This is a genomic window from Arthrobacter sp. 08Y14, from assembly GCF_002929455.1.
GTDB lineage: Bacteria > Actinomycetota > Actinomycetes > Actinomycetales > Micrococcaceae > Arthrobacter_B > Arthrobacter_B sunyaminii.
Genome location: NZ_PJIX01000002.1, coordinates 631,953 through 862,638, shown reverse-complemented (window position 1 = coordinate 862,638; position 230,686 = coordinate 631,953). Strand labels below are relative to the sequence as shown.

Below are 230,686 nucleotides of genomic sequence, written 5' to 3'. Positions count from 1 at the left end.
CGCGCCACAACTTCACCTCGCTGCCCCGCATCCGTTCGGAACGTCCCGCACTGGACCTGCACCACCCTGAACTGCAGCAGACCGTGACCGATGATTCGGCCGCCGGCAAGGTTCTGGGCGCTGCTGATCGTAAGGAGAAGGCCAAGTGAAGGTAGAGACCAAGCTCTTCGCCTATATGGCACCGTTCTTCCTCGTGGTGGGCGTTGTCTACGGCTACCTGGTCGAGTGGATGGAACCCGTGGGCTACCTCGCCCTGTTCCTGACCGCGGGCATGTCCGCCATGATTGCCTTCTACATCGGCTTCACCGGCAAGCGCGTCGGCCCCCGTCCTGAAGACCGGCTCGACGCCGAGATCCATGAGGGTTCCGGCGAACAGGGCTTCTTCAGCCCCTGGAGCTGGTGGCCGCTGCTGCTCGGCCTTTCCGCCGCAGGCGGTTTCCTGGGCCTGGCAGTTGGCTGGTGGGTCCTGTTCATCAGTGCAGGCCTGGCGCTCATCGCGCTGGTCGGCTGGGTGTACGAGTACAGCCGCGGTGCCCACGCCCACTAGGGCTTTGCACCACAACATAACTGCATAGAACTAGGTACAAAGGGTCCGCAGGAAACTGTGGGCCCTTTGTCGTGCGCCCGGGCGGCGGTGCTCCGGGTGCTGGGCGGAGTCCGGCCCGGGACACGGCGGCCCGGGGATCCGGCTATTCTTGGATGAGCACCAGCACGAAGGGAAGGGACCGCAATGCGCGTCAGAACGGACTCGGGGACCGGGCAAAGATGACGGAGCGGGCCCTGCGCGGAATGCAGGAGATGATCGACACCGGAACAGGCGTGGCCAAGCATCTGCAGTTGCAGGGCATCCTGCGCCGTTTTGTGGAAGAGCACGCGACGGCGGGTGCAGCGATTCCGTCGGAACGTTTGCTTGCAGACCACTTTGGTGTGGCCCGGATGACGGTGCGGCAGGCCATTGATGCTCTGGTGGCGGATGAGGTTCTGGAGCGGGTGGTTGGGCTTGGCACCTTTGTTGCCCGCCCCAAGCTGGACCTGCAGGTTAAGCTCACGTCCTACAGCGAGGAGATGGCCCGCCGCGGCATGGTTCCCGACGCGCGTGTCCTCAGCTTCGAGCAGGTGGGCGCATCCCGTCTGGTGGCGCGTGAGCTCCAGATCGATCCCGGCCAGCCGGTTGTCCGCTTCCGCCGGCAGCTGCTCGCCGACGGCGAGCCCATGAGTGTTGATGAGAACTTCATCCCGGCTGTCCACGTTCCGGGAATGCTTGACGAGGAGCCGCCCACCTCCCTCTACCGGGTGCTCAGTGAACGCTACGGAATGGTGATGGAGTGGGGAGAGGACACCATCGAAGCGACTGCTGCGTCGGCTTCCACCGCGCGGCTGCTCAATGTTGAGCTCGGCGCGCCCCTGCTGAAGATTCAGCGCCATGCCTACGTGTCCCGGACCATGGTGGACTATTCCGTCTCCTACTACCGCGCAGACCGCTACAAGCTCTGGGTGCCCCTGCAGCGGCCTGGAATGCGTACGCCCCGCTCCTACCATCCGCACCGGCACCAAGGCTCCTGAGGGCCCCGTTCCCGGTTTCCTGCTCCTGTTCCCGCCCTCCGCAACCAGTCGCAGAGGGCGGCGGGCCGGAGCCCCAATGATCAACACCAGCCAGAAAGGCTACCTACATGAGCATCACCGTGATGTACCGGCGCGACAACAAGGGGGTTCTGCACTTCCGCGAAGCGATGTATGACGAGGATTCCCAGGAGTTCATGCTCAACCAGGGCAAGGTTGGATTCATGGGATCAGGCAGCGCCACTGCCGGAGTCGACGAAGCCGCTGCCGACGCGAAGTTCGCCGCCTTTGCAGCTAAGTCAGCCGAACTGGGCTATGCGGAAATTCCCGCTGAGGAACAGTTCTGGGTTGTTGCACAATACGCGCTCAAGTCCGCCGAGGGCACGGAACGCGACCGGTACCTCGAGTACAAGGCGCGGACCGCACTGGCGTCCTACTTTTCCTGGCGTGGACTGGGCACGGTGGAGGAGAGCGAGTTCACTCCCGGAAAACTGAACATATTCTGTCTCGTCCCTGACGTGCCCAAGGCGGTCAAGGGCATGCTGGTGGTGCTTCGGGACGCCAATCTGGACTTCACCAAGCTGGGGATCGGTTCCGCCCCGGTTGCCGAGCCGTCTGCATTCAAGCGCAGGCACCCGCTTCCGGCAAAGAGCCCGTTCACTCTGGACTAGCAACTTACGGTGGATTAAAGACAGACAAGCTTGAGGGGAGGTTCCCGGCAGTTGCCGGGAACCTCCCCTCAAGCTTTTGCAGCGGGTAACCGGACAAGAGCCGGGGCCACAAGAAAAAAGGAGCCGGCCAGCAGATGCTGGCCGGCTCCTTTAGCCGTACTGGGTATCAGCGCTCAGGACTACCGATTCGTGATGGAATTCTGGTCTTCCTCAGCCGCTTCAACTTCAGCGGGTGATTCGTGATGGTGCGCATCTTCGAGCTCGCGCGGTGTGACGGGAGCAACCCGGTCTTCGAAGAAGAACCGCGAGAGGCGTCCGCGCAGCTTCTCCTTGCCGGAGACCTTGCCCCGGGCATCCGGCTGGGCCGGAATCGCTTCGGGGGAGTCGAAGTCAACGAGCTTGTAGCGCTTGAACTCGTCCACCGGTTCGTGAACCTCGATGTACTCACCGTGCGGGAGGCGGACAATGCGGCCGCTTTCCACGCCGTGGAGCACAATCTCGCGGTCCTTGCGCTGCAGCGCCAAAGCGATGCGGCGGGCGACGGCAAAGCCGATCAGCGGTCCGAAGATCACCAGGAAGCGCAGCCAGTACGTCACATCGTTCAGCGACACGTGGAAGTGCGTGGCGATGAGGTCGGAGCTGGCAGCTGCCCACATGACGCAGTAGAAGATGATGCCGGCAACGCCGACGCCGGTGCGGAACGGAGCGTTCCGCGGGCGGTCCAGCAGGTTGTGGACGCGCTTGTCCTTGGTGAGCCAAGCTTCGATCCACGGCCAGGTGAACAGCAGCGTGAAGACAATGCCGGCCGGTACCAGCGCCGGGAACAGAACGTTGAAGGAGAGCGTGTTGGTGCCCCACGGGAACGGAATGTTCCACTCCATCGGAATGTTGCCAATCCAGCCCGGCATCAGGCGCAGGGCGCCGTCAACCCAGCCGATGTACCAGTCAGGCTGGGTACCGGCGGAAACGGGGGAGGGATCGTAGGGGCCGTAGTTCCAGATCGGGTTGATCGTGAACAGGCCGGCGATGATGGCGATGATGCCGAAGACGATGAAGAAGAATCCACCGGCCTTCGCAGCGTAAACCGGACCAACCGGGTAGCCCACCACATTCATGTTCGTACGGCCGGGGCCGCGGAACTGGGTGTGCTTGTGAATGACAACCATGAAGAGGTGAATGGCGATCATCAGCAGGATCAGGGCGGGAACCAGCAGGATGTGCAGCATGTACAGGCGGCCGATGATGTCGGTGCCCGGGAACTCGCCTCCGAAGAGGAAGAAGCTGATGTACGTGCCAACCACCGGCACCGACTTGATGACGCCGTCGATGATGCGCAGGCCGTTGCCGGACAGCAGGTCATCGGGGAGGGAGTAACCGGTGAAGCCTGCAGCCAGGGAGAGGATCAGCAGGACGCCGCCCACCACCCAGTTCAGCTCGCGGGGCTTGCGGAAAGCGCCGGTGAAGAACACGCGGAGCATGTGCACGGAGACGGCGGCTACGAAGAGCAGTGCCGACCAGTGGTGCACCTGGCGCATGAACAGGCCGCCGCGGATATCAAAGGAGATATTCAGCGAGGACTCGTAGGCCACGGACATCTCAACGCCCTGCAGCGGAACATAACTTCCGTGGTAGTGCGTTTCGGCCATGGACGGGTCAAAGAAGAACGTCAGGAAGGTGCCCGAGAGCAGCAGGATGACGAAGCAGTACAGCGCAACTTCACCGAACATGAAGGACCAGTGATCCGGGAAGACCTTGCGGCCGAGCTCCTTGACCATGGCCGAACCGCTGACGCGGGAGTCGACGAAGTTGGTGACGCGGCCAAGACGGGTCTTGGGCTCATAGGGGGTAGCGGAGGGAACACTCATGGTTTAGCCACGCTCCCAGTAGCTCGGTCCAACGGGTTCATGGAAATCGCTGGTGGCGATCAGGTAACCGTCTTCATCGACTGCGATGGGCAGCTGCGGAAGCGGGTGAACAGCCGGTCCGAAAATGACCTTGCATTCCTGCGTGAGGTCAAAGGTGGACTGGTGGCAGGGGCACAGCAGGTGGTGGGTGTGCTGTTCGTACAGCGCCACCGGGCAGCCAACGTGGGTGCAAATCTTGGAGTAGGCGACAATGCCGTCCACGTTCCAGTCTTCGCGTCCGGGGGAGGGGTTGAGCGATTCCGGGTCCAGGCGCATCAGGAGGACAACAGCCTTGGCCTTTTCCTCCAGCTTGTGCTCGGATTCGTTCAGGCCCTCGGGAATGACGTGGAAGGCCGAACCCAGGGTCACGTCCGAAGCCTTGATCCGGGTTCCGCTGGGATCGCGCGTCAGGTGCACGCCGTCGGCCCACATCGTGTGCCGCAGGGTGTCGCCGGGCAGCGGGCCGAGGTCGCGGAAGACCGCGATGGCCGGAAGCGGTGCCAGGACCATTGCGCCAAGAAGCGTGTTGCGGATCAGCGGACGGCGCTTGATGCCCGTCTCCTCGATGATGTCGCCCACCATCTTCTCGGCAATAACACGGTCTTCCTCGGGACGGATTTCATGCCGTTCCTCGGTGATTTCGTGGTCCGGCATGAGCGTCTTGGCCCAGTGCACAATACCGACGCCGATACCCAGCATGGCGAAGGCGGTACCCAGCCCCAGGAGCAGGTTCTGCACCCGGATGTCGGCAATGGTGTGGCCGCCTTCGAGCTTGATGCCGAAGTACCCGATGAAAAACACGAGCGTACCGATGATGGAGATGACGAACAGAGCCGCCACCTGCCTCTCGGCGCGCTTCTCAGCCTGGGGATTCGTATCGGCCAGGCGAGGACGGTGCGGAGGAAGACCGGGATTCCGGAACTTCTCTTCGCCGTCCTGGCCAGCCGTAGCGACGGTGCCCGAGGTGTTCGGACTGCCGTGACTATGGTCGCCCATGATCCCCCTCATCCTTCTCTTGAAACTGCATTTATAGACCTATGTGTAACTGTGATGTCACCCCGGGGGGTGAGCGCGGGTGATGTCTAGGAAGACCGGGAGGTCAACCAAATGGTGAAAGCAATGACGAGGCCGAGACCGGCCGTCCAGATGAACAGGCCTTCGGAAACCGGACCGAGCGAGCCGAGTTCGGCACCGCCCGGGGAGCCGTTGGCTTCGATGTTCTTCAGGAAGGCGATGATGCTCTGCTTGTCCTCGGGAGAAACGTTGGCGTCGTTGAAGACGGGCATGTTCTGCGGGCCTGTGACCATGGCCTCGTAGATGTGCTTCTCCGAGACGCCCTCCAGCGAGGGAGCAAACTTGCCCTGCGTCAGGGCACCGCCGGCGCCTGCTGCGTTGTGGCACATGGCGCAGTTGACGCGGAACAGCTCGCCGCCCTCGGCAGCGTTGCCGCCTGCGGCGTCGACGATTTCAGCGTCCGGCACGGCAGGACCGGCACCGAGGCTTGCCACGTAAGCGGCAAGCTGGCTGGTCTGTTCTTCGGTGAACTGAACGGGCTTCTGCTGTGCCTGCGGTCCCTGCATGGCCATGGGCATACGGCCGGTGCCGACCTGGAAGTCGACGGATGCGGCTCCGACGCCGATGAGCGAGGGACCGTTGGCGGATCCCGATGCGTCCATGCCGTGGCAGGTGGCGCAGTTGGCGATGAAGAGCTTCTCGCCCTGGTCTTCGTCATCGGCCGTGTAGGCGGTGCTGGCAGCCTGGGCCTCATTGGCCCCGCTGACAGCTGCGTAGAGCCCACCCGTAACGAGGAGTCCCAGCAGCAGCAGCGCAACTGCTGCTAGGGGATGACGTCGCCTTTGCGATAGTGCCTTCACTTGGTGGTTCCTAACTTGTGTGGTCTTTGGTGTGCTGGTGCCACTGTGGATTTCTTTGGTAATTGCCGACTCAAGCAGGTGTTACTTGAGGAAGTAGATGATGACGAACAGGGCAATCCAGACTACGTCCACGAAGTGCCAGTAGTACGAGGTCACGATCGCGGAAGTGGCTTCAAAGTGTCCAAAACGCTTCGCTGCGTAGGCACGTCCGATGATGAACAGGAACGCGATGAGTCCACCGGCGACGTGGAGGCCGTGGAAGCCTGTGGTCAGGTAGAACGAGGAACCGTAGGAGTTCGAGGAGATCGACACCCCTTCGGTAACGAGCATCGCGTATTCGTAAGCCTGGACGGACACGAAGACTGCACCCATGAGGAAGGTGAGGAGGAACCACTCGACCATGCCCCAGCGGGAAACTTGGAAGAGTCCTCCCGTGCGGCGCGGCTGAAGACGTTCTGCGGCAAAGACGCCGAACTGGCAGGTAACGGAACTAAGAACAAGGATCACCGTGTTCGCCAACGCAAACGGAACGTTGAGCTTCTCGGTCTCCATGGCCCACAGATCGCTCGAAGTGGAGCGAAGGGTGAAATACATGGCGAAGAGAGCGGCGAAAAACATCAGTTCGCTGGCCAGCCACACTACGGTTCCGACGGAAACCATATTGGGGCGGTTCAGCGTGGGGTGAGCCGGGGTACTGGGGGCATGGGTCGCTGTTGTCACATAGACATTATGGACGTAAAACTCTCCAGTTCTCCAACAGATAAAGACGGTCGGCGCGTCAAAATAGTGCCGAAACCCCGCGGATCCCAGTAACGGCGCGGAAGTGGCTCGTCAGAAACAAATCCGCTTTTTCTACGATTCGTAGATAACCTAGGGGATGTGACTACGAATCCGAGCTCCGAACACACCTGGCCGACGCTCATCAACGCCCTGATTTTGCGTCAGGATCTGCGCACTGAACAGACGCGATGGGCGATGAATTCCATCATGGCCGGCGAAGCCTCGGACGCCCAGATGGCAGGCTTCCTGGTGGCCCTGCGGTCCAAGGGGGAGACGGTCCAGGAACTGACAGGCCTGGTGGAGGCCATGCTGGAGAACTCCCGGCCCATTGATATTCCGGGGGAGACTCTGGACATCGTGGGCACGGGAGGTGACCGGCACAACACAGTGAATATCTCCTCCATGGCCGCCCTCGTCTGCGCCGGGGCCGGAGCGAAAGTGGTCAAGCACGGCAACCGGGCAGCGTCGTCGTCGTCGGGATCCGCTGACGTCATAGAGGCACTCGGGGTACGCCTGGACCTCCCCATCGACCGGGTGGCGGAGGCGGCGGCCACGGCCGGCATCACCTTCTGTTTCGCTCAGGTCTTCCATCCGTCCATGCGGCACGCAGCTGTGCCGAGGCGGGAAATGGGTGTGTCCACTGCCTTTAACTTCATGGGACCGCTCACCAACCCGTCCCGCCCCGCTGCTTCCGCGATCGGGGTGGCCGATGCTCGGCTGGCACCGCTGATGGCCGGAGTCCTGGCGGCCCGCGGAGTTCGCGCCCTCGTCTTCCGCGGGGATGACGGCCTGGATGAAATGACGACGACGGGCGCCTCCACCGTCTGGGAAGTCCGTAACGGGGCCGTAGAGGTGTCAACGGTGGATCCCCTGGACCTCGGGATCCCCCGGGCGACCCTGGACGATCTGCGGGGCGGGGATGCTTCCGCGAACGCCGCAGTGGTGCGCAGCGTGCTGGCTGGTGACAAGGGGCCGGTCCGTGACGCCGTGGTCCTCAACGCCGGTGCCGCGCTGGTTGCACTGGACCCGCACGCGGACGCGGACCTGCCGGAACGTTTGGCGGACGGGATCCGCCGTGCAGAAAAGGCGATCGACTCCGGTGCGGCCCAGGCAGCTCTCGACCGTTGGATAGAGGTCACCCGGTAGTACCGGGGAAGAAAAACGGTTTTATTCAGCCGTTTTGGTCCCGCTGGCGGCGTCAGCTTTCGCGTCCGGAATCTGTCGCTATAACGACAAATATAGTGCCGGACATCATCCGAGAAAGGCCCTTACCTCCCCCGGCCGGGGGAGGTAAGGGCCTTATGAATTGTTATGAAATCGTGTTCCGCCTGCCGTTATTTTGTGATATGCAACGCGGAATCAGGCGATGTCAGCTATCGAATCCCAGGGAAAAAGCAGCGTCCAAATCGTGCTTGGAGTACGCGCGGAAAGCGATCTGGGTGGTTGTGCCGATGACGCCGTTGACCTTGGAGAGCCGGTTGGCGATCGCGTCGGCGAGATCCTCGTGACGGCGTACCCGGGCGATGGCGATGAGGTCCCATTCGCCGGTGACTGAGTAGACCTCACTGATGCCTTCGATCTCCGAGATCTCCTCGGCACACTCGGGGATGCGGGCGGAGTCAGTCTGGATGAGGACAAAAGCGGTGATCATGGTGAGCCTTTCGAAAATGCTGGCGGGGGTGGAGGCTGATGCTTCGGTGCTGGAGGCCGCACTACTGCGAGCCTATCGGAAGCACCGGCGCTTGCCGCAGGGTGAAACAGTGACGGGTCAGTGCTTCCTGCGGGCCCACAGATGCGCGGCCGCGCGCGGAATCAGCAGGAAGGCGCCGAGGACGCACAGTGTCACGATGGCGAAGCTCAGGGCGACGCCGCCGCCGAAAAGCGCCCTCACGCCGAGCCCGGCAACCACGGTGATGAGCCACAGGGCTACACCCGCCGGCCACAGCGACGCCGGGGATTTCCAGCGGGCCAGGAGTACCCAGCCGGCCAGGCAGGCTGCCAGGAACGGTGAGGCGGTTACGAGGATGCCGGCCGGATCCAGCCCGTGCTCGTGGGTGTCCCGTCCCAGCGCGGCGAACAGGATGATCAGTACGACGTCGAGGGCCAGAATAATTGTCCTGCTGCTGCGGCCGGTGCGGGGCGGGGACGCTTGGGTAGAGGTGCCGGGGGAGGCGGTGTTGGTCCCGGTGCTGGGGTCAATCATGGCTGCTGCTCTCTGGCAGCTTCACTTCGGTGCTGCCGGACGTAGGGTTCCAGGAGCTCGGTGACGCGTGCATTGACGGCCTGCTGCGGTGTGCCTGACTCCAGCTGCTTGGTGGCTGTGTGAACAATTCCGTTGATCAGTTCCGCCGTGGCAGCCGGGTCCTCGGCCCCCAGCTCGCGGAGCGTGCCGACCAGCGGATCCAGAAGTTGTGAATGCATGATGGCGCTTTGGGTGTTTAGTTCCTCACTGGGCGCCACGGCGGCCAGTGCGTTGCCCACGGCATGCTCGCCTTCGGCAACCAGGGCAATATTGGTCAGGACGTAGGCGAGAATGCGGTCGGCCGGTTCGGGCTGGGCACGCATGGCTTCTTCCACCCGCTGTGCCCAGCGGGGAAAGACATCCAGGACAAGTGCATGCAGGAGGTCCTGCCTGGACTTGTAGTACTGGTAGGCACTGGGGCGGGCGAGGCCCGCCAGCGCGGCCACATCGGCCATGCTGGGAGCCTCACCCGTTTGGGCCAGCAGAGTGCGTGCCGCATCAAGAAGCGCCCGCTGCTGGGCCGCACGGTGTTCTGCGACCGTGGGGGCGGTTATGCGGGGCACATGCCCTCCTGTTACTTGCTGTGTTTGATATCTAGCTGATGAGCCGTCCGTCAACCATCTCCACCACGCGGTGGCAGTGGTGGAGAACGTCATGATCGTGCGTCACCATAACTGTAGCAACGCCGCGCTCAGCGGTTTCGCGGGCCAGCAGCGCCACGACCTCCTGGCTGCGGCGCCGGTCCAGGGCAGCCGTGGGTTCGTCCACCAGCAGCAGCGGCGGACGGGTCACGAGCGCCCGGGCAATTCCCACGCGCTGGCGTTCACCGCCGGAGAGCTGGTCGGGCCGGCTCTTGAGCTTGTGGTCCATTCCAACGGCTGCGAGCAGCTCCCGGGGGTCGAAGCGCTTCTTGCCGAACGCCATTCGGTGCACCAGTTCCAGCTGCTCACCGGCCGTCAGCGCCGGAATCAGGTTCCCGGACTGAAAGACAAAGCCGATGTTACGCAGCCGGAAGCGGGCGCGGGCAGCACTGTTCAATGTTGCGAGGTCTGTTCCGTTGATGGAAATGGTTCCGGCGTCGGGGCTGGTAAGAGCGCCGGCCGCGGCGAGAAGGCTCGACTTGCCGGCTCCGGAGGGGCCGACGACGGCGACAAGCTCGCCCGGGCGAACCGTGAGGGAGACGTTATCCAGGGCCTGTACGGTGGCGTCACCGTCGCCAAGGGCCAGGCTGGCTCCCTCGATCACCAGTCCCAGGGCAGTGTCCGTGATTGGTTCGGTCGTTGTATTCATCGCTGTCCTCCCAGGGCGGCCAGGGGATCAACCCTGGAAATTCGAATGATGGCGGCTGCGGCGCCGGTCAATCCCAGCAGGACAGTCAGAGCCGTGGCGAGGCCAATGGGACCGGCTTCCAGGGCGAACGGCATGGCAGTGCCGGTCAACCCGGCACCCATGCCGAGGCCAACCAGCACGCCGGCGGCGGTGAAGCCGACCAGGACGATGGCAGCTTGGGTCAGACCGTCGCGCAGCAGGTAGCCGGTTGAGGCGCCGATGGCACGCAGGACGGCCAGTTCGTGCTTCCGCTGGACGGTCCACACGGTAAAGAAGGCTCCGACAACGAGTGCGCAGATGGCGTACAGGAAAACCTGGATCATCTGCAGGGTCAGGGTTTCTGCACTGTAGCCAGGGGACGCGTTGAAGGATTCCTTCAGCGTGGACGTGACGGTTCCGGCAACTTCGTCGCCTGCAGCGAAGTCAATATCGGCGCCGTCCTCGGCGAGCAGCGCCACGGTGCTGGCCGTGTCGAACGACGTTCCGGCGGTGTCGGCCTCCGAGGGTGCCCCGGGACCCGCATCGCCGCCGGCAATGTACTGCCAGGTGCTCAGGGGAAGATAGGCAACTGTCACGTGCCCGAAGGTGGCCTGATCGGCTGTGTAGCCAACCACGGTCAGCTCCGTGCCGATCCGCTCCAGGGTGACAACGGAGCCCAGTTCCAGCCCTTCATCTGCTCCCGTAGGGGAGACAACAATCTCGTTCGGCGCGGACGCAGCGCGCCCCTCACCGATTTTCGGCGCGAGGAAGGCATTGGAATCGACGCCGAAGAGGGAAAGGTCAACCTGGGTGCCGTCACCGGTGGTGCCGTTCATCATGGAAGCACCCATCAGCGTGACATCCGCAACGCCGGGCTGGCTGCGCCATGCTTCGGCCTGGGACTCATCGACGACGCTTCGCGAGAACGCGTTGTCGGTCTTGGTGCCTTCATTGAAAGCGAAAGCTGTGGCGGGCATGGACTTGAGCCCGGAGACGCCGTCATTGACGAGACCGGAGGACAGGCCGGACAGCAGGACCATCAGGATGGCGATGAAGGCGATGACGCCGCCCATCAGGCCAAACCGGGCCCTGGCGAAGCGCAGTTCACGCAGCGCTAAAAACATGGGAATCTCCGTGGGTTGTGGATATATGCCAACACCATGTCAGCATCATGCCAACATCGTGTCAGAAAATTGCTGCGGAGGGCAAGTTTGGGCCCGGCGCTCTCGTGATGGAACTTCACAGGGGACCCGTCCGCCTCCGCTCTGGCTTGGACGCCGCCATTCTGCTGTTCTTGAAGGATGCTCCAGCACCTGCACCAGGCCTGGCGCCGGGTGGCGCATTCACGGTTGTTGAGATGGGCGGCTGCTGTACTGGCTGTGGTGCTGGTTATCGAATACATCGTCCTGCCGCAGCTGGCTGGATCAGGGAACATTGTTTCCGCCGTCCTGGGATTGCCGGCCATCCTTATTCTTCTCGCCGTATGCCTGGAGACGGGATCACTGGCCAGCTACAGCTGGCTCACGCGCGAGGTACTGCCGGGAGAGGAGCGTCCGGGATTCTTCACCTTGTTCCGGATTGATCTCGCAGACCTGGCCGTCAACCACACCGTTCCCGGCGGCGGGACGACGTCGGCGGCCGCCCGCTTCCGCCTGCTTACCCGGTGCGGAGTGCAGTCAGAAAACGCGCTGAGCGCCGCGACCGTCCAGGTGGTTGGAGCCAATCTGGTGCTGGCCGGTCTGTTCAGTGCGGGACTGCTGACGGTTCACAGCACCTCTGTGGCAGGACGCTATCTCAGTACTGCCGGGGCCGTGGTCCTGGTGCTGCTGGTGTTGTCCGTGGCCGTGCTAACGGTGCTGGACCGGCATTTGGACGGAGCTGTCCGCATCGCAAGCAGTGCGGCCCGAACCATTAGGGTGATTTCTCCCGCCTCAGCCGAGCAGTTTGTTCGGACGATCGCTGCCGAGGTTCAGATGTTCCGCAGGGACCCCCGCAGGTTCGCTGCAGCGGTGGTCCTCGCCGCGCTGCGTTATGTGCTCGACGCTGCGTGCCTCTGGGTTTTCCTCGCCGCCTACGGGCACGTCCTTCATCCCGCAGAACTGCTGCTGGCCTATTCACTCGCCAACCTGGTGGCTCTGGCGCCGCTCACCCCGGGCGGACTCGGGTTGGTGGAGGGAGTGCTGGTGCCCATGCTCGTGGCCTTCGGCGCGCCGGACCATGCTGCAGTCCTCGGAGTGCTGTCCTGGCGGCTGGTGCAGTTCTGGCTGCCGATTCCTGCGGGGGGCCTTGCGTACCTGTCCCTGCGGCTGGGCATCCTGCGCCGCAAACAAAAGCAGCCCCGGAACAAGAGTTCCGGGGCTGCTTCGACAGTTGTCCGACAGAAGTAACAGCCGGTCAGGGGGTGCCTGCTATGCGCCCCAGATGTCGTCTCCGCGCAGCGTGGCGTCTGCGCCGCCGTCGGTGTAGATGGTCTGACCCGTGGTGTGCGTGTTTTCCTCGCTCGTCAGCCAGGCCAGCAGCCGGGCAATGACAACGGGCTCGGAGTGGCCGTTCAGCGGCATGGGGACTGAGGAGTCCACCATTTCGCGTCCCTCAGGGGTGGACAGCAGTTCCTTGGTCATTGCCGAGAGGACGGTGCCCGGGGCAACGGCGTTCAAGGGGATGCCGGCGCCGGCCCAGGTGTCAGTGACACTTGCGCGGCGAACCCAGCGGCTGAGGGCCCGCTTGGAGGAGGGGTAGTTGAGGTATCCAACGCGGGGACCCTGCTCGGCGAGGGCTGCACCGATTTCCAGCGCGCGGGCCTCGTCGCCTGCCAGCATTGCGTCAACGAGCTCGGGGGAGTTGGGTTGGAGTGACGCCATGGAACTGACGACGGCCGCGCGCGGCGCGTCGCTCTTGGCCAGCGTGGGGGCCAGCATTTCGAGGAATTCGGTAACTCCGAAGAAGTTGACGGCAACCGTGATGGGCGCGGGTGCAGAGATGCCTGCACAGGCAATGACTGCATCCACCTTGCCGCCGGCGAGCTCCACGGCCTTCTCAACGGCTGTGCGGCGGCCCTCGGCAGTGCTCAGGTCCGCTTCGACCTCAGCACCTCGAAGATCCACTCCCACAACGGTGTTGCCGCGTTCGCGCAGCAGTTCGGCTGTAGCGGCGCCGATTCCCGATCCTGATCCAGTAACTATGTATGTGCGTGCCATGACTCCAGATTACGCCTGTGGCACGTGCGGTTTTGACTGATGTGATTTGCGCACCAATCGCCCGAACCCCCGGTCAGCGGGCGGCGCTGACTAGTGCAGTTCACTCTGCCAGCCGGGTGGAACTTTTTCAGCGGGCCCGGGCACGCTCTGGCTCAGCGGATGGCTTAGCGGTGGTGCGAGCTCCGGGCCCGCAAAGACGGAACTGGTCCGGTAATCCCAGAACCAGTCTTCACCGGGTTCATAGCTGCGGATCACCGGATGGCCGGTTGACTGCTCGTGGCCGGTGGCATGCTGTCCCGGAGAGTTGTCGCAGCAGCCGATATGGCCGCATTCGGCACACCGGCGAAGGTGGAACCACCAGCCTCCGTCCGCACTGCATTCCACGCAGCCCGGCCCCGACGGCGGCACTGAAACGTTGATGCCGGATAAGTCGTACATAGGTGCTCACTCCTCGGCGGCCACCCCCCTTTCACCAACGGTAGCCAAGCCCGTGCGCGGGTAACAGAGGCCAGCCCCCGACACGACCCGTCAGCCGTCGGCCAGTCCCACCATCCGGGCACTTTCTGCCCACAGCCGGGCGGACAGGGCTGCGTCGTAAGCGTCCTTATTGGCGGTGGAGATTTTGCACTTGTAGTAATACTTGCCGGGCTGCCAGTCCTTTCCCGGGTCCGCAGTGGCCAGCCACACCAGCGTTTCGGCGCCCTGCTCGGGGGAGAGCAGGAATCGGTTGAGGACCGTCCGGTACATCAGGCGCATCATGGTGGTGGAGTCAGCGGCGAAAGACGTTGCCACCCCGCCGGGATGGAAGGCCGCGGTTGAGATGCCCCGGGCACGGTACCGGTCATCCAACTCCCGGGTGAACAGGATGTTGGCAAGCTTCGCGTTTCCATACGCACGGTTGGGAGTGTACTTTCGGCGGGCCTCCAGGTCGTCGATATCGAAACGGGCGAAGATGCTGTTGGCCACGCTGGATGTGTTGACGACGGTTGCCTGTGATTCCGTGAGGCGGTCCAGCAGCAGGTTGGTCAGCAGGAACGGGGCCAGATGGTTCACCTGCAGTGTCTTTTCGTGGCCGTCCGGGGTTTCTTCGCGCGGGCCCATGATGCCGCCGGCATTATTGGCGAGGACGTCGATGCGCGGATAGCGCTCCAGCAGTGTGGCAGCCAAGGTGCGAACGTCGTCGAGCCGGGAGAAATCCGCCAAGTAATAGTCGGCACCGCCCAGATCACGGGCTATGGCGGCCGTCTTCTCCGGCGACCGGCCGACGAGGACGACCCGGTTGCCTAAGCTGTGCAGGCTGCGGGCTGCTGCGGCACCGATGCCGTCGCTTGCCCCGGTAATGACGATGGTTCGCTCTGGCACAGGGTGGCCTTTCGGCAGAGGAGGAATCGTGCGAAGACTTTCCCAGTATGGCAATGCCCGGGGGATGAGCCAATGAACCAAGTCGCCGTATTGCGGTAGCTGGTGTCACCCGTTCGCGGTCAGTGCCTCTGCTGGGTCTGCGGTGTTGGCTCCAGGAGGCGGCGGGCCGCGGCAACGGCAGCTTTTCGGCGCCGGTCCCGTGATTTGCCGGACCCTTCAGGCTTTCCCGTGAAGAGGGTTTCAGGTGACTGTGCCCAGGCCGTGGCCAGGGAGAAGAGCAGAACCATTAAATCGTCCGGGTCCCAGGCCGGATCGATGAGGCCTTGTTCCTGGGCGCTGACGATGTCTTCGTTGCGGGGGCCCGGCCGGCCGCAAGGTGTTGGCGGGAGCAGGTTGGGCTCTTCTTCAAGCCGTGCCCAGTCCAGCATGCGCAGGTGCTCGGGTTCTTCTACGGCGTGGTCAAACATCGCGCCAACGAATCCCGGCAAGTCTGTGGCGTCCCTCGAAACCTGATCCGTAGTTTCCTGCAGGTTGTCCCTCAGCACCGCGGCAAAGAGCGAGCGTTTGTCGCCGAAATAGGCGTAGAGGCGCTCCTTGCTGGCTTTGGCCTCCGCGGCTATCCGGTCCACACGTGCGCCGGCCAGTCCATGCCGGGCAAACTCAGTGCGTGCTGCAGCCATGATTCTGGCCCGTGTTGCTTCGCCGTCGCTTCTCATACCTGTAGTCTATCTAAGCCAACCAACCAGTTCGTTTTGAATGAGGATTTCCCGTACATGGACCGCACCACCCCCGCCGGATCGCCTCCGGCCGTTGACCACTCGGCGCATCCGCACCGCTGGCTCCTCTTGTCTGTTCTCGCCCTGGCCCAGCTGATGGTGGTCCTTGACGGGACAATCGTTAACATCGCCCTGCCGGACGCCCAATTGGATCTCGGCATGTCCGACGGCGACCGGACCTGGGTGGTCACCATTTACGCCCTGGCCTTCGGGTCCCTGCTGCTTCTTGGCGGACGCATCGCGGACTACTGGGGCCGCAAGCGCACCTTCATGGCAGGCATGTTTGGGTTTGCCCTTGCCTCAGCGCTGGGCGGCTTTGCATCCAGTACTGAAATGCTGCTTGCCGCCCGTGGCCTGCAGGGTGCGTTTGCTGCACTCCTGGCACCGGCGTCGCTGGCAATTCTGACCATCACGTTCCCGTCGGGCAAGGACCGTATCAAAGCCTTCGCCGTGTACGGCGCGATTGGCGGCGGCGGTGCAGCCATCGGCCTGCTGCTTGGCGGCGTCCTTACGCAGTACGCGTCCTGGACCTGGTGCCTGCTCGTGAACGTACCCATCGCCGTCGTCGCCATGGCTGCCGGTCTGCCTTTGATCCGTGAGAGCAAGGCCCACGGAAACACGCGTTACGACCTTCCCGGTGCCATCCTCGTCGTTGCCGGACTCGCGTCGCTGGTCTACGGTTTCGCCCAGGCTGAAAACGGTTGGGCGCGGGTGGAAACCATCGGGTTCCTGGCAGCCGGCGTCGTCGTCCTCGCTGCCTTCGTCTTTGTGGAATCCAAGGTATCCAACCCGCTCCTTCCCCTGCGCGTGCTGGCCAACCGGGTCCGCGGCGGTGCTTTCCTGATTTCGGCCCTGACCGGTGCAGCCCTGTTGGGCGGAATTCTCTTCCTCGTCTTCTACTTCCAGATTGTCCTGGGTTACTCGCCGCTGAAGTCCGGCCTGGCGTCGCTTCCGATGACGCTCGCCATCACTGCCGGTGCAGGCGTGCTGTCCAAGTTCCTGCCCCGCACGGGTGTCCGCCTGCCGATGACGGTGGGGCCTGTGGTTGGTGCTGTCGGCCTCTTCTGGCTGTCCTTCATCACTGTGGAGGGGAACTATGCGCTGGAGGTCCTGCCCGGGCTGGTTCTTCTGGGCTTCGGCCTGGCGATGATTTTTGTTCCCCTGCAGAACGTGGCGCTCGCCGGGATTGACGAGCACGACGCCGGCGTTGCCAGTGCCGCTGTTTCCGCCACGCAGCAGATTGGCGGTTCCATTGGCACGGCCCTGTTCACGGCTATCTATACGGCTGCCATGACGGCGTATCTCAGCAGCAACGAGGTGCTCCCCGGTGTCCAGGCCGGTGCCTTGGTCAGCGGATATTCGGCAGCGTTCATGTGGGCCGGTGCGGCGATTCTTCTGGCCGCACCGATTGGCTTCTTTATGATCCGTCCGGCCAAGGAGGACCTGCTGAAGGTTCCTGCCGTGGCTCACGCGGGCTGACGGGTTTCGAAGCTTCCGGACTCTCAGGCATGAAGCGTGGACCGGCTCTTGGTTATTCAGGAGGTGGTCCACGCTTTTGTGTTTGTTCGGTTGGCTGTGCCTGGTCGGTTGGGCTGTGGTGTTCCGATTGGTTCGGTTGGCTGTGGTGGGATCGAGGCCTTCGCTGACCCAGACGTGCGTCCTTTGGCGACTGCTCCGCAGGTAAGCGCTTCCCTTCCCAAGTAGTTCTTCCGAAAAGACGGGTATCTCGGGACCTCGAAAGTCTCTATTTTGGCGCTTTTGGGGCTGTTTTCGGGACGGAAATGTCGGTGGCGGGTGAAAGCCTGAAGCCATGGATCAGGACGGATCTTTTCGACGCGGCGGCACCGGTGATTGTGGCGGTGCCGGGCAGGCTGCTGGCCCGAGCCTGTCGGTTTTTGCGACTGAGCCGGACAACGCCCCGAGGGATCCCGAAACCGTTCATATGGATCCAGCCTACCGCGACGGTTTGACGGGTTCGTTGGTCCTGCAGGGTGCGGAGGCCCTGACCCAGGACGAGTCCTCAGTGGTGTTGTCCCGGTTGGATGCTTTGGTGCGGTGGGCGCAGGCCCAGCAGGCCAAAGTGCTGCACCGGATGGAAATCCTCTTCCGGGACGACCTGCTCGAAGACATCGGCCGGGAGGATCCGGCCCTGACCTTTAGCCTGGCCGCGGAGGAAGCCGCAGCCATCCTGCACCTTCCCACGAATACCGCGAAGATGCTGATGAGTGAGGCGGGACGGTTGTGCACCACACACACCGCAACCCTTGCCCGGCTGGAGGACGGGAGCCTGGGTTACGGGCATGCGCAGACGGTCCTGGACCAATCCCAAAACGTCCCCGAGCCTGAGCTGGCCGGTTTCGAAACGGTGTTGCTGGAGGCCGCTGGTGCGGGGCAGACGTCGTCCCAGTTCCGGGTGAAGGCCAGAAGGTTGCGGGAGGGCCGGTATCCGGAGACCATTCCGGTCCGGCATAAGAGTGCTTTTGAACGGCGGCGGGTGTGTTTGGTGCCGGATGAGGACGGGATGTCGTGGTTGTCGGCGTTATTGCCGGCAGCGCGGGCGCAGTTGGTGTATACGCAGTTGACGACGGCGGCGCGGGGTGAGCGGGGTGCGGGGGATTCGCGGGGAGTGGATCAGTTGCGGGCGGACATTCTGGCTGACCTGCTCGAGGGTGACCCTGACGAAAGGGATGCAACGGACAGCCATGACCTCGAACAAAGTGGGCCGGCCAGCGAGGCGATGGACGGCGACGGCCTGGGTGGCCGTGCCCCAGATTCTGGACGCAACGGCAACTGGGACCGCAGGGACAGGGACAGCGGCAGCGGCACGAAGGATAACCGGGCCCGAGCACGAGCCCGGGCCCGAACGGAGATTCTGGTCCTGATCACTGCCGAGACCCTGTTCGGTGCTGAGGAACAGCCTGCCGAACTGCACGGATACGGGCCGATCAGCCCGGAAACTGCCCGTCGTTTGGCCCGGCAGGCAGTGCACTGGACTCCGGTGGAACGGCACCCGGACACTGAGGAGATTCTGCGGGTCGGGCGGCGGCGGAAAGTACCTGCCGGGCTGCAGCGCTGGCTGCGGGCCCGGGACGGAACCTGCCGGTTCCCGGGGTGCCGGACCAACGCCGTGATCGCCGAGATCGACCACACCAAACCCTGGTCCCACGGCGGGAGCACCGATCACGAAAACCTGGAGCACTTGTGCCGGCGGCATCACATGTTCAAGTCCCGGGGTTTTTGGAAAGCACGACAACGCAGTCCCGGGATTATTGAGTGGACGTCGCCGGGCGGTCGGACCTACCGGACCGATCCGCACCTCACCCTGGCCGCAGCACCAAACGCAGCACCAAACACAGGACTAAGCGCGGGACCCAGAGTGGAAGCCACGGGACCCGCTGCAATCGGACGGTCGTCTCAGGGATCGGCCGCGGACCCGGACCCAGACGACTACGGCGACGACCCGCCACCCTTCTAGACGTGGTTACACCCTTCTAGACCTGGTTAGCTGCCGACTAACCCCCGGTAGTTACCGGCGAACCGATTAGCGGAACCCGCCGTCACTGGTGAGCACCTGTCCCACCATCCACCGCCCCTCGTCGCTGACCAGCCAAGCGATGAGGCGGGCGGGGTCATCCGGTTCACCGAAGCGGCCGCCGGGAAACCGCGAAAGGACCTCGGCAACGACTTCCGGGGAACGGTCGGCCGTCTCAAGGTCCAGATAGCCTGTGTTCACCGGGCCGGGGTTCACGGTATTAAGGACAATTCCCCGGCGGATCAGGTCCGCTGCCACCGATGGGGTGATCCCTGCCAGAGCGGCCTTCGAAGTTGCGTAGGCAATCTCGTCCTCCATGATCCCGCCGTTGATCTGCCCCGACGTCATCCAGATAACCCGTCCTCCGGGACGCCCGTCGTGCTGCCGGGCAAACCCGAGGGTGGCCAGGAGGGTTGAGCGGGTATTGACCTGCCAATGGGCATCGAGCTTCTCGGCTGTCATCTCCGCCAGCGCTCCGTCACCGCCGCTGCGCGCATGGTTGCAGATCAGTATGTCCAGATGTCCCAGGGCAGCGGCAGCGTCTCGAATGAGCTGTTCCGCACCGCCGGCATCCGCGAGGTCAATGCTGGCGTGCTCCAGTTGCGCCCCGTTGGTGAGGAAGCCCTGCAGCGCGCCGACGACGTCGTCAATCGAGTCTGCGCCCCATGGCTGGTCCGCATCGTGCGGGGAGTAATGCGCCAGATAAAGGCTCGCGCCCATCCGTGCCAGTCGGGTCGCTACGGCAAAGCCGATCCCTCGTCGCCGGCTGACCCCGGTGATAACTGCCGTGCGGCCAGCCAGCGGAAGCGGAGCCTTCAAGTGTTCATCAGGCATCTAGGATGGACGGCTCTCCGGGGTATGGGTCTTTGCGGGATCACGCTCGGCAAGTGAGCCCACGGCGTCGTCTATGCGGGCCAGGACATCGGGTTTAAGTTCCACTCCCGCCGCCTGGACATTCGAGGTGACCTGCTCCGGCCGGGAGGCACCGATGATAGCGGCCGCCACGTTCGGATTCTGCAGCACCCAGGCGACAGCCAGCTGGCCCATCGTCAGGCCGGCTTCATCGGCAATCGGCTGCAGTTTCTGCACACCGGCCAGCACGTCGTCGTTCATCCACCGGCTAATCATCTTCGCGCCGCCCTTGGAGTCCGTGGCACGGCTGCCTTCGGGCAAGTCGGCTCCCGGCTTGTACTTGCCACTGAGGACACCCTGGGCCATGGGGGAGAAGACAATCTGTGAAATACCCAGCTTTTCCGACGCTGGAACCACCTCCGCCTCGATGACCCGCCACAGCATGTTGTACTGCGGCTGATTCGAGATCAGCGAGAATCCCAGGTCCTTGGCGAGTGCCTGTCCGGCACGGAGCTGCTCGGCATTCCACTCGCTGACACCGATGTACAGGGCTTTGCCCTGCCGTACGACGTCGGCGAAGGCCTGCATGGTTTCCTCCAGGGGCGTCTCCGAGTCATAGCGGTGCGCCTGGTACAGGTCGACATAGTCCGTCTGCAGCCGCCGCAGGGAACCATTGATGGATTCCATGATGTGTTTGCGGGACAGACCGGAATCATTGTGTCCGGCAGGACCAGTGGGCCAGTACACCTTCGTCAGGATCTCCAGTGATTCCCGGCGCTCATTCTTCAGGGCGGCACCCAGGACTGTCTCCGCAGCTGTGTTGGCATACGTATCAGCGGTGTCGAAGGTGCTGATCCCGGCTTCCACTGCGGCACGGACACACTCGGTGGCGATGTCGTTCTCCACCTGGGAGCCGTGGGTCAACCAGTTTCCGTAGATGATTTCGGAGATCTTGAGCCCGCTGTTGCCGAGGTACCTGTGTTCCATGGGGGTGCGCTTCCTTTAACCGGTTATCGAGTGTGATCCGCCTCACGCCCCAACAGTACCCAGTCCCGTGTGCTGATCGCGCAACTGCCGCTTGACGATTTTGCCGCTGGGGTTTTTGGGCAGCGACTCGGCTATAACCACGTATTTGGGTGTTTTGTAACCGGCCAGCAAGCTGCGGGTGTGCGCCATGACCTCTTCCGGCATCATCTCAACGCCCGGCCGCGGAACCACCACTGCGGCGACGGCCTCCACCCAGTGCGGATGGGGGACTCCAAACACTGCAGCTTCGGCAACACCGTCGAGCAGGTAGATGGCCTCCTCCACCTCACGGCTGGCCACATTCTCTCCGCCGGACTTGATCATGTCCTTCTTGCGGTCCACCACGCTCAGGTAGCCTTCGTCGTCGAAATACCCCAGATCGCCCGAATGGAACCAGCCGTTGGCGAAAGCCTCGGCGGTACGCTCGGGATCGCGGTAATAGCCCAGGGTGGCGTGCGGGCTGCGGTGTACGATCTCGCCGACCGTGCCGGCCGGCACAGGCCGGTCCTCATCATCAACCACGGCAGTCTCTACGTTCAGCGACGGCCGGCCCGCTGACCCGGCATGGGCCAGCTGGTCCTCCGGACCGAGGATGGTGGCCACCGGCGCCATTTCCGTCTGGCCGTAGAAGTTCCAGAACCGCACGTCCGGCAGGCGCTCCTGCAGCTCCTTCAACACCTGTACGGGCATAGCGGATGCGCCGTAGTAGCCCTTGCGCAGAGAGGACAGGTCAGCTGCGTCGAACCGGGGTGAGCGCAGCAGGGAAATCCAGACTGTCGGGGGAGCGAAGAACTTAGTGACCTTTTCCTGTTCAATGGTTGCCAGGATGGCCGCCGGGTCGGGTGCCGGAAGGATGATGCTGGTGGCACCCAGATAGATATCCGGGCCCAGGAAACAGTCCAGCTGGGCGCAGTGATACAGCGGCAGCGTGTGCAGATCAACGTCCTCGGAACTCATGTTGCCGTCAACCACTGCAGAGACGTACTCCCACATCAGCGACCGGCTGGACATGAGAGCCCCCTTGGGCCGTGACTCCGTGCCCGAGGTGTACATCAGCCGCACCGGATCATCATCCGCCACCAGGGGAGGCTCCGGTGTCCCGCCGTCGAATTCGAACCAATCCTGCACATCCTCCCAGCCCGCCGGCACCGGGCCGGCGCAGATGCTGGAACGGACAACGACGACGTCGGTTTCCGCCGCTTTCATGGCGGCTTCGGCAACCGGAACCAGCGCGTCCTGGACCACAAATGCGGTGGCACCACTGTGATCCAGCACGTAGGCCACCTCGTCGGGCCCGAGCATGAAGTTGATCGGCACCAGGACCACACCCGCGCGGGCCGTGGCAAAGGCCAGCGCCGCAAACTGCCACGTATTGCGGGAGAGCAGGGCCAGGCGGTCTCCCGGCGCTATGCCGCGGGTCTGCAGGGCGGATGCTGCCGCGGCTACCGCCCGCTCGAAGTCCGCAAAGGTGAGACGGGTGGTGCCGTCAACGACGGCGGTCCGGGTGGGGAAGCGCTGGGCGCTTCGTCGGGGAAGATCGCCCAGCGTCTGGCTGCGGGACAGTGAAAGAAGCGGACTGACGGACACGCGGTACCCCCATAATCGACTGCTTGCCGCGTCAGCACCAATGCGCATCAGCGGACCTGTTGGCCCACATTCTGTCCCAGCGGGCGGCGGAGGGGAAGATGTTGACCGGCACGGTTAGACTGGCACGCAGCCGGATGACCGCCCACGCACGAGGAGACCTGCCGCATGACCTACCGCCATCTCACGCTCGAGTACGACGGCGCGCTGGCGCGGCTGACGCTGAACCGCCCGGACCAGGCGAATGCCCTTGGCCTGGTCCTGGCTGAGGAACTTTGCGCAGCGCTCGCTGAGGCCGAAACCCGCACGGACTGCCATGTCCTGCTGCTGCAGGGCAACGGCCGGTTTTTCTGTGCCGGAGGTGATGTGGCAGCGATGGCTGCAGCCGCGGATCAGGGCGGTTTCCTGAAGGAGCTGGCCGGCAAGCTGCATGAAGCAGTCCTGGCGCTGGCCAAGTCCCGCCTGATCAGCATCGCGGTGGTGAACGGACCTGCAGCCGGTGCGGGCCTGGGCCTGGCGCTGAACTCGGATTTCGTTCTTGCCTCGCCGCGGGCCCGGTTCCTGAGCGCCTATGCCGGGGTCGGGCTGACGCCTGACTGCGGGGTGTCCTATTTGCTGCCCGAACTGGCCGGCCCGCGACGCGCGGCCGAAATGTGTCTCACGGGTAGGGTGGCCGATCACGCCGACGCCCTGGAGTGGGGTCTGATCAACGAAGTGGCGGCCGCGGAGGACCTTGCCCGCAGGGCACAGGAGCTGGGACAGCAACTGGCGGCGGGAGCCGTTGCCGTGCTCGGCCCCACCAAGCGGCTGCTGCGTGCGCGGAGCCTGGCAGGCTATGAGGCCCACCTGCAGGAGGAAGCTGAAACCATCGCGTCGATGGCCGGTTCAGCGGACACCCGGGAGCGGCTCGCTGCTTTTGCCGCACGATCCAACAGCTAGAACTGACTGCCAGCTAGAACTGACTGCCAACTAGAACTGACTGCGGCACCCCGGATTTTTTGGGGTGCCGCAAGTCAGAGTTCAGCAGGCTCAGGCCTTCTGGACCGTAATGGACCATTCCGCCGGACCGATCTTGGAGAAATCGGTGACCGGGTAGTTGTTTTCAGCGGCCCAGCGCGGAATGGCGTCGGTGGCCTGGGTGCAGTCAAAGTTGATCACCAGTTCGTCACCCGCTGCCAGGGTGGTCATGGCGTCCTTGGCTTCGACGAGGGGGAAGGGGCAGACCTGTCCGTTGGTTTCGAGGGTTACCTGTGCCATGGGGATGATTCCTTTCGGGAGCCGCCGGTTTATGGGCGGGACGGTTGTTGTCGGGGGTGTTAGTTACCTGACTAGCTGCGTGCTGCGGCGCGGGCGGGAACCTTGGCCGGACCGGATCCGGAGGAGGGGCGGCGGTTCATAATGGTGAGCCGGGCCCCCAGCCCGGTGCCCAAAACCATGAACACCAGTGCCGTCCAGCCCTGGAAGCTGAACTGTGCGGTCTCAACCATGGCGTTGCCGATGGTGCACCCGCCTGCCAGTGCAGCTCCGATCCCCATGAGGGCACCGCCGCTCAGGCTCTTCACCACTGTTGCGGCATCGGGAACCCGGATGCGGAACTCTCCGCTGCCCTTGGCGGCGATGTAGGAGCCTAGAAGAATGCCGGCAACCAGGAGTACGCCCCAGTCCACCAGTTCGGGATCTCCCGTAACCAGGTAGTTGACCGCGTTGGAGGACGGTGTGGTGATCCCCAGCCCGGCCTCCCGGCCGGTGGCCCAGCTCAGCGGCCACGCGGCAATGGCGATCAGGCCAATAACCACTGCGGTGGCAAAGGCGTTCCAGGGCTTTTCAAACAACAGATGTGCCAGTCCGGTTTTTGATGCCGGCGGTGCGGCCATTTTGAACCGCGGCTTATTCAGGTGGTGACGGACCGCCAGGGCGACGCCGGCCACCAGGAGGGCCACAAAGACCCATGGCGAGACGTTGAGCACCGAATAGAAGTTGCTTTGTTCAACGGTCACGGAGCGCATGGAGGAATTGAAGCCGGAAAGCGGTCCCGTCTTCATGACCGCGGCAAAGAGCGCATACGTGATGAGCGCGAGCCAGCTCCCCACCAGTCCTTCACCGGCACGGTAATACGTTCCGGTGGCACAGCCGCCGGCAAGAATAATGGCGAATCCGAAAATGAAACCGCCAACAATGGTGGCCAGCCACGGGAATGGGCCGGAAGCGAGGGTAATGACGCCGGCGGCGTCCAGGGCGAAAACGCCTACACTCTGGACCGCCACCACCACAAGAAAGGCGGTCAGCCAGCGCGTGTTGCGCGTGACCCAGATGTCGCGGAAGGCACCGGTGACGCAAAAGCGCCCGCGCTGCATGACAAAGCCCAGGGCCATGCCGACAATAAGGCCGGAGATAAGCATGGGGGTACTCCTTTGGCGGGGGAGGTGAATCCAGCGGGATGAATTCCAGCTGGGTTCATTGGGGTGCGGGAGAACTGCCCGCAGCTTCGCAACGCTAGGCCCCGCGGCAGGGGCATGCCAAAGATCGTGGCGCCCGGTGAACGCGCATGAAGCCCCGTGACGGGGCGGGAATAAAGAGCTGATAGCGGACGTTTGCGGGCCGCACTCAGCGGCGGCGGCGCAGCGGGATTCTGGGAGTAACAGCCGGTTCGGGAATTCTTGCAGACACTGCCGGCGGTGGTCTAACTATGACGCTGTCCGCAATGGAAAGTCAGCTGACAACCGCCGCAGCAGAGGCGTCCGGAAGAAAGAGTCCTTGGAACCCCTAGTAATTACTAGGGAGTCCAAGTATGTTGGGCGTCACGGCACCAATGAAGGGCGGACCATGTTCGAACTGACGCAGGACCAGCAGGCCATTAGGGATATGGTTCGGGAATTCGCTTCCGACGCCCTCGCGCCAAACGCGGCGAAATGGGATGAAACAAAGCATTTCCCGGTGGACGTGCTGGCCCAGGCCGGAGAACTTGGCATGGGTGCCATCTATGCAGCAGAGGAATACGGCGGCTCCGGTCTTTCCCGGTCGGATGCCGTGCTGATTTTCGAAGAACTCTCCAAAGCGGATCCCTCCATTGCCGCCTATATTTCCATCCACAACATGGTGGTGTGGATGATCGATACCTTCGGCAATGCGGACCAGCGTGCCCGGTGGGTTCCGGAGCTGGCGTCCATGCAGTCGCTGGGAAGCTACTGCCTGACGGAACCCGGGGCGGGTTCGGATGCGGCTGCACTCGCCACCAAGGCTGAACGCGACGGCGATGAGTATGTCCTCAACGGCGTCAAACAGTTCATTTCCGGAGCCGGATCCTCCAGCTATTACATCGTCATGGCCCGCACCAGCGGGGCAGGTCCGCGCGGCATCAGCGCCATCGTAGTGCCGGCTGACACCCCGGGGCTTTCCTTTGGGCCGCCCGAACGCAAGATGGGCTGGAATGCACAGCCCACCGCACAGGTGATCTTCACCGATCTGCGGGTGCCGGTAGCCAACCGCCTCGGTGAAGAGGGCTCGGGTTTCGGCATTGCCATGAAGGGACTGAACGGCGGACGCCTCAACATGGGAGCGTGTTCTCTGGGCGGAGCGCAGGCCGCGCTGGACAAAACCGTGGCTTATCTGAAGGAGCGGACGGCCTTCGGCAAACCGCTCATCGAACAGTCGTCCCTCATGTTCCGTCTGGCGGATATGGAAATGGATCTGCAGACAGCACGCACCATGCTGTGGCGGGGTGCCGATGCACTGGACCGGGGTACTGACGACGTCGTTAAGCTCTGTGCCATTGCCAAACGGGTGGCCACTGACAATGCGTTCAAAGTCGCCAATGAAGCGCTGCAGCTGCACGGCGGTTACGGCTACCTCTCCGAGTACGGCCTGGAGAAAATTGTCCGGGACCTGCGGGTCCACCAAATACTGGAAGGCTCCAACGAGATCATGCAGCTCATTGTCGGGCGAACACTGGCGGAGGCCTGAAATGACCACAGCACCCAATACACCTGAAACGCCCCGGTCGCCCGAGCCTGAGGTCCGCCTCGAACGCCGCGGGCATCTCGGACACATCATCCTGAACCGCCCCAAGGCAATCAACGCGCTCACGGCCAATATGGTCTCCCTGATCGGGGAAGCCCTGGATGCCTGGGAGCAGGACGACGGCGTGGCCACCGTCCTGCTGTCCGGTGCCGGAGAGCGCGGGCTCTGCGCCGGCGGTGACATTGTGGCCCTGTACCGCGATGCCGGCAACGGCGGCAGGGAGTCAGCAGACTTCTGGGCCGAGGAGTACGAACTCAACGCCCGGATCAGCAGCTACCCCAAGCCGTATGTCGCTCTGATGGACGGCATTGTGCTGGGCGGCGGCGTCGGCGTTTCCGCGCATGCGCGGCACCGGGTTGTCACTGAACGCACCAAAGTGGGTATGCCGGAAACGGGAATCGGCTTTGTTCCCGACGTCGGAGGCACCTACCTGCTGTCCCGAGCACCCGGCGAGCTAGGCACTCACGCAGCCCTCACCGCCGGAACCATGACCGGAGCCGACGCCCTGTTACTGGGTCTGGCGGATGTTTATGTGGACAGCTCCCGGCTTGGGGAACTGTCTGCTGAGCTGGAGCACCGGCAGGCAGATGAAGTCCTGCAGGACTTTGCGCAGGAGCCACCGGAGCCGCCCCTGACTGCAGCCCGGGAATGGATTGACGAGTGCTTCGCCCACGACGATGTGGAGACCATCATTGATGCACTGCTCCGCTCGGAGTCCGGGGACGCGAACGCGGCGGCCGCCGTCGTGCTGACAAAGTCCCCGTCGGCGCTCAAGGTAACGCTGCAGTCGCTGCGCCGAGCGCGGGACCTTCCGGATCTGCGCAGCGTGCTGGAGCAGGAATACCGCGTTTCGCTCCATGCCCTAACCGCGCCGGACTTCGCTGAGGGCGTCCGGGCCCAGGTCATCGATAAGGACCGCAGTCCGCAGTGGATGCCGGCCACACTGGCGGAGGTGAGGCAGGGGGACGTCGACTCCTATTTTGCTCCGCTCGACGGCCGTCCCGACCTTTGGGAGAACCGGAAGGCCCATGGAACCAACGACACAGTGACCTCCAACGACACAGTGACCAGCAGCGACGAATTGATCAGCCAGGAGCAGCGATGACGGACGAGCAGGCTACGCAGACGCACGGGCAGGGAATGCAGATAGGTTTTATCGGGCTGGGCAACATGGGCGGTCCCATGGCCGCCAACCTGGTTGCCGCCGGTTATTCCGTCACCGGATATGACCCGGTTCCGGCCGCAGCGCATAAAGCCGCCGCTGCCGGGGTTCGAATGGCTGCCTCCGCTGACGAAGCGGTGACCGGCGCCGGCGTCGTCATCACCATGCTGCCCACGGGAACGCATGTGCTCAATGCCCTGTCAGGAGACGGCGACATGCTGGGTCTGCTCGCGGCAGCAACTCCCGATGCCCTGTTCCTGGAATGCTCGACCATTTCGGTGGACGATGCCACCACGGCCCACGCCCTGATGCTGGAGACCGGCCACCGCGGACTGGACGCCCCGGTGTCCGGCGGAGTGGTAGGTGCCGAGGCCGGAACCCTGACGTTCATGGTGGGCGGCGCGGAGGAGGACTTTGCCGCCGCGCTGCCCCTGCTCGAGGTGATGGGCGGGCGCGTGGTCCACTGCGGCGGGCCGGGAGCCGGCCAGGCAGCCAAGATCTGCAACAACATGATCCTGGGCGTGTCCATGATTGCCGTCAGCGAAGCGTTTGTCCTGGGCGAAGAGCTCGGCCTGACGCATCAGGCGCTGTTTGATGTTGCCTCGGCGGCATCCGGCCAGTGCTGGGCGCTGACCACCAACTGCCCGGTTCCCGGTCCGGTTCCGGCCAGCCCGGCCAACCGGGATTACCGGCCCGGTTTCGCCGCGGCCCTGATGGCCAAGGACCTGGGTCTCGCCGCAGATGCGCTGGACTCCACAGGTGTCCGCGCCGAACTGGGCCGGAGAGCCGGGGAGATTTTCCGGGAGCTTACGGAATCCGGCAGCGGGGGAGAAGACTTTTCCGCCGTCATCAAAACCATTCGTGCAGGATCCGGTGACACGAACAGCACCGGTGACACTAACAGAGATACCGCCGGCCAGCAGCCGGCAGAACAGAGCGGAGCAGTATGAGCGAGTACGAAAACATCCTCCTGGAGCGCAGCGGACGGGTGGGCATCATTACCCTGAACCGGCCCAAGGCGCTGAACGCCCTGAACTTCGGGATGATGCAGGACGTGGTGTCGGCCGCGACGGAGCTGGACAATGATCCTGATGTCGGCGCCATTGTCATCACCGGATCCGAACGGGCTTTTGCCGCCGGCGCCGACATTAAGGAAATGTCCGAGAAGACCTACATGGACATGTACCTGGGGAACTGGTTCCGTGGCTGGGACACCCTGGCTGCCGTACGCACCCCGGTGATTGCCGCCGTCGCCGGCCATGCTCTGGGTGGCGGCTGTGAACTGGCGCTGTTGTGCGACTTCATCATTGCCGCGGATACGGCCAAGTTTGGCCAGCCCGAAATCAAGCTCGGCGTCATTCCCGGCATCGGCGGATCGCAGCGGTTGACCCGCGCGGTGGGCAAGGCCAAGGCCATGGAAATGATCCTCACGGGTCGGACCATCGGCGCCGAAGAGGCCGAACGCGCAGGCCTGGTCTCCCGTGTTGTGCCGGCCGCTGACCTGCTCGACGACGCCCGCTCCACCGCCGAGACGATCGCTTCCATGTCCGCTCCCGTGGCCATGCTCGGCAAGGAACTGGTGAATGCCGCCTTTGAAACCAGCCTGGACTCCGGCATCCGTCTGGAGCGCCGGGTGTTCCATTCCGTCTTTGCCCTGGAAGACCAGAAAGAAGGCATGGCGGCGTTCATTGAGAAGCGCAAGCCGGACTTCAAGCACCGCTAACAAGCACCACTAAACAAGCACCACCAGTTCCCCGCCCATCCCACTCGAGAACGAGGCATCATGACCCAGCTCAACATTCCGTCGGATTCGGCGGCTGAAGCTCACGAGACTTCGGACTACAGCTCGTTTCTGTCCGGCGTCGACCAGCCCATGTGGATTGGCGGGGAACCGGTGGAAGCCGTCTCCGGCTCCTGGCGCGACGTGATGAACCCCGCCAAGCGGGAAACCGTGATTGCACGGGTTCCGGCGGCTGGTCCTGAGGATGTTGACCGTGCGGTGAGCGCCGCGCGGGAAGCATTTCCGGGCTGGCGCAACGTCCACTTCACCGCCCGGGCGCGGGCGCTGTCACTGATCGCGGATGACATCGAGGCGCGGGCGGAAGACTTCGCCCGCCTCACGGCCCTGGACACCGGCAACGCCCTGCGCACCCAGGCCCGTCCGGAGGTCACCACTCTGGTGGCGCTGTTCCGCTACTTTGCAGGCATCGCCGGTGAGGTTAAGGGTGTGACGCTGCCGGCCGGGGACGGCCAGTTGCAGTACACGCGGCTGGAACCGCTGGGCGTCGTAGCCTGTATCCTGCCGTGGAACTCCCCGCTCATGATTGCCGGATTCAAGCTGCCCGCTGCTTTGGCGGCCGGAAACACGGTCATCCTTAAAGCTGCCGACGACGCGCCGCTCACCATCCTGCTGCTGGCCGAAATCTGTTCCCGGCACCTTCCGGCCGGAACCGTCAACGCCATCACCGGCCGCGGAAGCGTCATTGGCGCGGCCCTGGCCGAGCATCCCGGCGTGGACAAGGTCTCCTTCACGGGTTCCACCGAGGTGGGCCGCGGCGTCGCCCGCACCGCCGGTGAACGGCTGGCCCACGTGTCCCTGGAGCTGGGTGGAAAGAACCCGTCGATCGTCTTTCCGGATGCCGTGGACGAGGACCTCATTGACGGACTGCTCCTGGCCTCGCGCTTCACCCGACAGGGCCAAAGCTGCACGGCCGGGTCCCGGCTGTTCCTTCACGAGGACATCTACGACGAGGTCCTGGAACGGCTCACCGTGAAGCTGGGCGCCCTGGTCGTGGGCAACCCGCTGGATGAGGCCACGGACATGGGCGCCATCATCAACAACAGCCAGTTCTCCTCCATCAGCGGCTACCTCGACGACGGCCGCAGCTCCATGAAGACCCTGCTGGGCGGCGACGTTCCCACGGAGGGGCCGCTCACGGAGGGCTACTTCCACCTGCCCACCGTCTTTGGCGGGGGGCGCAACGATTTCCGTCTCGCACAGGAAGAGATTTTCGGACCGGTGCTGGTCGCCATTCCGTGGCGGGATACGGAAGACGTGATCCGGATGGCGAATGATTCCCACTACGGGCTCGCTGCCTATGTCTGGTCGCACAACCTGGACAATGCCCTGAACACCGCCCACCGGGTCGACGCCGGCTGGGTACAGGTCAACCAGGGCGGCGGCCAGGTGGTGGGCCAGTCCTATGGCGGCTACAAGCAAAGCGGCATCGGCCGCGAAGTGTCGCTGGAGGGCATGCTGGCAGGGTTTACCCAGACAAAGCAGATCAACGTCAAGCTGCGCGGCTGAGGCGTTGGGGAACAGGCTGGGAACTCCATGAGCAAAGGCACCCTGCAGGTCACGATGGACGGTCCGGTGGCCACGGTCAGCATGTCCAATCCGGGCCGCCGCAACGCCCTGACCTCGCGCATGTGGCGGCAGTTCGCCGGCGTGCTCGCCCCGCTGGCGGAGGATCCCGCCGTCAAGACGGTGATTATTCGCGGCGGAGGAGAAGATTTCTCTGCCGGTGCGGATATTTCCGATCTGAAGGCCATCCTTCACAATCCGGACAATGGACTGCACGACGGCGGTGATGTCACGGCGGGGGAGGAGGCCATTGCCGCGTTCCCCAAGCCGGTCATTGCCGCCGTGGACGGCTATTGCCTGGGCGGAGCCTGGCAGGTGGCCGGAGCATGCGATTTCCGGCTGGCCTCGGACCGGGCCGTTTTTGGCATCACGCCGGCCAAGATCGGCATTGTCTATCCGCTCTCCGGGATCCAGCGCCTGGTCCGGCTGGCCGGTCCCGGCGCCGCCAAATACCTGCTGTTCAGCGGCGACTTTGTTCCGGCCGAACAGGCGCTGCGGCTGGGCCTGGTTGAGCGGGTCATTCCGCAGGCCGATTTTTGGACCGACGTTGCCTCCTTTGCGCACCGTCTGGCCGGCCGATCCCAGCTCTCCCTGCAGGCGATGAAGGAACTGGTGGACATTATCGCGGTCCCCGGCAGCCGGAACGCACTGGAGGAGGCCAGCAACCGCTGGCAGGAGCACATGGCAGCGGCACCGGATCCGGTCATTGGTGTCCGTGCCTTCCTGGCCAAGGAAGAACCGGCGTTCACGTGGACCGGTCCGGGCCACACCTCATCAACTATCACAGCCGGCACCCCCAAAAACGAGGAAGAAGCACGATGAACCAGAACAGCGCCACCACTACGTTCCGTACCGCGCGCGACGAGCTGCTGGCCTTGTCCGGCAGCTATGAAAAGGCCGTGGAATCCTTTTCCTGGCCGCGGCTGGAGGGGCCGTTCAACTGGGCTGTGGACTGGTTCGACGCCATGGCCCGCGGCAACGCCGCCTGTGCCCTGTGGATTGTGGAAGAGGACGGATCGGAGCAGAAGTACACCTTCGATGACATGGTTCGCCGCTCCGACCAGGTAGCCGCCTGGCTCTCGGCCCAGGGTGTCGAGCAGGGCGACCCCGTGATGCTGATGCTCGGCAACCAGGTGGAGCTGTGGGAGACCATGCTCGCGGCCATGAAGCTGGGTGCCATCATCATGCCAACGGCCTCCGCTGCCGGAAGCACGGACCTTGCGGACCGGATCAGCCGCGGAGGAGCGCGCTGGGTGATCGCCAATGCGGGCGATGCAGCGAAGTTCGACGACGTGCCCGGCTCCTATAAGAGAATCCTGGTGGGCGGAGGGGACGCCGCGCCGCTGCACAGCGGATGGCTGGACTACGCGCAGGCCTACGCCGCCGAGCCGGTCCCGCTGGAAACTGTCACCGATGCCGCGGATCCGCTGCTGTTTTATTTCACCTCCGGAACCACCAGCCGGCCGAAGTTGGTGGAGCACACCCAGGTGTCCTATCCGGTGGGGCATCTGTCCACCATGTATTTTCTGGGATTGCAGCCGGGGGACGTGCACCTGAACATCAGCTCCCCGGGCTGGGCCAAGCACGCCTGGAGCAGTTTCTTTGCCCCGTGGAACGCTGAGGCCACAATCTTCATCTACAACTACGCACGGTTCCGTCCGGCGGCGCTGCTGGAACAGATGCACCGGGCCGGGGTGACGAGCCTGTGCGCGCCGCCTACGGTTTGGCGGATGATGATCCAATCCAGCCTCGGGGAACGTCCGGAACACCTGCGTGAACTCATCGGTGCCGGCGAGCCGCTGAACCCGGAGGTGATTTCCAAAGTGCAGTCGGCCTGGGGACTTTCCATCCGGGACGGGTTCGGCCAAACCGAAACCACCGCCCTGGTGGGAAACACTCCGGGCGCCGAGCTGCACCCGGGCTCCATGGGCCGTCCGCTGCCCGGCGTTCCGGTGGTCCTCATCGATCCCGCAACGGGCCGGGCGGCAGACGAGGGTGAAATCTGCCTGGACCTTGCCGGTACGCCGTTGAACCTCATGACCGGTTACCGGGGCGACCCTGAACGCACCCAAGCAGCCATGGAGGGCGGCTATTTCCATACCGGAGACATGGCGGTCCGGAACCCGGAGGGCTACATCACCTATGTGGGGCGCACCGACGACGTGTTCAAAGCCTCGGATTACAAGATCAGCCCGTTTGAACTCGAAAGCGTCCTGATTGAGCATCCTGCGGTGGCCGAGGCCGCCGTCGTTCCCGCGCCCGACGAACTGCGCCTGGCGGTGCCGAAGGCTTACGTTGCGCTCGCCGACGGATGGGAACCGAACCGGGACACAGCTTTGGCGATCCTTGGGTATGCCCGCGAACATTTGGCTCCGTACCTGCGGGTCCGGCGGCTGGAATTCCATGAGCTGCCCAAAACCATGTCCGGAAAGATCCGCCGGGTTCAGCTGCGCGCCCTGGAGAACGACGGCGGCGCCGCGCGGACCGGGATCGAGTACCGGGATGACGAGTTCCCGGAGCTGCGCGGGTGACACCGAAACCACTGGTCCAGGACCCCATAGCCGAGGCCCGGCGACACTGGGAGGAACACGGGTGGAGTGACGCCGCCACCGGCATGGCGGCAGTGACTGCTGTCATGCGCACTTCCCAGATCCTGCTGACCCGGGTTGAAAGTGTCCTCAAGCCGTTTGGCCTGTCCTTCTCCCGCTTCGAATTGCTGGCGCTCCTGAGTTTCACTGCCACCGGGGCGCTGCCGATGGCGAAGGCGGGGGCAAGACTGCAGGTGCATCCGACGTCGGTCACCAATGCCGTGGACCGTTTGGAGCAGGCGGGGCTGGCTGCACGGCGCCCGCACCCGTCCGACGGGCGGACCGTGCTCGTGGAAATCACTCCTGCAGGCAGGGAACTTGTACCCAGGGCCGCTTCGGCATTGAACCAGGAGGTGTTTTCCCGTCCGGGGTTCGGCCAGGAGGACCTGACAGCACTGACGGAGATCCTGACCCGGTTCCGGCGCCAGGCAGGAGATTTCGATGAGTCCGCAGGCGAGGGCCAAACGGCAGTTCCGTAATGGCCGGGGCCATTCGGCCCGGGCCACGGGTAGTGTCGTGTTATCCAAGGAAAGGACCTGCCCGTGGTCTCTATCGCCTGGCTCCGCGATGATCTGCGCACAGCGGACAACCCGGCGCTGCTGGCCGCAGCCCACGGCGGTGAAGCGGCAGCCCTCTATGTTCTGGATGAGGAGTCACCGGGCATCCGTCCGCTGGGTGCCGCCGCGAAGTGGTGGCTGCACCACGCACTAAAGACCCTGCGGGAAGACCTTGAGGCCCTGGGCATTCCGCTGGTGCTGCTGCGGGGCCCGGCGGGCAAAGTTGTTCCCGCGTTCGTGCAGGAGGCTGGTGTGGAGCGGATCTTCTGGAACCGGCGCTACGGCGGGCCGGAGCGGGAGGTGGACACCGCGGTCAAGGAGTGGGCGGCGGGTGCGGATGTGCAGGCGGAGAGCTTCCAGGCGTCGCTGCTGCACGAACCCTGGACCGTGCGGACGGGCGGCGGCGGACCCTACCGGGTCTTCACCCCGTTCTGGCGGACCGTCTCCGCAATGGATTTCCGGGCACCCCTCTCGGCGCCGGAGGGAGCCGCTGCTCCGCCCACCGGCATCCCCGCCGGGGAAGACCTGGAGGGCTGGAACCTGCTGCCGCAGCATCCGGACTGGGCGACAGGATTGGCGGAAGCCTGGACCCCCGGTGAGGAAGCCGGCCTGTCCGCCCTCAGCGACTTCCTGGCCGGCCCGGTGCAGGAATACGACGACGGCCGCGACCGCCCGGCGAAGCCCGGAACCAGCAGGCTTTCTCCGTACCTGCGGTGGGGGCATGTGAGTCCGTTCCAGGTCTGGCACGAACTGGCCCGCGTCCGCGGGAACGGACCCGGCCCCGATGTGTTCGGCACCGAGATCGGCTGGCGCGAGTTCTGCTGGCACCAGCTCTTCCACAACCCGGATCTGGCCACCAAAAACCTGCGGCCCGCTTTCGATGGCTTTCCCTGGGAACATCCGGAGGGCTGCGGACCGCGGACCCCGGCGATCCTGCGCGGGAAGGGCGTGCAGATGCCGTCCGGGCCCCGGCCGGATGACCTGGGCGCCCCGGATGCCCTCGATGCCCTCGACGCGTGGAAGGCCGGAAGAACAGGGATTCCACTGGTCGACGCCGGCCAGCGGCAGCTGTGGAACATGGGCTGGATGCACAACCGGGTGCGGATGGTGGCTGCCAGCTTCCTGATCAAGAACCTGGGCATCCATTGGCGGGTGGGCGAGGAATGGTTCTGGGAAACTCTGGTGGACGCAGACCCTGCGAGCAATCCCGCCAACTGGCAGTGGGTCGCCGGATCCGGCGCGGATGCAGCTCCGTTCTTCCGGATCTTCAATCCGCAAACGCAGGCGAAGCGCTTTGATCCCGACGGCGCCTACATCGCCCGCTGGGTGCCTGACGCACTGACACCCGCCTATCCCGAGCCGCTCGTGGACCTTAAAGAGTCCCGCCGGCACGCACTCGAGGCGTACGAGAGCATTCGCTGAGCGGCTGCACAGCGGGCGGGATCTCAGATGTCAGCGCGTTCTCAGCTGTCAGCGCGCGGGCCTTCGGCGGCGTAGCAGGCCCACTCGGCGAGGGAGGCTTGTATCACCATGTACCTGTCGTCGAAAGTATCAGCGCGGTAGTCGTCGGAGAGATTGTGATCCAGGGCTACTCGGAAAGCTGCGGCGTAGTCGGCGGTGGGGCCGATCACGAAGCTGCGGTCGGGGCCGCTGCGGACGACTGCCCAGCGGGTGTCCGGTGCGGCCGCAGCCGCTGCGGCAGTGTCGTAGTAGTCCACAGCCAAGCCGAAGTGCCCGTCCCACTCAACCTCCTGCAGCGACACTTCGCCCGGCGGCTGCTCATCCTCAATGGCGGGCCGCCAGTCCACGACGCTCCGGTCGTCGTCGAGCACCAGCGTGAGGCGGGGCCGGGCGGGAAGATCGGAACTGACAGGCACTGCGAGGGCCAGGGACCGGGGCCGGATGTTGTCCGGCCGGGTGCGAAACGTTCCGTCGGCGGTGTGCAGGAGATAGGTCGTTGCGCCGTGCTCCGAAGGCTCGCCGTAGTCAATGCGGCGCAGTGTGGTGGTGAGGTCCAAGGGCTCCTAACTTTCAGACGAATCCGGGCTTCTTCTACCAATTTTACCGGGCCGGGCGTGGACTGAAAGAAGGTGTTGATCACACAGCGGATGCCAAAGAGGCCCCGAAATACCCCAAAAGCAGGGGCTTTCGGGGCCTCTGAATACTCGGCTGTAAGCCTAAACCTGGCCCTGGCCGGGAGTGCCGGCCGGATGGGGCTGAAGGATCTGGACATCCATGTCTTGCGCCATCTTGCCATCAAGGGCAGCGGTCAGGGCCTGGAAGGCAGGGCTTGTCGAGTGGGCCTGCAGATCTTCGGGGCTGGCCCACTTTTCGATCATCACCAGGCGGTCGGGTCCCTCGTTGAGGCTGTAGACCTCGCAGCCGGCATCCTCGGCGTGGACGCGTGCGATCACGTCTTCCAGCGTCGCAATCACGTCATCTCGAAACTCAGGCTTCGGCACCATCGTGGCAACTACAACAAGACTCATGAGTTCTGCTCCTTCAAAGCGTCAAGGGCGGCGTCGACCGGAACCGAACCGTTGTTGAATTCGATAGTCTGCCCGATGGTGGCGGGACGGTCCAGCACGGCAGCGGCGACCAGCGCCACATCCTCGCGGGAGACCTGGGTGCCCTCGACGCCGGGGCCGGTTTCGATCTTTCCCGTGCCCGGATCCAGGGTCAGGGCGCTCGGTCCGAGAATGGTCCAATCCAGTCCGCTGCCGCGAAGGTATTCATCGGCCGCAGCCTTGGCATCGGCATAGGCATAGAACCCGTCATCTTCGGGAACACCGTGATCGGGTCCGGCGCCGAAGTAGGACACCATGACGTAGCGCGAAACACCGGCAGCCTTGGCTGCGTCCATGGAGCGGATGGCGGCGTCGCGGTCCACAGCGTAGGTGCGTTCAGCCGTTCCGCCGCCTGCGCCTGCAGACCACACCACGGCGTCCTGGCCGGCGAGCTTCTGCGCAATTTCGTCAGTGGAGAGATTCTCGACATCGGCGGCGACGGCGGCGGCTCCGGTGGCTTCGACGTCGGCCGTGTGATCGGGATTGCGGAACAGCGAGGTGACCTGGTGGCCGTTGGCACTCAGGTCCCTGGCGAGATGCAGGGCAACCTTGCCGTGGCCTCCGATGATGGCAATGCGTGACATGGTGAGTCCTTTCATGGGGATCAGTGTCGATGCCCACCATAAGCACGCTGATGGTTCCCATGCATACTTGTTCCGCTATGCGCGGAGCCTTCCGGGAACAGCGGTGAGGCGGGAATAAAACGGCGGGGGAGCGAAGCGCAGCGCCTGCCGCAGTCCCCGGTGCCGGCCGCAGTTGATGTCCCGTCAGACCGGAAGATCCCGCAGCAGGCCGCCGAGCCGCACCAGTTCCAACGGAATGTGCTCGGTCAGGCTGAGCCCGACAATATCCGCCACTGCGGCGGCGTCGGCAACCAGGCTCACGAGCTCGGACATCCGCATCCCGTCAGTGTCCTGGCCCACCGAACCGGTGAAGTCACGGCGGTCAATGACGTCCAGGTCAATGTGGACGGCCAACTGCTGTGCGCCGGTTCCGGCAATCCACTCGAGTACCTGGCGGTTGTCGCGGGGAGTGTTCGTAATGCCGACGGTTTGGATGCCCAGGCGTTCCTTAACCGCAATGCCCTCGCTGTCCCAGTGTCGAAGGCCGACCTGCAGAATGTTTGCCGGCGGTATCAGCGCCGGAAGTTCAGCGATAATTCCGGCATCTCCCTCACCCGCCAGGGTCGCCAGCGCCATGGAACGGAAACCAGTGTAGGAATCGCCCGGGACTCCGGTATCGGAATGGGCATCGATCCACAGCACCGCAAGACTGTCACCGTAAACAGAGGCCAAGTGGCTGAAGGGAGCCACGCTTACCGAACACTCGCCGCCGAAGGTCACCACCGACGTCGGTTCGGCATCGCGCAGGATCTTCAGTGCGTCCATCAGCTGGCGCACCACCGCATCGCGCGCGTAGATGCCGTCGACTGTTGCCAGCGCCTCATCGGTGGTGTCCGTACTGACGGGCACATACGCAGTGGGCCCGTCGTGGTCCGGAGCCATCAGTTCCAGGAGGGCCGGACCAAGGTTGAAGGACAACTGGGTGTCGTGCGCGTCCACCCCCGGATGCAACTGGTGGGTGGCGGGCCCGGAGGCGCCCTGCCACTGCGGAAAGATCAGGCGCAATGCGCCGGGACCGGTGGGAGAGGTCGAGTTCATGGGCCCAACTTACGCCGGACCGGTGCCCCGGATAAGGGTACGGCGACGGGTGGGCAGGCAACACGGCAAATTTCACCGCCGAAAAACCGGCGGCCGCAAACAAAATAGGATGGAGGTATGACTGCAACACTCGTAGCCCGGGATTTGTCCGGCGGCTACGCACACCGCACCCTTTTCTCGCATCTGAATCTGACTGTCGCGCCGGGCGACGTCGTGGGCGTGGTGGGTTCCAACGGCGCCGGAAAGTCCACCCTCCTTCGCCTGCTTGCCGGTGCCGCGGAACCCCTGGCCGGCAGCGTGTCCACCGCTCCCGCCGACGCCTTTATCGGCTGGCTGCCCCAGGAGCACGAGCGCGTGGAGGGCGAGACCGTGGCCGGCTACATTGCGCGCCGCACCGGTGCCGCGGCAGCCACGGAAGCGATGGAAGCCACGGCTGAGGGCCTCGGGTCCGGAGCCAAAGGGGCCGACGACGCCTACGCCGTCGCGCTGGACCACTGGCTTGCCAGCGGCGCCGCGGACCTTGAGGACCGGATTCCCGCTGTTCTGGCCGAGCTGGGACTGGACGTGGGCGCAGAGGCGCTGATGACATCGCTGTCCGGCGGTCAGGCTGCCCGGGTGGCGCTCGCTGCCCTGTTGCTGAGCCGGTTCGACATTGTGCTGCTGGATGAGCCCACCAATGATCTGGACCTGGCCGGGCTGGCACGGCTGGAGGAGTTTGTTCAGGGTTTGCGCGGCGGTGTCGTCCTCGTCTCGCATGACCGGGAATTCCTTGCACGCTGCGTAACCACGGTGGTGGAACTCGACCTGGCGCAGAACAAGGTGGCGGTGTACGACGGCGGGTACGACGCCTTCCTGGAAGAGCGGAGCGTTGCGCGCCGGCACGCCCGCGAGGCGTATGAGGAATTCGCTGACAAGAAGGCGGACTTGGTGTCGCGTGCCCGCACGACCCGGGAATGGAGTTCCCAGGGTGTCCGCAATGCCATGAAGAAATCTCCGGACAATGACAAGATCCGGCGCCGGGCGTCGATGGAATCCTCCGAAAAGCAGGCGCAGAAAGTGCGGCAGATGGAATCCCGGATTGCGCGACTGGATGAGGTGGAGGAGCCGCGGAAGGAATGGCAGCTGCAGTTCACCATCGGATCAGCCCCGAGGTCCAGCTCCGTCGTCGCAACCTTGAACAACGCGGTGGCGCAGCGCGGATCATTCACGCTGGGACCGGTTTCGGTCCAGATCAACGCCGGGGAACGGATCGGCATCACCGGTCCCAACGGCGCCGGAAAATCCACGCTGCTGGCGCTGCTGCTGGGACGCCTGGAACCTACCGAAGGCAGTTCATCGCTGGGGTCGTCAGTGGCCGTGGGGGAGATCGACCAGGCCCGTGGGCAGCTGGACCATGCAATGGCGCTGGGAGACGCCTTTGAGGCGGCTGTTCCGGAAATGAACAGCGCGGAGGTCCGCACCCTGCTGGCCAAGTTTGGGCTCAAGGCCGATCAGGTGACTAGCCGGGTGGACTCCCTGTCCCCGGGCGAGCGGACCCGGGCGTCGCTGGCGCTGCTGCAGGCGCGCGGGGTGAACCTGCTGGTGCTCGACGAGCCGACCAACCACTTGGATCTGCCGGCCATCGAGCAGCTGGAAGAGGCCTTGGAGAGTTACGAGGGAGCCCTGCTGCTGGTGTCGCATGACCGGCGGATGCTGGAAAATGTCCGGCTCGATGCCCGCTGGAATGTGGGTGGAGGTTCCGTCATTATTCAGTGAGGATGCCCTGAGTACCGGCGTACTGCCGGAATGTGGTAGTAATTACCGACAGTTTGTTTCTTGCCTGCCCCTCATTGAATGCGCTGCATTGGATGCGGCTTAATTGCGTGGTCTCGGTTTTTAGTCTCGGTCTTTTGGGGGGAGTAGTTATCATGGGTTCGCTGCAGCAACTGCTTGGAAGGACTGACCGGTGAAGGGCCTGCGCGTCATGGACGTGCCCGTCCTGCTGAGCGTCTGGATCCTGTGCGTCACAACCGACTGGTCAACCGGCACCAAAGCCGCCCTCAACGTAGCTGCGGTGGCGCTTTTATGCCTGAAGGAGATTCTGGTGCATCGCCGCTTGCAGCGCGTTGCCGCCGCCACGGTGCAGCCGGCTGCGGTGCGTTCGCGCGAACTGGCCTTCGCCGCCGCCTAGCTGTGCACCGCTGGCTAATGCGGTGCAGGGAGTAGTCTCAGTAGCCCCGGCATCTGGCCGGGTGAAACTTGGGAGTACGCATGAGCAGCACATTCACGGACAGCTCGCTGAGGACCTTGGGGGTCATTGCGACCTCACGCAAGACCGATGAACGGCGCCTTCCGCTGCATCCGCGCCATCTGGAACGGATCGACGCCGATCTGCGGGCCCGGATCATCCTTGAACAGGGGTACGGTGAGCGGTTTGGCATCGGTGATGATCAGCTGGCTCCCCTTGTGGGCGGGATGGCTCCGCGCGGTGAGGTCATAGCCGCGTCGGATGTGGTCCTGCTGCCCAAGCCGCAGGCGCAGGACCTGCGCGAACTTTCCGACGGTCAGGTGCTGTGGGGCTGGCCCCACTGTGTCCAGGACAGCGTCATCACCCAGCTGGCCGTGGACAAGTCGCTGACCCTGATCGCGTTCGAGGCCATGAACCACTGGACGGCAGACGGCGCCTTCGGACTGCATGTTTTCCATAAAAACAATGAGCTGGCCGGTTACAGTTCGGTCCTGCACGCGCTGGAGCTTGCCGGGTCAACGGGCGACTACGGCCGCCGGCTTTGCGCCGCGGTCATCGGTTTCGGCGCCACTGCCCGCGGCGCCGTCACCGCCCTGAATGCATTGGGAATCCACGATGTGCAGGTGCTCACGAACCGGGACATCGCCGCCGTCGGCTCGCCCATCCACTCCGCGCGGATCTCACGCTTTGAGCGCGACGCCGACCTGCCCCACCTCAGCCACGTCATTACTGACGACGGCCGCGAACCGCTGGCGCCGTACCTCGCCGGGTTCGACCTGGTGGTCAACTGCACTCTGCAGGACCCCAACGCCCCTCTGACCTATCTGCAGGAAGACGACCTGGCTGCTTTTGCCCCGGGCAGCATGATCATTGATGTTTCCTGCGACGAAGGCATGGGCTTCTCCTGGGCTAAGCCCACCAGCTTTGCCGACCCCGTCTTCGAGGTGGGCAATGCCGTCCGGTACTACGCCGTCGATCACAGTCCGTCCCACCTTTGGGACTCGGCGACGTGGGAAATCAGCGAGGCAGTGCTTCCTTTCCTCCGCACTGTGATGTCGGGGCCGGAAGCGTGGGACAAAGAATCCCCGGTGGCGCGGGCCATTGAAATCCGGGAGGGACGGATCCTGAACCCGGCCATCCTCGCTTTCCAGGGCCGTTCTGCCGATTATCCGTACGGGGTGCTGCCCACGGTATGACCCGGGACCCGGTGCCAACACCGGGTCCGGCCGGCGGTTTCATCACGGGCCGCAGACGAGTTGACGGTGATCGAAGCTCCGATGAGGCTCGTGTCTAGGACACGCGCGCCATCGGGGTCTATGGTTCTAGGGCCGCACCGTGACCGCCGACCGGAATCGAGCAGCTCATGACCACTGACGTTAAATCCCTCCTGATCCCTACGGACAACGGCCTGGTCCGAGGAATTGTGGCCAACGGAGTGCGGACCTGGCGCGGCATCCCCTATGCTGCGCCGCCGGTGGGAGTGCTGCGGCTGAGGTCACCGCAGCGGGCCGCCGGGTGGAACGGGGTCTTGAACGGCAGCGCCTTCGGGGCAGCGCCGCCGCAGTCCCGGAACCCGTCCCTGACCGGCTCCAGGAGGCGGGCACCGATGGACGAGGACTGCCTGACACTCAACATCTCGGCACCCCTGGAACCGGCCGCGGAACAACTTCCCGTGCTGGTGTACTTTTACGGCGGCGCCTTCAGCTCCGGGTCCTCCACCGTGAAAACCTACCGCGGTTCCCATCTGGTCCGGACTGGTGAAGCGCTCTACGTATCTCTGAACTACCGGATCGGCGCGCTGGGCTTCACGGATTTCAGCTCCTTCTCGACCAGCAAACGGACGTTCGACTCAAACCTCGGTCTGCGGGACCAGGTGGCTGCGCTGGAATGGGTTCGGGACAACATTGCCAACTTTGGCGGCGATCCGGGAAATGTGACCATCTTCGGCGAATCCGCCGGCGGCATCTCGGTGACGTCGCTCATGTGCATTCCGGCCGCCCGAGGCCTGTTCCACAAGGCCTACGCCCAGAGCCCGGCGCCCTCCAGCGCGTACTCCCCGGAGCTCCACGCGTCCTGGGCACGGGATCTGCTGGCGATCCTCAAAGTGCCGCTGTCCGACGCCGCCGACGCGCTGTCCACACTTCCGGCGTCCGTCCTGGTGCGCGCCACCAATGAGCTCACGTCCAAGATTGGACCAGCCGCGAAGCCGGGATCGCTGAGCGTCTCGCCGGTGATTGACGGCGACTTCCTGCCCGAGCACCCCTTCGACACATTCATGAAGGGGAACTCGGCTCCGGTGCCGCTTGTCCTGGGCACCATGGCCCGGGAGGGAGCGCTGTTCGCCCGGATCGTGGACATCCTCCCTTCGACCCCGGACCGGATTGAAAAAATGTTTGCCGGGACCGACCCCCAGGCCCAGTCCCGCGTGCTTGCCGCCTATCCCGGGTATCCCTCCCGGGAACAGTCGGTGGAAATCAGCGGCGACCTGGTGTTCTGGTATCCCTCCACCGTGGTGGCCGAATCCCACTCGCTGGTGGCCCCCACCTGGTCCTATCGGTATGACTTCGCCACGCCCATGATGAACCTGCTTGGCTTCGGAGCGACCCACGCCATGGATGTCCCCGTGATGTTCGGTGAGACCCGCGAGCCCATTACGCGGGCCCTGTCCCTGCTCGGCGGGGCAGCGGCCCTGAAGGAACTATCGGCACGGTTCCAGGGAACCCTGCTGAGCCTGGCGAAGACGGGCGATCCGGGGCCGGACTGGCCGCCCTACGAGCCTGTGGAGCGGCAGACCAGGATCTTCGACCGTGAAGACCGGATTGAATCCGATCCCTTTCCGGAGCGTCGCCGTGCCTGGGCAGGCTACCGCGGGTATTTGTGATGGAGTCCGCAGACTCCCTGTGGGACTCTTAACCCAGCTTTAGTCCCATCCTCAATCCACCGCAGTGTGCATAAGGAGAGTTGGCAGCATGAGTGAACATTACGACGTCGTTATCCTGGGAGCCGGTCCGGGCGGTTACGTGGCTGCGATCCGTGCCGCCCAACTGGGCCTGCGCGTGGCAGTGGTGGAGGAGAAGTACTGGGGCGGAGTATGCCTGAACGTGGGATGCATTCCCTCCAAGGCTCTGCTTCGCAATGCCGAACTGGCCCAGATCTTCACGAACCAGGCGAAAACGTTCGGCATGAGCGGCGACGTCAGCTTCGATTTCGGTGCTGCCTTCGACCGCAGCCGGCAGGTGGCGGACGGGCGGGTCAAGGGTGTCCACTTCCTGATGAAGAAGAACAAGATCACCGAGTATGACGGGCACGGGGTGTTCACCGATGACCACACCGTGGAGGTCTCCCTGTCCAAGGGCGGCTCCGAGACCATCACCTTCGACAATGCCATCATTGCCACCGGGACCTATGTGCGCCTGCTGCCCGGCGTCGAGCTCTCGGACAACGTGGTGACGTACGAGGCGCAGATCATGGACCGGGACCTGCCGAAAAAGATGGTGATTGTCGGCGCGGGCGCCATCGGCATGGAGTTTGGCTATGTGCTGCGCAGCTACGGGGTGGACGTCACGATCATCGAGTTCCTGGACCGGGCGCTGCCCAACGAGGATGCAGACGTGTCCAAGGAAATCACCAAGCAGTACAAGAAACTGGGGATACCGATCCTGACCTCCACCAAGGTGGAAACGGTGACCGACAACGGTTCCTCGGTGACCGTGACCTACAAGGACAAGAACGGCAAGGACGGATCCATCGAAGCGGACCGGGTGATGCTCTCCATCGGTTTTGCGCCGCGGACGGAGGGTTACGGCCTGGAAAAGACCGGTGTGCAGCTTACCGACCGCGGGGCCATCGCCATTGACGAATTCATGCGGACCAACGTTGCGCACATTTACGCCATCGGCGATGTGACAGCCAAGCTGCAGCTGGCCCACGTGGCCGAGGCCATGGGGGTGGTGGCGGCGGAAACCATCGGCAAAGCGGAAACCATGCCGCTGGGGGATTACCGCATGATGCCCCGGGCCACGTTCTGCCAGCCGCAGGTGGCCAGCTTCGGACTCACCGAGCAGCAGGCACGCGATGAGGGCCATGACGTGGTGGTGAGCACCTTCCCGTTCACGGCCAACGGCAAGGCCCACGGTCTGGGCGAGCCGGTCGGCTTCGTGAAGCTGGTGGCGGACAAAGAGCATCTCGAGCTGCTTGGCGGACACCTGATTGGACCGGATGTCTCCGAGCTTCTGCCTGAACTGACACTGGCGCAGAAATGGGACCTGACCGCTTATGAGCTGGCACGGAATGTGCACACACACCCCACGCTGAGCGAGGCACTGCAGGAGGCGTTCCACGGCCTGACCGGGCACATGATCAACTTTTGACGCAGTGCAACTTTTGACGCAGTGCAAAGAGCCGGTGGATCCCGGACGGGATGAGGGTGGCGGGTTCACGGTGTTGACTCTGCGGCGCGGCCGGACAACCCTTTGGATAGGGGTGGACCGGGCGGGAAAGCGTCATGAGGACCGGCAGGATTGTCATGTTCGTCATCGGCTGTTTGCTGATGCTTATTGGGCTCGGACTGGCGGTGGGAGCCGCCGCTGTCGGGGTATTCAACGCAGGCCAGGGTGATGACCGCTACCTCTCCGTTCCCGAGGAGGTCTACGAGGTTGACTCGTACGCCCTGATCGTGCCGGACCTTGAAGTCAACGGGGTGCGCTCGGAAGATCAGGTGGCAACCCTGCAGGTGCAGGGAGAGCCAACTCAATCCGGCCAGGAACTCTTTATCGGTATTGGCCCGAGTGATGAGGTGGACCGTTACCTCCTTGACGTGCAGTACAGCGAGCTGCAGGAAGTGAACTTCCGTCCGTTCCGCGCCGAGTACGAGGAGGTGAACGGAACCCGGGCTCCTGCGCCTCCGGGTGAGCAGGATTTTTGGGCGGAGGCATCCAGCGGCACCGGCGAGCAGTCACTGGAATGGAGCCTGGAGGAAGGTGACTGGTCCGCAGTGGTGATGAATGCTGACGGGAGCCGGCCGGTCTCAGCGGAGCTTCAAGTGGGTGCACGCTCCGAATTGCTCCAGCCGGTCACCTGGATCCTGCTGATCTCCAGCATCGTCTTCCTCGTCGCTGGAATTGCCCTCGTGGTGATCGGATCATCGGGGCTGCGCCGCCATCCGGTGGGGCCGGCTGCTGTAGGGGAGCAACAAGGAGGGCCGGGGCAACCTGTTGGGCCGGGGCAACCTGTTCAGACGTCGGGTACCCCGCAGACCTACGGCCAGATGCAGGACCGCTACGGGCAGGGGCAGCAACCAGGCTCCGGTTACCGCCCTGTCAGGCCCGGCGGGGCCACCGCGGCGGGAGCAGCCGGAACTGCATCTGCAGGAGCAGTGTCCGCAGGCGCATCAGGGGGCGCAGGGGTGCGGGTTGGTGTGCGCGATCCGGGACTGACCGGTCCGCGCTATCCGGTGCGGCTCTACGGAGAAATCGATCCGAACCTCTCGCGCTGGATGTGGCTGGTCAAATGGTTCCTGGCAATCCCGCACTACATTGTGCTGTTCTTCCTGTGGATAGCTTTCTTCGTGTCCACCGTGGTTGCCGGTTTTGCTATCCTGTTCACCGGCCGGTACCCGCACGGGCTGTTTGACTTCAACGTGGGCGTGGTGCGCTGGAGCTGGCGGGTAACGTTCTATGCCACCCGTGTCCTGGGCACCGACCGGTATCCGCCGTTCACGCTGGACCGTACGGACTATCCGGCGGACTTCAGTGTTGACTACCCCCGGCAGCTCTCCCGCTGGCTGGTGCTGGTGAAGTGGTGGCTCCTCGTTATACCGCAGGCACTGGTGGTCGGTGCGTTCTCGGAAGCAGCAATTGTCGTCAACAGGTTCTATGTTTCCGGAGGGCAGGAAACAGAAAACTGGACCGGGATGGTTCCGGGCGGCAGGTGGACCGATGCCTGGGAGAACGGATGGGAGAGCACCCCCGATGTGGTGAGCAGCCAGGGGCTATCCCTGCTGGCGCTGCTGGTCCTCATTGCGGCGGTCATCCTGCTGTTCCGCGGCAGCTATCCGCGGCACCTCTTTGACCTCATTATGGGACTGAACCGCTGGTCCTACCGGGTGCTGGCCTATGCTGCGCTGATGCGGGACGAGTATCCGCCCTTCCGCCTGGACCAGGGCCCTGCCGACCGCAGGGACGAGGCCGCAGAGCTGGGCAGGCCGGACCTGGAACCGGGACCGACGACGGGAGCGGGCCGCCGCTAGCCGCGAATAGTCCCCTGCGCGGGCCGGGACTATTCGCCGGAGGTTCCGAGGATGCAGAACTCATTGCCCTCGGGGTCGGCCAGCACCGTCCAGGTGACGTCCGGACCCTGGCCGACGTCCGCCCGGACGGCGCCCAGATCCAGCAGCCGCCGGACTTCTTCGGAGCCCGTGGAGCCAGTGGCCCGCAGGTCCAGGTGCAGACGGTTCTTCACTGACTTGCGCTCCGGCACGGTCAGGATATCGATCGGCGGACCGTCACCATCCCTGGGGACCAGACTAATGACGCCCTCTTCTTCCTCGTCAACCCGGTAGTTCAGTGCCTGGATCCAGAACTCGGCCAGACGGCGGGGATCCACGGAGTCAAGGGCAATCTGGGCAAAGGAAAGGGTCATGGAGGGCTCCCGGCCGGAGGATCTTCGCTGTGATAAGCCAAGTTGGTTTTGGAGCCTGAAACTAACACCGGGTCCGTATCCGGTCAACCTGGAAGGTATCCCGTCAACATGAAAGATATCCGGTCAGCATGGAAGATTGCAGACGTGCACCGGAAAAACCATCCCGACGGCGGGGTGTTTTCAGTCACCGGGTTCCCGGGGGAACGGCGCAGCGCCGGGGCGGGAGCGAAACACCGGCGTGACGGATGTGATGGCCGTCCGTCTGCGCGGTCACAGCCGTCCGCCTAAGCCCGCCGGGCCTCGCTAACCTTGAAATATGGATCTCCAGAATATCAACTTCAATACCCGGAAATGGGTCCGTCCGGAAGACCTGAACGCCAACGGCACACTGTTCGGCGGCAGCCTTCTGCGATGGATCGATGAAGAAGCAACAATTTACGCCATCCTGCAGATGGGCAACGGTCGAGTCGTCACCAAATTCATGTCGGAGATCAACTTCGTCAGCTCCGCCCAGCAGGGCGACTTGATCGAAATGGGTTTGCGGGCCACCAAATTTGGCCGCACGTCACTGACCATGCGGGCCGAGGTGCGCAACATGGTGACCCGTCGCAGCATCCTGACGATCGACCGGATTGTTTTCGTGAACCTTGGCGCGGACGGTAATCCCACCCCGCACGGGTATACGGAGATCACCTACGACCGGGACCGGCTGCCCGCCGAGCACCTCCCCGTCGCCGTCGACGCCTAGGGGCCGCCGGCCACGGCAGCGACCGTTTTGCTGCACCGGGCTCCCTTTGCGCCGTCCGCAGGAGCCGCAGGAGCATCCCCGTGGGATACTCGACCCAGCAGCACTTGCCCTTGGATTCAAGGTGCGGCTGCGGCCGCGGACCGGGCCAGTACCCTTCCGGGCCGCGACTGACGCCGTGCGGAACGGAGCCTTGATGCCGGATCCCGTACAACATCTCAGCGCTGATTCCCTGATTGGCGAGTGGCTTGACCACCCCACCGGGCGCACCGTCTTGATCGACCTGCTGGCCCGCCGCAGTCCGGATGCACGGGCACTGTATGCGATCCGCATGCTGCCGCTTTCCACCTTGGCGCCGCTCAGCAACGGCGTCATCACTACGGAATATCTGGACCTCATGGTGGAAGCGGCCAACCGGCTCATCGATCAGCCGTCGGTTCATCCGGCAACGGCCCACCTCTTTCCGTCGGCTCCGCCCCCGGCGCCCAACGATTGGCACGAACCCCTGGTCGAAGGCCGTTTTGACGGCAAGACGGTGGTGGTGACCGGTGCCGGGTCGGGGATTGGACGCGCAACCACGTTGCGGGTAGCCCGCGAAGGCGGACGCGTGCTGGCCGTCGATCTCAGCACCCTGCGGATGGAAGCACTGCTGGAACGCAACCAGGACCTGGACGTCAGCGGCGTCGTAGCTGACATCTCCACCCAATCCGGTGTCGACAAGATTGCGGTGGAGGTCGGAAACCGGCTGGATGGACTCGCCATCGTAGCGGGAATCGCCGACAACATGGTTGCCCTGCATGAGGTGGAGGACGAGCTGTGGGAGAGCGTTTTCCGCATCAACGTGGATGGACCGTTCCGTTTGTCGCGTGCACTGATTCCGGTGATGCTTTCCCGGGGGAGCGGGTCCATCGTCAACGTGTCCTCCCAGGCCGGGCTCCGCGGTTCGATCGCGGGAGCTGCCTACACCGCCTCCAAACACGCCGTCATTGGGCTGACCCGCAGCGCGGCCTTCATTTACAGCCCGCGCGGCATCAGGGTCAACGCGGTCATCCCCCGGCCAACCAAGGCTGCGCTTGAGTCCAATTACGGCTCACTGGGCGGCGCCGGACCGGTTCCGTCTCTGTCGCTGACGTCCCCCGATGTCGAGTCTGCGCAAATCGCCTCGCCCATGACTTATCTGCTGAGCGACGACGCCGCCAACGTTACGGGCGCCATCCTCCCGGCGGACGAAGGCTGGGGCATCGCCTAAATGCTGGTGGAGCCGGGCACATCACTGTGCGCCGCGGGTGCCCTGCAGCCAACCTTCCAGCTGCTTCAGCAGATCGGGCGTTACGGGGCTGCCCGGGAACCGTGCCATCCGGTTCAGCGGCATATTGCCCACCAGCGCCAGGGAAGCTGCCAGACCCCCGGTGCTATCCATGCCGCCCGTGTTGTCCTGGCCGGCAGCGTCCATGCCGCCCGCGTTGTCCTGGCCGGCAGCGTCCATCCCAGCCATGGCCGCGGCGGTTAGGGCGGACACCAGTTCTGCGGCCGCGGCAGGGTTCGCCAGCCACTCCTGAATGGAGGAGGCCGTGCTCAGAGTAAGCTCGGGAACGGTTCCATCAAGGGCGGCTACCCCGGCCAGCCGGAGGTCACGGGAGGACGCCCCCGCCTCGATGCGGTACTCGCCGGCGTCGGCCACCCACGACATGCTCTCCGGATCGAAACGCGACAGCGCGCGGGTATCGAGGGAAAACCTCAGCCGGCGGGATTCACCCGAACCCAGGTGCACTTTTTCGAACCCTCGCAGTTCCCGGAGCGGACGCAGCGGACGCTGCTGGGCGCCGTCGTCATCCGGAGCGCCCACGTACAGCTGCACCACATCGCTGCCGGCGCGGCCGCCCGTATTGGTGACCGTCAGTTCCACATGCACTTCCTGGTCTGCGCCGGCACCGGTGCTGCGGATATCCAGGTCCGTGTACCCGAAACTGGTGTAGGAGAGTCCGTGCCCAAAGGGGAAAGCCACCTCCCGGCGCCGGGTGTCGTACCAGCGATAGCCCACCAGCACCCCTTCGCCGTACCGTACGGTGCCGTTTTCGCCGGGGTAGTTGCCGTACGCGGCAGTGTCCTCCAACCGGACGGGAATCGTTTCAGCCAGCCGTCCGCCGGGGTCCGCCCGGCCAAGCAGGACGTCGGCCAGTGCCGACCCGCCCGCTTCGCCCGGAAGCCAGGCTTCCAGGAGGGCGGGAACATGATCTGCCCAGGCCGTGGTCACCACCCCGCCGTTGGAGAGCACCACGACGGTCCGCGGATTAGCCTGAAGAACGGCGGAGAGCAGCTCGAGCTGCTCGCCAGGCAGGTCCAGAGTGGTGCGGTCATAACCTTCGGACTCCGCCTCGTCGGGCAGCCCCAGGAAGACGACGGCGGTAACGGCTGCCGCGGCGGCCGCCGCGGCCGTTTCGATCAAGTCGACCGGCCCGGCCCCGGGCTGGCTCAGGAGGGTTGCTTCGGACTCCGGAGCCGGACTGGCGGGGAGTGCGTATCCGGGTTCAAACAAGAGCTCGGGCAGATCCTGCTGCAGGGCGTCGAGCGGACTGACAAGGCGGACCGGGTTCACCTTGGAGGAACCGCTTCCCTGATACCGGGGGGTGCGGGCCAGCTCGCCGATAACGGCCACGGCACCTTCGGTCTGCAACGGAAGGATGCCGCCCTCATTCTTGAGCAGGACCATCGACGCCGCTGCCGCCCGCCGCGCCAGATCGTGACTGGCCGCATATACCGCTGCGCTGCTGCCGGCTGTCCCTGCCGTGTCGGCTGTACCTGCTGTGTCGGCTGTGCCGCTGTCCGATCGGGGCGGTACGCGGTCCACGAGGCGCAGGATCCGGGCAGCCGCAGTGTCAATCTGTTCCTCCGTGAACATTCCCGCGTCCAACCCGGCGGTGATTTCCCGGGCACCCAGGCCGCCGCTGGAGGGCATCTCCAGGTCCAGTCCGGCAGCGAGCGCGGCCGCACGGTTGGTAACGGCGCCCCAGTCCGACATTACGGCTCCCTCATAACCCCAAGTTCCGCGCAGCACCTCCCCGAGCAGCCACGGGCTCTCGGCGGCGTGCAGTCCGTTGATCTTGTTGTAGGCGGCCATGATGGTCCACGGTTCCGCCGTACGCACCACAATCTCGAACGCACGCAGGTAAATCTCATGCAGGGTGCGCTGATCAACCACTGCGTCCACCCGCATCCGATCCGCCTCCTGGTTGTTGGCGGCGAAATGCTTGGGACTCGTCCCCACCCCGGCGGCTTGGACCGCCTTCGTCCACGCCGCCCCCAGCTCCCCGGCCAGCAGCGGATCCTCCGAAAAGTACTCAAAATTGCGGCCGCACAGGGGAGTGCGCTTGATGTTGAGCCCCGGGCCCAGCAGGACATCCACGCCTTGGAGCCGGGCCTCGCGTGCGACGGCGGTGCCAAGTTCAGTGAGCAGGCTCCGGTCCCAGGAGCAGGCGGTGGCACATTCTGCGGGAAAGCAGGTGGCCGGAAAGGACTCACCGAGCCCCAGGACGGCTTCGCCGGACGGCCTCCGGACGCCGTGCGGACCGTCAGAGAGCACCAGGGGGCGGATTCCATGGTTGGGCAGGGCAGCGGTATCCCAGAACCCCGCTCCGGACAGAAGTGCGATCTTGTCCTCCAGGCTCAGGTCCCGGAGTGCGGCTGGTATATCCACGAACGTCTCCCTCATCGGCGGGTTCCGAGTCTAAAGCGCGTGCCCCCGGCTGTGAAAGGGCAGGTGCACCCTGTTAGGACCTCCCTGCCCGGCCGTAGGGTTTCAGATACGGTTGCAGTGTTCCACGGCCTGCCTCCGGGACGGGAGCCCACGCATGAAGACCCACCTCGACCGCTACCGCCAGATTGCCGAAATCCTGTACCGCAACGGGTTTGGCTACCTTGTCGCTGCCTCGGGCCTGGAAAACCGGCTGCCCTTCCGGCGCAGGCCGCAACCTTCAGACCGGCCGCCGGGCGCCGCAAACGCCCCCGAATACCTGCGCCGGGCGCTGGAGGAGCTGGGTCCCACCTTCGTGAAGATGGGGCAGCTGCTGTCCACCCGGCAGGACCTGCTGCCGCCCAGATACCAGCAGGAACTGGCCAAGCTGCAGGACAAGGCCGAGCCTGTGCCCTGGGAACAGATCCAGCCGGTGCTGCAGGCGGAACTGGGCTCGGACGCGATGGAAAGGTTCTCCGCCTTCGGCACCGCGCCGCTGGCCAGTGCCTCCATTGGACAGGTCTACGCTGCCCGGCTGCGCAGCGGCGCCGACGTGGTGGTGAAGATCCGCCGTCCGGGTGTGGAAGAGGAAGTGAATGAGGACCTGGATATCCTCCTGGGTTTGGCCGGCTATGCGGGAAGGCACTGGGAAGCGGCTCGCGACTACGACGTCAAGGGTTTGATGGAGGAGTTCGCCGAGACCCTCCGTGAGGAGCTGGACTACCAGCAGGAAGCCCGCAACACCAACCGTTTTGCCCTGAACTTCCAGGACAGTGCGACTGTCCACATTCCCAAGGTGTATGCCGATTTCAGCACATCCAAAGTCCTGACCCAGCAGCGCCTGTACGGACTCAAGGTTACGGACACCGCCGCCATCGATGCCGCCGGGATTGACCGCAGGGCGCTCGCCGCCGACGCCGCCGCCGCGGAAATGAAGATGGTCTTCGAGGACGGTTTCTTCCATGCAGATCCCCATCCGGGGAACATCTTCGTGGAAAAAGGCGGACGGATCGGACTGATTGACTTCGGAATGGTGGGGGAGGTGGATGACAGGCTGCGCTCCCAGCTCTCGGCGCTCTTTGTCGCGGTGTTTCGCAAGGATGCGGAGCGGATGGCCTCGGCACTGATCCGGATGTGCCCAACGTCCCGCCGCGTGGACCGGATCCAGCTCCGCCTGGACCTGCAGCAGCTGATACGCCTCTATGACGGGAGGACACTCGGAAACGCGCCCGTGGGCCGGATTATCAACGTGGGAATGGGCATCATTCGCACCCACCACCTGCAGCTGCCCCGGGAAATGGCGCTCCTGCTGCGCATGCTGATCATGACCGAGGGCATGGGGGAGGTGCTGGATCCGGACTTCAGCATGGGTGAGACCCTGGCTCCGTACGCCCGGCGGATGACCATGCGCCAGATGAATCCGGTGACCTTTGTCCGGCGTCTGGGACAGGCCGGTGCCGAGACGCTGGAGCTCAGCGCGGAGCTCCCGGATCAGGTGCGGAGGCTGCTGACGACGCTGGACTTTGAAGGCCTGGAGATCCATTTACGGGCCGAAGAGCTCGCTCCGCTGGTGGTGCGGCTGGAGAAGGTGGGCAACCGGATGGTTGCTGCTATTTTTGCGGCGGCCTTCATCCGCGGGGTGGGCGAATTGGCGTTGGGGGACGCTGAGCGCTGGAAGTCCTGGCAGGCCCCGTTGATGACTGCCGGCCTTGCCTCCACCGGTGCCCTGGGCGGTTATCTTGCCTGGACCGCACGGAAGCAGCGGATGGGGAGGTACTAGCGGCTGGCGGGAGCCATCCTCAAGGATGGCTCCCGACCCGGTGTTCAGATCCAGCCGCGGCAAGTGCTCATTACGCCTTCGGAGTGCTCCTGGCCATACCCAATTCCGCCGTCGGCGTCCGATACGTCTCCTTTGCCGTCAGGGCCGATACCGAAGCGATGATGCTGATTGCCGCGGTGAACAGGCTGATGACCACCCAGCCGCCCGGTTCCAGTCCGCCCAGTGCTGCCACGATGGACGGTGCGAAGCCGGCCATCAGGAAGCCCAGCTGGGTGCCGATTGCCAGCCCGGAGAAACGGACCTTGGCACTGAACATTTCGGCGTAGAAGGACGGCCACACCGCGTTGGCGGCAGCGTAGCCGCAGGAAAACACTGCCACGGACAGTGCGAACTGCAGCAGCGTGTTTCCCGATTCCATCGACAACAGATAGAACGGCATCACCGCAGCGGACGAGAGGGCACCGTAGATGAACACGGGCTTGCGCCCGATCCGGTCAGCCAGCATGCCGAAGAGCGGCTGCGTCCCCAGCGCGACAACGTTTCCGGCTACCACAAGCCAGAGGGTGATGCTCGCGTCGACGTCGCCCACCTCGGTGCCGTACTTGATGGCCAGCGTGCCGTACACGGTGGACACCGCTGCAATGAAGGCACAGCAGATGACGCGCAGTACATCGCGCCAGTGGTGGGCCAGCAGGTCACCGACGGGGAGCCGGGAGATTTCATTGTTGGCCTTCGCTGCGGCGAAGGTGGGGGTTTCATGCAGCGACCGGCGGATGAAGTAGGTCACCACGACCACCACGGCGCTGAGCCAGAACGGAATGCGCCATCCGATGCCGTACTTGATGTCATCCGGCAGGGCCAGCACCGGGATGAAGACCAGCGCGGCAAGAATCTGCCCGCCCTGGGTTCCGGTGAGCGTCCAGGAGGTGAAGAAGGAACGGCGGTTATCCGGTGCATGTTCAAGTGTCAGTGAGCTGGCTCCGGCCTGCTCTCCGGCGGCGGACAGGCCTTGCATCAGCCGGCACACCACCAGCAGGGCCGGAGCCCACCAGCCGATGACGTCGAAGCTGGGAAGGCAGCCGATCAGGAAGGTCGACGCTCCCATCAGGACCAGGGTGAACATGAGGACTTTCTGGCGGCCCACCCGGTCACCGAAGTGGCCGAGCACCACTGCGCCCACCGGGCGGGCAACGTAGGCGAAGCCGAAGGTTGCCAGCGACATGACTGATGCTTGCGTGCCGGAGTCCGGAAAGAACACATAGGGGAAGATCAGGGCCGCGGCTGATCCGAAGATGAAAAAGTCGTAGTACTCAACGGCGCTGCCCATGAAGCTGGCTGCCGCCGCCTTTTTGGGCGTCTTGGTGTGGACTTTGTCCGCTGGGACAGTCTCAGTCATGGGTTCTCCTGTGGAGGTGTGCTGCAGGAATGAGTAACGGGAACGATGTGCAGTGTGCGCTATCCGCACATGTGTGCATATTTCGAACAGTTCAAGTAATGTAGCTCACAGCTGCAGGCATCGGCAACGTTTTTACGCCGCAGTGTTACGCCCAGCCGGCGCGGGAAGCCCCGCCCGCACCGCGAAAGGACGCGCTTCGTGAGTAATCCATCGGAGTCTTTTTTGGTTGGCCTCATTGGCGAGGGCGTTACGCCGTCCCTCTCGCCGCCCATGCACGAGCATGCCGCCGACAGGCTGGGGCTGCGGTATCTTTACCGGCCTGTGGATTTGTCGGTACTCGGACCGGGCGAGGGTATCGAAGCCGCGCTGAAGGCCCTGCTGCACGGCGGACGCGATCTGGGCTTCAACGCCTTCAACATCACCCACCCGTGCAAGCAGCTCGTCCTGCGCTGCCTGGACGAGGTGTCCGACGACGCGGCCCGGCTGGGCGCCGTGAACACCGTCCTGATCCGGGACGGAAAATTCATCGGACACAATACTGACTTCTCCGGATTCGCGTCCGCGCTGGCAACGGGTCTTCCGGATGCGGTCCTGGACCGCGTGGTGCAGCTGGGCGTGGGCGGCGCCGGCTCCGCCGTCGCGTATGCCCTGCTCAAGGCGGGCACCAAACACCTGACCCTGATCGACGTCGAGTACTCCCGTGCTGCCGAACGCGCCGAGGCACTGGGCCGGCTCTTTCCCGGCCAGACCGTGGCCGCGGCGGACAGTGCGGATCTGCCCGCCGTCCTGGCTGAAGCGGACGGCTTTATGCATGCCACCCCGGTGGGAATGCACTCCCACCCCGGGCTGCCCCTGGACCCGGAACTGCTGTCACCCCGGCAGTGGGTTGCCGACGTCGTCTACCGTCCGCTGGAGACGGAACTGGTCCAGGCCGCCCGTGCGCGGGGCTGCGCCGTGCTGGACGGCGGCCAGATGGCAGTCGGGCAGGCGGTGGACGCGTTTGAACTGATCACCGGTATCCGGCCGGATCCGGACCTGATGCGCGCAGATTTTCTGGATCTGATCGAGCGCGGACTGTAAGGGAGGGGCACTGTGCGTACGTCCATTGCAACGGTGTGCCTGAGCGGCACGCTGGAAGAAAAAATGAGGGCTTGTGCGGCCGCCGGGTTCGACGGTATCGAGATTTTTGAGCAGGACCTTCTCGTGTCGCCGCGCAGTCCGGAAGATATCCGGGACCTGGCGGCCAGCCTCGGCCTAACCCTGGACCTGTACCAGCCGTTTCGGGACTTTGAAGGCGTCAGCGAAGATCTCCTGGAGGCGAACCTCTACCGTGCGGAGGCCAAATTCTCGCTGATGAACCGTCTGGGTGCGGACACGATGCTGGTGTGCAGCAACGTTGCCACCGCCAGCATTGACGACGACGGCGTTGCTGCCGCCCAGCTGCGCAGGCTGGGGGAGGTCGCCGCAGGGTACGGAATCCGGCTCGCGTATGAGGCGCTGGCCTGGGGACGGTACGTGAATGACTACGAGCACGCCCAGCGGATTGTCGATCTGGCGGATCACCCCAATGTGGGAACCTGCCTGGACAGCTTCCACATCCTTTCCCGCGGGGCGGACCCGTCCGGAATTGAAAAAATCCCGGCTGAGAAAATCTTCTTCGTCCAGCTGGCAGACGCCCCGGAGCTGTCCCTCGACGTGCTGTCCTGGAGCCGGCATTACCGGGTATTTCCCGGCGAGGGCGCCTTTGACCTGACGGCCTTTATGGTGCATCTGGTCCGCAGCGGCTACGACGGACCGGTGTCATTGGAGGTTTTCAACGATGTCTTTCGGCAGACTTCCGAGGACCGCACTGCTGTGGACGCCATGCGCTCGCTGATCTGGCTGGAAGAGCGGACTTCCGTGCGTCTCTCGGAGCGGGACCAGCTTTCCGGGAACGACGCCGGCCCGCGCAGGTATCCCATGGACCTCGCCACACTCCCTGTCGTGGCCGAGCCAACCGGTTTCAATTTCGCCGAGGTGCTGGCGGAGGACCCCGGTGAGGTGGAAAGGATGCTGTTCCAACTGGGTTTCCACTGTGAGGGCACCCACCGTACAAAGCCGGTCCGGCTGTGGAGTGCCGGCGGGGCGCGGGTGATTATCAACCAGCAGCAGGCGCGCGGCCTGGCCCCCGCGATTTCCGCCCTGGGACTTGATGTTCAAGATCCACCGGCTGCGGCTTCGCGGGCCGTGCAGCTGAAAGCACAGCCCGTCAGCAGGCGCAGCCAAGCTGACGAAGCCGTCCTGCAAGCCGTGTCGGCTCCCGATTCCACTGAAATTTTCCTGTGTGAGGCCACCGGGGACGGAACAGTTGCATGGGCGGAGGAGTTTGGATCCGACGGCGTCGTCGAAGGTGAGCCGCTGATCACGCACATCGACCACATCAACCTCTCCCAGCCCTGGCAGCACTTCGACGAGGCTGTGCTGTTCTACGAGTCCACCCTTTCCCTGGTGCCGCGCGCGTCACAGGAAGTTCCGAGCCCCATGGGACTGGTCCGCAGCCAGGTGATGTGCAGCAGCGACGGGGCTGTCCGGCTGGCCCTGAACATCGCACCGATGGCACTGGAACAGTCGGGTTCCCACGGCGGTCCGGAGTATCCGCAGCATGTGGCCTTTGGCTGCAGCGACGTGGTCGCGTTGGCACGGCAGGCACGGCAGCGGGGGCTGGATTTCCTGCCGGTCCCGGCCAACTATTACGAGGATCTCCAGGCACGGTTCCGGTTGGACGCGGCACTGCTGAAAAACCTCCAGTCCTTGAATCTGTTGTATGACAGGGACGAGGACGGTGAATTCCTGCATTTCTACACAGCAACGGTGGGAAACGTGTTCTTCGAGGTGGTGGAGCGCCGGTCACGGTATGACGGCTATGGGGCGCCCAATGCCCCGGTGCGGCTGGCCTCGCAGTATCAGCGGGCGCGCGGCGGCAGCCGGGACCGCGCCAGCTAGGATGGGCAAAATGGGGGCTGAAGACGGATACTACGTAAAGTCGACGGAGAAGACCCTCGCGGTGCTGAGTTCTTTTACGCCCGAGCACCCGAGGTTGAGCGTTAGTGCAGTGGCGGCGGCAACGGACTTGAGCCGGGCCGCGGCCCGGCGCTTCCTGCTGACCCTCCGCGACCTGGGGTACCTGCGCAGCGACGGCACCGTGTTCGAACTGGCACCGCGTTCCCTGGACATTGGCTCAGCCTTCCTGGCAACACTGACCCTGCCATCGGTCGCGGAGCCCCATTTGAAGGCTCTCGCCGCGGATCTGGGCGAAACCACGTCCCTCTGTGTGCTCGACGGCATGCACGTGGTCTACGTGGCACGCTTTACGGCGCCCCGGCTGGTTCACGTCTCCGTCAACGTGGGCACAAGGTTTCCCGCATGGGCGACGTCCATGGGGCGCGTCCTGATCGCTGCACTTGAACCGGACGAGCGTGAAGCCCATCTGGCCGCCGTCGAAATCCAGCCATTTACTCCGCACTCCGTCTCCGGTCCGGCGCAGCTGCGCGCGGAGGTGGAACTCGCCGGCCGCCGGGGATGGTCCCGGGTCACCGACGAACTGGAGGGCGGCCTGCGCGGGGTGGCCGTGCCGGTGTCCCGCGCGGGCAAAGTAGTGGCGGCCGCCAATGTATCCCTGCAGACTCATCGGGATCCCGACGAGTCCTTGGAGGAGACGGTTATTCCACAGTTGAGGTCGGCCGCGGAACGGATCACGGCCGACCTCAACTTTCGGTAACTGCTCCCTGCCTATTACTGGGTCTTATTGCTCCGCGTAGTCCGTCGAGTTGTAAATGTTCAGGTTCAGGGCCGCAGCCACCTGCGCCACGGCTTTCTGCCCCCGGACACTGTTGCCCACCGGATCCAGCGGGGGAGAGAAGGCAGCTATGGCCAGGGTTCCCGGCATGACGGCAAGGATTCCCCCGCCCACACCGCTTTTGCCCGGAAGGCCCACCTTGTAGGCCCAGTCCCCGGAGGACGTGTACATTCCCTCCATGGTCATTTCCGCCAGGATCGGCGGAACCAGGGATGCATCGAACACCTGCTTTCCCGTGACCGGATTCCGGCCCCTGGCGGCCACTGTGGCTCCCATCGTTGCCAGATCACGGGCGGTCACCAATGTGGAGCACTGCCGGGTGTAAACCTCGCAGGCTTCCATCGGATCCGAATACATGGTTCCGCCCGAGTACAGCAGCCACGCGATGGCGCGGTTGTGGAAGTTGGTGGACTGCTCGGAGTCATTGACGGCATCGCTGAGGTGGATCTCCCGTCCGGCAAATGCGCTTTGCATGTCCAGGATTTTCTGCCACCGCTCATCCGGGGACTCTGCCGGGATCAGTGACACGGTGGACATGGCCCCCGCATTCACCAGCGGCGAAACCGGCTTGTTATCGTGCATCGCCACAGCCATCACCGAGTTGAACGGCTCGCCGGTGGGATCGGCACCCACTTTGTCATGGAATTCCCGCAGCCCCACGTCCTGCATCGCCAGGGTCATGGAAAACACCTTGGAAATGGATTCCAGCGCAAATTCGAATCCGGTGTCACCGGCTTCAAACAGTTCGCCGTCGGCCGTCACCACGCACACACCGAACAGGGACGGGTCCACGGAAGCCAGATACGGAATGTAACTGGCGTTGGCCCCGCCGGTGTCCTTGGCATGGTCCGAGTACGCCGTTTGAACGGCCTGGGTAATTGCTCCTTTATCCGGCATCATAAGGCTGCGCTCCCGCCTACGGCGGGCCCGGGACGGGGCCTGAGCGGTGGTTTGCCGGTGCCGCCGGTCCCGCCCGGCTGAGCCGCGGAGTCACCCGCAGCTGTTCCGGTTGCCGGTCCGGCTGCGGCGTCCGAACCGGATGACGCCGATGTGCCCGCGAGCGCCTGTTCGACAAGCACCGAAGTCGGAACGGAGGACTTGGACACCGTGCCGGGATGGGTGTGTTCGATTTGCCACGTGAACGGCTCGAAGTTGCTTTCAGGATCCCGCCAGTGCGGCTTGCGCAGAGCGTAAATCACCAGCGGCAGGATCACGAAGATCGCCGCGCCCCCGATCAGGATGCCCACGTACACTGCGGGGGAACCGACGGAAATCTGGTCCGGGGGAATGAAGCTGAAGACAAAAGCCACCAGGGACCCCAGGAATCCGAGACCGCCAATAAGCCACATGCCAACGTTCCCGCCCGGAACCCGGTAGGGGCGCGGCCGGTTCGGCTGGCTGAACCGCAGGTAAATGGCGCCGGCAAACATCAGCAGGTACATGATCAGATAGAGAATCACCGTGAGCTGGCTCAGGATCTGATACGCGGCCTGCACTGACGGAAGAACGACGTAGATGAAGCCCAGTCCGGTAACAGCGAAGGCCTGGAAGAACAGGATGTGGGTACCCATGCCGTGCTTGTTGGTGTGCTGCCAGAAGCGGGGCAGGTAACCGGCCCTTGCGACGGTGAGCAGCCCCGTTGAGGGGCCAGCCACCCACGTGACCACGCCGGCCAGTACTCCGATCAGAAGCATGACTGCGACAATCGGGCCCGCCCATCCAATTCCGGCCCACTCGAACATGTCGTTGTAGGACGTGAGCAGGCTTTGGGTCAGGTTGATATCGGCCTGGGGAACCACAAACGCAATGGCGAGCGTGCCCAGGACAAAGATGATGACCGTTCCGGCCGCCGCAATCAGTACTGCGATTGGATAATCGCGGGTTGGATTCTTGACTTCCTTTACGTGGATGGCGTTCATCTCCATGCCCGCATAGAACAGGAAGATGCTCGCCGCCAGCACTACGTTGGAGAAGTTGGAGAAATCAGGGATGAGCTCTCCCCAGCCCATCTGGATCTGCGGGGTGTTGCCCGCGAAGTAATAGGAGAACCCAAGAACGATGAGGATGATCGCCGGAATGATGGTGCCGACGATCCCGCCCCACTGGCTGACCTTGGAGAAGGCCGCTGCTCCCCGGAAGGCAATGAACGTGGCCAGCCAGTACACCACCAGCACCACGGCCAGGACAAAGACTTTGTTGCCTGCCAGCTGCGCGTCTATGTTCTGGTTCTCCCCGGTATAGGCCAGTGACACCGCACCAAAGGTCAACACGGTGGGGAACCAGATGGTGACTTCAATGAACAGCATGAACATGGCCAGGAAGGCCCAGCGCGGCCCGAAGGCCTCACCGACCCAGCGGAAGACACCGCCGGTCTCCGGCCAACCTGTTGCCAGCTCTGCGGCCACCAGGGATACCGGTATCAGGAACACCACGGCAGCGAGCACATAGTAGAAGATTGAGCTCAGTCCGTATTCCGCTTCCGAGGGCAGGCCCCGGAGGCTGACCACTGCCACGATGTTCATGACCGCCAGGGCGCCAATGGTAATGGTCGCGGCCTGTTTGGATTTTTTTGATGTCTGAGTCGGCGTAGGTGTCGTGGGGCCGGATGCGCCCGAACCCGCCGCTGATGAACCGCTCGATGCAGTGGGATCACTCATTGAACTCACCTCCCGAGGTTAGTGATGGAAGCCAGGCTGTGCTGACTCCTGCGGCATCGGCGATTCAAGCCGATCGAGGTACTCGGTTTCCTTCCGGATGTCATCCAGGAGACTGTCCGCCAGATCCATGCTGAGGCCGTTGCGGACGACGATCCGCTCTACTGTCAGCTTCTCCAGGTTGCTGGGCATTGGATAAGCCGGCACCAGCCACCCTCTGGTTCGCAGCCGTTCGGCCAGGTCATACAGGGTCCATTTGTCCGTGTGGCCCTCTTTGAGCCGCCAGGCAAATACCGGGATGTCCGTGCCGTCGTTCCACAACTCGAACGGTCCCATTTCACTGATGCTGGAGGACAGATAGACCGCAACGTCCTGGCAGGCCTGCTGGATCTTGGCGTACCCCTCGCGCCCCAGCCGCAGGAACAAATAGAACTGGAGGACGACCTGGGCTCCGGGCCGCGAAAAGTTCAGGGCGAACGTGGGCATGTCTCCGCCCAGATAGCTCACATAGAAGATCAGGTCCTCGGGCAGCCACTGGCGTTCGCGCCACACCACCCAGCCGAGTCCCGGGTACACAAGCCCGTATTTGTGGCCCGAGGTGCTGATGGAGTGGACCCGGTCGATCTTGAAGTCCCACTCAAGATCCTGATGGATGAACGGGGCGATCATTCCGCCTGATGCTGCGTCCACATGAATGTTGATGTCCAGTCCGGTCGAGGCTTGGATATCGTCGAGCTTCGCGGCGATCTGCTTTACCGGTTCATACATGCCGGTGTAGGTGACGCCCATGATGGCAACCACGCCAATGGTGTTTTCATCGACGTACTTTTCCAGTTCGAAGCCGTCCAGGCACTTGTGCTCCTCGCTGATGGGCACCAGCCGGGCCTCGACGTCGAAATAGTTGCAGAACTTCTCCCAGCACACCTGGACTGCCGAACTCATGACCAGGTTGGGTTTGTCCGTTGGTTTCCCGTCCGCCCTGCGGGCGCTCTGCCACAGCCGCTTGAGCGCGAGTCCGCCCAGCATGCAGGCCTCCGAGGAACCCACCGTGGAGGTGCCGATGGTTCCTTCGGGGTCCGGCGAGTGCCACAGGTCGGCAAGGATCTTCCAGCAGTTCTGCTCAATCTGGGCCGTCTGCGGATACTCGTCCTTGTCAATCATGTTTTTGTCGTATGTCTCGGCGTACAGCCTGTTGGCGTGATCGTCCATCCAGGTGCTCACGAACGTAGCCAGATTCAGCCGGGCGTTTCCGTCCAGCATGGTTTCGTCATGAACAATTTGGTATGCCGTTTCCGGCATCATCTGTCCGTCGGCCAGCTTGGTTTTCAGTGCAATTGTGTCTTCACCCGGACGGGCGAAGAGCGGATTAACCGACAGGGTGTTTTTGTCCCGTTTTTGTGCCATGGTTGTGACCTTTCATCGGCGATGCCGAGACCGGCACCGGGCCGCAGTGAACGGCAGCCAGGAATCTCTCAAGGGCGCGCATCAAAAACACTACGTCCGGCAAAACGGCCATACCAGCCCCCACGGGGTCCCTGCCGCCGGGACGGAGCAATCAGATGTTGTTCCGGTGCTTCAGGCGCCCGGACGGCTTCGGATGGTTGAGCGGGCGAGCGTGCCGCGCGTAGCGTGTGAACCGCACAGCGTGTTCCACAGACCGAGCTTTATCTCGCATCATCAGAGCTGCAAGGAGATTTCCCATGGCTGGACTAGCGCGGCGTGACCGGTTTGAACTGCCCGAACCGGTGCGCAAATTCTTCGAGGGTGACTGGGAGGTGCCGGCGTTTCCCGTGGAGGAATACCGGGACGGTTCCAGCATGGTGGTGAAGGCCGAACTGCCCAACATCGACCCGGACAAGGACCTGGACGTTTCCGTAAGTGACGGTGTGCTGCACATCAAGGGCGAGCGCCGCGAAGAGTCCGAACACAAGGACAAGAACGGTTACCGCAGCGAATTCCGTTACGGCTCCTTCACCCGCGACATTCCCCTGCCTGCCGGATCCAGCCAGGACAACGTCACCGCGTCCTACAACGACGGCGTCCTGGAGGTTCGGGTGCCGGTGCCGGAGGTTGGGTCTTCATCCACCAAGGTGTCCATCTCCCGGGGCTAGCAGCACTCCGATGAGCAACGCGCCATCGGAGCGGACCGGCACCGGCAACGGGGGCAGCCGGCGGAAATTTCCGGACTGGGTGGTCATCGCCACCCTGGGATGCGGCGGAATCGCCGTGTCCCTGGAGAAGACGGCGGTGGTGCCGCTGCTTCCGGAGTACCCGCGAATCTTCGGTGTGACCAGCGACGACGTGTCTTGGCTCGTCACTGTCACCCTTCTCACGGCCGCAGTGGCGACACCCATCGTTTCCAAACTGGCCGACATGTTCGGCAAAAAAAGGATGCTGCTGATCGCCATGGCCATGATGGTCGTTGGCGCCTTCACCGCATCCGTCGGCGGAACGTTTTTCTGGGCACTGGTGGGACGTGGTCTCCAGGGCTTTGCCGGAGCGGTGATCCCGGTGGGAATCAGCATCCTGCGCGACGCGCTGCCACAGCAAAAAATTGCCGGGGCCGTGTCCCTCATGAGTGCCAGTTTCGGCATCGGCAGCGCCCTGGGACTGCCCTTGTCGGGATTCATCTACGAGAATTTGGGGTGGCAGGCGACCTTTTGGGTCGTGGGCCTCATCGCGGTGGTGATCTTTGCCGCCGTCGTGGTTTTTGTACCGGAGTCCCGGGTCCGCACGCCCGGCCGCTTTGACTACGAGGGTGCACTGCTGCTCTCTGCGGCCATGACGGCACTGCTGCTGGCGATCAGCAAGGGCGGTGTGTGGGGCTGGACCAGTGACGCAATCCTCGGATTGTTTGCTGCCGCCGCAGTGCTCCTGGCGTTCTGGTTTCCCCTGGAGCTGCGTAAGGGGCAGCCGCTGGTGGATTTGCGGACATCCGCGCGGCGTCCGGTGCTGCTGACCAACGCGGCGACCGTCCTGGTGGGATTCTCCATGTATGCCAACATGCTGGTCACAACCCAGCAGCTGCAGCTGTCCAGGGAGAGCGGATTCGGTTTCGGGCTGAGCGTGCTGGTGGCCGGGCTCACCATGATCCCCGCCGGACTGGCCATGGTGGCGGCTGCGCCGCTGTCCGCCTTTGTCACCAATACCTTCGGTGCGAAATCCACCATGGTCCTGGGCTGTGCCGTCATGGCGGCGGGCTACATGTCACGGGTGGTACTTGTCCACACCGTCACGGGCATCATTATCGGCGCCGTGATCATTTCCGTCGGAACCGCCGTAGCCATGGCAGCCATGCCAACTCTCATCATGAGCAACGTTCCGCTCACTGACACCGCAGCAGCCAACGGCGTGAATACTCTGCTGAGGTCGGTGGGTACCTCAACCTGCAGTGCTGCCGTTGCCACCATTCTTGTTTCCATCACGATCAGGGTGGACGGCACCGTCTTTCCGGGGGTGGACGCTTTCCGGGCAATCTTTGCGATGGCCGGGTGTGCCGCGCTGCTGGCCACGGGCATCTCCTGCTTTATTCCCCGCTCCGTGCGCCGGGAGGCAACACATCCGGCGCTGCATGCGGAGCCCGGCCAGGTCCAGCCGCCCCCGGTGGACGCCAAGCAGGAGATTATGGTTACCGGAACTCTGCTGGCCGACGACGGCCGGACCCCGGTTCCCGGCGGCGTGGTCCTGGCCACGGACCGCCGGGGCCAGCAGGTGGACTGGGACCGGGCGGACGACCGCGGGCGCTACGCCGTCGTGCTCCCGGGAGACGGCCAGTACCTCCTCATCGCGACCCAGCACCAGTGGCGGCCCGTTTCAGAGACCCTCACCTTTCCCGGAGTTCCGCACAGCCATGACATCCGGTTCAAGGCACGGCTAACCCTTACCGGAAAGATCACCCATGACAACCGTCCGGTGGACGGGGCCCTGGTGGTCCTTGTACGGCCGTCGGAGGGGGAAACAGTTGCCGTGCGTTCAGACAATGCCGGCAACTACGAGCTGCCGCTTCCCCGTTCCGGAACGTACATCCTGACCGTAGTGGAGCCGGACGGCGCCACCTCCCACACGCGCCGGGTCACCCTCCCGGCGCCCAACACCGTGATTGACGTGGAACTCGGCACAACGCCGCCCACCACAGGGCTGCGTATCTAGGGGCCGTGTCCAGGTGCCTGCCGGCCTGGGCACACCTGTTCGAGACCAAACACACACCCCGGCTTTTGTGTCCCTGGTTGGTTCAGAGCATAGGATCTATCTGGCATATTCTGGGTGCGGTCCCCTCGGGGACAGTGCGCCCGCACGTCAGGAGCGTTTCGGCGCACACCGGAGATATGCTGCCGCCGCGGTCTGCAGTATCGAAGGCCCGGATGCGGCCGCGAATGTTTTGACGGACTTCTATTTCCTTCTTATTTTTCAGTTAGGGTACCTGGTGGACCTCACCCTCATGGTGGCGCTGGTGATTGCGCTCGCATTATTTTTCGACTTCACCAACGGCTTTCACGACACAGCCAACGCAATGGCAACCCCCATTGCCACCGGCGCAATCAAGCCAAAGAACGCCGTAGCCCTGGCGGCCGTGCTGAACCTCGTGGGGGCTTTCCTGTCCACAGAGGTAGCCAAGACCATTTCCGGCGGCATCATCCGCGAAGGAGACGGCGGCATCCAAATCACCCCGGTCATGATCTTCGCCGGTCTGCTCGGCGCCGTGATCTGGAACCTCATCACCTGGCTGCTGGGTCTTCCTTCCAGCTCCTCCCACGCTCTCTTCGGCGGTCTGATCGGCGCGGCGGTTGTGGGTGCGGGTTTCGGCGCCGTGGACTATTCCGTGCTGATGTCCAAGGTCATCCTGCCGGCGTTCATCGCACCGGCAATTGCCCTGTCCGTAGCGTATTTGGCCACCAAGCTGGCCTACTCCATCACGCGCCGGCATGATCCGGATTCCGGCGACAAGCTGCCCCGCAAGCGCGGCGGTTTCCGCTACGCACAGATCTTCTCCTCCTCTCTCGTGGCCCTGGCGCACGGCACCAACGATGCGCAGAAGACCATGGGCGTGATCACCCTGGTACTGATCTCCGGCGGTTTCCAGGCAGTTGGAACCGGCCCGGTGCTGTGGGTTGTTGCAGCCTGTGCCTTCGCTATCGCCGCAGGCACCTATGCCGGCGGCTGGCGGATCATCCGCACCATGGGCACCGGCCTGACGGACGTCAAACCGGCTCAGGGATTCGCGGCCGAGACCAGCACAGCGGCAGCGATCCTGGCGTCGACTCATCTGGGGATGGCCCTGTCCACCACGCAGGTCGCCTCGGGTTCGGTGATTGGATCCGGCCTTGGACGCAAGGGTGCCGAGGTCCGCTGGGGTACGGCGCGCAGGATTGCCGGCGGCTGGCTGCTCACCCTCCCGGCTGCTGCCGTCATGGGAGCTGGGGCTGCAGCGGTGGCCGGTACGGGAATGATCGGCGTAACCATTGACGGCATCCTGGGCCTGGCCATCATCCTGTTCATCTTCCTCTGGTCCCGCCGCAACCGGGTGGGCCATGACAATGCCGTGAGCAACATCGACAATGCCGGCGGTGCTGTGCGCATCAAGAAGGACAAGTCCCGCTCCAGGAGCTCGGTTTCCACCGGGGCACCGGAAGCATCCGCCCGGCCCAAGAATAAGGAACACTCCAAATGAGCATCGACTGGCTTGCCTACCTTGTGGTGGCCCTGGTCACCCTTGTGGCGACACTCCTCGTCGTCGGACTGTATTCAACCGGTGTACGCCTTTATGCAATCTCGTCCGATGCCCAGCCCCGCCCCGCAGCCCAGGGCAGGCTCGTGCTGGTCAAGGCCGGCGCGTACGCGTGCTTTGCACTGTGCGGGGCGGCTGTGCTGTTCGGCGTTTACCTGATTGTCCCGGCCCTGCACTTCTAGCGGAGGGCTGCCGCCTAGCGCTAACCGGAAAACACTAAAGCCCGGCGACGGCGGCCACTGAGGTGGCCGTCTTCGCCGGGCTTTAGTGTGCTTGTTTCAGGTGCCCCTACAGCTGCCCGGACCTTAGACGGCGTCGGCGTAGGCGGGGTAGTCCGTGTAGCCGGCAGCGCCGTCAGTGTAGAAGGTGCGCGGATCAGGGGTGTTCAGGGGCAGGTCTTCCTGCCAGCGGCGCACCAGGTCCGGGTTCGCGATGGCGGGCCGGCCCACCACCACGCCGTCGCACAGGTCGTCCTCCATCATGCCAATGGCTTCTTCCCGGGTCGTGATGACGCCGAAGCCCGAGTTCAGGAGGACCGGGCCGCCGAAGCTGCGGCGCAGTGCCTGAACCATAATGTCCGACGGGTCCTGGTGCAGGATGCTCAGGAACGCCGGCTTCAGGGGCGCAATGCCCTCCACCAGGGCGGTGTACGTTGCCAGGACCTCTGCCGGGTTGGTTTCCAGTGCACCCTGGACATTGTGCTCCGGAGAAATCCGAATGCCGGTGCGGTCAGCGCCAATGGCCTCAGCCACCGCCCGATAGACCTCAATGACAAAGCGTGCGCGGTTCTCCGGAGTTCCGCCGTAGCTGTCGGTGCGCTGGTTGGACTCCGCAGACAGGAATTCATGGAGCAGGTAACCATTGGCGCCGTGCAATTCCACGCCGTCGAACCCTGCCTTCATGGCTGCACGCGAACCGGCAACGAATTCGTCGATGACGCCCGGCAGTTCGGCCTCGGTGAGGGCATGGGGCACGGGGTAGGGCTGTTTGCCGTCGTAGGTGCGGGTGAGGCCGTCTATCGCGATTGCGCTGGGGGCCACCACCTCGCGGCCGCCGTTGGTTCCCGGATGGGTCACCCGGCCGGCATGCATGACCTGGGCAACAATGCGCCCTCCGGCAGCGTGGACAGCATCCGTCACGTTCTTCCAGCCGGCAATCTGCTCGTCTGTCACCAAGCCGGGCTGACCCGTGAAACCCTGTCCTGCGAACGAGGGATACGTTCCCTCGCTGACGATCAGGCCCAGGGAGGCGCGCTGGCTGTAATGCTCAGCCATCAGCGCCGTAGGTACTCCGTCGCGGCCGCTGCGGGTGCGTGTCAGCGGAGCCATGATCAGGCGGTTGGGCAGTTCTATGCCGCCGAGGGTCAACGGTGAAAAAAGGTTCACAAAAAAGACTTTCTGTAGATCGCGCCGCGGATGCCCAGTGGCAGGTCCCGGCGCTGGTGGTTCGCGCAACTCTCCAGTAACTCCCAACCGTCGGGCAGGGTGAGGTATTCCTGAGCTCGATTCCGGGGGGGCCTTGCGGATTCAGCGGGCAAGAGGCAGAGGGCCGCGCCGGGGCCTGTGCCTGCGGGGCTGCGCGGCTAGCATGGGCGGCATGGGCGGAACTATCTACTATGTTGCAGCGTCGCAGGATGGATTCATCGCGCGGGGGCGGGGCCCGGGAGAATGGCTCCGGGCGTTTGCGGGTGCCGGGGAGTTTGCGGATGGGTCGGGGGAGGCGGCGCACGTCGCAGAATTCCTCGCCGCTGCCGGTGCGGTAGCGATGGGAGCTGAAACCTACCGCTCTTTCGTGACGGATCCCGGGTCCTGGCCGTTCGGGAGCATTCCTGTGTGGGTCTTTACCCATCACGAGTTTCCGGGGATTTCCGGGGCGGATATTACCTTTGTGCGCGGCGATGTTGCTGAATTCCATCCGGACATCCTCCACGACGCCGGCCAGAGGGACGTGGTGTTGACCGGGGGTGGAAACCTGGCGGGGCAGTTTCTGGATTCCGGGCTGGTGGATGAAATGGTGGTCACCGTTTTGCCTGTTTCCCAAGGGAGCGGTCTCCGGCTGACGCACGTGGTGGAAGGTATTGATCCTGCCGGTGCGAGGGAGCCTTCCATGGGGAGTGCAGTGCTGCAGCGGCGATATGATCTGCGCCGGTAGGTGAGTCTTGGTGAGTCTTGGTGAGTCTGGTGAGGCGGCGTGGCTGCACTAAGCGCGCAAGACCGGGGCTTTCCCCTAATTCGAGTAGATCACCAGTAACTCTATAAGCGATTGTCCCTGTTTATCGTCGTGGTGGACCAATAAAATAGTACGTATGTTCGATAAATTACGGGTTGTAGCTCAGGATGCGTCTATCCGTATCTGGATGGAAGAGCTGGCCAAAGTTGCAGCATGGCCGGCATGCTCTGCGGGGCCGGAGTTGATTGACCAGATCCGCGCGTTGGAAGAACTCAAAGCTGCAGCGTCGGCCGCCCAGGCGCGGGCCGCTGCCCTCGTCGACTCTGCGGTACGCCGCAGCCAAGCGGACGCCGGAGTTCAAAAGGAGCAGTTGGGTAAAGGCATCGGGGCTCAAATTGGCTTCGCCCGACGGGAATCACCGCACCGGGGAACCCAGCTGCTTGGTTTGGCCCGCATCCTGACCAAGGAAATGCCGAAAACCCTGCAGGCCCTGTCCGGGGGATTCATCAGCGAATGGCGGGCAACGATCCTTGCCAGGGAAAACGCATGCCTCACACTTGCGGACCGGCAACGGATCGATGACATGCTGGCGGGGAATCCGGCAGAACTCGAAGCGCTGGGGGACAGACAGTTGATCGCGCGGATTAAGGGCCTTGCCTACGGGATGGATCCGGCGTCAGTGGTGAACCGGGCTGCCAAGGCCGAGTCGGAGCGTTTTGTGTCCTGCCGTCCGGCTCCGGACACCATGACCTATCTGACCGGACTGCTGCCTGTCGCCCAGGGGGTGGAGGTCTTCGCCACGCTTGCACGGGAGGCGGACCGGCTGCGGGTGGCGGGGGATTCGCGGGGCCGCGGCCAAATCATGGCTGACACGCTGGTGGAGCGCATCACCGGGCGGTCCAAGGCAGGTGATGTGCGCGTGGAGGTACAGCTGGTCATGACGGATCAGACGCTCCTGGCCGGTGCGGCCGAGCCTGCTGTCCTTCCCTGGTATGGGGTAATCCCGGCACAGTTTGCCCGTGATCTGGTCCGGCGGAAGCTCGAAACATCGGGCAGCAACGACGGTTCCCGCAACTCCGGCAGTTCCGGCAACACGACAACGGAGGTGTGGCTGCGGCGGCTGTTTACGGCTCCGTCCACCGGCCAGCTGGTCGACATGGATTCGAAGGCGCGGCTGGTTCCGGCAGGACTGGCCCGCTTCATAGCCGCACGGGACCAAAACTGCCGGATGCCGTGGTGCGGGGCGCCCATCCGGCACTTCGACCACATCAGACCCTGGCATGTTGGCGGCACAACCGCCGCCAACAATGTGCAGGGATTGTGCGAGGCCTGCAATCACGCCAAAGAGGCGCCGGGTTGGGCCTGCTCGGTATCGAACGGTGAGCCCGGTGCCGGCCCATACCGTTGAAACCGTCACGCCCACGGGTCACCGCTACAGATCAGCAGCGCCTGCTCCTCCCGGAATTCGGGTGGCGTGACCGGAGTTCGGGTGGCGTGACCGAGCGGCGGGGGTCTCAGCGGGCGTCGCGGATCATGTTCGTGATGCGCGCAGTGCTCAGGCGGCGGCCCTCTTCGTCGGTCATGACCACTTCATGCGTCACCAGGGTGCCACCCAGATGAATGGCGGTTGCCGTCCCCGTGACGGTGCCCGAAGCGATGGCGCGGTGATGGGTGGCTCCGATTTCGATACCGAGGGCCTGCCGCCCGGGGCCCGCGTGCAGTGCTGCACCGAAAGAACCCAGAGTCTCGGCCAGCACCAGATGGGCGCCGCCGTGCAGAATCCCGGCCACCTGCTCGTTGCCGGCCACGGGCATGGTGGCCACCAGCCGCTTAGCACTCATTTCCGAAAAACGGATACCCATCTTCACGACCAGGGGGCCGACTCCGTTGGCACTCAGCCAGCTGTGCATTTCAGGCGGGACTCCCGCTTCGTTCAACTGATCGGTGTACTCGTTGGCTGGCTCGGCCGGTGCGCTGATGCCCGGCGTGAAAATGTCGCTCATGCCAACTAGGCTTACACCTGTGAGTGAATCTACCAAACTGGCCGATATCCAAGCCGAAACCCCTGCTGAAACCGTACTTGAACAGACCCCCGCATCTAGTGACGCGGCCGTCCAGGAAACGCTCGGAACCGTTTCTGCCGGGGGACACAGCAGGCTGTTGGTGATCGACGGCCACTCGATGGCATTCCGTGCCTTCTACGCCCTGCCGGCGGAGAACTTCTCCACTGACACCGGTCAGCACACCAACGCGGTGTACGGGTTCACCTCCATGCTCATCAACCTCATCAAGGAGGAGAAGCCCACCCATGTGGCGGTGGCCTTTGACCTTGACACCCCCACCTTCCGTTCCGAGGAGTACACGGAATACAAGGGTGGACGCAACAAGACTCCCGAGGAGTTCCATGGCCAGATAGACCTGATCATCAAGGTCATGGAAGCCATGCGCATCCCCACCCTTTCCATGGACGGCTACGAGGCAGATGACATCCTCGCCACGCTGGCGGAAAAGGCCTCGGCCCGGAACTGGGACGTCATGGTGGTGTCCGGAGACCGCGACGCCTTCCAGCTCGTGGATGACCGCGTCACCGTGTTCTACCCCAAGAAGGGTGTCTCCGACCTGCCGCGCATGGATGCCGCCGCGGTCGAGGCAAAGTACCTGGTACCGCCGGACAAATATTCGGACCTCGCTGCTTTGGTGGGGGAATCCGCCGACAACCTTCCCGGTGTGCCGGGCGTGGGCCCCAAGACTGCTGCCAAGTGGATCAAGCAGTACGGCGGCCTTGAGGGCATCCTCGAAAACCTGGACAGCATCAAGGGCAAGGTGGGGGACTCCCTGCGCGCGAACATCGAGGATGTCAAGCGCAACCGCCGCCTGAACCGCCTGCTGCGGGACCTGGACCTGCCGGTGGACCTGGACGCCATGGCGGCGCAGCGCCCCGACCGCGAAGCGATCGAAGACCTTTTTGATGCCCTGCAGTTCAACGCGCTCCGCAAGCGCCTCTTCGATGTCTACGGCGAAGAGGAAACCACTTCCGCCGGGAACGAACTGCTGCCTCCGGAGCACGTGGTGATCACGGATGCTCCCGCATTGAAGGCGTGGATCGACTCCACCAACCAAGCCAAAACCGCCGTGCAGCTGGTCACCGAGGGTGCGGCGGCAGGGCGCGACGTCGTCGGACTGGCTTTGGTTACGGCCAACGCGGCCGCGTACGTCCCGCTCACGGAGATCGACGCCGACACTGAACAGGTGCTCGCCGGCTGGCTGGCGGATCTGGATGCCCCCAAGGTGGTCCACGATTTCAAGGAGAGCTACAAGGCACTGGCCGCACGCGGACTGCATCTGGCCGGAGAGGTGGACGACACCGCCATTTCCGGTTACCTGATCCAGCCGGACCGCCGCAGCTATGACCTGGCGGACCTGAGCCAGCACCACCTGCGGATGTCCCTGACTCCGTCTGCTCCCGGAACCAACCAGCTCCAGCTGCAGCTTGAGGAAGAGGACGTTGCGTCGCCAGCCGTTATGCAGGCCTTCGCTGCGCTGCAGCTGAGCGAGCACTTTGCCGGACAGCTGGTGGACCGCGGCGCCAACCAGCTCCTGGGCGGACTGGAACTGCCGCTGTCCGAGGTGCTGGCCGAAATGGAGCTGGCGGGCATCGCAGTGTCCACCGAAAAGCTGGACCGGCTGCTGGACGATTTCAGCGCCACCATCGCGCAGGCTAGCAGCGAAGCGTTCAGCATCATCGGCAAGGAGATCAACCTAGGTTCGCCCAAGCAGCTGCAGGTGGTGCTCTTTGATGAACTCGGCCTGCCCAAGACCAAAAAGATCAAGACCGGCTACTCCACCGATGCTGATGCCCTCTCCGATCTGATCATCAAGACCGGGGGACATCCGTTCCTGGCCAACCTGATGGCCTACCGCGACGCCACTAAGCTGCGCCAGACCGTGGAGGGGCTGCGCAAGGCCGTGTCCGACGACGGACGCGTGCACACCACGTATGTCCAAACTGCGGCCGCCACCGGACGGCTGTCCTCCACCAACCCGAACCTGCAGAACATTCCCATCCGGTCCGAAGAAGGCCGCCGGATTCGGGAAGTCTTCACCGTGGGCGAGGGGTATGAAACCCTCCTCACCGCCGACTATTCCCAGGTGGAAATGCGCATCATGGCGCACCTGTCCGGCGATGAAGGGCTGATCGCAGCGTTCCAGGCGGGGGAGGACCTGCACCGTTTTGTCGGCTCGCACATCTTCGGGGTCCCCCCGGAGGAAGTTACCAGCGCCATGCGGTCCAAGGTCAAGGCCATGTCCTATGGCCTGGTCTACGGCCTGAGCTCCTTCGGCCTGTCCAAGCAGCTCGCTATTCCGGTGGATGAAGCCCGCACCCTGATGCGCGACTACTTCAGCCGGTTCGGTGCCGTGCGCGACTACCTGCGCGGCGTCGTCGAGCAGGCCCGCAAGGACGGCTTCACCTCTACCATCGAAGGGCGCCGGCGTTACCTGCCGGACCTCTCCAGTGACAACCGGCAGCTGCGCGAGATGGCAGAACGCGCAGCCTTGAACGCACCCATCCAGGGCTCTGCCGCGGACATCATCAAGAAGGCCATGCTCGGAGTCGACACGGAGCTGAAGACCCAGGGCCTGAAGTCCCGCATGCTGCTGCAGGTCCATGATGAACTGGTGCTCGAAGTGGCCCCCGGTGAACGGGACGCTGTGGAAAAGCTGGTCCGGGAGCAGATGGGCTCGGCTGCGGAGCTGTCGGTTCCGCTGGACGTGTCAGTGGGTGTCGGTGTCAGCTGGCACGAGGCGGGCCACTAAAGCGCACCAAGCAAAGCGCACCAGGCGCAAACTCAACTGGCGAATTCAACTGGGGGAACATAATGCAGGATGCGGCAGTGAGCAGCGGGTTGGGCAGCGGGTTGCGGACAGCCTCCTTCGCGCCGGAGAACGACGACGCCCGGACCGCCAACTGGTTCCAGGCTGTCAACCTGGGGTTCCATGAACAGCGGAACGACGCAAAGCATCTCCCGGCCGTGGTGGACGCCTATCAGAGTGACGGCCGCATCCTGACCGCCGTCTATGACGATACGGTTCCGGATTCCGCCTGGGATCCGGATGTTCCGGTGGCTACCTACGCCACCATGGTCAATTCCTTGAACGTTGGCGGCGGTCGGCTGCTTCCGGCGCATCTGGTCACGGCGGTGACGGTGCGGCCGACACACCGCCGCCGCGGAATCCTCCGCACCATGATGACCAGCGACCTGCGGCGCGCCAAGGAATCGGGGCTGGCGCTGGCCGGGCTGACGGCCTCCGAAGCGACCATCTACGGCCGCTTCGGGTTCGGCGCTGCCACCTCAACCGCAGAGATCAGGCTGGATACCCGAGGCGGCCTGGATTTCACTTCCCCCGCCACAGGAAGCGTCGCCGTGGCGGACAGCGCAAAGCTGAAGTTCGTGGCCCCGGACATCTACCGGGCCCATCTGCAGCGGACCGACGGTGCCCTGGGCCGCCAGCACGGTTACTGGATGCGTGCCTCCGGCGACTGGAGCGAGGAGAGCTTCGAGCCGGACAAGGGTCTGCGCGGGGTGCTCCATTACAACGCCAACGGCGTCCCCGACGGCTACGCCGCCTATAAGTCCCTGGGTTGGCGGACCGAGCCGCACACCATGAAGGTCACTGACCTGGTGGCGGCAAGCGACGACGCCTACCGGGAACTGTGGCGCTATCTGGGCTCCATCGACCTGGTGGACCGGCTGACCTTTGATGCGGCACCCGTCGCTGATCCGCTGCCCTGGATGCTGGCGGACCGCCGCCGGTACTCCGTCACCAGCGTGGATGACGTTCTGTGGCTTCGCGTCCTGGACACGAAGGCGGCCCTTGAAGCCCGGCATTACACGGGGTCGGGCACTGTTGTCCTCACCGTCCGGGATCCACTGGGAATGGCCGACGGCGTGTGGCAGCTGGACGTCGACGGCGGAAATGCGGTCGCTAGTCCGGTGGAGGCCGGATCCGCTCCCGCGGGCGCCGCCGCCGAAATTGACGTTGCTGCCCTGGGATCCCTGTATCTGGGCGGTGTCAGCGCCCCCACGCTGGCGGCAGCGGGCGGAATACGGGGGAGCCAGGCGGCGTTGGAAGTCCTTGATGCTCTTTTCACTGCCGGTCCCGCACCGTACTGCAGCACCCATTTCTAGCCCGGAACGCGACTACTTCCTATAAAGTGGTCCTGGTGCTTTGACCTGAGTTGCAGGCTGCGGCTAGACTGATCTGGCGCGTAATTGCGCAGTAAGTTACCAATTCTGTCCATCTCCGGACAAACAAGCACTGTCTTGAGGCAGGCCTGAACGGCTGCTCTGAGTTCGGTGGGAGCGCATCCGGAATACAAAACAACTTCCACATCGGAGTCCCAACTACATGACCATCACCACCACCGAGAAGTCCGGTACCCCGCAGGTCGCTATCAACGACATCGGTACTGCCGAGGACTTCCTCGCCGCCATTGACGCAACGATCAAGTACTTCAACGACGGCGATCTCGTCGAAGGTACCGTCGTCAAGGTTGACCGCGACGAGGTCCTGCTCGACATCGGTTACAAGACCGAGGGTGTCATCCCTTCCCGTGAGCTCTCCATCAAGCACGACGTTGATCCCGGAGACGTTGTCTCTGTTGGCGATCAGGTCGAAGCTTTGGTTCTCACCAAGGAAGACAAAGAAGGCCGCCTGATTCTCTCCAAGAAGCGCGCACAGTACGAGCGCGCCTGGGGCGACATCGAGAAGGTCAAGGAAGAAGACGGCGTCGTTACCGGTACCGTCATCGAGGTTGTCAAGGGTGGCCTCATCCTGGACATCGGCCTGCGCGGCTTCCTGCCGGCCTCCCTCGTCGAGATGCGTCGTGTCCGCGACCTGGCTCCGTACATCGGCCAGCAGATCGAAGCCAAGATCATCGAACTGGACAAGAACCGCAACAACGTTGTTCTGTCCCGCCGTGCCTGGCTCGAGCAGACGCAGTCCGAGGTTCGCTCCACGTTCCTCAACAAGCTGGAAAAGGGCCAGGTTCGTCCGGGCGTTGTTTCCTCCATCGTCAACTTCGGTGCATTCGTGGACCTTGGCGGCGTAGACGGTCTCGTCCACGTTTCCGAGCTGTCCTGGAAGCACATCGACCACCCCTCCGAGGTCGTTGAAGTTGGCCAGGAAGTCACCGTTGAGGTTCTGGAAGTTGACCTCGACCGCGAGCGTGTCTCCCTGTCGCTGAAGGCTACGCAGGAAGATCCGTGGCAGACCTTCGCCCGCACCCACGCCCTGGGCCAGGTTGTGCCGGGTAAGGTCACCAAGCTGGTTCCGTTCGGTGCGTTCGTTCGCGTCGAAGACGGCATCGAAGGCCTGGTCCACATCTCCGAGCTGGCAGTTCGCCACGTAGAGCTGGCCGAGCAGGTTGTTTCCGTTGGAGACGAGCTGTTCGTCAAGGTCATCGACATCGACCTCGAGCGTCGCCGCATCAGCCTGTCGCTGAAGCAGGCCAACGAGGGCGTAGACCCCGAAGGCACCGAGTTCGACCCGGCTCTGTACGGCATGGCCGCAGAGTACGACGAAGCCGGCAACTACAAGTACCCGGAGGGCTTCGACCCCGAGTCCAACGAATGGCTCGAAGGCTACGAGACTCAGCGTGCCGCTTGGGAGCAGCAGTACGCTGACGCCCAGGCTCGCTGGGAAGCCCACAAGAAGCAGGTTGCACAGCACGCTTCCGAGGACATCGCAGCTGCTTCGGAGACTTCCGAATCCGGCACCACGAGCTACTCCTCCGAGCCGGCTGTTGCTGAGACGGGTGCCGGCACGCTGGCTTCCGACGAAGCACTTGCCGCTCTGCGCGAGAAGCTCACGGGCAACTAATTTCCCTCGGTTGAACTAACCGGTTGAAATAGCTCAAAAAAGCAGGCCCCCACTTCGGTGGGGGCCTGCTTTTGCGTTCAGAAACTACTGCGGTGCGTCGTTGGCGTAGCGCAGGCCCAGCTGGGCCCGCACGCCGTCGAGCAGTTCCATGGTCCGCAGGGTGTCCGCAAGGGGCATGGTGGGGCTCTCGGTCAGGCCCTGCTGGATGCAGCGGGTGACCTCACGCAGCTGGTACGTATAGCCGGTGCCCGCGCGTTCAAATGACTCCACCCGCACACCGGCGGGTCCGCTTACGTGCAGCTCGCTCGGGTTATAGAGGTCTCCGCCGCCCGTCCTCAGCCAGCCGCCGCTGCAGGCGATGGTGGCACTGCCCGGGCCCGAGGCCGCCAGCGAGGACGTGAGCTGGGCGTGGCGGCCGTCGTCGTAACGCAGCGTCAGGGCGTTCTGGATGTCCACGCCGTGCTCGTTGAGGATTCCGGACGCCTCAACGCCATCAGGCCAGCCCAACGCTCCCAGAGCCCAGGTGAGGGTGTAGACGGACAGATCCAGCAGTGCTCCGCCGCCGGCTGCGGGGTCCCATATCCTGGCGGCCGGATCCGCCGGCGCAGGGAAGCCCAGGTCGGCCTGCACCCAGGACGGTGCTCCGAGCTCGCCGGAGGCCAGGATGTCCCAGGCTCGGTTTGCACTGGGCAGGAACCGCGTCCAGAGTGCTTCCATGAGGAACAGATTCCGGTCCCGGGCGATCGTGATCAGCTCGGCTGCTTCAGCGGCGTTGACAGTGAGCGGCTTCTCGCACAGTACGTGCTTGCCGTGTTCGAGGGCGCTCCTGGCAACCTCATAATGCTGGGCGTGCGGAGTGGCAATGTAAACGACGTCGACCGACGGGTCGGCGAACATCTGTTCAAAACCGGAGGGTCCGCCGTCGGCGTCGGAGTACGAGGTGTGAAAGCCGAACCGGTCCGCGAACTCTGCTGCGCGGGCTCCGCTGCGCGAACTCACCGCATGCAGGATTGAATCCTCAAGCAGGGATAGGTCGGCGGTAACCGTACCGGCAATGCTGCCCGTTGCTACCACCGCCCACTTCAGCGGCGCGCCGGTGGAGGCCAGGGGAGACGCAGCCCCGTCCTGCGCGCAGGGGGGACGGACAATGCGCCGGCTCGCAGTGACAGGAGTGGCGGTGGGAAAGGACAAAGGATCAGCTCCTACGCGGATTCTCGGACAACCAGGGAGGTGGGCAGGCGGTGGATGCGTTCAGCAGCCCGCCCTTCGATCAGTTCCACCAGGAGCTCGGCCATTTTCTCCCCGAGTGCCGCGATTGGATGATGGATGGTGGTCAGGGCCGGGCTGAGGCTCGTGGCGTAATAGTCGTCATCGAAGCCGACGACGGCGATGTCTTCCGGAATGCGGAGCCCGCGTTCCTTGATGACGGAGTATGCACCGGCTGCCATCTGGTCATTGGCTGCGAAGAGCGCGTCCAGCGGCTTTTCGCGGCTCAGCAGCCGCCGCATTGCGGCGGCCCCGGAAGTGACGGTGAAATCACCGGTCTCCACCAGCGCGTCATCCAGTCCTGCTTGTTGCACAGTGGTCCGCCATCCCGCCAGCCGGTCCACACCGGGAGGCATGTCCTGCGGCCCCGCGATGGTGGCAATGTGGCGCCGTCCGCTTTCCACCAGCCGTGCAGTGGCGGCAGCAGCCCCTTCCTCGTTGTCCACCTCCACGAAGTAGCTGTCCTTGGCGTTGATCAGCGGCCGCCCTGCAAACACCAGCGGCAGTGACCCGTTCAGGTGTGCCCAGGAATGGTCGCCGGTGTGGTGGGACACCACCAGGACGCCGTCCACGTTCCCGCCCATCAGATAACGCCGGGTCTTTTCCGGATTGGCTTCCGAGGACGTGACCATGTTTAGCATGTAGTCGGTGGTATTCAGATACCGGGCGACGCCCTCCACGACCGTTGCGAAAAACGGATCGGCGAAAACCTTGGACGTAGACTCCGGGACGAGCAGGGTTACCGTGTAGGTGCGGCGGCTGGCAAGGGTCCTTGCCGCACGGTTGGGCACGTAATTGAGCGTGCGTACTGCCTTTTCAACGGAGCTGGCCAGTTGCGGGTCAACCGACGGGGCGCCGTTGACCACACGGGACACCGTCGCCCTGGAGACACCGGCCAGGGCCGCCACCATTTCCAGGGTGGGAGCAGGTGTGGCCTGGCCGGATTCAGCACTCAATGGTCTTCTCCAGATGTGTTCTCCCTCTGCAGGGGTTTGTCCGCGGCGGTTTGTCCATCTTAGGTCGGCTTAGACCACAGGCGCCACGGACCGCGTGGCGCGGGTCCCGGAGCGCGCGGCTGCAATGTGCCGGCTGTAGGCGTGGCCGCTGTCCTTGACGGTGCGGGCCTGGGTGTCATAGTCCACCCGCACAATCCCAAAACGCTTGCTGTAGCCCCAGGACCATTCGAAGTTGTCCAGCAGGGACCAGACAAAGTAGCCCCGGACATCCGCCCCTGCCTCAACGGCCCGGCCGACAGCGGCAATGTGGTCCAGGATGTACTGAGTGCGTTCTTCATCGGGGACACTTCCGTCCGCAAGAACGGCGTCGTCGTAAGCCGCGCCGTTTTCGGTGACGTACAGCGGCGGAAGAGACGGAAACTCCTCACCCAGGCGGACCAGCAGCTTGCGGAGCCCGTCGGGGTTGACCTCCCAGTCCATCGCGGTGCGGGGCAGCCCGCGGCTCGGGAAGGTGATGTGTTCGGCACCAATCCACGGTGATGCCGGCTGGCGGCCGGAGCCGCCTGAATGGCCGTCGCCTCCCGTGGTGTCCGGATGGCCGCTGATCAGGTCATCGTGGTAGTGGTTGACGCCCAGGAAATCGATGGGAGCGCCGATGACCTCCATGTCACCCGGAAGAATCACGTCATGCAGCCCAAACGGTTCAAGGTCCCGCAGGGAGTCCTCCGGGTAGGCGCCGCGCAGGATCGGATCCAGGAAAATGCGGTTTTGCAGGGAGTCGAACAGCCGGGCGGCTTCGAGGTCGACGGGGTCCGAGGCATCCCTGGGGATGGCATTGCTCAGGTTGAGGGTGATGCCCAGCTGCTGCGCACCCCGGTCACGCAGATGCGTGACGGCGAGTCCGTGGGCAAGATGCTGGTGATGCACCGCAGCGACGGCTGCCCGGGGCTCCTGCCTCCCGGGTGCATGCACGCCGGAGCCGTAACCCAGCAGCGAAGAGCAGAACGGCTCATTGAAGGTGGTCCAGTGCTGCACCCGGTCGCCCAGGGCCGAATAGACATCATCCGCGTACTCCAGGAAGCGGTGGGCCGTGTCGCGGTTGGCCCAGCCGCCTGCCTCCTCCAGTTCCTGCGGCAGGTCCCAGTGGTAAAGGGTGAGCCAGGGGAGGATGCCGGCCTCCAGGAGCTCATCCACCAGGCGGGAATAGAAGTCCAGACCCCGGGCATTGGTGCTTCGGCCGCCGGGGCGTACCCGTGCCCAGCTGGTGGAGAACCGGTAGGAGTCCAGTCCAAGATCCTTCATGAGGGCAACGTCTGCCGGCATGCGGTGGTAGTGGTCAACGGCCGTCTCGGGGGTGTCTCCGTTCAAGGTGTTTCCCGGCGTGCGGGCAAAGGCGTCCCAAACGGAGTCTTCCTTGCCGTCCGTCCAGGCAGCGCCTTCAATCTGGGCTGCAGCTGTGGCTGATCCCCAGATGAAGCCGTCCGGCCAGTTGTTCCCCGAGGGTGGTGTGTTGGTCATTAGCCCTTCACTGCTCCTTGCATGATTCCGGAAATAAGTTGTTTGCCCGCGGCCACAAAAAGGACCAGCAGGGGTATGGTCGCCAGGACCGCGCCGGTCAGCACCACTGAGTAGTCCACGTAGCGGGCTGACGACAGCTGGCTTAGTGCGGTCTGGAGCGTCGGATTGCCGGCGTTGAGAACCAGCAGTGGCCAGAGGAAGTCGGTCCAGGCCATCATGAACGTGAACAGGCTCAGGATGGCCATGGCCGGCTTGGCTGCCGGCAGTGCGACATGCCAGAAGGTCCTGATCATGTTGGCGCCGTCCATGCGTGCCGATTCGATCAGCTCGTCAGGGATCACGTCCACCAGGTACTGGCGCATGAAGAACACGCCGAAGGCCGTGACGAGGCTGGGAATAATCACCGCACCGATTTCACCGGTCCAGCCGAGGGTGCGCATCACCATGAACAGCGGAATGATGCCCAGCTGGGTGGGGATGGCCATGGTGGCCACCACCGCCACCATGAGGACGGTGTTTCCCCGGAACCGCAGCTTGGCGAAGGCATAGCCGGCCAGCGTGGAGAACGTCACCACCGAGACGGTGATGATCGTGGAGATCAGGATGCTGTTCCAGAGCGCCGTCCAAAACGGGATGGTGTCAAAGACCTCTGAGACGTTGTTCCAGAAGTTACCGCCCGGCAGCAGCGGGGGCCAGTCCAGTCCGAGGGCTTCATTGGTTCGGCTGCCGACGACGACAGACCACCACAGCGGATAGGCGGAACCCAGGAAGAACGCCAGAAGCAGGCCGTAGGTCAGATAGCCGGGCTTCAGTCCGTTGCCGAAAATGCGCTGGCGGAGCGGACGCCGGGCACGCCGGCTGGAAACCGGGGCGCCTGTCCGGGCTGTGTCCTTTTCGAGGAGGCTCATTTGCGTTTCCCTTCGGCGCGGCGCTGTGCCCGGTTGCGGGGCTTCTTGGTATCAGCGGACGCAATCTTCTTTGAGATGGAGAAGTTGATGAGTCCGATGATCACGATGATCAGAAAGAGCAGCCAGGCAATCGCGGAGGCTTTGCCGAAGTTGTTCCGCTGGAAGCCCATCTCCCAGAGATAGAGCACGGTGGTTTGGAAGGTGCGCTGCGGACCGCCCGGATCGGTCGGATCGAAGAGCCGCGGTTCCGCGAAGATCTGCAGGCCGCCAATGGTGGACGTGATGATGACAAAGATCATGGTCGGCCGGATGCTCGGCAGCGTAATGCTGAAGAAGCGCCTGAAGGCACCGGCTCCGTCGATCGCGGCCGACTCATAGATATCGCGGGGAACAGCCTGCATGGCTGCCAGGAGAATCAGTGCGTTGTAGCCGGTCCACCGCCAGTTGACCATGGTGGCGATCGCGATGTGGCTCGGCAGGGTATCGGTTCGCCACATAATCGGGTCAATGCCGAAGTTGCCCAGCAGGTTGTTGATCAGGCCCGGGTCCTCACCGAACATGTTGGTGAAAATCACCGCGACGGCCACGGGGGTAACAACGTAGGGGAGGAGGACGCTCATGCGCCAGAACGTCTTGGCCCGCAGGTTCTGGTCAAGCACCGCCGCAATGAACAGGGCACCAATGAGCTGCGGAATAGCGGAAAGCAGGAAGATGCTCATCGTGTTCCCCAGCGAATTCCAGAAGAACCTGTCCTGGAGTACGTTGGTGAAGTTTGCCAGCCCAATGAACTCGCCCTGGCCCTTGAGCAGGTGCCAGTCGTGCAGCGACACCCAGAACGTGTAAACCAGCGGGAAGAGGCCCACCAGCGCAAAGAGCAGGAAGAAGGGGGAGATGTACAGGTAGGGGGAGAATTTCAGGTCCCAGGCGCTGAGGCGGTGCCTGAACGGGGACACTGCCCTGGTCGGCGGCGCCGCGGGCGCGGGGCGTTTGAGAGTTACGGTCATGACGATTCTCGCAGTCCGTCTGGGGGGCCTCCGGCAGTGCCGGAGGCCCCGCTCGACTAGTTCCTAGTTGTTGACTACGAGCTCATTCAGGAGCTTCATGGCCTCGTTCCAGGAGCCTTCCCCGTCAGTGGTGCCTGCATCAAGCTGGCCCAGTGCGGCGCTGAAGACTTTGTCCTGGATAACTGAGTCCTCCGGACCCTTGAACTGAGCTGTGACACCCTCCGCGCGCGATGCGAGGATTGCGCCGGTGGGGGCGTTGTTGAACAGCTCATTGGGCGCTGCCTCTTCGGCAAGCTGCTTTTGGGCCTCCACGGTGCTGGGGAAGTTGTTTGCTGCCGCAGACTGCTTCACCTGCTGCTCCGGGGCCGTCAGCCAGGCAGCCAGCTTCGCTGCTTCCTCCTTGTGCTCGGAAGTCTCCGGAACGGAGAGGAAGGCGCCACCCCAGTTTGAGGCTCCGCCGGGGAAGACATCAGCGAAGTCCCATCCGGCCTCCGCGCCTGCTCCTGCGGATTCCATCTGGGTTTGAATGGTGCCCAGCATCCAGCCGGGGCAGACGAAGGTTGCGAAGGATCCGTCAGCGAAAGCCTTGCCCTTGCCCCAGTCCCACTTCTTCTCGTTGGCGGACAGTCCGGCCTCCGTGCCCGCAGCGAGCTGCATGAACTGTTCCTTCATGGCGGCGTTGTCTTCGATGTTCAGCTCACCGTCGGCGGTGTAATAGCCCTCCTCCATCTGGTTCACCATGGAGTTCCACACGAAGCCCGACTGGTCGTACCAGGCCAGGCCGGTCTTGTCGTGATACTGCTGGCCAATTTCGAAGTACTTGTCCCAGGTGGCGTCGTCTCCGCCGAACAGTTCTGCTACCGCCTCACGGTCGCTGGGGAGCCCGGCGGCCTCGAAGAGCTTGCCGTTGTAGCAGAGGCCCTGGGGGCCAATGTCGGTGCCGTAGCCAATGACGCGGCCCTCGGAATCGGTGCCCTGCTTGAACTTCCAGTCGACCCAGTTGTCCTTGATGTCTTCGGCCCCGTATTCATTGAGGTCCACGAACTGGTCGGACACTTCCATGATGGAACCGAGCCAGCCTTCTTCAATGGCAACCACGTCGCTTAGGCCGGACCCGGCGGACAACTTTGTGAAGGCATCGGTCCGCGCGTTCTCGCCGCGGTCGATGTTGTTGGGGTTGATTTTGATGCCGGGGTTGGCGTCTTCGTATTCGGCGTACAGGTCGTCGTAGCCGAAGGTGCCGAACGTCGTCACGCTCAGCTCGATGGGATTCTCGGCGCTTGCCGCTTCCTGGTCGCCGCCGCCGCCGCAGCCTGAGGCGAGCAGCGCCACAGCAGCGGCACCTGCAATTGCCGCTGCGGGAAATCGGAAATTCTTCACGGTCACTCCTTTGTGTTCGGATAGAGCAGTGCAATCCCGGAGCAGCGGACCGTGCCTCTTATCTGGGCAGGCTTGATCAACGGAAGCGGGATGGAGAAGGCATAAAAGGCTGGAACAGAGTTCTGCGCTCCGGGCCATCACATTTGGCTGAGAGAGCGCTCTCTTGACGTTCGCTTTACTCTAGGAGTGATATGGATCACTGTCAAGAGAGCGCTCTCTGAGTTTTTTTCAGGGGGCTGCGGGCGAGTGGGCAGATCAACGCTGCGGATGATTCCAGGGGCGCCGTAACCGTTCCCGGTTCGCTGCCTGGCGGCGTCTGGGTTTCCTTAACCTAGAGTCCAGTCAGTGGTGGCGAAGGACGCGGCACCTTGCCAGTCTGACTTCACCGGTACTCGCGGGCACCGGGGGTCTGAATGGTTTCGTATCCATTGCGGATGAAAGAGGCCGAGGTTGCCGTCGAAGGATTGCCAGGGGCCAAAGCCGTGGCGCTGTATTGGTCCCTGCTGAAGTAATCACGTGGACTCCATCGGGGAAGATATAGATTACGAAGTGTTCACGGAAATGCTGAAGCTTTGAATCGGGTGGCCTCATATGAGATTTTTGCGAGAAAACCCCGGTTTTTCAGTGCTGTGGGCGATCAACTTCGCTTCCTCCATGGTGGGTTGGTCGATGGGAATTGCCCTCAGCGTTCATATCTATCAGCTGACCGGGTCAGCCCTGTGGACCGCCGTGTTCGCCGCCACTCCTGCGATGGCAGGACTTGTCTTTGGCCCTGTGGCCGGAACGGTGGCGGATCGCTGGAATCCGCTTCGGGTGGTGCAACTCACCCTAGCGTTGCGGGTCGTCGTTTTGATGGGTTTGTTCGTGGTTGCTGAAGCGCCGGCCGGATTGGCATTTCTGGTCTTCCTGCAAGCCGTCATCCAACAAATTTATCGACCAGCAGAACAGGTACTGATCGCTGATTTTGTGTCGGCTGATAACCTTCCTCAGGCCAATGGCCTCAATTCGTTTGCATCGAATGCTACTCGGCTTGTTGCTCCGGCGCTTGGTGGCTTCATTATGGTTCTCACAGGGTTTAGCGGGACCGCACTCGGCGTGACTGTCTTCATGACATGTTCGGCTATCTTGAGCTTTACTCTGGGTCGCTGGTACCGTCCGAAGCCGCCGCGGGATGATAACGAGGTGTCCGACGGCGTAGCGCCCAGGGGTATGAAGCCTGTCGGCACCTACCTAAAATTGTTCCGTCGGAATCCCCGGGTGTGGGGTTTAGTTCTTCTCCAAATCCTTGACGCCGTCAAAGAGGGACCGCTCACCGCTCTGTTTCCCGTCCTAATGTTGGGGGTAGTGGGCGCCACTGCCAGTGAAATGGGACTGGCCAGCAGTGCGTTCGCTGTTTCGGCCGTCTTGGCAGGTCCGCTGATGGGAACAGTCATCAAGCGGCTTGGCTATCACCTGCCGGTTGTCGCCGGAGCAGCCGTGGCTCAAAGCCTGATCGTCGTTCTGGTGATCTGGCCCTCCTTCGAGATGGCCCTCATTGTATTTTTTCTATCCGGGCTGCCTTTCACGGTGTCCTGGGTGGGGAGCCAGACCTGGCTATTGTTGACGGCGCCGTTAGCTATGAGAGGTCGTGTTATTGGTACGAGTGGAGCCATCTACTCGGGTGTTTCTTTAGCCACAATGCTGGGCAGTGGTGCTCTGGCTGACATCGTGGGTGTCCAGTGGGTGATAGGGGTCGCCGCAGCTGTTGCTGTCCTTGGTCTCATTCCCGTCCACTCCTGTTGCGGTCCGAGATGAGTGCTGTGGACGCCGGTGGTGTTCCGCAAACGCAGAATTGATTGTCGTGCCACCGAGCTCCCGGCCTCATCTCTTATGCGACCAGAAAGAAGTAAAAGGAAAGATGGAGGGTGAGATTCAGATGAAGAGTTTTCAACGCCAGGCGTAGCGAAGCGAGGACGAATCCGAGGGCAAGGATCGACAGGCTCGGTAGGACGTTAACGGGCGCGAAGCTTTGCGGAAGGAACACTGCGTGGCCAAGCCAGAACATGACCGCACTGGCGACGAGCACGCCCCATGGCGGCAGCCGTTCCCGCAAGTAGCACTGCAGCAGCCCGAAGGTGAGGTAGTTCTGCCAGACCACGGGGACAGTCATCCAGAACATGTACAACGCCGCTGGTGCCTCCAGCTCGTAGCGAAACGGCACCGTGAAGGCCAGCCCGAGCGGCAGCGCGTACAGCCACCTCGACCATGAGCGTGCAAAGAGGTCCCGGTTGTACCGGGGATGTGCGAGCAGCAGGACGATGACGATGATGAGCGCGAGGATCGTCTCAATGAGTATGGACACGTCCGGATCTGTGGTGAATAGCTTGCCGGCACCGTTGGCAAGAAGCCCTGGCGTGAGATACCAAAGGCCGAGCCATATTGCAGAGACCAGAACGAGCTTCGTCCGAGACGGATGAGTTCGGGTGCTGGAGATCGTTGTACCCGTTTTTTGTGGCACAGTCACGGCGGAAACCTGGAAGTCATGGGCACACCCTATCGGCCTGAGAATTCTTGGCCAGCGCGTATGGATGTCAATTCGATAAATCAGCCATACCCGGGCCGGCCGGTGATGCAGGCAGTTGTCCTGAATAGAATCAAGGCCATTGAAAGGGTGGGATAAGTATGAGAACCAGGACAATAAATCCACGGTCTGACGGACAAAATCACTCGGGACGTCTCATCGTGAGTATCGGATGACACCCGCAACACCTGGGCCGCCCGTTGGCGTGGCGAGCCTGCGCCTGCTGTTTTCCCCCGAGAGCTATAACCTTGGTGAGACAACGCGCGGGATCGAGGTGGCTGCCGAGGCGAACATGCGTGGTCATGACACAAGATTCCACATCTACTCGCGGCGTTACCTCTCGACGATTGAAGATGCTGGACAACCGGTCCGCCTCACCCGGCCGATCATGTCGGATCGCGAAGCTGATCAGGTCATGGCACTCGACCAGGGACGGGGGATTCGGCATCCCTTCACCCGCGATCTGATTCGTCGACGGGTCCTGTCCGAGATTGCGGCGATCCGACAGTTCGGCGCTGACGCCGTCGTCATAGGCTCTAACCCGACCATGTTCCTCGCTGCCCGGATTGCCGGTGTACCGCTTTTCTACATACGCCCCTATGCCTTCTCCAACACGCATCTGTCCGTAGGTACTGCCACTGGTACGGGGAGGGCCCCGCGGGCCCTTCGAATGCTCGCCCGGGTAAGCACTTGGAAACCACGAGCATTCTCCCGGATAGCCCGCGAATTTGGACTGGAACTTCCGCGCCGGACGGGCGATGCATTCTCCGCAGACGTGAACCTGATCGCCTCACTGTTTCCCGCGCTGCGGGAGGACCCAACTACTGATGGTGATGTCCTTGTCGGCCCGATCTTTTCGCGTCCAGCTGTTGAACTACCAGCCGTGGCACACGAAAGATCATCATCGCGGCCCCTCGTATACGTTGCCATGGGATCCTCCGGATCACCCCGGATCTTGGCTTCGGTCCTGCGGCAGCTTTCATCAGCTCCCGTAGAAGTACTGGTTGCCGGTGGCGTCGGTCTCTCGAACGATGATCGGAGATCGTTGGGCGCAAACATCCATCTCGAGTCCACTGTCCCGGCTCATCTACTGGCCGGCCGGATTGACGCTTCGATCACGCATGGTGGAGAGGGAACGGTTCAGGCCGCGTGCCTTTCGGGCGTCCCCTTCGCGGGGACCGCAATGCAAGCCGAGCAACGCTGGAACATTGATGAATGCGTCCGGTACGGCAACGCCCTGCGCTTCACCGAAGCCGATGTTCGCAAAGGCCGTGTTAGAGACATCCTGGACGAGCTGCTGACCAGCAAACCTCTTCGAAACCGAGCACAAGAACTGGGAGTGCGAATGCGCGAGCTCGATGGCCCTGCCCGCGCCGTCGAGGCTATACGCGCCGTCGAGGCTATAGAGGGGTATTTGGAAACTCATGCGGAGGTCAAGAACGTCAGCGCAGGTTAAGGCCGGCGAGTGCGGATGGCGCAACAGGAGGTGTCGGCTCCTCCGGATTCGTCCGGCCGCCCAATCATCCTCAGCGGCGCGTACTGACCGTCACCGTAAACTTGGGGTTCCGGGCGACTTCCCGGGTGGGGCCGACCAGCCGGTTCAGGGCCGGCTTGTACATGAGGTGGCTGTTCCAGACGGTCCACAGCTCACCGCCGGGCCGCAGAACCCGTCCGGCGTCGGCAAAGAGCTTGAGGGCAATCCCGGCATGGACGCTGGCGCCAATGTGGAAAGGCGGGTTCAGCACCACCAGGTCCTCGGACGCGTCCGGAAATCCGGCAAGGGCGTCGCCGCGGCGCACCGTCACCCGGTCACCGACGCCGTTTGCGGCGGCGGTGAGCTGTGCCGATGACACTGCGGCAGCTGACTGGTCTGTGGCGGTGACCTGCAGCATTGGACGGGTCAGGGCCAGGTACGCGGCGATGGCACCGGTGCCGCAGCCCAGGTCGACAGCATGCTCCGCCGAACGGGCACCGGTGAGCAGGGGCAGCAGGAAACGAGTGCCGATGTCCAGGGCGGGTCCCGCGAACGCGGCCCCGTGCGCCCACAGCTCCAACGGCGAGGCCAGGCCCACTTCATGGCGCTGGGACACGGGGAAGCGTGCCGCGGGACGAGCTTCCGGCGGCAGGGGAGATTCGGCGGTCAGGATCCGCGACTTCTGCCGGCCAAGCCCCGCCGTCACCGATCCGAAGTAGCGTGCCAGCACATCGTTCATGGCGGTGGACATGTGCTTGATCCGGCCGCCCGCATACACCTTCACCCCGGGGGAGGCGTGGGCAGCGATTAGCCCGGCGATCTCCTCCAGTGCATCCAGCGAGCGCGGCAGGCGCAGCAGCACCAGCCGCGCGCCGTCAACCAGTGCCGGATCCAGCGCATGATGGCGGTAGGTGCCCTGCAGTCCTAGCTGCCGGGCATTGCGGTCCAGCGCAAGCTCGCCGCTCAGCGGATCCTGGTGCACGCGAAGGCCGCCCAGCCCGTGGCCGGCGGCCGCCCCAAGTGTCAGGGCGCCGTAGGCATCACCGATGACGACGACGGCGCCGCTTCCGTTCCGCTCCGGGCCGCCGGCCGCGGCGGCAGCGAGGTCGGCGGAGGCCGTGTCAAGCAGGAGCCGGTCGGCGGCGTCCCACGCCTGCAGGTTTTCCGCTTCGATATCCGGGCGGCGGCTCAGGCGGGAAAAGTCAAAAGCCGCGGGACCGCCGGGCCCCGGGGTTACATCAGTCAAGGTCGATCCATTTCGTTCCAAGGGGGACCGGGTCGGAGGCTCCGGCGGTCATGGCGGCCAACCGGGAATGGAAGGTTGCCAGGGCATCGGCGGTATCGGGCAGTGCAACCCGAAGCTGCGCTCCCGAAGCCGAGTAATCCGTGCCCAGGACGCTCACGCCTGCCGCGCGCAGGTCATTTTCCAGCCGGCCGGCGGCGGAATGCCCGGCCGCGATGCCGTAAAGCTGCATTCTGCGCCGTCGGACAAACCGTGCGGTGGCCACGGCCGAGGACACCGACTCGGAATAGGCCCGCACCAGGCCGCCGGCGCCCAGCAGGATTCCGCCGAAATAGCGGACGGTCACCGCTGTGATGTCACTGAGGTCCGTGGCGCCGCCAAACGTTTCCCGCTTCGTCAGGGCTTCCAGCATGGGAAGGCCTGCGGTGCCGGAGGGCTCGCCGTCGTCATTGGAACGCTGAACTTCACGTCCCGGCCCGAGCACAAAGGCGCTGCAGTGGTGGCGGGCGTCATGGAACTCACGGCGCAGCTCGGCGACCAGCGCGCGGGCCTGCTCTTCGGTTTCGGTGCGACGCAGCACCGTGATGAAACGTGAGCGCTTAATCTCGAGTTCGGAGCGGTGCTCCCCGGCGATGGTGGTGTAGCGCCCCGCCGCCGCGTCGATGTCACTCACCCCAACAGTTTAGGCGCTGTTCAGTTCAAACGCTGCGCAGCAAGATCCGCTGGCCTTCGGCGACCGGTGCTGTGACACGGTAGCCTTGGGCGCATGCTGAGAGTAGGACTGACCGGCGGGATCGCCGCTGGAAAATCATTGGCCGCACGTACGCTGCGCGACCTTGGTGCCCTGGTCATCGACGCCGATGCCCTGGCCCGCGAAGTGGTGGAGCCGGGCACCGAGGGGCTCGCCGCCGTCGTCGAGGCCTTTGGGCCGGGCATCCTGGACGGCGAAGGCCGTCTGGACCGGCCCGCGCTGGCGGCGGTTGTCTTTCGTGATGAGGCCAGGCGGGAAACCCTCAACGGCATTGTCCACCCCCGGGTGCGCGCGCGGGCAGCTGAGCTGGAACGCGAAGCCGAGCCGGAAACCATCGTGGTTCACGACATGCCGCTGCTGGTGGAAACCGGGCAGCACCGAAGCTTCGACTTTGTGCTGGTGATCGACGCGCCGGAGGAGGAACGGATCCGGCGGATGGCGGCGGACCGCGGCATGAGCGAGGAAGCGGCGCGGGCGCGGATCGCTGCGCAGGCTTCAGCTCAAGAGCGTGCCGCGGCGGCCGACGTCGTGCTCGTCAATGAGGGATCTGCTGATGAGCTCGTTGAAGCGGTGCGGCAGCTGTGGGAGACCCGGCTGCTGCCGCTGAACGACGAGCTGCTTCGGGCCGCGCGCTGACGCTCTCCGGCTGCCCGGAGGTGTTCAGCCCTGAGCTGACCGCACGCACTGCGGACGCATCCTGACCGCAGTGCGGAGTAGCTTTTAATCATGAGTCTTGCGCAGGACATCAAGAGAGTCGTTGCCCCCTTTGAAGTAATCAGCGATTACTCGCCCGCGGGCGACCAGCCCACCGCCATCAAGGAACTCGCCGAGCGGATCAAGGCCGGCGAAAAGGATGTGGTCCTCCTCGGTGCCACCGGTACCGGTAAGAGTGCGACGGCGGCCTGGCTGGTGGAGCAGGTCCAGCGGCCCACGCTCATCATGGTCCAGAACAAGACCCTCGCCGCGCAGCTGGCTAACGAGTTTCGTGAACTGCTGCCCAACAACGCGGTGGAGTACTTCGTCTCCTACTACGATTACTACCAGCCCGAAGCCTACGTTCCGCAGACTGACACTTTCATCGAGAAGGACTCCTCCATCAACGAGGAAGTGGAACGGCTGCGGCACTCCGCCACCAACGCCCTGCTGACCCGCCGCGACGTCATTGTGGTGGCCACCGTGTCCTGCATCTACGGCCTGGGAACCCCTGAAGAGTACATCGAAGCCATGGTTACGCTGCGCAAGGGCCAGCAGATGAACCGTGATGACCTGCTGCGCCGGTTCGTCAATATGCAGTACGCCCGCAACGACATGGACTTCCACCGCGGCACGTTCCGGGTCCGCGGCGACACCGTCGAGATCATTCCGATGTACGAGGAAAACGCGCTCCGGATCGAGTTCTTCGGCGACGAGATCGAGAACATCTACACCCTCCACCCGCTCACGGGAGACGTCATTCGTGAGGAAACGGAAATGTACGTTTTCCCGGCGTCACACTACGTCGCCGGCGAGGACCGGATGCACCGGGCCATCCGCCAGATTGAGGACGAGCTGCAGGTGCGGCTGGCCGAACTGGAGTCGCAGAACAAGCTGGTCGAGGCACAGCGGCTGCGGATGCGCACCACCTACGATCTGGAAATGATGCAGCAGATGGGCTTCTGCAACGGCATCGAGAACTACTCCAGGCATATTGACGGCCGCGGTCCCGGCACCGCCCCGCACTGCCTGCTGGATTACTTCCCCGATGACTTCCTGCTGGTCGTGGATGAGTCCCACGTGACCATTCCGCAGATCGGCGCCATGTATGAAGGGGACATGTCCCGCAAGCGGACCCTGGTGGACCACGGTTTCCGGCTGCCGTCGGCCATGGACAACCGGCCGCTGAAATGGGATGAGTTCCTGGAGCGCATCGGCCAGACCGTCTACATGTCCGCGACGCCGGGCAAGTACGAGCTGTCCAAGTCGGATGGTTTCGTTGAGCAGATTATCCGTCCCACCGGTCTGGTGGATCCGCAGGTCATCGTGAAGCCCAGCAAGGGCCAGATTGATGATCTGCTGGGGGAGATCCGCACCCGGACTGAGCGCAACGAGCGCGTGTTGGTCACCACGCTGACCAAGCGGATGGCCGAGGACCTGACGGGTTATCTGATGGAGCACGGGGTCAAGGTGGAATACCTGCACTCCGACGTCGATACCCTGCGCCGCGTGGAGCTGTTGCGTGAACTGCGGATGGGGACCTTCGACGTACTTGTGGGCATTAACCTCCTCCGTGAAGGTTTGGACCTTCCCGAAGTGTCGCTGGTGTCCATCCTCGACGCCGACAAGGAAGGCTTCCTGCGTTCCTCCACGTCACTCATCCAGACCATCGGCCGTGCCGCCCGCAACGTCTCCGGTGAGGTTCACATGTACGCCGACCGGATCACCGATTCCATGGCGAAGGCCATCGACGAAACGAACCGCCGCCGTGCCATCCAGGTGAAGTACAACGAGGACCACGGGGTGGACCCCCAGCCGCTGCGCAAGAAGATCGCGGACATTACGGACTCGCTGGCCCGCGAGGACGCTGACACCAGGGCACTGCTGGCTGAGGCAGCCGACAAGAAGAACCGCAAGACCACCGGTAAGGGCAAGGGCGGAATCCGGAAGGACGGTTTGGCAGCTGCTCCCGCGGAGGATCTGGCCGGACTGATCGCATCCATGACCGAGCAGATGCACGCCGCCGCAGCGGAACTGCAGTTTGAACTGGCGGCACGGCTTCGCGATGAAGTGGGCGACCTCAAGAAGGAGCTGCGCCAGATGCAGAACGCCGGGCACGCCTAAAAAGGATAGAGGTGCCGCGCCTCAGCGAGCTTCACCCCGGTGAAAGTGTCCAGATTGGTGTGAAGAGTCGTGCTCCCCGGGGGAACCGCGCCTGCCGGCGAAGCCGGGGTGTCAAGGGCCCAGCCGCTCCCCAAACGGGTCAGCGACGTGTGTTTCACGTCGTAGTATCCCTCGCGGGCGGCATAGGCGATCCCGGGAGAGCCACCTGCCGATGCGAGCAGGTGGAAGTGAAACCGGGTGGTGAGCCACGACTGGTCCGGTCCCGCCGGGATGCCTTCTTCCCACACCCGTGTGAAGGGAAAGAAATTCTCTTCGGCAATCAGATCGGAAAGCTGATCGTACGCGGGCCGGTCAACCCCCGGGATGGCCTCCAAGTAGTTGACCTGTCTGCCCTGGGACAGGGCGGCCTGGACCTGGAGGCGGACGGCAGCCACTATCTGGCCGAACCGGCCGGCGTCAATCATGTCGCTTTGGATGCAGACATTCGTGGCTGCCGGACTGCGGGCGGGCCGCTGGCCATCCGCACGTATACCGAGGAAAGCATCATCGAGACCGATGTTCAGCGAATAGGCCTCCGCGCTTTCGGCGTCGCGCACCGTTACATGGTCAAATCCTTGAAAAAGCCCGGCGGCTTCCTGTGGGGTGCCAATCAGAGGCATCAGGCCCTGCCCGGTCGCGTACAGCCTGGCGCCCGTCAGTTCCTTAACGGCTTTCATGCCGCTGACCAGAGCTGCGTGGTGCGGCCACACGCCATTGACATAACCTCCGCCGAGCAGGTGCAGGGAGCTTGCCTGCCGCAGCCTCACCAGTCCCATGTCGTAGTTGGGTGAACCAAGGCAGTGCACCAGGTGACGGACCCGCCGGCCTACCTCGGCGGGTGGAAGTCCGTCTGAGTCGCGGACAGCACGCCAGAGGGTGTCGGTGATACGCAACCCCGGGTGCAGGCCTTCGAACAGCAAGGAGGCCGCACCCGGTCGGGGGCAGTCCAGCCACACAACGGCGTCGGGGGCGTTCACGGCCAGGAACCGAAGCCAGGAGGCTGTAATGAACTCATCGCCGAAGTTGGGGTTTCCAGCGGTGCCCACCAAATAGTGTTCAGACCCAGTGCTCATGCCATCAACGTAGCGCCACCTGGGCCGGGAACGCCGGATTGCCCGCCGCTGAGTCCGGTTATCAAACGGGTGCAACAGGCGGGTGCTGCGGTAGACTTCTTGGGCGGCGCAGGGGAGTATCCTTTGTCGCTGTACCCGTCAGCACGCGGGGCGTCGTCGTCCCGCCGGGTGCAGCGGGCATTCGCAGCAGATGATTTCTGCGGATGCCGGAGAGACCTGCGTTTAGTGTCGTGCCCGAAAGGTTTTCCAAATGCCCGAGTTACCCGTTGTCTTTGAGGTCGGCACCTTTGTCGTCCTCGGACTTGTCCTGGTCTTTGACCTCCTGCTGGTGGTCAAGCGCCCCCACGAGCCGTCCATGAAAGAAGCCGGCCTGTGGGTCGGGTTCTACGTTGGGCTCGCTCTGCTGTTCGCCGGGGCCATGTTCGTGTTCACCGGACCCGAGTACGGCAGTCAGTTCGTTGCCGGCTGGGTCACTGAATATAGCCTGAGCATCGACAACCTGTTTGTTTTCATCATCATCATGGCCCGCTTCTCGGTACCTCGTAAGTACCAGCAGGAAGTGCTGATGTTCGGCATCATCATTGCGCTGATCCTGCGCGGCATTTTCATCATCATCGGTGCCGCCGTCATCGAGAACTTCAGCTGGGTGTTCTTCATCTTCGGCGCGTTCCTGCTGTGGACCGCCTACAAGCAGGCAACCGACAACGGTGAGGACGAGGAAGAGGGCAGCGACAACAAGCTGATCGGCAAGCTGCGCCGCGTCCTTCCCATGACGGACAAGTTCGACCAGGGCAAAATCCGCACCGTGGTGGACGGCAAGAAGGTCTTCACACCGATGCTGATCGTCTTCATCACCATCGGCGTCACCGACCTGATGTTCGCCGTGGACTCCATTCCGGCCATCTTCGGCCTGACGCAGAGCGCCTTCATTGTCTTCACCGCCAATATCTTCGCCCTGATGGGCCTGCGCCAGCTGTACTTCCTGCTGGGCGGCCTGATGGACCGGCTGATCTACCTCAAGCACGGCCTCTCGGTCATCCTGGCGTTCATTGGCGTCAAGCTGATCCTGCATGCGCTGCACGTCAATGAACTGCCGTTCATCAACGGCGGCGAGCATGTTGCCTGGGCTCCGGAGATCCCGACGTTCGTGTCCCTGGCAGTCATCCTCGGCACGATCGTGATCGCGACGGTGGCATCGCTGCTCAGCCCCAAGGCGAAGGCCGTTCAGGCGGTTGCCTCCCTGCAGAACGCACTGAAGGTGTACCGGAACCTCGAGGAGGACGCCCCGCACGAAGAGCGCGTGGAAGCCTACGACAAGGTTGCCGAAAGCTACCGCACCGCCACCACCGTCGCCAAAGACCGCGACGACGTCGACATGCCGGAGATCACGGACCAGGACAGGGAAGAATTCCGTGCCAGCAATCCGCGGCTTCAGAACCCTGCGCCGGTGAAGGACCAGACCGAGCAGTAGCGGCACCGCAGCACACAGAACGCAGCAACAGCAAGCGCCGCCCTCCTTCAGGAGGGCGGCGCTTTTGCTTACGGGTCCTGCGGCTGCTTACGGGTCCTGCGGCTGCTTACGGCAGCGGCTCGTCCCGCACCATGGCCAGGAGCCGGTTGAAGATGCCCTCGCCGTCGTCGGCAATGCCGTCGTGGTGGAAGTCGGCGCTTTCCCAGACCTGCAGACCCCGCACCGCAGCGGCAGTCTCAAGGGACAGGTCCCGGTCCACATAGATGTCATCCGTATAGACGGCGGCGGCCACGGGCACGGTGTTCCGGGCCAGCTGGGCCGTGTCATACAGTGCTGGCCAGTTGTCTTTGGCTGCCAGCAGCTCAGCAGGCTCCTTTATGGGCGCCAGGGCCGGATCTTCGTCGAAATACCAGGGGTAGACCATTTCGCCGGTGTACAGGGGCTCTGCCGCGTCCGGCTCGAAGTCGGGGAAATCCTTCAATACCCGCTCCGCGGCCCAGCCGGTGGCTTCGCCCTGGCCGTAGATGGATTCGTGCATCAGCGCATACAACGGGTTGGAGGACCGGCTGACCAGAGAGTGGACGGACTCCAGGAATGTATCCGAGAGGCGGTCCCCGTCGGGCGTGGGCACAAAGGCTTCCTGCAGCAGAAGGTGCAGGCCGTCCATCCGGGTGTTGCCGCCCAGGAAGGAGCCGATCATCTGGAAGCGCCGCACGGTTAACCGCTCACCCGAGGGCAGGTACTCCGGGACGTTCTCCAGATGGCGGGCGATCCGGGTAGTGATGCCACGGTCCTGCGGATACTTCTCGAAATACTCTGCGTTGCGGGCCGCTACACGGGAAAACGTCGCCTGGTAGACACGGTCCGCAGGACCGGTCAACGGAGCCAGGCCACCGGTGATCAGCGACTCGCGCAGCCCGTGCGGAGCAAAGGACAGGTACGTCAGCGTGCAGAAGCCGCCATAGCTCTGCCCGTACGTGGTCCAGGGCCCCGAGCCCAGGGCTGCACGGATCAGTTCGGCGTCGGCCACGATCGAGTCCGCCCGGAAATGCGTCAGATAATCCGCCTGGGCGGCTGCATCCCCGCGCAGGGTCAGGGTCTGCCGGTTGGCGGGAGTGGACAGGCCGGTTCCGCGCTGGTCCAGCATCAGGATGCGGAAGTGCTTGGACGCTGCTTTGGTCCAGCCGCTGAAGGACAGGAGTCGGGAGCCCTTTCCGCCGGGGCCGCCCTGCAGGTACAGCAGCCACGGCAGCTGCTCCGCCTCGGCCTGCGGCAGTTCGGCGTCGGAGTATTCGCGGGCAAAGACGGTGATGGTTTCGCCGTCGGGTGCCGAATGATCCAGCGGAACGGTGAAATGATGGTCTGTGACGCGCATGCCGCGTACCCCGTAGGGCGCCGAAGCCGTGTGGGGAACGCTCATACGGCAGCACCGCCAAACGTGGTCAGGGCGTCACCGGTGAGCCGGAACGTGGTCCACTCATCCTGTGGCACCGCGCCGAGCGACTTGTAGAAGCGGATGGACGGCTCGTTCCAGTTCAGCACGCACCACTCCACCCGGGCGTAGCCGCGCTCGACGGCGATTTCGGCCAGAGTGCGCAGCAGAGCCTTTCCCATGCCCTTGCCCCGCGCCTCGGGCCGGACATACAGGTCCTCCAGATAGATGCCGTGCACGCCCTCCCAGGTGGAGTAGTTCAGGAACCACAGGGCAAAGCCCTGCACAGCTCCGGAATCCACTGCCACATGGGAAAAAATGGCAGGGTTCTCTCCGAAGAGGTTCTGCTCCAGCGCCTGAACAGTGTTCTTGACGGCGTGCGGCTCTTTTTCATAGATCGCCAGGTCATGGATGAGTTCAAGGATGACCGGGACATCTTCCGGGCGGGCGGGGCGGATCTGCATGCCCTCCAGCCTAGTCCAGCCGGCCCGCCGTCATGACCTTGATGACGGGGGAGCCTGCCTCATCCGAGGCCGCCAGATCCACCTCGGCCGTGATCCCCCAGTCAAGGTGGTTGGCCGGATCCTTGAAGATCTGCCGGACCTCCCATTTGCCGGGCAGCTCCTTGATGATCAGCAGGTTCGGTCCGCGTCCGTCGGGACCGTCGTCAATGTCCTCGTGCTCCTCGAAGTAGGCGTCCAGTACATCCGCCCAGCGGTCGGCATCCCAGCCGGAGCCGCCGTCGAGTTCGCCCAGGGCGCGGTCATCCTCGTCCGCGAACAGCTTCACCCGCTGGAACATTTCGTTGCGGACCATGACGCGGAACGCGCGCACGTTGGCGGTGAGCTTATCCGGAACCGGCGGCAGGACCGGCTCGTCGCCGGCGTCGGGGTTGACGCCGTTGGTGAGCTCTTCCCATTCATCCAGCAGCGAGGAGTCGGTCTGGCGGACCAGTTCGCCGAGCCATTCGATAATGTCCTCGAGGTCCTCGCGCAGCCGTTCAGGCGGAACGGTGTGCAGCAGGGCCTTGTAGGTGTCCGAGAGGTAGCGCAGCAGCACGCCTTCGGAACGGGCCAGCGAGTAGAACTGCACATACTCGCCGAAGCTCATGGCGCGTTCGTACATGTCGCGGACAATCGACTTGGGGCTGAGCTCGAATTCGCCCAGCCACGGGGCGCCGGACCGGTACACCTCGAAGGACTGCTCCAGCAGCTCGGCCAGCGGCTGCGGATAGGTGACTTCCTCGAGCAGGGCCATCCGCTCGTCGTACTCGATGCCCTGGGACTTCATGGCCGCGATCGCTTCACCGCGGGCCTTCTTCTCCTGGGCGGAGAGGACCTGCCGCGGCTTTTCCATGATCGCCTCGATCACTGACACCACGTCCAGGGCGTAGGACGGGCTGTCCGGGTCCAGGATCTCCAGGGAGGCCATCGCAAACGGGGACAGCGGCTGGTTGAGGGCAAAGTTGGGCTGCAGGTGCACCTTCAGTCGGACGGTGCGGCCGTCGGCGTCGGGCTCCGGGAGGACCTCCACAATGCCGGCGGTCTTCAGCTCCCGGTAGATGCTCAGGGCCTTCTTCATCAGGGCCAGCTGCGAGGACCGGGTCTCGTGGTTGTTGGTGAGCAGCTTCTTCGCCGCGGTGAACGGATCCCCCGGGCGCTCCAGCAGGTTCAGCAGCATGGAGTGGGTGATGTTGAAGCTGGAGGTCAGCGGTTCAGGCGTGCCGTCCACGAGCTTCTCGAAGGTGGGCTTGCCCCAGGACACGAAGCCGGCCTGCGGCTTCTTCTTCACCACCTGGCGCAGCTTCTTCTGGTCATCACCGAACTTGGCGTGCGCCTTGGCCATGGCCTTCACGTTCTCGATCACGTGCTCCGGCGCCTGCACGACGACGGTGCCCGCCGTGTCGTAGCCGGCCCGCCCGGCGCGGCCTGCGATTTGGTGAAACTCGCGGACCTTCAGCGGGCGGGTGCGGGTGCCGTCGTACTTGGACAGGGCGGTGATTAGGACAGTGCGGATGGGCACGTTGATGCCCACCCCCAGGGTGTCGGTGCCGCAGATGACCTTCAGCAGGCCGGCCTGGGCCAGCTGTTCCACCAGGCGGCGGTACTTGGGCAGCATGCCGGCGTGGTGGACACCGATGCCGTGCCGGACCAGCCGGTTCAGGGTCTTGCCGAAGCCGGGGGCGAAGCGGAAGCCGGCAATCAGCTCGCCGATCTTGTCCTTCTCCTCGCGGGTGCAGACGTTGATGCTCATCAGCGCCTGGGCCCGGTCAATGGCCTCGATCTGGGAGAAGTGCACCACGTAAACCGGCACCTGCTTGGTGGCCAGCAGTTCCTCCAGGGATTCCTGGACCGGTGTTTCCACGTAGTAGTAGTGCAGGGGAATGGGCCGCTGCACCGAGGAGACGGTAACGGTGTCCCGGTTGGTGAGCTCGCTGAGCTCGTTGGCGATCCGGGTCATGTCGCCCAGGGTGGCGGACATGAGCAGGAACTGCGCCTGGGGCAGTTCCAGCAGCGGGACCTGCCAGGCCCAGCCGCGCTGCGGATCGGAGTAGAAGTGGAACTCGTCCATGATGACGGTGCCCAGGTCCGCATCCGGTCCCTCGCGCAGGGCAATGTTCGCCAGGATTTCCGCCGTGCAGCAGATGATGGGGGCGTCCTTGTTCACCGAGGAGTCGCCGGTGACCATGCCGACGTTCTCTGCCCCGAAAATATCGCACAGGGCGAAGAACTTCTCCGAGACCAGGGCCTTGATGGGGGCGGTGTAGTAACTGCGCTCGTCGTGCGCCATGGCGTGGAAGTGCGCGGCAATGGCCACCATGGACTTCCCGGACCCGGTGGGGGTGGCGAGGATGACGTTGTTGCCGGTCACCAGTTCCATGACGGCTTCGTCCTGCGCCGGGTACAGCGACATGCCCCGGCTCTCGACCCACTCCAGGAAGGATGTGTAGGTCTCATCGGGGTCAATGGTGCGGGTGCTGGACGGGCCGGAGGCAAGCTGTTCAAGAAGTTTCATGTCCATACCAGACTATCGGGCGCGGCCGTGCGCCGCGGACCGCCCGCGCATGACCTGAAATGAAGGCTTCCCGCTGCCGGCCCAAGCCCCTTTGCTAGGCTCGGCGCCATGAAATGGGATCCCCGAAAATACACACAGTTCTCCTCGCACCGCGACCGCCCCTTTTTTGATTTGACCGCGCGCATCGAGGCCGACGCCCCGCGCCGCGTTGTCGACCTGGGCTGCGGACCCGGCACCCTGACCGCGGCGCTCGCCGCCCGCTGGCCCGAAGCCCGGGTCACCGGCGTCGACTCCTCCGCTGAAATGGTGGAGCAGGCGGGCGCCCTGGAGGGCGCTCCCGCGAATCTGGAATTTGTCCGCGGGGGCATCGAGGAATGGGAACCGCAGCCCGGAACCGATGTGGTGGTCTCCAACGCTGCCCTGCAGTGGGTCCCCGGCCACCAGGACCTGATGCGCCGCTGGGCCAAACAGCTCGACGCCGGCGCCTGGCTGGCCGTGCAGGTTCCCGGCAACTTCGGGGCCCCGTCACACGCCCTGATGCGTGAACTCGCCGCGAGCGCTGCCTGGTCGGACAAACTGGACGGTGTCCTGCGCCATGCCGACGCCGTGGATGAACCGGAGGATTACCTTGGCCTGCTGACCGAGGCGGGATTTGACGCCGACGTGTGGGAGACCAGTTACTCCCAGGTCCTGCAGGGCGAGGACCCGGTGCTCGAATGGGTGCGCGGAACAGCCCTGCGGCCGGTTATCGCAGCTTTGGACCCGGAGGACTTCGGGCGGTTCGAAGCCGAGTATGCCGCCCTGCTGCGGGAGGCCTATCCACAGCACGCCTGGGGTACCGTCTTTCCGTTCCGCCGGATCTTCATGGTGGGCCGGAAGAAGGGCTAGGACAGGGACTGTCCCGGCTGCCGCCGTGCAGCCTTCATCAGCGGCGTGTTCAGGTTGTCGATCTGTTCATTGGCGTGCGCCCGGTCCCCGGCACCGCCGCGCTGGTAGTGCCGCGCCAGGTACAGCGCACCACCCAGGGCGGTGAGCAGGAAGCCGGTGATCAGGGCGGCCGGGTCCAGGGACGGCAGCTGGCTAGCTGCTGCCAGGACCGCGAGGATCGGAATGACCGGGCCCAGCGGGAGCTTGGCTCCCTCGCCCGGCCATTTGCGGAATCCCAGCACAGCGGCCGCAACGCTGACGACAATCATGGCCACGATGGCCGCCACGTTGCCGATCGAGACCACGAAGGTGGTGTCATTGAGCAACACCAGGAGAACGGTGATGACACCCAGCAACAGCACGCTCACATAGGGGTGGCCGTTGCGGGTCTGGCGGCCGAGTGCGGGCGGCACATCCCCGCGGGCCACCATCCGCAGCATGATTTCCGAAGCGCCGAGCACATTCGCGTTGGCGCCGGACAGGGTGGACAGGCACGCCGCGAAGGCCACCAGCACGCCGCCCCAGGTACCCATCACGATTTCTGCGGCCTGGGAGACACCGGTGGCCGTAAAGACCGTGACTCCGCTGGCCACCATGGCCAGGGCCGTGCCCAGATAGATGATTCCGGACACCAGCAGGGTGAGCAGGATGGCACAGGGCACCGTTTTGCGCGGATTCTTCACCGAGCCGGCCATATTCGTGATGACGTTGAAGCCGGTGTACGCAGTGAACAACAGCGCTGCCGCCGCAAAGACGCCGCCGGTGCCCTGCGGCAGCGGCCGGTCAACCTTTTCCGGAGTCAGTTCCGTCAGGCCCCAGACGGCAAACAGCACGAGCAGCGCGAGTTTGATGCCCACAATCCAGGTTTCCGCCTTGGCTACCAGCGCCGTCGGCCCCAGATTAAGTGCAGTGACCAGTACGGTGGCAACCAGCCCGAGGGTGAGGGCGCCGATGGCCGGCAGGAAGTACTCGCTGAGGTAATCACCGAAGGAGTCAACGAGGTAGGCGACGATCGTGGCTCCGTTGAGGTAGAACGCCCACATCACCACAAAGCGCCAAAACGGACTCAGGATGTCCCCGACGGGACCGTATCCGGATTCCCCGTCCTTCGCCCGCGTGGAAACCACAATGAAGGACAGCGCACACAGGGCCATGACAATGCCCGCAATGACATAGCTCAGGACCGCTCCGGAACCGGCCAGGTTGATCGCCGTTCCGGACAGCGTGAAGACGCCGCCGCCCACCGTGGTGCCGACACCGAACGCCACGCAGGCAACCAGCCCGATTTGAGGTTTAAGGGTGGCTGAAGGCCCGGAAGCGGACGACGACGGTACTGCGGCCACGGTTTGCCCGCTCTCATCGGTCTCCGAAAGGTCCCTTGCTGAGCGTAAAACCCTCGATCAGCAGGGGTCAACGGAGCCGGCGCTGCAGACCTGCTACCAGCCGCGTTCCTTCCATTCCGGCAGGTGCGGCCGCTCTGCGCCCAGTGTTGTTCCTGCCCCGTGGCCCGGGTGGACGATGGTGTCATCCGGGAGCTGTTCGAACACACGTTCGACTACGTCTGCGTAGAGCGACGCAAAGCGCTCCGGGTCCTGCTGTGTGTTGCCCAAGCCGCCGGGGAAGAGCGAATCGCCCGTGAACAGGTGCGCCGGGCCGGCAGGATCGCGGTAGAGCAGGGCCACTGAACCGGGGGTGTGGCCGCGGAGCTTGATGGCCTCGAGCTCGAAACCCTCGGGCCCGCCGATGTGCAGGGTATCCCCGTCCACTAGCGCCATGTTGGTGGGCACCTCGATATCCGGCGCATCTTCACGGCCGGCGGCGGTGCGTGCTCCGGTGGCTTCCACGGCCTCGGCGAGCGCCCGTACATGGTCCCAGTGACTGTGAGTGGTGACTATCAGCTCCACCTTGGCGGGAACAGCGGCGTCTGCGGCCGCTTCGGACAGCAGCTCCCGGATGGCCGGAAAGTCAGCCGCGGCGTCGATGAGGACCTGCGCCCCCGTGTCCCTGTCCGTGAGGACGTACACGTTGTTGTCCATGCTGGACACGGAGCGGCTGCGGATGGTGACGTTCTTCAAATCAAACATGCCGCCAGTCTAGTTCCGCGCTCGCGGATGTTGACCCCGCAGTCCCAGGCAGAAAGTCTTGTCTGTCCGGGACGGCGGGCGTACGTTCAAGGGGTGCCGGGAACCCCTCCGGCCGGTTCCTGGAGGAAGCGTGCTCCTAAGGCTTGTCCGGCAAAACCTGGCGCCCTACAAAGGTGCCGTTGCCGCCGTCGTCGTCCTGCAGTTCCTGCAAACCGCCGCCACCCTGTTCCTGCCCACCCTGAACGCCGGCATCATTGACCGCGGCGTGGTCCCCGCCAATACCGGCGTGATCCTGGATCTGGGCGGCTGGATGCTCGTGATCACGGCAGGCCAGGTCGTCTGTGCCGTGGCCGCCACGTACTTTGCGTCCCGGGTGGCCATGAGTGTGGGCCGCAACATCAGGGACGAACTGTTCACCACGGTGGAGTCCTTTTCCTCGCGGGAAGTGGGGGTGTTTGGCGCCCCTTCCCTGATCACCCGCACCACCAATGACGTGCAGCAGGTGCAGATGGCGCTGCTGATGACGTTCACGGTGATGGTGTCCGCGCCGATCATGGGCATTGGCGGAGTGCTGCTGGCATTGAACCAGGATGTGGCCCTGTCCGGGATCCTGCTGCTGATCCTGCCGGTGCTCTTTGCCGTCATCGGGCTGGTGCTGCGCCGGCTGATTCCGCTGTTCCGGCGGGCGCAGAAGCAGATTGACCGGGTCAACTCGGTGCTCCGGGAGCAGATCATGGGGGTGTCCGTGATCCGGGCCTTCGTGCGCGAGCGCACCGAGGAAGCCCGCTTCGACACTGCCAACGCGGATCTGACCGGAACCCAGCTGCGGACCGCCCAGTACATGGCGCTATTGTTTCCTGCAGCCATGCTGGTGGCCAACCTGGCGTCCGTGGCGGTGGTCTGGTTCGGCGCCTACCGGATTGACGCCGGGCAGATGCAGATCGGCGCCCTCACCGCGTTCATCGCCTACATCATGCAAATCCTGATGGCCGTCATGATGTCCATGTTCATGATCATGATGCTGCCGCGGGCCGCCGTCTGCGCCGAACGGATCTACGAAGTCCTGGACACGGAAAGCACGGTGCACGACGCCGATGCTGCCGCGCCGCTGGTGTACGACGGCGGCACCCTGGACTTCAGGGAGGTGGGCTACACCTACCCGGGGGCCGAGGCTCCGGTGCTGCAGGACATCAGCTTTACGGCACAGTCCGGACAAACCACGGCCATCATCGGATCCACCGGAGCGGGCAAGTCCACCCTGCTGAACCTGGTGCCGCGGCTGCTGGATGCCACCTCCGGGGGGATCTACATCGACGGACAGGACATTGAGGCAGTCACGCTGCACTCCCTGCGCAGCGGTATAGGCCTGGTGCCGCAGAAGGCCTACCTTTTCTCCGGCACGATTGCTTCGAATCTGCGCTTTGGACGTCCCGACGCCACGGATGCCGAGCTCTGGGAAGCGCTGGAGATTGCCCAGGCTGCGGAATTTGTCCGCGATTCCGAGGGGGCGCTGGAGCACCGGGTGGAGCAGGGAGGCGGCAACTTCTCCGGAGGGCAGCGCCAGCGCCTGGCCATTGCCCGCGCCCTGGTGGTGCGGCCGGCGATCTACCTCTTCGATGACAGTTTCTCCGCACTGGACTTTGCCACCGACGCCCGGCTGCGTGCCGCCCTGAAACAGCGGACCCGGAATTCCACGGTGCTGATCGTGGCGCAGCGCATCAACACCATTGCCGACGCCGCGCGCATTGTTGTCCTTGACGAGGGGCGCGTTGCCGGCCAGGGGACGCATGAGGAGCTGCTGGAGACCTCTTCCACCTACCGGGAGATTGTTGAATCCCAGCTGACGGCGGAGGAGGTGCAGTGAGCGGGATGCGCGCCGGACACGGACCGGGCGCCCGCGGTCCGGCTGCGAAACCTTTGAACTTCCGGTCCAGCGTCAAGAGGATCCTGGCCCTGATGAGCCCGGACCGGATGCGGGTGGCACTGGTGATGGTGGCCGCCGTCGTTTCCGTGGCGCTCGCCGTCACCGCGCCGCGGATCCTGGGGGAGGCGACCAACGTCATCTTTGACGGCGTGATCGGCGCCGGACTGCAGCCGGGAATCAGCAAGGCCGATCAGGTGCAGGCCCTGCGCGACTCGGGGGAGGATCAACTGGCGGACATGCTCGCCGCCATGGATGTGGTGCCCGGCCAGGGGCTGGATTTCGGGCGGCTCGGTGTGCTGGTGCTGGGGGTGCTGGCGATCTATCTTGCGGCGTTCTTCTTCGGCTGGCTGCAGGCACGCGTCACCGCCCGGGTGGTGCAGGGGGCCATGTACCGGCTGCGGAAGCAGGTGGACGGCAAGCTGTTCCGGCTTCCCATGTCCCACTTCCAGCGCGAATCACGCGGCGACGTGCTCAGCCGCGTCACCAATGACATCGACAACCTGGCGCAGACGCTTTCCCAGACACTGACCCAGATCATCACCTCCGCGCTCACCATCGTGGGGGTGCTGGGCATGATGTTGTGGCTCTCCCCGCTGCTGGCACTGATAGCCGTGATCACAGTGCCCGTGTCCGCGGTCGTGACCGTACTTATCGCCAGGCGCTCGCAGGTGCAGTTCATGCAGCAGTGGAAGTCCACGGGGGAGGTCAACGGGTACATCGAGGAGATGTTCAGCGCGCAGGACGTGGTGAAGGCCTTTGGCCAGCAGGAACGCGTGGTGGAGGGATTCCGGCCCGCCAACGAGACGCTCTACCGCTCCTCCTTCAAGGCACAGTTCGTTTCCGGCATCATCATGCCCACCATGCAGTTCATCTCCAACCTGAACTATGTGGCGGTGGCAGTGGTCGGCGGTCTGCTGGTGGCCAACGGGCGCCTGTCCATCGGGGGAGTGCAGGCCTTCATCCAGTACAGCCGGCAGTTCTCCCAGCCCCTGGGGCAGATCGGCTCGCTGATCAACATGCTGCAGTCAGGTGTTGCCTCAGCCGAACGTGTGTTCGAACTTTTGGATGAGAAGGAGCAGGACCCGGACCCCAAGGATGCGCTGGCCCTCCATGATGTGCAGGGCCGCGTAGCTTTTGAGCACGTGGATTTCAGCTATTCCCCGGAAGCCCCCCTGATCCTGGACCTGTCCTTTACTGCAGAGCCCGGGCAGACCGTGGCGATTGTCGGTCCCACGGGGGCTGGAAAGACCACCCTGGTCAACCTGCTGATGCGCTTCTATGAGGTGGATTCCGGCAGGATCACCATCGACGGTACGGATATTGCACGCATGCGGCGCGACGACGTGCGGAAGCTGATCGGCATGGTGCTCCAAGATGCGTGGCTGTTCGAGGGGACCATTAGGGAGAACCTTGCCTACGGGGCTCCCGGCGCGACCGACGAACAGATAGTCGAGGCGGCCCGCGCCACCCATGTGGACCACTTTGTGCGCTCGCTGCCCGAAGGGTATGACACGGTCCTGGGATACGACGGCGGTTCGCTGAGCCAGGGACAGCGGCAGCTGATTACCATTGCCCGGGCCTGGCTGGCGAACCCGTCCATCCTGATACTGGACGAGGCAACCAGTTCGGTGGATACCCGAACCGAGATCTCCATCCGCCTGGCAATGAATGCCCTGCGGGAGGCGCGGACCAGTTTCGTGATCGCCCACCGGCTCTCCACCATCCGGGACGCGGACGTCATCCTGGTGGTGCGGCACGGCGAGATTGTGGAACAGGGAACGCATGACGCCCTGCTGGCAGCCGAGGGGTTCTATGCCCAGCTGTACCGGTCCCAGTTTGCCGGGACGGAAACCGTCGCCGAAGGTGCGGGCGACGGGGCGGGGCCGCTGTGACCCGCCTGCCTGCCGGGGCGGCTCTGCCGTGGCAAAATGGAACAGGCATCCATTCCCCAACCTGAAGGCGGTCCCGTGAGTGACGACGTCCTGTCCTGGGTCCGCATCGACGCGGCAAGCTCGGTTCCTCCCTTTGAGCAGCTGAGGGTCCAGATTCTCGACGCTGCCAATGAAGGAAGGCTCCCCGTCGGAACCCGGCTGCCTCCCGTGCGGGCGCTCGCCGCCCGGATGGGCCTGGCCGTAAACACCGTCGCCCGGGCCTACCGCGAACTGGAGCAGGCCGAGGTGGTGACCACGCGCTCGCGGGCCGGAACCGTCATCGCTGCGGCCGGAGACAACGGCAAGCGGCGGGTGGCTGAAGCGGCCCGGATCTTCGCGGACTCGGTCCGTGCCAACGGGGTGGATCCTAAGGAAGCAGTGACCTACGTCGAGACGGCTCTTCGCCTGCGGTGAAACCGCGGTGTCGAATACTTCTTCGAACCAAACGGTGAACTACAGTGGAAAATGTGTCTACAGCTACCTCTTTGATGGCCGATAATGCCAATGAGCCGCACAGCGGCAACGATCTCTCCCGCCTGATCGTCAAGGGCGCACGGGAGCACAACCTGCAGAACGTGGATCTGGATTTGCCGCGTGACGCGATGATTGTCTTTACCGGGCTTTCCGGTTCCGGAAAGTCCTCTTTGGCTTTTGACACCATCTTTGCCGAGGGGCAGCGCCGCTACGTCGAATCCCTGTCCTCCTACGCGCGGATGTTCCTGGGCCAGGTGGACAAGCCGGATGTGGACTTCATCGAAGGGCTGTCCCCGGCGGTGTCCATCGACCAGAAGTCCACCTCCAAGAACCCGCGGTCCACGGTTGGCACCATTACCGAAATCTACGACTACATGCGCCTGCTCTGGGCGCGCGTGGGCACTCCGTTCTGTCCGGTCTGCGGTGAGCCCGTTTCCCGCCAGACGCCGCAGCAGATCGTCGACCAGCTGCTGGAGCTCGAAGAGGGCACCCGCTTCCAGATCCTTGCTCCCGTGGTGCGCGGCCGCAAGGGCGAGTTTGTGGACCTGTTCAAGGAGCTCGCCGCCAAGGGTTACTCCCGGGCCAAGGTCGACGGCGAGCAGATCCAGCTGTCCGATCCGCCCAAGCTCGGCAAGCAGTACAAACACACCATCGAAGTGGTGGTGGACCGGCTGGTCGCCAAGGACGGCATCCGGCAGCGCCTGACCGACTCGGTGGAGACGGCCCTCGCGCTGGCCGACGGCAGGATCCTGGCCGACTTCGTGGACATTGACGAAAAGAGCGACGAACGGGTCCGGGCTTTCTCCGAGCACCTGGCCTGCCCCAACGAGCATCCGCTGGCCATCGATGAGATTGAACCCCGGTCCTTCTCCTTCAACAACCCCTTCGGTGCCTGCCCGGTTTGCACCGGTATCGGCAGCCGGCTCGAAGTTGACGAAGACCTGGTCATCCCGAACCCGAACCTCAGCCTCGCCGCCGGAGCGGTGGCGCCGTGGGCGCTGGGCAACGCCACCCTGGAGTACTGGAACCGGCTGCTGGCCGGCCTGGCCAAGGAACTGGGCTTCTCCATGGACGTGCCGTGGAAGAAGCTTCCGGCCAAGGCGCGCGAAGCCATCCTGAACGGCAAGGACCACAAAGTGGTGGTCCAGTATAAGAACCGCTTTGGGCGTGAGCGGAAGTACAGCACCGGCTTTGAAGGGGTTATCCAGTACATCCACCGCAAGCACCTCGAAACCGAGTCGGACAGTGCCCGCGACCGGTATGAGGAATACATGCGGGAAATTGCCTGCCCCGCCTGCGGAGGAGCGCGGCTGAATCCCGCTTCGCTGTCCGTGCTCATCAACGGCAAGAACATTGCCGAGGCAGGCAGCCTTCCCCTGCGGGATGCCGCGGCGTTCTTCGAGGGCCTGGAATTGACGGCCCGGGAGGCGAAGATCGGTGACCAGGTCCTGAAGGAAATCCTGGCCCGCCTGACCTTCCTGCTCGACGTCGGGCTCGAGTACCTGAGCCTGGACCGGCCGGCGGCCACCCTCTCCGGCGGCGAGGCTCAGCGTATCCGGCTGGCCACCCAGATCGGTTCGGGGCTGGTAGGTGTCCTGTACGTCCTGGACGAGCCGTCCATCGGGCTGCACCAGAAGGACAACCGCCGTCTGATCGAAACACTGGCCCGCCTGCGGAACCTCGGCAACACCCTGATTGTGGTGGAGCACGATGAAGACACCATCCACGAAGCGGACTGGGTGGTGGACATCGGACCGGGTGCCGGTGAGCGCGGCGGCGAAGTGGTCCACTCCGGATCCCTGGAGGGCCTGCTGAAGAACGAGCGCTCCCTGACCGGCGCCTACCTGTCCGGACGGCGGAAGATCGAGATTCCGGCCAAGCGGCGCAAGGTGGACAAGTCCCGGCAGCTGAAGATTGTGGGTGCCCGGGAAAACAACCTGCGCAACATTGACGTCAGCATTCCGCTGGGCGTCTTCACGGCGGTGACCGGCGTCAGCGGCTCCGGCAAGTCCACCCTGATCAACGACATCCTGTATAAGACGCTGGCGGCCAAGCTCAACGGTGCCAAGCACGTTGCCGGCCGGCACACGCGTATTGACGGCCTGGAGAACCTGGACAAGGTCATCCACGTGGACCAGAGCCCGATCGGGCGCACGCCGCGGTCCAACCCGGCCACCTACACCGGCGTCTGGGACCACATCCGGAAGCTCTTCGCGGAGACTACGGAGTCCAAGGTCCGCGGCTACCTCCCCGGCCGGTTCTCCTTCAACGTGAAGGGCGGCCGCTGCGAGGCCTGCCACGGCGACGGCACCCTGAAGATCGAAATGAACTTCCTGCCGGATGTCTACGTGCCCTGCGAGGTCTGCCACGGCGGGCGGTTCAACCGCGAAACCCTTGAGGTGCATTACAAGGGCAAGAACATCGCCGAAGTGCTGAACATGTCGATCGAGGACGCCGCGGAATTCTTCGCCGCCTTCTCTCCGATTGCCCGGCACTTGAACACCCTGGTGGACGTTGGGCTGGGCTACGTGCGGCTCGGCCAGCCGGCCACCACCCTCTCTGGCGGTGAAGCACAGCGCGTCAAGCTCGCTGCGGAACTGCAGAAGCGGTCCAACGGGCGCAGCGTCTACGTGTTGGACGAGCCCACCACCGGCCTGCACTTCGAGGATGTCCGCAAGCTGCTGCTGGTCCTGCAGGGCCTGGTGGACAAGGGCAACACGGTCATCACCATCGAGCACAACCTGGACGTCATCAAGAGCGCCGACTGGCTCATCGACATGGGTCCGGAGGGCGGGAACGGCGGCGGGCAGGTCATCGCGCAGGGAACGCCGGAAAAGGTGGCCAAGTCCGAGGTCAGCCATACCGGCAGGTTCCTCGCGGAAATGTTCGCCAAGCAGAACTGACAGGCATACTTTCCTTTTCGGAAAGAGCGGAACGGAAAAAGGTATTCCCTGCGGGGAATGCCTTTTTTCGTACCGGGGAGTAGGTGTGGGAAACTGTCCCGGTGAAAGAATCCCGGCCATTAGTGCTTTTTGACCTTGACGGAACCCTCGTGGATCCGGCCGGCAGCATCACCGGCGGCATCAGTGCCGCCCTCGCGGCCGGCGGACTTCCCGTTCCGGCAACCGAGGACCTGGAGCGCATGGTGGGCCCGGCGCTGGTCGTTTCCCTCCGGGACATTGCCGGTGTTCCCGAAGAACGGCTGGCCGAGGTTATTGCCCGCTACCGGGCGGGCTACCAATCCGAGGGGATGGCACAGAGCCGCCCCTATCCCGGGATCCGCAGCGTCCTGGAACAGCTGCGGGCATCCGGTTGCCTGCTGGCCGTTGCCACGCAGAAACCTGAGCCGCTTGCCGTTGAGCTGCTTCGGATACACGGGCTTCTGGACCTCTTTGATTCCGTGCACGGCTCACCGGCCGATGAGCAGGCCGCGGCCGGCCTGGACGGTAAGCGGACGATCATCCGTGCCGCACTGATCCGCCACGCAGGGACATTCGACAGCGCCGTCATGGTGGGGGACCGGATGCACGATGTCCACGGTGCCGCTGACAACGCCCTGGACTGCATCGGTGTGGCCTGGGGTTTCGCCGGGGCTGGTGAGCTGGAAGCGGAAGGTGCTGCCGCCGTCGTGCACTCTGCCGGTGAACTGCTGACAGAGCTGGAGCGCTTCCGTGCGCAGGAAGGGACCTGCGCACATGGGAGTCTATGACCTCACCCGGGCGTCCACCCGCGGACTGATTGCCTCGCTGTGCCGGCCCACCGTGATTGGCCTGGAAAACGTGCCGGCAACGGGCCCCTTCATTGTCGCGGCCAACCACCTGTCCTTTTTGGACAGTGTCCTTACCCAGGCCCTGATGCCGCGGCCCGTGGCCTTCTTCGCCAAGGCTGAATACTTCACCGGAACGGGCGTCAAGGGCGCCGCCATGCGCACCTTCTTTGAAGGCGTGGGCTCCATCCCCGTGGAGCGCGGCCAGCAGGCAGCGTCAGTGGCTGCCCTGAAGACCCTGCTGGACCGCCTCGAGGACGGTTCCGGGATTGGCATCTATCCGGAGGGCACCCGGTCACGGGACGGACTGCTGTACCGCGGACGCACCGGCGTCGGCTGGCTGGCCCTGACCTCCGGAGCACCGGTGGTGCCCGTGGGGCTCATTGGCACTGAAAACCTGCAGCCGGCCGGCAAGAAGTGGATCAAGCCGCAGCACTTCACCATGAAGGTGGGAAGGCCGCTCTACTTCTCCAAGACCGGTCCGGACCATGCCCTGCCCGCCCGCCGGCAGGCGACGGACCGGGTCATGGACGCGATTGCGGAACTCAGCGGGCAGGAGCGCGCCGGCAGTTACAACCAGAACAAGGCTGAGGGATAGCCCCCAGTTCAGCGGGCCGCGAAAAGGACGGGTCCGGCGCGGAGCGGTCCCTGGGGCGACCGTAGGATGGAACAGTGGCAGATCCAGCAACATACCGGCCGAAAACAGGGGAAATCCCCACCGCTCCAGGCGTTTACCGTTTCCGTGACGAACACGGCCGGGTCATCTATGTAGGCAAGGCCAAGAACCTCCGCTCCCGCCTGAACTCCTACTTTGCCAATCCCCGCGGTTTGCTGCCCAAGACCCGGGCCATGGTGCACACCGCTGCCAGCGTGGAATGGACGGTGGTAGGCACCGAGCTTGAGGCTTTGCAGCTCGAGTACACCTGGATCAAGGAATTCAACCCCCGGTTCAACATCATGTTCCGGGATGACAAGTCCTATCCCTACCTCGCCGTCACCATGGGGGAGAAGTATCCCCGCGCCCAGGTCATGCGCGGTGACCGGCGGAAGGACACCCGCTACTTCGGGCCTTTCTATCCCGCCAAGGCCATCCGCGAAACCCTGGACACCCTGCTGCGGGTTTTCCCTGTCCGCACCTGCAGCTCCGGCGTCTTCAAGCGTGCCGAGCGCACGGGACGGCCCTGCCTGCTCGGGTACATCGACAAGTGCTCGGCACCGTGTGTTGGCCGGATCAGTGCCGAGGACCACCGTCAGCTGGCTGCGGAGCTCTGCGACTTCATGTCCGGTGAGGGCAAACGCTTCATCTCTTCCCTGGAGAAGGAGATGCAGGCCGCCGTTGCCGAACTGGACTATGAAACCGCGGCCCGGCTCCGGGACGATATTTCCGCCCTGCGGAAGGTCTTTGAACGCAACCACGTGGTGCTTAGCGAAGACACGGATGCGGACATTTTTGCCCTGGAGGAAGACGAGCTTGAGGCTTCGGCCCAGGTGTTCCACGTCCGCGGCGGACGCATCCGCGGCCAGCGCGGCTGGGTCGTGGAAAAGGTGGAAGACAATGACACCGCCGACTTGGTGGAACACCTGATCCAGCAGGTCTACGGCGAAGCGAATTCCACCGACCGCATTCCGCGCCAGGTCCTGGTGCCGGTGCTGCCGCCCAACTCCGATGAGCTGGCCGAGTGGCTGGGCGGGCTGCGGGGGGCGAAGGTTGACATCCGCGTTCCGCAGCGCGGGGACAAGAAAGCCCTGATGGAAACCGTTGCCCGCAACGCCTCGGATGCGCTGCGGCTGCACAAGAGCCGCCGCGCCGGAGACATCACCACGCGGTCGGCCGCCCTGCAGGAGCTGCAGGAGGCACTGGATTTGCCGGTGGCCCTGCTGCGCATCGAGTGCTACGACATTTCCCACGTCTCCGGCACCAACGTGGTTGCGTCCATGGTGGTTGCCGAGGACGGACTTCCGAAAAAGTCGGACTACCGCAAATTCTCCATCACCGGCGACGCCGCACGGGATGACACCTCGGCGATGTACAACGTCATCTCCCGCCGGTTCCGCAACTACCTCGCCGAGAACGCGGACCCCGCAGCGGATCCGGATGCCCGGCCCGAAGTGCCGGCAGGCCTGCCCGCCGACCGCGCCGGAACCGACGTGCAGCCCCTGACGGACACCCTCACCGCGGCGCCGAAAGGCAAGTTCGCCTATCCGCCCAACCTGGTGGTGGTCGACGGCGGCCAGCCCCAGGTGGCCGCCGCTTCACGGGCGCTGGCGGACCTGGGCATCACGGATATCTACGTGGTGGGCCTGGCCAAGCGTCTTGAGGAGGTCTGGCTGCCGGACAGCGACTTTCCGGTCATTCTGCCGCGCGCCTCCGAAGCGCTCTTCCTGCTCCAGCGCATCCGTGACGAAGCGCACCGCTTTGCCATCACGTTCCACCGGCAGAAACGGGCCAAGTCCATGACGGCGTCGCTGCTGGACGAGATTTCCGGGCTGGGGCCGGCCAAACGCACCGCACTGCTCAAGGAATTTGGTTCGGTCAAGAAACTCCGGGCTGCCTCCGTTGAGGACCTGCAGCGTGTTCCCGGAATCGGCCCGGCACTTGCCGCATCGGTGCACGCGCAGCTCACTGCGAAGACGGCCGAGGCGGACGCACCGGCCGTCAACATGACCACCGGCGAAATACTGGAAACTTAGCTAGGCTGGGTCATTGGCTTATTCCCCGGCTGCAGCCGGAAAACCAGTAAGGAACAGGACAACGGAAATGATGGAACAGGACGCGCTGACCCCGGTCAAGCCCGCCGAATCGGAGTTGCTGGTGGTCACCGGCATGTCCGGTGCCGGACGCAGCACGGCCGCCAATGCACTCGAGGACCATGGCTGGTATGTGGTGGAGAACCTGCCGCCGCTGATGCTGGGAACCCTGACCGAGCTTGTTTCCCGCATGCCGCATTCCATTCCCAAGCTGGCCGTGGTCATAGATGTCCGCAGCAAGGAATTGTTCCAGGACATCAGGGAAGCCCTGAGCGGGCTTCGCGCCGCCGGTGTTTCTTACCGGCTGCTTTTCCTCGATGCCGAGGATGACACCCTGGTCCGCCGCTTCGAGCAGGGGCGCCGTCCCCACCCGCTGCAGGAAAACGGCAGCATCCTCGACGGCATTGCGGCCGAGCGCGAGGTGCTGAAGGAGCTGCGGGCCTCTTCCGACGTCATCGTCGACACTTCCAAGCTCAACGTGCATGCCCTTGCCACCACGATCACCGAACTCTTCACCGAATCCGGTCCGATTGTGCTGCGCCTGAACGTCATGAGCTTCGGTTTCAAGTACGGCCTTCCCGTGGACGCAAACTACGTGGCCGATGTACGGTTCATCCCCAATCCGCACTGGGTTCCGCAGCTGCGGCCCCACACGGGTTTGGATACCGATGTGCGGGACTACGTCCTGGGCGCCCACGGCACGCGTGACTTCCTGGACCGCTATGTGGAGGCACTCGAACCGGTCATCGACGGATACCGCCGGGAGAACAAGCACTATGCCACCATTGCCGTGGGCTGCACCGGCGGCAAGCACCGCTCCGTTGCCGTGACTGAAGAGCTGGCCAAGCGCCTCGCCCAGCTGCCGCACGTCACCGTTAGCGCCCACCACCGTGATCTCGGGCGCGAGTAGATGAACTTCCTGACCGGATCCCTGCCCATCGTTCCCCAGCCCGCAGCGGACCGTGGAACGGGCGGACAGGATTCCCGGGCCGTGGTGGCCCTGGGCGGCGGCCACGGACTGTCTGCGTCGCTTTCCGCGCTTCGCCTGCTGACCACCGACTTGACGGCGATTGTCACAGTGGCCGACGACGGCGGATCCTCCGGCCGCCTGCGCGAAGAGCTGGGCGTCCTCCCGCCGGGAGACCTGCGCATGGCCCTTGCCGCCCTGTGCGATGACACGGACTGGGGCCGCACCTGGCGCGATGTCATGCAGCACCGCTTCCAGTCCCGGCCCGGCGTGACCGGTTCGCTGGACAACCATGCCCTGGGAAACCTCCTGATCGTGACCCTGTGGGAGCTTCTGGGGGACCCGGTGGCCGGCCTGCAGTGGGCGGGAGCGTTGCTGGGGGCCCGTGGCCAGGTCCTTCCCATGTCCACTGAGCCCCTCACCATTGAAGGCGACGTTCAGCGCCGCCCGGAACATGGCGGACGGTTGGAACTGGTCACCGGGCAGGCCCGGCTTGCCGCTGCCGGTGTCCGGGGAAAGGTCAGCGAAGTTCGGCTGACCCCGGCGGATGCTCCGGCCTGTCCGGAAGCCCTGGCGGCCATCGAACGGGCCGATTGGATCATCCTGGGTCCGGGGTCCTGGTACACCTCCGTACTTCCGCATTTGATGCTGCCGGACCTGCGGAATGCGCTGTGCCGCAGCAGCGCCAAGGTGTGCCTGACCATGAACCTCAGCAATGAAACCAAGGAAACAACGGGCATGTCGGCGCTGGACCATCTGGCGGAAATCCGGCGGTACGCCCCGGAACTCAAGGTCGATGCTGTGCTGGCGGATCCCGGCGTGATCGAGGATCCGGACGCCTTCAGCGACGCCGTCGCCGGCATGGGCGGACGGCCTGTCTTCGGTAAGGTGGGGTCAGCGACGGGGCGGCCGATCCACGATCCGCTGCGCCTGGCAACCGCGTACCACGATATCTTTGGGGAGAACTAGGAGTGTATTTGTGGCGTTGACCGCAGCAGTAAAAGAGGAACTTTCACGGCTGGACGTGAAAAAGTCCTCCGTCCGCAAAGCGGAAGTATCGGCCTTGCTGCGATTCGCCGGAGGACTGCACATCATCTCCGGCCGCATTGTGATTGAAGCAGAAGTGGACCTGGCGTCCACGGCCCGGCGGCTCCGGGCCGCCATTGCCGAGGTGTACGGGCACGCCGCGGACATCATTGTCGTGTCCGGAGGGGGCCTGCGCCGCGGCAACCGGTACGTGGTGCGCGTGGTCAAGGACGGTGAATCCCTGGCCCGCCAGACCGGCCTCCTGGACGCCCGCGGGCGCCCGGTCCGGGGCCTGCCCTCCGTGGTGGTCAACGGCTCCGCAGCCGACGCCGAGGCCGTATGGCGCGGTGCGTTCCTGGCCCACGGTTCACTGACCGAGCCGGGCCGCTCATCCTCCCTGGAAGTCACCTGTCCCGGCCCCGAGGCAGCACTGGCGCTGGTGGGCGCCGCCCGCCGGATCGGCATCGCTGCCAAGGCGCGGGAAGTGCGGGGCATCGACCGGGTCGTGATCCGCGACGGCGACACCATTGCCGCCCTGCTCACCCGCATGGGCGCCCACGACGCCCTGATGGTGTGGGAAGAGCGCCGCATGCGCAAGGAAGTCCGGGCCACGGCAAACCGGCTGGCAAACTTCGACGACGCCAACCTGCGCCGCTCGGCGCAGGCTGCCGTTGCCGCCGGTGCCCGGGTGGACCGGGCGCTGGACATCCTGGGCGATGACGTTCCGGATCATCTGCGCTATGCCGGTGAGCTGCGCGTGGCGCACAAGCAGGCGTCCCTTGACGAACTGGGACACCTGGCTGATCCACCCATGACCAAGGACGCCATCGCCGGCCGGATCCGCCGCCTGCTGGCCATGGCCGATAAGCGGGCAGCTGAATTGGGCATACCCGGCACTGAGGCCAATGTGACTCCTGAGATGCTTGACGAGTAGCGTTGAAGCATAAGATGGGCTAAGCATGCTGCCCATTGGCGGCGCTCAAAGTTTCCGGGCGGAAAACCCTGTCCGGATAACCGATCCGACTTTTATTGGAGGATTTTTGTGAACGAATACACACTGCCGGAACTTCCCTACGATTACGCCGCGCTGGAGCCCAACATCTCCGCCCGCATCATGGAGCTTCACCACGACAAGCACCACGCGACGTACGTTGCCGGAGCCAACACGGCGCTGGCGCAGATGGCTGAAGCGCGTGAAAAGGGCGACTTCGCAACCATCCCGAAGCTTTCCAAGGACCTGGCTTTCCACGTTGGCGGCCACGTCAACCACAGCATCTTCTGGAACAACCTCTCTCCCGAGGGCGGCGACAAGCCGGTCGGAGAACTCGCAGCAGCCATTGACGACTTCTTCGGCTCCTTCGATGCGTTCCGCGGCCAGTTCACCGCTGCCGCAACCTCGCTTCAGGGCTCCGGCTGGGCCCTGCTGGCCTATGAGCCCCTTGGCAAGAACCTCGTCATCGAGCAGCTCTACGATCAGCAGGGCAACGTCCCGGTTGGCACCATCCCGCTGCTGATGCTGGACATGTGGGAGCATGCCTTCTACCTCGACTACGTCAACGTGAAGGCAGACTACGTCAAGGCCTTCTGGAACATCGTTAACTGGGCAGATGTGGCCACACGGTTCGATGCCGCGCGCAACGGTGCCCACTCGCTGGTGCTCCCCGCGTAATTCTGGTCTCCGAACGCTTTTCTGCCTCCGTACCGGTTCGCTCAGGGGACCCGGCGCGTAGGATGATTTCGAGGGTTCCCGCCCCGCCGTACGGCTCGGCGGGAACCTCTTGGAGTCACCGGGAAGGTGTTCGCCGTTCGTCCCAGGATTGTTCAGGCAACCCGTCCCCGCCCGACCAGTGGCCTACGCACACAGGGGTCACGCTTCTTCGGTACACCGCAATCAAGGAGACAGAAAAGTGACTACTCGTGTTGGAATCAACGGCTTCGGACGCATCGGTCGAAACTACTTCCGCGCAGCACTGGAGCAGAACGCCGACCTCGACATCGTGGCCGTCAACGACCTCACCAGCCCCGAAACCCTTGCCCACCTCCTGAAGTACGACTCCGTGACCGGCCGCATCGGCACTGATGTGGAAGTGCAGGGCGGAGACCTGGTTGTTGGCGGAAAAACCATCAAGGTCCTCGCCGAGCGGGACCCCTCAAACCTCCCGTGGAAGGACCTCGGGGTTGACATCGTCATCGAGTCCACCGGGTTCTTCACCAAAGCCGAGGACGCCAAGAAGCACCTCGACGCCGGCGCCAAGAAGGTCCTGATTTCCGCTCCGGGCAAGGGAGCGGACCGCACCATCGTCATGGGTGTGAATGACAGCGAATACAATCCGGACACCGACAACATCGTGTCCAACGCTTCCTGCACCACCAACTGCCTGGCACCGCTGGCCAAGGTCATCAACGACGCGTTCGGGATAGAGCGCGGACTCATGACTACCGTCCACGCCTACACCGCGGACCAGAACCTCCAGGACGGCCCGCACCGGGACCTTCGCAGGGCCCGTGCCGCGGCGCTGAACATCGTGCCCACAACCACCGGTGCCGCCAAGGCAATCGGCCTCGTCATCCCGGAACTCGACGGTAAGCTGGACGGCTTTGCCCTCCGGGTGCCGGTTCCCACCGGGTCCGTCACCGACCTCACGGTGACCCTCGCGAAGGAAGCCAGCGTCGAGCAGATCAACGAGGCGTACAAGGCTGCCAGCGACGGCGCCCTGAACGGCTATCTCCGGTACACCGATGAGCCGCTGGTGTCCTCGGACATCGTGACGGATCCGGCCTCGTGCATCTTTGATTCGGGGCTGACCCGCGTCATGGGCAACGAGGTCAAGGTGGTCGGCTGGTATGACAACGAGTGGGGCTACTCCTGCCGCATGGTGGACCTGACCAAGCTGGTTGCCTCCAAGCTGTAAGGCCGCTTCCGGCACTGCCGGCTGCCCTGCAAAGCCCACAAGCCCCCCAATGCCCGCAAGGGACGTAAAGGTAGACATGACAGTCAAGACTCTTGAGGAACTGATCAACGACGGCGTCGATGGTCGGTATGTGCTGGTCCGCTCGGACCTGAATGTGCCGCTGGACAACGGCACTGTGGCCGATGACGGACGCATCCGTGCGTCTATCCCGACCCTTCAGAAACTGGTGGAACACGGCGCCAAGGTGATCGTCATGGCGCACCTGGGACGGCCCAAGGGCACACCGGACGAAAAGTACTCGCTGCAGCCCGCCGCGGATCGGCTGGACGAGCTCGCACCGTTCTCGGTCGAGTTCGCCGCCGACGTGGTGGGGGAGAGTGCGCACGAGCTGGCGGGTTCGCTGGCAGCCGGCTCAGTCCTGGTGCTGCAGAACATCCGCTTCGATCCGCGCGAAACGTCCAAGAACGACGACGAGAGACTGGCCCTCGCACGTGAACTGGCCGGGCTGACCGGAGACAACGGCGCCTACGTTGACGATGCCTTCGGCGCCGTACACCGCAAGCACGCCAGTGTGTACGACATTGCCGAGATCCTCCCCGCGTACGAGGGCGACCTGGTGCACACCGAGGTCGAGGTGCTCAAACGGCTTACCGAAAACCCCGAGCAGCCCTACGTCGTCGTTCTCGGCGGTTCAAAGGTTTCGGACAAACTGGCCGTCATCGAGAACCTCATGGAACGCGCCGACTACCTGCTGGTTGGCGGCGGAATGGTCTTCACCTTCCTGGCCGCCCAGGGATACAACGTTGGGGCGTCGCTGCTGGAGTCGGACCAGATCGAGAAGGTCAAGGGGTACCTCAGCCGCGCCAAGGAGGTCGGCTGCGAGTTTGTGCTTCCCACCGACATCGTGGTGGCGGACAAGTTCGCTGCTGACGCCGACGTCGACGTGGTTCCGGCCGATGCGATGGAGAGCAGCCGGTTTGGTGCCTCCGGCATCGGCCTGGACATCGGTCCGGATTCAGCCGCGGCCTTCGCCGAGAAGATCGGTTCAGGCCGGACCATTTTCTGGAACGGTCCCATGGGCGTGTTTGAGTTTGATGCGTTTGCCAACGGCACCCGCACGGTTGCGCAGGCGCTGAAGGACTCCTCCGGCTTTTCCGTGGTTGGCGGCGGCGACTCCGCGTCGGCTGTCCGGAAGCTTGGCTTCAGCGACAGCGACTTCGGGCACATCTCCACCGGCGGCGGCGCTTCCCTGGAGTACCTGGAAGGCAAGAAACTGCCCGGCCTGACGGTCCTGAACCAGTAAGACCCCTGTGCGGGCCGCTGCCAGCCGGCGGCGGCCCGCACTCCCATGTCCGCTTTCCGCCAGGCAGCGGCATGTTCACCCCCAAGCCATTTGATGAAGAATATTTGAAACCGGAGCGATGATGACTACCTCGACCAACGGCAAGTTTGATAGGACACCGCTGATCGCGGGCAACTGGAAGATGAACATGGACCATGTCCAGGGCATCACCCTGCTGCAGAAGCTTGCCTGGACCCTCAAGGATGCACAGCACGACTACCACCGTGTGGAGGTGGCGATTTTCCCGCCGTTCACCGACCTCCGCAGCGTCCAGACGCTGATCAAGGGTGACAAGCTTGAGATCGAATACGGTGCACAGGATCTGTCGCCCAAGGACTCCGGCGCCTACACCGGAGACATTTCCGGCCAGTTCCTGTCCAAGCTGGGCTGCAAGTACGTCCTGGTGGGCCACAGTGAACGCCGGACCGTGCACGGGGAATCCGATGAGCTGCTCAACGAAAAGCTCAAGGCTGCGTACCGCAATGATGTCATTCCGGTGCTTTGCGTGGGTGAGGGACTGGAAATCCGCCAGTCCGGCCAGCACGTGGCGCACACCCTGGAACAGGTCCGAAAGGACCTCGCCGGTCTTGACGCCGAACAGGTTTCCGCACTGGTCATTGCCTATGAACCCATCTGGGCCATTGGCACGGGTGAGGTTGCCGGCCCCGCAGACGCCCAGGAAATGTGCTCGGCCATCCGCGCCGAGATTGCGAACCTGTACGACGATGCCGTAGCCGCCAAGACCCGGTTGCTGTACGGCGGCTCCGTCAAAGCACAGAATGCGGCGAGCATTCTGAAGGAACGCGACGTGGACGGTGTGCTTGTTGGCGGCGCCAGTTTGGATGTGACCGAATTTGCTAATATTGTCAGGTTCGAACAACATCTGGTGACCGACTGATTTGCAGCTGACCTGCACCGCAGTGCACGTCTCCAATCCATGAGTCACCCCCGAAAGGCCGTACGTGGAAATTCTGAAGATTGTCCTGCTGGTTCTTCTTGCCATCACCAGCCTGCTGCTGACGTTGCTCATCCTGCTTCATAAGGGACGCGGCGGCGGTATGTCGGACATGTTCGGCGGCGGCATGACCTCCAGCATGGGCTCATCAGGGGTTGCCGAACGCAACCTGAACCGCTTCACCGTGGCCCTCGGATTGTCCTGGGGCCTGGTCATCATCGCCCTGGGCCTGATCCAGCGCTTTTCCGGCGAAGCCTGAGTACTCCACCGCCCCTGGCGGGCGGGACTAAACCACAGAAGCCCCGGAGATCCGTCAGGATCTCCGGGGCTTCTCTTTGCCCGGCGGGGAAACTAGTCCGCTGCGGCCGCGCCGGTGCCTTCCGGGTCCAGCAGCCGGTCAGGCAGCTGTGAGGCCGCTGCCTGGTCTATCAGCCAGCGGGTCTTGGTAAGCCCGCGCGCCCCCGCGGCCGGAACCTGGACCAGGCCGGCGCCGGCCAGCGCCAGGCCCACGGCTCCGGCTTTGTCCTCGCCTGCAACGGTAAGCCAGACTTCTTCGGCAGTGTTGATGGCTTCCATGGTCAGTGACACGCGTTCAGCCGGGGGCTTGGGCGCGTTGGACACGGGCACCACGGTTTCACCCGTGGTCCGGACACCGGCCATTTCGGGAAACAGTGACGCAATATGGGCGTCGGGGCCCACACCGAGCAGGAGCACGTCGAAGCGGGGAAGCCGGGGATCGTTCGATTCGAACCCCGGAGCAAGCTCCTCGTGGGCCGCCTCATTCGCGAGCGTCCGGGCATAGGCCAGGGCGGCTTCTTCGACGCTGGACACCTCGTCGGCAGCCGGTACGGGATGAACCCGGGCGGGATCAACGGGCAGCCGTGAGAGCAGGGCCTCCGCGGCCTGGGTGGCATTGCGGTCGGGGGAGTCAGCGGCAAGGAACCGCTCATCACCCCACCAAAAATTCACCCTGGACCAGTCCACGGCCGAGCGCGCGGGCGCCATGGCGACGGCATCGAGCACGGCGATGCCCACCGTCCCGCCGGTGAGTACCACGGTGGCGGTCCCGCGCCGGCTCTGCACGTCCACGAGCTTGGTGATCAACCGGCCTGCGGTGGCTGCGGTCAGGGCCTGCACGTCCGGGTGAATGCTCACGCCGTTGGGAGAATGCATCATGCGGTTGCCCCTTCTTGGGACAGGCAGGCTGCCAGCCCCTGTGTCAGTACTTCGCCGTAAACTTCGTCAGGATCGAGCCTGCGGAGTTCCTCCGCCAGGCAGTCGCGCAGGTTTCGGCGCGGCAGTGATATCTGCTGCTCCGGCTGGCCCGGCTGGGTCAGGTACGCGGTGATTTGGTCCGGACGGAACAGTTCCACGTTACCGCCGTCACGCTCGAAGACTACTGAACCGATGCCGGTGCCCGGTTCACCCTCGATGATTTCTACGGGAACCTTCAATGCGTGCTTGAGCCAAGCGGCGAGCAGGAAGGTGCTGGATGAGTCGGATGCGCCTGCCACGGTAACTGCAGTGACGGGATCAGCGCCGGCTTCATCGAGCACCGCTGCCAGCTGGATCCGCCAATTCGTCAGCCGGGTCCAGCTGAGGTCGGTATCGCCGTCGGCATACGTCTGGCCAAGCGCCAGCAGCGCCCGCTTGGGATCCGGCTCGGTTGCAGCGTCGGTAATGCGGCGGTGGGCGATGCAGCCCAGGGGTGTCTGCGCGGGATCCCCGGGTACACCGTGGGGCCACCACACCACAATGGGAGCGTCCGGCAGGAGGAGGGCAGAGACGAGCGATACGCTCTCCCCGGCGAGTTCGCCGTGGCGGTAAAGGACAATCACCTCTGAAGCGCCGGCGTCACCGCCCACGCGGATTTCGGCGTCCAGCCGGGTCTGGTCGGCGGGGGACCCGCCGGCCAGCACGATGATGCGGCAGGGGTGCTCCCGGCTGGCCTCGTTGGCCGCGGCGATGGCTTCCTCCACGAAATCGGGTTCGGTGTCCACCACCAGCGTCAGGACGCGTCCAAGGGTGACCACCCCGCCCTTTTCCCGCATGGCCACAATCTCTTTGGATACCTTGGACGTTGTTGTGTCCGGCAGATCTACAATCACGGCCTTCTCCAGGTCCTTCCGTCTTGGGCAAGCAGTTCGTCGGCGGAGTCAGGTCCCCAGCTTCCGGGGGCATAAGGCTCGGGCTGGGTGCCGAGGGAGGCCCAGTACTCTTCGAACGGATCAACGATCTTCCAGGACAGTTCCACTTCCTGGTGCCGCGGGAACAGCGGAGGCTCACCCAGCAGGACGTCCAGGATCAGCCGTTCGTAGGCTTCCGGACTGGACTCCGTGAAGGAATGGCCGTAGCCGAAATCCATCGACACGTCCCGGACTTCCATCTGCGTGCCGGGAACCTTGGAACCGAACCGGATGGTGGCGCCCTCATCGGGCTGCACCCGGATCACTACGGCGTTCTGGCCGAAGTCATGATCATTGTGGTCGCGGAAAAGGAGGTTGGGTGCGCGTTTGAACACCACGGCAATTTCCGTGACCCGGCGGCCCAGACGCTTGCCTGCCCGGAGGTAGAACGGAACTCCGGCCCAGCGGCGGGTATTGATGTCCACCCGGATGGCGGCGAAGGTCTCGGTGGTGGATTCCGGGTTGAAGCCCTCTTCCTCCAGGAAGCCGGTGACCCTTTCCCCGCCCTGCCAGCCGCCGGTGTATTGTCCGCGCGCGGAGTGCTTGGACAGGTCCTCGGGGAGCCGGACGGCGGCGAGCACCTTTTCCTTCTCAGCGCGCAAATGATCGGCGTCGAAGGAGATGGGCTCTTCCATGGCCGTGAGTGCCAGCAGCTGCAGCAGGTGGTTCTGGATGACGTCGCGGGCTGCACCCACGCCGTCGTAGTACCCGGCGCGGCCGCCGATGCCAATGTCTTCGGCCATGGTGATCTGGACATGGTCTACGAAGTTCGCATTCCAGATCGGCTCGAACAACTGGTTGGCAAAGCGCAGAGCCAAGATGTTCTGGACCGTTTCCTTGCCCAGGTAATGATCGATGCGGAACACGGAATCAGCGGGGAAAACGGATTCCACCACGTTGTTCAGCTCGCGGGCGGACTGCAGGTCATGCCCGAACGGTTTCTCGATGACCACGCGGCGCCACTTGCCCTCCGACGTTTCAGCCAGACCGTGCTTGGAGAGCTGCTGGCAGACCTGCTCGAAGGACTTCGGCGGAACGGAGAGATAGAACGCGTGGTTGCCGCGGGTTCCGCGCTCGGTGTCCAGGGCCTCCAGAGTGTCCTTGAGCTTGGCGAAGGCCTCATCACTGTCGAAACCGCCCTCAACGAAGCGGATCCCCTCAGCCAGCTGTTTCCAGACGTTCTCGTTGAAGTCGGTCCGGGCATGGTTCTGTACGGATTCCTTCACCTGGGCGGCGAATTCCTTGTTGCTCCAGGGCCGGCGGCCGAAGCCCACCAATGAGAAGCTGGGCGGGAGCAGGCCGCGGTTGGCCAGGTCGTAGACGGCCGGAATGAGTTTCTTCCGGGCGAGGTCCCCGGTGACACCGAAGATCACCAGGGAGGACGGTCCGGCGATGCGGGACAGCCGGCGGTCCCGGGGGTCCCGCAGCGGATTGGCGGGACCCGTCTTTTCGTCGGCTGGCATCTAGCTGTGTCCGCCTTCCGAAACCAGGTTACGAACGGCTGCTTCGAGTTCCTCCACGCCCTGTTTCCGGTCCAGGAAGTTCAGGCGCAGCACCGGCCGGCCCTGATCAGCGAGGACGGAGGCATCTCCGGCCGCCTGGGCGGTGATCAGCTCGCCGAACGTGAACGGGCGGCCGGGAATGGAAAGGTCCTCCTGCGGCGTACCGGTGATCTGCAGGTAGGCCCCCTGGGCGGGTCCGCCCTTGTGGAACTGGCCGGTGGAGTGCAGGAAGCGCGGTCCCCAGCCAAACGTCACCGGACGGCCGGTGGCCGCGGCGAGCCCGGGGCGAATGGACGCCAGTCCTGACTGCCGGTTCCGGTCCAGATATGCCTGGACACTGAGGTAGCCGTCGGGTCCGAGCTGCCCGAGCAGGGCCGCCAGGGCCTCGGGAAGCGTGCCGGCGCTGCCAAGGAGTTCGGACGGGCCGCGGACTTCAACAGCTCCGTCCACAAAGCTTGGTTCCGTGGGTTCCGGACGGGAGTCCAGCATGCCGCGGGCTGCCTTCTTGGCTGCCTCGACGTCGGGCTGGTCAAAAGGATTGATGGCCAGCAGGCGGCCTGCCACAGCGGTGGCGAATTCCCACAGAATGATCTGTCCGCCGAGGGAACCGGCCACGACAACCTGGTCGCCTTCCGGTTCCGCATCCGTGTCCACGGCCACCAGGCGTGCGGTGAGCACATCGGGCGCACCGGAGGTGATCTCGGGTGCGCCGGGCTCGACGACGACGGGCAGCAGGCCTGTACCCAGCTTCCCGGTCGACTCGGCGATGAGCTGCTCGGCCCAGTCGGGGAAGCCGAGCAGTCCGGAGCCTTCGTCCACAATGACAACCTTGTTGCGCAGCGGGTCGGTGCCGCCCAGGGCGGCACCGAGCTGCAGGCCGATGTTGTCCGCAGCGTTGTCGCTGAGGATTTCCAGGGCATCTTCGGCGTCGTCCAGCAGGGCTTCAATGTCAGCGCCGGCCAGGCCGGAGGGAACCAGTCCAAAGGCGGTGAGGGCCGAGTAGCGGCCGCCCACGTTGGGGTCGGCGTTGAAGACGGCGCGGTAGCCTGCTTCGCGGGCGGCTCCGTCCAGGGGCGAACCCGGGTCGGTAACGACGACGATTCGGGACTTGGCGTCAATCCCCGCATCGGTGAAAGCCTGTTCAAAGACGCGGCGCTGGGAGTCGGTTTCCACCGTGGAGCCGGACTTGGAGGAGACCACGATGACGGTCTCCTGCAGCCCGGTTGCCAGGGCGGCGCGGACGACGTCGGGGTCCGTGGAGTCCAGGACCGTCAGGTCCACTCCCGCGGTGCGGGTAATGACCTCCGGGGCCAGGGAAGAACCGCCCATACCGGCGAGGACCACGCGGGTCACTCCCTCGGCGGCCAGTTCTTCCCGAAGCCCGCGGATCTGTCCAACGAGCGGCCGGGAGGCCTCGGAGGGATTCAGCCAGCCAAGGCGGATGGAAGCCTCCGCTTCTGCGTCGGGTCCCCACAGTGTGGGGTCCTGGGCGAGGAGGCGGGCGGCCACGTCATCACGCACCAGGGCAGGTACGTTTTTTTCGACGGCGGCCAGCGCGGCCCCGGCTGCTTCGAAGGACAGTGTGGTCATTTTTCCTATGCCTCTTTCGCGGTATCCAGTGCGGTCTGAACGGTCTCCAGGAGCTCTCCCCAGCTGACCACGAACTTGTCCAGGCCTTCGGTTTCCAGCTGCTCGACGACGTCGTTGTAGGAGATGCCGAGACCGTCCAGTGCATCAAGGACGGCGTTGGATTCCTCATAGGTGCCGGTGATGGTGTCGCCGGTGACCTCGCCGTGGTCCGCAGTGGCGTTCAGGGTCTTCTCCGGCATGGTGTTGACCGTGTGCGGTGCAACCAGGCCGGTGACGTACAGGGTGTCCGGCAGCGCCGGGTCCTTGACGCCGGTGGAAGCCCAGAGCGGGCGCTGGGCATTGGCTCCGGCCGCTGCCAGGACCTGCCAGCGCTCGGAGGCGAACTGCTCCTCGAAGACCTGGTAGGCCAGGCGGGCGTTGGCCAGGCCGGCCTTGCCCTTCAGGGCCTTGGCTTCATCGGTGCCGGCGGCGTCCAGCCGCTTGTCGATCTCTGCATCCACGCGGGAGACAAAGAAGGATGCCACGGAGTGGATCTTGGACAGGTCGTGTCCGTTTTCCTTGGCCTGCTCAATGCCCACCATGTAAGCGTTGATGACCTCGCGGTAGCGCTCCAGCGAGAAGATCAGCGTGACGTTGACGCTGATGCCCGCGGCCAGGGTCGCGGAGATGGCCGGCAGGCCTTCCTTCGTGGCCGGGATCTTGATCAGCACGTTGTAGCGGCCAACCTTGTCGAACAGTTCCTTGGCTTCCCGGATGGTGCCCTCGGTGTCGCGGGACAGGCGGGGATCAACCTCGATGGACACGCGGCCGTCCACGCCGTGCGTGGCTTCAGCCACGGGGGCAAAGACATCGCACGCCTGAAGGACATCGTCGGTGGTGATCTCGAAAACGGCCTTGTCCACGTCGGCGCCGGAGCGTGAGAGCTGCTGAACCTGCGCGGCATAGGACTCACCGTTGGCCAGGGCAGCGGCGAAGATGCTCGGGTTGGTGGTGACCCCAACCACGTTCTTGTTGTCGATGAGGTCCTTCAGGGAGCCCGAGACGATGCGTTCGCGGGACAGGTCGTCCAGCCAGATGGATACGCCGGCTTCAGAAAGCCGTGCGGTGGGTGTGGAAGTCATAAATAGTCTCCTTGTAACTGAAATTACTTCTGGTCGCCGGTTTCGGTGGACTGCTCGCCTGACGGTGCAGCAGAAGTGCCCGACGGCGGGGTGTCCGTGCCGTTTGCGGCTGCCAGCGACTCGCGTGCTGCTTCGGCAACGGCCTCGGCGGTGATGCCGAACTCGCGGTAGAGGGTCTTGTAGTCGGCGGATGCACCGAAGTGCTCAAGGGAGACGCTGCGTCCGGCGTCGCCCACGAGTTCACGCCAGCCCTGGGCAATCCCGGCTTCCACTGAAACCCGGGCCAAAATATCCTTGGGGATGACCGACTCGCGGTACTGTGCATCCTGCCTGTTGAACCACTCGATGCTGGGCATGGAAATCACACGGGCGGCAATCCCCTCGGCTGCGAGGGCTTCGCGGGCTTCAACAGCCAGCTGGACCTCGGAGCCGGTGCCGATCAGGATGACATCCGGAGTGACGACGTTTCCGTCGCGTACCGCTTCGGCCAGGACGTAGCCGCCGCGGGCCGCGCCGTTGGCCGACGCGAAGGACTCGGCGGTGGCTGCGCCGTCGCCGCGCTGGTACGTGGGAATGTTCTGGCGGGTCAGCACGATGCCGGCGGGGTTCTCCGTGTTTTCCAGAATGGTCTTCCAGGCCACGGCCACTTCGTTGGCGTCGCCCGGGCGGACCACGTCGAGCCCGGGAATGGCACGCAGCGAAGCGAGCTGTTCCACCGGCTGGTGGGTGGGGCCGTCCTCGCCCAGGCCGATGGAGTCATGCGTCCACACGTAGATGGAGGGCACGCCCATCAGGGCACCCAGACGGATGGCCGGACGCTGGTAGTCACTGAAGATCAGGAACGTTCCGGAGAAGGCACGGGTGTTGCTGTGCATCGTGATCCCGTTGACGATCGCCGCAGCAGCGTGTTCGCGGATACCGAAGTGCAGGACGCGGCCATACGGGTTGCCGGACCAGGCGTTGGTCTGCTTGCCGGCCGGGATGAAGGACGGGGAGCCCTCGATGGTGGTGTTGTTGGACTCGGCGAGGTCGGCCGAGCCGCCCCACAGTTCGGGCAGTACGGGGCCGATGGCCGAGAGTACCTTGCCGGATGCGGCGCGGGTGGACATGTCCTTGCCGGCCTCAAACTCGGGCAGCGACTTTTCCCAGCCCTCGGGAAGCGTGCCGTTGCTGATGCGCTCCAGGAGAGCGGCGCCGTCGGGGTTCGAAGCCTTCCAGGCCTCAAAGCGCTCCTCCCATTCACGGCGCGCTTCGGAGCCGCGGGAGAGGGCCTGGCGTGCATGTTCCAGAACGGCGGGGTCGACGTCGAAGGACTTCTCCGGGTCAAAGCCCAGTGTTTCCTTCAGTGCGGCAACTTCATCCTTGCCCAGGGCGGAGCCGTGGATCTTGCCCGTGTTCTGTTTGTTCGGCGACGGCCAGCCGATGATGGTCCGCAGTGAAATGATGGACGGCTTGCTGGTTTCAGCCTTGGCCGCCAGCAGCGCGTTGTACAGCTCGGAAACGTCTTCAACGTATTCGCCGGTCTTGGTCCAGTCCACCCGCTGGGTGTGCCAGCCGTAAGCTTCGTAGCGCTTCAGGACATCTTCGGTGAAGGAGATGTCGGTGTCGTCTTCAATGGAGATGTGGTTCTCGTCGTAGATGACGACGAGGTTGCCGAGCTCCTGGTGGCCGGCCAGCGAGGAGGCTTCAGCGGTGACACCTTCCTGCATGTCGCCGTCGGAGGCGATGACCCATGTGGTGTGGTCGAACGGGCTTTCGCCCTGTGGGGCATCGGCGTCGAGCAGGCCGCGGAGGCGGCGCTGGGCGAACGCGAAGCCTACGGAGGAAGCCAGGCCCTGACCCAGCGGACCCGTGGTGATCTCGACGCCGGCGGTGTGGCGGTACTCGGGGTGGCCCGGGGTCTTGGAACCCCAGGTGCGCAGTGCCTCGAGGTCCCCGATCTCCAGGCCGTAACCTGACAGGAAGAGCTGGATGTAGAGCGTCAGCGAGGTGTGCCCGGGGGAGAGGATGAAACGGTCCCTGCCGGTCCACTGGGGATCCGAGGGATCGTGGCGCATCAGTTTCTGGAACAGCAGGTACGCGGCCGGCGCCAGGCTCATGGCCGTTCCCGGGTGTCCGTTGCCGACCTTCTCGACGGCGTCCGCGGCCAGGACACGGGCGGTGTCCACCGCCTTCTGGTCCAGATCTGTCCAGGTCAGTTCTTGCTCTTCCATATGTGGCACGTTTACCGGGCCCCTCTCTCACTACAGATGACCGGCGCCCAAGACGCCGGAGACTCCTGGTTGCACTGGTTATCCAGCGCAGCCGGTTCCTTAAACACAACAACAGGACGTGGAATAGAATCCTTACCGCAATCCGGAAAATTCTTTGTCCCCACGGTCCCGCACGGTGCTGTCCGGCGGCTATTAAGCAGCCGCGGGAAAGGTCCGCTCCAACCTTATCCCGTAGGCGGTGGCAATGGGCGTATCGTTTCTTCCAATGGGACTTCGGGCCGTTTTATACAGTGCCGCGGGGTACCGCATCGCAGGGCTTCGTTTTCTACAGCCGATAGAGGCTATGATGATGGTGGACTTTTCCGGCCCAGATTGGATGATGTGATCGCCCCGTGACAACGCAGCAAGCCCCCGCCGACCTGCCGGTGTATACCGGCAAGATGACGGCAGGACGTAAGCTCCGGGCCTACGTGGCACTCACCAAGCCCCGGGTCATCGAATTGCTGCTGGTTACAACACTGCCCACCATGATCTTTGCCGAGCGGGGACTGCCGGGCCTGTGGCTCGTGGTCTTCACCATGGTTGGCGGGGCCCTTGCAGCCGGCAGTGCCGGTGCGTTCAACTGCTACATTGACCGGGACATGGACAAGCTGATGAAGCGGACCAAGAACCGTCCGCTGGTTACCGGCGAAGTGTCCCCGCGCGAGGCGCTCGTGTTCGCCTGGGTCCTGGGCGTTGTTTCCATCGCCCTGCTCTGGTTCGGTGCCAACCCGCTGACCGGCCTCCTGGGCCTGGGCGCGATCCTGCTCTACGTGGTCTTCTACACGCTGATCCTCAAGCGCCGCACCACCCAAAACATTGTGTGGGGCGGAATCGCCGGCTGCATGCCGGTCCTGATCGCCTGGGCTGCGGTCACCAACAAGGTGGAATGGCCTGCGGTCATCCTCTTCCTGATCATTTTCCTGTGGACGCCGCCGCACTACTGGCCGCTGTCCATGAAGTACGGCGAGGACTACCGCAACGCGTCGGTGCCGATGCTCGGTGCCGTTGCCGGAGCCAAGCTGGTCTCGGTGCAGGTTGTCCTCTACGCCTACGCCACGGTGGCCTGCTCGCTCCTGCTCATCCCGGCGGGAGGCGCCGGGTGGGTCTACACCCTGGCAGCTGTGCTGTCCGGTGTCTGGTTCCTGGCCGAGACCCACCGCCTGCACAACCGGGCACAGCATGAGACTGTCACGGACAAGACCGCCATGAAGGTCTTCCACGGCTCCATCAGCTACCTGACAATCCTGTTCCTGGCGCTGGCCATCGACCCGTTTGTGGGCGGCCCCCTGCTGTAGGACCTGTCCGGGGCAGCCAGTCACAACACGACGTACCAGGAAGGGCCGGAGGTTTACGCCTCCGGCCCTTCCTGTGTCTGCCGGCAGTGACATTCCTGGATCCTCCGTCGTCCCGCTGCAAGCACTGTCCGGCCCTTCGGGTGTCCGGCTAATGCCCACTCTCCGCCGCGTGACCCGTTGATGCGGTTTCGACGCGGGGACTCGGGCATGTTCTGTACTCTCGAGCGGGGATTGCGGCGGGACTTCTACACTCGATCCCGGCTACCGGCGAAAAGGAAAGCAGGAGGCCCCCGCTGGACAAAAAACGGGCCGGATTCCGAAGAATCCGGCCCGTTCAGGCTTCTGCGCTCATGGCCGATAAGGGTCTCGGCACGGTGCCCGCCCCGCGGGAGATTAGCCCCGGCGGGAAGCGGCGGCACCGGCAGGCCGGGCAGCCGGGTCAGCGCCGGGAACCTGCCGCGAGAAGCCGGTGAAGACCACGTGGGCGGCTGCAGCGGTAAGCAGCGAGGCGCCCAGCATGTGCAGTCCCACCAGCACAATCGGCAGGTGCAGGAAGTGCTGGGCGTAACCGATAACGGCCTGGATCAGGACCACAACGGTCAGCAGCAGCAGCGAGGAGCGCAGCCGTCCGTCGGTTGCGTGGCGGTACACCAGGTAGAGGGCCACGGCAAGGGCAAAAACGAGCAGATAGACCGGCACCACGTGCAGGCGGGTCATGAGATCCGGATCCAGCCCGTTGCGGGCCGCTCCGTGGTCTCCGGCGTGCGGTCCGGAGCCGGTAACGACCACGCCGAGCAGCACGGACAGTGCCGACGCAATTCCCAGGGCCCCGAGCAGCGGACGCAGGGAGCGCGTCGCCAGCGGACCGTTGGTGCTACCCAGCTGATGCGGGGACAGCCAGGCGCGGTTGACCAGGACGGTGGCCAGCACAATGAGGACCATCGAGAGGATGAAGTGGCCTCCCACAATCCACGGATTGAGTCCGGTCCAAACAGTGATACCGCCCAGCAGCGCCTGTGCGGGGATCCCGGCCAGCAGCGCCACTGACAGTTTGAACAGGTCACGGCGTTCGGCCCGGATTTTCCAAATGCTGAACACCATGCCAAACGCAATGGCAGCCAGCACGAAGGTCAGCAGCCGGTTACCGAACTCGATAATCCCGTGGATGCCCATTTCCGGGGTGGTGGTCAGGGAATCCGGTGTGCAGAGCGGCCATTCCGGGCAGCCCAGCCCGGAGGCTGTCAGGCGCACGGCGCCGCCGGTGACGACGATGCCGATGTTGGCAACCAGCGATGCAACGGCAAGGCCGCGTACCCACTTGTTCGTAGCAGGCAGGTTCTCCGCGGGCGGCGAAGGGACGACGGGCGATGAGGCTCGGCCGGAAGATGTGGATGACACGGAATTCAGCTCCATTTGAACCAGCGGACAGCAGCAAGGCCACCCAGGATTGTCCACGCCAGGAGAATCAGCGTGGCGGGGATATTAAAAGAAGAGTCGATGAGTGTGGAGCGCATGGCTTCACCCAGCGCGGCGGAGGGCAGGATCTCCACGAAGGGCTGCATGATCTCGGGCAGATTGCCTGCGGGGATAATGATCCCGCCCACGGCGGCCAGCAGGATCCACAGCAGGTTGGTGACCGCCAGCGTGGCTTCGGGCCGGGCGGTGCCGGCCACGAGCAGGCCCAGCGCTGTGAAGGCCGCAGCGCCGATCAGCAGTGACACGAGGCCAAGCGGGATCCCGGTCCAGGACGGTTCCCAGCCGAGGAACGCCGCGACGATGCTGACGACCACCACTTGGATGGCCAGGACGGCGACGACGGCGATTCCCTTGCCGGCGATGAGCCCGGCCTTGCCCAGCGGGGTGGTGGACAGGAACCGCAGGACGCCGTAGCGGCGGTCAAAGCCGGTGGCAATTCCCTGCCCCGTGAACGCGGTGGACATTGCACACAGAGCCAGGATTCCCGGCGTCGCCATATTGACGCGCGAGGTGCCGTAACCGTCCAGGACCGGAGTCACGGACAGGGCGATCAGCGCCATCAGCGGCAGGAAGACAGCCAGGATCAGCTGCTCACCGTTGCGAAGCATGGTGACGGCTTCGTAGCGCCCCTGGTTCAGGATGCGTACGGGCAGGGAAGCGGGGGCGCTCATCGGATTTCCCTTCCGGACAGGTCGAGGAAGACGTCTTCCAGGGAACGGGATGCCATGTGGATTGCGGATGGAAGGATGCCGCCGCGTGCCCACCATGCGGACAGTGCCGCAATATCACCGGGCGTGATGGCCCCGCGCACTGTGTAGTGTCCGGGCGGGGATTCCCTGGTCACCAGATGGGGGAGCCCGACGGCGGCCAGATCCAGTCCCGGTGCGGCGTCGAAGGTCAGGAGCCGCTGGTCGGCCAGTTCGTCGGTCTGCGCCGTGAGTTCGGCTACGGTGCCCTGCGCCACCGTCTTGCCCGCATCAATGATGTAGACGTAGTCGGCGAGCTTCTGCGCGTCGTCCATCAGATGGGTGGTGAGGATAATTCCCAGGCCGTCGTCACGCAGCTCGGAGATGAGATCGAACACAATCTGCCGGGACTGCGGATCAAGGCCGGCGCTCGGCTCATCCAGGAACAGTACTTCGGGGCGGCCGATCAGCGCGGCGGCCATGGCCAGCCGCTGTTTCTGCCCGCCGGAGAGGCGGCGGATGTTGGAGTTGGCGAAGCTGCCGATGCCGAGCCGGGTCACCAGTTCATCCACAGGGCGGGGATCCGCGTACATGGAGGCGATGTGGTGCAGGAGGGGGACCGGGCGTGCGGACGGGGGGAGGCCGCCGTCCTGGAGCATGACACCCACCCTGCTGCGCAGCTCCGCACCGGCCCCGTAGGGGTCCTGCCCTAAGAGGCGCACTTCGCCGCCGTTGATGGGCTGCAGGCCCTGGGCGCACTCCAAAGTAGTGGTTTTGCCGGCGCCGTTGGCACCGAGCAGGGCAGTGACGGAACCGCGGTGGGCGGAAAAGTCGACGCCGGCCAGCACCCGGATCATTTTGCCGTCGAGACCGGCTACCGGGCCGCAGTCCTTGATCAGGCCTTTTATGGTCAGGCAGGGTTCATCGTTGGGCACCGTCATATTCTACGTTAGGTAGTACAGCGCAGTGCACCCGGGCCGGTGATCTCCGGGCATCGGCAGGCGGTGGGTAGCCTGTCCTTACTGGCAGGCAGGAACAAATTACGTCATGCTTGTGTTGTGTATTCTGTGAGTAACTCTGAGCCGAAGGCAGTCGCCAAGCCGGCAGCAGCCCGCGAAGCGGAGGAACGCACCCGGGACCGTGTCCTGGGCGCGGTGCTGGAGCATGGCCCGGTGAGCGCAGCGGAGCTGGGTGAACGGCTGGGGTTCACTCCCGCAGCAGTCCGCCGGCACCTCGATGCGCTTTCCGCAAAGGGACTGATCGAAGTCAAGCGCGTAAACAATCCCTCGTCGGGTGCAGGGCGGCCGGCGCGCCGGTATGTCCTGAGCAAGCAGGGTCAGGCGTATCTGGGCAACGATTACCTGGACATCGCCACCGAAGCTCTGCGCCAGCTCGGCCTCGCAGCCGGGCCGGAGGCGATAGAGAAGTTCGCCGCCGAACGTTTTGACCGGATGGAAGAACGCTACCGCCCGGTCGTGGAAGCGGCCGGTCCGGCCGTTCAGGACAAGGCCGAAGCTCTGGCAGCAGAGCTGACCAAGGACGGGTTTGTCGGCTCGACCACTCTGATCGGGACGGCGAAGCAGCCCAGCACACTGCTCAGCGTCCAGCTGTGCCAGGGGCACTGCCCCATTCAGGGACTGGCGAGTTCCTACACGGTCTTCTGCGACAAGGAAACCGAAGTTTTTGCCCGGCTGCTGGACGTGGATGTCCGTAGACTTTCCACGCTTTCCCGCGGCGGGCATGTTTGTACGACCCACATACCCGTGGGCCGCACCAGGTCCGAGGCGCACGTCCCCGTGCACGCCGAAACCAATAAGTCCACATCCATTCATCAGCAAGAAAGGCCGTGATGACGGATCAAGCAACCCAGAAGTCAACGGCGCCCGCCGCGGTGCCGGATTCTGTGATTTCAGACATCCTGGAGAAAAACCCTGAGCTCGAGGGCATCGGTACCTACGAATACGGATGGGCCGACTCCGACGTCGCGGGTTCAAACGCCCGCCGCGGGCTCAGCGAGGAAGTTGTCCGGGACATCTCGGCAAAGAAGAACGAACCCCAGTGGATGCTGGACCTTCGCCTGAAGGGCCTGAAGTACTTCGAACGCAAGCCCATGCCCACCTGGGGCGCAGACCTCTCCGGCATCGACTTCGACAACATCAAGTACTTTGTGCGCTCCACGGAGAAGCAGGCCAACACCTGGGAAGACCTTCCCGAGGACATCCGCAACACGTACGAGAAGCTCGGCATCCCCGAAGCTGAGCGCGGCCGCCTGGTTTCCGGCGTCGCAGCGCAGTACGAGTCCGAGGTTGTGTACCACCAGCTCCGCGAGGACCTGGAACGCCAGGGCGTTATCTTCCTGGACACAGACACAGCGCTGAAGGAACACCCGGAAATGTTCCAGGAGTACTTCGGCACCGTCATCCCCGTCGGTGACAACAAGTTCGGCTCGCTGAACACTGCCGTGTGGTCCGGCGGTTCCTTCGTCTACGTCCCCAAGGGCGTCCACGTGGAGATCCCGCTGCAGGCCTACTTCCGCATCAACACGGAAAACATGGGTCAGTTCGAGCGCACCCTGATCATTGCGGACGAGGATTCCTACGTCCACTACATCGAAGGCTGCACCGCACCGATCTACACCTCGGACTCGCTGCACTCCGCCGTCGTCGAAATCATCGTGAAGAAGGGCGCCCGCGTCCGCTACACGACCATCCAGAACTGGTCCAACAACGTGTACAACCTGGTGACAAAGCGCGCCATTGCACACGAGGGCGCCACCATGGAGTGGATCGACGGCAACATCGGTTCCAAGGTCACCATGAAGTACCCGGCCGTCTACCTGGTTGGCGAGCACGCCAAGGGTGAGACCCTGTCCATCGCTTTCGCCGGCGAGGGCCAGCATCAGGACACCGGATCCAAGATGGTCCACATTGCCCCGAACACCAAGAGCTCCATTATTTCCAAGTCCGTGGCCCGCGGCGGCGGCCGTGCTGCCTACCGCGGCCTGGTCCAGGTCCGCGAAGGCGCCAAGCACTCGGCCAACACCGTGCGCTGCGACGCCCTGCTGGTGGACACCATCTCCCGCTCGGACACGTACCCGTACGTGGACATCCGCGAAGATGACGTCACCATGGGCCACGAAGCCACTGTTTCCCGCGTCAGCGAGGAGCAGCTGTTCTACCTCATGTCCCGCGGCCTTCCCGAGGACGAGGCAATGGCAATGATCGTGCGCGGCTTTATTGAGCCGATTGCGCGTGAACTGCCGATGGAATACGCCCTTGAACTCAACCGCCTCATCGAACTCCAGATGGAAGGAGCCGTCGGTTAATGTCGAAGCTTAACGACGTCGTCGAAAACGTGACCGAAAAGGTCAGCAATGCAGTAGAGGAAGTCAAAGCCAGGATTGGCGCGCCCTCAGGGGACAGCCGTGTCCGGATTGACGGATTCACCGAAGAGGGCGAGAACCTCTCTCCGCTGAATGAATCTTCCTCGGTTCTTGGCGGCGACAGCAGCAAGTCCCACAGCCACGGCGCAGGGGCAGGCATTCCGGACAGCTCACGCGCCGGCCGCCTAACCTCCTACAACCGGGCCGACTTCGGCAAGCTGACCGGACGTGAAGAAGACTGGCGATTCACCCCGCTCAAGCGCCTTCGCGGCCTGCACACTGCCGAACTCACCGGCACCGCCCCCGAGGTGGCCGTGGTGGCTCCCGACGGTGTCCGGGTGGAGAACGTGGCCCGCACCGATGCCCGCATCGGCTCCGCCGGCATCCCCGAGGATCTGGTGGCAGCAGCAGCTTGGGAAGCCTTCACCGAGGCCACCGCTGTAACCATCCCCGCCGAGACCGTCGTTGACGGCAGCGTCACGCTGACCATGACCGGTGCCGGCAAGGACCCCGCGGCCCAGCACGTGGTCATTACCGCGGAGAAGTTCTCCAAGGCAGTGGTCGTGCTTGACCACAAGGGACCGGCAACGCTGTCCCAGAACGTGGAAATCGTCGTCGAAGACGGTGCTGAACTGACGGTCGTGTCGGTTCAGGACTGGGATGACGACGCCGTTCACGCTTCTGCGCAGTACGCCCGGATTGGTCGTGACGCGAAGTTCAAGCACGTCGTCATCAGCCTCGGCGGCGACCTGGTGCGCGTCACTCCGTCCTCAAAGTTCACTGCCACCGGCGGCGACGTCCAGATGTTCGGCCTGTACTACGCCGACGCCGGACAGCACCTGGAACAGCGTCTGTTCGTGGACCACGCAGTGCCGAACTGCAAGTCCCGCGTCATGTACAAGGGCGCCCTGCAGGGCCGCGATGCGCACACCGTCTGGGTAGGTGACGTCCTGATCCGCAAGGAGGCAGAAGGCACCGACACATACGAGGTCAACCGCAACCTGCTGCTCACCGACGGCGGCCGCGCGGACTCCGTACCGAACCTGGAAATCGAAACCGGCCTGATCGAGGGTGCCGGCCATGCCAGCGCCACCGGCCGTTTCGATGACGAGCACCTGTTCTACCTGATGGCCCGCGGCATCCCCGAGGATGTTGCCCGCCGCCTGGTGGTCCGCGGGTTCCTCAACGAGATCATCCAGCAGATCAAGGTTCCGGCACTGGAAGAGCGCCTCACTGAGGCCGTTGAGCGCGAGCTCGCAGCAGTCGAGAGCTAGCACCCGGTTCCCCGGAAGCCGTGCGGCTCCCGGGGACCGAAGCTGCACCCACACTTTTTGAAGCTTAAATACGCACCAGAGCGTGCAAAGGAGAAAGCGTAACTCGTATGTCTACTCTTGAGATCAAGGATCTTCACGTCAGCATTGAGACCGAACAGGGTGTCAAGAAGCAGATCCTGAAGGGCGTCAGCCTGACCATCAACACCGGTGAGACGCACGCCATCATGGGCCCCAACGGCTCCGGCAAGTCCACCCTGGCCTCCACCATTGCCGGTCACCCCCGCTACATCGTGGACAGCGGCTCCATCACGCTCGACGGCGAAGATGTCCTGTCCATGAGCGTGGACGAGCGCGCCCGCGCCGGCCTGTTCCTGGCCATGCAGTACCCGGTAGAGGTCCCCGGCGTCACCATGACCAACTTCCTGCGCACCGCCAAGACCGCGCTCGACGGCGAAGCCCCCTCCCTGCGCCACTGGACCAAGGACGTCAAGGCTGCCATGAGCCAGCTGCGCATCGACGCCGACTTCGCGTCGCGCAACGTCAACGAAGGCTTCTCCGGCGGTGAGAAGAAGCGCGTCGAAATCCTCCAGCTCGAGCTCTTCCGCCCGAAGTTCGCCATCCTCGACGAGACGGACTCCGGCCTGGACGTTGACGCCCTGAAGGTTGTCTCCGAAGGCGTCAACCGTGAACACTCCAAGGGCGAAATGGGCACGCTGCTCATTACGCACTACACGCGGATCCTGCGCTACATCAAGCCGGACTTCGTCCACGTCTTCGTTGACGGCCGGATTGCCGAGCAGGGCGGCCCGGAACTGGCCGACCGTTTGGAAGAAGAAGGCTACGACCGCTTCACCGGCGCCAACGCCACGGCGGCCACCGCCACTGCCAACGCCCTGAAGGCCTAGGCACCACCCTGACCGATACAACTGCACAGGAGCAGATGATGAGTGAGCCGAACCTGGCCCAGACGTCCCTGGAGGACATCGAAGAGGCCCTGAAGGACGTCATCGACCCCGAGCTGGGCGTGAACGTTGTTGACCTGGGGCTGCTCTACGGCCTGCGGTACGCGGACGACGGCGCCCTGCTGATCGACATGACGCTGACCACCGCGGCCTGCCCGCTCACCGATGTCATCGAAGAGCAGGTTGGCCAGGCACTGGACGGCGTTGTGGACGACTGGCGGCTGAGCTGGGTCTGGATGCCGCCGTGGGGTCCCGAGAAGATCACGGACGACGGCCGCGACCAGATGCGCGCGCTGGGCTTCAACATCTAGAGAACTGCACCAAAGAGCAGGGCCGCTTTCCCGGGGACGGGGGAGCGGCCCTGCTCTTTTTTGCGGCCCGGGGATGCTAGCGTCTGCGCCAGAGGACAAACGCGACAATCCGCCAGGGGACCACATGAACACTGCTCCGCATTTTCACGACGACTACATGGCGGCCTGGAATGAGGCTATGGCTTCCGGGGACAGTGCCCCCATCGAGGCATTTCTGGCACCGGATTACCATGGCTGGCTGGGACAGGTTGCGGCCACGGCTCATCCGTTTGACGCCGAAGCGGCGCGGAAGGGTTTCCGGGACGCGGTTTCCGGGATGCACGGCAGTACCGTGCATGCCGGGTTCCGGACGGTAGCTCCCCGGGGACCGGATGAGGCCGTCGTTTGCTACGAAATGACGTACCGCAGCGGCAGCGCGGTCACCGGCAGGGCCCTCCTGATGGAATCCTGGCAGCGGACGGACGATCGGTGGACGCTCCGCCGAGACTTTACCGAGGTCAATATCGGAGAACCGGCCGGGGACCAGTGACTGAGTTGTCCCGCCCCTGGTACCTGTTCGACTACGGCATGGTGATATCCACCGAGCCGGAGCGGGAAGACTGGGCTGCGCTGGAACGCGAAACCGGAATGCAGCACTTGGAAGCGGCGTCGAGTCCGTACTGGAGGCATCGGGAGGACTACGACGCCGGCACCTATACCCCCGCGCAATACTGGGCGCGCGTGCTGGGCCGGCCGGTAAGCGCGGACCAGTTACGGGTACTGGAGGAGTTGGATGCCGCTCAGTGGTCTCACCTGAATGCAGACACCATGGCCGTGCTGGAGACCCTGTCCGGCGATGGCGCCCGGCTGGCGCTGCTCTCCAACATGCCGGGCGGAATGGCCGAACGGTACCTTCGGGAAGCGGCGTGGCCTGCCCGCTTCGCCCGCACCTTCTTCAGCGGACCGCTGGGCATGATCAAGCCTGACCGCAGGATCTTTGCGCATGTCCTGGACAAGCTGGGAGCTGCACCGGCGGACGTTGTCTTCATTGATGACAACGTCCGCAACATCGAGGCGGCCCGGGAACTTGGTCTGTACACGGTGCACTTCGCACCCGGAACGGACCTGCGGCAGGCGCTGGCCCGGTTCCGCGAAAGGCCCGGGCGAAGAGACGGTTAGGGGTTGTCCAGATCCGAGGCACTGAACGTGTCGCAGGAGGCGATGCTGCCGCCGTCGTAACCCTGCATGAACCAGGCCTGCCGCTGGTCGCCGGAGCCGTGCGTCCAGCTCTCCGGATTCACCTGGCCGGTGGCCTTGGACTGGATCCGGTCATCGCCGATGGCGGAGGCGGCAGAGAGGGCGTCCTGCACATCCGTTGCCGTCAGCTCCGCCAGGAAGGGCTCGGTGCTGCCCGGGGCCGGCACCGAAGCGGCATTGCCCGCCCACAGCCCCGCATAGCAGTCAGCCTGCAGCTCGGTCCGCACCGCGGCGGAATCAGCACCGCGCGGATCGGATGCCGAGGCGCCCAGCACGCCGGTCAGCTTCTGGATGTGGTGGCCAAACTCATGGGCCACCACGTACTCCTGCGCCAGCGGGCCGCCGGAGGCACTGTACTGCGCCACGAGCTCATCGAAGAACGCCGTGTCATAGTAGGTCTGCTCATCTGCCGGGCAGTAGAAGGGACCCACTGCGCTGGTCGCGGATCCGCAGCCGGTGTCGGTGCGTCCGCTGAAGAGCGCAACACCCGGTTCGGTGTAGGAAAGCCCCTCCGCAGCCAGGGCAGGACCCCAGTAGCTGTCCAGGCTCTCGGCGGTTCCGACAATCCGGCAGTCCAGGCGTTCGTTCGCGTCTGCTCCGTCCAGACATTCGGAGATGCTCTCTGAATAGCCGGAGCCCGCTCCGGCGGGGCTGCCGCCGTCGCTGAGGCCGAGACCGTCCACCACATCCGAGCCGAAGATCAGCGACAGGATGAGGATGAGTCCTCCGCCGAGCCCGCCGCCTACAGCAATACCTTTGCCCTTGCCCCGCCGGTCGCTGACCCGGGAGGAGTCCAATCGTGCATTTTCGTTAAAACTCATTCCCCGATTATCCCCGACCCTCAGCATGCTTGCGTTCAGGGGCATCCGGGCTGCCGGAGGACTCCCCGATGCCTCGGGCAGCCAGGGCGTCACCGGTCTGCTGGGCATAGGCCACGGCCCTGATCACCACAGGAACGGTGAGGGCACGTGGGTTCCGCTCCAAGCCGCGGGCCATGGCCGAGTGGCGCACGTCCCGGGCCGAACCAAGCAGGAACGGAATGCTGCGCAGCATCAGGGCCAGCGTCAGCCCAAAGCGTTCCGGATCCGCACCGAGGAACCGGAACGGTCCCGCCAGCGCCACGAGTCCGTCCAGCAGGTCCTGCAGGGCAGTGGTGAGCGTTATCAGCCGGGCCGCGGCTACGCACACGACGATGTTCCCCACCACCAGCAGCGCAGCGGGGGGCCCGTTGGACCAGGCCTGGAAGGCTCCCAGTAGCAGCAGGACCGGCCACATCAGTTTCAGGGGCCGCCACGACTCCGCCAGCAAACGCGCCGCGGCATAGGCTCCGAGCACCAGCAGGAGAACGGCGCCCAGCACCGGCAGCGACCGAAAAGCCAGAACAACCGCGGACAGCACGACGACGCCGACTGCCTTCAGCCCCAGCGGCGCCCGGTGCACGGGGGAATTGCCGGCCCGGTAGGCGCCGAGCAGGTGCGCGGAGCCCCTCACCGGAGTCCGTTCAGGGCATGCCCTTTCATGACATGCCCTTTGCGGCGGGTGCGCTGCCGGAACCCAGCGCCAGCGTGCGGTAAGCGGCCAGCGCAGCGTCGGGGGCGCCGTCGAACACGATCCTGCCGTCCTCAACTACCAGGATCCGTTCCGCATCCGCGGCGAAATCCAGGTCGTGCGTTGTATAGATCATCTGCTGCGGCAACCCGGCCAGGATCCGGCGGAGCGCAGCGGTGTTGCGCAGGTCCAGCAGCGTGCTGGGTTCATCGGCCACCAGGACATCCGGTTCAACGGCCAGCACCGAGGCCAGGGCCATGAGCTGGCGTTCTCCACCGGAGAGGTCATAGATGCTGCGGTCGGCCAGGTCCAGCAGGCCGAAGGCGGCCAACCTGTCCTCCGCCGCTGCACGGCGTTCGATGCGGTTGCGGATGGACGCGCGCAGGGACAGTTCGACGTCGTCGCGCCCTGTTGGCATGACCAGCTGGGAGAGGGGATCAGTGAAAACAAACCCCACCCGGCGGCGGACCTTGCTGCCGTGGCGCACCGTATCCAGTCCGTCTACGGTTACCGTCCCGGTGTCCGGAGCCAGCAGTCCGTTGAGCAGTTTCAGAAGCGTCGATTTTCCGGAGCCGTTGGCGCCGATGACGGCGATGCGGGACTCGTCCAGATCCAGGTTCACGGGGTGCAGGATCGGACCGGGGGCGCTTCCGGCTGCAGGGTCGCCGGTGGATGAGGGGTCGGGGGAGCGGAGCACTGAAACGTCCCGCAGGCGGATCTGAACCATCAGCGGCTCTTTGTCGCCAGCCGGGGGAAGGCCGTGAAGACACTGACACCCACGGCTGCTGCGAGCAGGTTCTTGAGCACATCGCCGGGCCAGAAAGCCATGTCAGCGGCCAGTGCCGCCGGGAATCCGAGCTTGGCATTGAGCATCAGACCGGCGATGCCCATCGGGTGCACAACGATGAAGCTGGCACCCATAGCTGACGCGAACAACAGCAGAAAACGAGTCCGGCGGCCACGGCGCAGGGCAGCCCGGGAGAGCAGCCCCACTACGAAGGCTGCGGGCACAAAGGCCAGCAGGTACCCGGCGGAGGGGCCGGCCAGCACGCCCAGGCCGCCGCTGAAGCCGCTGAAGACGGGCAATCCGGCCAGACCGGCAGCCAGGAACAAGGCAACAGCAGCAGCTCCGCGGACAGGTCCCAGAATGATGCCGGCGAGCATAACGGCCAGTGTCTGGAGGGTAATGGGAACCCCGGCGCCCAGGGGCACTCCGGGGAGCAGCGAGAACGAGGCGACCAGCGCAGCAAAAACCGCGATAAGGGACAGGTCCGAAGCATTCCAGCGGCGGCGGGAGAACCGCGCCCGGCGGGAAGGTGCCGCAGCTTCAGCGGAGGAAGTGCTCATCAGCTCTCATTTCGTAGAACGTCTACAACAGGGGGTCAGCGGTATGCCTCAACATCCCCGCATCCTTGATGACCCTAACCTCGCAGCCCGCTAATTCCTTTGGAGGTTTTCTACAAATTGCCGATCAACGGTAGACTGGAAAGGCTGCGATCGCAGCGTACGTACTATCCCCGAACCCCCTCGAAAGGTCCACTGAGTGATTTCCGTATCTAATCTCGAGCTCCGTGCCGGCGCACGTTTGCTCATGGAAGCGGTTTCATTCCGTGTGGACAAAGGGGACAAGATCGGATTGGTGGGCCGCAACGGTGCGGGCAAAACCACTCTGACCAAAGTCCTGGCAGGGGAGGCCCTGCCCGCAGCAGGTCACGTGAAGCGGTCCGGCGAGATTGGCTACCTCCCCCAGGATCCGCGCACGCCGGACATGGAACAGCTCGGCCGGGACCGCATCCTGTCCGCCCGCGGTTTGGACAAGGTCTCCGCACAGCTGAAGAAGTGCCAGGACGAAATGGCCAGTGATGATCCCAAAATCTCGCAGAAGGCCATGAATCGCTATGACCGGCTGGAAGCCGAGTTCCTCTCCGCCGGCGGATATGCCGCAGAATCTGAAGCGGCAACCATCACCGCCAACCTGGCCCTGCCCGATCGGCTGCTGAACCAGCCGCTGAGCACCCTCTCCGGCGGCCAGCGCCGCCGTGTGGAACTGGCCCGGATCCTGTATTCGGATGCCGAAACCATGCTCCTGGATGAGCCCACCAACCACCTCGACGCCGACTCCATCGCCTGGCTGCGCGAGTTCCTGAAGAATCACACCGGCGGGTTGATCGTGATCAGCCACGACACCGAACTGCTGGAAGCAACGGTCAATAAGGTCTTCAGCCTGGACGCCAACCGCGCCACCATCGACGTCTACAACATGGACTGGAAGCGCTACAAGATCCAGCGCGAAACCGATGAGCGTGCCCGGAAGCGGGAGCGGGCCAATACCGAGAAGAAAGCCGGCGTCCTGCTGGCCCAGGCCAACAAGATGAAGGCCCGTGCCTCGGGTGCTTCCGCGGCACAGAGCATGCTCAAGCGCGTGGACCGTCTCCTGGGCGGCCTGGATGCAGTCCGCGCCACAGACCGCGTAGCCGCCCTGCGTTTCCCGGACCCCGCTCCCTGCGGCAAGACGCCCCTCATGGCCGAAGGCCTGAGCAAGAGCTACGGCTCGCTGGAGATCTTCACCGATGTGGACCTGGCCATTGACCGCGGTTCCAAGGTGGTCATCCTCGGCCTCAACGGTGCGGGAAAAACCACGCTGCTGCGCATGCTCGCCGGCGTTGACGCCCCGGACACCGGAAAGCTCATTCCCGGCCACGGCCTGAAGGTGGGCTACTATGCGCAGGAGCACGAGACCCTGGACACCGAGCGCACCGTGCTGGAGAACATGCGCTCCTCCGCACCGGACATGGATGATGCCGAAGTGCGCAGCGTGCTGGGTTCCTTCATGTTCAGCGGTGACGACGTCGACAAGAAGGCCGGCGTACTTTCCGGCGGTGAAAAGACCCGCCTCGCGCTGGCCACCATTGTTGCCTCGTCTGCCAATGTCCTGCTGCTCGATGAGCCCACCAACAACCTGGACCCCGCCTCGCGCGCGGAGATCCTCGGTGCCCTGAGCAGCTATTCAGGCGCTGTGGTGATGGTGAGCCACGATGAGGGTGCCGTGGCGGCACTGAACCCGGAGCGTGTTGTCCTGCTGCCCGACGGCGACGAGGACCACTGGAACGAAGACTACCTGGACCTGGTGACGCTGGCCTAAGGCGGCCGGAGCTCAGGCGCCAAGCAGAAATAGCTCCGCCGATCCGGATGAAGGCCCCCCGTGCGCACGGCGCGCGGGGGGGCTTTCGCTTTCTGTGCCCCATGGTCCGATGCTCATGAACTTATGTATCCATTCCCATAAAGTCGTATAAGAATTTCCGGATAGTGCGCTCTGAACGCTTTCCTGCTCACCAAAGATGTCCCGGCCGGGACACTCATCGGAGCCTGCAGATCTTGGAGCAGGGGAGTGCCCCCATGAAAACAGGGGGGGGGTTGCAGCCTGGGGAGCACTATCAGGACCTGAGCGGCGACGGGGGCTTGTCCGGTGCAGCTGTGGAGGTCCGTTAGCGGGTGCGGGGGAGTGCGTCTTGGGTCAGCCGGTTGGCCGTCCAGTGCGTCGAGCCGGCGATGCCCACCATCCCCCCGCAGGCGAAACACCATATCTGCACATGCGGTGACCGGAGCGGTTCCCTTGAGTCTCCTCATCGTTTGTTATCCATTTATATCCACTTATATAAAATAATCTGGATATTACGCTACGATGGGTGGCATGCACAGTGCCTCAAACCCGTACTCACCAGGAGCCGGACGCCGGCCTTTCGAGCTGGCCGGCAGAACAGCCTTGATCAACGATTTTGACCTCCTGATTTCACGTGCGGCCGCGGGGCGTACGGACCGGGGGATTGTGCTGCACGGTTTGCACGGAGTGGGAAAGACTGTGCTGCTCACTGAGTTCCGGAGGCGGGCGGAAGATGCCGGGTTCCTTGTGGTCTCTCTCGAGGGAAGGGACGCCGAAGGCGGTCCCAAAGCCATCCGTGCCAAGCTCGCCAGAGGGCTGCTGCAGGCGGGGCGCAAGGCCAATTCCCGCAGTGCAACACCTGCCCTCGCTGCTGCGCTGGGAACCATCGCCTCGTTTGCTGCCGGGCTGCAGGTCAGCGGGATCGATGTTGGGGTAGGGGCACGGCACGGGCGGGGTGACTCGGGAGCCTTCGCCGTCGACCTGGAAGAAACGGTGGAGGACACTGCCGTTGCCCTGGCTGAACGGAAATCGGCACTGATCCTGGTAGTGGATGAAATGCAGAACCTGGACGCGGGCCTGTTGTCGGCTTTGCTTGGCGCGCAGCACCAGGCCAGCCAGCGGGACTGGCCTTTCTATCTGGTGGCAGCCGGGCTGCCGAACCTTCCGTCAGTCCTGAACCAGTCCCAGCGGTATGCCGAGGGGCTGTTTACCTATCGCAGGGTTGGTGCCCTGGACCGCGAAGACTCCGGCATCGCCCTCACAGCACCGGCAGCTGAGCACGGCGTCTCCTATGATCCGGAGGCACTGGATCTGCTGCTCAATGCGTCCGGCGGATATCCGTACTTCCTGCAGGAGTATGGCTCGGCAGCTTGGGAGTCAGCGCCGCGCAAGCGGATCAGCCCTGATGACGCCAGGGTGGCAGTGGAAATCGGCCGGGCACAGCTGGACCAGGGTTTCTTTCCCCTGCGCTGGCGCAGGTCGACCAAGGCCGAGCGGGAGTTCCTGCGGCTCATGGCGATGGACGGGGAAGGCGGTTCCGGGACGGCAACGCTGGCAGCCCGGGCCGGCAAGAAAATGACGTCCATGACCATGACCCGGGGATCGCTCATACGCAAGGGCATCATCTATGCACCCTCACTGGGTCAGGTCTCATTTACCGTGCCGGGGATGGCGGATTACGTGCGCCGGGTCACCGGCTAGACTGGGGGTTTTGGGCCGGACCACGGTTTTGCCCACGCTCGGCACCAAAGGACGGCACGTTATTTCTTCTTCATCCATGGTTCCCTTTGGCCGCTCGTTGGCTGCAGGTGCTTTATCACTGGGACTCATCCTGAGCGGCTGTGCCGGACAACCGGCACCCACGGAAGGAACAGGAACAGGTACCCCGGACGTGCCGGCGGTCAGCCTGCAGCAGCCGGGCGCTCTGCGCGGAGTGTTCGACGGGGGAGCGGGCCCGGCTTCACTGGCTGCCAGCAGCGCGTTCTATGCTGCCAGTCCTGCTGCGGTGGTACTGGGGCCGGGCGCCCCTGCCGCCGCGGGGCAGGCTTCCGCCGCAGCAGTGGGACTGGGTGTTCCGCTGCTGGTGGTCGAACCGGGAAATGAACAGCAGGTTGCCGATGAACTGGAGCGGCTGGGGGCTGAAGCCGTGGTCCTGTACGGCGCACCGGAAAGCGGGTGGGCTGCCGCTGTGGGGGAGCGGACCCAAGTTCCCGGACCCGCAGACGCCGATGGCTTCCGGTCGTTGCTGAGCCTCGAGGCTGTCCCCGCCGAAGCAGCGCCGCTGGTCGGCGCCGTTGCAGCTATGGGACGCGATGTGCAGCTCGCGGTGCCCGGGCTGAAGGCCGCAGTGCCGAAGGAAGCCGCTGCTTCGACTACGGCTTCCGCGGCCCAGCAGGACAGCGTTCCAGCTCAGGAGCTGCCGGAGTTTGAGGCAGCCAGCGCCGGGACGGACGCCATTGTGCTGGCAACGGAGGACCCGGCGTCGGCGGCGGCAGTTGCCACGGCACGTGCCGCAGGTGCCGAGGTACGAATGGTGGAGACTGCGGATCCCCGTGCTGACCAGGGAGTCATCGAGGTTTTGCGCAGCCACCGCGACGGCGGAATCTACGGTGCCGGCAACGGCTTCGGCGGCGCAGAGAACTTCGCCGCACACACCGACGTGGCACTGAATGCGCCGGAGCTGCCAGGGGGCGGACAGACTGTGTTCCCCGGCAGACGGATGGTGGCGCTCTACGGGCATCCCAGCGGCGGCAGTCTGGGAGTCCTGGGGGAGCAGGGGCTGGATGAATCCATCCGGCTGGCCCGGGAAACCGCAGCGCAATACCAGCCCTACAGTGATGAACCCGTGGTGCCTGCCCTCGAAATCATTACGACCGTTGCCAGTTCCGAGCCCGGTGCCGACGGTGATTTCTCCGAGGAAACCGCCGTGGACGTCCTGCTGCCGTGGATTGAAGCCGCCCGTGACGCCGGCGTCTACGTGATCCTTGATCTGCAGCCGGGCCACAGCACCTTCCTAAACCAGGCTGTCCGGTATGAAGAACTGCTGAAGTTCCCGCATGTGGGCCTGGCATTGGACTCCGAGTGGCGGCTTGCCCCCGGGCAGCGTCATCTGGAACAGATCGGATCCGTGGATGCCGCGGAGGTCAATGAGGTGTCCGCCTGGCTCGCAGACCTGACGCGGGAGAATGTCCTGCCGCAAAAGCTCTTCATGCTGCACCAGTTCAACTTATCGATGATCCGCAACCGGGATCAGCTCGAGGTCAGCCACAGCGAACTGGCGGTCAGCCTTCACGCTGACGGGCATGGAACACCGGGCCAGAAGCTGGACACCTGGAATGCGCTGCGGAACGGGCTGCAGCCGGAGATCTGGCCGGGATGGAAGAACTTTTACGACGAGGACACTCCCACCCTGACTCCGGAGCAGACCTTCACGCAGATCGATCCCAAGCCCTGGTTCATCTCCTACCAGTAGGGAACTAGTAGCCCTGTGCGTCCAGCAGGGCGTCCTCCTCGTCTTCCTGGGTGCTGCCGCGCTGCCTGCGCGGACGGCGGGGGCGGCTCGGGGCGGGGTGGGCGGCGATCATTTCGTCGTCGTCCTCCTCTTCCCACTCATCTTCATCGCCGTAGCGCAGGTTCAGCGCTTCCTGGCGGGCGGCATATCCGAGCCCGACAAACAGCATGACACCGAACGCGAACCACTGCATGGCGTAGGAAAGATGCGGGCCCTCATCCACTGACGGCTTGGGGGCAGCTTCCGGAACGATGTCGGGGCGCGGGTCCTCGCTGGCCATCAGGCCATAGGCTCCCTGCTCCAGTTCGTACCCCACTTCATCCTGGTACTGGGTCAAATTGATGGACGCCAGCTGCCCTTCGGGAGCACCTCGGCTCACGTCCGGTTCAGCGGGCTTGATGCGCGCGACGACGGTTACCTCGCCGCCGGGAGCAGCCGGCACGGCGTCGGGCTTGCCGGCTTCGTCATTGCCGATCGGCAGCCAGCCGCGGTTGATCACCACTGCGGTGCCGTCGGAGAGTTTCAGCGGAACCACCACTTCGTATCCGGCGCGTCCGCTCAGCGGCCGGTTCCGGACAATGCGCTGGTTTTCTGTGTCATAGACCCCGGTCATGGAAACCGGCAGCCATTCTTTGGCCGGGTCATAGTCTTCGAAGAGGCCGGCGGCATCCTCGAACGGCACCGGGGCGGCGTCGTAGTTGTTGACCACGTTGCCGATGTCTTCCCGGATGGCGTCACGCCGGTCAAGCTGCCACATCCCCAGGGATGAACATGCCACGGAGAGCAGGGCGGTCAGGGCAAACCAGCCCAGCCAGCGGCCGGAGAGGAGGAAACGGTACATCTAGTCGGTCCCGCTTCCGGTGTCCATGGGAGCAGGCGCATCGGCCAGGGGCAGTGTCTGCTTCCAGAGGTCGCGGGTCTGGAGGTACTCCTCGAGCCAACCGCGGTGATCGCTGCAGGCGAGCCAGATCTTCCGCCGCTCCGGGGTGTGGATCCGCGGGTTGTTCCACAGCAGCTGCCACTGGGCGGCTTCACGGCACCCCTTCCGGGAGCAGACGGCGGGAGAGCCGGCGCCGGGATCCGACGGTGCGGCTCCGGGCCGGACAGCCCCGGTGGTCCGGGCCAGTTGGTCAAGAAGGTTCATGCTGAAGGTGGTGCCTTATCGTCGTGGGGGTCAGCAGGGGGCTCGTCGTCGGCGAGCTCGCCGTGCAGCACTGCGGTTTCGGGGGAGTCATTCGGGTCGGGCTCGCCGGGTTGCCGGACGCGGGGTGCTTCTATTGCGGGCGAGGGGAGGGCATCAATCATGGACTCAGATGCGGTCATGTTGCGCGTATCGGATCCTCCGTTCGCAATGATCACGGCGAAATACGGCAGGACGACGGCGCCGGCGATTACCACCCACAGCATCCACCCGTGCACGACAAATAAGAGGAACAGGCAGACCAGCCGGATGCCCATGGACACCGAATACTTGATCATGCGTGCGCGCATCTCATCGGTGTGCGCCGTGCGGGCGTCTGTGATCCGGGGGACCTGACCGCCGCGGCTGGATTCCTTGTTCATCACTCTCCCAAACAGATTGTCCCATTGTCGCACCCGTAGCTGTGATGTTGAAGTCGGAACCAGCCCGGCTAGGATCGATTCCTGTCACCCCCACACTCTCAGCGGAGGAATATCTGTGCAGAACAACACCCAGCCGTCCACGGGCCGCAGCGTCCTGGTTACCGGCGGAAACCGCGGAATCGGGCTGGCCATAGCCCAGGCCTTTGTTGCCAACGGCGACCTGGTGGCGATCACCTACCGCAGCGGAGACGTGCCGGAGGGCATGCTCGGCGTCAAGGCTGATGTGACCGACATGGCATCGGTGGATGCGGCATTCTCCGAGGTCGAAGCCGCGCACGGGCCCGTGGAAGTGCTGGTGGCAAATGCCGGCATCACCCGCGACACCCTGCTCCTGCGGATGAGCGAGGACGATTTCACCGACGTCGTGGACACCAACCTCACCGGAGCATTCCGGGTCATCAAGCGGGCGTCCAAGGGCATGATCAAGCTGCGCCGCGGGCGGGTTGTCCTGATCTCCTCCGTGGTGGGCCTGTACGGCTCGCCCGGCCAGATCAACTACGCGGCTTCCAAATCCGGTCTGATCGGCATTGCCCGGTCGCTGACCAGGGAGCTGGGCTCCCGGAACATCACCGCCAACGTGGTGGCACCGGGGTTCATCAACACTGACATGACCCGGGCTCTGCCCGAGGACACGCAGAAGAATTATCTCTCCTCCATCCCGGCCAACCGGTTCGCCGAACCCGAAGAGGTTGCCGGTGTGGTGCGCTGGATTGCCAGCCCCGAAGCCGCCTACATTTCCGGCGCTGTCATCCCCGTTGACGGAGGTCTGGGAATGGGTCACTAAAGCTCCGGCCGGGATTCCTTGGAGGTTTCCACCACTTCGCGGATCGCCGCCGGCTGGCAGGATGGGAGAAGTTGCGCATCATTTTTGTTCAGTTTCGACAAAACCTCTCACAAAGGAGCACCCATGGGCCTGCTGGACGGCAAAGCCGCCATCGTCACCGGATCCTCACGCGGCATCGGAGCGGAGGTGGCCAAGTACCTGGCCGCCGAAGGGGCCGGCGTGGTGGTCAACTACCGCCAGAAGGCCCCCCGGGCCAATAAGGTTGTCACCGGTATTGAAAACGACGGCGGCCGCGCCGTTGCCGTCGGCGCCGATCTGACTTCCCCCGAGGGCCCGGCCGCCCTGGTTGCCGCCGCCACGGAGAACTTTGGCGGCCTGGACGTGCTGGTGCTGAACGCCTCCGGCGGAATGGAAACCGGCGTTGAGGAGGACTACGCGCTGAAGCTCAACCGCGACGCGCAGGTCAACATGCTCAACGCCGCCCTGGACGTCATGCCCGCGGGATCCCGCGTGGTTTTCGTCACCAGCCACCAGGCGCACTTCATCAACTCCGTTCCCACCATGCCCGAATACGAGCCGGTGGCCCGCAGCAAGCGCGCAGGCGAGGACGCCCTGCGCGAGCTTCTGCCGCAGCTCGAGGAGAAGGGCATCACCCTGGTGGTGGTCTCCGGGGACATGATCGAAGGAACCGTTACCGCCACGCTCCTGGACCGTGCCAACCCCGGAGCCATTGAGGCACGCCGGGTGGAAGCCGGCCGGCTCTACTCTGTGCAGGAGTTCGGCGCCGAGGTGGCCCGGATGGCCACAGCGGACGTGCCCTCGGGACACACCGAATACGTGGGCGGCGCCGACTACCTCGGCGCCGGCCAGGTGTCCTAGCCTTCCCGGGTTCGGGGCAAAAGAGAGTTCCTACAGCTTCACAAAGTGCTGCACCACGTCCAGATTGGGCAGGTTCAGCACGGCATCCGCGGCGGCCTGCACTGCCGGTTTGGCGTTGAACGCCACCCCCAGTGCGGCCGCCGCCAGCATGTCCAGGTCATTGGCGCCGTCACCCACCGCAATGGTGTGGCGCTGTTCAATGCCCAGTGCCGCTGCCCAGGTGCGCAGGGACTCGGCCTTGACCGCGCGGTCCACCACGGCGCCTTCCACGGTGCCGGTCAGCACGCCGTCGGCAATGCCCAGAAGGTTGGCTTTGGCGCAGGTCAGCTGCAGGCGTTCGGCCAGCGGATCAAGGACCTGGCTGAAACCGCCTGATACTACGGCCACCGCGTGCCCGGCAGCCAGGAATTCCTTTACCAGTGCCTCCGCGCCGTCGGACAGCTCAATGCGGGCACCCACTTCCGAGATGACTGACTCCGGCAGCCCGGCCAGCGCCCTGACACGCTGATGCAGGCTCTGGGCGAAGTCCAGTTCTCCGCGCATGGCCGCTTCAGTGACGGCGGCAACCTCGGCTTCGCGGCCCGCGTGGGCGGCCAGCAGCTCGATAACTTCCTGCTTGATCAGGGTGGAATCCACATCCATGACCAGCAGCTTCCGCCCCAGCTCCAGCAGGGATGAGGGCACGACGGCGCTGGCGGCACCCTGCGCATCAGCGCCAAGTGCCGCTGCGGTGACCGCCATCCGCAAAGTTTCGATACCGCCGTCGTACTCCACCAGCAGCTTGGTGACGGCATAACCGTCCCCCGGGGCATTCTCCAGTTCCAGGATGCGGCCGCCAGCTACGCCTACTGCACGCTGAACGGCAGCGAGATAGGCGTCGCTCAGGTCCCGACCGTAGCTGACAACACTGTATTCGGGAGCGGCACTGTTTTCGGGGGAGTTGGGAGCGGGCATTGCGTATCCGTTTCTGCAGGCGGGGCTGGAACTGCGGGGCACGCGTTTAGCCATCGGCCCTTTCTTTAGCCTAATGTCTAGTGCTATGAGTGATGTTCTTGAATTTGCTGCCGTAAGTGTCGTCCGCGGCGGCAAGACCCTGTTGGATGCAGTTGACTGGCAGGTCAAGGAGGGGGAGCGCTGGGTCATCATGGGCCCCAACGGCGCCGGGAAGACCACTCTGCTGCAGATCGCCGGCGGACGCATGCACCCCACCCGCGGTGTTGCCGGAATCCTTGAGGAAGTCCTCGGAACCGTTGATGTCTTTGAGCTCCGGCCCCGGATCGGCCTGGCATCAGCCGCCCTTGCGAACCAGATCCCGGAACACGAAACCGTCCTCAACGTGGTGCTGACCGCCTCCTACGGCATGACCGGCCGGTGGCGGGAAAAGTACGAAAAGCTGGACGAGCGCCGCGCCTTCCGACTCCTCCATGACTGGGGCATGTCCACCTTCATGAACCGTAATTTTTCCTCCCTGAGCGAGGGTGAACGCAAGCGCGTGCAGATTGCCCGCGCCCTGATGACCGATCCGGAGCTGCTGCTGCTGGACGAGCCGGCCGCCGGGCTGGACCTCGCCGGCCGCGAGGACCTGGTTGCACGGTTGTCCGAGCTGGCCGCAGATGAAGAGGCGCCGGCCATGGTGCTTGTCACCCACCACCTTGAAGAGGTGCCCCCGGGTTTCACCCACGCACTGCTGCTGCGCGACGGCGGCGTTGTGGCCTCGGGTCCCATCGGGGATGTCTTCACCGAGACGAATCTGAGCACCGCCTTTGATTTGCCGCTGAACGTGCAGCACGACGGCGGCCGCTGGTCCGCCACCGCCCGCCGCTGACCTTCGCACAGCACGCACTTTTTTGTGGACATTTTTCATGATGCCGTAGTCTTCGTTGCCGGTTTGTGGGCGGGGACGATCAATGCCGTGGTCGGGTCGGGAACGCTCGTCACCTTCCCGGTGCTGGTGGCGCTGGGCTACGCCCCGGTGGCCGCCACCATTTCCAACGCGATGGGACTCATCGCCGGAAATATTGCAGGTTCCTGGGGCTACCGCCGGGAACTGGCCGGACTCAAGTCCATCCTCCTGAAGCTCCTGCCCGCCTCAGTGCTGGGAGGAGTCACAGGAGCTGCGCTGCTGCTGCACCTGCCGGAGAGTGTCTTCGGCACCGTGGCGCCCTACCTGATCGTGGTGGCGCTGCTGTTTGTCATCTTCCAGCCGAAACTGCAGTCCTGGGTCCGCCGGCGGGCGGATGCATCACCAACCGCGCAACAGCCCAGGCGCCAGGGCGTCATCCTGGTCATCCTGATCTACTTGGCGGGTGTGTATGGCGGCTACTTCGTGGCGGCGCAGGGAATCCTGCTGGTGGGCATCCTGGGCATCTTCCTGCGCGGCAGCATCCAGAACGCCAACGCCATGAAGAACATCCTGGTCCTTGGCGTGAACATTGTTGCCGCCGTCTCCTATCTGCTGTTTGCCTTCGACCGGATCGTGTGGCCCGTAGTGGGGCTCATCGCGGTGGGCTCGCTGATTGGCGGCTTCCTGGGAGCTGCCGTCGGCCGCAGGCTGTCCCCGGTGGTGCTGCGGACCGTCATTGTGCTGCTGGGTCTGCTTGCCTTGTGGAATATGGTGTTCTAAGTGACCCTTCACTATCTGAAATCAGCAGCCGATCCGCGTGTGGCCGATTACACCGGCCTGACCGACACCGCGCTGCGCCGCCGCCGGGAGCCCGAGGAAGGCATGTATATTGCCGAATCCTCCAAGGTCCTTCGCCGGGCACTGGACGCAGGACACCGGCCGCGCTCCTTTTTCCTCGCCGAGAAGTGGATTCCGGTCCTCCAGGACCTCCTGGACCGGTACCCCGAAGTGCCTGCCTACGTGGGAACCGCGGACGTCCTGGAGGAAATCACCGGGTTCCATCTGCACCGCGGTGCGCTGGCAGCCATGGAGCGGCCGGCGCCGCTGGAGCTGGAGCCCCTGCTGGCGGGAGCCCGCCGGGTGGCTGTGCTGGAAGACATTGTGGACCACACCAACATCGGGGCGATTTTCCGGTCCGCTGCGGCGCTGGGCGTGGACGCCGTACTGGTCAGCCCCCGCTGCGCGGACCCGCTGTACCGGCGGGCAATCCGGGTCAGCATGGGGACCGTGTTCCAGGTGCCGTGGGTGCGCCTGACACAGTGGCCCGGCCAGCTGGAAGTCCTGCGGAAGGCCGGCTTCGTCACTGCTGCGCTGGCGCTGGCTGAGGACTCCCTGACCTTGGACGAGCTCAGCTCGCGCCGCGATGAGCGCCTCGCCCTGGTGCTTGGAACCGAAGGGGACGGCCTCGCCGCGGGGACCCTTTCCGCAGTGGACCTTACCGTCCGCATTCCGATGAGCGGGGGCGTGGATTCCCTGAACGTCGCTGCCGCCAGCGCCGTGGCCTTCTGGGAATGCCGGGCCCGGTCCCAGCGGTAAGGTTTCTGGCCAGTCCCGCACGCTTTGGCTCCTACTCTTACCCTCTGCCGTTGATGGTGGAACACTGGGCGGTGTTCACAACCCAGGAAGGGCTCTTGTATGAAGCGCGGACCCTTGCAGGACCCCGCCAGCCGGGCGGGCTTAGGCCTGCCTGCCGCTGTCCGGGCGTCTCGTCCGGGCGCTGTCGTGTTCCTGGTGGCTGCTGCATTGACCGTCACGGCATGCGGCCCTACTGCGGATCAGGCACGGGCCAGGGAAGTGGTGTCAGCCTCGCCCGCTGCTCCCGTGCCAACTCAGAGCCGCACCGCTGCGCCCGCGCCCGTCATGACCGAGACCCCCGCCGCAGCGCCCACCCCGGCGCCACTCAAAGTGGGGGTTGCCGGCAGCCAAGTCGGCATGTCCCAGCCGGTCCAGGATGCCTGCCAGTTTCTGCTGCGTCGCGATGAGGCACGGATGCCTGCCGGTGAAGCAGGAGATTGTGTTCGGGCGGCTATGACTGCCGGCGGGGGTGGAACCCAAACCCTCACGACGTCGTCGAGCTGGATACCGCAGGGGACGCACACCGTGGACTTCACCACGGCGCCGGAGTTCTCGCTCACCCTTGAGAGCCCGGACACGGGCCTGCTGGTCACGTCGGGAGCCGGCGGAGGAAGCGTGGACACCGGCGGCGGCAGGGTCAGCGCCAAGGCAACGGGAACACCCGAGGAGGCCTATGCGGCGGTGCTGGCCCACGCTGCGGAGCTCACCGTGAATCCGGACCGCGTCGCCGAGATGCTTGACGGCACCGAATCCGTCGAGGTGGATTACGCTGCTGTCCTTGACGGCGCGGTCCGCACCAAAATCAGCGGCTACCGTTCTGTGGACCCCGGGGCGGATGACATGATGCCCACCGCGGTAACGCTGTGGCTTGACGACTGGTACCGCCCGGTGCGGTTTGAACTCACCGGGCAGACCCGCGGCATCGCTTCAAGCATCACCGCCGTCAACAGTGCCTGGGCGTCGTAGGCACTGCCCGCCCGCCGGCTTTAACCCGCAGCCCCGAATGCGGTATGCTGAATTGCTGATCCCTGTGCATGCGCTTCGTTGTGCAGTGCGGGGGCATTCCAAGCTTTCAACCACCAGTGCCTGGCAAAATCCAGGCACCAAAAGAAGGTAATACATTGAAGTCTGATATCCACCCCAAGTACGGCCCGGTTGTTTTCCGCGATCTCGCGTCCGACACCTCGTTCCTGACCAACTCCACGGCTACGTCCGCCAAGACGATCGAGTGGGAAGACGGCAACACCTACCCCCTCATCGAGGTGGAAATCTCCTCCGCGTCGCACCCGTTCTACACGGGCAAGCAGCGCATCATGGACTCCGCCGGCCGTGTCGAGCGCTTCAACGCACGCTTCAAGGGCTTCGGCGGCAAGAAGTAATTCGTTCGTAAAGAACAGCACAGGTTCTAGACTGAGAAGACCCGCCCGGCATTTCCGGGCGGGTCTTTTTACATGCGGAGAAGGAAACCCAAATGAGCAGCAGGGAACAGGACAGCGGCCGACTGCACGGAGAGTTCAAGGTAGTTGGCGGAAAACTCGTGGTGGTGGACCTGGAGGTCCGTGACGGAAAACTGGCAGACGTCTCGCTCAGCGGGGACTTCTTCCTGGAACCCGATGATGCTCTGGCCGATATCAATGCGGCTTTGGAAGGACTTCCGGCTGACGCAACCGGAGCAGATATTGCCGCAGCGGTCCGGGCAAACCTTCCCGCCGAAGCGGTCCTGTTTGGCTTCTCTCCGGAGGCCATTGCCACCGCCGTCCGCCGGGCCCTGGCCAAGGCCACGGGCTGGAATGATCACCAGTGGGAGATCATCGGCCCCACACCGCTGCCCACCGCCATGCACGTGGCCATGGACGAGGTGCTGGCCGAAGAAGTGGGCTCCGGAAAACGGAACCCCACGCTGCGGTTTTGGGAATGGGAGACGCCGTCCGTGGTGATCGGCAGCTTCCAGTCGCTGCGCAACGAAGTGGATCCGCAGGGCGCCCGGAAGCACGGGGTAACGGTGGTTCGCCGCATTTCCGGCGGCGGGGCCATGTTCATGGAACACGGCAATGCCATCACCTATTCGATCTATGTCCCGCAGTCCCTGGTGGACGGACTCAGCTTTGCCGAGTCTTATCCCTTCCTGGACGCCTGGGTGATGGAATCGCTGGAAAAACTTGGCATCAAGGCCTGGTATCAGCCGCTCAATGACATCGCCACGGATCAGGGCAAAATAGGCGGGGCAGCCCAGAAGCGCTTCAGCAGCGGCGGCATGCTGCACCACGTGACCATGTCCTATGACATCGATGCCGACAAAATGCTTGAAGTCCTGCGGATCGGCAAGGAAAAACTGTCAGACAAGGGCACCACCAGTGCCAAGAAACGGGTTGATCCGCTCCGCCGCCAGACCGGACTGACCCGGGAGGAGATCATCAAGACGATGATGGAGACCTTCAGCGCGCGCTACGGTGCTGTGCCGGCCGGCATCACCGACGAGGAGATGGCCCTCGCCGAGAAGAAGGTTGCTGACAAGTTCGGCACGGATGAATGGCTCAACCGCGTTCCCTGACCAGCTTGCGGTCATCGTGCCGGTGGGCTCACCGGCACGATGATGCTGCTGTCGCCGAGGCTGTCCCTGCCCTAGACTGCCGAGCATGGAAAAAAAGTCTCTCACCGCATTGGCGCGGAACCAGCTGCAGATTGCCGGCGAAGCTTCCAGCGGCCGCAGCGCCCAGACGGTTTACGGCGGACACGAACACGTGCTTCGGCAAACAATCATCGCCCTGAACGCCGGATTTGTTCTGGACGAGCACGACAATCCCGGTGAAGCGACCATTCACGTGCTCAAAGGACGTGTTCGGCTGCTGGCCGAAGGTCACTCCTGGGAAGGATCCGCCGGGGACCTGTTGATAGTGCCCCAGGCACGGCACTCCCTGGAGGCGGTGGAAGACTCAGCGGTGCTGCTGACCGTAGCCAAACTGGACCGCTGAGCCTTCTGCCGCCTGCCTGTCTATCTGCCGGCTGCCTGGACCCGCAGCGCCCGCAGCAACTGGTCCTGCTGCTCGATAATGATCCGGCGCAGGGCAGCCGGTGCCTGCGGGTTGGCTTCGAGCCAGTCCATGCTCGCCACCAGGACAGGATGATCGGCGGGAACCATGTGTTCAGGCAGATCCTGAGCCCCGGGGAAGAGACCGGTAACCACCCGGCTGGCCTGCCCGATGCTGCGTGAGCTCCAGACCAGGGTGAGGGAAGCAAAGTAATCCGCGGAAAAGACGGACAGCATCTCAATGCTGCCGATTGTGAATCCCTCAATGGTGGCCGAGAGCAGCTGGTTGGACAGCTCGTCCGAATGCACGGCGTCCTGCCAGGCGGCTGCCTTGACCGCGGGCTCAGGGAAGGCTGCCGCCGCAGTGGTGTAGCCCACCCGGCCCGATGCCGTGGTGTCCCGCTCCAGTTCCGCTTCCAGCTCGGCACGGGTGGCATTTGAGGTGGCGGCCAGCGCCTGCCACAGCAGCCATCGCAGGTCCGAGTCCACAGTGAGGCCCGGTACGGTGGCCGTTCCCTGCAGGAGGCCGCGCAGCAGCTCCTTGTGGGCGGCGCTGTGGCGGCCCAGCATGGCGGCGTTGCGGGCCCAGACCAGCTGGCGGTCGCTTCCGGGCTCCGCCTGCTGAAGCTGGTCAACCACCAGCGAGTAGAGCACGTCGCGCAGGTCGCTGCGGTCCTCTGCCGGAGCATACCGCTCCACGGCGAACCGGGAGTTGTCCAAGAGGACCTGCAGCACACCGGAGCCCGTCTCGGCCGGGGCGGCATGCACGATGAGCCGAAGATAGTCGCGGGCACTGATAATCCCGTCCCGGACGCCGTTCCACAGGGCAGAGAAGCACACCGCGCGGGCCAGCGGGTCAGGGATCCGGCCCAGGTTCTGCATCAGGACCTGCAGCGAATCGGAGTCGAAACGGACCTTGGCGTAGGTGAGGTCCTCGTCATTGAGCAGCAGCAGTGCGGGCCGCGGCTTGCCCAGAAGCTCGGGTACCGCGGTACGGGGACCGTCGACGTCGATTTCCACGCTCCCGGTGCGCACCAGCGCACCCGCAGCATCCGGGTTATACAGACCAATCCGCAGGCGGTGCGGCCGGGGAACCTGTTCCCCGCTGACGGGATCGGGTGCGTTCTGGACGATCGTGAGGGAGGTGATGACGCCGTCGTCGTCCGTTTCCACCTCCGTGGTCAGCAGCGGCACCCCTGCCGTCTGCAGCCACAGCCGCGACCAGGCGCCCATGTCGCGGCCCGAAGCTTGAGTCAGGGCACTGAGCAGGTCCGAGAGCGTGGTGTTGCCGTAGGCATGGTCGCGGAAGTAGCCGCGCGCTGCATTGATAAACGCGTCGAATCCCACGTAGGTCACCAGCTGCTTGAGGACAGAGGCGCCCTTGGCATACGTGATGCCGTCGAAGTTCTGCTTGGCCGCTTCCAGGTCAGTGATGTCCGCGACGATTGGGTGCGTGGTGGGCAGCTGGTCCTGGGTGTACGCCCAGGCCTTGCGCCGGTTGGCGAAACTGACCCACGAGTTGGTAAACCCGGTGGCCTGATCCACTGCCAGGGCGCCCATGTAATCGGCAAAGGACTCCTTCAGCCACAGGTCGTCCCACCACTTCATGGTCACCAGGTCACCGAACCACATGTGCGCCATCTCGTGCAGGATGGTGTTGGCCCGCGCCTCGTACTGTGCCTCGGTGGCTTTGGACCGGAAGACGTATGACTCCGTGAACGTCACCAGGCCGGGGTTCTCCATGGCACCGAGGTTGTACTCGGGGACGAAGGCCTGATCGTACTTGCCGAACGGGTAGGGGTAGGCAAACAGTTCGTGGAAGTACGCGAGCCCCTGTTTGGTGATCTCAAAGATGTTCTGCGGGTCAAAATGTTCGGCCAGTGAGGACCGGCAGTAGGCGCCCAGGGGAATGTCGAGGACGGAACCGTCCGGCAGGGTGGTGGACCAGGCGTCCTCTGCTTTGAAGTACGGTCCGGCCAGGACCGTGGTGATGTAGGTGGAAATGCGCTGGGTGGGGGCAAAATCCCAGCGGCTGAAGCCGCCGTCGAGCTCCGTGCGGTTGGTTTCCACACCGTTGGAAGCAACTTCCCAGGCCGACGGCGCAGTGACGTGGAACGTGAAGCTGGCCTTGAGGTCCGGCTGCTCGAAGTTGGCGAACACCCGCCGGGCGTCGGCCGGCTCATACTGCGTGTAGAGGTAAGTGCGGCCGTCGGCCGGATCCGTGAACCGGTGCATCCCTTCGCCGCTGCGGCTGTACAGGGCGGTGCCCTCCACCGTGACCGTATTTTCGAGCTCCAGTCCCGGCAGGTGGACACGGGCGCCGTCGACGGCGGTGTCCAGCGGCAGTTCCCGGCCGTTCAGGACAACCGAATGGACACCACCGTGGATGAAGTCCAGGAATGTAGCGGCACCCGGCTCGGCGCAGCGGAAGGTGACGGTGCTGCGGGAGCGGAAGCCCCCGGTTTCCGGATCTTCCGCGCTGCTCAGGTCAAGATCGACATCGTAGGCGTCAACGGATATGAGGGCTGAGCGGGCGGCGGCTTCGTCACGACGCAGATTTTGGTTCGACACATGTTCATTCAATCACTTCCCGTCCTTTGCTGCGGGCCGGCCCGGCGGCCCCGGCGTTCCGGCCGCCTGACAGCCGGTCCATGACGGCGAAGAAGGACAGTGAGGCCAGCAGGATGAAGTAAGGCGTGTAGAGGTACAGGAAGCGGGCCCGGCCTTCTGACAGCAGCAGGAACACGAGCAGGCCAAGCAGTGCGATGCGCAGTGCGGAGACCTCCGGCAGCATAAGGGTTGGCGTGCGGAGGGACAGGGGCACCGCCACCAGCCCCAGGACGATGAACCACGTTCCCTGCCACAGCGCAAAGAGCCACGGAAAACCCGGATTCCCGTAACCGAAGACGTCCTGAAGGCTCCGGTCAGCGGGGTCGTCGGACACAAAATCGTCGCCGTCCAGGACTCCTTCACCCCAGGCAAAGAAGGAGCCGTCCCCGGTGATCCACAACAGCTTGTTGTTGAGGAATGAAACGTAGCCGCCCGGACCCATGGCGGCGACCCGATCCGCATAGGCGTCCAGCCCGTGCTGGAACTTCTCGCTCGGATCGCCCGCGGATGCGGTGCTGCGGACGTCGGCCTCGTTGTAGCTCCCGTACAGCGGGCCGTATTTCCCGGGCACAAGGTGCGCCCCCACCTTCAGGAAATGGGTGGGTGGAAGGGCGTTCGGGTTGGCTTCAACATCGAAGCCCACGGCCGTTCCCTGCTGCTCAACGGCGGTAATGAGCCGGTGCCCGGCAAAGAAACTGCCAGCCACCACCGCAGCGCCGAGGAGGAGGACACCGGCCCCGCGATTTCGGCCGCGCAGTGCCGGGGAACAGGCTGCAGTGATACCGGCTGCCAGCAGACAGATGAGCACGGTTGGCTTGATCCCGTAGCCGGCGGCGCCAGCCGTCCCGGCGAGGACCCAGAGCGGTATTTGCACTGCAAGGCGCCGGGCCCGCTGCGCGGCCAGCAGCAGGCACAGAATGAGGACGGGAAACAACAGCCCTGCGGTGTCTGAGTAGAAGACACCCAGCCACGGGGAGAGCAGTACAAAGATCGTGGCGGGCAGCAGCGTAAAGGAGGCAACGGCTCGCCCGCCGAGCATCCGCGCCGCCGCATACGTCAGTGCGATTCCGGCGAAGAGAACGACGGCGTTCAAAAAGGCGGCAGCCATTTCCAAGTTGGTGACGCCAAGGGAGGTGACGAGGCTGAACCAGGACGCCAGCAGCAGGGTCAGCAGGATGTTGTTGGGATTCAGCGAAAAGTAACCGGAATCAATGCTCTCCCGCGTCCCCAGGGCCAAACCGGCAGCTGAGGTGTAAATGGCGCGGGCATCCCAATCGGCGGGCAGCCGCACGGCATAGGCCAGCCGAACCTGCAGGGCGAATAGCCCCGCCCACAGTGCTGCCGATACCAGTCTGGACAACAGCCGGTGCCGAAGCAGGGCCGGCTGGACAGTCCGCAGGGCAAAGTACAGTCCGGTCATGAGCAGAAGCACTGCTCCGGCAGCGGCGAGCGCCCACGGTGTTTTGTACCGGAAGAATCCGTAGTGCGGAAACATGAGGTTGCCCGCCAGGCACCAGAGGATTATGGCGCAGAACGCCAGTCCGGCCGCTGCCGGAAGCAAGCCGTAGCTCAGGCTCTTGATGCTGCCGGTGGCGGTGATACCCCTCATGGATACCCCCTAGGCCAACCTCATCATGCGCAGCTGCGGAATCAACTGATGGAAACAGTAAGGGGAACCGGAGACAGGCGGCAAGGCTCTGCGCTTCCCGCGGGGTCACGGGGAAAGGATCACGGCGAGACCAAGTCCCAGCGCGCCGATGAGGAACCAGGAGGCGAGCGCCGCTGAGAGTGCCCTGGCACCGGAGGCAAACAGTGCCCGGAAGCGGACCGCCGCACCCAGCGCAAACAGCGCCGCCGCAAACAGGATCTCCTGGGCCAGTGCAGCCGCCTCCAGGACACCCTCCGGAAGAACCCCCGTGGTGCGCAGGACAATCAGTGCCAGGAACCCGGCGACAAACAGGGGAAGCAGGGGAGGGCGCTTCCCGGGCCCTTCATCCGTTCCCTCCGTGTCCGGGCGCCGAATAAGTCCCGCCGCGGCGGTCAGCGGTGCCAGCAGGACCACGCGGGCCAGCTTGACGACGACGGCGGCCGCGAGTGCCGACGTGCCGGCGGTCTGGGCTGTGGCCACCACCTGTCCAACGTCGTGGACGGAAGCGCCGGCCCAGATGCCGAAGGTCTCGGCAGACAGGCTCATCATCGTTCCCAGCAGCGGGAGAACCCCGATGGCCAGTGTTCCGCACAGCGTGACCAGCGCTATCGGCACCACGGCGTCCTCCGGTCTCACCCTCCTGGCAGCGGCCACTGCTCCGATGGCGGACACCCCGCAGATGGAAAAACCAGAGGCGATCAGCAGCGGCTCCGCGCCCGGCAGGCGGAAAGCCCGGCAAATCGCATACGTGCCGGCAAAGGCCGCCCCCACCAGTGCAACGATCAGGAGCAGCGCGGCCCAGCCAAGGCCCGCGATGTCCACCAGTGACACTTTGAGTCCCAGCAGCACGATGCCCGTGCGCATAAACTTCCGTGCGGCCAGGGACAGTCCCGGTTTGAGCGGCCCGGCCACAGCTGAGGACACGCCGGGCAGGTTGGCGGCCACCAGTCCGAGTACCACGGCTGCGGTCAGTACCGGCAGCCCGGGAAGAACCAGGTGCACCAGGTATGCCGGGACAACGGCGGCGGCGGCAATCAGGACTCCGGGCAGGACGGTTGTCCGGGCAGCAGAGGAGGCTGCAGGGGAAGGGGAGGCGTTCACGGTTCCACCCTGCCGCAGAAGACGGTGCCGGCCAAACGGTGCCGGCAGCCGGTGGTGTTTGGCCTGCCCCGGGGCAGCTAACAGTGATGGGGGATTCCCGCCTGTGTGGCCTTTGTTACAGTGAAATACACCCCCTAGTTTTAGAGGCAACACATGGCTGACCAGCAACAAACAGCAGAACACCCCTGGACACGGACACCCGAACAGGCGGCAGCGGAGCTGGAGGTCTCGCCGGCCGAAGGTCTCACCGTCGAGGAGGTCCGGCAGCGTCGGCTCCGTTACGGGCCCAATGAGCTGGCGGCAGGCCGGAAAATTCCCGCCTGGCAGAAAATCCTTAGGCTGTTGGCGGACCGGCTGATTCTGGTCCTGATTGCCGCAGCGGTGATCAGCGCCGTCGTCTCCCGGGAATGGGAAACACCCGTGGTCATCCTGGTGGTCATTGCCCTGAACACCACACTGAACTACGTCCAGGAGCAGCGCGCGGAGAACAGCCTGGAAGCGCTGCGCAGCACGTCGGTCTCCGTTGCCACCGTCCGCCGGGGCGGCGTTCCGGTGGATGTCCCGCGCACCGAACTGGTACCCGGCGACGTGGTGCTCCTGGAGGCAGGAGACACGGTTCCTGCCGACGGGCGGCTTCTGGAGGCAGTTCGCCTGCAGGTGGCGGAAGCAGCGCTGACCGGTGAATCCCAGCCGGTCAACAAGTCCGCCGCGGTCCTCACTGATCCGGAGCTGCCGGTGGCCGACCGCACCAACATGCTGTACATGGACACCGACATCAGCCGGGGCCGGGCTGTGCTGCTCGTTACCGGGACGGGAATGAACACCCAAATCGGACGGATAGCGCATCTGCTCGGGTCCACGGCCGAAGAAAAGACCACCCTTCAGCGCAGCATTGACCAGCTGGCACGGCTGCTGACGTATGTGGCGCTGATTGTGGTGGCGGTCGTGTTTATCCTGGGCCTGCTGCGCGGTGACAGCTGGGAAACCCTGTTCCTGACTGCGGTCTCGCTGGCGGTGGCGACCATCCCCGAGGGGCTGACCGCCGTCGTCGCCTTCACCCTGGCGATGGGCGCCTCCCGCCTGGCTGCGCGGGGAGCCATCATCAAGCAGTTGTCGGCTGTGGAGACCCTGGGCAGCACCTCCCAGATCTGCACTGACAAGACCGGAACCCTGACCCTGAATGAGATGACGGTGCGGTCCCTGTATACGGCCTCCGGCCGCACGTTCCGGGTCTCCGGCTCCGGGTATTCCACGGAAGGCGCGGTGCTTAGCGCCGACGGGCGTCCGGCGCCGGCATTGTCGGTGGCTTTCCTCGGCTTCGCGCTGTGCAATGACGCCTCAGTGCGCGACGGCGTACTCACCGGCGATCCCACCGAAGGGGCGCTGGTGGTCCTCGCAGAGAAGGGAGGCATCGACGCCGAAGGGGCGCGGGCATCGCATCCCCGCATCGCGGAGGTTCCCTTTGATTCGGACTATAAGTTCATGGCCACGTTCAACCGGCGGCCGGCGGATGAGGAAGCCGGGCATGGTCCGGGACCGGCCCATGACGTTTTCTGTTACACCAAGGGGGCGCCCGGGATGCTCCTGGAACGATCACAGTTCGTGGCCACTGCCGACGGCAGGCGTCCGCTCCTGCCCGAGGACCGCCGGCGCATCAGCGACGAAGTCACAGCTTTCGCGGAACGCGGTCTGCGCACCATGGCTGTTGCCGGACGGCCGGTGGAGGAGCCTCTGCCATCGGACCCGGACGAGCTCCGGGACAGCGTGGCCGATCTGACCCTTTATGCAGTCGTGGGCATCATGGACCCGCCGCGCAGCGAGGCCGCCGAAGCCATTGCGCGTGCCCACGAGGCGGGGATCAGCGTGCACATGATCACGGGGGACCACCTGATCACTGCCTCGGCGATCGCGCGTGACCTGGGCATCGGCGGAGAAGCCGTGTCAGGTGCCGAACTGGACAAGCTCAACGACAAGCAGCTTGAACAGCGCGCTCCGGGGTACGGGGTGCTGGCGCGTGTGTCTCCGGAGCACAAGATCCGGATGGTCCAGGCATTGCAGGCCGACGGTGCCGTGGTCGCGATGACCGGCGACGGCGTCAACGACGCACCTGCGCTCAAACGCGCGGACATTGGTATTGCCATGGGTATTACCGGCACCGATGTGTCCAAGGGCGCGGCGAAGATGATCCTGACGGATGACAACTTCGCCACCATTGTGGCCGCGGTGCAGGAGGGCCGGGGGATCTATGCCAACATCATCAAGTTCGTCCGGTTCCAGCTCACCACCGCCTGGGGGTTCGTGCTCATCTTCCTGGCGGCCGCAGCCTTTTCGCTGGCCGGCGGAGCGCCCTTCACGGCGCTGCAAATCCTTTGGGTCAACATCATCATGGACGGACCTCCCGCCCTGGCCCTGGGCGTGGATCCGGCAGATCCGGATCTCATGAAGCAACGGCCCAGGCCTGCCCGGGAGCCGCTGCTGACCGGACGGCGGATCCTGCAGATCCTGACCATGGGTCTGGTCATGGCTGCGGGCACCTGCACCGTCCTGTACCTGGCCCCGCAGATGTACCCGGAGAGCGCGGGGGATCCGCTCTTCGCCACCACCCTGGCCTTCACCACCTTCGTGTTCTACCAGGCGTTCAACCTGCTCAACGTAAGGTCCGCGAACGGAAGCGTGTTCGCCTGGCAAACCTTCACCAACCGGGCCATCTGGGTGTCGCTGGCCGGCGTCGTCGTCCTGCAGGTCCTGGTGGTCCAGCTGGGGGTGCTGCAGGGGCTCTTCGACACCACGGATCTCACCTCGGGCCAGTGGTTCCTGGCAGTTGGCGTGGGTTCCACCGTGCTGTGGATCTCGGAGATCCGGAAGGCGATCTCCCGCTTCCGTGAACGGGAGAGCCTTCCGGCGTAGTTCGGCCTACCAGGGCGAGGGCTTGTAGTCCTTCAGGAAAACCCCGTACTGGTCCTCGCCTGCCTCGCCCATGACGATCGGGTCATACACGCGGGCCGCACCGTCCACGAGGTCCAGGGGAGCGTGGAAGCCCTCCTCGGCCAGGCGCACCTTGGTGGGATGCGGACGCTCATCGGTAATCCAGCCGGTGTCCACGGCGGTCATCAGGATGCCGTCCGTTTCCAGCATTTCCCCGGCACTGGTGCGCGTGAGCATGTTCAGCGAGGCCTTGGCCATGTTGGTGTGCGGATGGCCCGGTCCCTTGTAGCGGCGGCTGAACTGGCCCTCCATGGCGGAGACGTTGACGATGTACTTGCGGCGTGCGGGGGAGGCTGCCATCGCCGGACGCAGCCGGTTGACCAGCAGGAACGGGGCAGTGACGTTGCAGAGCTGCACTTCCAGCATTTCCAGCGGCTCCACCTGGTCCACCACCTGGGTCCAGGAGTTGATCGGCGCGGTGTCCGGGACCAGTCCGCCGGCGTCAATTGCCGTTCCGGCGTTCAGTTTCTCCAGCGAGGAGGAACCCGCGGTCAGCGCCAGTGACGTGACGGCGTCGCCGGCCAGCACCGGATGCTCGGCAATCGAACCGGCAAGGGCGGTGGGGTGCGCGTTGTACGTGTTCCCGAAGGTGACCAGCTCCGGCATAACGGCCGATTCCGGCAGTGCCTCGAGCTCAGCGTCCATCAGCGGCTGGTAGGCGTTGGAGGACCGGCGCACCGTCTGGGCCGCGTTGTTGATCAGGATGTCCAGGGGGCCGGCGTCGGCCACGGATTCGGCCAGCGAGATGACCTGCGCCGGATCACGCAGGTCAATGCCCACGATCTTCAGCCGGTGCAGCCAGTCCGCCGAGTCTTCCATGGCAGCAAAACGCCGTGCGGCGTCCTTCGGGAACCGGGTGGTGATGGTGGTGTGCGCACCGTCGCGCAGCAGCCGCAGGGCGATGTACATGCCGATCTTGGCACGGCCCCCGGTCAGGAGGGCGCGTTTGCCGGTCAGGTCAGTGGTGGCGTCGCGCTTGGCGTGGCTGAAGGCAGCGCACTCCGGGCAGAGCTGGTGGTAGAACGCATCCACCACGGTGTAGGGCTGCTTGCAGATGTAGCAGTTGCGGGGCTTGAGCAGCGTGCCGGCAGACGGGCCGTGGGCCGAGGTCTTCAGCTGGGCGCCGCGGGTCTCGTCGTCGATCCGGTCGGAGGCGCCGGTGGCCGTCAGGGCGACAACGGCGCGGTCCGCCTCTGCGACGGCGCTGCGCTTCTCCAGCTTCTTGTGCTTCTTGACGGACTTGAACATCTTGGCGGTGGCGCGTCGGACGGCAACGTAGTCCGGATCTTCCTCATCCAGGACATGGATGGAGGACAGGACCCGCAGGCAGGCGGCAAGGTCTTCGGGGCTCAGGTCGGGGGTGCTCATGAAAATCGTTTCTGCTGTGAATCGGCGCCGGCGGTGGACACGGCGAAGGCATACGTGATGCCATCCGACCTTACAACGAAACGCCGCGGCACCCCGTATTGGGGGTGCCGCGGCGGTCGAACATCACAACGGGCTAGCCCGTCTGCGTCCGGCTGTCCGGACGGACCTACGCCGGTGCCGCCTCGGGTTCAGGCTCGGGAAGGGTGACCTTTTGTCCCTTGCTAAGCACTGTCAGCCCGGACTCGGTAACGGTGAAGCCGCGCGCCAGGTCAAGATCGCGGTCGACGCCGATGGTGGCTCCCGGCGGAACCTGCACGTTCTTGTCGATGATGGCACGGCGGATCACGGCACCCTCACCCACCTGCACGTTGTCCATCAGCACCGAGTCGGCCACCACTGCGTTGGTGGACACATAAACGTCCTGTGCCAGCACGGATCCGGTGACGGTTCCGCCGGAAATGACGGTGCCGTCGGAAACGATCGAGTCAACGGCGGTGCCGGCCTGGTCCGAGGCGCTGCGCACAAACTTGGCCGGCGGGGAGATACTCTGCCGGGTGTAGATGGGCCACTGCAAGTTGTACAGGTTGAACGCCGGCAGGGGAGAAATCAGGTCCATGTTGGCGTCGTAGTAGGAATCCAGTGTGCCGACGTCGCGCCAGTACTGGTGGTCGCTGCCCGTGGACCCGGGGATGATGTTGTGCGAGAAATCGTAGACTGCGGCGTCGTTGCGTTCCACGAAGTAGGGAATGATGTCCCCGCCCATGTCGTGCTTGGTGATCAGGCGTTCGGCGTCAACCTTGAGGGCCTCCACCAGCGCATCGGTGTTGAAGACGTAGTTGCCCATCGAGGCCAGGAACATGTCCGGATCATCCGGAAGCCCGGGAGTGGTGGCCGGTTTCTCGACGAAGGCGCCGATCATGCCGGGGCGTTCAGGGTCAGTCTCGATCACGCCGAACTGGTCCGCCAGGTGCAGCGGCTGCCGGACGGCGGCGACGCTGACCGAGGCGCCGGATTGAATGTGGGCCTCCACCATCTGCGAGAAGTCCATCCGGTACACGTGATCTGCACCGATGACCACCACAATGTCCGGCTGTGCGTCGTCGATCAGGTTCATGGACTGATAGATCGCGTTGGCGCTTCCCAGGAACCAGCTCTTGCCCACGCGCTGCTGTGCAGGCACTGACGCCACATAGTTCCGCAGCTGGGTGGAGAGCCGCCAGGTCTCCGAAATGTGCCGGTCCAGACTGTGTGATTTGTACTGGGTCAGGACCACGATCTGCAGGTAGCCCGAGTTCACCAGGTTGGACAGTGCGAAGTCGATGAGCCGGTACCGCCCGGCAAACGGAACTGCGGGTTTTGCCCGGTCCGCGGTTAGGGGCATCAGGCGTTTGCCTTCCCCACCAGCAAGGACAACGGCCAGGACCTTCTTTGGCGCCATTTTGTTATTCCCCTGTTTCCGTTACTCGTATATCTGTTGCAACATGTGACGAATTACTGCGGCGCTGCGCCCCGCGGTTATAAGTCTGCTGTTCTTCAGACTAGATCACTGCCGCGCCGGTGCACTACGTTGGTTTAGTGCGAGTAGATATTGTGTCCAAGGAATTCCCGCCCGAAATCTATGGCGGAGCGGGTGTCCACGTTGCTGAGTTGAGCCGTGTGCTCGCTGAGTATGTTGATCTTCATGTGCATTGCTTCGGAGCCCCCAGGGCGGCCGATTACCACGGTGCATCCGTAACGGCCTATGGTGTTCCGGCCGAGCTGGACGCCTCTAACCCGGCAGTTCAGACACTGGGCACAGACCTGGAAATCCTCCAGGGACTTGAGGGTGCGGACCTGGTCCACTCCCATACCTGGTACGCCAACATGGCGGGGCATCTGGGTTCCCTCCTGTACGGCATTCCCCACGTACTCAGCGCCCACAGCTTGGAGCCGCTGCGTCCCTGGAAAGCCGAGCAGCTGGGCGGCGGCTATGCGCTGTCCTCCTGGGTCGAGAAGACCGCGTACGACGCCGCAGCCGCCATTATTGCCGTGTCCGAAGGCATGCGGCAGGACATCCTGCGCAGCTATCCCGAAGTGGATCCGGCGAAGGTGCGCGTGGTGCACAACGGGATCGACGTCGAACTCTGGCACCCTGACGCTGATCCCGTGGGGATTTCGGCCCTGGGTATTGATCCGGAGCGTCCGAGCGTCGCATTCGTTGGCCGCAACACGCGCCAGAAGGGGCTGCCGTATCTCCTGCGGGCCGCCGCGCTGCTGCCCCCCGAGGTCCAGCTCGTACTCTGCCTGGGCGCTGCCGACACTCCCGAACTTGCCGCAGAAACAGCCGTGCTGATTGAGGCACTGCGGGAAAAGCGCAGCGGCATTGTCGTCATCGAGCGGATGCTCCCGCGCAATGAACTGATCAAGGTCCTTAGTTCGGCCACGGTGTTTGCGTGCCCGTCCATTTATGAACCGCTGGGGATCGTCAACCTGGAGGCCATGGCTTGTGGAACCGCCGTCGTCGCCAGCGCCACGGGCGGAATCCCGGAAGTGGTCGATCATGGAGTCACCGGCCTGCTGGTACCCATTGACCAGGTCACTGACGGCACGGGAATTCCGCTGGATCCTGAAACTTTTGTCCGCGATTTTGCCGCCGCGCTTACCGAGGTGGTGACGGATCCGGACCGGGCCCGGTCAATGGGGGAGGCAGGACGGCGCCGCGCCACGGAGCACTTCTCCTGGGAGTCCATCGCCAAGTCCACGCTTGACGTCTACCGCTCGGTGCTGCCGGCAGCACCCGTTCAGGCTTAGACGCTGGAGGCCCGAACCGCTGTGCGGTTCGGGCCTCCAGGATCCTACAGATGGTCCGGTAACAATTGCCGGAGTGGACCTTAGCGCTTGGCCTTGGCCGCCTGCTTCTGTCGCTGGATCAGGATCTTCTCATCCACCGGAGCGGCGCCGCTGGCGCGCAGCAGCCGCTGGTACTCCATGGCCTCGTCCTGGCGTGCCTTCTCTTCTCCGGATGCGATCTTGGACCGCAGGTGCTCCGGACCGTAGCCAAAGGAATCGACCAGGTCCAGGGCATGCGGGCGGATCTTGGCCAGCAGCCGGTTGATGTACGGGCCCAAAGTGCGGGCACGCTGGGCGGAAAGGCGCCCGTTCATGAGGTACCAGCCGAGGTTCTTCTCGATCAGGCACAGACCGAACAGGTCGCGGACCCAGGTCATGACCTGACGGGTTCCGGCGTCTTCGATCCGCTCCAGCCCACGGGTGAAGGCCTCCCACTGCAGCAGTTCCGCATGGGCGAGTGCTGCTTCGATCAGCGCGTGCTGGTTGGCATTGAACACCTCGGCACCCTTGTCCTTGGGCAGTCCCCGGGCAGCCTTTAGTGCGCCGGCAACGTCTGCCACCATGGTGCCGACGCGGTCGGTCAGCAGGTCGCGCTGCGTCTTGGGGTCACGGAGGGCAACGGCGGACTTCTTCTCGGATCCGGTGTCAGCGAAGGCCTGGACAATCTGGCGCAGTCCGGTGCGGTGCATCGTACGGTCTGTTGCCTGTCCGACGGCGTAGCGGGCCAGTACGCCGAAGTCGGCGCCAGCAAACTCCTTGGCATAGTCGGCCAGGAGGCGCTTGGCGACAAGCTGGAGCAGGACGGTGTTGTCGCCTTCGAAGGTGGCGTAGATGTCCAGGTCCGCGCGCAGTGCGGTGAAGCGGTTTTCTGACAGGAAACCGGCGCCGCCGGTGGCCTCGCGGCACTCCTGCAGGGTGTCCAGGGCATGCCACGTGGACAGGGACTTCAGCGCAGCGGCGAGGGTCTCCAGGTCCTGGCGGTCTGCGTCGGTATCGTGTGCACCGGAGAAGACGTCGTCGAATTTCTGCAGCAGCTCGTCATGGGCGAAGGATGCGGCAAAGGTGGTGGCCAGGCGGGGCAGCAGGCGGCGCTGGTGCTGCTGGTAGTCCATCAGCACCTCTTCCTTGATGTCCGAGGCGCCGTTGAACTGGCGGCGTTCCGTTCCGTACTGGATGGCTGTTTTCAATGCCATCTTGCTGGCGGCCACAGCGGCGCCGTCCAGGGATACCCGCCCCTGGACCAGGGTACCGATCATGGTGAAGAACCGGCGGCCGGGGCTCTCGATGGAGGACGTGTAGGTGCCGTCCGCCGCCACGTCGCCGTACTTATTGAGCAGGTTGGTGCGCGGGATGCGGACGTTGGAGAAATGCAGCCGGCCATTGTCGATGCCGTTCAGGCCGCCCTTGACGCCGTCATCCTCGCCGCCCACGCCGGGCAGGAAGCCGTTGTCGTCGCGCAGTTCTACGTAGAATGCGTGGACGCCGTGGTCCACGCCCTTTGTGATCAGGTGGGCGAAGACCACGGCGGCCTTGCCGTAGACCGCACCGTTGCCGATGTAATCCTTCCACGCGGCACGGAAGGGGGTGTTGATGATGAATTCTTCTTTTTCAACGTCATATTCCGCTGTGGTGGCGATGCTGGCAACGTCGGAACCGTGGCCTGTCTCCGTCATGGCGAAGCAGCCGGGGATGTCCAGGCTCATGATGCCCGGCAGCCACTTCTCATGGTGCTCCCGGTTGCCCAGATGCAGGACGGCGGAGCCGAAGAGGCCCCACTGCACGCCCGCCTTGATCTGCAGGGACGGATCGGCCACTACGAGTTCTGCGAAACCGGCAACGTTGCCGCCGTGGTTGTCCTCGCCGCCTACGTACTTCGGGAATGCGCGGTGCACGGCCTTGGTGTCGACCAGCACCTTCAGTTGGGTCATGACCCGTTCGCGGTGTTCCGTGTGGCTGAGGCCTGCAGGGGTGTGCAGTTCTTCGCGGCCTGCGAGCTCACGGGCCTGGAGCCGGATGTCGGCCCACTTGCCCAGCAGGGCGCGGCTCAGCGCGTCCACGTCGACGACGGCGCTGTCATCGTCGCGTACGGAACTCGCGGGGATCGGGCGTGCGGACTTGGAGACTGTCTGCGTCATTGCGTGTCCTTTTAGTTGGTTGTCGTGCCGGGGGAGGTGGTGCTGGGGATGTTGGTGCAGGTTACGGCGGTCCCTGCTCGTAGCCGATGCCGTCAAAGAGCCAGGCCGTCAGCTGCTCGGTCATCTGGGCCTCGGTGGGCTTGCCCGGTCCGGGGGGCGTTGCCAGCCAGCGTTCTCCGGCGGCGCGGACCATGCCCAGTGCCGCCGTCGGCCAGAATCCGGCAGCAATGCCGAGCTCGGGTGCGGACGACCTGCCGGGAGAGGCGCCGTTGGCGCGGCTGTCCAGATAGGCGCGCAAAGCACGTTCCATCATTTCCGTGATGGCTTCGAAGAAGGAGGTGAGGCTGTCGGAGAAGCGCGGACCTGCGCTGCCCGAAGCCTCAGCGGTGCCGCCCGTGACAAACGCGTACACGTTGGGGGAGGTCTGGGCCATCTGGAGGTAGGCGGAAACCATGGCCTGCAGACCGGCCCGGGGCGAATCCGCTGTGCGTCCTGCGGCGAGGATCTTGTCCTGCATCTGGGAAAGGACAACCTCGCCCATTGCCTGCTGCAGGCCCGCCTTGTCGCCGAAGTAGCGGTAGTAGACGGACTTGGAGGTTCCGGAGGCGGCCGCAATCTCCTCCATGGAGGCTCCGGAACCCAGGGCATGAACGGCACGCCTGGCTGCTTTGATCAGCTCACGGCGACGTTCGGCCCGGTGCGCCTCCCAGCGCAGCGACCGGCCATCCGACGGTGCGGGGGGAGGGGGATCTTGTAAGGCGGTGTTCACGATACTCAGCGTATCAGGTACGCTGGGTTGCAGTAACTCCCCTCACACTTAGCTGCATTTTCCAAGGAGACAACACCATGGCTGTCCACCCCCAGGCCGAACCCGCCGCAACCGGCGGGAACACCCCTGCCCCCGCCGTGCGAAAAGCCGTCGTCATTGGCGGAAACCGCATTCCCTTTGCCCGCTCCGGCGGGAAGTACACCTACAGCTCGAACCAGGACATGCTTACGGCCGCCCTCGACGGATTGGTTGCGCGCTTTGGCCTGCAGGGTGAGCGGATCGGCGAAGTGGCCGCCGGTGCCGTCCTGAAGCACTCCCGGGACTTCAACCTCACCCGCGAAGCGGTTCTGGGTTCGGCACTGTCGCCGGAAACCCCCGCGTATGACGTCCAGCAGGCCTGCGCCACCGGGCTTGAGACAGTGGTCAGCCTGGCCAACAAGATCAAGCTGGGACAGCTGAATTCTGCCATTGCCGGCGGCGTCGACTCCGCTTCGGATGCTCCCATTGCCGTCAGTGAAGGACTGCGGCGGGCGCTGCTGGACCTGTCGCGTGCCCGCACCACCAAGCAGAAGCTGGCCGCCGTCGCGAAGATCCGCCCCAAGGACCTCGCCCCTAATGCACCCTCCACGGGCGAGCCGCGCACCGGACTGTCCATGGGCGAGCACCAGGCGCTGACCACCGCGCAGTGGAAGATTACCCGCGAAGCACAGGACGAGCTGGCGTACAACAGCCACCGCAACATGGCCGCAGCCTATGACCGCGGATTCTTCGATGACCTGGTGACTCCCTACCGCGGCCTGTCCCGGGATGCGAACCTGCGCCCGGACACCACCATGGAGAAACTGGCCAAGCTGAAGCCGGCCTTCGGCAAGTCCCTGGGCGATGAAGCCACCATGACCGCCGGCAACTCCACCCCGCTGACCGACGGCGCCTCCGTGGTGCTGCTGGGCTCCGAGGACTATGCCCGCGAACATGACCTGCCCATGCTGGCCAACATCGTTGACGCCGAAGCCGGCGCCGTGGACTTTGTGCACGGCAAGGACGGGCTGCTGATGGCTCCGGCCTTTGCCGTGCCGCGTCTGCTGGCCCGCCACAACCTGACCTTCGACGACTTCGATTTCTTTGAAATCCACGAAGCCTTCGCCGGCACCGTGCTCTCCACCCTCGCAGCGTGGGAAGACGACGAGTTCTGCCGCACCCGCCTTGGCCTGGAAGGGCCGCTTGGCAGCATTGACCGCAGCAAACTCAACGTCAACGGCTCATCCCTGGCCGCCGGCCACCCGTTCGCCGCCACCGGCGGGCGCATCGTCGCCTCCCTGGCGAAGATGCTGCACGAAAAGGGATCCGGCCGCGGCCTGATTTCCATCTGCGCTGCCGGCGGACAGGGCCTCGTCGCGATCCTGGAGGCGCGCTAACCATGACTGATACCTACCTCAAACTGGTCAACACCGGTTTCACCCGGGACCTGTCCAAGAAGCTCGGCCTGCCCCGCCCGGCCATCCTGCGCCGCTTCGACCCGTCCAAGCCGCTGGTGCCGGGACCGGTTCTGGTGCTGGGCAAGGGTGAAACTGCCGACGACCTGTCCCAGCTGCTGCTCTCCTGGGACCAGGATGTCCGCCGCCATGCCACGCCGAAGGAAAAGCTCGGCGCCATCCTGATCGTGCTGGACGACGCCGCCTCACCCACCGATCTTGGCGAGCCGGTGCTGGCTGCGGGTGCGGCGCTGCGTGACCTCGCACCGGGCGGGCGTGTGGTCACCGTTTCCCGTCCGGCAGCCGAGGCGCAGGATCCCGCCGCGGCCGCTGCCCGCCAGGGCGTCGACGGCACCCTGCGCTCCATCGCCCACGAACTGCGCGGCGGTGCCACCGCCAACGGCATCGTGCTGGCCAACGGAGTTCAGGCAACGGCGCCGTCCGTGGCAGCCGCACTGCGGTTCCTCCTCTCCGGCAAGAGCGCCTACGTCAGCGGTCAGTTCATCACCGTCGGGTCCGACGCCGGTAAGCTGCCCTCCGACTGGAACGCGCCGCTGGCCGGCAAGGTCGCCGTCGTGACCGGAGCCGCCCGCGGCATCGGTGCGGCCATCGCCAGGGTCCTGCACCGGGACGGCGCAAAGGTCATCGTGGTGGACGTACCGGCCGCCGGTGAGCAGCTGGCGAAGGTCGCCAACGAGATTGGCGGCACCGCCCTGCAGGTGGACATCACCCGCGAGGACGCCGCGGATCGCATCCTCGCCCACGCCGCAGAGCGTTACGGCCGCCTGGACATCGTCATTCACAACGCCGGGATCACCCGGGACAAGCTGCTGGCCAACATGGATGAGGCCCGCTGGGGCTCCGTCATAGCCGTGAACATTGCCTCGCAGCTGCGCATGAACGAGACCCTGCTGGCCTCGGACGGCTTCAGCCCGGAGGGGCGGATCGTGTCGCTGGCCTCCACCAGCGGCATCGCCGGTAACCGCGGCCAGACCAACTACGCCGCTTCCAAGGGCGGCGTCATCGGAATGGTCCGGGCCACGGCGCCGCTGCTGGCACCGCGCGGCGGATCCATCAACGCCGTCGCGCCGGGCTTCATCGAGACCGACATGACTGCAGCCATCCCGGCCCTCACCCGGCAGGTTGCCCGCCGTCTGAGCAGCCTGCAGCAGGGCGGCCTGCCCGTGGACGTGGCGGAAACCATCGCGTTCCTCGCCTCGGACTCGGCAGCTGGAGTCAACGGCCAGGTGGTCCGGGTGTGCGGACAGAATATGGTGGGCGCATGAGCACGACGACGCTGAATGAGATTCCCGCCCTCGGGAAGCTGTATGCGGGCGCCGTGGGCAGTGCAGCGAAGTCACGCCTGTCGTCGGCCAAGGGGCCCAGCGTCCTGCCGGCCGACCGGCACGAGGTACGCGGCGCCGTCGTGGACCTGGCCAAGCTGACGGACTTTCAGCGGCTGGTCCTGCACAGCGCTACCGATTACCTGCCCACCGGCTACGTGCACACTTTTGCGTTCCCGGTGGCCATGAGCCTGATGGCGCGGGAGGATTTTCCGCTGCCGCTGCTGGGCATGGTGCACCTGCGGAACCAGGTGCAGCATTTCCGCCCCATTCATTACACCGAGCCCCTGACGGTCACGGCCTGGGCTGAAAACCTGGCCGGGCATCGGGCAGGCACCCAGGTGGAGCTGGTTGCCGAGGTCAGCGCCACCGAATCCGGTGACGTGGTGTGGAGCGGACGGTCCACCTACCTGGCCAAGGGTGTTTTCCTGCCCCGGTTTGACCGGCAGGAAGCTCGGGCCGACCGCCCGGACTTCGTGCCGCCGCAGCCCACTGCCATGTGGCGGCTCGGCGCGGACGCAGGGCGTAATTATGCCGGGGTGTCGGGAGACTTCAACCCCATCCACCTGAGCCGTCTGTCGGCGAAGGCCCTGGGTATGAAGCGGTCCCTGGCCCACGGGATGTATCTTGCCTCCCGTGTGGTGGCTGACACCGTGCAAAACCGGGAGGAGCCGTACGAGTGGAGCATCGACTTCGAATCCCCGGTGTTCCTGCCGGCAACCGTCTCGCTCTCAATCCAGGATGCGGAGACGGACGGCCGGTACGCGGGTTCCACCTTCGTGGGCTGGAACAACCGCTCCCGCCGCCGCCACTTCCATGGATCCGTCCAGCCGCTGGGCGCTTCCGGCGCGGTCCAGAACCCGTAGTTTTGCTAAGGTGCGCTCATGACTGAACCGGATCTGCTGCTCATTGCTGCCAAGGAACTCGATGCTGCGGACCCGCTGGCCGGCTTCCGGGACCGCTTCCTGGAAGCCGCCGGCGTGAGTTCCTACCTGGACGGCAACTCCCTGGGCCGGCCGCTTCGCGCCACTGCGGAACACCTCCAGGACTTTGTCCGGGAGCAGTGGGGTGGGCGGCTGATCCGCGGCTGGGATGAGCAGTGGCTGGACCTGCCTGCCCGGATAGGCGATGAGCTGGGGGCAACGGCTCTCGGAGCCGCTGCCGGGCAGTGCATCGTGGCCGATTCGACCACCGTTCTGCTCTACAAACTGGGCCGGGCCGCGGTGGCCGCCCGGCCCGGGCGCACCGAAATTGTCCTGGACGCCGACAACTTTCCCACCGACCGATATGTCATGGAGGGCATTGCGCGCGAGTGCGGGCTGACCCTTCGCTGGGTTCCCACGGATTACGACGGCGGTGTCACGGCGGAGGCTGTGGCAGCGGCTGTGGGGCCAAAAACCGCACTGGCCGTCTTCAGCCACGTGGCCTACCGCTCCGGATACCTGGCCGACGCCGGTGCCATCACGGCGGTGGTCCATGCGGCCGGGGGACTGGTGCTCTGGGACCTGTGCCATTCAGCAGGTGCCGTGCCTGCACAGCTGGACGCCTGGAATGTGGACTACGCTGTGGGCTGCAGCTACAAATACCTCAACGGGGGCCCCGGTGCTCCCGCGTGGGCCTACGTGGCGTCGCGGCACCAGGCGGACTTCCAGCAACCCATCCAGGGCTGGCTCGGCAGCGCCGATCCGTTCGGCATGGCGCAGGGATATCAACCCGCCGCCGGTATCCGCAGGCTTGTCTCCGGTACTCCGCCCGTGCTGGGCATGCTGCCGATGCGGGACATGATTGCACTCATTGCCGAAGCAGGCATCGGAGCAGTGCGCGCCAAGTCGGTGGCCCTGACAGAGTACGCGCTGACGGCCGTAGACGCTCTGCTCGCCCCGCACGGCGTCGTCGTTGCCTCTCCCCGGGACGCGTCGCAGCGCGGCAGCCATATCACCATTGACCATCCGGCGTTCAAAGCTGTTACTACAGCTCTTTGGGAGCAGGGCATCATCCCGGATTACCGTAATCCGTCGGGCATCAGGCTGGGGCTGTCTCCGCTGTCCACCTCGTTTGAGGAGACCTTCACCGGCATTTCCGCGGTGCTGGCCGAGCTGCGCCGCTAAACCCGAACAGAATCGAAATTGACAACCGGGTCCTTCCGGGCGCCATAATGTTAGCGCTCACAAATGTGATCCACTTCTCATTCTGTTCCGGGAGGCGGAAAAGCCACACCGCTTCGACCATCCGGCAGATTCCCCCGTTAGACAGAGACGTCCATCGAAAGGGCTCCTTCGTGAAAATCCGTAAACTACTCCTTAGCGTGACGGCCGGAATCCTTGCCGTTTCCGTAGCCGGCTGCGGCTCCGGATCGGGCCGCGGCGGCGCTGACTCCGGCGCCGAATCAGGTGACAACGCCGGTGCGCTGGTGGGCATTGCGATGCCCACCAAGACCTCCGAGCGCTGGATCAAGGACGGCGACTCCATTCAGGCCTCCCTTGAGGACCTGGGCTATGAAACCACCCTGGAATATGCCGACGACGACATTCCCACCCAGGTCCAGCAGGTCTCCAACATGATCACCAAGGGAGCCAAGGTCCTAGTGATCGCCGCCATCGACGGCACCGCCCTCAGCGACCAGCTGGACAATGCCGCAGCCGCCGGCATCAAGGTCATCGCCTATGACCGCCTGATCACCGGCAACGAGAACGTGGACTACTACACCACCTTCGACAACTACACCGTGGGCGTGCAGCAGGCTACGTCGCTGCTGACCGGCTTGGGGATCCTCGACGCCGAAGGCAAGGACACCGGCGCCACCGAGCCCAAGAACATTGAGCTCTTCGCCGGCAGCCCCGATGACAACAACGCCAACTTCTTCTACGACGGCGCCATGGACACCCTGCAGCCCTACATCGACAAGGGCACGCTGGTGGTCAAGAGCGGCCAGACCGGCTTCACCCAGATCGCCACACTGCGCTGGGATCCTGCCACGGCACAGAAGCGCATGCAGAACCTGATTGCCAGCACCTACTCCGGCGGCGAAAAAGTGGACGGCGTCCTTTCCCCGTATGACGGCATTTCCCTGGGCATCATTTCCGCCCTGACCGGATCCGGCTACGCGCCGGATGCCCTGCCCGTCATTACCGGCCAGGACGCCGAAGCAGCCTCGGTGAAGTCGATCATGGATAACCAGCAGTACTCCACGATCTTCAAGGACACCCGCACCCTCGGCGAGCAGGCCGTGGCCATGGTCGACGACGTGCTCAAGGGCGAAGACCCCGAGGTCAATGACACCGAGACGTACGACAACAAGGTCAAGATTGTCCCGACCTTCCTGCTGGACCCGGTGGTGGTCACCAAAGACAACTACCAGGAAGTCCTCGTGGACAGCGGCTACTACGAAGCCTCAGACCTGCAGTAATCCCGACCACCGCGGTGCCGGGGGCGGCAGCAAATGCTTCCGCCCCCGGCATCCGCCGGCAAGGACATGAACGTGAACGAGAACATTCTTTCCATGCGGGGAATTACCAAGACCTTCCCCGGGGTCAAGGCACTGCAGGAGGTCTCCCTGGATGTGCGTCAAGGGCAGGTGCATGCCATCTGCGGTGAAAACGGGGCCGGCAAGTCCACTCTGATGAAGGTGCTCTCCGGGGTCTATCCCGCAGGAAGCTATGAGGGAGAAATCCTTCTGGAAGGCAACCCGCAGGAATACCGCGACATCAAGGATTCCGAAGCGGCCGGCGTGGTCATCATCCACCAGGAGCTGGCACTCAGCCCCTTCCTGTCCATTGCGGAGAACATCTACCTGGGCAACGAACAGTCCAAGGGCGGCTTCATCGACTGGCACCGCACCAATCTGGAGGCAGCCAAACTCCTGGAGCGGGTGGGACTCTCCGAGAACCCTGCCACCCGGATCCAGGACATCGGCGTGGGCAAGCAGCAGTTGGTGGAAATTGCTAAAGCCCTGTCCAAGCGGGTGAAGCTGCTGATCCTGGACGAGCCAACCGCTGCGCTGAATGATGAAGACTCCGAACATCTGCTGGGCCTGATCAAGGGCCTGCGCGAAGACGGAATTACCTGCATCATCATCAGCCACAAGCTCAACGAGATTAAGGCCATCGCCGACGCCGTGACCATCATCCGCGACGGCCGCACCATCGAAACCCTGGACATGCACGAGGACGACGTGTCCGAGGAACGCATCATCCGCGGCATGGTGGGCCGGGACCTGGACAGCAGATATCCGGAGCACGTTTCAGTCATCGGCGAAGAAGTGCTCCGCGTCGAGGACTGGACGGTGTACCATCCGCTGGACCGCACCCGCCGGGTGGTTTCCGAAGCAAACATCTACGTTCGGGCCGGCGAAATTGTCGGCATTGCCGGTCTGATGGGCGCAGGGCGCACGGAACTTGCCATGAGTGTTTTCGGGCACAGCTACGGACACAACATCAGCGGCCGCGTATATAAGAACGGCCGCGAGATCACGATGAAGAACGTTGGCCAGGCCATCCGGCACGGACTTGCCTACGCCACCGAGGACCGCAAGCGGTACGGCCTGAACCTCATCGAGGACATCAAGCGCAACATCTCCATGTCCGGACTGGACAAACTGGCGAGCCGCGGCTGGGTGGATCCGTACCGGGAACATCTGACGGCGGACAAATACCGCACCAGCATGAACATCAAGGCACCCTCGGTGACCGCACTGACGGGCAAGCTCTCGGGCGGGAACCAGCAGAAGGTGGTCCTGTCCAAGTGGATCCACACTGATCCGGACGTCCTGATCCTCGATGAGCCCACCCGAGGCATCGATGTGGGGGCAAAGTACGAGATTTACACCATCATCAACGAGCTGGCAGACCAGGGAAAAGCCGTCATCGTCATTTCCTCGGAGCTGCCGGAGCTGCTGGGTATCTGCGACCGCATCTATACCCTGGCCGAAGGCCGGATCACTGCTGACGTCCCGCGCGAAAAGGCCAGTGCCGAATACCTCATGCAGTACATGACCCGCGACGTCAGGGTTCCTGCCGCCGCGACAGACAAGGAAAGCGAATGAGCACTCTTACCGACCAGGGATCGTCCACCGGTGTTCCGGCCCCGAAGGGGAAACCGCAGGGAATTGTCGGTTCAGCCCTGAACTACCTGACCGGGCAGCTGCGCCAGGTCGGTCTGTTCATCGCGCTGATCGCCATCATCATCTTTTTCCAGATCGCCACCAACGGGATCACCCTGGCACCGATTAACGTTTCCAACCTCATCATCCAGAACAGCTACATCCTCATTCTGGCCGTAGGCATGGTGCTGGTCATCATCGCCGGGCACATTGACCTGTCCGTTGGATCGGTGGTTGCTTTCACCGGTGCCGCCGCCGGCGTCATGATCACCCAGTGGGGACTTCCCTGGTGGCTGGCCGCCATCCTGTGCCTGGTCCTTGGCGCCGCCGTCGGAGCATGGCAGGGCTTTTGGATTGCGTACTTCGGCATTCCGGCCTTCATTGTGACCCTGGCCGGCATGCTCACGTTTAGGGGGCTTACCCAGATTGTCCTGCAGAACAAGCAGATCTCACCCTTTCCGGAGCAGTTCCGCGACTTGGGCAGCGGATTCCTCCCCGACCTTGGGGGCGGAACGAGCTTCCTGGAGCCGCTGACCGTCATCATCGGTGTCCTGTCTGCTGCGGCACTGGTGGGTTCGGGCATCCGCCAGCGGATGATCCGCCGCCGCCACCAGCTGGTGGACGAGCCGATGCCCTGGTTCGCCGCAAAGCTGACGCTGACTGCGGCCATGGTGCTCTTCATCACCTACCTGCTGGCCAGCTACCGCGGAACGCCCATCGTGCTGGTGATTCTGGGCCTGCTGACGGTTGGCTACTCGGCCGTCATGAACCGCAGCGTCTGGGGCCGCCACATCTACGCCATGGGCGGGAACCTGCACGCTGCTGAACTTTCCGGCATCAACACCAAGCGGACCACCTTCACAGTGTTCATTAACATGGGCGTGCTGGCTGCGCTGGCCGGCCTCGTCTTCACCGCACAGCTGAACCTCGCCAGCCCGAAGGCCGGAGAGGGATTCGAACTGGATGCCATCGCGGCAGTGTTCATCGGCGGCGCCGCAGTCACCGGCGGCATCGGCCGGGTCACCGGAGCCATCATTGGCGGCCTGATCATCGGAATCCTCAACAACGGCATGTCCATCATGGGTGTGGGAACCGAGTACCAGCAGCTCATCAAGGGTTTGGTGCTCCTGGCAGCCGTCGCCTTCGATGTCTTCAACAAGCGCCGCGGTTCGGCCTCCATCACTTAGACGGCGAACCGATCCCGGAGCGGATCTTTGGATACGGCTGTGGCCGGCACCCGAAAAGTTCGGGTGCCGGCCACAGCCGTACCCGCCGGGGAATCGGCGGGTACGGGAAGGATGCTAGTGGTGTGCCTTGACCGCCAGGACCGGGCAATCAGACTGCAGCAGCACCCGCTGTGCGGTGCTTCCGAGCAGCATCTTGCCCACCGGGGTGCGCCGGCGCAGGCCCAGGACGATCAACTCCACCTGCGGATCTTCCGCGGCTTTGAGGATTTCCTCGGCCGGGTCGTAGTCGCCCACGGGATGAACCAGCCGGAAGTCCGCGCTGGCGGCCCGCAGTTCTTTTTCAAGCTGTTCAACTGCGGCCTGATTGGCTTCCTCCTGCTCCTGGTGGTGGATACCGTGGCGCGGGGAACCCACGTTCACGATCACCAGGGTGGTGGACCGCGCCGCGGCTTCGCGGCGTGCAGCCTCCAGGGCAGCCGCGCCCTCCGGGGTGGGAAGAAAACCGACAACGATACTCATGATGCTCCTGACGTAGGGAAGTAAGAGGGGGGAGTAAGCGCCTAGCCGCGGATTTCTTCAGCATCCGTGAACCGGGTCTTCTTGGCACGCACGGCCCGGTTCCAGAACCAGGTCAGCACCCACAGCACCAGGCCCAGGACCAGCAGCAGGCCCGCGATCTGGTATTCGATCGGATCCTGGGCCCAGGGGCCCAGGAGGAAGGCGCAGGTGAAGACACCCACGTACGGGAGGAAGCCGGGAGAGCGGAAGTGCTCGCCTTCGTGCGGAGTACGCCGCAGGACGAGGCAGGCAATGTTGACCACGGTGAAGACGGCCAGGAGCAGCAGGGCGGTGGTGCCGCCCAGCGCGGTGACGGTTTCCTTGCCCATGAAGTTGGTGACAAGGATGATCAGTCCCAGCGCGATGGCGGTGGTGAACAGGATCGAGGCCCACGGGGTGCGGCGGCCGGGAAGGACCTTGGAAAGGGAACGGGGGAGGACATCCTGTTTGGCCATGCCATAGAGCAGACGGCTGGCCATCAGCATGTTGATCAGCGCAGTATTGGCCACTGCAAAGATGGACAGGAACGGATAGATAACGTCCACCGGCAGGTTGGGGGCACCGGCACGGACCACCTCCAGCAGCGGCGTTGCACTGGCGGACAGTTGGCCCACGGGAACAATGGCGACGGCCGCAATGGACACCAGCAGGTAAACCACCAGGGTGATTCCCAGCCCGGTCAGCATGACCTTCGGGAAAATCTTCGCGGGGTCGCGCGTCTCCTCGGCCATGTTCACGCTGTCTTCAAAACCGACCATGGAGAAGAAAGCCAGGGAGGTGGCCGCGGTGAGGGCAAGGAAAACGCTCTTGTTGCCCTCGGTTTCGAAGACCATGACACGCGAGAAGTCGACGTTGCCCTGCCCCATGGCCCAGAAGCCAATCAGGATCACGATGAGAAGGCCGGTGAGTTCGATGATGGTCAGAACCACATTGAACTTAATGCTCTCTCCGACACCGCGCAGGTTGATCAGGGCCAGCACAAGCATGAAGATCACGGCCACCCAAGTGACGCCGGTCTGACCCCAGTCGAGGTTAAACCCGACAATGAAGTTCTCGGCCAGGAACTTGGCTGCGGTGGATGCCGACGTGATGCCTGAGCTCAGGACCGCAAAGGTCACGAGGAAGGTCACGAAATGAATTCCAAAGGCTTTGTGCGCATAAAGCGCGGCACCGGCTGCCTGCGGGAATTTGGTGACGAGCTCAAGATAGGAGAGAGCAGTAATCGTGGCGACGAAGAAGGCCACCAGTATGGGAGCCCAGGCGGCCCCGCCAATCTCGCCGGCCACCTGGCCGGTCAGGGCGTAAACACCGGTTCCAAGAATGTCGCCGACGATGAACAGCAGCAGGAGCTTGGTTCCCATCACCCGCTTGAGTTCGGGCGCTCCCGAGTCGTTTTTTGTTTCGGCCATGACGGCTTTCCTGCTTTCTGGATATCTGCATCTGCGGTCCGGGCCTAGCCGGAATAGGGCTCACTGCCCGTGCCCGGTATTCTCTGCGCTTCAGAGCGGCATAGCAATGTTACGGGAAATGACTGAGGCCCGCGTAACCGAAGTCGACCAAAGCCCGCCCGGAAGGAAGGTTAGTCAGCTTCCTTTGAATCGGGAATGACGCGGACAGCCACAATGCGCCGGCGGGAAAGGCTAAGCACCTCCAGCTCGCACCCCGGCGCCCCGACCACATCTCCGGGCCTGGCAATCCGGCCCAGTCTTTCCATAATGTACCCGCCGACCGTTTCATATTGTCCTTCCGGAAGTGCGAAGCCGGTCAGCCGCTCGAATTCCTGCAGGATCAAAGCACCGTCAACCACCAGATCGCCGCGGATCCGACGGTGCCTGTCCTCGGGGTCCCGCAGGGTGTCGTACTCGTCGTAGATCTCCCCGACCAGCTCTTCCACCAGGTCCTCCAGCGTGACGATGCCGTCGGTGCCGCCGTATTCATCCGCCACCACGGCGATGTGGCTGCCGTCCCGCCGCATGCGGGACAGCGAGGGGACAACCGGCGCGGTGCCCGGAAGGAAAAGGATGGGGCGGGCAATGTCCCCGAGCGTGCGCGGCCCACCCAAACTGTTGCCGCCGCCGTCGTCCTCCTCCCGCAGGAGGTCCCGCACATGGATGAAGCCGACGACGTCGTCCGGTGAGTCCCTGATGACCGGGTACCTCGAGTAGGGGAGCTTATGCACGATGGCCCGGGCCTCGGCCACCGCCAGCCCGGCGGAGAGGAACTTCACTTCGGGACGGGGACGCATGACCTCCTGCAGCAGCCGGTCGCCGGCGCCGAAAACGTCGGAGAGGATGCGCCGGCTGTCCTCTGCCAGGACGGGGCTGGCTGCCACCATGTCCCACAGCTCCTGGGAGGTGATCGGGGGCGTCCTGACCTTGGGATCTCCGCCGAGGACCCGGACCACGGCATCAGTGGACACCGACAACGCCTTGATGACGGGCCGCATGATGACGGCGAAGACATTCAGGGGCGGAGCGAGGAGCCGGGTGAAGCGCTCGGCATTCTGCATGGCCAGCCGCTTGGGTACCAGTTCACCCAGGACCAGGGACAGGTAAGCAACGGCAAGGGTTAGCAGTATGAAGGCGGTGGCGTCCGCTGCGGCCGGTGCAAAACCCAGCCCCCGCAGTGCCGGTGCCAGCGCGGGAGCGAGGGCGGAAGCTCCGTAGGCGGCGGAGAAAAACCCCGAGAGGGTCACGCCAATCTGGATGGATGACAGGAACAGGTTGGGGTTCCGGGCCAGCTCGGCGATCTTCCTGCCGCCGGCCCCGGATGATTCGATGCGGCTGATCTGGCTCTCCCGCAGCGAGACCAGCGCCATTTCGGTTCCGGCGAAAATTCCTCCCAGCAGGACGAAGAACACGACGAGCAGCAGGTTGAAGAGCGTTGCGCCATCCATAGACCCGAGGGTACCGGCGCCGTGCCGCCGCTGACAGGGAAGAACAGCTGCGCACGATGCACAGAAGAAGATGTGTTCAACGTCACGGCTAACTGATGCGGTGTTTGATGGATGGCAACAAAAAACCCCGGAATCCAAAGGATTCCGGGGTTTTGATTGTGCGCGGAGGGGGACTTGAACCCCCACCCTCGTTAGAGGACTAGCACCTCAAGCTAGCGCGTCTGCCATTCCGCCACCCGCGCTTGGGTGTTTGCCGCAAGCTCTTCAGTCGTTCAAAAGCTGCGGAAGCAACGGGAAAAACTCTAACACGCTTTTGGCCCCAACCGTAAATCGGTGCTGGTCAGGCCTTCGATGGCTAGGCTGGCAGCAACAATGTCGAAGGAGAAACATGTCTGATGTCACTGGGTTTGAGTCCGCCGCGCACCTAACAACCGCCGAAGATGAAGTCACCCGGATCTGCCGGGAGCTTATCCGCTTTGACACCTCCAACTTCGGGGACGGCTCAGGTCCGGGGGAGCGTGCCGCCGCCGAGTACACCGCAGGACTGATCGAGGAAGTCGGCCTGCACGCGGACCTCTTTGAATCCGCTCCGGGCCGTGCCTCGGTGGTCACCAGGATGGAAGGCAGTGATTCCTCCTTGCCCGCCCTCGTGGTGCACGGCCATTTGGATGTGGTGCCGGCGCAGAAACAGGACTGGTCGGTTGATCCGTTCAGCGGTGAAGAACGCGACGGTCTGATTTGGGGCCGCGGTGCCGTGGACATGAAGGACATGGATGCCATGATCCTGTCGGTGATGCGCCAGATGGCCCGTTCGGGCGCCAAGCCCCGGCGGGACCTCATCTTCGCGTTTTTCGCTGACGAGGAGGCCGGCGGCCAGTACGGTGCGGGCTGGGCGGTGGAGAACCGCCGCGAACTGTTCGACGGCGCCACGGAGGCCATCTCGGAGGTTGGCGGTTTTTCCGCCACCATCGGCGGCAAGCGCACATACCTGCTGCAGACCGCTGAGAAAGGCATCTCCTGGCTGCGCCTGACGGCCCACGGCCGGGCCGGCCACGGTTCCCAGATCAACACCGACAACGCCGTCACCCGGCTGGCCCGCGCAGTCGCCACCATCGGCGAATACCCGTGGCCCATTGAGCTCACTGACACCACCCGTGCGTTCCTGGACGGCGTCACCGAGCTCACCGGCGTTGAGTTTGACCCGCAGAACCCCGAGCGGCTGCTGGCGGAACTGGGCACGGTAGCCCGTTTTGTGGGAGCCACCCTGCAGAACACCTCCAATCCCTCGGTGCTCAAGGCCGGCTACAAGCACAACGTCATCCCCGGCAGTGCCGAGGCGCTGATTGATGTCCGGACTTTGCCGGGCCAGGAAGAACAGGTCCTGGCCCTCATCAAGGACCTCGCCGGCCCGGGGATCGACGTCAGCTACGAGCACAAGGACGTATCCCTGGAGGTTCCGTTCAAGGGAAACCTGGTGGATTCGATGATCGGCGCGCTGCAGGCCGAGGATCCGGGTGCCCCCGTGCTCCCGTACACGCTCTCCGGGGGCACCGACAACAAGTCTCTCAGCCGCCTGGGCATCACCGGATACGGTTTTGCGCCGCTGAGGCTGCCGGAGGACCTGGACTTCACTGGCATGTTCCACGGTGTGGACGAGAGAGTGCCGGTCGATTCCCTGAAGTTCGGGACCCGGGTCCTGTCCCGGCTGCTCACCAGTTACTAGCCTTTCCTCCAGAAAAGATCCAGTGCATGAACGCCGAGAATATCCTGACCCCCGACCTCCTGGAACGGCTGCGCGGACGCGCCGCCCGTTATGACCGGGACAACAGCTTCTTCACCGAGGACCTCGAAGACCTGCGCCGCGCCGGCTACCTGTCTCTCTTCACCCCGCAGGAGGCAGGCGGCGCAGGATTCACGATTGGCCAGGTAGTCCAAAGCCAGCGGCTGCTGGCCACCGCAGCCCCCGCCACGGCGCTGGCCGTCAACATGCACCTCGTCTGGTGCGGCGTGGCCCACCTGCTGGCCCTGCGCGGGGACGATTCCCTGGCTTTTATCCTCGAGGACGCCGCCCGGGGCGAGCTGTACGCCTTCGGCATCTCGGAACCGGGCAATCCTGCCGTCCTGTTCGATTCCAAGACGGCTGCCGTTCCGCAGGGGGACGGCTCCTATGCGTTCACCGGCACCAAGATCTTCACCAGCCTCTCGCCGGCGTGGACAAGGCTGGGTATTTTCGGCCGTGACGACTCAGCGCCCCAGGAGCCCCGGCTCATTTTCGGCTTCGCCCCGCGCGGCACTGAGGGCATCATCGTCAAGGATGACTGGAACACCATGGGCATGCGGGCCAGCCAGTCCTGCACCACCGTCCTGGATCACGCGGTCCTGTCCAAGGGTCAGCTGGTCCGCAGCACCCCGGTGGGACCGCACTCGGATGCCTTCGTCTTCGGCATCTTCGCCCTCTTTGAAACCCTGCTGTCCGCCGTCTACACCGGCATCGGCGACCGCGCCGTCGAACTGGCGGCGGAAGCCGCACAACAGCGGACGACGGCGGGCGGCGGCAGCGGGGCCCACGACCCGCACACCCGATGGAAAGTTGCTGATGCGGCAATTCGGATGGACGGGATCCATCCGCAGCTGGAAACGATGGCCCGTGATCTGGAAGAGGGCGCCGACCATGGAAGCCTGTGGTTCCCAAAACTGTCCTCGCTGAAGTACCGGGCCACCGAAACAGCACGGTTGGTGGTGGAAACGGCTGTCCGCGTAGCCGGGGGCAGGAGCTATTCCCGGGGTGCGGAACTGGAGCGCCTCTACCGTGACGTGCTTGCGGGCATGTTCCACCCCTCAAGCGAGGATTCTGTGCATGCGTCTGTGGCCAATGCCTGGCTGGGGCCGCTGCCGGACTAGGCCGGTGTCCGGGGTAATTCCGGCCGCTGCAGCGGGGTTCGGGTCAGGCAGTGCGGCGGACCCGCATGATCCGCCGGCGCAGCCAGAACCGGCGCGCTCCGCCGCGGTAGATGCAGCTGCGCTGGAGCTCCCATTTGCCGTACTCGGCATGTTCGGTGATGATCCGGCGTGCCTCGGAGAGGGAATCTCCGGGGTTCACCGACACCACAAGGTACTCATAGTCCCGGATATTTTCGTCTGGCCGGCGGACGCTGGGCCGAAGAATTTGTTCTCGCATTTCCCTCCAATTTTGCTCACTTTACCGCTAACGTCTAGGGCATGAGCATAGATCCGCATGTCGCGCTCCAATCCCTCGTGGCCGCACTCGAAGAACACCTGATGGCTGCCTCGCAGCGCCGGGGAGACAAGGACCCGGTGGTGGAAGCGGCCTATCTGGCTGTCGCGGATGCCTTTGAGGTCTATGAAGAAGTCCTCTATGACGCCTACGGCGAGGTCACGCCGCTTGAGATCTACGAAGATGACGACGAGGATTTCGACGCCGACATGGATGCCACCGGGGAGTTCGTCAACGATCCCCGGGACGCGGGGGAACGCTCTTCCGGTGCGCAGCCCGGAGGGTAGCGGGTTCGGGACCCAACTGACGGTGCCCTAGAGTATTTCCTTGTGAATTGGTTTGAAGCACTCTTCCTCGGTCTCATTCAGGGTCTTACTGAATTTCTCCCCATCTCCTCCAGCGCCCATCTGCGGATTGTGGGTGAGCTGCTGCCCGGCGCGCAGGACCCGGGGGCGGCCTTTACGGCCATCACGCAGCTCGGCACGGAGACGGCCGTGGCGGTGTACTTCTGGAAAGACATTGTCCGGATCGTCAAGTCCTGGTTCGGGTCGCTGACCGGACGTGTTCCGCGCAATGATCCGGATGCCCGCATGGGCTGGCTGATCATCATCGGAACGCTGCCCATCGTTATCCTCGGGCTTCTGTTCCAGGACCAGATCGAGAGCACCTTCCGCAGTCTGTGGATCGTCGCCACCATGCTGATTGTCTTCGGCATCATCCTGGCGATCGCGGACGCCGTGGGGAAGCAGCAGCGCCGTCTGGACCAGCTCACCTACAAGCACGGCATCCTTTACGGGCTCGCGCAGGCCATGGCGCTGATCCCCGGCGTAAGCCGTTCCGGCGGAACCATCACCGCTGGGCTGTTCATGGGCTATACCCGCGAGGCTGCCGCCCGGTATGCGTTCCTGCTGGCCATTCCTGCAGTCTTCGGCAGCGGCCTTTTCCAGTTGGCCAAGTCGCTGGATGAGCCGATGGTGTACGGCGGGTGGGAGACCGCCGGAGCCACCCTTGTTGCCTTCATCGTGGGATTCATCATCATCGGGTGGTTCCTGCGCTACGTTTCCAGCCGCAGCTACAGCCTCTTTGTCTGGTACCGCATCCTTCTCGGCGTGGTTATCTACATCCTGCTGGGTATGGGTGTGCTGACTGCCTAGGAAGTGAAAGTAGAGTTGTCCCTGTGATTGCCTGGAAAAACTTCCCCCTGCCCGTCCTGCCCGGAAAATCGCCGGACCTGGTTCTCCACGACACCGCCCTGGACAGCGCCGTTCCGGTGCGCACCGACGGTGAGGCCAGTCTCTATGTCTGCGGCATCACTCCCTATGACGCCACCCACATGGGGCATGCTTCAACCTACGTAGCCTTTGACCTGCTGAACCGGCAGTGGCGGGACGCAGGCAATACGGTCCGCTACGTGCAAAATGTCACGGACGTTGATGATCCGCTGCTGGAACGAGCCAACGCCAAAGGCCTGGACTGGCGGGAACTGGCCCTCGAGCAGACCCAGCTCTTCCGCGACGACATGGAAGCACTGAACGTCCTGGCCCCGGATCACTACATCGGCGCAGTGGAAGCCATTGACTGGATTGTGCCGGCAGTGGAGGATCTGCTTCGCCGCGGCCTTGCGTACCGTGTTCCCGGGGATGGCACCAACCCCGCGGGCGACGTCTACTTTTCCGTCGATGCCGCCTCGGAAATGGACCCGGAGGATCCTGCCGCCTGGCACCTGGGCAGCGTTTCCGGCCTCAACTCCGAACAGATGCTCCCGATCTTTGCCGAACGCGGCGGCGATCCCCTGCGCGCCGGCAAGCGCAATGCGCTGGACCCGTTGTTGTGGCGTGTGAAGCGGGCCGGCGAACCCTTCTGGGACGGCGCAACGCTGGGGGAGGGGCGCCCCGGCTGGCACATTGAGTGTTCAGTCATCGCCCAGCGTTTCCTGCCGGCTCCGTTCACCGTTCAGGCCGGGGGCTCGGATCTGGTCTTCCCGCACCATGAGATGAGCGCCGGCCACGCCTACGCCTGCAGCGGAAGCCCGCTGGCCCGCCATTACGCGCACGCCGGCATGGTGGGCCTGGACGGCGAGAAGATGAGCAAGTCCCTGGGCAACCTGGTACTGGTTTCCCAGCTGCGGAGCCAGGGCACAGATCCGGCTGCCATCCGTGCAGTCCTGCTCAGCCACCACTACCGCACCGATTGGTTTTGGACGGATGATCAGCTGACCAGCGCCGAGCAGCGCCTTTCCCGCTGGCGCAGCGCACTGCCCAATACCAGCCGCGCCGAAGCCGAGCAGATGCTCACTGAGGTGCGCACGGCAATGGCCCGGGATCTCGATGCACCTGCCGCTTTGGCCGCAGTGGACGCCTGGGCAGTCATGGTCGCCGAGAGCGGCAGGGCGAACACCGTGACGGCAGACGGCGCCGAATTGGCTGCGTCCACGCTGGACGCCCTGCTGGGTATTCGGCTTTAGCCGGGGGCAAAGAGCCCCTAGTCGCGCCGGCGGCGTTTGAGGTAGCGCTCAAACTCGCGGGCAATCGACTCGCCGCTGGCTTCCGGAAGCTCCGCCGTGTCCTTTGCTTCTTCCAGCTGGCGCACATAGGCGGCGATTTCCGGATCGTCGGTGGCCAGTTCGTCCACGCCCCGCTCCCAGGCATCGGCTTCATCGGTCAGCAGTGCCGTGTCCAGGGGCGCCTGAAGCAGTTCCTCGATGCGGTGCAGCAGGGACAGCTGCGCCTTGGGTGAGGGGGAGTGTCCCACATAGTGGGGCACTGCCGCCCACAGGGACACAGCGGGAATGTCGGCCAGCCCGGCCATTTCCGCCAGCACCCCAACGATCCCGATGGGCCCCTCGTAGTGGGAAGACTCCACCTTGAGTTCCTCGCGCAGGTCACTGTCTTCGCAGGTCACCGTCACGGGAATCGGGCGGGTGTGCGGCACATCGGCCAGCAGCGCGCCGGCAAGAAGGATGCAGTCGACTTCCAGTTCCTTCGCCAGCGCAATCAGCTCGGCGGTGTAAGCCCGCCACTTATAGGACGGTTCAACACCGGAAACAAAGATCACGTCCAGATTGCTGTTCGGAACCTCGGCCTTGGAAATGCGGGTGCTTGGCCATTTGATCCGTTTCTCGCCGGACGCCAGCCGCTCAATCACCGGTCGGGTGAACTGGAAATCGTAGTACTCATCCGCGTTCAGGCTGGCGATCTTCTCGCTTTGCCAAAACATGCTCAGGAACTTCACGGCGTCGCTGGCAGCTTCGCCGGCATCGTTCCAGCCTTCAAAGGCCGCCAGCATGACAGTGGTGCGCTCTTGGGAGCCGCCATAAAAGTCCTGGAGGCCTACGGGCGGGGTTTCGTCGGTATTGCTCACAGACTCACCATATGTCCGGCGCGCTGTGTTGTCAGGACCGCGGGCAGCCCTTCGCCGAGAGCAAAGTAAACCCGTCAGCCGCCGCCCCTTAGACTGGGATGCATGTCTTCTTCTGTTCCCAATGCCCTGCAGATTGATCCCCGGTACGCCCCGCTCCAGGCGGTGCTGTGGGATATGGACGGCACGATCGTGGACACGGAACCGTATTGGATTCAGGCAGAGAAGGATCTCGTAGCCGAGTACGGCGGCTCATGGACGGATTCCGACGCCGAATCAATGGTCGGCCAGGCCTTGACGTACGGTGCCGGGATGCTGCAAAACGCAGGCGTCCCCCTGACGGTCCGGGAGATCATCGACCGGCTTATTTCCCAGGTGACGGTGAAAGTCCGCACCCAAATCCCCTGGCGTCCCGGGGCCCGCGAACTGCTTGCCGAACTTCGCGAAGGCGGCATTCCGTGCGTCATGGTGACCATGTCGGAGCCAGTGCTGGCCAATGAGGTTTGTCGCCAGCTGCCTGCCGGGACCTTCGAGTTCCTGGTCACGGGAGACATGGTCCAGCAGGGAAAGCCCCATCCGGAGCCCTACGAGCTGGCCTTCGACCGTCTTTCGGAGCTGGTCCCCGATCTGGCGAAAAACCGTGTGGTTGCGATCGAGGACTCCCTTCCGGGGGTCACGTCCGCCGGCGCCGCGGGCCTGGTGACGCTCGGTGTTCCCCATTTTCTTCCCTTGCCCCCGGACGAGGGCCGGCATGAATGGGAAACACTGGCCGGCAGGTCAGCTGCGGATCTGGCCTCGCTGGTGACGTCGGCGCCGGCAGGGGCAACGCGTTGAGCACTACCCCCGGAGCCGGTACACCGGCGCCCGCGCGGAACGGGATACCCCTGGGACGGATCGCCGGGGTACCCGTTTACCTGGCCTACTCCTGGTTTATTATTGCCGCCTTTATCGTGGTGTTTTTCGGCCCGCTGGTCCGGCGAAGTTTTCCGTACCTCGGTGTTGGCGCCTACGGGGTTGCGCTGGGATACGCCCTGCTGCTGCTGGTCTCCGTGCTCATTCACGAGCTGGCCCACGCCGTCCTCGCCCGGAGATACCGCTGGCCAACGACAAAAATCGTGCTGACTCTCTGGGGAGGGCATACCCAGTTCGGCAGCGTGCAGACAACGCCGGGGCGGTCCCTGCTGGTGGCTTTGGCGGGACCCGCGGCCAACTTCGCGCTGGCCGGCGCAGGCTGGCTTCTCCTGGTTGCGGTGCCGCTGAATCCGGTGGCAGCGCTGCTGGCCCAGATTTTTGTGTGGGCAAACCTGCTGGTGGCCGTCTTCAACGTGCTGCCCGGCCTTCCCCTGGACGGCGGCCGGATCGTGGAATCGGCGGTATGGAAGGCAACAGGTTCCCAGGACCGGGGCACCGTAGCCGCCGGCTATGCGGGACGAATCATCGCAGCCCTGCTGGCTGCCGCCGTCGTCATTCCGCCCTACCTGCGCGGCGAAGCGCCGGACCTGCAGTTGATCCTGCTCACCGCGCTGATTTCTTCCTTCCTCTGGATGGGTGCCGGAGCCAGCATCCAGAACGCCCGCGTCCGCCTGCGGCTGCCCGAGGTCAGCGCAGGCGCCCTCATGAGCCCTGCGGTTTCGCTGCCGGCCGGCTCGACTGTGTCCAGCGCCCGGGCCCTGCTGACGGCGAATCCGCACGCGGCACTGGTCATCACTGCCGTCACGGGGCAGCCCTGGGCCGTCGCGGACCGCGGAGCACTCGCGCTTGTGCCGGACAACCTGGCAATGAGTACACCGGTGGACGCCGCAGCCCGCCCCCTGGCTCCCGGAGCCTATGTGCCGGTGGTCGCCGCCGGTTCAGAACTGGTGGAGTACCTCGCTAAACTTCAGGGCAGCGAGTATGCCGTCATAGACCACGACGGCTCCGTGATTGGGCTCTTGACCCAGGCGGTTGTCCTGGACGCCATATCGGCCAAGCCCGGACGGCGGCAGCGTCCGCCGGCATCTCCGCGGTAAATTCCCGCCCCCTTTTTTCTTCACAGACCAGCAACACCCGATCCAAAGGAACGTTACCCATGAACTCGGAAACTCCGGGCCAGACTGCCGCTACAGCACCCCACGGCGCCGACAACCGCCGGGGGCCGCTGCGTCCGGGGGAGCGCGTCCAGCTCACCGACGAAAAGGGCCGCCACAGCACCATCACCCTGACCGAGGGCGGCGCTTTCCACACCCACCGCGGGTTCCTGCCCCATGACACGATCATCGGCAAGCCCGAAGGCACGATCGTCACCAACACCACGGGCCAGCAGTACCAGGTGCTGCGCCCCCTGCTGTCGGACTTTGTCCTCTCGATGCCCCGCGGCGCCGCCGTGGTTTATCCGAAGGACGCCGGCCAGATTGTCACCATGGCCGACATTTATCCCGGCGCCCGCGTGGTGGAGGCCGGCGTGGGCTCCGGCGCGCTGAGCATCTCCCTGCTGCGTGCCGTGGGAGACCACGGCTCGCTTCATTCCTTTGAACGGCGCGAAGAGTTCGCGGACATCGCGCGGGGAAACGTGGAAACCTTCTTCGGCGGCCCGCACCCCGCCTGGAACATCACCCTCGGTGACTTCCAGGAAGAGGTGGTCCGCACCGAAGAGCCCGGCAGCGTTGACCGGGTGGTTCTCGACATGCTGGCTCCGTGGGAGTGCACCGACGCCGTAGCCACCGTCCTGGCACCCGGAGGCGTCTGGATTTCCTATGTAGCCACTGTCACGCAGCTGTCCCGCACCGCCGAGGCAATCCGCGCCGACGGCCGGTTCACCGAGCCCGACGGCTGGGAATCCATGGTTCGCGGCTGGCACCTGGAAGGGCTGGCCGTTCGTCCGGACCACCGCATGGTGGCGCACACCGGATTCCTGCTGACCGCTCGGCGTCTGGCCGAAGGCGCCACCGGACTGGTGGCCAAGCGCCGCGCATCCAAAACCAACTTCAGCGAAGAGGACCTCAACGCATGGACGCCCGCCGCAGTTGGCGAGAGGGAAGTCTCGGCCCACAAGCTGCGCCGCGCTGCCCGTGACGCCAGTTCCAAGGTGCAGCGCGGGGCCCTGGAAAACGCCGAAAAGTACAACGCGGATCAGGACGTTACGCCGGAAACGCCCTAGCCGCAATCGGGCCGGTGGATAACTGCCGGCCCGATAAACACAAGAGGTGCCAACCGGTGTTTTGCCTCCGTTGCTGGGTTATCGTCAAGGCTAGAGTCCCTGCGCAACGTGAAGGTGGTCGTAAGCATGGTTGGAGCAGATAACAACGTTGAACCCGGGGCTGAAGATCCGCGCGGATACCTCCGCGGAACAGGGGGCCCCGGGATCGACGCCCAGCAGGCCGCCGTGCTTCGGGAGAAGCTGCGGAACGTGGACCGGCAGCTGGCAGCCCTTACCCACAACAATGCCCGCTTGGTGGCGATGCTGGAGACGGCAAAGTCGGAGATCATCCGGTTAAAGGAGGCCCTCGAGAAAGAGGGCGCCACGCCCTTTAGCTTCGCGACCGTCATCTCGGTGAACCACCGGGCACCGGCCAGCAGGGGCAAAACCACAACTGCGGCAGTCCAGGACAGTCTGGACATCATTCAGTCCGGACGCAAGCTCCGCGTTTCGGTCAGCCCGCTGCTGGACATGGACCAGATTGTTCCCGGCCAGGAAGTTCTCCTGAACGAGTCGCTGGTCGCCGTCGCGTCGCTGGGCTTCGAGCGCAGCGGCGAGCTGTTCACCGTCAAGGAGCTGCTGGGCACTGACCGCTGCCTGGTCATCGGCCGGGCCGACGACGAACGTGTGGTCCGCCTCAACGGTCCGCTGGTAGCCGAGAAGGTTCGGGTGGGAGACGCCCTCACCGTCGATACACGAATCGGCTACGCCTTGGAGAAGATCCCCCGCAGCGAGGTGGAAAACCTGGTCCTGGAAGAAGTTCCGGACATCTCCTACTCGGATATCGGCGGCCTGGGACCCCAGATTGAGCAGATCCGTGACGCCGTCGAGCTGCCCTTCCTGCACCCGGACCTGTACCGGGAGCACGGGCTAAAGGCGCCCAAGGGCATCCTGCTGTACGGCCCTCCCGGCTGCGGCAAAACCCTGATCGCCAAGGCGGTGGCCCACTCGCTGGCCGCCCGGGTCATGGAGCAGACCGGATCCCTGGGAACCCGCAGCTACTTCCTGAACATCAAGGGCCCGGAGCTGCTGGACAAGTACGTGGGGGAGACCGAGCGGCACATCCGGCTGATTTTCGCCCGCGCCCGTGAAAAGGCCTCCGGCGGAAGCCCCGTTGTGGTGTTCTTTGACGAGATGGACTCACTCTTCCGTACCCGCGGAACCGGTATTTCCTCCGATGTTGAAACCACCATCGTTCCCCAGCTGCTCTCGGAGATCGACGGTGTGGAGAAATTGGAAAACGTCATTGTCATCGGCGCCTCCAACCGCGAGGACATGATCGATCCGGCCATCCTGCGCCCGGGCCGGCTGGACGTGAAGATCAAGATCCTGCGCCCGGATGCTGAGGGAGCGGCGGAGATCTTCGCCAAGTACCTGACGCCGGACCTGCCCCTGCACCGGGACGACCTCGCCGAAAACGGGTACGACCCGGAAATGACGGTCCGGGAAATGATCCGCCGGACCGTGGAAAAGATGTATGCGGAGGATAAGTCCAACGAATACCTGGAAGTCACCTACGCCAACGGTGACACCGAAATGCTGTACTTCAAGGACTTCAATTCCGGTGCCGTGATTCAAAACGTCGTGGACCGGGCCAAGAAGTACGCCATCAAGGACCTGCTGACGCTGCACCAGCGCGGCCTGCGGATCGATCATCTGATGCGTGCAGTGGTGGATGAATTCCGTGAGCACGAGGACATGCCCAACACCACCAACCCGGACGACTGGGCACGCATCTCCGGCAAGAAAGGCGAGCGCATCACCTACATCCGCACCATCATCCAGGGCAAGGCCGGGCAGGAACCCGGACGCACCATCGAGACAACCGCCAACCCCGGGCAGTATCTATGAGCGTGCGCCGTGTCATGGGCACGGAAACCGAGTACGGTGTGCTGGCGCCCGGGATGCCCGCGGCCAACGCCACCGTCCTGTCCAGCCAGATCGTCAACGCCTATGCAGCTTCGCGCCGGAGCGGGATGGGCAATTTCAGCGGCACCCGGTGGGATTACACGGACGAGGCACCGCTGAATGACGCGCGGGGATTTGCCGTGCCGCGGACGGCAGCGGATCCGACCCAGCTGACCGATGCTCCGCCGGTGCTGGACGCGGAACAGATTGCCATGGAGGGCGGCGGTCCGGCCGCCCTCTACGGGGAGCAAACCACCGACAACCCGGTCTTGATGAACATGGTTCTGGGCAACGGTGCACGCCTCTACGTAGACCACGCGCATCCGGAATACTCCTCCCCGGAAGTAACCACTCCGCGCGATGCGGTCCTGTGGGACAAGGCCGGGGACGCCGTCGTGCTGGCAGCGGTGCGGTATATTGCCGCCGCCCCCGGGTTCTCGCCCGTGAACCTGTATAAGAACAACACCGACAGCAAGGGGTCCTCTTACGGGTCCCACGAAAACTATTTGGTTCCGCGCAGTGTCCCCTTCACTGACCTGGTCCGCGGACTGGTGCCTTTCTTTGTCAGCCGCCAGGTCATTGTCGGGTCCGGCCGGGTGGGGATAGGGACCAACAACCAGCGCCAGGGCTACCAGCTAAGCCAGCGGGCGGATTTCTTTGAGGCGGAGGTGGGACTGGAAACCACCATCCGCCGGCCCATTGTGAACACCCGCGATGAACCCCATGCCGTGGCGGAAAAGTACCGGCGGCTGCACGTCATCATCGGAGACGCAAACCTCAGCGAGGTATCCACGCTGCTGAAGGTGGGAACCACGTCCATTGTCCTGTCCATGATTGAGGCGGGCACTGCGCCGGAAGTGGAGCTGCGGGATCCGGTGGGCGCGCTGCAGGCTATCAGCCATGATCCGAGCCTTGAGCGGCTGGTGGAGCTCAAGGACGGACGCATGGTCTCCGGCCTCGACCTTCAGGAGATTTATCTGGAGGCTGCTGCGAGGCACTGCCGCAGCGCAGGGACGGACCCGGCCACGGAGGACATCCTTACCCGCTGGACGTCCCTGGTTGGAACGCTGAAGCGGGATCCCCTGGAGGCCGCAGCGTCTGTGGACTGGGTGGCAAAACTGAAACTGCTCCAGGCGTACCGCAACCGGGATTCTCTGGCCTGGTCCGATGCCCGGCTGCATCTGGTGGATTTGCAGTATTCGGACATCCGTCCGGAGAAGGGGCTCTACCACCGGCTCGCCGCCCGAGGTCAAATGGAGCGCATCCTGACCGACCGGGAGATTGCGCGGGCTGTCAACGAGCCGCCCGATGACACGCGGGCCTATTTCCGGGGAAACTGCGTTAGCCGCTTTCCTCAGCAGGTGGTGGGGGCCAGCTGGGATTCGATCATTTTCGAGCTCCCCTCGCGCCGGCGCCTGCAGCGCATCCCCACGCGTGAACCCCTCAAGGGAACCCGTGCCCTGACAGGTGAATTGTTCGAAGCTTCCGTGGATGCGGAGGACTTTGTCACTCGACTCCTGTCCGGTCCGGAACATAGCGTGGCACCATAGGCACTAGCAGTTGGGTTCCGATTGTCAGGACCCGTCACAGGGCCGGACTCCGGCCAAGGAAGGCAGGCATCATGGCAGCCCAGGACCGCAGGAACACCGAAGGACGCACCGGGGAAGAGGAACTGGAAGAGACGCCTCCTCCCGAAGCCGTCCCGGAAGCGGGCGCGTCAGCGCAGACCGAAGGCGTCGACGACCTTCTGGACGAGATTGACGGTGTGTTGGAAAACAATGCCGAGGAATTTGTCCGTGGCTTCATCCAGAAGGGCGGACAGTAGCGGATGACCCCTCAGGACCCCGCGTCAGCGGTTCACGGGGCGGCGCCGCCGTCCTTCAGCGATCATCTCGCCCGCCACCACCCTGAGCTTCTGCCGTCATCCCGCCGGCTGGGCCCGGCTTCTGCAGCGTCAACGTCAGCGGCCGCACCGCAGGCCACCACCATTGTGGCCCTGACCTATGCGGGCGGGGTGCTGATGGCCGGCGACCGGCGGGCAACCATGGGAAACATGATTGCCAGCCGACACATCAAGAAGGTTTTTCCGGCGGACAACTACTCAGTGGTCGGCATTGCCGGAACGGCCGGACTGGCCATCGACATGATCCGGCTGTTCCAAGTGGAACTGGAGCACTACGACAAAATCGAAGGAACGCCCATGAGCCTGGACGGCAAGTCCAACCGGCTCGCGGCCATGGTGCGCTCCAACCTGCCCCTGGCGCTTCAGGGGCTTGCGGTGGTGCCGCTGTTTGCAGGTTATGACACCGAACGCCACCTAGGCCGGCTCTTTTCCTACGATGTCACGGGCGGGCGCTACGAGGAGTACGAACACCACAGCGTGGGTTCAGGATCGGTGTTTGCGCGCGGAGCACTCAAGAAGCTCTGGAAGCCGGGGCTGGACGAGGAGCAGGCGGTGTCCGTGGCAGTGGAAGCCCTCTATGACGCGGCCGACGACGACTCCGCCACCGGCGGCCCGGACCTCGTGCGGCAGCTGTGGCCCGTGGTGTACGTGGTCAACAGCGCCGGTGCCAGGGAAATCCCGGAACGGGAACTGCACATAACGGCCCAGGAACTGGTTAGCCGCCGGTCCGCAGCAGGATTGGAGGGCTGACCATGACACAGCAGTTCTATGTATCTCCCGAACAACTGATGAAGGACCGGGCGGACTTTGCCCGCAAAGGCATCGCCAGGGGACGCTCCGTGGTGGTGCTGACCTGCCGTGACGGCATCGCGCTGGTCGCGGAGAACCCCTCGCCGTCGCTGCACAAACTCGGGGAAATCTACGATCGGATCGGGTTCGCCGCAGTCGGCAAATACAACGAGTTTGAGAGCCTGCGCCAGGCCGGTGTCCGCTACGCCGATGTACGCGGCTACTCCTACTCGCGCGATGACGTTTCGGCCCGGGGCCTCGCCAGCGTCTATGCGCAGAGCCTGGGATCCGTCTTCACGACGGAAGGAAAGCCGTTCGAAGTGGAACTGGCTGTGGCCGAAGTGGGTGCCGAACCGTACCAGGACCACCTGTACCGGCTGACGTTCGACGGCTCGATAGCCGATGAAAGCAACTACGTGGTCATGGGCGGTCAGGCCGACGTCGTCAATGAGGCCCTGGCCCGGTCCTGGAACCAGGACACCGGTTTTCCCGACGCCATCCGCACGGCCGTTGGTGCCCTCTCCGCCACCCGCGGCTCTGCGGAGCCCCCGGGCAACGCCAACGGATCCTCCGGTTACGGAAACCCCGGCAGTGCTGCCGACGCCGGAGCTGCCCCGGAGCGCCTCGGGGCTGGGCTGCTGGAAGTGGCGGTCCTGGACCGCAATCCGCTGTCCTCACGGGGAACGGTCCGGGCATTCCGGAGAATCAACACCGTAGAGCTGGACCGTTTGCTGTCCGGCCCGGAGGGAGACTGATGGACCGCAGGATCTTTGGGATTGAAACCGAGTTTGGAATTGCCTACTCGGGTCCTGACTCCCGTCCGCTCTCACCCGAGGAAGTGGCACGTTATCTGTTCCGGAAAGTAGTCAGCTGGGGACGGTCCTCCAACGTATTCCTGACCAACGGTTCGCGGCTCTACCTCGACGTCGGGTCCCATCCGGAGTACGCCACCGCTGAATGCGATGACCTCGCCCAGCTCGTGGCGCATGACCGGGCCGGTGAGTTGATTCTGGACGACCTCGTCGAAGAGGCAGAGGACCGGCTGCGGGCCGAGGGGTTCAACGGCAGCGTCTACCTGTTCAAGAACAACACTGACTCTGCGGGGAACTCCTACGGAAGCCACGAGAATTACCTGATTCCGCGGCGCCTGGAATTTTCCCGCCTGGCGGACATTCTCATCCCGTTCCTGGTCACCCGGCAGCTGCTGGTCGGCGCGGGCAAGGTGCTCAAGACGCAATCCGGGTCCCTGTATGCCTTCTCCCAGCGCGCGGACCACATTTGGGAGGGCGTGTCCTCCGCCACCACCCGGTCCCGTCCCATCATCAACACCCGCGACGAACCGCACGCCGACGCCGAGCATTACCGCAGGCTGCACGTTATCGCTGGGGATTCCAACATGTCCGAGACCACTACGCTGCTGAAGGTCGGTTCCGTGGACCTCATGCTCCGCGTCATCGAAGCGGGGACGGTGATGCGCGATTTACGCCTGGAAAATCCCATCCGCAGCATCCGGGAGATATCCCACGACCTGACCGGTTCACTGCCGCTGAAGCTCGCCAACGGGTCAACCATGACCGCCCTTGAGCTGCAGCGCATTTTTCTGGCCAAGGCACAGGACTTCGTGGCGGCCAACGGGGCCCACAACCGCCACGTCCCCCGGGTGCTGGATCTGTGGGAACGGACCCTGGATGCCATTGAGTCACAGGACACCTCCGGTATTGACACGGAAATTGACTGGGCCATCAAGAAGAAGCTTGTCGACCGGTACGCGGAACGCGATTCGCTGGAGCTGTCCTCTTCGCGGCTGGCGCAGCTGGACCTGACCTACCATGACATTTCCCGGCGCCGCGGACTCTTCTATCTCCTTCAGTCCCGCGGGGAAACGGCACGGGTGGTGGAGGACAGCGACATCAAGGAAGCCGTGGATATTCCGCCCCAGAGCACACGGGCCAAGCTGCGCGGTGATTTTGTCCGCCGGGCCAAGGCTGCCAACCGTGACTTCACGGTCGACTGGGTGCATTTGAAGCTGAATGACCGGGCGCAGCAGACGGTCCTGTGCAAGGATCCGTTCGCAGCAGTGGATGAGCGGGTGGAAGCCCTCCTGGCCACGCTCTAAGGCAGCGCACAGGGAGAAACGTTAGTCTTATCTCGACTGTCCGCGCCCAAATCCGGCTCCGCCGGAAAAATCGCGGGCCCCATCTGTCCACCACTGAAAGAAGTAGTGTGCGAAAAGTACTAGCCGTAAGTTTGTCCGCCCTGCTTTTCCTGTCCGCCTGCGGCACAGAGGAAGAGCAAAAATCCGCCGGACAGGCCGGAGTGTTTGACTCCGTGAAGGTCAAGGTCGAAGACGCGGAGACGGTTCCCGAAGTGGAGTTCGATGCTCCACTGGACATCACCGAAAGTGCCGCCAAGGTTGTTCACACCGGTGACGGCGAGGAAGTAGCCGACGGCCAGAGCATCACCTTCAAGTTTGTGGCGCTGAACGCCGAAGATGCGAGCGTGCTGGGGGACACCTACGCACAGGCGGCCTCCGCGCTGCCGGTCAATGACATGCTGAAGGAACAGGACCCGGTGCTCTACGAGGTCCTTCTGGGGGCCAAGGTTGGCTCCCAGATTGCCTACGCCTTCCCTGACGCCCAGGCCCAGGCCAGCGGTGCCGAGGACGCAGAGGAGCAGCCCACACAGGTGATGGTGCTCAATGTCCTGAGCACCCAGGACACCGTTCCGATGCTGGACAAGGACGAGGCAGCCGCCCGCAACGCGGACGGCACGCTCCTGATGAGCCAGGATGAAGTTGCTGCCCTTGAAGGGGATGGCAAGCTCCCCAAGGTGACCTTCGGCGACGACGGCGTTCCCGCCGTGGAGATCCCCGAGGACGCCGTGGAACCTGAAAAGCTCATCGTGAAGGTGCTCGAAGAAGGCGAGGGCGCTGCCCTGACCGAAACCAGCACCGTCAAGGCCAATTACCTGGGTGTTGGCCTCCGCGACGGCGAGACCTTCGATTCCAGCTACGAGCAGGGCGAGGCAATTGAATTCCCGCTGGACGGCGTTATTTCCGGCTGGACCTACGGACTGTCCGGCCAGAAGGCCGGCGCCAAGGTGCTGCTGGTCATCCCGACAGAGCTCGCCTACGGCGATCCGGCCCAGAACGGCCCGTCCGGCCCGCTGGTGTTTGTCGTGGACATCGAGGAAGTCAAGTAGCGTTAGTAGCTGAACACAGCATCAACGCGGGAAACCGCCGCAGCGAGGAGCACCATGTCATTTGGAAAGCGTGAATACGACCGCCAGAAGCCGGAAATTGATTTTCCGGACCACGAGGCACCCACTGATCTCCTGATCGAAGACATCGTGGTGGGCGACGGCCGCGAGGCCAAGGCCGGAGACACCGTCTCCACCCACTACGTGGGAGTTGCCTTTTCCACGGGTGAGGAATTCGACGCCTCGTGGAACCGCGGCACCCCGCTGGACTTCAAGGTAGGAGTCGGCCAGGTCATCCAGGGCTGGGACCAGGGCCTGCTGGGCATGAAGGTCGGCGGCCGCCGCCGGTTGGAAATCCCCGCCTCCATGGCGTACGGAGACCGCGGCGCCGGTTCGGCCGTGGCACCCGGAGAGTCCCTGATCTTCGTGGTTGACCTGCTGGGCGTCCGCTAATCCGGAACCCCGTCTCAAGGCGGGCCGGCAGCTGCACTGCAGCTGCCGGTCCGCCTTTTTGGTTCCCGCACTTCTGCATCCGGAACCCTGTGCGGTCCGCATCGTCCGGCGGAGCGCGGTAGATTGGCTTCCGTGTCCGCCAACAGAACCGAACGCCTCCTTAACCTCGTGATTGCCCTGCTGTCCACCCGCCGGGGCTTCACGAAGCACGAACTTTTCGAAGAGATTGAGCTGTACAGCGAAGCGCCGTCCACCGCTGCCCGTGAAAAACTCTTCGACCGGGACAAGGCCTTCCTGCGGGAGCAGGGCATCCCCGTGGAGTCCTACAGCGAGGAAACGCTCTACGACCAGGACAATTCCGTCCGCCGCTACCGCATACGTGCTGATCAGTACCGTCTCCCCGGCGTACGTTTCACACCTGAAGAATCAGCGGTCCTTGCCCTGGCCGCCGGCATGTGGGAGCAGGCCTCCCTGGGATCGGCGGCGGCACGGGCCCTGCGCAAGCTCCAGGCCCGCGGAGTGGAGGCCGAAGATGCTGCCGCCAGCGTGCTGCAGCCCCGGATCCGTACCAACGATCCGCATTTTGAGACGGTCTGGAAAGCCACCGTCACCCGTACGCCCATATCGTTTGGCTACCGCCCCGCGGACCGCATCCGCAGTGCCGGCGATGCCCCGACAAAACCCGTCCGGCGACGCAGCACTGTGCGCCATCTGCAGCCGTGGGGGATGGGCAGCCGGTTTGGCCACTGGTACGTCGTGGGATGGGACCTGGACCGGAAAGCTGAGCGGTTCTTTCGGCTCTCCCGCATGAGCGCACCGGTTACGCTCGGCGAAGGCAGTTATCAGGTTCCCGAAAGCTTCAGCATTGACGCGTCCCTGGCCTCGCTGGACTCGGTTTTTGCACCGGTTACGGCTGTGATCCGGGTCCGGGAGGGAGCGGCAGCGGAACTGCGCCTGCGGGCCGGCGCGGAACCGGCACCTGCGGAGCAGACCGGCTGGGAAGAACTGACGCTGACTGTCCCCGACCTGGATGCACTGGCGGCTGACACAGCGGCTCTGGGAGCCCGAGCCGTTGCCGTCCACCCGCCCGAATTCCGTTCAGCTGTTGCTGAACTGCTTCGTCTGGCACTGGAAGCACAGACCAAACCCGTTCCTGCGTTCACCCTGGCCCGGCGCGCTCCCGCGCCGGCGGCCAGTTCAACGGCCGCACAGAGCCATCTGACCCGTCTGCTGGATCTGGTGCCCTACGTGCTGGGGAATCAGGGCGCGGACCTGGAGGACACCGCACGCCGCTTTGGCGTCAGCCCGGCACAGCTGGCCACCGACCTGAACCTTCTCTTCGTGAGCGGACCGCGCCACTACCCCAACGGCCTCATGGACGTGAACTTCGAAAACGGCTCCATTTTCATCGACAATGCCGACGACCTGTCCGAACCGGTCCGCCTGGGCATGGATGAAGCGGCGGCGCTGATGGTGGGGCTGGAAACGCTGGCCGCCCTGCCCGGCGTCGGTGAGTCCCCGGCGCTGGCCAGCGCCCTGGAAAAACTGAGCGTTGCAGCTGGGGAGTCCGCACAGGCCGGCAGCACCGTCGCCGCGCGCCTGGCCGAGCCTGACCGCAGCGCAGCGGTCCTGAACACCCTGCAGCAGGCCATTGCCGGCCACCGGCAGCTGGACCTGCGGTACCTTGTGCCCAGCCGGGACGAGGTAACGGACCGCACCGTGGATCCGCGCCGGCTCTTCTCCGTGAACGATCTCTGGTATCTGGAGGCGTGGTGCCATCGATCCGAAGGCGTACGGAACTTCCGGGTGGACCGGATCCACCGGGTAACCGACAGCGGTCCGGCGTCCTGGCAGGCTCCGGCTGCCGACGCAGCCTTTCCGTCCGGCCTTTTCCGGCCGGGAGCGGAAGACGTCCTGGTCACCCTGGTCACCGGGCCTTCCGCCAGTTGGGTGGAAAGCGCGTACGACGCCGTCCGGCGCGCCGATTTGCCCCGCGGCCGCAGTGCCGTGGAACTGCGGGTGGGCAATACCCGGTGGATCCCGGGGTTCATCGCCCGGCAGGGAGGCAGCGTGGCTGTTGCCGCACCTCAGGACCTGCGCAGCGAAACCGCCGGGTGGCTGCGGGAGGCTCTGGAGAATTACGGGGCGGACCTGCAGGGGAGGTAGCCCGTGGGCGACGTGGGGGCCGGGAATGCGGGGCTTGGGGTTTCCGGCACTATGCTGGAACTATGCCTTGGTGGTCCTGGATTTTGATATGGGCGGCGCTGATCGTCGCCGCTGCAGCGTTTTACGCCCTGGTTGGCTGGCGGATTTTCCGCAAACTGATGGCCACGCTGCGTGAAGCGGAGGGCGCCGTCTCGGCACTGGGGGTTACAGCGCCCGCAGCCGTGGTGCCCGTGGCGGGAACGCCGGAGCAGGAACTTGGCATCTTCGATGATCCCATCCGTGCCAAGGCCCGCTACGAAGAAGGAAAAGAGTCGCGGAGGACCCGGCGCCGGGAGCGCCGGGTTGCCCGTCGCCTCGCCAACGGGCAGCCCCGCGCCCTGCGGGACTTCCCAGACCTCTGACGTAAACTGTCTCAAAACGAAAGGACACCGGCATGAACGGCATTCAAGGCTGGCATATAGTAATTCTGGTTATTCTGGCCCTCCTGCTCTTCGGCGCACCCAAGCTGCCCGGCCTTGCCCGCAGCATGGGACAGTCGCTGCGCATCTTCAAGTCCGAGGTCCGGCAAATGCAGGATGAAAGCAAGCCGGGCGCCACCCCTGAAGAACCGGTTGAGGGCCGCATCGTCAACAATCCCTCGGCCACCGGCACTCCCGCGAATCCGGTTCCGCCGGCAGCCCCCGGCACCCCCGCCAATCCGGGAACCGAGCACCGCCCCGCGGGTAATCCGCCCACCAGCCTGTAACGGCCGTGGCGCTGACCAAAGGGCGCAAAGCCAACCCGGAAGGGCGGATGGCCCTCAAGGACCATCTGCGTGAGGCCCGCAACCGCCTGTTCAAATCCGGCATCGCCGTGGTCCTGGGCACAGTGGCAGGTTTCTTCCTGTACATGCCGGCGTTCAACGCGCTCACCCGGCCGGTCCTGGACGTAGGCAACGAAGACGGGCGGTTTGCCACGATCAACTTCGAAGGGGTGGCAACACCCTTCGACCAGATGATCCAGGTATCCGTCTTCCTCGGGCTGCTGATGTCCTGCCCGGTATGGCTTTACCAGCTGTGGGCGTTCATTACGCCGGGACTGAAGACCAAGGAACGCCGCATGGCGCTGGGCTTCATGGCTGCGTCCGTACCCCTGTTCCTGGGCGGCGTGGCGCTGGCCTGGATTCTTCTGCCCAGTGCCATCGAGGTGCTGACCGGCTTCACCCCCGAGGGCAGCGCAAACGTGATCACAGCCAGCGTCTACCTGGCTTTCGTGCTTCGGCTCCTGCTGGCGTTTGGCATTGCATTCCTCATTCCCGTGGTGCTGGTGGGCCTGAACATGACAGGCATCCTGCCCGGCAAGCTCATCGTCAAGTACTGGCGGATCACCATCTTCCTGATCTGCGTCTTCGCTGCCATGGCGGCTCCGGGCGGCGACGCCCTCACGATGTTCTACATGGCTGCCCCGCTGTTGCTGCTCTTTGGGCTGGCCGTTGGGATCTGCCTCATCAATGACAAGCGCCGTGCCAAAAGGAACGCTGCCCGCGAGGCGGCCGTCAGCGCCTCCGTCGACACAGCAACACCGCTGGAAAACCTCTAGCACGGCTCAGCCGGGAAAAGCAGGCAAGCGATTTCAGCCCAAGGCGGAGCAGGAGCCCTATGGCGCCGCAGCGGCCGTGCAGAGTCTAGTCTGGAAACATGACTTCCCCGTCGGAGCGGTACCTGGCCGCGAAAGAACGTTCCGAGCACTCCAAGACCCGTTTGGCCGTCTTCGAGCAGCAGCTTGGCTTTGACCTTGATCCCTTCCAATCAGAGGCCTGCCGGTCCGTCGAATCCGGCCGCGGTGTCCTGGTTGCCGCACCGACCGGCGCCGGAAAAACCGTGGTGGGGGAGTTCGCCGTCTACATGGCCCTTGAACGCGGGCTGAAGGCGTTTTACACCACCCCGATCAAGGCCCTGAGCAACCAGAAATACCTCGAGCTGTCCGCATCCTACGGATCCGAGCGCGTGGGACTGCTTACCGGGGACACCAGCATCAATCCCGATGCCGACGTCGTCGTTATGACCACCGAGGTCCTGCGCAACATGCTGTACTCCAATTCGTCCACACTGGATGAGCTGGGCTATGTGGTGATGGATGAGGTGCACTACCTGGCCGACAGGTTCCGCGGCGCGGTGTGGGAAGAGGTCATCATCCACCTCAGTTCGGACGTGCAGCTGGTTTCGCTGAGCGCCACGGTCTCGAACGCCGAGGAATTCGGCGCGTGGCTGGACACTGTCCGGGGGGACACCGACGTCGTGGTCTCCGAACACCGGCCCGTTCCGCTGTGGCAGCACGTCATGGTGGGCCGGGACATCATGGACCTCTTCGAAGCCGATGTCTCCTTCGACGAGGCTGCGGAACCGGAGCAGCCCGCCGGCGTCCAGGAACGCTACCGGGTGAACCCCGAACTGCTGGAGCTCGCCCGCGCCGAATCCCGGATCAACCAGCGCGGCCACGGCGGACACTGGGGAGGCTCGCGCGGTTCCTCACGCAACGGCCACCGCGACGCGTCCCGGCGCGGCCGCTCCGGTCCGCCCATCAGCAGGATTCCGAAGGCTTCCCGTCCCGCGGTGATTTCCCAGCTGGACAAACGCGGACTGCTTCCGGCCATCACCTTCATCTTTTCCCGCAACGGCTGCGAAGGTGCAGTGCGCCAGTGCGTCGATTCCGGTCTTTGGCTGACCAGCGAGCCGGAACGGGCCGCCATTGCACGCATCGTGGACGAAGCCAGCCAGGACATCCCCGAGGATGACTTGGAAGTCCTGGGATTCTGGACGTGGCGGGAAGGCCTGATCCGCGGATTTGCCGCCCACCACGCCGGCATGCTGCCCACCTTCAAGGAGGTGGTGGAACGACTGTTCACCGCCGGGCTGGTCCGGGCGGTCTTTGCCACTGAAACCCTTGCCCTCGGCATCAACATGCCGGCCCGCACCGTTGTCTTGGAAAAGCTGGACAAGTTCAACGGCGAAGCCCATGTGGACATCACGGCGGGGGAGTACACCCAGCTCACGGGACGTGCCGGCCGCCGCGGCATCGACGTCGAAGGCCACGCCGTGGTGCTGTGGCAGCCCGGTACCGATCCGGCCGCCGTCGCAGGCCTGGCCTCCCGTCGGACCTACCCGCTGAACTCCAGCTTCCGCCCCACCTACAACATGAGTATCAACCTGATGGCGCAGTTCGGGCGGGAGCGGTCCCGGGAAATCCTGGAATCTTCCTTCGCCCAGTTCCAGGCCGACCGCTCCGTGGTGGGACTGGCCAAGCAGGTCCGCTCCCGGGAGGAATCCCTGGCCGGATATGAAAAGGCCATGACCTGCCACCTGGGCGACTTCACGGAGTACGCAGCCCTGCGCCGGGAACTGTCCGACCTCGAGACACAGGCCTCAAAGACACGGGCCCGCGACCGCCGCTCCGCGGTGGCAGCATCCCTGGACGGGCTGGTGCCGGGCGACGTCATTCTGATTCCCGGCGGCCGGAACTCCGGCTACGCCGTGGTGCTGCCGCAGGAATCCTCACCGGGCCGCGAGGCGCGAACCACGGTCCTGACCGAGGACAAGCAGGTCCGCCGAATCACCGCGCAGGAACTGGAAGGCGCGGTGGAAACGGTGTCACACATCCGAATTCCCAAATCCTTCAACTCACGGGTGACGAAGGACCGCCGGGACCTGGCATCCTCGGTCCGCAACGCCCTGCACGAGCACCGTCCGCCGCGGGCTTCCACCAAGCGCGGCGGAGCCCTCCACGTTGGCGGCGCCAGCCGGCAGGAGCAGGCCATCACCGAGCTGCGCCGGAAAATGCGGGCACATCCCTGCCACGGCTGCAGCGACCGGGAGAACCATGCACGCTGGGCCGAACGCTGGTGGAAACTGCGCCGCGAAACGGACAACTTGGTGGGCCAGATCCGCGGCCGCACCAACACCATCGCCAAGACCTTTGACCGTGTGTGCGATGTGCTGGGCCGGTACGGATATGTGGCTCCGGACGAAACCGGGCGCGTGGTGGTGACCCCGAACGGGCAGAAACTGCGCCGCATCTACGGCGAGAAGGACCTGCTGATAGCCCTGTCGCTGCAAAACGGGGCCTTTAACGACGTCGACGCTGCCGAGCTGGCAGCACTGGCCACCGCACTGGTGTACCAGGCAAAGCGGGAAGAGCGGGGGCTGCGTCCGAAGCTGCCCAGCATTTCTCTCGAGGTTGCCATGGATGTCATCGTTCGCCAGTGGTCCCAGCTGACCGACCTGGAAGAGTCCGAACGGCTGCCCCAAACCGGTGAGCCGGACCTCGGCCTGGTGTGGCCCATGTACAAGTGGGCCAAGGGAAAGCACCTTCAGCTGGCCCTGAACGGCACCGAACTTGCTGCCGGAGACTTTGTCCGGTGGACCAAACAGGTGATTGACCTGCTCGACCAAATGGCCAAGGTGCCGGACCTGCCCGCAGGCCTGCGCCGGCGCTGCATTGACGCCATCGGGCTGATCCGCCGCGGCGTGGTCGCCTATTCGGCGGTCAGCGAGTAAACCCGATCCTCCCGCCCGCCGGCTTCCCCGGCGGGCACCCCTCCTCAACCGCGTCCGTTGCCGGTGTGAGGCAGAATAGTCCAGCACTACAGAAAACAGGTAAGTCCTTGAATGCCAATCCCGCCCCCAGCAGCCCGAAGCTGACGTTGTACCGCAACGGATCCGTCTACAGTGCCGCGGACCCGTTTGCCACAGCAATGCTGGTGGAAGGGGACACTGTGGCCTGGGTTGGATCCGAGCAGGCCGCCGCCTCACTGCAGGACAGCCGCATGGACGTGGTTGATCTGGGCGGCGCACTGATCACGCCGGGCTTCGTGGACGCACATGCGCACATCACCGAAACCGGCGCAGCGCTCTCTTCACTTGACCTGACGAACGCAGCGTCGCTCACCGAGCTCCTGGACCTGGTGGCCCGGGCGGCTGCCGGCACTGAAGGGCTGATCGTGGGTTACGGATGGGACGAGTCGTCCTGGCCCGAACGCAGAGTTCCCACAGCCGCCGAACTTGATGCCGCTTCGGGGTCACGCCCCGTGTACCTTGCACGCACGGATGTGCACTGTGCCGTGGTTTCCGGAACCCTCGCAGCCGCGCTGAACCTGGCCGCTCACGACGGGTGGGACAACGGCTTTGTGGTGCGTGCAGCGCACACCCTGGCCCGGACCGCGTCCCGTTCCCTGGATCTCGTCCAGCGCTCCCGCTACCAGCAGGCTGCGCTGAAGCATGCCGCCGCGCGGGGCATCATCGCCGTCACCGAGATGGCAGCCCCGCATATTTCTCCGGTGGAAGACCTGCGCCAGTTGATGGGGTTGGACGGGTCGCTCGGTGCCGGCCCGCTGCCCGAGGTGCTGCCTTACTGGGGGCAGCTCGTCCAGTCCGAGTCAGAATTGGCCGAGGTCACGGCACCGTTCGAAGGCAGGCTCCGCGGACTCGCCGGAGACCTGAACATGGACGGCTCCATCGGCGCCCGGACAGCAGCGCTGCGGACTCCCTACACGGATGCCCCCGAGACCAGCGGCACCCTGTACCTGACCGCTGAACAGGCCGGACGCCATTTGGAGCTGGCAACCCGGGCAGGATTGCAGGGTGGTTTTCACGTTATCGGAGACGCCGGCCTGGACACGGTCCTTGCGGGGCTCCGAATCGCCGCGGAAGCTGTGGGGGAGGAGCGGATCCGCGCGTCCCACCACCGGTTGGAGCATGTGGAGATGGCCGACGACGCCGCGATCGCCGAGATGGTCCGCTACGGTGTCATTGCCAGCATGCAGCCGGGATTCGATGCCGCTTGGGGCAGCGACGGCGGACTCTATGAGCAGCGGCTGGGGGAGCGCAGCAGCTCCATGAACCGGTTTGCGTCCCTGCTCTCTGCCGGCGTGCTGGTCGCCCTGGGCTCCGACGGTCCGGTTATGCCGCTGGATCCCTGGGCTGCTGTCCGGGCTGCAGTTTTCCATTCCAATGCAGCGGAACGCATTTCCTCACGTGCCGCCTTCATCGGTCACACCCGGGCGGGATGGCGTGCCGCAGGATCGGGGAATTTCATGCTGGGGCAGCTGGCACCGGGCGCCCCCGCCTCCTATGCCGTGTGGGAGGTTGAAGAATTGATGGTCCAGACCCCTGAAGGCAAGGGTGCGGCGTGGAGCACTGATCCGCGAGCGGGAACCCCGCTGCTGCCGGCCCTGGATACAGCTCACCAGCCGCGCTGCCTGCTGACCGTGCACAACGGCACAGAACTCTACCGGTCAGTAGGTTTTTAGGATCTGCCAGCCGCAAACGACTCGGCGGCTCGCCCGCGTGACCTGCACTAACAAGTAAGAGCCCTAGTCAGAGGCTTGTTGACACATTCGTGACAACACGTAGGCTAGGGGAATCGCGGCGGGCCCTCGGGAAACTGAACCCGCCGTGCGCGCAAAATAATGCGTGCGAAGTGTTGAGCACTGCAGGTACAGAGTGCGCATCAGGGGCAGTTTCAGCCGTCAGTAGAAAACAGTTCCGGCCTCGGCCGGTTCTGGCCCGAAGGCGGATGAGGCTGCCCCTCTGCGTGCACCGGGGCAGGGTATGTGACCGGCACTGCACCGGCATTTGCAATGGCTGGGCACGCGGGACCCATATACTGGGAAGTCTTGTCGGGGTAAGAACCCCAGTGGCTGCGTTCTTCGCGGCCTGTCCCCAATGAAAGGCAACCTGAGTGCGCGTCCTGACCATCATCCCGACCTACAACGAAATCGAATCGCTTCCCAAGACGCTTCAGCGGCTGCGGCTGGCGGTGCCGGATTCGGATGTGCTGATCGCGGACGATAACAGCCCCGACGGCACCGGCGCCTATGCGGACGAGATTGCCGCCAAGGACCCCCAGGTGCACGTTCTGCACCGGAAGGGCAAAGAAGGGCTCGGCGCCGCGTACATCGCCGGCTTCCGGTGGGGTCTGGAGCGGGACTACGACATCCTCGTTGAAATGGACGCCGACGGATCGCATAAGCCCGAGCAGCTGCCGTTGCTGCTGGCTGCCGCGGAAAGCGGTGCTGACCTGGTGATCGGTTCACGCTGGGTGCCGGGCGGCTCCGTCGTCAACTGGCCCCTGCACCGCAAGATCCTGTCCCGGGGAGGAAGCACCTATTCGCGCCTCATGCTGGGAATCGGAGTCCGCGACATCACGGCAGGTTTCCGGGCTTTCCGACGAACCACGCTGGAAAAGCTGGACCTCAGCGCCGTGGAGTCCGTGGGCTACGGCTTCCAGGTGGACATGACCTTCCGTGTCGCCCAGCTGGGACTTCGGATCCAGGAAGTTCCGATTACGTTTGTGGAGCGAGAATTCGGTGCTTCCAAGATGAGCGGCAACATCGTCTTTGAAGCCATCGCCAATGTCACGAAGTGGGGCCTCGGCGCCCGCTGGAACAAGCTGACGCGCCGCGGCTAGGACCGGCTGTTAACAGAAGAGGGAGGGCGGTTGCCGTACGGCAACCGCCCTCCCTCTTCTGTTAGGTCCGCACCAGCGGGCCGGTGACCTTACTTCGAGGCTGAAGTGCGCTCTCCGCGCCGCTCCCGAAGGATGGTCAGACGATCCTGGAGAATCGTTTCCAGTTCCTCAATGCTGCGCCGTTCCAGCAGCATGTCCCAGTGGGTGCGCACCGGCTTGTCATTGCTGGTGTCCGGCTTCTCGCCGTCTACCAGGAGGGCTTCCTTACCGGTCTTGGATACCCACACCGGGGGAACGTCGGCCTCGGCGGCGAACGTCACGAATACCCGTTCGCCGTCCTCGCAGCGGTATTCCACCCGCTGGCGGGGAGCCGGCTCTACGCCGGATTCAGTCTCCATGCTCTGCGCGCCAAGGCGCATACCCCGCAGGCTGCGATCGCTCATCTTTTCTCCCTCTTCAGTCCGAAGGATCCCGGAGGATCCATCTGTAGTGCTGTTGGTACCGTTCCGCCCCGGTACCGTCAAAAGTTTGTGCCGCACGCCGGCTTGGACGCGTTCGGAGCGTTCGAACCGATGTGCCGTCCCGAAGGCGGCCCACTGGAGTCAACGCGGATGGCGTGCGGAATGTTCCGTCACGTTGTCCGCGGGGTGTCTCCAGGGGCGGGCCAAAGGGAAGACCCCGGCAAACAACCAATTATACCGGGCGCCGGCGCTTTGCCGTAACCGTCCGGTTAGAGAGCGGCGTCGGGGGAGTCGGCGAGGGTGGGAGAGGTCGGAGAGGTTGCAGTGACCGGAGCCGTCTTGGCCGCTGCCGTGCCCTCACCGGCGGGAGCAGTGTGTCCGGTGCCGTTCGAGGTGCCGTTCGACGAGCCGTTGGCAGAGAAGCTGTCCGGCACATAATTACCCAGGGCACTGCCCACGCCCTTGAGCGCTTCACCCAGCTCGCTGGGAATGATCCACATCTTGTTGGAGGTTCCCTCAGCAAGCTTCGGCAGAGTCTGCAGGTACTGGTAGGCCAGGAGCTTCTGGTCCGGGTTCCCCTTATGGATGGCCTCGAAAACCTTGGCGATAGCCTGTGATTCACCGTCGGCCCGGAGGATATCAGCCTTGGCATCACCTTCGGCGGCAAGGATGGCGGCCTGCCGGCGGCCTTCCGCGTTCAGGATCTGTGCCTGCTTGGTACCTTCGGCCGTCAGAATGGTGGCACGGCGTTCACGCTCGGCGCGCATCTGCTTTTCCATGGAGTCCTGGATCGACAGGGGCGGTTCAATGGCTTTGAGCTCAACACGGGAAACACGGATGCCCCAGCGGCCGGTCGCCTCGTCGAGGACGCCGCGCAGCTGGCCGTTGATGCGGTCACGCGAGGTCAGCGCCTCTTCCAGGTTCAGGCCGCCGACGACGTTGCGCAGCGTCGTGGTGGTGAGCTGCTCGACAGCGTGGATGTAGTTGGCAATCTCGTAGGTGGCGGCGCGCGGATCGGTGACCTGGAAGTAGACGACGGTGTCAATGGACACCACCAGGCTGTCTTCAGTGATTACCTGCTGCGGCGGGAAGGAGACGACCTGTTCGCGGAGGTCCAGCAGCGGCAGCAGCCGGTCCACGAACGGAATGAGGATGGTTAGGCCCGGGTTTAGCGTCCGCTGGTACTTTCCCAGCCGTTCAACAACGCCGGCGCGTGCCTGCGGAATGATCTTGACCGATTTCACCAGGATGACCAGGACAAAAATTATCAGGACAGCCAGAATGATGATGAGGCCGGTTGCTCCGGAACTCATATTCCCCCTTCAGGTTTTGGCCTGCCCGTACGGGCAGGCCTGGTTTTCTGTTGGCGGCATCTGCCGCCGGAATCTTTGGTTGTGCCTTAGCGCTGGACTCCGGGGTCTTCTGTTGATTCCCCGTCGGAACTGGTGTCGGTGGCATGTGCACCGCCGGGAGCAGCCACGACGACGGCGGTGGCTCCGTCAATGCGGGTCACCAGCGCCGGTGCGCCGGCAGTGAGGCTGGAACCGTCCGGAGTGCGGGCTGTCCAGATGTCGCCGCCGATCTTGACCGTCCCTGCGGACCCGGACACGGTTTCAAGGGTGACCGCGGGCTCGCCGATGAGCCGGTCGATGTTGGACCGCCGGTCCTTGGGGCCGCGTTCCAGATGTTTCAGCGCTATGGGCCGGACAAGGACGATCATCAGCAGCGCCACAATGCAGAAAACCACCACCTGCAGGAACAGGGGCGCACCAAATACGGCTGTCATCATGGCGGCAAGGGCGCCCACGGACAGCATGGCGAAGAACAGGTCCAGCGTCAGCGTTTCAATGGCGGCCAGGGCCAGGAAAAGTACCAGCCAAACGGCCCAGCCGTAGTCGAGCATCCATTGGTATACGTCCTGCATGTCAGTCCCCTTCGGCTCCGCCGGATGCGGTACAGCGGCGGTTGGAGTGTACGGGCGGTGTTGCCCATTGTGCCTGATGCGGCCGGATTAAGTCCGGTGGACACCGTTTGATGGGTATAACGTTTGGGTGCCGCTTTCCGTGTCAGCCATCATAGTGCCGCACCACGGGGGTGTCAGGCGGCGCGGAACAGTTGCAGTGAGAAGGAAGCAGTCACCGGGATGGATTCCGGGAGTTCCGCCAAATTGTTCCTGAGCAAGTCCCGGTCCAGGTGCCGGGCCGAAGGCCCCATGAGGGCCACATTGCGAATGTCCGCCGCGCTGAGGTCCATGGAGTATGTGCAGTGCCGGGTCTGCTCCGCCCGGAAGTGGTCCTTCACCGCCGCCGCTACCCGGGTCTCCTTCTCGTCGCCGATGTCCAGCATCCCGGCCAAACTGCGAATTTCCTGCAGATGCTCCGGCTGCGGCGTGACAACCGCCAGGATTCCGTTCCCGGCCAGGACGCGGCGGAACTCCGGGACATTGCGCGGTGCAAACACATTAAGGACCGCATCCACTGACGCGTCACCGAGCGGAAGAGGGCGCCACACGTCCCAGACAAGGCAGGTGGCCGCCGGCAGCGCCCGGGCCGCACGGCGAAGGGCGAACTTTGAGATGTCCAGTGCCACTGCAGCTGTGCCGGGAAGGGCCTGGCTCACAGTGCCTAGGTAGTAGCCCGTGCCGGCGCCGGCATCGAGGACTGTCCGTGCACCCGGAACCGCATCCGCAACCATTCGGGCTAATTCCTGCGCCATGGGGCGGTAATGGGCGGCTGCAAGGAAATCCACCCGCGCCTGCACCATTTCTGCGGTGTCGGCAGCGAATTTTGTGCCGCTGCCTGTCAGCAGGTTGAAGTAGCCCTGGCGTGCGGCGTCGTAGCGGTGCCCGCCGGGACAGGTAAGGCTGTGTCCCTGGTCCGTCCCCGCAGAAGACAGCGGCCCGCGGCAGACCGGGCACAGCAGCAGGGGAGGCTTTACAGAAGGCATCCCTCTATCTTAGGTGCGGTCCGGGACGTGCTGCCGTCACGTTCCGGACCGGCATCGGTAGTAGGCTCAAGCGCGTGAAACCATGTGATCTGGATCTCCTGACCTCCGTCTCTGCTCCTACCATTCATCCGGACGGCACGCACGCCGTGGTGTCTGCCACCAGACCCGATTTCGCGGCCGATGCCTACGTGGGCCAACTCTGGTCTGTGCCTCTGGGCGGCGGAGGCACGCCGCGGCGCCTGACCAGAGGTTTTTCCGACACCCAGCCGCAGTTTTCACCCGACGGGGATATGCTCGCTTTCCTGCGTTCGGCCCCCGGGAGCAAGCCGCAGATCTTCGCGGTTCCGGCGGCAGGAGGTGAGCCTGTGCAGCTTACCGATGCCAAAATGGGCGTGACCTGGTTCCGTTTTTCCCCGAATTCCGCACAGATGGTGTTCACCTCAAGGGTTCCCGTTCACGGCAGGTACGGAACGGTCGACGGCATCGCCGCAGGTGCGGAGGATCCGCGCCTTATCAGCAGCTTCAAATACCGGGCTAACGGTGCCGGCTACACAGCGGACAAACGGATGCAGGCGTTCCTGCTCGATGTGCCGGCGCTGGATGCCGAGCCGTGGATTGAGCCTGCGGGGCGGGTGAAGGAATCCCTCGGCGAGAATGCCGCTGCCGGCCGGTTCCCCGCTGCCCGGCAGCTCACGAACGCCGACGCCGATACTTCCGCACCTGTTTTCTCGGCGGACGGCAAGCGCATTCTGTTTACCTCGTCGCTTCATGACACCGCTGATGAGGACCTGGTATCCGACGTCTACTCCCTCGAACTGTCCGGCGGAGAGCCGGAACGCCTCACCAATCCGGGCGGTGCGGCCTCTCTGGGTGCCACGTCCCCAACACCGAGCGACGACGGTGAATGGCTGTTCTTCCTGGCCTCGGAGCTTTCCGCGTCCGGCACTGATTTCGTGGCCCGCAACACCTCGCTGTACGTCATGCCGTCGGACGGTTCGGCACCTGCCCGCCGGCTCACCGAGCCGGAGACAATCGACCTGGCGGAGGGCGGCATCGTTCCCGCCGGGGGTTCAGCGGTTCTGGTTTTCAACCGAACCCGGGGCAGCGTGGAGCTGCTGCGGGTTGATGCCCAAGGCGAACAGGAGGTGCTTGTTACCGGTCCCCGTGTAATCCAGGGCGCAGCGGCAGCTGCAGGCGCCGTCGTCGTCAGCTATGCCGACGCGCGGACCATGGGGGACGCGGCCGTGCTGGACGCGGGAGGGCTGGACACGGGAGGGCTCCGGACACTGACGGATTTCTCCGTGCCGCTGCGTTCGCAGACGCGGCTGGCCCCTCTGGCGGAGCAGACGCATCCGTCCCGGGACGGTTACCCGGTACACGGCTGGGTGGCCCTGCCCGAAGGCCCCGGCCCGCATCCGGTGCTGCTTAATATCCACGGCGGACCGTTCGCCCAGTTTGACTGTGCCTACTTCGACGAAGCGCAGGCCTACGCAGCCGCCGGTTACGCGGTGGTCCAGTGCAACCCGCGCGGATCGGCCGGGTACGGGCAGGAACACGGCCGGGTGATCAAGGAAGCCATGGGTACCGTGGACTTGGATGACGTCCTGTCCTTCCTGGAAGGGGTGCTCCGGGACCATCCGGAACTGGACAGTGAACGGTTGGGAGTGATGGGCGGATCCTACGGCGGCTACCTCAGCGCATGGACCATCGCCAATGACCACAGGTTCACCGCCGCCATTGTGGAACGCGGGTTCCTGGATCCGCTGTCCTTCATCGGCTCTGCCGATATTGGATGGTTCTTCAGTGCCGCCTACACCGGTGGGGACCCTGCCAAAGTCCTGGCACAGAGCCCGATGGCCCGGGTGGGAGACGTCCGGGCGCCCACCCTGGTCATCCATTCAGAAGAGGATTTGCGCTGTCCGGTGGAGCAGGCACAGCGTTATTACACGGCGTTGAAGCAGCACGGGGTTGCCACGGAACTGTTGCTGTTTCCGGGTGAGAACCACGAGCTCTCCCGTGCAGGAACTCCCTGGCACCGGAGGCAGCGTTTTGAGCACATCCTGCGCTGGTGGGCGCGGTGGCTGCCGACGCCGGGGAACCCGGGGGAGCCGGCCGGACCGGCGGACGCCGTCGGGCTCTAGACGCTCCTAGAAACCCAACCCGCGCCGGGCCTCGTCGATGGAGGGCGAGGCCCAGCGGCGCAGGTATTCCGCGTTGCTGCACAACGAGCGGGTCAGGACTTTGTCGACGTACACCGTGCCGCCCAGATGGTCCGTTTCATGCTGAACAATCCGTGCCTGCCAGCCCTGGAAGGTGCGTTCAACGGAAGTTCCGCCGGTATCGGTGTATTGCAGGGAAACGGACCGGTACCGCGGAACAACGCCCTGGTAGCCGTTGAAGGACAGGCAGCCCTCGTAAAACTCAACGGTTTCGGGCCCGGCCGGTTGGTAGGCCGGATTGATAATCGTGAAGAAGGCCAGGGGAAGCCGTTCACGCAGATCGGTGAGCTCGGGATCCTCGAAGGTGTCTTCCAGTACTGCAACCTGCAGCGGGATGCCCAGCTGCGGGGCGGCGAGGCCCACCCCGGGGGCAGCATGCATAACCCGGCGCATCAGAGAAATGAAGGCAGCCAGTTCACCGTCGTCGAGCTGGCCGTCGTAGGGGAGCGCAGGCTGTCGAAGGGCCGGATGGCCCAGCTGTACGATCGGCGGCAGATCCGTTTCCAGCAGGGGCAGGACAAGATCGCGGATGAGTGAAGTTTCTGTGGGCACCGCCCCATCCTAATTGCTTCCACCATTCTCACGGCGGCAATGCCCCGGTAAGCTCGGGCCACCATGACAGAACAGCAGCCATATCAGGTCCTGGCGGTTCTCCCCGGCTTCGAGCTGCGGAACTACCCAGCCCACCTGGTGGCACAGGTAACAGTCCATTCGTCTATCGAAGCGGCGGGCAACGCTGCGTTCCGATACCTGTTCGGCTACATCAGCGGGAAGAATCTGTCCAACCCTTCGGACCCGTCGCAGGACCCCGCGATTTATCCGATGCCGGTGAAGATTCCCATGACCGCGCCGGTGGTATTGCATCCTCAGGCCCTGGACGAGACGTACACCGTGGCCTTTGTGCTTCCGGAAACCCTGTCCACTGATACGGCCCCTGACCCGGATGATCCCGCCGTGACCATTGTCGCGATACCGGAAAGCCGGGGAGCGGCAGCCTCGTTTTCAGGCCGATGGACGTCACGCAACTATCTGGACCACGCCGCGGCATTGGGGGAGGCGGTGAGCGCTGCGGGTTTGACTCCGCTGGGGCCGCCGCGCTTTGCCCTGTTTGACCCGCCGTACAGGCCGTGGTTCCTACGCCGGAACGAAGTGGTCCAAACGGTGGAGTGAAACACGCGGCGCGGCGGGCAAAAAAATACCCGGTTTGGATGCCACGGCAACGCCGTCGACTTCCAAACCGGGCCAGAGGCTGAAGACTTAGCCTTCGCAGTCCACGCAGTACTTGTCGCCGTTCTTTTCCTTGGCGATCTGTGAGCGGTGGCGTACCAGGAAGCAGGACATGCAGGTGAACTCGTCAGCCTGTGCCGGGACAACCTTGATGAGCAGTTCTTCGCCGGACAAATCCGCACCGGGAAGTTCGAAACCGTCGATGGCATCCGTTTCGTCAGCAACGTCGCGAACGGCCGTCATGGCGCCGCCGCGCTGCTGTGCTTTCAGCCCTTCAAGGGAGTCGCTTGGACGGTCTTCTTCCTTGACGCGCGGAGCATCGTAATCAGTAGCCATGTGTTGTGCTTTTCTCCTGAATTTGGGGGGGGGTTAGGCGTAGATCATATAGCGATGAGGGTTGATTTCACCAACTGGGAATGAAAACGGTCATAATAGGGCCTACGGCGCCCTGGGGGAAGTGACCTGTACCCTATTTTTTGCTCAATCACCGCCGTGCTGCCTGCGTAGATTTCGTCGTTTGCTCCAGGGTTTCACCCGGTCTTCACCTGAAACGGCAGGGGATCGGCACTGGGAGCCTTGCCGTAGTTATGTCATCCGGCACCTGGCAGTCCAGGCGGTCTTGGGTGTTATGACAAGCTGCGTCACGCGCGCTTCCGGCGGCCTGCTGCCGCTCGAGGCATTATGTCAACAAGTATCCAGGGTGCCGGACCGGCAGGCAGTTCGTCGGGGCACGTTATGTCAACTCAAGCGGGTGTGCGGGTGAGCGGTGCAACAGTCCTGCAGGAAGTGACCCGTATGTGCAGATTCGGGGCAGGAACTGGAGAGCTCAAGACCGTTGCCGACTCCGAGGATGAGCCTGGGGCGTAGCTGAAGGTCTCGACTACGGGGGCAGATAGTGCGTTTTTAGGAATACAGGAAACTGGTCTGCAGCCCCTCTCCGGCCACTCTCAAGTAACGCCGATAATCTACATTATGTAAAGTAACGCTGAGAAGGAGCTCCCCCGCACCGCCTGAGCCGGTACCTTCGCAGCTGCAACTCAGCCCAGCGCAGCGGTCGACGGCAAACGCTGCGGCAAGCTCCGGAAACTTTTCTTCCGGCGTCGATATCCCAGGGTGCCGTTCGACGGCATAGTAGAAGGCGCACACCGCGGCTTCATGATGAAGAAGGAGTCAGCCGTGAAATACATGCTCATCATGCGTTCCACTGACGCAGCACAGGAAGCCTATAAGGATCTGCCCTTCGAGGAGGTCATCAACCGGATGGGTGCCTACAACGAATCGATGATCAACGCCGGGGTCCTGCTCGCCGGAGAAGGCCTGGCCGACGTGGCACAGGATCCGGACAACTCGTTCGTCGTCGATTTCTCGGAGGATCCCCCGCTGGTTACCGACGGCCCTTACGGTGAAACCCACGAGCTGTTCAACGGGTTCTGGATCCTGCAGGTGTCCTCCAAAGACGAAGCGGCCGAATGGGCGAGGCGATGCCCGCTGGGTGCCGGTTCCAAGCTGGAGGTTCGCCGGGTAACTGAGGCTGAAGATTTCGCCGCGTTCGCCGATAACGAGTACATCCAAAAGGAAGAAGGATGGCGCGAAGAAGAGGCGAAACTGCGCGCGGAGAACGCGTAGCCGCCGAACCGAGATCCTCCGTGGTTCAGGACGACGTCCTGAGGGCGGCGGTCCCCCGCCGTATCGAGGCGCTGTGGCGCATCGAAGGCCCCCGGATTGTCGCTGCCCTAGCACGGGTCACCGGCGACATCGGCTTTGCCGAAGACATGGCGCAGGAAGCCGTTGCGGATGCGCTCGAGCAGTGGCCCGCAACAGGCGTGCCCCGGAATCCGGCTGCCTGGCTCACAGCGGTGGCCAAACGCAGGGCTATCGACAGCTGGCGGCGTTCTGAACGGTTGAACGCGCGGTACCGCCAGCTGGCGCAGGAAGTGAAGGGCGACGTCGTCGTGGACTGGGATCCGGTCCCGGACGACGTCCTCCGGCTGGTCTTTTCCGCCTGCCATCCAGTCCTCCCCCGTGAGGCGCAGATTGCCTTGACGCTTCGTGTGGTGGGCGGGTTGTCCACCACGGACATTGCCAGGCTCTTCGTGGTCCCTGTGGCGACGGTGCAGCAGCGCATTGTTCGGGCCAAAAGGACTCTGGCGGCCGCCAAGGTTCCGCTTGAGGTTCCCGAGCCCCGCGAATGGGGGCCGAGGCTGGCCGGCGTGCTTCAAGTGATCTACCTGATGTTCACCGAAGGGTACTCGGCAACATCCGGCAACCAATGGATACGGCGGGACCTGGCGGGCGAAGCGCTGCGGCTGGGTCGTGTCCTGGCGCGGCTGGTGCCGCGGGAGTCGGAGGCGCACGCGCTCGTTGCACTAATGGAGTTCCAGGCCTCCCGGTTTGCTGCCCGGACCCGGGGTGACGGTACGCCGATCCTGCTGGCGGATCAGGATCGGAGCCGCTGGAACCGCGGCCAGATTGAACGCGGACGCGAAGCGCTGGCATGCGCGGATGCGCTTGGTCATGGACGGGGAAACTATGCGCTGCAGGCAGCCGTCGCCCAGTGCCACTGTGATGCGGTGAGGATTGATGACACGGATTGGGACCAGATTGTGCTGCTGTATGAGGCTCTCGGCCGGCTGGCGCCCAGCCCGGTGGTGGAATTGAACCGGGCGGTGGCGGTCTCGATGGCGACCGGTCCGGCAACCGCCCTGGCGATTGTGGACCGCCTCGTCTCGCAGGGAGCACTGAGGGGATCCCATTTGCTGCCCAGTGTGCGCGGCGAGCTGCTGGTCCGGCTCGGGCGCCCGGATGAAGCCCGCGCCGAATTTGCGGCCTCCGCAGCGTTAGCGGGGAATGCCCGGGAGCGGGAGTTGCTGTTGCGCCGGGCGGCAGAATGAACGGCCGGCACTCCCCTGCCTGAGTCCACTGCTTGTATCCGCAAGTGTTGCTAGGCGGCCTTTCCCCGTTCCCGGAGCACGGCTGCCCGCACCTGTGCCGGGTCTACTCCCAGTGAAGCGATCGTTCGCGCCGCCAGCCCGGAGTCCTCGGCAATCAGCCCCAGCAGGATGTGCTCAACGGTAATCGCCTTATCGTTCAACGCGATCGCTTGGCGCAGTGAATGTTCCAAGGCTCCCTTGGCTGACGCGGTGAAGGGGATATGGCCGGCACTGCTGCGGCCCGGGAACCGGAAGCGCCGGCGCTGCGGCCGGTCCAGAGCTCCGGCCCCGAAGCTGGCTTCCACGCGTTTTCGGACCGCGTACAGGTCGACGCCGATGGCCTCCAATGCCTGCGCGTCAGCGGCACCGAGTCCTTGGATGCGCTGTGCCACGGCATCACTCTCGATGCCGAGCTGGTGCAGGACCCGGGCGGCGGGATTGTCGCCGCCGGCCAAGATGCCGAGCAGGAGATGGTCCGCCGTTATTTCGCGGGCCTCCAGCTTCCTTGCCTGTTCCTGCGCTTCAATGACAATTGTGCGTGCGTCCTGGGTAAACCGTTCAAACATCGCTGCCTCCCCTGTCCTTAGAGCGGCCAAGCCGCCCGGCATGCTTTTTGTGCACTGCCTGCTTTGATACCCCGACGACGGCGGCAATTTCCGCCCACGACCAACCCAGACGCCGGGCATTCTCCACCTGGAGATCCTCAAGCTGTTCCACGAGGCGCCGCAGGGCCGCCACTGCGCGCAATCCCACGGCAGGATCACGGCTGGTGCCGTCACTGATCAGTTCGTCCCGTGTGGCCATATCGTCAACATAAGCTGACGCGCCGCCATCGTCAACCCTTGTTGCCAAAGAAGGTCAAAATAACCGGCCCGGGCACCGGTGGCGAAACTCACCATACTCACATAAACTCACAGCATGCCGGAAACGGAAACTCACAAGACTCATACAAACTCACAGGGAGTCCCGCTGATGGAGAATCCCTTCCGCCCATCGGCGGGGGCAACACCCCCGCAAATCCTGGGCCGCGCAGGCGTGCTCGATGAGTTCGAGTACGGACTCCGCCTGGGATCCGGAGCTCCGGGACTGTTGACGATCTTCACCGGTGCCCGCGGAATCGGCAAGACGGTCATGCTCGGCGCCGCCCACGACGTAGCCCGGGAAAACGGTTGGGCGGTGATTTCCGAGACTGCCACCACCGGTTTCATGGGCCGGATCGGCGAATCCATGCGAGGGATCGCTGAGGAACTGGGCTCCGGGCCGGTGAATCGCAAAATCACCGCAATCGCTGCCGCCGGCTTCAGCATCACCACCCAACTTCCGCCGGAGCGCCAGGTGGCGTGGCGAACAATGGGTGAGGAACTCCTGAAGCTCTTGGATGACCACGGCACCGGGCTGATCATCACGGTGGATGAGATCCATGCCGCTGACCGCGGCGAACTTGCCCAGCTGGCCGCCAGCGTCCAGCACTTCATCCAGGACCGGCTTCCCATAGGTCTAGTCTTTGCCGGGCTTCCGGCTGCCGTGTCCGATCTGCTTAACGAAGGTGTGGCCACGTTCCTCCGCCGTGCCGACAAGATAGATCTTCACGCAGCCGCGGTCCGTGAAGTGGAAGAGTCCTTCGCCGCCACCTTCTCCCACGCATCCATCAAAGTCTCCCCCGGTCTCGTGCGCCAGGCAGCCGAAGCCACCGGCGGGTATCCCTTCCTGATTCAGCTCGTTGGTTATTTCCTCTGGCGCGAAGCCGAAGGCAACCAGGGCAGCCTCACCTCGGAGGCTGTCGACCGGGCCATTGCGGCAGCCAACCGCCGCAATGTGCGAACGGTCATCGAAGCCGCCCTTGCCGCCGCCTCCCCTAAGGACCTGGACTTCCTTGCGGCCATGGCAGAGGATGACGGACCGTCCCTGGCCGGAGACATTGGCCGCCGTATCGGGGCCAAGACAAATCTCGTGGCAAACTACCGCTCCCGGCTCTTGGCGGCCGGACTCATAGAATCCGCCGGGCACGGCAAGGTTACCTTTGCCATTCCAGGCCTCCGCCAGCATCTCCGGTCTCAGTCGGGACGACCTTGAGAAAAAAGAAACAGGTATACGACCGGTAGACACACACCGTCTAACGGTGGCCTACGTCACTAAAATAGAACGTATGTACTACTCACCAGCTCTCAGTGATGGCCACAGGGAACTAGCCTCTACCCCGAGAAGTTCGACCGTATCCACCGGATCAGCATCCGGGGGTCTATGTGTTGGCGCGGCCCGTGTCGAGAACACCGTTCCGCGTGACCAGCTGGAGGTGCTGGAGGCTGCTGAGCGTGCCCGGTTGATTGATGAGATTCGGTTGCTGGAGGAGTTGAAGTCCGCGGTTGCGGCGGCGCAGGCTCGTGACGCCGCGGCCAGGGCCCCGGCAAATGATGTTTACAGTGAGGGAGTCGGCGTGGCCTGCGACGCAGTGGTCGACTCTATGGGTACCTTCCAGGAGAATGGCTCGTTCACTCAGGCCGATGCGTTGGAGTCGCTTTACGAAGCAGTTTCCAACCGCAACCACCAGGCCGGAACCTTCAGCTCTCTCGAGGACATCCAGAAAGCCATCCGGAAGATACAAGCCGGGCAGAACGCAGATCTGGACATACTGATTATCGGCCTGACCTATTGCGACTCAGTCACCTGAGCGGCAGCAAATTTGAGAAAATGAACAAGGATTGGAAGCTTGCCGCACACATAGGGGATATGACCAACACACTGTTCCCCGTAGCCTCTGCCCCTTCGAACCCGCTGGACATCGCAGCCCTGGCCGGCAATACCCGGTTCCTGTCCCCGGCCGATCACGGCATCGCAGGCCTGGGCGGGATCGGCATCAGCCGCTTCGGCACGCTGATCCGTATCGCCATGAGCCACCCCGATACGGTCCGGGTCGATGATCTTTCCACCTGGGACAACGGGAACAGCGACGTGGATGCCCATGATGAAGCCGTGGCCGTGATCGCCGAACACCTCGGGATCCTGCCCGGAGACGTCGATACCGTTGAATTTGCCGGCGGCCGGATCATCTACACCCATCACGAGTCCCTGGGTGATTCCACGGAGATCGACCCCGAGGACCTTGCATCCTGGGCGGAGGACTTCATCGCCATCGCAGACCCGGACGTGCAGCACACCCTCCGCGTCGACATCACCGAACGCTACGAGCAGGGCTAAAGCCCCCCGTTGAAATCGGCCGGCATCGCCCTGGTGCCGGCCACCAGCAGTCGATCCCAGGAGATACCATGCGCGCCATCCTTGAACACCGAACCCTGACCACCCCCGCCGGCCTCACCCTGACAGCTATTGCTGCCGGGCCGTCATCGACGCGACCTTACTCGGAAGATAACCGGACCGTCCTGAGCCTGGAGCTTGAGGACGAGTTCGGCGGTCCGGCTTCCGTCATCCTGGGCGCCGAAGAGACCGCTGCCCCTCGCACATGTCCTGAAAGCAGCCGATGCCAGCAACGAGTCCGTCAGTGAAACGGCCGCGCGCCTGCTGGCAAACCACGCCGGGGTTCTGAGCGATACCCTGACAGCCGAACTCACAGCGGCACTGTAGGAGCCAGATGAACCCCTCTATGATCCGGGAAACCGTGCGGTGCCTGAACAACGCCCTGGGCCCTACCCTCGTTGCAGCCCTGTCCGGCGCCCGGGACCGGACGATCAGTGCCCGGTGGGAGGCCGGCGAGGGTCCCGAGCCGGACGCTGCTGCCGCTGAGCGGCTTCAGTGTGCCATGGAGGCGTGGAAGCTCATCGAAGCTTCAGAAGGCCCTGACGTGGCCCGCCTGTGGTTCCTGGGCGCGAACCCGTGGCTCGGAGTTCGACCGGTGGCCCTCACCTTTCGGAGACGTTCGCAACAAGACGCGCGCCCAGGGTTGGCCGTACGCATACCTGCACTCGACACCGATCCAGCGGGGCGCACCTGAATAGGTGAAGGGATATGCCAGACCTGCGTCAGGAAAACATTGTTCCTCGGATGGCGATTCCGGCCCGGAAGCAGCACGGTCTTATGAGCAGACCAGGCATTCCCTCTGCGCATCCATAGATTCGGCCAATCGACAGCCCGGACGACACTCACAGTCAGAAACTTTTACCGCGTAATCAGTTTCGAGGATGCCCGAGTACATAAGAACAGGCGCCCATAATGCTAGTTAAACCACTGCATCGAGCCGCCCTTCGATAAGCGGCGGGTCAGCTTCCGGGAGTCGTCTTTGTTTCTGGGCGCCGGCCGGGCATATTCCTCATAGGCTGGAGTTGGGGAACCCCCCGGCCAGCCGGATGGTTTCCAGGGCACCACGGTTGCCGCCCTCGTGGCGAAAGCGGTGCGGGGGGCGTATCCCGTGGTTCAGGCAGTGATACCCGCGTATACCTGTCGGATGGTGGTGATATGCCCAAAAATAACTAAACAATTCCAGTCCATTTTTGGCGTTGCCATGGTTTACTTCGGATACGAGTCCCACGGGGGGGTCGGAGGGCATGCCAGGGTACGTTCTCTTTGATGAACGATCTCCATCATCTCCTCATTCAGCATTGGAGATTAGATGCGAAAATCAAGGAAAACACTCACCCTTGCTGCAGCAATGTCGCTGTGCCTGGCCTTTATCAGTGCGCCCGCATATTCAGCAGATAGTGTCGACGCTTTGCCGGAGATTATTGACTCCGCCGCTATCAGTTCCAAGCCGGTGGCATCCGGGGTTCTCACAGATTCCTCGGGAGCACCGGTGGGGAAGGGCAACCTCGTCATATTGTACGCCTGGCCGAATAATGACTTTCTGGCAAAAATGGCCAACAACGAATCAGCAAAGCTAGTTGCAGTAGCCAAGGCAACTACACGCGCAGATGGAAAGTTCGACATGAGGATCGCAGATCCCGGCCTCCTGACCCCACTGAAATCAAAAACCGGCCAGGTTGAATTGATGCTGAGCGCCCAGAGCGGAGCCGACGCGTACTCCTACAATTTCTCCCGGCGGATGGAAGGCGCCTCAGCAGCAGTCGCCTACAGGGATCCGGGAGCACCGGAAGTATCTCCCCCTGCCGACCCGGGGAAGCAGATTCTCGACGGGGCCAGCTTAGACGGATCAGGTTCCGTCCTGCCGACCGGCACCGAAACGCAGACGGTCAACGTGACGTTGGCCCCCATAAAAGCCGGCAGTTCTGCAACGGGTGACAAGGGGACCGCGGCAACGATCGACGAGTCGGTCCAATACGGAGACAAGGCCGCCTGTGCCTCGGTTAAAACGGGCACATACTCTCCGATCTGGGTCACAGTAGGGCAAATCTTCGTGGATAATGTGGGCGTCTGGGCAGACTTCAGTTACACAGCCGGAGTTAGCAGCAGTATGGGCATCGGAGTCTCGACAAACGGCGGGTACGGCACCTATTCTGCTGGGGGCACCTCATCCGTGTCTGCAGAGGGTTCCATAGATTTTCCCCGCCAGGGCCGATGGACCTCGAAGCGCCTGCGCACCATGTTTGTCTATGACAAGCACAGCGTTGTGTGTGTAGATGGACTTGGACACATAGTTTCCACTATGTACCAGGTCAGGCCCGTCTCCTGGGCCGGCGGTTCTCAGATTGTGGAGGCCGGCTATAAGCCCGGCACCGGATACTGCATTCCACACATGGCGGGATCAGTGTTCAAGCAAACAACCAACAAGGCCATCACATGGTCAAACGGAGCCGCCATCAAGGGCACCATTGGGGTCGACCTTTCCTCGCAGACTGGCTATTCGAACAGTGCGATGGCAATCTTCGACTTCCAGAACACGCGCAACCTATGCGGCAGCCACGGATACCCCGGTAATAACCCAGTCTTTCTGACGGTGAAGTAGGAATCCATGTCGAAATATGCGACTCCTATTCACTGGCCAGCACCACTGGTGGTAGCTGCGCTGCTGACCGGCTGCACAGCTACCGCCAGTGGTGACGGCCCATTAATGGTCGGCGCAGATTCCAGCTCAATCTGCGCCGTGCAGCCAGAGCATGGTTTGGCAGCATATGGGAACGTGGTTCAGAACGAGGGCGAGAGCGCTTTGATCATCACAAAGGTGACCCTCGTTGAAGCTGAAAGCCTTGAGATTCGGTCTGCGCACATCATGCCGATAGCGGGACTCTCCCCGTATGTGCTCGGAACCGGATCAACCGAACCCGAAGAGCCTGAAGCCAGGACCGCGTGGAAGAGTGCGAAGGGAGTTGAAGCTTATGAAATCGACGCCGGGGATTCTGTCAATGTCATCGTAGCCCTGGACAACGGTGACAATGCGTCAGGTACTTCAAGAGCCCTGCGCATTGATTACAAACATGGCGGAGACAGTTTTTTTGTGGAAACCAACATGTCGCTGAGCCTTGCCGATGAATCGTGCACTTAGGAAAGCCAGTATCATCCGTAATCCCTTTTTCCGCGGATGGTACTGGCTTTTGGCCGTGCTATTTGTTGCTGTTTCCTGCTCGCAGCCCGGGGGTGGCGCTGAGGCACTGGCAGTCAAGTCTGCTGCACCGGCTGCCTCACCGGTGGCAGAAGCAGCAGCAAGAGTGGTGCTGATCAACCATTCTTCGCCGGCGGATGATTACTACAGTGGACACTTCTGCGGCGCAGTCCTTATTGAGGCCGATCTCATAGCGACTGTCAGCCACTGCGTAGAG

203 protein-coding genes, 1 tRNA gene and 2 pseudogenes (2 of these 206 only partly in view) are annotated in these 230,686 nt (G+C 64.2%); 123 read left to right on the top strand and 83 right to left on the bottom strand.

Going from position 1 to position 230,686, the window contains the following annotated elements:
- The 4 genes from ctaD to CXR03_RS10510 form a co-directional block, all read left to right on the top strand.
- A protein-coding gene (gene ctaD, locus CXR03_RS10525; RefSeq protein ID WP_104103738.1) for a cytochrome c oxidase subunit I crosses the window boundary here: on the top strand, positions 1–149 show its 3' portion. The gene continues 1,573 nt to the left of window position 1, outside the view; only the last 149 of its 1,722 coding nucleotides appear in the window; the start codon falls outside the window, past its left edge; it ends in the stop codon at positions 147–149.
- Complete coding sequence (locus tag CXR03_RS10520) at positions 146–547, top strand: cytochrome c oxidase subunit 4 (RefSeq protein WP_104103737.1); 402 nt, start codon at positions 146–148, stop codon at positions 545–547. The genes ctaD and CXR03_RS10520 overlap by 4 nt, the downstream gene beginning before the upstream one ends.
- A 242-nt stretch (positions 548–789) precedes the next feature.
- Positions 790–1,563, top strand: a complete 774-nt coding sequence (locus tag CXR03_RS10515) for a GntR family transcriptional regulator (RefSeq protein WP_258073627.1) — start codon at positions 790–792, stop codon at positions 1,561–1,563.
- A 107-nt stretch (positions 1,564–1,670) separates the two neighbouring features.
- Positions 1,671–2,231: a hypothetical protein gene (locus tag CXR03_RS10510; protein WP_104103735.1), complete on the top strand. Its 561-nt coding sequence runs from the start codon at positions 1,671–1,673 to the stop codon at positions 2,229–2,231.
- 179 nt (positions 2,232–2,410) lie between these two features.
- Here the strand turns inward: CXR03_RS10510 and CXR03_RS10505 are convergent, their stop codons facing one another.
- The 4 genes from CXR03_RS10505 to CXR03_RS10490 form a co-directional block, all read right to left on the bottom strand.
- Complete coding sequence (locus CXR03_RS10505; protein WP_104103734.1) at positions 2,411–4,096, bottom strand: cytochrome bc complex cytochrome b subunit; 1,686 nt, start codon at positions 4,094–4,096, stop codon at positions 2,411–2,413.
- A 3-nt stretch (positions 4,097–4,099) separates the two neighbouring features.
- Positions 4,100–5,131 (bottom strand): ubiquinol-cytochrome c reductase iron-sulfur subunit, encoded by a 1,032-nt coding sequence (locus CXR03_RS10500; RefSeq protein WP_104103733.1) that lies wholly within the window; start codon positions 5,129–5,131, stop codon positions 4,100–4,102.
- 86 nt (positions 5,132–5,217) lie between these two features.
- Positions 5,218–6,009, bottom strand: a complete 792-nt coding sequence (locus tag CXR03_RS10495; protein WP_104103732.1) for a cytochrome c — start codon at positions 6,007–6,009, stop codon at positions 5,218–5,220.
- A gap of 81 nt (positions 6,010–6,090) precedes the next feature.
- Positions 6,091–6,729, bottom strand: a complete 639-nt coding sequence (locus tag CXR03_RS10490) for a heme-copper oxidase subunit III (protein WP_104054107.1) — start codon at positions 6,727–6,729, stop codon at positions 6,091–6,093.
- Between the two features lie 159 nt (positions 6,730–6,888).
- Here CXR03_RS10490 and trpD point away from each other — a divergent pair, with 159 nt between their 5' ends.
- Positions 6,889–7,935, top strand: a complete 1,047-nt coding sequence (gene trpD / locus CXR03_RS10485; protein WP_104103731.1) for an anthranilate phosphoribosyltransferase — start codon at positions 6,889–6,891, stop codon at positions 7,933–7,935.
- A 223-nt stretch (positions 7,936–8,158) separates the two neighbouring features.
- Here the strand turns inward: trpD and CXR03_RS10480 are convergent, their stop codons facing one another.
- The 5 genes from CXR03_RS10480 to CXR03_RS10460 form a co-directional block, all read right to left on the bottom strand.
- Positions 8,159–8,440 (bottom strand): Lrp/AsnC family transcriptional regulator, encoded by a 282-nt coding sequence (locus tag CXR03_RS10480; protein ID WP_104054109.1) that lies wholly within the window; start codon positions 8,438–8,440, stop codon positions 8,159–8,161.
- 117 nt (positions 8,441–8,557) lie between these two features.
- A complete protein-coding gene (locus tag CXR03_RS10475; RefSeq protein WP_104103730.1) occupies positions 8,558–8,992 on the bottom strand; it encodes a DUF3054 domain-containing protein in 435 nt (144 codons plus the stop codon).
- Positions 8,989–9,594 carry a TetR/AcrR family transcriptional regulator gene (locus CXR03_RS10470; RefSeq protein WP_104103729.1) on the bottom strand — a complete coding sequence of 202 codons (606 nt, stop codon included), beginning with the start codon at positions 9,592–9,594 and terminating at the stop codon, positions 8,989–8,991. Before CXR03_RS10470 ends, CXR03_RS10475 begins: the two co-directional genes overlap by 4 nt.
- A 31-nt stretch (positions 9,595–9,625) precedes the next feature.
- Positions 9,626–10,321 carry an ABC transporter ATP-binding protein gene (locus tag CXR03_RS10465; protein WP_104103728.1) on the bottom strand — a complete coding sequence of 232 codons (696 nt, stop codon included), beginning with the start codon at positions 10,319–10,321 and terminating at the stop codon, positions 9,626–9,628.
- Positions 10,318–11,463: an ABC transporter permease gene (locus CXR03_RS10460; RefSeq protein WP_104103727.1), complete on the bottom strand. Its 1,146-nt coding sequence runs from the start codon at positions 11,461–11,463 to the stop codon at positions 10,318–10,320. Before CXR03_RS10460 ends, CXR03_RS10465 begins: the two co-directional genes overlap by 4 nt.
- A gap of 177 nt (positions 11,464–11,640) precedes the next feature.
- Between CXR03_RS10460 and CXR03_RS10455 the strand changes: the two genes are divergently transcribed.
- Positions 11,641–12,726 carry a lysylphosphatidylglycerol synthase transmembrane domain-containing protein gene (locus tag CXR03_RS10455; protein WP_104103726.1) on the top strand — a complete coding sequence of 362 codons (1,086 nt, stop codon included), beginning with the start codon at positions 11,641–11,643 and terminating at the stop codon, positions 12,724–12,726.
- Positions 12,727–12,747: 21 nt separating this feature from the next.
- Here CXR03_RS10455 and CXR03_RS10450 read toward each other — a convergent pair whose 3' ends face one another.
- The 4 genes from CXR03_RS10450 to CXR03_RS10435 form a co-directional block, all read right to left on the bottom strand.
- The gene (locus CXR03_RS10450; RefSeq protein WP_104103725.1) at positions 12,748–13,536 is read right to left on the bottom strand and encodes an SDR family oxidoreductase; all 789 of its coding nucleotides are present in this window, start codon (positions 13,534–13,536) and stop codon (positions 12,748–12,750) included.
- 90 nt (positions 13,537–13,626) lie between these two features.
- Positions 13,627–13,974 (bottom strand): UBP-type zinc finger domain-containing protein, encoded by a 348-nt coding sequence (locus tag CXR03_RS10445; protein WP_104103724.1) that lies wholly within the window; start codon positions 13,972–13,974, stop codon positions 13,627–13,629.
- 90 nt (positions 13,975–14,064) lie between these two features.
- A complete protein-coding gene (locus CXR03_RS10440; protein ID WP_104103723.1) occupies positions 14,065–14,898 on the bottom strand; it encodes an SDR family NAD(P)-dependent oxidoreductase in 834 nt (277 codons plus the stop codon).
- 119 nt (positions 14,899–15,017) lie between these two features.
- The gene (locus CXR03_RS10435; RefSeq protein ID WP_104103722.1) at positions 15,018–15,614 is read right to left on the bottom strand and encodes a TetR family transcriptional regulator; all 597 of its coding nucleotides are present in this window, start codon (positions 15,612–15,614) and stop codon (positions 15,018–15,020) included.
- A gap of 57 nt (positions 15,615–15,671) precedes the next feature.
- Here CXR03_RS10435 and CXR03_RS10430 point away from each other — a divergent pair, with 57 nt between their 5' ends.
- Together CXR03_RS10430 and CXR03_RS10425 are read left to right on the top strand one after the other, a co-directional pair.
- On the top strand, positions 15,672–17,153 hold the full coding sequence (locus CXR03_RS10430; RefSeq protein ID WP_104103721.1) for an MFS transporter: 1,482 nt from the start codon (positions 15,672–15,674) through the stop codon (positions 17,151–17,153).
- A gap of 463 nt (positions 17,154–17,616) precedes the next feature.
- Positions 17,617–19,149 carry an HNH endonuclease signature motif containing protein gene (locus tag CXR03_RS10425; RefSeq protein ID WP_181034552.1) on the top strand — a complete coding sequence of 511 codons (1,533 nt, stop codon included), beginning with the start codon at positions 17,617–17,619 and terminating at the stop codon, positions 19,147–19,149.
- 66 nt (positions 19,150–19,215) lie between these two features.
- Here CXR03_RS10425 and CXR03_RS10420 read toward each other — a convergent pair whose 3' ends face one another.
- The 3 genes from CXR03_RS10420 to CXR03_RS10410 are packed head-to-tail and all read right to left on the bottom strand — an operon-like array spanning position 19,216 to position 22,671.
- Positions 19,216–20,040, bottom strand: a complete 825-nt coding sequence (locus CXR03_RS10420; RefSeq protein ID WP_104103719.1) for an SDR family oxidoreductase — start codon at positions 20,038–20,040, stop codon at positions 19,216–19,218.
- Positions 20,041–21,045, bottom strand: a complete 1,005-nt coding sequence (locus tag CXR03_RS10415) for an aldo/keto reductase family protein (protein ID WP_104103718.1) — start codon at positions 21,043–21,045, stop codon at positions 20,041–20,043.
- 42 nt (positions 21,046–21,087) lie between these two features.
- Entirely contained in the window at positions 21,088–22,671 is a 1,584-nt protein-coding gene (locus tag CXR03_RS10410) for a fatty acyl-CoA synthetase (protein WP_258073591.1), read from the bottom strand.
- 165 nt (positions 22,672–22,836) lie between these two features.
- Between CXR03_RS10410 and CXR03_RS10405 the strand changes: the two genes are divergently transcribed.
- On the top strand, positions 22,837–23,607 hold the full coding sequence (locus tag CXR03_RS10405) for an enoyl-CoA hydratase/isomerase family protein (RefSeq protein ID WP_104103716.1): 771 nt from the start codon (positions 22,837–22,839) through the stop codon (positions 23,605–23,607).
- 90 nt (positions 23,608–23,697) lie between these two features.
- Here the strand turns inward: CXR03_RS10405 and CXR03_RS10400 are convergent, their stop codons facing one another.
- Both CXR03_RS10400 and CXR03_RS10395 read right to left on the bottom strand, forming a co-directional pair.
- Positions 23,698–23,925 carry a sulfurtransferase TusA family protein gene (locus CXR03_RS10400; RefSeq protein ID WP_104054125.1) on the bottom strand — a complete coding sequence of 76 codons (228 nt, stop codon included), beginning with the start codon at positions 23,923–23,925 and terminating at the stop codon, positions 23,698–23,700.
- Positions 23,926–23,996: 71 nt separating this feature from the next.
- Positions 23,997–25,067, bottom strand: coding sequence for a YeeE/YedE family protein (locus CXR03_RS10395; protein ID WP_104103715.1), 1,071 nt, complete (start codon positions 25,065–25,067; stop codon positions 23,997–23,999).
- Positions 25,068–25,491: 424 nt separating this feature from the next.
- Between CXR03_RS10395 and CXR03_RS10390 the strand changes: the two genes are divergently transcribed.
- The 9 genes from CXR03_RS10390 (at position 25,492) to CXR03_RS10350 (ending at position 35,778) form a co-directional block, all read left to right on the top strand.
- The gene (locus CXR03_RS10390; RefSeq protein WP_104103714.1) at positions 25,492–26,628 is read left to right on the top strand and encodes an acyl-CoA dehydrogenase family protein; all 1,137 of its coding nucleotides are present in this window, start codon (positions 25,492–25,494) and stop codon (positions 26,626–26,628) included.
- 1 nt (position 26,629) lies between these two features.
- Positions 26,630–27,790, top strand: a complete 1,161-nt coding sequence (locus CXR03_RS10385) for an enoyl-CoA hydratase/isomerase family protein (protein WP_104103713.1) — start codon at positions 26,630–26,632, stop codon at positions 27,788–27,790.
- Complete coding sequence (mmsB, locus tag CXR03_RS10380) at positions 27,787–28,797, top strand: 3-hydroxyisobutyrate dehydrogenase (protein ID WP_104103712.1); 1,011 nt, start codon at positions 27,787–27,789, stop codon at positions 28,795–28,797. Before CXR03_RS10385 ends, mmsB (CXR03_RS10380) begins: the two co-directional genes overlap by 4 nt.
- The gene (locus CXR03_RS10375; RefSeq protein ID WP_104054130.1) at positions 28,794–29,570 is read left to right on the top strand and encodes an enoyl-CoA hydratase; all 777 of its coding nucleotides are present in this window, start codon (positions 28,794–28,796) and stop codon (positions 29,568–29,570) included. The genes mmsB (CXR03_RS10380) and CXR03_RS10375 overlap by 4 nt, the downstream gene beginning before the upstream one ends.
- Before the next feature lie 150 nt (positions 29,571–29,720).
- Positions 29,721–31,154, top strand: a complete 1,434-nt coding sequence (locus CXR03_RS10370) for an aldehyde dehydrogenase family protein (protein WP_258073626.1) — start codon at positions 29,721–29,723, stop codon at positions 31,152–31,154.
- A gap of 27 nt (positions 31,155–31,181) precedes the next feature.
- A complete protein-coding gene (locus CXR03_RS10365; protein WP_104103710.1) occupies positions 31,182–32,033 on the top strand; it encodes an enoyl-CoA hydratase/isomerase family protein in 852 nt (283 codons plus the stop codon).
- Positions 32,030–33,742: an AMP-binding protein gene (locus CXR03_RS10360; RefSeq protein ID WP_104103709.1), complete on the top strand. Its 1,713-nt coding sequence runs from the start codon at positions 32,030–32,032 to the stop codon at positions 33,740–33,742. The genes CXR03_RS10365 and CXR03_RS10360 overlap by 4 nt, the downstream gene beginning before the upstream one ends.
- Positions 33,739–34,278: a MarR family winged helix-turn-helix transcriptional regulator gene (locus CXR03_RS10355; RefSeq protein WP_258073590.1), complete on the top strand. Its 540-nt coding sequence runs from the start codon at positions 33,739–33,741 to the stop codon at positions 34,276–34,278. The genes CXR03_RS10360 and CXR03_RS10355 overlap by 4 nt, the downstream gene beginning before the upstream one ends.
- A 57-nt stretch (positions 34,279–34,335) precedes the next feature.
- On the top strand, positions 34,336–35,778 hold the full coding sequence (locus CXR03_RS10350) for a deoxyribodipyrimidine photo-lyase (RefSeq protein WP_104103708.1): 1,443 nt from the start codon (positions 34,336–34,338) through the stop codon (positions 35,776–35,778).
- A gap of 41 nt (positions 35,779–35,819) precedes the next feature.
- Here the strand turns inward: CXR03_RS10350 and CXR03_RS10345 are convergent, their stop codons facing one another.
- From CXR03_RS10345 to CXR03_RS10330, 4 genes are all read right to left on the bottom strand, one after another.
- Entirely contained in the window at positions 35,820–36,374 is a 555-nt protein-coding gene (locus tag CXR03_RS10345) for a hypothetical protein (RefSeq protein WP_104103707.1), read from the bottom strand.
- A 159-nt stretch (positions 36,375–36,533) separates the two neighbouring features.
- Positions 36,534–36,845, bottom strand: coding sequence for a putative quinol monooxygenase (locus tag CXR03_RS10340; protein ID WP_104103706.1), 312 nt, complete (start codon positions 36,843–36,845; stop codon positions 36,534–36,536).
- Positions 36,842–37,507, bottom strand: coding sequence for an SDR family oxidoreductase (locus CXR03_RS10335; RefSeq protein ID WP_104103705.1), 666 nt, complete (start codon positions 37,505–37,507; stop codon positions 36,842–36,844). Before CXR03_RS10335 ends, CXR03_RS10340 begins: the two co-directional genes overlap by 4 nt.
- 183 nt (positions 37,508–37,690) lie before the next feature.
- Complete coding sequence (locus CXR03_RS10330) at positions 37,691–38,584, bottom strand: arginase family protein (protein WP_104103704.1); 894 nt, start codon at positions 38,582–38,584, stop codon at positions 37,691–37,693.
- 117 nt (positions 38,585–38,701) lie between these two features.
- Between CXR03_RS10330 and CXR03_RS10325 the strand changes: the two genes are divergently transcribed.
- The 6 genes from CXR03_RS10325 to CXR03_RS10300 all read left to right on the top strand — a co-directional run bounded on the left by CXR03_RS10325 (position 38,702) and on the right by CXR03_RS10300 (position 47,058).
- Complete coding sequence (locus tag CXR03_RS10325) at positions 38,702–40,339, top strand: ABC-F family ATP-binding cassette domain-containing protein (protein ID WP_104103703.1); 1,638 nt, start codon at positions 38,702–38,704, stop codon at positions 40,337–40,339.
- 190 nt (positions 40,340–40,529) lie between these two features.
- Positions 40,530–40,754, top strand: a complete 225-nt coding sequence (locus tag CXR03_RS10320) for a hypothetical protein (protein WP_104103702.1) — start codon at positions 40,530–40,532, stop codon at positions 40,752–40,754.
- Between the two features lie 80 nt (positions 40,755–40,834).
- Positions 40,835–42,007, top strand: a complete 1,173-nt coding sequence (locus CXR03_RS10315; RefSeq protein ID WP_104103701.1) for a N(5)-(carboxyethyl)ornithine synthase — start codon at positions 40,835–40,837, stop codon at positions 42,005–42,007.
- Between the two features lie 167 nt (positions 42,008–42,174).
- Positions 42,175–43,692, top strand: a complete 1,518-nt coding sequence (locus CXR03_RS10310) for a carboxylesterase/lipase family protein (RefSeq protein ID WP_104103700.1) — start codon at positions 42,175–42,177, stop codon at positions 43,690–43,692.
- Positions 43,693–43,780: 88 nt separating this feature from the next.
- Positions 43,781–45,181 (top strand): dihydrolipoyl dehydrogenase, encoded by a 1,401-nt coding sequence (gene lpdA, locus CXR03_RS10305; protein WP_104103699.1) that lies wholly within the window; start codon positions 43,781–43,783, stop codon positions 45,179–45,181.
- Between the two features lie 134 nt (positions 45,182–45,315).
- Entirely contained in the window at positions 45,316–47,058 is a 1,743-nt protein-coding gene (locus CXR03_RS10300; RefSeq protein WP_104103698.1) for a DUF4389 domain-containing protein, read from the top strand.
- A 29-nt stretch (positions 47,059–47,087) separates the two neighbouring features.
- Here the strand turns inward: CXR03_RS10300 and CXR03_RS10295 are convergent, their stop codons facing one another.
- The gene (locus CXR03_RS10295; RefSeq protein ID WP_104103697.1) at positions 47,088–47,450 is read right to left on the bottom strand and encodes a VOC family protein; all 363 of its coding nucleotides are present in this window, start codon (positions 47,448–47,450) and stop codon (positions 47,088–47,090) included.
- A 316-nt stretch (positions 47,451–47,766) separates the two neighbouring features.
- Here CXR03_RS10295 and CXR03_RS10290 point away from each other — a divergent pair, with 316 nt between their 5' ends.
- Together CXR03_RS10290 and CXR03_RS10285 are read left to right on the top strand one after the other, a co-directional pair.
- Entirely contained in the window at positions 47,767–48,198 is a 432-nt protein-coding gene (locus tag CXR03_RS10290) for an acyl-CoA thioesterase (RefSeq protein ID WP_104103696.1), read from the top strand.
- A 193-nt stretch (positions 48,199–48,391) separates the two neighbouring features.
- Positions 48,392–49,444 carry an SDR family NAD(P)-dependent oxidoreductase gene (locus tag CXR03_RS10285; protein WP_104103695.1) on the top strand — a complete coding sequence of 351 codons (1,053 nt, stop codon included), beginning with the start codon at positions 48,392–48,394 and terminating at the stop codon, positions 49,442–49,444.
- Between the two features lie 21 nt (positions 49,445–49,465).
- Here the strand turns inward: CXR03_RS10285 and CXR03_RS10280 are convergent, their stop codons facing one another.
- Positions 49,466–51,889, bottom strand: coding sequence for a glycoside hydrolase family 3 C-terminal domain-containing protein (locus tag CXR03_RS10280; RefSeq protein WP_258073589.1), 2,424 nt, complete (start codon positions 51,887–51,889; stop codon positions 49,466–49,468).
- Positions 51,890–52,043: 154 nt separating this feature from the next.
- On the opposite strand from CXR03_RS10280, the gene CXR03_RS10275 reads away from it, so the two are divergent.
- On the top strand, positions 52,044–53,705 hold the full coding sequence (locus CXR03_RS10275; RefSeq protein WP_104103693.1) for an AarF/ABC1/UbiB kinase family protein: 1,662 nt from the start codon (positions 52,044–52,046) through the stop codon (positions 53,703–53,705).
- Positions 53,706–53,775: 70 nt separating this feature from the next.
- On the opposite strand, the gene CXR03_RS10270 is transcribed toward CXR03_RS10275, so the two are convergent.
- The gene (locus tag CXR03_RS10270) at positions 53,776–55,101 is read right to left on the bottom strand and encodes an MFS transporter (RefSeq protein ID WP_104103692.1); all 1,326 of its coding nucleotides are present in this window, start codon (positions 55,099–55,101) and stop codon (positions 53,776–53,778) included.
- A 198-nt stretch (positions 55,102–55,299) separates the two neighbouring features.
- Between CXR03_RS10270 and CXR03_RS10265 the strand changes: the two genes are divergently transcribed.
- Genes CXR03_RS10265 through CXR03_RS10255 form a run of 3 tightly spaced genes read left to right on the top strand, consistent with a single transcriptional unit; the run spans position 55,300 to position 58,858 of the window.
- Entirely contained in the window at positions 55,300–56,181 is an 882-nt protein-coding gene (locus CXR03_RS10265) for a shikimate dehydrogenase (RefSeq protein ID WP_104103691.1), read from the top strand.
- Positions 56,182–56,193: 12 nt separating this feature from the next.
- Positions 56,194–58,083 carry a bifunctional sugar phosphate isomerase/epimerase/4-hydroxyphenylpyruvate dioxygenase family protein gene (locus tag CXR03_RS10260; protein WP_104103690.1) on the top strand — a complete coding sequence of 630 codons (1,890 nt, stop codon included), beginning with the start codon at positions 56,194–56,196 and terminating at the stop codon, positions 58,081–58,083.
- A 10-nt stretch (positions 58,084–58,093) separates the two neighbouring features.
- The gene (locus tag CXR03_RS10255; protein WP_104103689.1) at positions 58,094–58,858 is read left to right on the top strand and encodes an IclR family transcriptional regulator C-terminal domain-containing protein; all 765 of its coding nucleotides are present in this window, start codon (positions 58,094–58,096) and stop codon (positions 58,856–58,858) included.
- Positions 58,859–58,882: 24 nt separating this feature from the next.
- Here CXR03_RS10255 and glsA read toward each other — a convergent pair whose 3' ends face one another.
- Genes glsA through CXR03_RS10240 form a run of 3 tightly spaced genes read right to left on the bottom strand, consistent with a single transcriptional unit; the run spans position 58,883 to position 62,994 of the window.
- Positions 58,883–59,836, bottom strand: coding sequence for a glutaminase A (gene glsA / locus CXR03_RS10250; protein WP_104103688.1), 954 nt, complete (start codon positions 59,834–59,836; stop codon positions 58,883–58,885).
- Positions 59,833–61,593 carry a putative glutamine/gamma-aminobutyrate antiporter GadC gene (gene gadC / locus CXR03_RS10245; protein ID WP_104103687.1) on the bottom strand — a complete coding sequence of 587 codons (1,761 nt, stop codon included), beginning with the start codon at positions 61,591–61,593 and terminating at the stop codon, positions 59,833–59,835. The genes glsA and gadC overlap by 4 nt, the downstream gene beginning before the upstream one ends.
- A gap of 18 nt (positions 61,594–61,611) precedes the next feature.
- On the bottom strand, positions 61,612–62,994 hold the full coding sequence (locus CXR03_RS10240; protein ID WP_104103686.1) for a glutamate decarboxylase: 1,383 nt from the start codon (positions 62,992–62,994) through the stop codon (positions 61,612–61,614).
- A gap of 296 nt (positions 62,995–63,290) precedes the next feature.
- Between CXR03_RS10240 and CXR03_RS10235 the strand changes: the two genes are divergently transcribed.
- The 4 genes from CXR03_RS10235 (at position 63,291) to CXR03_RS10220 (ending at position 67,497) form a co-directional block, all read left to right on the top strand.
- Entirely contained in the window at positions 63,291–63,701 is a 411-nt protein-coding gene (locus CXR03_RS10235) for an Hsp20/alpha crystallin family protein (protein WP_104103685.1), read from the top strand.
- 10 nt (positions 63,702–63,711) lie between these two features.
- Complete coding sequence (locus tag CXR03_RS10230) at positions 63,712–65,739, top strand: MFS transporter (RefSeq protein WP_104103684.1); 2,028 nt, start codon at positions 63,712–63,714, stop codon at positions 65,737–65,739.
- Positions 65,740–66,013: 274 nt separating this feature from the next.
- Positions 66,014–67,258, top strand: a complete 1,245-nt coding sequence (locus CXR03_RS10225) for an inorganic phosphate transporter (RefSeq protein ID WP_104104095.1) — start codon at positions 66,014–66,016, stop codon at positions 67,256–67,258.
- Positions 67,259–67,260: 2 nt separating this feature from the next.
- The gene (locus CXR03_RS10220; protein WP_104104094.1) at positions 67,261–67,497 is read left to right on the top strand and encodes a hypothetical protein; all 237 of its coding nucleotides are present in this window, start codon (positions 67,261–67,263) and stop codon (positions 67,495–67,497) included.
- Positions 67,498–67,620: 123 nt separating this feature from the next.
- On the opposite strand, the gene CXR03_RS10215 is transcribed toward CXR03_RS10220, so the two are convergent.
- The gene (locus CXR03_RS10215) at positions 67,621–68,700 is read right to left on the bottom strand and encodes an alkene reductase (RefSeq protein WP_104103683.1); all 1,080 of its coding nucleotides are present in this window, start codon (positions 68,698–68,700) and stop codon (positions 67,621–67,623) included.
- Between the two features lie 211 nt (positions 68,701–68,911).
- Between CXR03_RS10215 and CXR03_RS10210 the strand changes: the two genes are divergently transcribed.
- Together CXR03_RS10210 and CXR03_RS10205 are read left to right on the top strand one after the other, a co-directional pair.
- Positions 68,912–69,466, top strand: a complete 555-nt coding sequence (locus CXR03_RS10210; RefSeq protein ID WP_104104093.1) for a dihydrofolate reductase family protein — start codon at positions 68,912–68,914, stop codon at positions 69,464–69,466.
- Between the two features lie 154 nt (positions 69,467–69,620).
- Entirely contained in the window at positions 69,621–70,892 is a 1,272-nt protein-coding gene (locus tag CXR03_RS10205; RefSeq protein WP_104103682.1) for an HNH endonuclease signature motif containing protein, read from the top strand.
- A 106-nt stretch (positions 70,893–70,998) separates the two neighbouring features.
- On the opposite strand, the gene CXR03_RS10200 is transcribed toward CXR03_RS10205, so the two are convergent.
- Positions 70,999–71,487, bottom strand: coding sequence for a hotdog fold thioesterase (locus CXR03_RS10200; RefSeq protein WP_104103681.1), 489 nt, complete (start codon positions 71,485–71,487; stop codon positions 70,999–71,001).
- 178 nt (positions 71,488–71,665) lie between these two features.
- Here CXR03_RS10200 and polA point away from each other — a divergent pair, with 178 nt between their 5' ends.
- From polA to rpsA, 3 genes are all read left to right on the top strand, one after another.
- The gene (gene polA, locus CXR03_RS10195) at positions 71,666–74,299 is read left to right on the top strand and encodes a DNA polymerase I (RefSeq protein WP_258073625.1); all 2,634 of its coding nucleotides are present in this window, start codon (positions 71,666–71,668) and stop codon (positions 74,297–74,299) included.
- A gap of 77 nt (positions 74,300–74,376) precedes the next feature.
- A complete protein-coding gene (locus tag CXR03_RS10190; RefSeq protein WP_181034550.1) occupies positions 74,377–75,672 on the top strand; it encodes a GNAT family N-acetyltransferase in 1,296 nt (431 codons plus the stop codon).
- 220 nt (positions 75,673–75,892) lie between these two features.
- On the top strand, positions 75,893–77,365 hold the full coding sequence (gene rpsA, locus CXR03_RS10185) for a 30S ribosomal protein S1 (protein WP_104054165.1): 1,473 nt from the start codon (positions 75,893–75,895) through the stop codon (positions 77,363–77,365).
- Between the two features lie 84 nt (positions 77,366–77,449).
- Here rpsA and CXR03_RS10180 read toward each other — a convergent pair whose 3' ends face one another.
- The 6 genes from CXR03_RS10180 to CXR03_RS10155 all read right to left on the bottom strand — a co-directional run bounded on the left by CXR03_RS10180 (position 77,450) and on the right by CXR03_RS10155 (position 84,397).
- Complete coding sequence (locus CXR03_RS10180) at positions 77,450–78,514, bottom strand: Gfo/Idh/MocA family protein (protein ID WP_104104092.1); 1,065 nt, start codon at positions 78,512–78,514, stop codon at positions 77,450–77,452.
- 53 nt (positions 78,515–78,567) lie between these two features.
- On the bottom strand, positions 78,568–79,542 hold the full coding sequence (locus tag CXR03_RS10175; protein ID WP_104104091.1) for a LacI family DNA-binding transcriptional regulator: 975 nt from the start codon (positions 79,540–79,542) through the stop codon (positions 78,568–78,570).
- Between the two features lie 114 nt (positions 79,543–79,656).
- Positions 79,657–81,105, bottom strand: a complete 1,449-nt coding sequence (locus CXR03_RS10170) for a GH1 family beta-glucosidase (protein WP_104103678.1) — start codon at positions 81,103–81,105, stop codon at positions 79,657–79,659.
- A complete protein-coding gene (locus CXR03_RS10165; protein ID WP_104103677.1) occupies positions 81,105–82,013 on the bottom strand; it encodes a carbohydrate ABC transporter permease in 909 nt (302 codons plus the stop codon). The genes CXR03_RS10170 and CXR03_RS10165 overlap by 1 nt, the downstream gene beginning before the upstream one ends.
- Positions 82,010–83,017 (bottom strand): carbohydrate ABC transporter permease, encoded by a 1,008-nt coding sequence (locus CXR03_RS10160; protein WP_104103676.1) that lies wholly within the window; start codon positions 83,015–83,017, stop codon positions 82,010–82,012. The genes CXR03_RS10165 and CXR03_RS10160 overlap by 4 nt, the downstream gene beginning before the upstream one ends.
- Before the next feature lie 63 nt (positions 83,018–83,080).
- Positions 83,081–84,397, bottom strand: coding sequence for an ABC transporter substrate-binding protein (locus tag CXR03_RS10155; protein WP_237688575.1), 1,317 nt, complete (start codon positions 84,395–84,397; stop codon positions 83,081–83,083).
- A 600-nt stretch (positions 84,398–84,997) separates the two neighbouring features.
- Here CXR03_RS10155 and CXR03_RS10150 point away from each other — a divergent pair.
- Positions 84,998–86,191, top strand: a complete 1,194-nt coding sequence (locus CXR03_RS10150) for an MFS transporter (RefSeq protein ID WP_219816221.1) — start codon at positions 84,998–85,000, stop codon at positions 86,189–86,191.
- Between the two features lie 73 nt (positions 86,192–86,264).
- Here the strand turns inward: CXR03_RS10150 and CXR03_RS10145 are convergent, their stop codons facing one another.
- Complete coding sequence (locus CXR03_RS10145) at positions 86,265–86,900, bottom strand: hypothetical protein (RefSeq protein WP_181034549.1); 636 nt, start codon at positions 86,898–86,900, stop codon at positions 86,265–86,267.
- 229 nt (positions 86,901–87,129) lie between these two features.
- On the opposite strand from CXR03_RS10145, the gene CXR03_RS10140 reads away from it, so the two are divergent.
- A complete protein-coding gene (locus CXR03_RS10140; RefSeq protein ID WP_104103672.1) occupies positions 87,130–88,413 on the top strand; it encodes a glycosyltransferase in 1,284 nt (427 codons plus the stop codon).
- Between the two features lie 70 nt (positions 88,414–88,483).
- Here CXR03_RS10140 and CXR03_RS10135 read toward each other — a convergent pair whose 3' ends face one another.
- Both CXR03_RS10135 and CXR03_RS10130 read right to left on the bottom strand, forming a co-directional pair.
- On the bottom strand, positions 88,484–89,677 hold the full coding sequence (locus CXR03_RS10135; protein WP_104103671.1) for a class I SAM-dependent methyltransferase: 1,194 nt from the start codon (positions 89,675–89,677) through the stop codon (positions 88,484–88,486).
- Positions 89,670–90,347 carry a YigZ family protein gene (locus CXR03_RS10130; RefSeq protein WP_104103670.1) on the bottom strand — a complete coding sequence of 226 codons (678 nt, stop codon included), beginning with the start codon at positions 90,345–90,347 and terminating at the stop codon, positions 89,670–89,672. Before CXR03_RS10130 ends, CXR03_RS10135 begins: the two co-directional genes overlap by 8 nt.
- Before the next feature lie 93 nt (positions 90,348–90,440).
- On the opposite strand from CXR03_RS10130, the gene coaE reads away from it, so the two are divergent.
- Positions 90,441–91,061, top strand: a complete 621-nt coding sequence (coaE, locus tag CXR03_RS10125; protein WP_104103669.1) for a dephospho-CoA kinase — start codon at positions 90,441–90,443, stop codon at positions 91,059–91,061.
- Between the two features lie 90 nt (positions 91,062–91,151).
- Positions 91,152–93,242 (top strand): excinuclease ABC subunit UvrB, encoded by a 2,091-nt coding sequence (gene uvrB, locus CXR03_RS10120; RefSeq protein WP_104103668.1) that lies wholly within the window; start codon positions 91,152–91,154, stop codon positions 93,240–93,242.
- Here uvrB and CXR03_RS10115 read toward each other — a convergent pair.
- Positions 93,239–94,354, bottom strand: a complete 1,116-nt coding sequence (locus CXR03_RS10115; RefSeq protein ID WP_104103667.1) for a polysaccharide pyruvyl transferase family protein — start codon at positions 94,352–94,354, stop codon at positions 93,239–93,241. The genes uvrB and CXR03_RS10115 overlap by 4 nt on opposite strands.
- A gap of 250 nt (positions 94,355–94,604) precedes the next feature.
- Between CXR03_RS10115 and CXR03_RS10110 the strand changes: the two are divergent.
- Positions 94,605–95,573: pseudogene (locus CXR03_RS10110) on the top strand (TerC family protein); the annotation flags it as partial.
- A gap of 358 nt (positions 95,574–95,931) precedes the next feature.
- Here CXR03_RS10110 and CXR03_RS10105 read toward each other — a convergent pair.
- Genes CXR03_RS10105 through CXR03_RS10095 form a run of 3 tightly spaced genes read right to left on the bottom strand, consistent with a single transcriptional unit; the run spans position 95,932 to position 100,272 of the window.
- On the bottom strand, positions 95,932–97,245 hold the full coding sequence (locus tag CXR03_RS10105; protein WP_104103665.1) for an alpha/beta fold hydrolase: 1,314 nt from the start codon (positions 97,243–97,245) through the stop codon (positions 95,932–95,934).
- Entirely contained in the window at positions 97,242–97,721 is a 480-nt protein-coding gene (locus tag CXR03_RS10100; protein ID WP_104103664.1) for a GNAT family N-acetyltransferase, read from the bottom strand. The genes CXR03_RS10105 and CXR03_RS10100 overlap by 4 nt, the downstream gene beginning before the upstream one ends.
- Positions 97,722–97,731: 10 nt before the next feature.
- Positions 97,732–100,272, bottom strand: a complete 2,541-nt coding sequence (locus tag CXR03_RS10095) for an RNA helicase (protein WP_104103663.1) — start codon at positions 100,270–100,272, stop codon at positions 97,732–97,734.
- A gap of 108 nt (positions 100,273–100,380) precedes the next feature.
- Here CXR03_RS10095 and CXR03_RS10090 point away from each other — a divergent pair, with 108 nt between their 5' ends.
- Positions 100,381–101,160 carry a trans-aconitate 2-methyltransferase gene (locus CXR03_RS10090; protein ID WP_104103662.1) on the top strand — a complete coding sequence of 260 codons (780 nt, stop codon included), beginning with the start codon at positions 100,381–100,383 and terminating at the stop codon, positions 101,158–101,160.
- Here the strand turns inward: CXR03_RS10090 and CXR03_RS10085 are convergent.
- Both CXR03_RS10085 and CXR03_RS10080 read right to left on the bottom strand, forming a co-directional pair.
- The gene (locus tag CXR03_RS10085; protein WP_104103661.1) at positions 101,157–102,542 is read right to left on the bottom strand and encodes an APC family permease; all 1,386 of its coding nucleotides are present in this window, start codon (positions 102,540–102,542) and stop codon (positions 101,157–101,159) included. The two genes, CXR03_RS10090 and CXR03_RS10085, sit on opposite strands and share 4 nt — an antisense overlap.
- Before the next feature lie 93 nt (positions 102,543–102,635).
- A complete protein-coding gene (locus tag CXR03_RS10080; protein ID WP_104103660.1) occupies positions 102,636–103,283 on the bottom strand; it encodes an MBL fold metallo-hydrolase in 648 nt (215 codons plus the stop codon).
- Between the two features lie 130 nt (positions 103,284–103,413).
- On the opposite strand from CXR03_RS10080, the gene CXR03_RS10075 reads away from it, so the two are divergent.
- From CXR03_RS10075 to secG, 15 genes are all read left to right on the top strand, one after another.
- Positions 103,414–105,147 (top strand): ABC transporter ATP-binding protein, encoded by a 1,734-nt coding sequence (locus CXR03_RS10075; RefSeq protein ID WP_104103659.1) that lies wholly within the window; start codon positions 103,414–103,416, stop codon positions 105,145–105,147.
- Positions 105,148–105,152: 5 nt separating this feature from the next.
- Positions 105,153–107,099, top strand: coding sequence for an ABC transporter ATP-binding protein (locus tag CXR03_RS10070; protein ID WP_104104090.1), 1,947 nt, complete (start codon positions 105,153–105,155; stop codon positions 107,097–107,099).
- Positions 107,100–107,174: 75 nt separating this feature from the next.
- Positions 107,175–107,552: a GntR family transcriptional regulator gene (locus tag CXR03_RS10065; protein ID WP_258073588.1), complete on the top strand. Its 378-nt coding sequence runs from the start codon at positions 107,175–107,177 to the stop codon at positions 107,550–107,552.
- Positions 107,553–107,626: 74 nt separating this feature from the next.
- Positions 107,627–110,515 (top strand): excinuclease ABC subunit UvrA, encoded by a 2,889-nt coding sequence (gene uvrA / locus CXR03_RS10060; protein ID WP_104103657.1) that lies wholly within the window; start codon positions 107,627–107,629, stop codon positions 110,513–110,515.
- Between the two features lie 101 nt (positions 110,516–110,616).
- A complete protein-coding gene (locus CXR03_RS10055; RefSeq protein ID WP_258073587.1) occupies positions 110,617–111,321 on the top strand; it encodes an HAD hydrolase-like protein in 705 nt (234 codons plus the stop codon).
- Complete coding sequence (locus CXR03_RS10050; protein ID WP_104103655.1) at positions 111,308–111,976, top strand: 1-acyl-sn-glycerol-3-phosphate acyltransferase; 669 nt, start codon at positions 111,308–111,310, stop codon at positions 111,974–111,976. Before CXR03_RS10055 ends, CXR03_RS10050 begins: the two co-directional genes overlap by 14 nt.
- A gap of 74 nt (positions 111,977–112,050) precedes the next feature.
- On the top strand, positions 112,051–114,069 hold the full coding sequence (uvrC, locus tag CXR03_RS10045) for an excinuclease ABC subunit UvrC (RefSeq protein ID WP_104103654.1): 2,019 nt from the start codon (positions 112,051–112,053) through the stop codon (positions 114,067–114,069).
- Positions 114,070–114,136: 67 nt separating this feature from the next.
- Positions 114,137–115,036, top strand: coding sequence for an RNase adapter RapZ (gene rapZ, locus CXR03_RS10040; protein WP_104054189.1), 900 nt, complete (start codon positions 114,137–114,139; stop codon positions 115,034–115,036).
- The gene (gene yvcK / locus CXR03_RS10035) at positions 115,037–116,062 is read left to right on the top strand and encodes a gluconeogenesis factor YvcK family protein (RefSeq protein ID WP_104054190.1); all 1,026 of its coding nucleotides are present in this window, start codon (positions 115,037–115,039) and stop codon (positions 116,060–116,062) included.
- Positions 116,063–116,072: 10 nt separating this feature from the next.
- Complete coding sequence (gene whiA / locus CXR03_RS10030) at positions 116,073–117,053, top strand: DNA-binding protein WhiA (protein ID WP_104054191.1); 981 nt, start codon at positions 116,073–116,075, stop codon at positions 117,051–117,053.
- A 108-nt stretch (positions 117,054–117,161) separates the two neighbouring features.
- The gene (locus CXR03_RS10025; RefSeq protein WP_104054192.1) at positions 117,162–117,788 is read left to right on the top strand and encodes a superoxide dismutase; all 627 of its coding nucleotides are present in this window, start codon (positions 117,162–117,164) and stop codon (positions 117,786–117,788) included.
- Between the two features lie 238 nt (positions 117,789–118,026).
- On the top strand, positions 118,027–119,031 hold the full coding sequence (gene gap, locus CXR03_RS10020) for a type I glyceraldehyde-3-phosphate dehydrogenase (protein ID WP_104103653.1): 1,005 nt from the start codon (positions 118,027–118,029) through the stop codon (positions 119,029–119,031).
- Between the two features lie 76 nt (positions 119,032–119,107).
- Positions 119,108–120,334, top strand: a complete 1,227-nt coding sequence (gene pgk / locus CXR03_RS10015; protein ID WP_104103652.1) for a phosphoglycerate kinase — start codon at positions 119,108–119,110, stop codon at positions 120,332–120,334.
- 121 nt (positions 120,335–120,455) lie between these two features.
- Positions 120,456–121,271, top strand: coding sequence for a triose-phosphate isomerase (gene tpiA / locus CXR03_RS10010; RefSeq protein WP_104103651.1), 816 nt, complete (start codon positions 120,456–120,458; stop codon positions 121,269–121,271).
- Between the two features lie 64 nt (positions 121,272–121,335).
- On the top strand, positions 121,336–121,587 hold the full coding sequence (gene secG / locus CXR03_RS10005) for a preprotein translocase subunit SecG (RefSeq protein ID WP_104054195.1): 252 nt from the start codon (positions 121,336–121,338) through the stop codon (positions 121,585–121,587).
- 92 nt (positions 121,588–121,679) lie between these two features.
- Here the strand turns inward: secG and pgl are convergent, their stop codons facing one another.
- From pgl to tkt, 6 genes are read right to left on the bottom strand one after another with little or no spacing between them, the layout of a single operon-like run.
- Positions 121,680–122,501 carry a 6-phosphogluconolactonase gene (gene pgl / locus CXR03_RS10000; RefSeq protein WP_104104089.1) on the bottom strand — a complete coding sequence of 274 codons (822 nt, stop codon included), beginning with the start codon at positions 122,499–122,501 and terminating at the stop codon, positions 121,680–121,682.
- Entirely contained in the window at positions 122,501–123,436 is a 936-nt protein-coding gene (locus CXR03_RS09995; RefSeq protein WP_104103650.1) for a glucose-6-phosphate dehydrogenase assembly protein OpcA, read from the bottom strand. Before CXR03_RS09995 ends, pgl begins: the two co-directional genes overlap by 1 nt.
- Positions 123,433–124,977, bottom strand: a complete 1,545-nt coding sequence (zwf, locus tag CXR03_RS09990) for a glucose-6-phosphate dehydrogenase (RefSeq protein WP_104103649.1) — start codon at positions 124,975–124,977, stop codon at positions 123,433–123,435. The genes CXR03_RS09995 and zwf overlap by 4 nt, the downstream gene beginning before the upstream one ends.
- Positions 124,978–126,606, bottom strand: coding sequence for a glucose-6-phosphate isomerase (locus CXR03_RS09985; protein ID WP_104103648.1), 1,629 nt, complete (start codon positions 126,604–126,606; stop codon positions 124,978–124,980). It lies immediately after the preceding gene.
- Between the two features lie 5 nt (positions 126,607–126,611).
- A complete protein-coding gene (gene tal / locus CXR03_RS09980; RefSeq protein WP_104103647.1) occupies positions 126,612–127,727 on the bottom strand; it encodes a transaldolase in 1,116 nt (371 codons plus the stop codon).
- Positions 127,728–127,750: 23 nt separating this feature from the next.
- Positions 127,751–129,940: a transketolase gene (gene tkt, locus CXR03_RS09975; protein ID WP_104103646.1), complete on the bottom strand. Its 2,190-nt coding sequence runs from the start codon at positions 129,938–129,940 to the stop codon at positions 127,751–127,753.
- Between the two features lie 440 nt (positions 129,941–130,380).
- On the opposite strand from tkt, the gene CXR03_RS09970 reads away from it, so the two are divergent.
- Entirely contained in the window at positions 130,381–131,277 is an 897-nt protein-coding gene (locus CXR03_RS09970) for a heme o synthase (RefSeq protein ID WP_104104088.1), read from the top strand.
- 393 nt (positions 131,278–131,670) lie between these two features.
- On the opposite strand, the gene CXR03_RS09965 is transcribed toward CXR03_RS09970, so the two are convergent.
- Genes CXR03_RS09965 through CXR03_RS09955 form a run of 3 tightly spaced genes read right to left on the bottom strand, consistent with a single transcriptional unit; the run spans position 131,671 to position 134,380 of the window.
- On the bottom strand, positions 131,671–132,675 hold the full coding sequence (locus CXR03_RS09965) for a heme A synthase (RefSeq protein WP_258073586.1): 1,005 nt from the start codon (positions 132,673–132,675) through the stop codon (positions 131,671–131,673).
- A gap of 5 nt (positions 132,676–132,680) precedes the next feature.
- Positions 132,681–133,424 carry an ABC transporter permease gene (locus CXR03_RS09960; protein WP_104103644.1) on the bottom strand — a complete coding sequence of 248 codons (744 nt, stop codon included), beginning with the start codon at positions 133,422–133,424 and terminating at the stop codon, positions 132,681–132,683.
- A complete protein-coding gene (locus tag CXR03_RS09955) occupies positions 133,421–134,380 on the bottom strand; it encodes an ABC transporter ATP-binding protein (protein ID WP_104103643.1) in 960 nt (319 codons plus the stop codon). The genes CXR03_RS09960 and CXR03_RS09955 overlap by 4 nt, the downstream gene beginning before the upstream one ends.
- Before the next feature lie 126 nt (positions 134,381–134,506).
- Here CXR03_RS09955 and CXR03_RS09950 point away from each other — a divergent pair, with 126 nt between their 5' ends.
- From CXR03_RS09950 to CXR03_RS09920, 7 genes are all read left to right on the top strand, one after another.
- Entirely contained in the window at positions 134,507–135,289 is a 783-nt protein-coding gene (locus CXR03_RS09950) for a metalloregulator ArsR/SmtB family transcription factor (protein ID WP_104054818.1), read from the top strand.
- The gene (sufB, locus tag CXR03_RS09945) at positions 135,289–136,764 is read left to right on the top strand and encodes a Fe-S cluster assembly protein SufB (protein WP_104103642.1); all 1,476 of its coding nucleotides are present in this window, start codon (positions 135,289–135,291) and stop codon (positions 136,762–136,764) included. Before CXR03_RS09950 ends, sufB begins: the two co-directional genes overlap by 1 nt.
- Positions 136,764–138,095, top strand: a complete 1,332-nt coding sequence (sufD, locus tag CXR03_RS09940) for a Fe-S cluster assembly protein SufD (protein WP_104103641.1) — start codon at positions 136,764–136,766, stop codon at positions 138,093–138,095. Before sufB ends, sufD begins: the two co-directional genes overlap by 1 nt.
- 107 nt (positions 138,096–138,202) lie before the next feature.
- Positions 138,203–139,000 carry a Fe-S cluster assembly ATPase SufC gene (sufC, locus tag CXR03_RS09935; RefSeq protein WP_104054206.1) on the top strand — a complete coding sequence of 266 codons (798 nt, stop codon included), beginning with the start codon at positions 138,203–138,205 and terminating at the stop codon, positions 138,998–139,000.
- A gap of 38 nt (positions 139,001–139,038) precedes the next feature.
- Complete coding sequence (locus CXR03_RS09930; protein WP_104054819.1) at positions 139,039–139,368, top strand: metal-sulfur cluster assembly factor; 330 nt, start codon at positions 139,039–139,041, stop codon at positions 139,366–139,368.
- Positions 139,369–139,492: 124 nt separating this feature from the next.
- Complete coding sequence (locus CXR03_RS09925; RefSeq protein ID WP_181034548.1) at positions 139,493–139,897, top strand: nuclear transport factor 2 family protein; 405 nt, start codon at positions 139,493–139,495, stop codon at positions 139,895–139,897.
- A complete protein-coding gene (locus CXR03_RS09920; protein WP_258073585.1) occupies positions 139,894–140,526 on the top strand; it encodes an HAD family phosphatase in 633 nt (210 codons plus the stop codon). The genes CXR03_RS09925 and CXR03_RS09920 overlap by 4 nt, the downstream gene beginning before the upstream one ends.
- On the opposite strand, the gene CXR03_RS09915 is transcribed toward CXR03_RS09920, so the two are convergent.
- From CXR03_RS09915 to CXR03_RS09900, 4 genes are read right to left on the bottom strand one after another with little or no spacing between them, the layout of a single operon-like run.
- Positions 140,523–141,425, bottom strand: coding sequence for a neutral zinc metallopeptidase (locus CXR03_RS09915; protein WP_104103639.1), 903 nt, complete (start codon positions 141,423–141,425; stop codon positions 140,523–140,525). The genes CXR03_RS09920 and CXR03_RS09915 overlap by 4 nt on opposite strands.
- Positions 141,426–141,432: 7 nt before the next feature.
- Positions 141,433–142,095 (bottom strand): energy-coupling factor transporter transmembrane protein EcfT, encoded by a 663-nt coding sequence (locus tag CXR03_RS09910; protein ID WP_104103638.1) that lies wholly within the window; start codon positions 142,093–142,095, stop codon positions 141,433–141,435.
- Positions 142,096–142,120: 25 nt separating this feature from the next.
- Positions 142,121–142,879, bottom strand: coding sequence for an energy-coupling factor ABC transporter ATP-binding protein (locus tag CXR03_RS09905; RefSeq protein ID WP_104103637.1), 759 nt, complete (start codon positions 142,877–142,879; stop codon positions 142,121–142,123).
- Positions 142,879–143,499: a biotin transporter BioY gene (locus tag CXR03_RS09900; RefSeq protein WP_104103636.1), complete on the bottom strand. Its 621-nt coding sequence runs from the start codon at positions 143,497–143,499 to the stop codon at positions 142,879–142,881. The genes CXR03_RS09905 and CXR03_RS09900 overlap by 1 nt, the downstream gene beginning before the upstream one ends.
- Before the next feature lie 196 nt (positions 143,500–143,695).
- Here CXR03_RS09900 and CXR03_RS09895 point away from each other — a divergent pair, with 196 nt between their 5' ends.
- The 3 genes from CXR03_RS09895 (at position 143,696) to CXR03_RS09885 (ending at position 148,784) form a co-directional block, all read left to right on the top strand.
- The gene (locus CXR03_RS09895) at positions 143,696–145,294 is read left to right on the top strand and encodes an ABC-F family ATP-binding cassette domain-containing protein (RefSeq protein WP_104103635.1); all 1,599 of its coding nucleotides are present in this window, start codon (positions 143,696–143,698) and stop codon (positions 145,292–145,294) included.
- 549 nt (positions 145,295–145,843) lie between these two features.
- Positions 145,844–147,013: an ATP-binding protein gene (locus tag CXR03_RS09890; RefSeq protein ID WP_104104086.1), complete on the top strand. Its 1,170-nt coding sequence runs from the start codon at positions 145,844–145,846 to the stop codon at positions 147,011–147,013.
- Positions 147,014–147,023: 10 nt separating this feature from the next.
- Positions 147,024–148,784, top strand: a complete 1,761-nt coding sequence (locus CXR03_RS09885; RefSeq protein WP_146070481.1) for a hypothetical protein — start codon at positions 147,024–147,026, stop codon at positions 148,782–148,784.
- Positions 148,785–148,788: 4 nt separating this feature from the next.
- Here the strand turns inward: CXR03_RS09885 and CXR03_RS09880 are convergent, their stop codons facing one another.
- The 3 genes from CXR03_RS09880 to CXR03_RS09870 are packed head-to-tail and all read right to left on the bottom strand — an operon-like array spanning position 148,789 to position 150,386.
- Positions 148,789–149,664 carry an SURF1 family protein gene (locus CXR03_RS09880; RefSeq protein ID WP_104054214.1) on the bottom strand — a complete coding sequence of 292 codons (876 nt, stop codon included), beginning with the start codon at positions 149,662–149,664 and terminating at the stop codon, positions 148,789–148,791.
- Positions 149,665–149,967: a hypothetical protein gene (locus CXR03_RS09875; RefSeq protein WP_104103633.1), complete on the bottom strand. Its 303-nt coding sequence runs from the start codon at positions 149,965–149,967 to the stop codon at positions 149,665–149,667. It lies immediately after the preceding gene.
- Positions 149,964–150,386 carry a DUF3099 domain-containing protein gene (locus CXR03_RS09870; protein WP_104103632.1) on the bottom strand — a complete coding sequence of 141 codons (423 nt, stop codon included), beginning with the start codon at positions 150,384–150,386 and terminating at the stop codon, positions 149,964–149,966. The genes CXR03_RS09875 and CXR03_RS09870 overlap by 4 nt, the downstream gene beginning before the upstream one ends.
- Positions 150,387–150,501: 115 nt before the next feature.
- Here CXR03_RS09870 and CXR03_RS09865 point away from each other — a divergent pair, with 115 nt between their 5' ends.
- Together CXR03_RS09865 and CXR03_RS09860 are read left to right on the top strand one after the other, a co-directional pair.
- On the top strand, positions 150,502–151,230 hold the full coding sequence (locus tag CXR03_RS09865) for a beta-ketoacyl-ACP reductase (protein WP_104103631.1): 729 nt from the start codon (positions 150,502–150,504) through the stop codon (positions 151,228–151,230).
- 123 nt (positions 151,231–151,353) lie between these two features.
- Positions 151,354–152,109, top strand: coding sequence for an SDR family oxidoreductase (locus CXR03_RS09860; protein WP_104054217.1), 756 nt, complete (start codon positions 151,354–151,356; stop codon positions 152,107–152,109).
- Between the two features lie 30 nt (positions 152,110–152,139).
- Here CXR03_RS09860 and serB read toward each other — a convergent pair whose 3' ends face one another.
- Positions 152,140–153,063, bottom strand: coding sequence for a phosphoserine phosphatase SerB (gene serB, locus CXR03_RS09855; RefSeq protein ID WP_104103630.1), 924 nt, complete (start codon positions 153,061–153,063; stop codon positions 152,140–152,142).
- A gap of 85 nt (positions 153,064–153,148) precedes the next feature.
- Here serB and CXR03_RS09850 point away from each other — a divergent pair, with 85 nt between their 5' ends.
- From CXR03_RS09850 to CXR03_RS09820, 7 genes are all read left to right on the top strand, one after another.
- On the top strand, positions 153,149–153,934 hold the full coding sequence (locus tag CXR03_RS09850) for an ABC transporter ATP-binding protein (protein ID WP_104054219.1): 786 nt from the start codon (positions 153,149–153,151) through the stop codon (positions 153,932–153,934).
- A 24-nt stretch (positions 153,935–153,958) separates the two neighbouring features.
- Complete coding sequence (locus CXR03_RS09845; RefSeq protein ID WP_104103629.1) at positions 153,959–154,732, top strand: sulfite exporter TauE/SafE family protein; 774 nt, start codon at positions 153,959–153,961, stop codon at positions 154,730–154,732.
- On the top strand, positions 154,733–155,548 hold the full coding sequence (locus CXR03_RS09840; protein WP_104103628.1) for an RNA methyltransferase: 816 nt from the start codon (positions 154,733–154,735) through the stop codon (positions 155,546–155,548). It abuts the gene before it with no gap.
- Between the two features lie 285 nt (positions 155,549–155,833).
- Positions 155,834–156,553, top strand: coding sequence for a hypothetical protein (locus tag CXR03_RS18140; protein ID WP_146070480.1), 720 nt, complete (start codon positions 155,834–155,836; stop codon positions 156,551–156,553).
- Positions 156,554–156,708: 155 nt separating this feature from the next.
- Positions 156,709–156,966, top strand: coding sequence for a type B 50S ribosomal protein L31 (locus CXR03_RS09830; protein WP_104054223.1), 258 nt, complete (start codon positions 156,709–156,711; stop codon positions 156,964–156,966).
- Positions 156,967–157,058: 92 nt separating this feature from the next.
- Positions 157,059–158,138, top strand: coding sequence for a lipoate--protein ligase family protein (locus CXR03_RS09825; RefSeq protein ID WP_104103626.1), 1,080 nt, complete (start codon positions 157,059–157,061; stop codon positions 158,136–158,138).
- Positions 158,139–158,223: 85 nt separating this feature from the next.
- On the top strand, positions 158,224–158,559 hold the full coding sequence (locus CXR03_RS09820) for a cupin domain-containing protein (RefSeq protein WP_104054225.1): 336 nt from the start codon (positions 158,224–158,226) through the stop codon (positions 158,557–158,559).
- A gap of 20 nt (positions 158,560–158,579) precedes the next feature.
- On the opposite strand, the gene pepN is transcribed toward CXR03_RS09820, so the two are convergent.
- From pepN to CXR03_RS09805, 3 genes are all read right to left on the bottom strand, one after another.
- Entirely contained in the window at positions 158,580–161,186 is a 2,607-nt protein-coding gene (gene pepN / locus CXR03_RS09815) for an aminopeptidase N (RefSeq protein ID WP_104103625.1), read from the bottom strand.
- 4 nt (positions 161,187–161,190) lie between these two features.
- Positions 161,191–162,834 carry a hypothetical protein gene (locus tag CXR03_RS09810; protein ID WP_104103624.1) on the bottom strand — a complete coding sequence of 548 codons (1,644 nt, stop codon included), beginning with the start codon at positions 162,832–162,834 and terminating at the stop codon, positions 161,191–161,193.
- 105 nt (positions 162,835–162,939) lie between these two features.
- Positions 162,940–163,974, bottom strand: a complete 1,035-nt coding sequence (locus CXR03_RS09805) for a YeiH family protein (protein ID WP_258073584.1) — start codon at positions 163,972–163,974, stop codon at positions 162,940–162,942.
- Positions 163,975–164,127: 153 nt separating this feature from the next.
- Here CXR03_RS09805 and CXR03_RS09800 point away from each other — a divergent pair, with 153 nt between their 5' ends.
- A complete protein-coding gene (locus tag CXR03_RS09800) occupies positions 164,128–166,881 on the top strand; it encodes a cation-translocating P-type ATPase (protein ID WP_104103623.1) in 2,754 nt (917 codons plus the stop codon).
- Between the two features lie 6 nt (positions 166,882–166,887).
- Here the strand turns inward: CXR03_RS09800 and CXR03_RS09795 are convergent, their stop codons facing one another.
- On the bottom strand, positions 166,888–168,327 hold the full coding sequence (locus tag CXR03_RS09795; RefSeq protein WP_104054228.1) for an SDR family oxidoreductase: 1,440 nt from the start codon (positions 168,325–168,327) through the stop codon (positions 166,888–166,890).
- Positions 168,328–168,502: 175 nt separating this feature from the next.
- Positions 168,503–169,765, bottom strand: a pseudogene (gene glgC, locus CXR03_RS09790) (glucose-1-phosphate adenylyltransferase); the annotation flags it as partial.
- Between the two features lie 137 nt (positions 169,766–169,902).
- Here glgC and glgA point away from each other — a divergent pair.
- The gene (glgA, locus tag CXR03_RS09785; RefSeq protein WP_104103621.1) at positions 169,903–171,117 is read left to right on the top strand and encodes a glycogen synthase; all 1,215 of its coding nucleotides are present in this window, start codon (positions 169,903–169,905) and stop codon (positions 171,115–171,117) included.
- Between the two features lie 80 nt (positions 171,118–171,197).
- On the opposite strand, the gene CXR03_RS09780 is transcribed toward glgA, so the two are convergent.
- Together CXR03_RS09780 and CXR03_RS09775 are read right to left on the bottom strand one after the other, a co-directional pair.
- The gene (locus tag CXR03_RS09780; RefSeq protein WP_104103620.1) at positions 171,198–173,291 is read right to left on the bottom strand and encodes an acyl-CoA dehydrogenase; all 2,094 of its coding nucleotides are present in this window, start codon (positions 173,289–173,291) and stop codon (positions 171,198–171,200) included.
- A 61-nt stretch (positions 173,292–173,352) separates the two neighbouring features.
- Positions 173,353–174,060: a TetR/AcrR family transcriptional regulator gene (locus CXR03_RS09775; RefSeq protein ID WP_258073583.1), complete on the bottom strand. Its 708-nt coding sequence runs from the start codon at positions 174,058–174,060 to the stop codon at positions 173,353–173,355.
- A gap of 77 nt (positions 174,061–174,137) precedes the next feature.
- Here CXR03_RS09775 and CXR03_RS09770 point away from each other — a divergent pair, with 77 nt between their 5' ends.
- The 7 genes from CXR03_RS09770 (at position 174,138) to mmsB (CXR03_RS09740) (ending at position 183,160) form a co-directional block, all read left to right on the top strand.
- Entirely contained in the window at positions 174,138–175,475 is a 1,338-nt protein-coding gene (locus tag CXR03_RS09770; RefSeq protein ID WP_104103618.1) for an acetyl-CoA C-acetyltransferase, read from the top strand.
- A gap of 2 nt (positions 175,476–175,477) precedes the next feature.
- A complete protein-coding gene (locus tag CXR03_RS09765) occupies positions 175,478–176,818 on the top strand; it encodes a 3-oxoacyl-ACP reductase (RefSeq protein ID WP_104103617.1) in 1,341 nt (446 codons plus the stop codon).
- Positions 176,815–177,741, top strand: a complete 927-nt coding sequence (locus tag CXR03_RS09760; RefSeq protein ID WP_104103616.1) for a MaoC/PaaZ C-terminal domain-containing protein — start codon at positions 176,815–176,817, stop codon at positions 177,739–177,741. The genes CXR03_RS09765 and CXR03_RS09760 overlap by 4 nt, the downstream gene beginning before the upstream one ends.
- Positions 177,742–177,759: 18 nt before the next feature.
- A complete protein-coding gene (locus tag CXR03_RS09755) occupies positions 177,760–178,983 on the top strand; it encodes a kynureninase (RefSeq protein ID WP_104103615.1) in 1,224 nt (407 codons plus the stop codon).
- Between the two features lie 197 nt (positions 178,984–179,180).
- The gene (gene chvE / locus CXR03_RS09750; protein WP_258060016.1) at positions 179,181–180,281 is read left to right on the top strand and encodes a multiple monosaccharide ABC transporter substrate-binding protein; all 1,101 of its coding nucleotides are present in this window, start codon (positions 179,181–179,183) and stop codon (positions 180,279–180,281) included.
- A 72-nt stretch (positions 180,282–180,353) separates the two neighbouring features.
- Complete coding sequence (gene mmsA / locus CXR03_RS09745; RefSeq protein WP_104104084.1) at positions 180,354–181,916, top strand: multiple monosaccharide ABC transporter ATP-binding protein; 1,563 nt, start codon at positions 180,354–180,356, stop codon at positions 181,914–181,916.
- Complete coding sequence (mmsB, locus tag CXR03_RS09740; RefSeq protein ID WP_104103613.1) at positions 181,913–183,160, top strand: multiple monosaccharide ABC transporter permease; 1,248 nt, start codon at positions 181,913–181,915, stop codon at positions 183,158–183,160. Before mmsA ends, mmsB (CXR03_RS09740) begins: the two co-directional genes overlap by 4 nt.
- Positions 183,161–183,274: 114 nt before the next feature.
- Here mmsB (CXR03_RS09740) and CXR03_RS09735 read toward each other — a convergent pair whose 3' ends face one another.
- The 4 genes from CXR03_RS09735 to CXR03_RS09720 form a co-directional block, all read right to left on the bottom strand.
- Positions 183,275–183,679, bottom strand: coding sequence for a universal stress protein (locus tag CXR03_RS09735; protein ID WP_104103612.1), 405 nt, complete (start codon positions 183,677–183,679; stop codon positions 183,275–183,277).
- 41 nt (positions 183,680–183,720) lie between these two features.
- Positions 183,721–185,127 (bottom strand): APC family permease, encoded by a 1,407-nt coding sequence (locus CXR03_RS09730; RefSeq protein ID WP_104103611.1) that lies wholly within the window; start codon positions 185,125–185,127, stop codon positions 183,721–183,723.
- Between the two features lie 170 nt (positions 185,128–185,297).
- Complete coding sequence (locus tag CXR03_RS09725; protein WP_104103610.1) at positions 185,298–186,614, bottom strand: hemolysin family protein; 1,317 nt, start codon at positions 186,612–186,614, stop codon at positions 185,298–185,300.
- 159 nt (positions 186,615–186,773) lie between these two features.
- Positions 186,774–186,856, bottom strand: a tRNA-Leu gene (locus CXR03_RS09720).
- A 146-nt stretch (positions 186,857–187,002) separates the two neighbouring features.
- On the opposite strand from CXR03_RS09720, the gene CXR03_RS09715 reads away from it, so the two are divergent.
- Together CXR03_RS09715 and CXR03_RS09710 are read left to right on the top strand one after the other, a co-directional pair.
- Positions 187,003–188,337: a M20/M25/M40 family metallo-hydrolase gene (locus CXR03_RS09715; RefSeq protein ID WP_104103609.1), complete on the top strand. Its 1,335-nt coding sequence runs from the start codon at positions 187,003–187,005 to the stop codon at positions 188,335–188,337.
- 26 nt (positions 188,338–188,363) lie between these two features.
- Entirely contained in the window at positions 188,364–189,515 is a 1,152-nt protein-coding gene (locus CXR03_RS09710) for an acyl-CoA dehydrogenase family protein (RefSeq protein ID WP_104103608.1), read from the top strand.
- Between the two features lie 43 nt (positions 189,516–189,558).
- On the opposite strand, the gene CXR03_RS09705 is transcribed toward CXR03_RS09710, so the two are convergent.
- On the bottom strand, positions 189,559–189,792 hold the full coding sequence (locus CXR03_RS09705; RefSeq protein ID WP_104103607.1) for a DUF5703 family protein: 234 nt from the start codon (positions 189,790–189,792) through the stop codon (positions 189,559–189,561).
- A gap of 41 nt (positions 189,793–189,833) precedes the next feature.
- On the opposite strand from CXR03_RS09705, the gene CXR03_RS09700 reads away from it, so the two are divergent.
- The 3 genes from CXR03_RS09700 to mshC are packed head-to-tail and all read left to right on the top strand — an operon-like array spanning position 189,834 to position 192,313.
- Positions 189,834–190,136 (top strand): hypothetical protein, encoded by a 303-nt coding sequence (locus CXR03_RS09700; RefSeq protein WP_104103606.1) that lies wholly within the window; start codon positions 189,834–189,836, stop codon positions 190,134–190,136.
- A 42-nt stretch (positions 190,137–190,178) separates the two neighbouring features.
- Positions 190,179–191,003 carry an undecaprenyl-diphosphate phosphatase gene (locus CXR03_RS09695; RefSeq protein ID WP_104103605.1) on the top strand — a complete coding sequence of 275 codons (825 nt, stop codon included), beginning with the start codon at positions 190,179–190,181 and terminating at the stop codon, positions 191,001–191,003.
- A 23-nt stretch (positions 191,004–191,026) separates the two neighbouring features.
- Complete coding sequence (gene mshC, locus CXR03_RS09690) at positions 191,027–192,313, top strand: cysteine--1-D-myo-inosityl 2-amino-2-deoxy-alpha-D-glucopyranoside ligase (protein WP_104103604.1); 1,287 nt, start codon at positions 191,027–191,029, stop codon at positions 192,311–192,313.
- A gap of 17 nt (positions 192,314–192,330) precedes the next feature.
- On the opposite strand, the gene CXR03_RS09685 is transcribed toward mshC, so the two are convergent.
- Entirely contained in the window at positions 192,331–193,209 is an 879-nt protein-coding gene (locus CXR03_RS09685) for a PAC2 family protein (protein WP_258073582.1), read from the bottom strand.
- A gap of 102 nt (positions 193,210–193,311) precedes the next feature.
- Between CXR03_RS09685 and CXR03_RS09680 the strand changes: the two genes are divergently transcribed.
- The 18 genes from CXR03_RS09680 (at position 193,312) to CXR03_RS09595 (ending at position 214,241) form a co-directional block, all read left to right on the top strand.
- Positions 193,312–194,040 carry an HAD family phosphatase gene (locus tag CXR03_RS09680; RefSeq protein ID WP_104103603.1) on the top strand — a complete coding sequence of 243 codons (729 nt, stop codon included), beginning with the start codon at positions 193,312–193,314 and terminating at the stop codon, positions 194,038–194,040.
- Positions 194,037–195,215, top strand: coding sequence for a site-2 protease family protein (locus CXR03_RS09675; protein ID WP_104103602.1), 1,179 nt, complete (start codon positions 194,037–194,039; stop codon positions 195,213–195,215). The genes CXR03_RS09680 and CXR03_RS09675 overlap by 4 nt, the downstream gene beginning before the upstream one ends.
- Before the next feature lie 59 nt (positions 195,216–195,274).
- A complete protein-coding gene (locus CXR03_RS09670) occupies positions 195,275–196,342 on the top strand; it encodes a tRNA (adenine-N1)-methyltransferase (protein WP_104103601.1) in 1,068 nt (355 codons plus the stop codon).
- A gap of 204 nt (positions 196,343–196,546) precedes the next feature.
- Entirely contained in the window at positions 196,547–198,232 is a 1,686-nt protein-coding gene (gene arc / locus CXR03_RS09665; protein WP_258073624.1) for a proteasome ATPase, read from the top strand.
- Complete coding sequence (dop, locus tag CXR03_RS09660; protein ID WP_308470580.1) at positions 198,229–199,839, top strand: depupylase/deamidase Dop; 1,611 nt, start codon at positions 198,229–198,231, stop codon at positions 199,837–199,839. The genes arc and dop overlap by 4 nt, the downstream gene beginning before the upstream one ends.
- Positions 199,840–199,910: 71 nt before the next feature.
- Positions 199,911–200,114, top strand: coding sequence for a ubiquitin-like protein Pup (locus CXR03_RS09655; protein WP_104103599.1), 204 nt, complete (start codon positions 199,911–199,913; stop codon positions 200,112–200,114).
- 3 nt (positions 200,115–200,117) lie between these two features.
- A complete protein-coding gene (prcB, locus tag CXR03_RS09650) occupies positions 200,118–200,942 on the top strand; it encodes a proteasome subunit beta (protein WP_104103598.1) in 825 nt (274 codons plus the stop codon).
- A 2-nt stretch (positions 200,943–200,944) separates the two neighbouring features.
- Positions 200,945–201,736, top strand: a complete 792-nt coding sequence (gene prcA / locus CXR03_RS09645) for a proteasome subunit alpha (protein ID WP_104103597.1) — start codon at positions 200,945–200,947, stop codon at positions 201,734–201,736.
- Entirely contained in the window at positions 201,736–203,097 is a 1,362-nt protein-coding gene (gene pafA, locus CXR03_RS09640; RefSeq protein WP_104103596.1) for a Pup--protein ligase, read from the top strand. The genes prcA and pafA overlap by 1 nt, the downstream gene beginning before the upstream one ends.
- Before the next feature lie 107 nt (positions 203,098–203,204).
- Positions 203,205–204,182: an FKBP-type peptidyl-prolyl cis-trans isomerase gene (locus CXR03_RS09635; RefSeq protein ID WP_146070479.1), complete on the top strand. Its 978-nt coding sequence runs from the start codon at positions 203,205–203,207 to the stop codon at positions 204,180–204,182.
- A gap of 54 nt (positions 204,183–204,236) precedes the next feature.
- The gene (locus CXR03_RS09630) at positions 204,237–204,632 is read left to right on the top strand and encodes an FKBP-type peptidyl-prolyl cis-trans isomerase (RefSeq protein WP_104054257.1); all 396 of its coding nucleotides are present in this window, start codon (positions 204,237–204,239) and stop codon (positions 204,630–204,632) included.
- A 132-nt stretch (positions 204,633–204,764) separates the two neighbouring features.
- Positions 204,765–206,798 carry a YafY family protein gene (locus CXR03_RS09625; RefSeq protein WP_146070478.1) on the top strand — a complete coding sequence of 678 codons (2,034 nt, stop codon included), beginning with the start codon at positions 204,765–204,767 and terminating at the stop codon, positions 206,796–206,798.
- A gap of 62 nt (positions 206,799–206,860) precedes the next feature.
- Positions 206,861–207,199 (top strand): hypothetical protein, encoded by a 339-nt coding sequence (locus CXR03_RS09620; RefSeq protein ID WP_104103593.1) that lies wholly within the window; start codon positions 206,861–206,863, stop codon positions 207,197–207,199.
- A gap of 32 nt (positions 207,200–207,231) precedes the next feature.
- Positions 207,232–207,543: a Sec-independent protein translocase subunit TatA gene (gene tatA / locus CXR03_RS09615; protein WP_104103592.1), complete on the top strand. Its 312-nt coding sequence runs from the start codon at positions 207,232–207,234 to the stop codon at positions 207,541–207,543.
- A 5-nt stretch (positions 207,544–207,548) separates the two neighbouring features.
- A complete protein-coding gene (gene tatC / locus CXR03_RS09610) occupies positions 207,549–208,376 on the top strand; it encodes a twin-arginine translocase subunit TatC (protein ID WP_104054261.1) in 828 nt (275 codons plus the stop codon).
- 98 nt (positions 208,377–208,474) lie between these two features.
- Entirely contained in the window at positions 208,475–211,330 is a 2,856-nt protein-coding gene (locus CXR03_RS09605; protein ID WP_104103591.1) for an RNA helicase, read from the top strand.
- 107 nt (positions 211,331–211,437) lie between these two features.
- Positions 211,438–213,081 carry an amidohydrolase gene (locus CXR03_RS09600; protein WP_258073581.1) on the top strand — a complete coding sequence of 548 codons (1,644 nt, stop codon included), beginning with the start codon at positions 211,438–211,440 and terminating at the stop codon, positions 213,079–213,081.
- A gap of 431 nt (positions 213,082–213,512) precedes the next feature.
- Complete coding sequence (locus tag CXR03_RS09595; protein ID WP_104103590.1) at positions 213,513–214,241, top strand: polyprenol monophosphomannose synthase; 729 nt, start codon at positions 213,513–213,515, stop codon at positions 214,239–214,241.
- An 89-nt stretch (positions 214,242–214,330) separates the two neighbouring features.
- Here CXR03_RS09595 and CXR03_RS09590 read toward each other — a convergent pair whose 3' ends face one another.
- The 4 genes from CXR03_RS09590 to CXR03_RS09575 all read right to left on the bottom strand — a co-directional run bounded on the left by CXR03_RS09590 (position 214,331) and on the right by CXR03_RS09575 (position 217,648).
- Positions 214,331–214,684 carry an RNA polymerase-binding protein RbpA gene (locus CXR03_RS09590; protein ID WP_104054264.1) on the bottom strand — a complete coding sequence of 118 codons (354 nt, stop codon included), beginning with the start codon at positions 214,682–214,684 and terminating at the stop codon, positions 214,331–214,333.
- A 287-nt stretch (positions 214,685–214,971) separates the two neighbouring features.
- Positions 214,972–216,015 (bottom strand): SPFH domain-containing protein, encoded by a 1,044-nt coding sequence (locus CXR03_RS09585; protein WP_104103589.1) that lies wholly within the window; start codon positions 216,013–216,015, stop codon positions 214,972–214,974.
- An 86-nt stretch (positions 216,016–216,101) separates the two neighbouring features.
- The gene (locus tag CXR03_RS09580) at positions 216,102–216,626 is read right to left on the bottom strand and encodes an NfeD family protein (RefSeq protein WP_104103588.1); all 525 of its coding nucleotides are present in this window, start codon (positions 216,624–216,626) and stop codon (positions 216,102–216,104) included.
- Between the two features lie 173 nt (positions 216,627–216,799).
- A complete protein-coding gene (locus CXR03_RS09575; protein WP_104103587.1) occupies positions 216,800–217,648 on the bottom strand; it encodes a putative RNA methyltransferase in 849 nt (282 codons plus the stop codon).
- A gap of 74 nt (positions 217,649–217,722) precedes the next feature.
- On the opposite strand from CXR03_RS09575, the gene CXR03_RS09570 reads away from it, so the two are divergent.
- A complete protein-coding gene (locus tag CXR03_RS09570; protein WP_104103583.1) occupies positions 217,723–219,789 on the top strand; it encodes a S9 family peptidase in 2,067 nt (688 codons plus the stop codon).
- A 6-nt stretch (positions 219,790–219,795) separates the two neighbouring features.
- On the opposite strand, the gene CXR03_RS09565 is transcribed toward CXR03_RS09570, so the two are convergent.
- Positions 219,796–220,419, bottom strand: coding sequence for a peptide deformylase (locus tag CXR03_RS09565; protein WP_104103581.1), 624 nt, complete (start codon positions 220,417–220,419; stop codon positions 219,796–219,798).
- 63 nt (positions 220,420–220,482) lie between these two features.
- On the opposite strand from CXR03_RS09565, the gene CXR03_RS09560 reads away from it, so the two are divergent.
- Positions 220,483–221,037, top strand: coding sequence for a heme-binding protein (locus tag CXR03_RS09560; protein WP_104103580.1), 555 nt, complete (start codon positions 220,483–220,485; stop codon positions 221,035–221,037).
- A gap of 87 nt (positions 221,038–221,124) precedes the next feature.
- On the opposite strand, the gene CXR03_RS09555 is transcribed toward CXR03_RS09560, so the two are convergent.
- The gene (locus tag CXR03_RS09555; protein ID WP_104054271.1) at positions 221,125–221,430 is read right to left on the bottom strand and encodes a DUF4193 domain-containing protein; all 306 of its coding nucleotides are present in this window, start codon (positions 221,428–221,430) and stop codon (positions 221,125–221,127) included.
- Between the two features lie 840 nt (positions 221,431–222,270).
- Here CXR03_RS09555 and CXR03_RS09550 point away from each other — a divergent pair.
- On the top strand, positions 222,271–222,720 hold the full coding sequence (locus CXR03_RS09550; protein ID WP_104104080.1) for a YciI family protein: 450 nt from the start codon (positions 222,271–222,273) through the stop codon (positions 222,718–222,720).
- Positions 222,678–223,985: an RNA polymerase sigma factor gene (locus CXR03_RS09545; RefSeq protein WP_104103579.1), complete on the top strand. Its 1,308-nt coding sequence runs from the start codon at positions 222,678–222,680 to the stop codon at positions 223,983–223,985. Before CXR03_RS09550 ends, CXR03_RS09545 begins: the two co-directional genes overlap by 43 nt.
- Positions 223,986–224,035: 50 nt before the next feature.
- Here the strand turns inward: CXR03_RS09545 and CXR03_RS09540 are convergent, their stop codons facing one another.
- Positions 224,036–224,590 carry a Clp protease N-terminal domain-containing protein gene (locus CXR03_RS09540; RefSeq protein ID WP_104103577.1) on the bottom strand — a complete coding sequence of 185 codons (555 nt, stop codon included), beginning with the start codon at positions 224,588–224,590 and terminating at the stop codon, positions 224,036–224,038.
- On the bottom strand, positions 224,583–224,828 hold the full coding sequence (locus CXR03_RS09535; RefSeq protein WP_104103576.1) for a hypothetical protein: 246 nt from the start codon (positions 224,826–224,828) through the stop codon (positions 224,583–224,585). Before CXR03_RS09535 ends, CXR03_RS09540 begins: the two co-directional genes overlap by 8 nt.
- Positions 224,829–224,996: 168 nt before the next feature.
- On the opposite strand from CXR03_RS09535, the gene CXR03_RS09530 reads away from it, so the two are divergent.
- The 7 genes from CXR03_RS09530 to CXR03_RS09495 form a co-directional block, all read left to right on the top strand.
- On the top strand, positions 224,997–226,097 hold the full coding sequence (locus CXR03_RS09530; RefSeq protein ID WP_104054275.1) for an ATP-binding protein: 1,101 nt from the start codon (positions 224,997–224,999) through the stop codon (positions 226,095–226,097).
- 73 nt (positions 226,098–226,170) lie between these two features.
- Positions 226,171–226,692: a hypothetical protein gene (locus tag CXR03_RS09525; protein ID WP_146068472.1), complete on the top strand. Its 522-nt coding sequence runs from the start codon at positions 226,171–226,173 to the stop codon at positions 226,690–226,692.
- A gap of 59 nt (positions 226,693–226,751) precedes the next feature.
- Positions 226,752–227,219: a hypothetical protein gene (locus CXR03_RS09520; RefSeq protein WP_104054277.1), complete on the top strand. Its 468-nt coding sequence runs from the start codon at positions 226,752–226,754 to the stop codon at positions 227,217–227,219.
- 391 nt (positions 227,220–227,610) lie between these two features.
- Complete coding sequence (locus tag CXR03_RS09510; RefSeq protein ID WP_104054279.1) at positions 227,611–227,970, top strand: hypothetical protein; 360 nt, start codon at positions 227,611–227,613, stop codon at positions 227,968–227,970.
- 615 nt (positions 227,971–228,585) lie between these two features.
- Entirely contained in the window at positions 228,586–229,875 is a 1,290-nt protein-coding gene (locus tag CXR03_RS09505) for a hypothetical protein (protein ID WP_146068473.1), read from the top strand.
- Between the two features lie 6 nt (positions 229,876–229,881).
- Positions 229,882–230,412 carry a hypothetical protein gene (locus tag CXR03_RS09500; RefSeq protein WP_146068474.1) on the top strand — a complete coding sequence of 177 codons (531 nt, stop codon included), beginning with the start codon at positions 229,882–229,884 and terminating at the stop codon, positions 230,410–230,412.
- Positions 230,396–230,686: the 5' end (the start) of a trypsin-like serine protease gene (locus CXR03_RS09495; protein WP_104054282.1), read on the top strand. 540 nt of this gene lie beyond the right edge of the window; 291 of the gene's 831 nt are visible here — the first part of the coding sequence; it begins with the start codon at positions 230,396–230,398; its stop codon lies beyond the right edge, outside the window. The genes CXR03_RS09500 and CXR03_RS09495 overlap by 17 nt, the downstream gene beginning before the upstream one ends.

Coding starts and splice junctions, on each gene's coding strand:
- CXR03_RS09525 (WP_146068472.1), top strand. CDS start 226,171: ATGTACTACTCACCAGCTCTCAGTGATGGCCACAGGGAACTAGCCTCT.
- CXR03_RS10370 (WP_258073626.1), top strand. CDS start 29,721: ATGTGGATTGGCGGGGAACCGGTGGAAGCCGTCTCCGGCTCCTGGCGC.
- sufD (WP_104103641.1), top strand. CDS start 136,764: ATGTCGAAGCTTAACGACGTCGTCGAAAACGTGACCGAAAAGGTCAGC.
- CXR03_RS10290 (WP_104103696.1), top strand. CDS start 47,767: ATGGATCTCCAGAATATCAACTTCAATACCCGGAAATGGGTCCGTCCG.
- CXR03_RS09755 (WP_104103615.1), top strand. CDS start 177,760: ATGACTGAACCGGATCTGCTGCTCATTGCTGCCAAGGAACTCGATGCT.
- CXR03_RS10205 (WP_104103682.1), top strand. CDS start 69,621: ATGTTCGATAAATTACGGGTTGTAGCTCAGGATGCGTCTATCCGTATC.
- CXR03_RS10435 (WP_104103722.1), bottom strand. CDS start 15,614: ATGAGAAGCGACGGCGAAGCAACACGGGCCAGAATCATGGCTGCAGCA.
- CXR03_RS10310 (WP_104103700.1), top strand. CDS start 42,175: ATGACCACTGACGTTAAATCCCTCCTGATCCCTACGGACAACGGCCTG.
- CXR03_RS10100 (WP_104103664.1), bottom strand. CDS start 97,721: ATGCAGATCCGCCCCGCCCGCCCGGAAGATGTCCCGGTCATCCTTGAA.
- CXR03_RS10365 (WP_104103710.1), top strand. CDS start 31,182: ATGAGCAAAGGCACCCTGCAGGTCACGATGGACGGTCCGGTGGCCACG.
- CXR03_RS09670 (WP_104103601.1), top strand. CDS start 195,275: ATGAACTCGGAAACTCCGGGCCAGACTGCCGCTACAGCACCCCACGGC.
- CXR03_RS09605 (WP_104103591.1), top strand. CDS start 208,475: ATGACTTCCCCGTCGGAGCGGTACCTGGCCGCGAAAGAACGTTCCGAG.
- CXR03_RS09780 (WP_104103620.1), bottom strand. CDS start 173,291: ATGACGCAGACAGTCTCCAAGTCCGCACGCCCGATCCCCGCGAGTTCC.
- CXR03_RS10210 (WP_104104093.1), top strand. CDS start 68,912: ATGGGCGGAACTATCTACTATGTTGCAGCGTCGCAGGATGGATTCATC.
- CXR03_RS09680 (WP_104103603.1), top strand. CDS start 193,312: ATGTCTTCTTCTGTTCCCAATGCCCTGCAGATTGATCCCCGGTACGCC.
- CXR03_RS09530 (WP_104054275.1), top strand. CDS start 224,997: ATGGAGAATCCCTTCCGCCCATCGGCGGGGGCAACACCCCCGCAAATC.
- CXR03_RS09705 (WP_104103607.1), bottom strand. CDS start 189,792: ATGCGAGAACAAATTCTTCGGCCCAGCGTCCGCCGGCCAGACGAAAAT.
- CXR03_RS09970 (WP_104104088.1), top strand. CDS start 130,381: ATGACGGCAGGACGTAAGCTCCGGGCCTACGTGGCACTCACCAAGCCC.
- CXR03_RS10500 (WP_104103733.1), bottom strand. CDS start 5,131: ATGGGCGACCATAGTCACGGCAGTCCGAACACCTCGGGCACCGTCGCT.
- CXR03_RS09545 (WP_104103579.1), top strand. CDS start 222,678: ATGGCGCGAAGAAGAGGCGAAACTGCGCGCGGAGAACGCGTAGCCGCC.
- CXR03_RS10425 (WP_181034552.1), top strand. CDS start 17,617: ATGGATCCAGCCTACCGCGACGGTTTGACGGGTTCGTTGGTCCTGCAG.
- CXR03_RS09880 (WP_104054214.1), bottom strand. CDS start 149,664: ATGTACCGTTTCCTCCTCTCCGGCCGCTGGCTGGGCTGGTTTGCCCTG.
- tkt (WP_104103646.1), bottom strand. CDS start 129,940: ATGGAAGAGCAAGAACTGACCTGGACAGATCTGGACCAGAAGGCGGTG.
- CXR03_RS10285 (WP_104103695.1), top strand. CDS start 48,392: ATGCCGGATCCCGTACAACATCTCAGCGCTGATTCCCTGATTGGCGAG.
- sufC (WP_104054206.1), top strand. CDS start 138,203: ATGTCTACTCTTGAGATCAAGGATCTTCACGTCAGCATTGAGACCGAA.
- CXR03_RS10400 (WP_104054125.1), bottom strand. CDS start 23,925: ATGGCACAGGTAACCCTCGAAACCAACGGACAGGTCTGCCCCTTCCCC.
- CXR03_RS09510 (WP_104054279.1), top strand. CDS start 227,611: ATGAACCCCTCTATGATCCGGGAAACCGTGCGGTGCCTGAACAACGCC.
- CXR03_RS09930 (WP_104054819.1), top strand. CDS start 139,039: ATGAGTGAGCCGAACCTGGCCCAGACGTCCCTGGAGGACATCGAAGAG.
- CXR03_RS09500 (WP_146068474.1), top strand. CDS start 229,882: ATGTCGAAATATGCGACTCCTATTCACTGGCCAGCACCACTGGTGGTA.
- CXR03_RS09710 (WP_104103608.1), top strand. CDS start 188,364: ATGAACGCCGAGAATATCCTGACCCCCGACCTCCTGGAACGGCTGCGC.
- zwf (WP_104103649.1), bottom strand. CDS start 124,977: ATGCCAGCCGACGAAAAGACGGGTCCCGCCAATCCGCTGCGGGACCCC.
- CXR03_RS10420 (WP_104103719.1), bottom strand. CDS start 20,040: ATGCCTGATGAACACTTGAAGGCTCCGCTTCCGCTGGCTGGCCGCACG.
- prcA (WP_104103597.1), top strand. CDS start 200,945: ATGACACAGCAGTTCTATGTATCTCCCGAACAACTGATGAAGGACCGG.
- CXR03_RS09725 (WP_104103610.1), bottom strand. CDS start 186,614: ATGGATGGCGCAACGCTCTTCAACCTGCTGCTCGTCGTGTTCTTCGTC.
- CXR03_RS09655 (WP_104103599.1), top strand. CDS start 199,911: ATGGCAGCCCAGGACCGCAGGAACACCGAAGGACGCACCGGGGAAGAG.
- tpiA (WP_104103651.1), top strand. CDS start 120,456: ATGACTACCTCGACCAACGGCAAGTTTGATAGGACACCGCTGATCGCG.
- CXR03_RS10275 (WP_104103693.1), top strand. CDS start 52,044: ATGAAGACCCACCTCGACCGCTACCGCCAGATTGCCGAAATCCTGTAC.
- CXR03_RS10140 (WP_104103672.1), top strand. CDS start 87,130: ATGACACCCGCAACACCTGGGCCGCCCGTTGGCGTGGCGAGCCTGCGC.
- CXR03_RS10405 (WP_104103716.1), top strand. CDS start 22,837: ATGACCTACCGCCATCTCACGCTCGAGTACGACGGCGCGCTGGCGCGG.
- CXR03_RS10445 (WP_104103724.1), bottom strand. CDS start 13,974: ATGTACGACTTATCCGGCATCAACGTTTCAGTGCCGCCGTCGGGGCCG.
- CXR03_RS09915 (WP_104103639.1), bottom strand. CDS start 141,425: ATGAGTTTTAACGAAAATGCACGATTGGACTCCTCCCGGGTCAGCGAC.
- CXR03_RS10080 (WP_104103660.1), bottom strand. CDS start 103,283: ATGTTTGATTTGAAGAACGTCACCATCCGCAGCCGCTCCGTGTCCAGC.
- tal (WP_104103647.1), bottom strand. CDS start 127,727: ATGACTTCCACACCCACCGCACGGCTTTCTGAAGCCGGCGTATCCATC.
- CXR03_RS09955 (WP_104103643.1), bottom strand. CDS start 134,380: ATGACGGTGCCCAACGATGAACCCTGCCTGACCATAAAAGGCCTGATC.
- CXR03_RS10095 (WP_104103663.1), bottom strand. CDS start 100,272: ATGAAACTTCTTGAACAGCTTGCCTCCGGCCCGTCCAGCACCCGCACC.
- CXR03_RS09800 (WP_104103623.1), top strand. CDS start 164,128: ATGGCTGACCAGCAACAAACAGCAGAACACCCCTGGACACGGACACCC.
- serB (WP_104103630.1), bottom strand. CDS start 153,063: ATGCCCGCTCCCAACTCCCCCGAAAACAGTGCCGCTCCCGAATACAGT.
- rpsA (WP_104054165.1), top strand. CDS start 75,893: ATGACCATCACCACCACCGAGAAGTCCGGTACCCCGCAGGTCGCTATC.
- mmsB (WP_104103613.1), top strand. CDS start 181,913: ATGAGCACTCTTACCGACCAGGGATCGTCCACCGGTGTTCCGGCCCCG.
- sufB (WP_104103642.1), top strand. CDS start 135,289: ATGACGGATCAAGCAACCCAGAAGTCAACGGCGCCCGCCGCGGTGCCG.
- CXR03_RS09960 (WP_104103644.1), bottom strand. CDS start 133,424: ATGAGCGCCCCCGCTTCCCTGCCCGTACGCATCCTGAACCAGGGGCGC.
- CXR03_RS09770 (WP_104103618.1), top strand. CDS start 174,138: ATGGCTGTCCACCCCCAGGCCGAACCCGCCGCAACCGGCGGGAACACC.
- CXR03_RS10335 (WP_104103705.1), bottom strand. CDS start 37,507: ATGTCACGCATTGCCATCATCGGAGGCCACGGCAAGGTTGCCCTGCAT.
- CXR03_RS09850 (WP_104054219.1), top strand. CDS start 153,149: ATGAGTGATGTTCTTGAATTTGCTGCCGTAAGTGTCGTCCGCGGCGGC.
- CXR03_RS09590 (WP_104054264.1), bottom strand. CDS start 214,684: ATGAGCGATCGCAGCCTGCGGGGTATGCGCCTTGGCGCGCAGAGCATG.
- CXR03_RS10235 (WP_104103685.1), top strand. CDS start 63,291: ATGGCTGGACTAGCGCGGCGTGACCGGTTTGAACTGCCCGAACCGGTG.
- CXR03_RS09585 (WP_104103589.1), bottom strand. CDS start 216,015: ATGAGTTCCGGAGCAACCGGCCTCATCATCATTCTGGCTGTCCTGATA.
- CXR03_RS10295 (WP_104103697.1), bottom strand. CDS start 47,450: ATGACCCTTTCCTTTGCCCAGATTGCCCTTGACTCCGTGGATCCCCGC.
- CXR03_RS09795 (WP_104054228.1), bottom strand. CDS start 168,327: ATGAGCACCCCCGACCTGAGCCCCGAAGACCTTGCCGCCTGCCTGCGG.
- CXR03_RS09560 (WP_104103580.1), top strand. CDS start 220,483: ATGACAGAACAGCAGCCATATCAGGTCCTGGCGGTTCTCCCCGGCTTC.
- CXR03_RS10340 (WP_104103706.1), bottom strand. CDS start 36,845: ATGAGTCTTGTTGTAGTTGCCACGATGGTGCCGAAGCCTGAGTTTCGA.
- CXR03_RS10115 (WP_104103667.1), bottom strand. CDS start 94,354: ATGAGCACTGGGTCTGAACACTATTTGGTGGGCACCGCTGGAAACCCC.
- CXR03_RS10175 (WP_104104091.1), bottom strand. CDS start 79,542: ATGGTGGCGGCCCTGGCCGGTGTCTCCAGGGCGACGGTGTCCCGTGTG.
- CXR03_RS09890 (WP_104104086.1), top strand. CDS start 145,844: ATGCACAGTGCCTCAAACCCGTACTCACCAGGAGCCGGACGCCGGCCT.
- CXR03_RS09580 (WP_104103588.1), bottom strand. CDS start 216,626: ATGCAGGACGTATACCAATGGATGCTCGACTACGGCTGGGCCGTTTGG.
- CXR03_RS10515 (WP_258073627.1), top strand. CDS start 790: ATGCAGGAGATGATCGACACCGGAACAGGCGTGGCCAAGCATCTGCAG.
- CXR03_RS09870 (WP_104103632.1), bottom strand. CDS start 150,386: ATGAACAAGGAATCCAGCCGCGGCGGTCAGGTCCCCCGGATCACAGAC.
- CXR03_RS10450 (WP_104103725.1), bottom strand. CDS start 13,536: ATGGCACGCACATACATAGTTACTGGATCAGGATCGGGAATCGGCGCC.
- uvrB (WP_104103668.1), top strand. CDS start 91,152: ATGAGTCTTGCGCAGGACATCAAGAGAGTCGTTGCCCCCTTTGAAGTA.
- mmsB (WP_104103712.1), top strand. CDS start 27,787: ATGACGGACGAGCAGGCTACGCAGACGCACGGGCAGGGAATGCAGATA.
- CXR03_RS09925 (WP_181034548.1), top strand. CDS start 139,493: ATGAACACTGCTCCGCATTTTCACGACGACTACATGGCGGCCTGGAAT.
- CXR03_RS10480 (WP_104054109.1), bottom strand. CDS start 8,440: ATGATCACCGCTTTTGTCCTCATCCAGACTGACTCCGCCCGCATCCCC.
- CXR03_RS09765 (WP_104103617.1), top strand. CDS start 175,478: ATGACTGATACCTACCTCAAACTGGTCAACACCGGTTTCACCCGGGAC.
- CXR03_RS09735 (WP_104103612.1), bottom strand. CDS start 183,679: ATGAGTATCGTTGTCGGTTTTCTTCCCACCCCGGAGGGCGCGGCTGCC.
- CXR03_RS10510 (WP_104103735.1), top strand. CDS start 1,671: ATGAGCATCACCGTGATGTACCGGCGCGACAACAAGGGGGTTCTGCAC.
- pgk (WP_104103652.1), top strand. CDS start 119,108: ATGACAGTCAAGACTCTTGAGGAACTGATCAACGACGGCGTCGATGGT.
- CXR03_RS09820 (WP_104054225.1), top strand. CDS start 158,224: ATGGAAAAAAAGTCTCTCACCGCATTGGCGCGGAACCAGCTGCAGATT.
- CXR03_RS09700 (WP_104103606.1), top strand. CDS start 189,834: ATGAGCATAGATCCGCATGTCGCGCTCCAATCCCTCGTGGCCGCACTC.
- CXR03_RS09505 (WP_146068473.1), top strand. CDS start 228,586: ATGCGAAAATCAAGGAAAACACTCACCCTTGCTGCAGCAATGTCGCTG.
- CXR03_RS09900 (WP_104103636.1), bottom strand. CDS start 143,499: ATGAGCACTTCCTCCGCTGAAGCTGCGGCACCTTCCCGCCGGGCGCGG.
- prcB (WP_104103598.1), top strand. CDS start 200,118: ATGACCCCTCAGGACCCCGCGTCAGCGGTTCACGGGGCGGCGCCGCCG.
- CXR03_RS10390 (WP_104103714.1), top strand. CDS start 25,492: ATGTTCGAACTGACGCAGGACCAGCAGGCCATTAGGGATATGGTTCGG.
- glsA (WP_104103688.1), bottom strand. CDS start 59,836: ATGATGCCGGATAAAGGAGCAATTACCCAGGCCGTTCAAACGGCGTAC.
- yvcK (WP_104054190.1), top strand. CDS start 115,037: ATGAACTTCCTGACCGGATCCCTGCCCATCGTTCCCCAGCCCGCAGCG.
- CXR03_RS09810 (WP_104103624.1), bottom strand. CDS start 162,834: ATGAGGGGTATCACCGCCACCGGCAGCATCAAGAGCCTGAGCTACGGC.
- CXR03_RS10455 (WP_104103726.1), top strand. CDS start 11,641: ATGCTCCAGCACCTGCACCAGGCCTGGCGCCGGGTGGCGCATTCACGG.
- CXR03_RS10105 (WP_104103665.1), bottom strand. CDS start 97,245: ATGAGCGTTCCCCACACGGCTTCGGCGCCCTACGGGGTACGCGGCATG.
- CXR03_RS10360 (WP_104103709.1), top strand. CDS start 32,030: ATGAACCAGAACAGCGCCACCACTACGTTCCGTACCGCGCGCGACGAG.
- dop (WP_308470580.1), top strand. CDS start 198,229: ATGAGCGTGCGCCGTGTCATGGGCACGGAAACCGAGTACGGTGTGCTG.
- CXR03_RS09760 (WP_104103616.1), top strand. CDS start 176,815: ATGAGCACGACGACGCTGAATGAGATTCCCGCCCTCGGGAAGCTGTAT.
- CXR03_RS09875 (WP_104103633.1), bottom strand. CDS start 149,967: ATGAACCTTCTTGACCAACTGGCCCGGACCACCGGGGCTGTCCGGCCC.
- CXR03_RS09575 (WP_104103587.1), bottom strand. CDS start 217,648: ATGCCTTCTGTAAAGCCTCCCCTGCTGCTGTGCCCGGTCTGCCGCGGG.
- rapZ (WP_104054189.1), top strand. CDS start 114,137: ATGATGGAACAGGACGCGCTGACCCCGGTCAAGCCCGCCGAATCGGAG.
- CXR03_RS09985 (WP_104103648.1), bottom strand. CDS start 126,606: ATGACCACACTGTCCTTCGAAGCAGCCGGGGCCGCGCTGGCCGCCGTC.
- CXR03_RS10160 (WP_104103676.1), bottom strand. CDS start 83,017: ATGACCGTAACTCTCAAACGCCCCGCGCCCGCGGCGCCGCCGACCAGG.
- CXR03_RS10475 (WP_104103730.1), bottom strand. CDS start 8,992: ATGATTGACCCCAGCACCGGGACCAACACCGCCTCCCCCGGCACCTCT.
- CXR03_RS10240 (WP_104103686.1), bottom strand. CDS start 62,994: ATGGCACAAAAACGGGACAAAAACACCCTGTCGGTTAATCCGCTCTTC.
- CXR03_RS09715 (WP_104103609.1), top strand. CDS start 187,003: ATGTCTGATGTCACTGGGTTTGAGTCCGCCGCGCACCTAACAACCGCC.
- pgl (WP_104104089.1), bottom strand. CDS start 122,501: ATGCATTCTCCCAACGGCGTGAGCATTCACCCGGACGTGCAGGCCCTG.
- CXR03_RS10385 (WP_104103713.1), top strand. CDS start 26,630: ATGACCACAGCACCCAATACACCTGAAACGCCCCGGTCGCCCGAGCCT.
- CXR03_RS10505 (WP_104103734.1), bottom strand. CDS start 4,096: ATGAGTGTTCCCTCCGCTACCCCCTATGAGCCCAAGACCCGTCTTGGC.
- CXR03_RS10170 (WP_104103678.1), bottom strand. CDS start 81,105: ATGACCAACACACCACCCTCGGGGAACAACTGGCCGGACGGCTTCATC.
- CXR03_RS09540 (WP_104103577.1), bottom strand. CDS start 224,590: ATGTTTGAACGGTTTACCCAGGACGCACGCACAATTGTCATTGAAGCG.
- CXR03_RS09730 (WP_104103611.1), bottom strand. CDS start 185,127: ATGGCCGAAACAAAAAACGACTCGGGAGCGCCCGAACTCAAGCGGGTG.
- CXR03_RS10165 (WP_104103677.1), bottom strand. CDS start 82,013: ATGAGCCTCCTCGAAAAGGACACAGCCCGGACAGGCGCCCCGGTTTCC.
- CXR03_RS10375 (WP_104054130.1), top strand. CDS start 28,794: ATGAGCGAGTACGAAAACATCCTCCTGGAGCGCAGCGGACGGGTGGGC.
- CXR03_RS10070 (WP_104104090.1), top strand. CDS start 105,153: ATGCGCGCCGGACACGGACCGGGCGCCCGCGGTCCGGCTGCGAAACCT.
- tatA (WP_104103592.1), top strand. CDS start 207,232: ATGAACGGCATTCAAGGCTGGCATATAGTAATTCTGGTTATTCTGGCC.
- CXR03_RS10255 (WP_104103689.1), top strand. CDS start 58,094: ATGGGGGCTGAAGACGGATACTACGTAAAGTCGACGGAGAAGACCCTC.
- uvrA (WP_104103657.1), top strand. CDS start 107,627: ATGGCCGATAATGCCAATGAGCCGCACAGCGGCAACGATCTCTCCCGC.
- CXR03_RS10325 (WP_104103703.1), top strand. CDS start 38,702: ATGACTGCAACACTCGTAGCCCGGGATTTGTCCGGCGGCTACGCACAC.
- CXR03_RS10460 (WP_104103727.1), bottom strand. CDS start 11,463: ATGTTTTTAGCGCTGCGTGAACTGCGCTTCGCCAGGGCCCGGTTTGGC.
- CXR03_RS09825 (WP_104103626.1), top strand. CDS start 157,059: ATGAGCAGCAGGGAACAGGACAGCGGCCGACTGCACGGAGAGTTCAAG.
- CXR03_RS09630 (WP_104054257.1), top strand. CDS start 204,237: ATGTCATTTGGAAAGCGTGAATACGACCGCCAGAAGCCGGAAATTGAT.
- CXR03_RS10330 (WP_104103704.1), bottom strand. CDS start 38,584: ATGAACTCGACCTCTCCCACCGGTCCCGGCGCATTGCGCCTGATCTTT.
- CXR03_RS10090 (WP_104103662.1), top strand. CDS start 100,381: ATGAAATGGGATCCCCGAAAATACACACAGTTCTCCTCGCACCGCGAC.
- CXR03_RS10465 (WP_104103728.1), bottom strand. CDS start 10,321: ATGAATACAACGACCGAACCAATCACGGACACTGCCCTGGGACTGGTG.
- CXR03_RS10200 (WP_104103681.1), bottom strand. CDS start 71,487: ATGAGCGACATTTTCACGCCGGGCATCAGCGCACCGGCCGAGCCAGCC.
- CXR03_RS10230 (WP_104103684.1), top strand. CDS start 63,712: ATGAGCAACGCGCCATCGGAGCGGACCGGCACCGGCAACGGGGGCAGC.
- CXR03_RS09520 (WP_104054277.1), top strand. CDS start 226,752: ATGACCAACACACTGTTCCCCGTAGCCTCTGCCCCTTCGAACCCGCTG.
- CXR03_RS09620 (WP_104103593.1), top strand. CDS start 206,861: ATGCCTTGGTGGTCCTGGATTTTGATATGGGCGGCGCTGATCGTCGCC.
- CXR03_RS09860 (WP_104054217.1), top strand. CDS start 151,354: ATGGGCCTGCTGGACGGCAAAGCCGCCATCGTCACCGGATCCTCACGC.
- CXR03_RS10395 (WP_104103715.1), bottom strand. CDS start 25,067: ATGCTTATCTCCGGCCTTATTGTCGGCATGGCCCTGGGCTTTGTCATG.
- lpdA (WP_104103699.1), top strand. CDS start 43,781: ATGAGTGAACATTACGACGTCGTTATCCTGGGAGCCGGTCCGGGCGGT.
- coaE (WP_104103669.1), top strand. CDS start 90,441: ATGCTGAGAGTAGGACTGACCGGCGGGATCGCCGCTGGAAAATCATTG.
- CXR03_RS09905 (WP_104103637.1), bottom strand. CDS start 142,879: ATGGTTCAGATCCGCCTGCGGGACGTTTCAGTGCTCCGCTCCCCCGAC.
- CXR03_RS10315 (WP_104103701.1), top strand. CDS start 40,835: ATGAGCAGCACATTCACGGACAGCTCGCTGAGGACCTTGGGGGTCATT.
- CXR03_RS10430 (WP_104103721.1), top strand. CDS start 15,672: ATGGACCGCACCACCCCCGCCGGATCGCCTCCGGCCGTTGACCACTCG.
- gadC (WP_104103687.1), bottom strand. CDS start 61,593: ATGAGTGATCCCACTGCATCGAGCGGTTCATCAGCGGCGGGTTCGGGC.
- CXR03_RS10415 (WP_104103718.1), bottom strand. CDS start 21,045: ATGGAACACAGGTACCTCGGCAACAGCGGGCTCAAGATCTCCGAAATC.
- polA (WP_258073625.1), top strand. CDS start 71,666: ATGGCATTCCGTGCCTTCTACGCCCTGCCGGCGGAGAACTTCTCCACT.
- CXR03_RS10270 (WP_104103692.1), bottom strand. CDS start 55,101: ATGACTGAGACTGTCCCAGCGGACAAAGTCCACACCAAGACGCCCAAA.
- CXR03_RS09535 (WP_104103576.1), bottom strand. CDS start 224,828: ATGGCCACACGGGACGAACTGATCAGTGACGGCACCAGCCGTGATCCT.
- pafA (WP_104103596.1), top strand. CDS start 201,736: ATGGACCGCAGGATCTTTGGGATTGAAACCGAGTTTGGAATTGCCTAC.
- CXR03_RS10050 (WP_104103655.1), top strand. CDS start 111,308: ATGGGAGTCTATGACCTCACCCGGGCGTCCACCCGCGGACTGATTGCC.
- CXR03_RS10300 (WP_104103698.1), top strand. CDS start 45,316: ATGAGGACCGGCAGGATTGTCATGTTCGTCATCGGCTGTTTGCTGATG.
- CXR03_RS09555 (WP_104054271.1), bottom strand. CDS start 221,430: ATGGCTACTGATTACGATGCTCCGCGCGTCAAGGAAGAAGACCGTCCA.